The sequence below is a fragment of the Silanimonas sp. genome, from assembly GCF_027531545.1.
In the GTDB taxonomy this organism is placed as follows: Bacteria; Pseudomonadota; Gammaproteobacteria; order Xanthomonadales; family Xanthomonadaceae; genus Silanimonas.
This window is the reverse complement of record NZ_JAPZSC010000001.1, coordinates 341279-571006: the sequence shown is the minus strand read 5'-3', so window position 1 is coordinate 571006 and position 229728 is coordinate 341279. Positions and strand designations below refer to the sequence as shown.

The window sequence follows — 229728 nt, the reverse complement described above, 5'->3', positions numbered from 1 at the left end:
GTGGTCTGCGCTGGGAATTCGCTCGGCAGGTGCTTGAACAACGGGTCGTGCGCGGCCTCGGCATGCAGGCGCACCGGCACCGTGCCCATCTCGCGGCCCTCCGGGTTCCAGGCCACTTCGCCGCCGAAGGCCTGCGCGATCAGCTGGTGCCCGTAGCAGATGCCGAGCATGGGCAGGCCGTGCTCGGCCGCGCGCCGCAGCCAGTCGGCCGTGGCTTCCGACCAGGGCTCGCGGTCGGTGACCATCGCGCCCGAGCCGGTGACGATCACGCCCGCATACCCCGCGGGATCGGGCGGTGCGTGGCCGTCGAGCACCGGCACGACCTGCGCCGCGTGGCGCCCGAGGCCGGCCGCGGTGCGGATCAGGTGCGGAAACGGGCCACGGCGCCGCATGCTGGGCACGGGCCGGCCGGTTTCGAGGATCAGGAAGGAGGCGCGGTGGCTCAAGTGGCGATACGGCGGGAAATCAGGCGGGATGGGCCTCGCGGCTATACTGGCGCGTCAACTTTCCTGCGTCGAGACCGATGTCCGCCCCCACCTTCCAGGAACTCATCACGCGCCTGAACGCCTACTGGGCCGAGCAGGGCTGCGTGCTGATCCAGCCGCTCGACCTCGAGGTCGGCGCCGGCACCTTCCACCCCGCCACCTTCCTGCGCGCGCTCGGCCCCGAGGCCTGGAACGCCGCCTACGTGCAGCCCTCGCGCCGCCCGGGTGACGGCCGCTACGGCGAGAACCCGAACCGCTTGCAGCACTACTACCAGTACCAGGTGGTGATGAAGCCGAACCCGGACAACATCGCCGAGCTGTACTTCGGCTCGTTGAAGGCGCTCGGCATCGACCCGCAGGTGCACGACCTGCGCCTCGTCGAGGACAACTGGGAATCGCCGACGCTCGGCGCCTGGGGCCTCGGCTGGGAGGTGTGGTTGAACGGCATGGAGGTGACGCAGTTCACCTACTTCCAGCAGGCCGGCGGCCTCGAATGCCGCCCGGTGACCGGCGAGATCACCTACGGCCTCGAGCGCCTGTGCATGTACCTGCAGAGCTGCGACAACGTCTACGACCTCATCTGGACGCGCGGCCCGCAGGGCGACGTGACCTACGGCGACGTGTTCCTGCAGAACGAGCGCGAGCAGAGCGCCTACAACTTCGAGCACGCCGACGTGGCCGAGCTGTTCCACCGCTTCGACGCCTGCGAGAAGGAAGCGCTCAAGCTCGTTGAACTCGGCCTGCCGCTGCCGGCCTACGACCAGGTCTGCAAGGCCTCGCACAGCTTCAATCTGCTCGACGCGCGCCGCGCCATCTCGGTGACCGAGCGCCAGCGCTACATCCTGCGCGTGCGCACGCTGGCCCGCGCGGTGGCCGAGGCCTACCACGCGCAGCGCCAGAAGCTCGGCTTCCCCGGCGTGAAGGACGCGGGGGAACGCGCCCGACTCGGCCTCGACACGCAGGAGGCCGCGGCATGAGCGCCTCCCTGCTGATCGAACTCGGCGTCGAGGAGCTGCCGGTCAAGGCGCTGCCCGAACTGGCGCAGGCATTTGCGCTCGAGTTCTCTTCCGGTCTCCAGCGGCGTGGCGTCCTGCACGTGCTGGATCCGCATCCGCTTTACTCCCCGCGCCGACTGGCCGTCCTGCTGCGTGACGTTGCCGCCGAGCAACCCGAGCAGCGCTCGGAAGTGCTGGGCCCGTACCTCAACATCGGCCTCGACGCGAACGGCGCGCCGACCAAGGCGCTGGAAGGTTTCGCGGCCAAGGCCGGCGTGGCGTGGAGCGAGCTCGAGCGCACGACGGATGCGAAGGGCGAGCGCTTCGTGCATCGCGCGGTGAAGCCGGGCGCGCGCACCGTCGACCTGCTGCAGGCGGTGCTCGACGAGGCCCTGAAGGCCATGCCGATCCCGAAGCCGATGCGCTGGGGCGCGCACGAGCACGCCTTCGCGCGGCCGGCGCTGTGGCTGGTGGCGCTGTACGGCGCGGACGTCGTGCCGCTGGTGGCCTTCGGCAAGACCGCCGACCGCATGAGCCGCGGCCATCGCTTCATGCACGACAAGGCCGTGTGGGTTTCGGATGCCGACGCCTACGTCGAGGCGATGCGCGGCGCGAAGGTGCTGGTCGATGCCGATAAGCGTCGCGACGCGATCCGCGCCGAGGTCGAAGCTGCCGCCGCGCAGGCGGGCGGCGCCGCCCGCATCACCGAGGACAACCTCGAGCAGGTGAACGGCCTCGTCGAGTGGCCGAAGGCCGTGCTTTGCGGCTTCGAGAAGGCCTTCCTGCGCGTGCCGCAGGAAGCGCTGATCTCCACGATGGAGGCGAACCAGAAGTTCTTCCCGGTGCTCGACGCGCAGGGCCGCATCACCGAGGCCTTCATCGGCATCGCCAACATCGTTTCCACGAACGAAGTGGAAGTGCGCAAGGGCTACGAGCGCGTGATCCGCCCGCGCTTCGCCGACGCCGCCTTCTTCTTCGACGAGGACCTCAAGCAGGGCCTGTCGGCGATGAATGCCGGCCTCGCCACGGTCACCTACCAGCAGAAGCTCGGCAGCTACGCCGACAAGGTGGCGCGCATCGCGCAGCTGGCCCGCGCGATCGCCACGGCGCTCGACGACGACGCCGATCTCGCGCAGGTCGCCGCGCTGCTGTGCAAGGCCGACCTGCAGAGCCGCATGGTCAATGAGTTCCCCGAGCTGCAGGGCATCGCGGGCCGCTACTACGCCGCGCACGACGCCGGCCTCGCCGAGCTGCCGGCCGAGGCACGTGCTGCCGTCGCCGTGGCGCTGGACGAGGTCTATGCGCCGCGCTTCGCCGGCGACGCCATCGCGGCCTCGCGCCTGGGCCAGGTGCTGGCCCTCGCCGAGCGTCTCGACACGCTGGCCGGCGGCTTTGCCGCGGGCTTGAAGCCCTCGGGCAACAAGGACCCCTTCGCCCTGCGCCGCAACGCGCTCGGCCTCGCCCGCACGCTGATCGAGGGCGGGCTCGACCTCAACCTCGTCGGCATGCTCGAGGCCGCGAAGGCCGCGTTGCCCGCCGGGCTGGTGCTCGACACCGGCGAGCTCTACGACTTCATCCTCGACCGTCTGCGCAGCTACTTCGCCGACCGCGGCGTGGGTGCGGCGCTGTTCGACGCCGTCGCGGCGACGAAGCCGGTCTCGCTCGCCGATTTCGCCGAGCGGCTTTCGGCGCTGCAGCGTTTCGCCGAGCTTCCGGAAGCCGCCGCGCTGGCCGCGGCCAACAAGCGTGCGCGCAACATCCTGAAGAAGGTGGAGGGCGCGCTGCCGGAAACCATCGATGCCTCGAAGCTCCTCGAGCCCGCCGAACGCGAGCTGCATGCGGCACTCGTCGCCGCGCTGGCCGACACCGACGCCTCGCTGGCCGCGCGCGATTACGTCGCCGTGCTGAGCCGTCTTGCGCTGCTTCGCGCGCCGGTCGATGCGTTCTTCGACGGAGTGATGGTCATGGCCGAGGACACCGCGATCCGCGACAACCGCCTCGCCCTGCTGAAGGCCTTGGCCGACCGCTTCGCCGCAGTGGCCGCGATCGAGCAGCTCGCCACCTGAGCCCTGTGCCGCCAGCCCCACGCTGCCGGAGGCATCCCTTCGCGCGCCTAGGCTGGCTGCTCGCGGTCGGGATGGCGATGGCCTTCGGGGCGTCGGCGGTCCGTGCCGAGGCCGCCGAACCGGAACCGCCGCGCATCCGCGTCGTCGACATCACCTTGGCCGGCCTGCCGGACGAGGAGGCCGCCAACGCCCGCCTTGGCATGACCCTGGCGCGCTTGTCGGTGAAGCAGCGCAGCGATCTCAGCGAGGCGCGGCTGCAGTTCCTGCTGCGGCGCATCCCGGGCGAAGTAACGAAAGCGCTCGAACCCTTCGGTTGGTACTCGCCGGTGGTCGACGTGCGCCGCGAGCTGGCGCGTGACGGGGTGCGCATCCGGGTGAACGTCGATCCCGGCGAGCCGGTGCGGGTGAAGACGCTCGACGCCGACATTACCGGCGAAGCCCGGGACGATCGCTTCGTGATGCGCGAGTTGCCGAAGCTGGAGCCCGACGTCGGCGAACGCTTCGTCCACCTCGATTACGAGGCGTCGAAGTTCCGCGTCGAGCGCAAGCTGGCCGATCGCGGCTACTTCGAAGCCAAGCGCACCACCGCACGGGTGGCGGTGAGCCGCGCGGGGAAGACCGCGGACGTCCTGCTTCGCTGGGAGTCCGGGCCGCGCCACGCGATGGGCGAGGCGCGCTTCGCCGCGAACCAGTTCCGCCCCGGGCTCCTGCCGCCGCTGGTCGATTGGACCGAGGGCGAGCCCTACCACCGCAACAAGCTCGACCGTCTGCGCGCGCGGCTGGCGCAGCTCGACTACTTCGCCCTGGTGGAGGTGGTGCCCGCCGAAGACGGGAAGGGCGACGCCTTGCGCGTGCCGATCGACATCACCACCACCCCGGCGAAGCGCACGGCCTACACCGCGGCGCTGCGCTTCGGTAGCGACACGGGCGTGGGCGTGCGCGGCTCGATGAACCGCCGCTGGGTCAACGACCGCGGGCACAAGTGGCTGTCCGATTTCGAGTGGTCGCAACGCCGCAGCGGTTTCACGACGCAGTACCGCACCCCCTCGCTGCGGCGCTTGCCCGGATGGTGGGGCACGCGCATCGAATACCTCGCCGAGGACCCGGAGTCCGCGCTCGGCTACGAACGCCTCGGCCTCGGTGCGGGTTGGTTGGGGCGGCGTGATCCCTACACCCTCTCGGGCCGTGTCGTGTTCGCCGAAGAGCGCACCAAGCTGCTGCGACGCGACCGCTTCCCGGATGCGCGGCAGACGATGCTGTATCCGGAGCTCAGCGCCACGTACCGGCGCGTCGAGGACCCGCTCAATCCCGATGATTCGCTGCAGCTGACGGTAGCGCTGCGGGCGGGCGTGATCGAAGCGGCTTCGAACCGCCAGCGCTTCGCCCAGCTCGAGATCGGTGCGCAGTGGCTGCACAGCCTCGGTGATTCGCAGGCGGTGATCCTGCGCGGCGAGGCGGCCACGACTGCCTACGACGGTTCGCTGGAATCCTTGGCGTTCCCGACCTCGCTGCGCTACTTCGCCGGCGGCGATCGCAGCATCCGCGGCTACGGGTATCGCGAGATCGGGCCACGCTTCGAAGGCGAGACCCTCGGTGGCCTGCACCGGATCGTGGCCAGTGCGGAGTACCAGTACTTCTTCACAGAGGAATGGGGCGCGGCCGTGTTCGTCGATGCGGGCGACGTGTTCAACACGCGACGCGGGTTCGATCCGAAGATCGGCATGGGCGTCGGCGCGCGTTGGCGTTCGCCGGTCGGCCTGGTCGGCGTCGATGTCGCGCAGGGCCTCGACGAGGCCGCTGGTGGCGGCACGCGCCTGCACCTCAGTTTCGGGGTGGGTTTCTGATGGCGCCGCGGGCGCTCATCGCAGGCCTGTGGCGCTGGGCGCTGCTGGGCGGCGTCGCGCTGATCGTGTCCGCCGTTCTCGGCGGGTGGTGGCTGCTGGGCAGCGGGGGTGGGCGCGATGCCGCGCTCGAGCGCGTGATCGCCGCGCTGCCCGAGGGCGCGCTCCGCATCGGCGACCGCGAGGGCAGCCTCGCCGGCGGCCTGCGCCTGCGCGATGTCGTCTTCGAAGACGCGTCGATGCGCATCGAGATCGGCGTTCTGGAAGCCACGCCACGCCCTCCCGGGCTCGGTGGGCCGACGACGGTGAACCTCGCCGCGCTGCGGCTGCGCGGACTGCGCGTGTGGTCCAAGGACGCGCCCGACGAGCCGACGCCAGCGTGGCCGGATTTGCTGCCTCGGCTTGAGATGCCGATCGCGCTGCGCGTCGACACCGTCGAGGTCCGCGACATCGTCGTGCACCCGGCCGGCGAGGCGTCCCCGCCGATCGTGATCGACCGCGTGGCGGGCACGCTCGCGCTGCAGCCCGGCCGTCTTGCGCTGGAATCACTCGAGGTCGAAGCGCCGCAGGGCCGCGTGAGTGGCGCGGTGCAGTACCTCCCGTCGGAGGACTTCGCCACGCGACTCGCGCTCGACGGCGAACTTGCGGCGGGCGCGCGCATCGCGCTGCGGCTCGATGGCACGCTCGCGACGGGCCGAGCCACGCTCGAAGGCCGCACTGGCGGCCCGCTGGTGATGGCCTTCGACTGGCAGGACGCCGCGCGGCTCGACACGCTGTCCTGGACTTTCGCGCTCGATGCGACGCAGCTGGAGACCGCCTCGCTCGGCCTGCCCGAGCAGGCCCCGATCGACGCCACCCTGCGGGCCCACAGCCTCGTTGCCGCTGCGGTTGAGGCGCCGGTCGCGACGCCGGGCCTCCACGTGGGCCTCGCTGGGCGCGTCGCGCAGGACGGCGTGGACGTGGCGCTGCGTGATTCGCGCCTGCGTCTGCACGACGGCGTGCTGCATGCCGAGCCCCTCGCGCTGTCCCTGCTCGACGGCCACGTCGACCTGACCGGCACCTACGGGCTTGATGACGGCGCCGCCGACCTTGTGGTGCGCGCCGATGGCGTCTCGTGGGGCGAAGGCGAGGCGCGCGTGCAGGCGGAGGGCCAGGCCACGTTCGCCGGCCGCGTCGATGACTGGTCGGCCGAGCTCGATCTCGACCTCGCGCGCGGCGAGCAGCGGGCGACGCTCACCGGCCTGGCGCGCGGCGACGCCGAGGCCATCGTGCTCGCGCCGTTCACGCTGGCGACGCCCGGCGGTGCCTTCGAGGGCGAGGCGCGCTACGCGCGTGACGCCACGGCGGCCTTCGCGCTCGACGCCACGATGCGCGAACTGGACCCGGCGTGGCTGGCGCCGGAGTGGCCGGGACGGATCGAGGGGACGCTGCGCGTCGACGGTGCCGCGCCGGCCGACGGGCCGCTGCGCTACGTCGCGGAGCTCGCGTCGCTCACCGGCAATCTGCGCGGCCAGCGCATCGACGGCGACGCGCGGGTGGAAGCCCGGGGCGACGCGCTGCAGGTCCAGACCGAGTTCGCGCTGGGCGAAGGCCGCATCGCCGTCGACGGCGCCTTGGCCCCTGCGCTGGATCTGGACATCGCGCTCCGCACGTTGGAGGTGGCGCCTTGGCTCGATGGCGCCCGCGGCGTACTCGATGGTCGCCTGCAGGTGGCGGGCACCGCCGAACGGCCCGCGATCGAGGCGGATCTCGCCCTGCTCGACGGCGGCTGGCACGACTTCGCCTTGCAGCGCCTCACCGTGCGCGGAGCCCTGCCGGCGCGCGGTGATGGCCGCATCGCGCTGCGCGCCGATGCCCTGTCGCAGGCCAAGTCCCGCATCGCATCGATCGAACTCGCCCTCGAGGGGCGCGTCGACCGCGGGCGCTTCACCCTCGCCACCCGCGGCATCGACGCGCCCAACCTGCCGGCGCCGACGCCCGGCGCGCGCGGTCGCCTCGAGGCCCGCGGCGCCTGGCGCAGCAGCGACGGCTTCGAACGCGGCGAGCTCACGCTGGAAGCGCTCGACGGCGAATTGCCCGCGTTGCCAGCTCTCGCGCTCGCGGCCCCCGCCGCCGTGGTCTGGCGCGGTGCCGACTGGTCCTTGCCGTCGCCGGCCTGCCTGCGGCTTGCCGGGAGCGCTCGTCTCTGCGCGGAAGGCGATGCCGACGACGCGCGCCTTTCCGGGCAGGAACTCGACCTCGCGTGGCTCGCGCCCTTCCTGCCCGACGACCTCGATACCCCGCTGGAACCCCGTGGCCTCGTGACGCTGCAGGCCGCGCGTCGGCGCGTCGATGGCGATGTCGTCACCACCGCGCGCGTCGATGCCCCGCAGGGCCGTCTGCGCGTGGGCGGTGCCGCGCCGGAGACGGTGTTCGGGTGGAACGGCCTCGTGCTCGAAGCCACGCAGTCGGGCGGCTGGCGCGTCGATCTGCGCGTCGATCTGCGCGCCGACCTGCTGCCGGATGGCCGCCTCGAAGCGCGCGCTTCGGCCGACGCCGCGGGCGTTCTCAATGGCGAGATCGCCGTACGTGCCACTGACCTGAGCCTGCTCGAAGTCATCAGCGCCGATCTCGTCGCACCGCGCGGCACCATCGACGGGCGCCTCGTCCTCTCCGGCACGGTCGAGGCGCCGCGCTGGCAGGGCGCCCTCGCCGCGGCGCCGTTCGCCGTCGAGCTGCCGGCGCTCGGCATTGCGATCGTCGATGGCGAACTTCGCGTCGAAGGCGGCGAAGACGGCCAGCTTCGGCTGCGCGGCCGATTGCCGACCGGCGACGGCGCGCTGGAGATCGCCGGCCAATGGAGCGAGGACGATCGCCCGAACCGGGTGACGATTCGCGGCACCGACGTGCGCGTGCTCGATACGCCCGACGGTCGCGCGTGGATCAGCCCTGCACTCGATCTCGAGGTGGCCGACGGCGTGGCCACCTTGCGCGGCCGCGTCGACGTGCCGCGCGCCGAGCTCGCGCTCGATCGCTTCGAGCAAGGCGTGGCGGCCTCGTCCGATGTCGTGGTCATCGACGATCCGACCGCCGAGGCCTCCGCCGCGGGCCTGCAGCTCGATGCCGATTTCACCGTCGCGCTCGGCGACGACGTGCGTCTTCGCGGCTTTGGCTTCGATGGTCGCCTCTCCGGCGAGCTGAAGCTGCGCGATCGCATCGACCGCGAGCCCCGCGCCCGCGGCACGCTCGAGCTGGCCGGCGAGGTCCGCGCCTACGGGCAGCAGCTCGACCTCGAGCGCGGCACCCTGCGCTGGGGCAACGTCGCGATCGACGAGCCCACCATCGACGTGCGCGCCGTGCGTCCGGATTCCGAGCCGGAAGTCGGCGTGGCCGTATCCGGCACCGGCGTGTCGCCGATCGTCGATGTCTGGTCGCGCCCGCCACTCCCGCAGGCCGAGGCGCTGTCGTGGCTGATGTTCGGCCGTCCCTTGGCGTCCGCCGACGGCAACGACGCCGCCCAGCTGGAGCAGGCCGCCACCTCGCTGGGCGGCAGCGCCGTGGCCCAGGCGGTGGCCGGGAAGGTCGGGCTGGACACCGCCAGCGTCGGCGAGTCGCGCGCGCTGGGCGGCACCGCGCTCACCGTCGGCAAGCGCATCACGCCGAAGCTCTATGTGAGTTACGGCATGGCGCTTTCGGGCACCGGGCAGGTCGTCACCGTCACGTACGCGCTGCGGCGCTGGTTGGCCGCGCAGGTCGAAACCGGCATCGAGCAGCGCATCGAGCTCGAAGCGAAGTTCGAGCGCGACTGAGCCGCCCGCCGCGCGGCGGGCTCAGGCCGGCGCGATGAACCACACGCGGCCGATCAGGCCGTCCGTGCCCTGTTCGTAGACCGCGACGACCTCGCGCTCGCCGCCCGGCAGGCCGACGACGTGTTCGTGGTCGAGCACGCGTCGGCCCAGGTCGATCCGGTGCAGCAGCCGGGCGTGCAGGCCCGCATGGACGAAGCGCTCGCGCGCGTAGAAGGTTTGCAGCGCCTCGCGGCCCTGCAGGAAGGGTGCTTCGTCCGGATGGCGGTGGCAGCGCACGTCGGCGCTGAAGCAGGCGGCGAAGGCCACCGCGTCGCGGGTGTTGTAGGCGTCGAGCTGGCGCTGCACCAGCGCCGCGAAGTCAGGGTCCGGCATGGGGGCAGGATGCCAGAATGACGAAGGCCGCCCCGAGGGGCGGCCTTCGTTCACGCGTGTCGCTTCGGTGCTTCCGATCAGAAGCTCATCGTCAGGCCGAGGCTGAGCGAATCGCGGTCCACCACGTCGTCGCCGAAACGGCCGGTGTAGGTGACGTGGCCGCTGAAGTTCTCCGAGAAAGTGAAGCCGAGGCCGACGTCGGCGCTGGTCCAGTCTTTCGCCGGGGCGAAGCCGTCCAGAGCAAAGCGACCGCCCATGCTGTTCGAGCCAGCGTTGACGACCGTGCGGCCGTCCTCGTCTTCGCTGTTCCGGGCCACGCGGGCGTAGGGCTGGATGCTGCCGAGATCGGCCTTGGCCTGGTAACCGAAGCGCGTGACCATCGACTCGCGGGTGAACTCGCGGAAGTTCATCGCCGTCGAGGTGATGGCGTCCTCGGAGAACTGGCCGACCGTCACTTCCTGCCAGACGACGCCCGCGAACGGACCGTGCGTCAGGTTCTCGCCCTTGAAGACGTAGCCGATGCCGAGCTCGCCGGCGACATGGTCGGCGTCGGTCTCGCCCGTCTCCGAGCGCACCGTCGGGCCGAGCACGATGTTGCGCGCCAGGTCGAGGTTGGTGCTGCCGCCGCTGGCGATGGCGTTGAGGTAGAAGCCACCGAAGTTCAGGACGCCGTAGCCGGAGAACAGCACGGTGTTGCCGTCGATGGTGCCGCCCACCGGGTCGAGGTTCTGGTTGCCGATGCTGGCCGCGACGCCGAAGGTGAAGGTCTCGTTGACCTGGTAGTTGGCGCCGCCGGTCAGGCTGAAGCCCGTGCTGTCCGCGCCCGGCGAGAAGCTCGAGCCCGTGATCTCGCCGCTCGAACCGGTGGCGCGGAGGTAGCCGCGCACCGTGCCGTCCTCGCGGTCGAAGCGGTACTCGTCGAACAGGCCGTTGGCGATCGCCGAGCCGTGGTCGTCATAGGCGGCGATGGCGGTTTCCGGCGCAAGCGAGACGATTGCGGGCGCGTTGATGGTGGCCACGGTCACTTCGGCCAGCAGTCGGTGCGCCGCACCCGTCGGGTGCACGCCGTCGGCGAACAAGAACGTGTTGTTGGCGCCTGCGGCGACCTGCGCGTTCGGATTGCAGAACAGCGAGCTGCCGCCCGGCAGCACGGAGAGGTTGCAGGCCGTGCCGGTGACATTGGTGAAGCCGAACGCGCCCGGGTTGGCGCGCACTTCGTTCACGAGGCCGAAGACGTTGATCGGGATGATGCCGGTGCCGAGCTGCGACAGACCCTGCGACAGCGCGCCGTTGAAGCTGACCGTCGCCAGCGAGGCCAGCGGGCCGGCGGCGGCGAGCGGGCCCGCCGAGAACTGTGGCGTCACGCCGAGGTCGGGCAGGTTGAGCACGACGATGTTGCGGGCACCGGCGGCCTGCAGTCGGCCGACCTGCTGGACCACGGCAGTGGCGATCGGGACGCCGCCGACCGACGCGTTGGCCGAGGCGGTGGCCGGGTTCGAGGCCCACACCGGGATGTCGCCGAACAGGTCGTTGGCGCCCATCCACACGGTGAACAGGGCATTCGGGTTGGCGACGGTGGTGCTGCCGCGCAGGTACTGGTCGATCTGCTGGTTCAGGCGCGGCACGGCGAAGGAGCTGCACGGCGGCGAGGTGGCGCCGGTCGCCACGCGACCGCAGGCGCCGCCGAAGGCGAAGTTGGAGCCGCCGGCCAGCGAGGCCGTCTGGGTGAAGCCGAAGTAGCGGGCCAGCAGCTCGACCATCACCGGATCCGGATTGGTCGTGAAGCTCTGGCTGGCGCCACCGGCAGGGTTCTGCACGAGTCCGACGTTGCCGGCGTCCGACAAGCTGTCGCCGAAGGTGACGACACCACTGAAGCGCTGCGCATGGGCCGACGAGGCGGCGAGGGCCAGCGCGACGGCGCCGACGATGAGACGGGTGCGGGGCATCGGTAACTCCTGGACGGAACGGAACGAGGGGTGGCAGCAAGGCGCGGTCGCCGGGAGGGGCCGCGACGGGGGTCACATTAAAGCAAAGTTACGGGTGCCCGCCATACGCCGCCGTTCGTTGGGCCGAACGACGGAAAATCATGCTGCGGTGCCGCATCGATGCGGTCGACGGTCCGCGACCGGGCATCATTCACAGCGAACCAACGGAGCGGAAACGCATGCGTCGAACCTTCAACACGGTCCTGCTCGGCGCCCTCGTGCTGGCGCTGGCCCCGGCCCTTCCGGCCGCCGCGGCGACGGCCACGGGCGAACGCCCCTGCGTCGGCCTCGTGCTGGGCGGCGGTGGGGCGCGGGGGGCCGCACACGTCGGCGTGCTGAAGGTGCTGGAGCGCGAGCGCATCCCCGTTTGCGCCATCGCCGGCACCAGCATGGGCGCGGTGGTGGGTTCGCTGTATGCCAGTGGCATGCGCCCCGCCGAGATCGAGGCCGCGCTCGCCTCCGTCGATTGGCAGGACCTGTTCAAGGACGACCCGGTCCGCGCCGGCCTGCCGATGCGTCGCAAGGAGGCGCAGCTCAACTACCGCGCCGAACTGGAAGCCGGTTGGCGGGACGGGGCGCCGGTGCTGCCTTCCGGCGCCGTGCAGGGGCAAAAGCTGGGCCTGCTGCTTCGACGCCTGATGCTCGACGCGTCGCAGACCACGCACTTCGACGACCTGCCGATCCCGTTCCGCACCATTGCCACCGACATCGTCAGCGGCGAGCGCGTGGTGTTCGCGGAGGGCGACCTGGCGATGGCGGTGCGCGCCTCGATGGCGGTGCCCGCGGTGTTCGCGCCGGCCGAGATCGACGGCCGCATCCTCGTCGACGGCGGCATCGTCGACAACCTGCCGGTCGGCGTCGTGCGCGAGATGGGCGCCGACGTGGTGATTGCGGTGGACGTGGGCAGCCCGCTGCTGGCGCGCGAGGACATCCGCACGCCGCTCGATGTCGCCTACCAGATGGTCTCGGTGCTGATGCAGGAGCAGACCAACCGTTCCATCACCTCGCTCGAGGCAGGCGACGTCCTGATCGTGCCGCCGTTGGGCACCTTCTCCAGCGCGGCCTTCGACCAGGCGGTGTCGGTGATTGGCAAGGGCGTGGACGCCGCCGAGGCGGAGGCGCCGCGTTTCCGCCACCTCGCCTTGCCCGAGGCGGAGTACGCCGCGTGGCGGAGCGGCCGGCGCATCGCCCCGCTCGACCCGGCGCCGACCATCACCTTCATCGACGTGGCGCCGGGCCGCTCGCGCACGGAGCGCCTCGTGGCCTACCGCGCGCAAGGGCTGGTGGGCGGGCCGCTCGATCCCGAGGCGATCGACGCCGCCGTTGCCGGCACCTATGCGGAGGGCGCCTACCAGAGCCTCGGCTGGCGCCCGGTGCAGCGCGATGGCCAGACCGGCATCGAACTGCTGCCGGTCGACAAGGCTTGGGGCCCCGTGTTCTTCAACGTGGGGCTGCAGATCGCCGACGATTTCGCCGGCAACAGCGACTACCAGCTCACCGCCGAGCTGCTGAAGACCGGCGTGAGCGGCGATGGTGACGAGCTGCGCGCCCTGCTGCGCCTCGGCCAGGTGATGGAAGTCTCCGCCGACTGGTTCGCCCCCATCGACCTCGACCGCCGCTTCTACGCCAGCCTCGACACCGGCTACCGCGCCTTCGACGTGCCCTTCGTCATCGGCACCACGCGGGTGGCCGATTTCCGCGTCTCCCGCACCACCTTCGGCGCACGCGTGGGCTTGCAGACCGATCCGCGCTGGGCCCTGGAGGCCACGATGCGCCGCTCGCGCTTCCTCGGCCGCGAGGTGGTCGGCACCTTCGATGTCGAAGACCTCACCCAGCAGACCAGTTCGTTCGGCGTGCGCGCCGTCTGGGACACGCTCGACCGGCTGAGCTTCCCCAGCCGGGGCTCGCGCGCGGTGCTGTCGATCGACCGCTACGAGCCGGTGCTCGGCGCGGAAGGCGAGGGTTGGGTGGCGCGCTGGCGTTCCGATACGGTGCTCTCGCGCGGCAAACACCACCTGCTGCTCGGCACGCGCTGGGCCGACACGCGCGACGCGCCGCCGGAGCTCGCCGCGTTCTCCACGCTCGGCGGCTTCCTCAACCTCTCGGGCACGCTGGAGCGCAGCCTCACCGGGCAGGCGCTGGGTTACGGCCGCGCCGTCTACTACTACCGGCTTGGCGATGCCAACGCGCTGTTCGCCGTGCCCACCTACCTCGGCGCCAGCGCGGAGATCGGCCAGGTCGGCGACGACGCGCTCGACTTCAGCTGGGAGCGCTCGACGCGCGCCGGCGGCGTGTTCGTCGGCATGAGCAGCCCGTTCGGGCCGATCCTGTTCGGCTTCGGCCGCACCAATCGCGGCAACGACACGTGGACGCTCAACTTCGGCAACCTGATCCGTAATGAAGACTGATCTTTCCCCGGCGCCGCTGGCGGCGCACCTGCCGCCGGCATGGCGCGCCCGCTACGACGCCAGCTGGCGGCTGATGCGCGCCGACCGGCCGATCGGCTGGCTGCTGCTGCTGTGGCCGACGCTGGTGGCGCTGTGGTTGGCCTCGGACGGCCTGCCTTCCTTGCACCTGCTGCTCGTGTTCGCCGGCGGGGTCTGGCTGACGCGCGCGGCGGGCTGCGTCATCAACGACTATGCCGACCGCTGGCTCGATGGCCGGGTGAAGCGCACCAAGGCCCGGCCGCTGGTGGCCGGCGAACTGTCCGGCCGCTTCGCGCTGGGCCTGTTCGCGGGCCTGATGCTGGTGGCCTTCGCCCTCGTGCTGACGACGAACGCGAAGACGATCGCGCTGAGCGGCGTCGCCCTCGCGCTGGCCGCGGCCTACCCCTACATGAAGCGCCACACCTACCTGCCGCAGGTCTGGCTCGGGCTGGCCTTCAGTTGGGGCATCCCGATGGCCTACACCGCGGCGCGCGATGCGTGGCCGCCGCAGGAGGCCTGGCTGCTGCTGTGCGCGAACCTGCTGTGGACCACGGCCTACGACACCTGGTACGCGATGGTGGACCGCGAGGATGATCGTCGCGCCGGCGCCAAGAGCACGGCCCTGCTGTTCGGCGACCTCGACGTGCCGGTGATCGCCGTGCTGTTCGCGCTGGCGGGGCTGTCGATGGGCCTGCTCGGCCATCGGCTCGAACTCGGCCTCGTCTACTGGCTGGGCCTCGTGGCCGCCGCGGTGTTCGTGGCGCAGCAGTTCGCGCAAGGCCGCTCGCGGCACCCGGACGACTGCTTCGCGGCCTTCCTCGCCAACAACCGGGTCGGTGCCGCCGTGTTCGCCGGGGTGGCCCTGCATTTCTTCGTCGTTTCGACTTGATCCGGGAAAGCCTTTGGAGGAGGCTGCCCCGAGGCTGGATGCGCGGAGATAGGCGATGCCCCATCGGTGTGTCCGTCTGCTGCTGTGCCTCGGCGCCGTGCTCGCCGCGGCTGAGGCGCGGAGTGCCGTCGGTCCGTCGGCGGAAAGCGCGCTTCTCGACCTCAGCCTCGACGACCTGCTCGCCCTCGAGGTCAGCGGCGTCGGCTTGAGCACCGAGGGCGCTCGCGGCTCGGCGGCGATCGTCGATGTCGTGACGCGCAAGGAATGGGAGGCGATGGGCGCCCGGACGCTGGTGGACGTCGTCGCCCTGCTGCCCGGGACGCGCGTGCTGCAGCGGTCGACCTTCACCAATGCCTTCACGTCGTTGCATGGCACGGCGATCAACGACAACGACAACCACCTGCTGATCCTCGTCAATGGCCTGCCCTGGCGGACCTCCTCCGTTGGCGGCAGCAATCGCCTCCTCTACGACGCGTTTCCGCTGGCCGTCGTCGAGCGCGTGGAGCTGGTCCGCGGGCAGACCGTCACCTTGCACGGAAGCAACGCCGTGGCGGGCATCCTCAACATCGTGGTCCGCGGCGACGCGGCGTCCGAAGTGATGGGGCGCGTCTCGAGCAAGGGGGGCGTGGACGGCGCGCTCTCCATGCACTGGGGCGAGGGCGACAAGGGCCTCCGGCTGACGGCCGCGCAGCAACAGGGCCTCGATGCTTGGGCGATCCCTGAAGGAACGCGGATTGCGGCCAACACGCCGATCGCCGGCGATGTCGCCCAGCGAGGACGCAGCCTGTCGCTCTCCGCGCGGAGCGGTCGGACCGCCATCGATCTTCTCGGCATGGATAGCCTGGCATCGACGATCGGCACGTTCTCTTCGCCGACGAGGCCGCGTGCCCAGGACCGCTCGGCGCTGGCGCAGGTCCAGCACGCGATGCCTGTCGGAGCCTGGGTGCTGCATGCCTCGGGGCAGCATGGGTGGAGCCGGCTCGATTACGACACGTTCAAGGGCTGGTCCCGACGCAGTGCGGCGCGGGTGGCGCTCGAAGCGCCGGCCGACGGACGACTCCGCGGTTGGTTCGGCACCCAGTACGAATCGGCGACCGGGCAAGTCGACGGGCTCTTCCCGCGCTGGTCGGAGCAGACACGATCGGTCTTCGCGCAGGCGTACTTCGATGTCCGCGCGGACTGGACGCTGGGCGCCGGCCTGCAGTGGCAGCGGATCGGGAATGGATTCAGCGATGTGACGCCGCAGGCGAGCCTGGTCTGGGCGCCCGCGTCCTCGCCCTGGCACCTCAAGGCCGTCAGCGGACGGACGTTTCGCAACCCCGGGCCGGCCGAGCTGTTCAGCTCGGCCTCCTTCCAGCGGGGCAATCCCGCCCTCGTTCCGGAGCGCGGCCAGCTGGATGCGCTCGAGGTGGCCTACGCCTCCGGTGAATGGGCCTGGTCGGCGCGCCTTTTCCGCCAGCGGCTGGCGGATGTGATCGTCCTCGTCAGCCTCGGCGCGGGCCAGCGGGAGTTCCGCAACCTGGTGTCGGCGGACATCGCGGGCAGCGAGGTGCAGCTTCGATGGCGCCCGAAGGCGCGCTGGGACCTCGACGCGTCGTGGCAGCACATCGCCCGGGCGGACGACACCCTCGAACCGCGCGATATCGGCAAGATCCAGCTGGCCCATTTCGCCGAGGGCTGGTCGGCCGGCGTGGCCGTGGAATCCGCCGGCGCGGCGGCCACCCGCTCGACGATCACACCGGTGCGGCCGGCCTTGAACCTGCCGGCCTCCGGCTATGCCATCGCCCGCGCCCACGTCTCCGCCGACGTCGGCGCCTGGTTCGGGCGCGCACCGGACCGCGCCTCGCTCACGGTGAGCGTCGAGAACCTTACGGGCGAGGACGTCCGCCAGCCCTCGGCCGGCGCCCAGTTCAACACGCTGCCCCATCGTTCCGATCGACGCCTGTGGTTGGGCGTGGGCTTTCCGCTCTGAGGGCGCCGTTCCCCGGCGCGGGCGCCTGGGCCACGACCCACACGTCCACCCGGGCCACGCCCGCCGCCTTCAGGGTGCGCACCGCCGCCGCGGCCGTGCTGCCGGTGGTGAGCACGTCGTCGACGAGGGCCACGTGGGCCGGCAGCGGCGCCCGGACGCGGAAGGCGGCCTCGAGGTTGCGCTGTCGGTCGCGGGCGTCGAGCTCAGTCTGAGGCCGGGTGTCGCGCTCGCGGCGCAGGGCGTCGACGAGAACGGGCAAGCCCAGGGCGCGGCCCCAGTCGCGGGCCAAGCCGAGGGCCTGGTCGTGGCCGCGCTGGCGCAGGCGTCGGCGGTGCAGGGGCACCGGCACCAGCGCCTGCGGCCGGGGCGCCACGCGGAACGCGGGCAGCGACAGGGACGCGAGGCAGCGGCCGGCGGCGAGGTCCTCATGGAATTTGTAGCGCGTGAGCAGCGGTGCCGAGGCCGCGTCGTAGCGGAAGGCGGCATGCAGCGCCGTGCCGAGCGCCTGAAGGGCGGGGACCGGCGCCATGGGCGCGGGGCGGAGCAGGGCCCGGCAGGGGGCGCACAGCAGGGTGTCGGCCGGGGCCGGGGCATCGCAGCCGAGGCAGGCCGAGGGCAGGGCCCAGGCCTCGAACGTGCGCCAGACGGTGGCGAATGGTGCGGACATCGCGGTTGACAGGGCAGGGGGCGGTTTCCAGACTGCCCGGGCTCACGGCCTTCCGCCGTCGGAAATCTCCCATGCCTGCCGTCATCCGCCATGACTGGACGCGAGAGGAAACCCTCGCGCTCTTCGACCTGTCCTTCCCCGAATTGTTGCACCGCGCCAGCCTCGTGCACCGCGAGCGCTTCGATCCCACCGAAGTGCAGGTGAGCACCCTGCTGTCGATCAAGACCGGCGGCTGTCCCGAGGACTGCGCTTACTGCCCGCAGAGCGCGCGTTACAGCACCGGGCTGAAGGCCGAGAAGCTGATGGCGCTCGACGACGTCATCGCCAAGGCCGCGGCGGCCAAGGCCGCCGGCGCCACGCGCTTCTGCATGGGCGCGGCGTGGCGTTCGCCGAAGGACAAGGACGTGGCCGAAGTCGCGAAGATGGTCGGCGCCGTCAAGGCGATGGGCCTCGAGACCTGCGCGACGCTGGGCATGTTGAAGCCCGAGCAGGCCGCTTCGCTCAAGGTGGCTGGCCTCGACTACTACAACCACAACCTCGACACCGCGCCGGAGTTCTACGGCGACGTGATCAAGACCCGCGAGTACCAGGACCGCCTCGACACGCTGGAGGCGGTGCGCACCGCCGGCCTGAAGACCTGCTGCGGCGGCATCGTCGGCATGGGCGAGACGCGCGAGCAGCGCGCCGGCCTGCTGCAGACGCTGGCGAACCTGCCGGAGCACCCGGGCTCGGTGCCGATCAATCGCCTCGTGCAGGTGGAAGGCACGCCGCTGCATGGCACGGCCCTGCTCGATCCCTTCGAGTTCGTGCGCACGATCGCCGTGGCGCGCCTGATGATGCCGGCCTCGATGGTGCGGCTCTCGGCCGGCCGCAACGAGATGAACGAGGAGCTGCAGGCGCTGTGCTTCCTCGCCGGTGCCAACTCGATCTTCTACGGCGAGAAACTGCTCACGACCGGCAACCCGGACGTCGAGGCCGACCAGGCCCTGTTCGCCCGCCTTGGCCTGAAGCCGATGGCCGTCGTCGAGGAATCGAAGACGGTGCATGCCGACATCGTCTGCCCCGCGCCGCAGGCGGCCTGAGCCGCATGTCGCGACCCCGCTGGAGCGAACGCCTCGCCGTCGCGCAAGCCAGCCGCGCGCGCAGCGACGCGCTGCGTCGTCGCCGCGTGGTCGAGCGCGTCGAGGGGGTGCACGTGGTGGTCGACGGCCAGCCGCTGATCAACTTCTGCAGCAACGATTACCTCGGCCTCGCCGGTTCGCTCGACGCCGTCAGCGCGCTGCAGGAGGCGGCCGCGTGGCACGGCGTCGGCAGCGGCGCTTCGGCCCTCGTCAGCGGCCACCATGTGCTGCACGCGCGTTTCGAGCGCGAGGCCGCGGAGTGGATGGGCTACGAGCGCGCGCTCTACTTCCCCAGCGGCTACACGGCGAATCTCGCCGTGCTGCAGGCCCTGCTGGACGGCGGCGATCTCTGCGTGCAGGACAAGCTCAACCATGCCTGCCTGCTCGATGGCGCGCGCCTCGCCGGCGCGGAGCTGAAGCGCTATCCGCACCGTGATTTCGGCGGCGCATTGCGCCAGCTGCAGTCGATGCCCGAGGCGGCGGCGGTGCTCGCCACCGATTCGGTGTTCAGCATGGATGGCGATGTCGCGCCGCTGCGCGAACTCGCGCTGGCGGCCACCGGCGAGCACGCGCTGTTCGTCGTCGACGAGGCTCACGGCGTGGGCGTGATGGGGCCGGAGGGCCGCGGTGCCTGCGCGGCGGCGGGCCTCTCGGCGCGCGACGTGCCGGTGCTGGTCGCACCGCTCGGCAAGGCCTTTGGCGGGCAGGGTGCGCTGGTGTTCGGCGGCACGCCCCTCATCGAGCACCTGTTGCAGAGCGCGCGGCCCTACGTGTTCAGCACGGCCGGTGCACCGGCGCTGGCCGCGGCCATGTCGGCGAACCTCGAAGCGCTGCGTACCCAGGGCTGGCGGCGCGCCAAGCTGGCCTCGCTGGTGGCGCGTTTCCGGCGCGGTGCGTTGCGCCACGGCCTGCCGGTGCTGGAATCGAATACGCCGATCCAGCCGCTGGTGCTGGGCGGCAACTCCCGCGCGCTGGCCGTGGCCCGCGTGTTGGAGCAGCAGGGCTTCTGGGTGGCGCCGATCCGACCGCCGACCGTGCCCGATGGCAAGGCCCGCCTGCGCATCACGCTCACCGCCGCGCACACCGAGATCGAGGTCGACGCCCTCGTCGACGTGCTGGCCTCCTGCCTCGAAGACATCGACACCGGGGCATGAGCGCGCTGCATGTCGAAAGCACCGGGCAGGGCCCGGCGCTCCTGTTGGTGCATGGCTGGGCGATGCACGGCGGCGTGTTCGCGCCGCTCGTCCGCGCGCTCGAAGCGGCATTCAACGTCATCACCGTCGACCTGCCCGGCCACGGCGGCAGCCGTGACAGCGCCCTGCCTTTGGGGCTGGACCCGGTGGCCGATGCCTTGGCGGCGCTCATCGACGCCCAGTCGTCGAAGCACGCGTTGGTGGTCGGCTGGTCGCTCGGCGGGCTGGTCGCCACGGCCCTGGCGGCGCGGCATCCCGATCGCGTGCGTGGCTTGGCGATGCTCGCGGCGAGCCCACGCTTCGTGCAGGGCACTGATTGGCCGGCCGGCATGGACCCGCGCGTGTTCGAACTCTTCGGCGAAGAGCTCGGCCGCGATTACCGCGGCACGCTCGACCGTTTTCTGATGCTCGAGGTCCAAGGCTCGGCGCATCTGCGCGAGGAGCTGCGCTATCTGCGTGACGCCGTCTACGCCCGTGGCGAACCGGCACCGCGCGCCCTGCAGGAGGGCTTGGGCCTGCTGCACGACAGCGATCTTCGCGCCGCGCTTCCGGGCCTCGCCATGCCCAGCCTGTGGATCGCCGGCCGCCGCGATCGTCTCGTCAGCCCGCAGGCGATGCAGGCCGCCGCGGCACTCGCGCCGCGCTCGCGCTTCCAGCACTACGACCACGCCGGCCACGCGCCTTTCCTCACCGATCCGAAGGCCGTCGCCGAAGCGCTCACGGCCTTCGCGTCATCCTGCACGCCATGAGCGTCTTCGATCCCCGCGCCGTTCGCCGCGCCTTCGGGCGCGCGGCCACCACCTACACCCAAGCCGCCGCGCTGCAGCGGGAGGTGGAATCGCGCCTGCTCGAGCAGCTGGGTTACCTCGACGACCGCGTGCCGGCGCGCGTGCTCGATCTTGGCAGTGGCCCCGGCAGCGCCGCCGCGGCGTTGAAGGCGAAGTGGGGCCGCAAGAGCGACGTCGTCGCCATGGACCTCGCCCTGCCGATGCTGCGCGAGGCGCGGTCGAAGTCGCGCTTCTGGCGGCCGATCCATGCCGTGCAGGGCGATGCGCAGGCGCTGCCGTTCGCCGATGCGGCCTTCGATCTCGTCTTCTCCAGCCTCTGCCTGCAATGGGTGGCCGACCTTCCGAAGGCACTGGGTGAGCTTCGCCGCGTGATGCGCGAAGGCGGCCTGCTGGTGTTCAGCACCTTCGGCCCGGACACGCTGGTCGAACTGCGCGAGGCTTACGCGCAGGCCGGCATCGAGCCGCCGCTCTCGCCTTTCGCGGCGATCCAGCAGGTGGGCGATGCGCTGGTGGCGCAGGGCTTCAAGAACCCGGTGATCGAGCGTGACGCGTACACGCTCACCTATCCCGACACCACGGCGCTGATGCGCGAGCTCAAGGCGATCGGCGCCACCGACGCGCGCGGCGATCGTCCTCGTGGCTTGAGCGGTCGCGGGCGGCATCGCGCCGTCGCCGCTGCTTACGAGGCGTTGCGCCGCGACGGCGTGCTGCCGAGCACCTGGGAAGTCGTCACCGCCATGGCCTGGGCGCCGCCGCCGGGCGCCGCGCGCCGCGAGGGCGGCGCCGACATCGCCACCTTCCCGGTGGAGAAGCTGACGATCCGGAAGCGATGACGCTCAGGTGGCCGATTCGTCCGCGTAGGTCGCGAACCGCAGTCGATTTCCGTCCGGGTCCATCATCGCCATCTCGCGCGTGCCCCAGGGCATCTCGGCGGGTGGTGACACGTGCAGGGCCAGCCAGTCCGGCAGGGCGCGGTACACGGCATCGACGTCCGGGACGATGAAGAACACCGCGCCGCCGACGTTGCCATCGCCGGCGTGGCCGCTCAGGAAGATGGTCTGGCCGGCGCGAGTGAGCTGCACGAACAGCGGCAGGCCCGGTTCGAACTGGTGGCGCCAGTCCTCGGCAAAGCCGAGGCCTTCGATGTAGAAGCGCAGGCTGCGTTCCGCATCGGTCATGCGCAGCTGTGGGATGACCGTCTGCGTCCGCGTCATGCCTTGAGCTCGCCCTTGGACTTCGGGGACTCGCCGTCCTCGCGGCGCAACATGCGGCCATCCACTTCCATGGTCCATTCGCCGTCGGACTCGGTCGGCGGCTGGCCGACGTCGAAGCGGGTCACCAGCGGGCCGACGCCCACTTCGAAGTCGTCGCCATCGAAGGCCTTGAGCGGCGCGTCGATCGAAACCGTTGAGCCGCCGTCTTGGCGGTGGTAGACGACCTGCCCTTCCGGCGTGATGAGTAGCGACACTCCATTGCCGCGCCAGTCGCCGGCGTAGTCGGCGCGATCGGCGGGGAGTGGCTTCGCGCAGGCGCTGAGCATCGCCACCAGCAGTACGCTCACGATCGGAAGGAGAATGCGCATCAGAAGGCCCTCTTCAGTACGGCGGTCACCCGTGCTGCCAGCATACGGCGGTCGCGTCGTGGATCGTCGCGCGGGCCGCGGCCCGGCGCTCAGCCCGCCACCTGGCGGATCCAGTCCTCGAGGTTGTACGTGTTCGTGACGCGCGTGATGCGCCCATCGCGCACATCGAAGAATGCGCCGCCCGGCAGCACGTAGCGCTGGCCCTTCGCGGGCGGCAGGCCCTCGTCGTCGGCGAGGTACTCGCCGTGCACCTCGTACTCGGCGGCGGTGTGCGTGCCGTCCGGCGAGGCGAGGAAGCGGAGGCCTTCGAGGCGTTCGCGGTAGCAGCGGTCCATGCGCGCCATGAAGGTGCGGAACGCGGCTTTGCCGTGCTCGCGCGGGCCCTGGTTCAGGTCGTGGACCACGTCGTCGGCGAGGCAGGCGAGCATGGCCTCGCGATCGCCGGCGTTGAACGCGGCGTAGTAGCGGGTGACGAGGGCGAGGGTGGCGTCGTGGGCGTTCATGCGTTGGGCGGGGCGAGGGCGAGGAGGGCGGGCAGGGCGTCGAGATCGACGTTGCCACCGGAGAGGTTGATCCCGACGCGCAAGCCGGCGAAGCGTTCGCGGTACTTGAGCACCGCGGCGAGCGGCACGGCGCAACTGGGCTCGATGACGATCTTCAGGCGCTCCCACACGAGGCGCATGGCGGCGACGGTTTCGGCATCGTCGACCAGCAGCACGTCGTCGCAGTGCTCGCGCAGGATGTCGAAGGTCAGCGGCCCCAGTTCGGCGCGCAGGCCATCGCTGATGGTATTCGCCGTGCGGCCGGTGATCCGGGCGCCGGACTTCAGCGAGTCGTGGCCGTCGCGCGCGCCCTCGGGCTCGGCGGCGATGGCGAGGATGCGCGGGTCGATGCCCTTCGCAGCGATGGCCGTGCCGCTCATCAGGCCGCCACCGGACAGCGGCGCCATCACGACGTCGAGCGCCGGCGTGGCATCGCGCGACTTGCCGCGACGGCAGGCCTGGTGCAGCAGCTCCAGCGTGGCCGTGCCCTGCCCGGCGATGACCCGCGCGTCGTTGTAGGGATGCACGAGTTCGCCGCCGGTCTCGGCGAGCACGCGCGCCGTGGCCTCGTTGCGCGCGGACTGCGCGACCTCGCAATCGACGATGCGCGCGCCGTTGCGGGCGATGGCCTCGCGCTTGATTCGAGGCGCCGCGCCCGGCACGACGACGGTGCAGGCGATGCCGCGCAGCCGGCAGGCCAGGGCGACGGCGGCGCCGTGGTTGCCGGAGCTCTGCGTCACCACGCCGCGCGCGGCTTGTTCGGGTGTCAGCGAGAACACTGCATTGGCGGCACCGCGGAACTTGAAGGCCCCGGCGCGTTGCAGGTTCTCGGCCTTGAAGAACAGCTGGCAGCTGGCGAGTTCGTCGAGCGAGCGCGAGCGCAGTACCGGCGTGACGTGGGCGATGCCGGCGATGCGAGCCGCGGCGTCACGGACGTCGTCGAGAGTGGGCGTGTCGTCGCGCTGGAGACGGCGCGCAGCGACGGGAGGGGCGTCGGCGTTCATGGGGGAAGTATGCCCGGGTGTCCGATTGTCGCGGTCCGGTCCGCAAATCCAGTCGTGGATACGTCGCCCACCGGCGGCGAGGGCTATGCTGCGCGGCCCCGCTATCACCACGCCCTGATGTCCGACACCGCCTCGCCGCCGATCCGCCTCGCCGACTACTGCCCGCCGGCATGGACCATCACCGACGTCGCGCTGGTGTTCGATCTTGAACGCGAATCGAGCGCGGTCGAGGCGACGCTGGCGCTGCGTTGCGATGACCCCGGTGCGACCCTGCGGCTCGACGGCGAGGACCTCGAGCTGCTGGCCATCGAGCTCGACGGTCGCGCCTTGGCCGCGGAGGACTTCGCGCAGGACGGGTCGGGGCTGACCGTGCATGCGGCGCGCGGCCTCGCGGCCTGCACGCTGCGCACGCGCGTCCGCGTCCATCCGGCCGCCAACACCCGCCTCGAAGGGCTCTACACCAGCGGCAGCCTTCTGCTGACCCAATGCGAGGCCGAGGGCTTCCGGCGCATCACGTTCTTCGTCGATCGCCCGGACGTGCAGGCGCGCTGGCGCACCACGCTGCGGGCCGAGCGTGCGCAGTATCCGGTGCTGCTGGCCGGAGGCGATCGCATGGCCGAGTGCGATCTCGGCGACGGCCGCCACGAGGCCGAATGGCACAACCCGCACCCGACGCCCTGCTACCTGTTCGCGCTGGCGGCCGGGCCGATGGCCCGCGTGTCGAAGGCGATCACCGGCGCCGATGGTCGTGCGATCGAGCTGAACGTCTGGGTGGAGGGCGAGGACGCCGAACCCTGCCGCTACGCGCTCGGTGCGGTCGAGCGTGCGTTGCGCTGGGACGAATCGCGCTTCGGTCGCTGCTACGACCTCGGCGTGTTCAACGTCGTCGCCGCGCAGGACTTCACCATGGGGGCGATGGAGAACAAGGGCCTGAACATCTTCAACGCCCGCTACATCCTCGCCGACGAGCGCACCGCGACGGATGCCGATTTCATGGGCATCGAATCGGTGGTGGGCCACGAGTACTTCCACAACTGGTCGGGCAACCGCGTGACCCTGCGCGACTGGTTCCAGCTATCGTTGAAGGAAGGCCTGACGGTCTTCCGAGACCAGGAATTCACCGCCGACCTGCACTCGCGCGACTTGAAGCGCATCGACGACGTCCGCTTGCTGCGCGCCCGCCAGTTCGCCGAAGACGCCGGGGCCTTGGCCCATCTGGTGCGTCCGGCCGAGTACCGCGAGATCAACAACTTCTACACGCTGACGATCTACGAGAAGGGCGCCGAGATCGTCCGCATGCTGCATTCGCGCTTGGGCGAGGCGGCCTTCCGCGCCGGCATGGACCGCTACTTCGCCGACAACGACGGCCGGAGTGCCACGCTGGAAGACTTCTACGCCGCGCACAGCGCGGCCACCGGCATCGACTGCACCGACATGCTCGCCTGGTATGCGCAGGCCGGCACGCCCGTGCTGGACGTCGAGCGGTCCTTCGATCCTTCGACGGGCGGCTACACGCTGGTGCTGCGCCAGCGCCCGCCGGCGAACGTGCCCGATGCGGCGCCGCTGCCGATCCCGTTCCGCCTGGCGCTCTATGCCGCGGACGGCCGCGCCTTGCCGCCGCCCGACGCGCATGACGCCGATCCGATCCCTGGCGGTTTGCTGCTGCGCCACGCCACGCACACGCTGCGCTGGCAGGGTCTCGACGCCGAGCCCCTGCCGGTATTGAACCGCGGCTTCGCTGCGCCGATCCGCCTGCGGATGCCGATGCGGCCCGAGGAGCGGGCCCGCATCGTGCAGGTCGAGAGCGACGGCTTCGCACGATGGGATGCCCTGCAACACCTCGCGCTCGACGTGCTGCTCGCACGCGCGGGCGAATCCGTGGACGGCCTGGGTGATGTCGATGCCGCGGAGGCCGCGCTGTCGGCGGCGCTTGGCGCCCTGCTGGCGGACACGCAGGCGCACCCGGCCTTTGTTGCCGAGTGCCTGGCGCTGCCGGATTTCGACACCTTGGCCGACGCCGTTGCCGTGGTCGATCCGGGCGCGCTCGCCGCCGCCCGCGAACGACTGGGCCTCTCGCTTGCCACGGCCCATCGCGAGGCGCTGCAGCAGCGCGTCGATGCCCTCCGCGCCGCCGCGCGTGGCGGGCTCGACGATGCCGCGATGGCCGCGCGCAGCTTCCGTCATGCCGCGCTTGCGTGGCTTTCCCGGGTCGATGGCGGTGCAGCCGCGCGTCGCCTGTGGGCCGATGCTGGATCGATGACCGAGCGCATGGCCGCGCTGCGCGCCCTGCTGCATGCCAAGGCCGAAGGTGCGGCGCCGGCGCGCGAAGCCTTCGCCGCGGAATTCGCAGACCACGCGCTGGTCACCGACAAATGGTTGGCGGTCGTGGCGACGCGGCCCGCCGCCGATGCGCTGGACGATGTCGAGGCGCTGGTGGCCGGGCCCTATTGGCACCCGACGAATCCAAACCGCGTGCGCGCCATCGTCGGCAGTCTGGCGCGGCTGAACCCGGCGGCCTTCCATCGCGACGACGGCGCCGGCTATCGCTTCGTCGCGGCGCAGGTACAGGCCTTGGATGCGATCAATCCGCAGGTCGCTGCGCGCCTGCTCGGCGCGTTCGAGGGCTTGCCCCGGTGGACGGTGGCGGCCCGCGGAGCAGCCATCGCGGCCCTGGCGCCGATGCGCTCCGCGGCGCTCTCTCGCGACGTGGCGGAACTGCTCGGCCGCCTGCCCGCCTGAGGCCCCGGCTCAGTCCACGCCGTCGATCTCCAGCCGGTTCCGTCCGGCTTGCTTCGCCCGGTACAGGGCGTCGTCGGCGCGGGCGAACCAGGCTTCGCGCCTCTCACCCGTGCGCAGGATGGCGCCGCCGATCGAAACCGTCACTGCCTCGCCGCGCACCGTCAGGCCGTTGCGGATTTGCGAACGCAAGTGGCTCATCGCGAGCTGCAGGCTGAGCTCGTCGGTCGCCGGCATCAGCAGCACGAATTCCTCGCCGCCGTAGCGGTAGAGGCGATCGGTGCGGCGCACCGAGGCCTGCACGAGCTGCACGAAGCGCTGCAGGACGCGGTCGCCTTCGTCGTGGCCGAAGCGGTCGTTGATGGTCTTGAAATGGTCGAGGTCGAGCACGGCGAGCGCCACCGGGCGGGCGTCTCGGCGGAAGCCGGCGATGGCGATCTCCAGCTCCGTTTCCAGCGCGCGCCGGTTCTCGGCGCCGGTCAGGGCATCGAGCGTCGCCAGCTGTTCGAGCTGCACGCGGCGCTCGCCGGTGCGTTCCGCGAAGATCATCGCGAACACGCCGTTGACGATGATCGCGGCCAGGGCGGCGAGCGGCTGCCCGGTCTGCGCGAGCGCGTCACCTTCGATCACCAGCCACAGGACCACGCCGGCATAGAGCGGGATCGAGACGCGCGGCCGCACCATGAAAGCGATGGCCATCACGATGGGGTAGAGCCAGTACAAGCCCGCCGGGCTGATGGTGGCGACGATGCAGCCACCGGAGGCCACGGCGAACGCCACGAGCATGCCGAGGCGGTCGAGGTTGCCGCCGCGCCAGGCATGCACCGTGGCGCCCACGATGAAGGCCACCACGGCGAAATCCACGGCCGCGTGCAGCGTGGCCCCTTGGGCCAGCCGCACGAAGGCGATGGGCAGCAGGATCACCACGGCCAGCGCCCCGAAGACGACGTACACCCCCAGGCGGAAGTCCGACCGGGTGCGTTGCCGCAGCAGCGCGAGCACGGCGCGCGGGGTCATGGCGGCGCGTCGTCCAGCACGAGGCGGTCGCGACCGTTCTGCTTGGCCCGATAAAGCGCGGCGTCGGCCCGGGCGAACCAGGCATCGCGGCCCTCGCCGTGGCGCAGGACCGCGGCGCCCATGGAGGCGGTTACCGGCTCGTCGCCGGCGCGCAGCTCCTCGTGGATGCGGCGCTGCAGGTTGGCGAAGGCGCGCATCGCCCCGATCTCATCGGTGTGCTCCATCAGGAGGACGAACTCCTCGCCACCGAAACGGAACAGGCGGTCCGTTGCGCGCGTGGAGCGGCGCACGAGCTCGACGAAGGTGCAGAGCAGGCGATCGCCGGCCTCGTGGCCGTGGCGGTCGTTGACCCGCTTGAAGTGGTCGAGGTCGAGCAACGCCAAGGTCACTGGGCGGCCGGTGCGCTGGTGGGCGTTCAGCGCGATCGCGACCTCTTCCTCCATGGCGCGGCGGTTGCGCGCGCCGGTGAGGGGGTCGAGCGCGGCGATCTCCTCCAGCGTGCGGCGCTGCATCGCGGTGCGCTTGGCGAAGATGTAGGCGAACAGCGAGACCAGCAGCAGGGTGGTCGTCACCGTCAGCCGTTGGCCGGGCGATTCGAAGGCATCCGGCTGCAGCTGCGTGAGCGCGACCGCCCCCAACGCGAGGCTGCCGGCGATGCCGGGGCGGATCAGGAAGGAGTTCGCGAGCAGGGTGGGGAACAGCCAGTACACGCCCGTTTTTCCCAGCAGCGCGACGATCAGCAGGGCGCCCATCGTGTTGGTGACAGCGATGCACAGGCCGGCGCGATCGAGGTTGCCGCCCCGCCATGCGTAGATCGAGGGCCCGACGATGCCCAGCACGATCAGCGCGTCGACGACACCCGCCAGCCATTGCCCCTGCGCGAAGCGCAGGGCCGCGAACGGCGCGATCGCCACCACCGCGCACACCCCGAAGACGGTGATGATGCTGAGGCGGAAGTCCTTTCGCAGTCGGACCAGCAGGCGGGCGAGGAGGGTGGGCATGGGGTTCCGGGCGTCCAGTCGCCGAGCGTAGCGGTTCCGGGCGCGCATGCAATCCGACCGGGATCAAACGCCGGGGCCCGGCCGCTACACTTCGGGCCATGAAGATCGCCAGCTGGAACCTGAACTCCCGTCCCATTCGGTGCCAAGAGATTCCACATCGGCTGCGGGCTTTGGATTTTCCCTTGATTTCGGGCGTCTTGACGTCCCGGTAGGATTCAGGAAGTCCCACGAAATCCCGGAAAATTGGGGGTGTCGGTGGAGGTATTCTTCGGGCTCGAAACGGACTTCTTTTTGTGCTGACTGTCGCCAAGATCAACGCCGCGAAGCCTGCCGCCAAGGCCTACAAGCTGGCCGATGGAGGTGGTTTGTACCTTTTGGTGCAGCCCTCTGGTGCGAAGCTCTGGCGCTACAAGTTCCGCATCGGTGGGGTGGAGGGCCTGGACTCACTCGGACGCTTTCCCGAGGTCACGCTGGCTCAGGCTAGGCAAGCCCATGCGGAATCCCGTCGCTTGGTCCAGCAGGGCATCAATCCGGTCCTGGCTAGGCGAGAACGCAAGCAGGCCCTCATCCAATCGGCTCTGGCCCGTGAAATGGGGTCGTTTGCTGCAGTGGCAGCGGATTGGTCAGCGGCGACTGCTCACGGCCTGAGGCGGGCGACTCTGGCCCAGCGGGAGAGGGAGTTGCGCAACGACCTCCTGCCCGTCTTCAAGAGTCGTCAAGTCGACGAAATCAGCCGGGTCGAGGTGACTTCGCTGCTCAAAGCCGTTGAGAAGCGTGCCCCTGAAGTGGCTCGGAACCTACGGAACTACTTGTGGAGCATCTTCGAGCACGCGATCGATAGTGGGCTGATGACGGCCAATCCGGTCCCCTCTATCCGCGTTCTGAGAAAGCGAGATCAGAAGAATCATCCGGCACTCTCGGGCGACCAGATCGGGGACTTTCTGAGAAAGCTCGATAGTCGATCATCCCTGAATGAGCAAACTCGGATTGCGATGCTGCTCGTGATGCTCACAAGTTGCCGGAAGTCCGAGGTGATCGGGGGGCGATGGGAGGAGGTCGACCTCAACACAGGCGAGTGGGAAATCCCAGCCGAACGGATGAAGAGCGGCCGCGCCCATTGGGTACCTCTCTCTCGGCAGGCCATCGCATTGCTTCGAGAACTCAGGGCGCTCTCGCCCGCTGCGAGGGGCGTGATGTTTCCCAATCGACGGGACCCCAAGCGCCCCATGGCCAATCGCAGTTTGAATGCCGTTATGGATCGTCTTGGCTACAGCGGAGAGGGCACCCCCCACGGCATGCGGGCGGCCTTCAGCACCCACTTCAATTCGCGAGGCGAAAACGCTGATGTGGTCGAGATGTGCCTCGCTCATGCCTCGAAAGACAAGACGCGTGCCGCTTACAACCGACATGCATACCGTGAAGAGCGTCGCGTGATGCTGCAGCAATGGGCGGATCAGCTTGATGTGCTGCGCCGCGAGCATCGTGTGACGAGTTAGCGCCCGGGTCCACCTAGAGGCAGAACGACTGCGTTTCTTGATGCGACTTTTTTTGGGTCACCTAACCGATCACATCACGTAGCCACTGGATGGCGCGAGACTTCACCTGTGCGGTTGGCTTGATCAGACTGGCCGCATAATCTGAATGCCGCAGTTCTTCGGTGACGTTCATGTAGTGAACCTGTCGAACAAGGGCGAACCAACGAAGGCGGATGTCGGTCGCCTCGGCCTCAGTCTTTCGAATCAGGAGCTCTTCGGTGGGATGCACTCCCGAGGTCAATGCGGCGAGATCCGATTGGCAGCTCCATTGCCGAGCACACTCGCGAACGATCCGGCCTTTGCGAATCCCCGCAAAGCGCCAGTGCAAGTACAGATAGCCCCTGGCCTCATTGAGCTCAAGACAAAGTCGGGCCCGATAAGGGCGAAACGCTGGTTCAGACCCCTGGAGTTCCTTGGCAAGTGCCAGCCGATCGGCTTTCGATCTGGCCACCAGCCGAACTGCGCGCTGCGCATACTCCCGCGCCATGAGCCTGACTTCTCGGCGCGCCTGTGCGAATCCGGGGATTCCGCATTCGCGAAGAAGCCGTTCGTCGATGCCCGCTTCGAGAGGGATGGTCGCGGACGGCCCATGGCCTGACCTGGGAACCCAGCTCACATCTGGCGGGTGTCCCTTCTCTCCGATGCTGGATTCGCTAGTAGAGGCTTCCGGCACCTTCTACTCCATTCATCGCTGATCCATGCCGGTCGTTTCGCGGGAAGTAGCGAAATGGATAGCAGCTGAAGGAGTTGGCAGCAAATCGGAGAAGAATCGGGAACTGCTTCGATAAACCGAGAGCCTCAAGAAAGGCCCAAGGGAGCTCTGAGGTTTTCGGCCATGAGACAACGATTCGTGGTGACTGCGCGAAGAGCGCGCGTCACCTTGCACCTTGCGTGAAGCGTTACTTCGATCATCTAACTCGGGAAGTGGGGTGGCCCAAGCTCGGCTCTCCACTCGGCCCACTCCGGCTCTGGAAACACAGGGCTCCCGGGCGACCAAAGTTCCACGCTACCGGCGTGCTGCTCGAAGAACTCCGGATCGGCAGTGACACGGACCGGCTTCGTCATGCCTGGCAGGCGCAGACTCCAATCGACCTTCCCTAGCGGTGTGAGTTGAAGCTGGGTAGGCAGCAGGTCTGGTGCGCGCATCACCGCACCCAGCTGCGGCAGGGTCAATGGCGGCGTGAGCCGCGTCGGCATCACCAGATCGTCTTCAAGAATGGCATCGAGATCGAAGCTTTGCTCTTCGGCCGCATCAGCCTCCTGCGCTACCTCATCAGCCACCTGCTGGCGTCCAGATTCTCCGCGAGAGCCCCCCGTGAGAACGCGCGCCGTGATTAGGCTAGGCAGCTTGGACAGGATTGGCTGCAGCTTTCCGACTACGGCTTGGAACAAATCAATGCGCGAGCCGAGTGCGCGGTACACGTCGGCCTCGATGCTGTCCTCGTAGTGCAGGTTCAGGATGCGGATCTCGGGGAAGCGCTGGCCGAGTCGGTCAATACGGCCGATGCGCTGCTCGACACGCATCGGATTCCACGGCATGTCATAGTTGATTAGAGCGCCGCAGAACTGGAAGTTGAGGCCTTCTGCGGCCGCATCGGTGCAGAGCAAAACATGTGCCTCGCCCTGCCGAAAGCGGCGCTTGGTTTCGTCGCGCGAAATCGTGCGCCATGCGCCATCCTGTCCGCGGATCTCACCGCCGCGCCCAGAGAAGCACATTAGCTTCAGGTCGTCCTGGCCCGAGAGGTTCTCGCGTAGCAGGTCCATCGTGTCGGTGAACTGGGTGAAAACCATCACCTGCGTATACCCACCGGCGCGCAACTCGGCGATGGCCTCGCGAAGCGCGCCGAGCTTGGTGTCCTCGGGCAGGCTGCGTGCCAATCGCAGTAACGTCTCGATCTCGCCTGCCTCTTCGCGAGCTAGCGCCGCGCGCTCAGCGGCGTCGATGTCGGTCTCCTCCCCGGCGTCCACATCCGACTCCAGCGCCTCGCGATCATCGTCCGAGAGCAGGCTTGTTACGGAACTGCTCTGCCGCACCGCCTGCAGATGCTTGTCGAGGGTCAGGATAAGGGCGCGGATGCTGCTGGCCAGGCGTCGACGGTAGATCGTCAGCACGAAGCCGATGGCCGAGCGTTCCTCTTTTGAGGCCTTGTTGTAGGTCTGGGTAATGTAGTCCTCAAGCGCAGCGTAGAGCACGGATTCGCCCTCGCTCATGTCGAGGAAGCGGTCTTCGACCATGCGGGTAGCCACCCGCGTCGAGATCAGCCCGCGCTCGTGATACCGCCGCAGTAGGGTGCGGGTGTGGCGTGAGATCAGGCAGCTGACGGGCGAAGCCTGCCGCGCGATGCGTAGCGCAAGCTGCCGGTCTTCAGCGCCGAGCATGCGGCGGGGGGTGCTTGCTTCCGAGCGCAGGGCATCCAGCACCCGGCGCAAGCGCAGTGTTCCAACGCCTTCCAGCCGTCGCTGCAACTGCGCCGAATCGCGCAGGCCGAACCGTCGCTCGGCCGCGGTGAACAGCCGTGCGATGCGGTCTAACGCCTCACCTGAGGGATTCGGATGCGCCACCATTTCGAAGAAGTCGAGGAAGGCGCGGCCGTGCCAGCCCTCGGGAAGGCCGAGTAGTGCGAGAAGATCCCAAACCTCGATCGGATGCACCTGCATCGGCGTCGCCGTAAGCAGTACGAGGCCCGGTACGCGCGGCGCCAGCTCGCGCATCAGCCGCAGCAAAGCATTGGGGCGCGCATCGTCGAGATTGGCCAGGCTGCGCCGCCGGGCGTGGTGCGCCTCGTCGAGGACCACGAGATCCCAGGGCTCCGCCTGCTTGATGATTTCGTCGAAGCGGTCCTGCCGGCGCAGCAAGTGGCTGGAAACGATCACCGCCGGCTGTCGATGCCACTCGGATCTCAGCACGGCCAGTTCGCGCCCTTCAGGCTGTGCCGGCGTGGGCTGCCAGCGCAGCACGTGGCCGTCGTAGATCGGCCAGTTCAGGTTGAACTTCTCGCGCAGCTCGATCTGCCACTGCTTGCATACGCTGGCCGGTGCCATCACCAGAATGCGGCTGGCACGCCCGGCAAGCCATGCCTGGCGCAGCAGCAGGCCGGCCTGAATGGTTTTGCCGAGGCCCACCTCGTCGGCAATCAGAAGGCGCGGCGGCCACTGGTCGTAGAGGCGATGGAAGGCGCGCACTTGATGCGGCCAGGGCGTCACGGCGGCCGTGGCCTCGCCTACGAGAGTGCCGCCATCTGGCAGGCGCGGCGCCTCTCGGATGAATCCCCAGAGGGCGCGCCGGCGCTCGTCCAGATCGACGACTGGCGCAGGTGGGGCGGCATCAATCGCGTTGGGTTCGACACCATCGCCATCCTCCTCGGTCGGCTGCAGTCCCGGTGGCAACCGATCATCCGGCGGCAGGAAACGCAGCAGGTCCTGCCGCACCGCGGCCGGCACATCGAGGGTGATGGTCCGGTTGGCTCGGTCGGCCCACAGACGGGCGAAGCTCTCTTCTTCCGCGGCGACGCGCCCTGGCTCCACCCAAGAGCAGAACAGGTTCAGGCTCTCCCAGTTGAGCGTCCATCCTGCGGGGGTCTCATTGAGGCTGCCGTTGAAGGCGATCTTGTCGCCCGTTTTGTCTTCGAAGATGCCGGATTTCTCATGGAACAGCGGCCCGTCCGCGGCGAGCGGACGACGCTGGTTGTCGCAGGGAATCGCGACCTTGGTCTCCAGCACGCCACGCGCCACCATCCAGGCAAGCAACGCCAACGCATCGGACTCTTCGGGGCGCTGCGGCTGCAAGGGGCTCGCCAGCAGTTGCGCCTCCACCGTGTCGCGCAACGACTGCCCCTTCTCGATCGCTTGAACTTCGGGCTCCTTCAACGTGCAGCCGATGATCAACCGCATGCGGCCGCCGTTATGGATCAGGTGCTCGACGCCGCGTGCCGCCAGGGTCAGCGCCCGCGCGCTAAAGTAGCCGGTGGTGCGGTCGTAGGTTTGTGCGCAACGCAGGGCCGGCACGTACACGAGGTCGAGCAGGTTGCCCTGTTCAGGCGTGTAGCGCATGCGCCAGTCGTGGTCGCGGAGCAGGCTCACCCGGTCGTCTCCATGGCGAGCTGCTGCTCTTCGAACATGCGCAACTGTTCGGGCTGTCCGATCTGATCAGCGAAGGCCAGGCGCCGCAGCTTCTCCAGGGCATCAAAATCGCCGGCGTGGTCTTCGGCCTCTCCGGCTTCGCCACGCAGTCTCGGCGGCACCGGCAGCACTTCCAGGAGGGCTTCGAGCGCGAGGAGAAACTTCGGCTCGGTATCGAGGCCATTGTGCTGTACCAGCTCCAGTCCAGCGGCCGCACCGCGACTGCGGACGCGCTGCGCTACATGGTGCAAGGCATCAAGCATGCCGCTGGAGCCGTCGGCCGAACCGCTGCGTCCGTTGGCGACACGGGCTGCGGAGTCAAGGAGTTGAAGATTGTTCGCCTTCTTCTCAGCCAGTTTGCCGACGATGTCACGCTCCAAGTCCACGCCCACGGCGCGGGCTAGCATCAGGGCTTCATCGTAAGGAAATTCCGGTGCACCGAAACTGTCCCAAGCCAGCACGAACCAAGCGGTGGGCGGATCGAGCTCGGCGCGGGTGTTCTGCTGCACGAGCTGCTTGAGGCGCCAATCCTTCACCTCGCGCCGTGCGGATTCCAGCGCGTCCTCTGGCGTCGCCTCGTAGGGATCGGACTGCTCTTGGAAGAGTGCGGCTTGGCGATTGCGGCGGGTCTGCTCGGGCTGTGGCCGCGGGCGTCCGCGGCGCAGCGGCCAGTGCTTGGAAAACTCCTCCAGCGCCGGGCCAAAGCTGGCAAGGTAGAGATCAACACCTCGAATGCCAGCCTTCTGGAACTCGGCCACGCGCTTGCGAACCGCGGCGGCCAAGTTCGGCTCCACATCCTCCCAGTACAGGGTGTCGTCGGCCGGCTTGGGAGGGCGTGGCCGGCATACCAGGAAGATCGTGCTGTTGGCCGCTGCCTTGTCCTTGATGTGCAGTGAGCCCTCGGCCTCGGTGTTGATCGGCCACGAGGCCGTGATGGTAAATCCGGCCTCCATCAGGCCCTTGGTCAGCGCATCCCAGGCGCCGGTGGCCTTGTGGGTGAACATCAGGGTCATGATGCCGTCCGGCTTCAGGACGCGCCGGCACTCGGCGAAGATTGCCGCCATGCGGTGCTGGTAGTCGCGTCCAGCAAGCGCCTTGGCGCCCTTCTCGCCTCGGAAGCGCGCCGGGTTGGCTACCGCCTCGCTGTCCTTGTCGGTCAGTTGGCGGCGGAACAGCTCCGGATAAACGCGGCCCGCCGTGCGCTTGAGCCAGACGTAGAAGAAGTCTGAAAGCTCGGCGTACATCACGTTGTCATAGTACGGCGGGTCCATCACCACGCAGTCGATGCTTGTATCTACGATATGGTCCAGCGCGTCGCCAGATCTACAGCTCAGCTCGATGGTCTGAGTGCCGGAGACGGGTGCGCTTCCGGTCGCAAAAAGGCCACCACCCATGCGCTGGTCCAATTCGCTCACCTTGCGTCCTCGTTTCGCAGGGGAATCTGTGGGACAGACAAGTGCAACCAGCTCGCCGATGCACTTCTCCGTCTGACTCAGCACCCAATCCAACCCGCCGCCCGTGACTGCGGGCGCCATCTCTGCGTGCGACCACTTAAGCGAAAAGTCGTGCGTGGAGAATGTGTTCGTCATGACCCCGCGCGCGGAGTGCCAAACCGACATTCGTGAGTTGTAGTCGCGCAACTTGTCGATGGAGAGCGCCAGATAGCCGAAGGCTGCCTGCGTCAGCTCGTCCAATCGACCTGCCGCGCGCTCCTCTTCCAGCAACTCGCGGTAGATCTCCACAGCAGTGACATGGCCAAGAAGCTGGCGCGGCGAGAATAGGTCGCGCCATAGCGGCATGCCGTACTGGATAGGGCGGTCGTCGTTGATGGTGGGCGGTATACGTTCGCTGGGAATATCGTCGTTCGCTTCCCACAGCGGAAGCTTCTCGGCCAGCCGCTGCGCGATCATGGCGGACACTTCGTCTTCGGACGACGGTGCGCGATAACCTCGTTCCCAGCCCTCGCTCTTGCGCCCGGCCTTGTTGGTCTTCTGAACACGGCGCTTGTAGACGATCGCGTAAAGCTGCTCACCCATGCGCCCGGCCTGCGCCTCCGCCTTGATTTGTGCGCCGTCGATTGGACGGCCGCAATCAGGGAAAGGACAGAGCCCGTCGCCGCGAGCCACCGTGCCTTCGGACTGATCCTTGGCTTTGGCAACGATCTGAAAGCTGCAGCGGCGGGTCGCTGCGTCGGGGTTCACCCGCACTCCCTTTCCGTCATCCGCCAGCTTCCAGTTCGGCGATAAAGGCACCAGGCCATCGCAGTGCGGGCACGTGATGGTGCGTGCCCACAAGTAGCTCAGGACTTGCGTTCCCTCCGGTTCAGCGGGAAAGACACCGACAAGGTTCGGCTCTACCCGCTCCACGAAGCGCTTCGCGATTTCGGCGAAGCGTTTGCGCACCTTCTCGCCGAAGCGTACCGGCCAATCGTAGGTGCCACGCTGGATCAGCACTGCCACCGGGTTGAGATCGTTGCCGTAGGTCGGCAGGCCAAGGCGCACGGACTCAAAGGGAATCGATCCGCCGCCTGCAGTCGGGTCCAGCACGGATGGCGACGTGAGCCCCAGTCGCTTCGCCTCGGCCTTCACCCAAGCCTTCTCCGATTCGGTCGGCGCATATTTGAAGGCGCGCTCATAGCCGTAGGGGTCAAGCCCCAGGTCTTCGCCGGTTCGCTTTGCTGCATCAATGCGGGCCCGCGTCTTGACCGGATCACCATGGATGCCGAGCACGCGCTTGAACAGCTCCTGATCTGCGTCGGCTGGCAACAACGAGCCCAGTATCGCCGCCCGCGACGCCACCAGCGGCCGCCTCGCCCACCACACGTGCAGGTAGTAGGTTGGTGGCAGAGCTGTCATCGAACGCCGCTCGCGCACGCTCTCCTCGCCAAGTGCAGCGATGGGCAACCAATGTTCGATCAGGCGTGAAGTCGTCATTGCACGTACCCGTGGTCGTTCGCGTCGTCAAGAAAAGCGGCGCATGTCCGCCACGTAGTTGTCATAGGTTCGCCAGCCTAGGAGAGCGATGACCAGCATCGCCAGGTTGGACGTGTTGTAGTCGGCGAAGGGCGCGCCGCAATCTTGCGCGAGGCCTTCGAACACCTGCACGGTTGCCGGCCGACATTGCCCTTCCTCCCAGTGGAGCGTCTGGTTGCGGGCGCTGCGGATCACTGCCTTCAGTGTCTGGCTATGCACTTCCCTGCCATCGGGCCAGTTGGCCTCTTCACCGAAGGCCATTGAAAGCCCCTGCTTGGCTACTTGCAGCAGATTGCCTGCCAAGGCGCCCAGTGCCGATGCTCGCGCTTCCCGTGCCGCACGCAGCACTTCCAACTCCTGCCGCTGGCCATGCCATTCGCGGTCCGAGCCGAAGTAGTTCTCAAAATCCCGGCCCACGCCGAGCATCACATCGTCAGGCGTCTCGGCGCCGTCGATGATCGCTAGCGCCGTCGCGTATTCGGCTTGCACCCGCCGCTCCAGCGTCGCGACGCGAGCCGACAGCGTTTCGACCTCCGCCTGCTCGTGCCAGATGGCGTCCAGCAGGCTGCGGGCGGCGTATTCGGTCGCGTCCAGGTACTCGGCGAGGGTCATGGCGAGCATCTCCTCGCCCCATGACTTGCCGGGATCGGTTCGGCGGGATCGAAATGCGCCCGGAAATGCCCGGCGCGCATTTCTCGCTCATTTATCTGTCGGAAATGCGGCATCAATGCGCGCCGTCTCATTCCGGCGTCCCCGCGGGCACCCAGCAATGCTGGGCACCGCGACCGCGGCCCGGGTCGCGCAGTTCGGGGTGGGCGGTGCGCAGTTCCCGCATCAGGCGGACCACCTGCGAGCGGTCAAGGTGCGTGATCCGGCGAAGATCCTCGTTGGTCAGACCCGGTTCGCCGCGAGCGGCGCGCTCCTGCAGCAGCGAAAGGATGCGGGTCTTTGCCGCTTCTAGGCTGATCCGTCGCTGCCGATCCGGATCGCCGCTACCACCCAAGCGGCGATGCAGGTCGGCGCGTAGCGTCCAGTAGCTGCCTCGTCCGCCGGCACCGCCGCGTTCGAGATAGCCGCGCTCGGTCTCCATCGCGTTCAACGTTTCCCGTGCCAGCGCCTCGCCGCGTTGGCAGAGTCGGCTGGCAGTCGCGGTATCAATCTCGGGATGGCCGAGCAGGTGGTGGAGCACCAGAAGTTGATCCACATCCAGATCTCTGCCGGCCTCGGATTCTTCCTCGGCGAAGCGGCGGAAGGGCTCGGAGAACTCGTGTCGCTGGAACGCGACAGTGACCGATTCGCCGCGCTCCTCGATGATCGGCGGCGGTTTGCCCTCCAGCAGGAAGGCCTTGAACATGCGGCTGACGCCCAGGTTGCTGCGGTTGACCAAGCGCAGCCGCACCAGCGCGTTGACCAGCAGCGGATTCCGCGGCGCCGGCGGGTGGTGAAGGATGTTCTCGGGCGTAATGTCGCCCACCAGACCGCCGGGATTGCTGATCTCCAGCCGGCGCGCATACTGCTTGACGATGATCGGGGCGCCGCGCTGGTAGTCGGCGTGGCAGAGCGCGTTCAGCAGCGCCTCGCGCAGGGCCAACTCGGGATAGGCGCGGTACTCGAAGTGATACAGGCCCTGCTGGACGGTGGCGATAGGGTTATCGGCCATCACTCGGTCCAGCAGCCGCGCCAGCGCTACGGGCAAGGCCTCGCCTCCATCGGCCCGATCGGTGTAGTCGGCGGCGTTGCGCATGCGCAGATGGGTCCAGCCGTATCCGGAGACATTGCGCGCAATGGCCTCGGGCGTGCCGGCGAGCAGCAGGGCCGCGATGGTCAGCCTTCCATTCGGGGCAAGGCCCAGCGTTCCGATCAGGTCGCGATCGGCCAGCGTGAGCAGGTCTTCCGGGCTACGTTCGGCGCGGGCGGCGCGGCGCAAGGCCTCCAGCGCGGAGGGCGAGAGATCCGACCAGGTCGCCTCGGCAGGCTGGGCCGAGAAATCCGCCTGGCCTGAGGCCATCAGCAGATCTCGGCGGGCGCTGCCGGTGAGCGGCTCGCAGCTTTTGTCGATGCGGATCGTGCCGCGACCGGCGCTGTCGGTGTAGGGCCGCATCGGGCCGCGCACCTGCATCAGCAACAGGCGCCCGGTACCTTCTGGGACAGAAAGCTCCTCAAAGTCCGGGGTCAGGCGCGGGTCAGTCTGGGTGTAGATCTCGCGCACTAGGGTGTTGGTGTCGATCTCCAGCGGCACGCCTAGAATTGCGGCGGCGCGACCCACCACGCGATCAGCAACGCCCAGCACCACGGTGCCACCACCGCCGTTGGCCATGCAGACGGCCACCTCGATGAGCCGACGCTGCATGTCGGGCAGGCTCCGCCCGTCCCACCGCTTGAAGTCCAAATCCTGGGCTTCGAGCGCATCGGCCTCGGTCTCGTCCAAGCGATCAAGCAGCTCGCGTACGTCCTGAACGCTGCGCACGGTCTTGGTCAATCCTCGGACGCGTTGAGGACGATGCGCAGGGCCTGCAGAATGCGCCGGGGCTTGTGGCGGTGCATGACCATCCCAAGCCAGTAGGCGGCCTCCTCTCGTCCCATGCGCTCGATGCCGTCCACGCAAGCCTGCATGTTGTCGCGGTTGCGCATCGGCGCCAGTGTGCGGAAAAGCAGCCCAAGAACTAGGGCGGTCTCTTCATCGAGGCCCTGAACATTGCGCTGACCCGGTGCGCCAAGTCCGAGACGTACGCCATGGTGGCGCAGGATGCGCAGGATGCGGGGCTCGAAACGCTCCAACCCGGCGCCGCGCAGTCCGCCGACGAAAACGGGCTCGCCGTCCTCACTGGCGGCAACCGGCAGGCGGTAGACGCGCATCTCGCTGTCGCCAGGGCCGTGGCGGTAGAGCCGCAGCTCGTAACGGGGCGCCGCACTGCGGGCGGAGCGGATAGTTTTAACGTTGCGGCTGGCCATCAGGCGCGTTCCGCTTCAGCAGATACGAACGCAGCGCCATTGCCCACGCGGGTCAGCTGATCGCGCAGGCGCTCCGGTGCATCGCCTGACAGGTCCAGGCCATCATTGAAGCGAAGTTCCACCCCGAGCATCCGCGGATTCTTGTCTTTGGCCGCGGTGAGCTGGGGCTGCAAGAACTCGCGAACCAACTGGGCCTCGGTCAGTGGGCCCGTGAAATCGATCGTTAGCAGGCCACCCTCGGCCATTTCCAAGTCGACCTTCACGGTGACCTGCTTGCTGGCGCCGGAGACACCATTGGCCGCCGGAAGGAGGCGAAACAGGTCGCCAGCGTCGAAGCACTGCACCGTGAGTGCTGCCAGCTGCTTGCAGCCGCTGCCGCGTGCCCTGTCAAAAAGAATGCCCAAGGCTTCCTTGAGCGGCCCTTCGGCCTGCAGGCGCCGCGGCTCCGCTACAGCCGGAGGCTGACTGGTCGGCGTGTGCGATGAGTACGGCTGTTGCGCTGAGCCACCAGACGGCGATGCGCCCGCAGGCGTTGGCGCCGTTTGGCCTGGCGAAAGCTCGCTCCCGACCGGCTTGCGAGGCCAAAGCCCGTTCTGCTCGGCGAATGCGCGGGTGAGCACGAAGGACTGCTCGTCGATCATGATCTGCGCGGCGGGATCGCCTTGGCCGTAGACCAAGTCTCCTCGGCGATAGATGTAGTCGCCACGTTCGACGCCGGTGCGAACCAGCTTGATGAAGGCATCGTCGCCGAGCAGGATTGAGAGCGCTGGGTCCTTGCGGAACTCGTTGCGCAGGTCGACCGTGCTGATCTGGCCGCGCTTGAGCGGTGTACGATCTCGCACGTAGGCCGGCGACTCCGGCGCATCCTCAACGCCGCGCAGCTTGTTGAGGTCGCGCAGCGCCGTCAGTACCTGCTGCTGGCCCGCGCCGGGCCGATCAGACGCCGTGCCAAGGTCGATGACCGAGTGGGCCAGATCGACGTTCGCGCCCGCAGCGCGATTGCGGGCCGGGTAATAGAGATTCCGGTAGCACTGCGCCACGGCGACTGCTAGCTCGTGGCGGGACCGCTCCTGCCATTCGCGCAATTTGGCCTGGTGGTGCTCAGGGAGCTCGCGGATGCGCTCGTTGCGCGTCATCTGCTGCAGGGCAAGTCGCCGCATCATGCGCTCGACCATGAGCGGCACGCGACCCTCGTCCGCAACCAGAAATACGAGGTTGTTGCGCTGCATTCGCAAGCTGCCTGAGTTGCCCTTGCGCTCGAAGATTTCCTGAACACGATCGGGGAGGCCTTCCTGCCCGGGGACCACCGTGTCCGCCTCGTGGTTGATCAGCGCTAGGCGAGGCGCGCCTCCCCCGACCTCGTCCGGAACGTCCCAAGGTCCGGCCGGGAACGGCACCAAGTCTAGGGTTGTGCCGCCGAAGATCCGTCGGATCTCGTCCTGCAGCGCGGCGCGGATCTCTTCGCGATCGACGTTGCGCTCTTCGCGGCGTACGAGCTGGGTGAGATTCGGCTCGTAGAGGAAGCGAAGCGGTGCGTTGGGGCGATCATCGAGATAGGCGGATTGGTCACGGAAGCGGGTCCGTGCGTCGTCAATGAAGGCGCCATCCAACGTTGGACCTAACATCGCCAGCCGCAGTTCGTCGGCATTGACGCCACGCAGATCGGAGTTGAACGCTAGCGTGTGAACCAGAACCGTGCGTGCCGCATAGGCGGTATAGGGCGGCAAGCCGGCATACTGCGCCTTGTCGATCTGCTGGGCGAGCGCGAACTGGCCCTTTTCACCGGCGACATCGGAGCGGATGGCCGGGACCAACTCAGGCTGCTGAAGCCGGGTGACGATCTCTTGGTAGATCGCCGGATTGGCCGGATCGATATGGTGAAGATGGATCGCCGTGGCGTCGGCTGGCCGATCCTGCCAGAGTTGGGCGACGGTGCGGACCAGCAGACGAAGCATGCCGCGTACGCGGTGGAACGTGCCCAGCGTCGCAGTCTTGTGCGTCAGAGTGTCCAGCAGCGCGGGGTGGAGTGGGTAGCTGCGCTCGAACTGCTCGGCGATGTCGCCATCCGCTGCCGTCGGCGGCAGTGCAGAGGCGTGCTGCCTCCACAGGGCACGGTAAGCAGCGACGACCTCGGCAGCCTTATGCGGATCGACCTGGGCGAACAACCGGCGCCGGAGGACCAGCGCGGTCTCATCGTCTTCCGTCGGATTGAGCAGCGTTGCTTTTCGTGCGGCGACGCTCTCGATCTCGGCCATTCGGCTGGCCAAGAAATCGTTCTCCTCAGCGTAGGCGTCGGATGCCCGCCCGTCCTTGCCGACCGCCAGCGAGAAGACCAGCGAGACGTTGGGAGAGGACTCGACGGCCTTGATCAGCGAGGTAAGGAAAGCAGCAAGCTGGTCTCGCCCACCGTGGGGCAGTCCTCGCACCTTGCGCAGATAGATGGCCGGCTCGTCTAGCAGGATCAGGGTTGGCTGGTTGCCGAACAGCTCCTTCAGGGTATCGGCACCGGGTGCAACGGCCTGCTCGTCGCTCGCGCGTACGCGCTCGAAGCCGTCTTTGCCGGCCAGGGCGTAGGCGATCTCACCCCACGGCGTATGCGCACGGACGCCATCTCCCATGGATCGCCCGTTGGCCGGATCGGCGTTCTCGCCGTCGAACGCGGCGATCCGCACGGGCCCCGCCGGCAGAAGGGCGGGGTCGATGAACTCTTCCGGCCGGGCAACGCCCTTCATGCCTCCGGCCGCGTGGACCAGTGCAATGAGACCGTGAGTTTTGCCGCCGCCGAACGAAGTATCCAACCGAAGCACCGCCGCCGCTTCGCCGCCTGCGCCGCTGAGGCGCCTGCAGACAGCCTCCAGCAGGTTCTTGAGGCCGCGGGTTGGATAAGTGTTGGCGAAGAATCGGGCAGGGTCGGAGTAGTCCGGGACCGCTTTCCCGCGGATGACAGCGGCAAGATCAGCGGCAAGATCGGCATCGCTGACTCGACCCTCGCGCACGTCGTCGCGGGGCTGGCATGCGTCGAAAATCGTGGGAACTGTCATCCGTGATCGATGCTCTAGGTGTTCTGGGGTGAATGAATGCGATTACTGTCAAAGGTTAACCGGTTCAGGCGGTGCTCGCATTAGTGCCAAGCGGCCGGCACTGGGGCCTGTGTGCCTGGCAGGCGGGGGCGCACTGCGGCCCGGTGTGAGCGAGGCGTCTGTGCTTAGGACCTCTTGAGGTGACCTCGACGGCCCGGTGCTTTCGTCGGGCGCCTCGTTCCTCACAGGCTTATTGACCAACTTCCCTTCCTTAAGCGCCGTGAAACCCTGCGGCTTGTTGCGAACGATAGGGGGGCGGCATGGGCTACAAGCTAATTGGAACTCTAGATGCGGCCGTTCTCCGTCTCATTGGCCTTGTCGACCTCGTATCAGTGGTCTGGCTTTCGCACGAGAACGCCTGGGGGATACGCATCACCGGCCCCTGGTTCTCACGGCTGCTCCGTCGAGACGCCATTCAATCCAACCAGCTGATTCGAGGTTGCCACTTTGTTGCTCAGCGTCCAGCGACGTTTCGCTCGAGGCGGGCGGCGATTGGCTTCGCCCGGTACGTCCGCCTATGGCCTATGGGCTAATTACGCTCTTTTGGCGACGCCAAGCATCGGCAAGCTCTGCAGCCTCGTCTCGCCAAAAGCGTTGCGCAGTTCTGGTCAGGTCCGGCGACTTTTTTCATCCCATGAGCGTTCGCTTGATCCCAAATAGGTATCGATTTGCGAAGCTGCCGCTAGCGCCGATACCTTCCGATTCGTTGCAGGCGATCTTGGCGCCTAAGCCAAGAATTTCAGGCCCGCCATGTGGGTGGGTAGTTTCTTAGGCCGAATGCGCTCAATGGCGCGCCGGCCTGGTTCTCGCGGCGCTGGTGATTGATCAACAGCGACCATGTGTTTCTCGGCGGTATCGGTTTTCCCGAGCCCTCTGCCACAAGGGGACGGTTGGGCCCTCATGCCTAAGCCCCTGTTGCGCGCCTTTCCGCTCACTTTCTGCAGATGCGAATCGCGAGAGTGACGCAACTTCTACTCGATCTGAGGCGCCTACGGCTTCGCTGCTTCGCGTCCGTTCGAGCCAGTGACACACGGACCACTCCTTGGTCGGACCGCATTCATTGGACCGAAGCAAGGACCCCTTGAGCACATCACGCCCGCCCGAAAGGGTCGCCCCAACTGCCGCAAACGCGGCGCACCTTCATGGAGAAGTCCGTGTGGGCAGCGGGGCTCGTTACTCACCGGATCTTTTCCGCGCTGAGGGCTGATGTGCTGGCAGGCGTTTGCCTGCCGCCTCAGTCGTCAGCGCGGATGAGAACTGGAGAATGCTGTGAGCAGGAAGAGTGAGCTGAAATCCGCCCTAGTGGCGGCGATGAATCGTAAGGGCGGTGCGCACCTAACTCGCGAGGCCAGAGAACGCACCGCGTCGATGTTTGCGTCTTCGATGGTTGCTTCCGGGTACACCCATCTGTTCGGCGCGGAGGAAATCGCTGGCAAACACCTCAAGGCCTATGTCGCTTCGCGAACGGCCGATGGGGCGGGTCCTCGCACCCTCCAGAACGAACTGTCGCACCTGCGGTCCGCCCTTCGCGGTGTCGGACGGGCGGCCGTCGCGGATGCCCCGGAGCAATCCAATGAGGCGCTTGGGATCTCTGGAGGCGTCCGGATTGGACGGAAGACCGCCATGCCCGATGCGGACCGGCTGTCTGTCCTCCGCCGCGCTTCAGAGCTGAATCGATCGGGCTTGGGCTGCCTGATCGATCTCGAGCGCTACTTGGGGCTCCGGGGCAATGAGGCGATCCATGCCCGGCTCGACACACTCTGGCGGTGGCGTTCCGGACTGCTCCGGGACGGGCGGATCTTGGTGATTGAGGGCACCAAAGGCGGGCGGAGGCGTGATGTCAGGGTCTTCGGTGTCGACCTTGCGGTCTCCGCGATTGATCGTGCGATCGCCGCAGCCGAAAAGTCCGGCGGATTCCTCGTCCTTCGGGCTGACGGGGCGCCGGCCGGCGGACTGAAGCAGGCTCGGAGCATCTACCACTCCTGGGCCTTCCGATCGGGCATTCAGCCCCATGCGGCGCGGTACGCGTTTGCCCAAGATCAGATGGCGGGATACATCAACAGCGGCTACTCGGCGCGAGAGGCGCTGATCGCCGTGAGCCATGATCTTGGACACGGAGATGGGCGGGGGCGGTGGGTCAAGAGCGTTTACATGCGATAGGCGGCGCGTTGAGGCAGAAAAACTCAATAAAGCTCAAAAAGCCCACTTCGCTGGCCTTAACAGTTCTGTGCCCCGACGCTAAGGTGACGTGAATGAGGGTGCCACGTGCACTCTTTCGCCGCGCAAAAGGGAGGCGTCGGGACGGCGCCAACTTTGGGCCTTGGCATCCCCGGGTCATCATTGATCGCCCTCCGTTGCCGCTCTTGTCCGCTTCCTGCGGAACGCTGCTATGGAAACCCATACAAGGAGATCGAAGTGAGGATGATCGCAAAGCTGCTGGTGATGCCGTTTCTGAGTTTTCCCCTGATTCTGCAGGCGGCTGCGGGACCAGCTGAGGGATCATTCGAGAAGAATGGCCATGCATGCTTTGCAGATGTCTGCATCGGGGATCGCCTTGAAGACATCGCAGGGTTCTCATTTCTCCCGCTTGAAGAGCTCCCGCAGTACCGTTACGACGGCTGGGCTCGATTTCGTTCAGAACACCGGGAAGTCTTCGGATTCTGGGATGACAGCTTCCAGAAGGCTTTGGTTGTTCGTCAGCTCGATCCCAGAATCTTTGAGGTGGCAGATCGGTACGCCGACGTGTGCCCGGATGATTGGGCCGGTCATCCGCTGTTTGAGGGTGGACTGACGCTTACGGGCAGATACGAGACCGCCTCGGGCTTGTACACGCTATTTGAGGTCACGCTGCTTCCTGACCTAGCCGATCCCGCCATGCCCGCGCGTTTCTCTGTTACTCGCCTTTCGAGGGTCGTGTTGGCAGCTGACGAGGGCGAGGCGCAGAGAATCGCTGATGTCGCCAAAGCGCGATACGAGCCGTACTTCCACGGGACGTATCCCATCACGGAGGGCGATGGGCTAACGACGCTTGCCTCAGTGGAGGCCAAGAAGCACGGCGACCACAATGGCGTCTTGATCACCCTACGGATGCGAACGGTGTCTAGAGTCGGCGCTAGAAACTACTCTTGGAATCTGGCGCGTCAGGCGGATCGCTGCACCACAAGCGTTACGCCCGGAATCGACTAGAAGATCGGGCTCATTTAGTGCGCCGGGTCTCCGGGTGCGCATGTTCCGCGATCGAGGATGTCCCTTCTTCAGTGCTCATTGCTTCCGCGTAGCTGATTGCATCGGAGGCGGCCGCACCCATGCTCTTCGCCATGGCGGAAAGGTTCAGATCCTCGGGCGCGATCGCTCGCCGCATGCACCAAACCAATGGCGAGATGGATGTGTTGCGCGGCGCTCCGATATGGCTCAAGCGGGTAGGGTCGCCGGGATCCATTACTCAGCATCAGGGTTACGTTCGTTCCACGTGCGCGTGGCAAGAACTCGGAAGCGCTTCGCCAGATCGCTCGGCAGATCGGTGGGCCAGGAGTGCCAGCGCGTCACGAGACCGAAAACAACAGCGCAGGCGTTTGCGAGTTCGTCATCCAGGCCCCACACGTTCGTCAGATCGAAGCCGCCGAAACTTTCGGCGTTCCACCACGCGAGCAGGAAGGCGCGGCACCGCCGCGACTGGCCTGTATCACTCTCGGCGCAAGTCATCAGCAGGTCGATGGCCTCGAGCTCGGCCAGCGTGGGACCGGCAGGCATGGGATGCAGAGCACGAAGCTCTGCGCGGGTGATCGTGTGCATGAGAGCTCCTGATTAATGGACCCAGCCGAGCCGAGTGATTGGCGTTAGAGAGGTCCTTTCTAGCCGCACGTCACGAACGACGGCTCGTTGTAACGCAAAAACTATCGACGGATTGCAACCACGGATTGCGATACCCAGAAATGATGGTCTGGCTTCGCGCATGTCATTCAGCTGAGCCAAACAATGCGGATCGAGCTTTCTTGAGTGCTTGCAAGGCCTTCGCCCTGGACTCTGGGGTCTCCGATCGATTCCGGCGCTCCCTGTTCTCGGCCGCCTCTTCCGATTCGCGCCGGCGCCGCGAGCGCTCTGCTTGAATCTTGATGGCGTGGTTTGGGCTGAAGCTCGCATTTCGAGCGTTCTTGACGACGGCCCGGAACCAGGAAGGCCAAGGGCCCTTGAGAGCTCCGGATCGAATGGCCCCTGCAAGCTCGTCGACAAGCTGCTGTTGGACCGGCGTTTCAAGCCCGATCAATTGACTGACGACGACAACCTTCTCTGCGTCGGTCAGCTGCGGCATGAGCGATAGATCGAGATGCTGGTCCGAAGAAGCAATCTCCCGTGGTGGTTCCATCTGACGGATGCTCTTGGTTCGGGTGACGCCGGCGTCACCCCTTCTGGACGCATTTGTCGCCCCGGCGTGCGACCGAGGGGTCACGGGTGACAATTTGTCACCCCCCTCTTTCGGCGGCCCCGCAGCCAATGTGGCGACGTTGATCTGGTATCGGCGTGACCCGCCACCGCCGTTGTGGTTTCCGATCACGGAGACGAGCCCGCTCGCGATAAGCTTCGAAAGAATGCGCTGGCAATGACGATCTGTGATGCTCGTCTTCGTCGCGATCGTCTTCACCGCGGGGAAGCAGATTCCTTGGTCGTTTGACCAATCGCATAGTGCCAAGAGCACCAGCTTCGGCGTGGGTGGCAGCGATAGCTCCCACGCTTGGTTCATGAGCCGGATGCTCACGTCAGGCCGGCTTTCGAGCCGCGCTGATCCGGTTTTGCAGCCATGCTTCGATGTCGTTCGAGACCCAAGCAACGGCTCGCTTGCTCAGGCGAATCGGCTCCGGGAAGGTGAGGTCGTTCACCATCCGGTGAATCTGTGACTTGCTGAGTCCGGTTCGGCGGCACACTTCGGTGACCCGCAACATGCAGGTATAGGGTGAATCCATGTGGTTCTCCTTCGGCGACGTACGTCGCCTTCAATGACCCGGAAGCTTCTGGGTCTTCAGGGAGAACGCTATGGATTCACTCGCCACGAAGCACGGTCGAGAATTCCGATTCTTTCGACAAAAGCGACCTTGACATAGGTGCGGCGCTTTGACTAAGCGCGGCGGCTCATGACTCCCTTCACCATGTCGGGCGTGACCTCCTCATCGAGAAGCGCCGATGCGATCGTTGCAGCGGCCGCGTCGTTGCGTCCCTTCAGCAGGCGTTCGACGCCTTCGGCGAGAAACCAGATCTTTTCCGATCGGCCCCAAGTGGCTTCCTCCGCCCACCTTTGAACTCCGTCGGAGAGAGTCCGAAGCGCTGGTCGGGGGTCTGAGTAGAGCCTACGAACCCTCACTTCAAGCTCATTTCGAATGTACTCAATCTCTTCAATCAGCCGATTCCTGGCCGTATCCGATAGTTCCAGGTCCATCGATCCCGATTCGATTTCGTCGATCACCGCTTGGAACGCCGTTGTGACATGCGAGTCCGCGATCTTCGCGGCGGCGTGATCCATTGAAGCTGCAAGGAGAACTGGGTAAGTGTCGAATGGCGACGGGCTGCCGATTCGATCAATTTGCTTTATGAGCGCCTCGGCGTGCTTTTGAATGTCGCTGGCGATGGCGAGGCGGTCTGCCCGACTTCGGTTACTGCCAGGATCCACTCCGCTGCTGGCGATACGCATGAGGGAAAGCAGCGAGCCAAGTGGTCCCGTCCGAGAGGACGAATCCCTTTTCAAATCAAGCAGCTTCCAGACCGTCGCCATGCTCGCCGAATGGTCGACGAGTCGCTGCATCAATGGCCGATGGAAGGCATTGTCCAAGCGACCACGTTCCCACTCCTCTTTCACCCACTGCGGCAATGAGTTCCATTCCTTGGGTGTCGTCTGTTTCGTCGTCATCGCGCTTACGTTGGGCCCGCTGTTTTGGTTCTGCATGGTGCTGTCTGAACTACAATAGGACGACGAGTGCTGGGCGGAGCGAGCGTCGTGGGCCGTCTTCTCGCGACATTGGCTTCACCCAGCCAATCCGGGGGTGCGGATGGGGGTATCCAACAGGTCCGCTAAAGAGAAAGCCCTGATAAATCAATTTGATGGCGCACCCATGAAGATCGCCAGCTGGAACGTCAATTCCCTCAACGCCCGGCAGGAGCACCTGCTGGCCTGGCTCGGCTCCCGCCAGCCCGACGTGGTCGGCCTGCAGGAAACCAAGCTCGAGGACCACCGGTTCCCCGACAGCGAGATCGCCGCGCTGGGCTACCGCTCGGTGTTCGCCGGGCAGAAGACCTACAACGGCGTTGCCATCCTCGTGCGAAGCGCCAGCGGCCTCGCGCCGCGCGACGTGCAGGCCGGCATCCCCGGCTTCGCCGACGAGCAGAAGCGGGTGATCGCCGCCACGGTCGGTGACCTGCGCATCGTCAACCTGTACGTGGTCAACGGCCAGGCCGTCGGCAGCGAGAAATACGACTACAAGCTGCGCTGGCTCGAGGCCGTGCACGGTTGGTTGGCGGAGGAAATCGCCCGCTACCCGAACCTCGTGGTGCTGGGCGATTTCAACATCGCGCCCGACGACCGCGATGTGCACGATCCGAAGGCCTGGAACGACGACAGCATCCTGACCTCGACCGCCGAGCGCGCCGCCCTGCGCCGGCTGCTCGACCTCGGCCTCGTCGACAGCTACCGGCTGCAGCACGAGGACGGTGGCGTGTTCAGCTGGTGGGATTACCGGGCCGCGGGCTTCCGCCGCAACCTCGGCTTGCGCATCGACCTCGTGCTGCTCTCGACGGCGCTCGCCGGCCGCTGCACCGAGGCCTCGATCGACCGCGAGCCGCGCACCTGGGAGCGCCCCTCCGACCACGCGCCGGCGATGGTGACGCTCGGCTGAGTCGGCGTCGCGCCCTCAGCGCGACAGGATCGGGAAGTTGCCCGGCGGCTTCTCGACGAGGCTGAAGAAGCGGCCGAGGTCGAGGGTGCTGCCTTCGATCGTGACCTCGTCCGAAGTGAGCAGCGCGCCCGCGCCGGCTTGGCCCGTCATCATGTCGAGGAACACCGCGTGCGTGAGCCGCAGCGTGGCGTCGGCCGCCGGGTCCTCCGGTGCGGCGCGATGGCGCAGCACGCCGTTCCGCAGGTGCAGCACGTGGCTTTCTCCGCGATCGGTGAGCACGAGGTTGATCGTGAGGTCGAGGTCGCCGGCCGCGGGGCCGTCGATGGACGCGGCCATTCGCTCGAGGAAGCGCTCCACCGGCGTCCGGGCCAGCAGTTCGCGCATGCGCGTCGGCGAGAACCCCTTGGCCGGGGCGCCGTCGCGAGCCTCCTGCGCGCCCGCCAGATAGGCATTGCGCCAAGTGCTCGCTTCGGCGGCAAAGCCGAGCTGTTCGAAGCTCACGGCCAGCAGGCCGCGGGCTTCTTCGTTGCCGGGCTCGGCGTAGACGGCGTGCTTCAGCAGCTCCGCCGCCCAGCGGTGCTGCCCTTGGGCCTGCGCTGCACGCGCGGCGTCCAGCAGCGGCCCCATGCCGCCGGCGAGGGCGACGTAGCCTTCCGCGGCGGGGACCGGCGGCAGTGGATCGAGGTTGGCCGGGTGCGCGTCGTACCAGCCGAGGTAGAACTGGTAGATCGCCTTGATGTTGTGGCGCACCGTGCCGTAGTAGCCGCGCGTGGCGAGGTGGCGATCGAGCGCCTCGGGCAGTTCGAGCGTCTCGGCGATTTCGGGCGCGGTCAGCCCGGCGTTCATCAGCCGCACCGTCTGGTCGTGCAGGTAGCGGTACACATCGCCCTGCGAGCCAAGGAAGCCACGGATCTCGTCATTCCCCCACACCGGCCAGTGGTGCTGGTTGAACAGCACTTCGGCGTCGCCCAGCCGTTCGGCCGTGGCGTCGATGTCGTTGGCCCAGCGCAGCGCGTCGCGGACCTTCGCGCCGCGGATCGTGTAGAGGTTGTGCAGTGTCTGGCTGACCAGCTCCGCGCCGTTGAAGGCCTTCAGTTCGGGCAGCGCGAAGGTGAACTCGGAGGGCGCCTCGGTGCCCGGCACGTTGTGGAACACGAAGCGCACGCCGTCGATGACGTGTTCCTCGGTGGGCTGCGTGACGACGAGGGTCGGCGGGAGCAGTCCAATGCTGCCGTAGGCCACGGCCTTGCCGAGGCCGTTGTCGACGAGGCCGGTGGCATCGCGCGGCAGGTGTTTGCCGTACATGTACTCCGAGCGACGCACCATGGCCACGCCGAGCAGCACGTTCTCGCTGGTCGCTTCTTCCATGAAGCCGACGGGGGCCACCACCGGGATGGCGCGGGCGGCGGCCTCTTCGGCCGAAACCACGCCCAGCACGCCGCCGAAATGATCGACGTGGCTGTGCGTGTAGACGATCGCGCTCACCGGGCGGTCGCCGAGGTGCTGGCGGGCGAAAGCCATCGCGGTGGCGGCGGTTTCGCGCGAGGTCAGCGGATCGACGACGATCCAGCCGGTCTCGCCTTCGATCAGCGACAGGTTGGCGATGTCGAAGCCGCGCAGCTGCCAGATGCGGTCGGTCACCTTGAACAGTCCGGCGTGGTTGTTGAGCCGCGCCTGACGCCAGAGGCTGGGGTTCACCGTGGGTGGTGCTTCGCCGTCGACGAAACCGAAGGCGGCGAAATCCCAGATCACCTCGCCGGCTGCATCGCGCACCACGCCCGAGGGCGCGGCGACGAAACCGCGCATGGCGTCGTCGAAGGCCTGCCGGTCATCGAGATCGAGTCGCTCGCGTACGGCGGCGTGCTGCGCCGCCACGCTGGCGTCCGCGCCGCCCCGTCCCTCCGGCGCCGGCGCGCAGCCGGCGAGGCCGGCCAGCAGCAGCACGAGCGCCGCGGGCCGGGTGCTCATCGCCGTGCCTGGTAGTAGGCCTCTTCCGAGACCGAGTGCCAGGCCTGCGCCTGTGCGCGGAACGCGCGGATCGAGTTCCACGCCCGGCGTGCGAACGGGTCGCTGTTGGCGAGGTTGTCGAGCACATCGTCGGCGGCCCGCTTCAGCGCGCCGAGCACGTCGTCGGGAAGCCGGCGCAGCTGCGTGCCGTGCTCGCGCACCAGGCTGTCGAGCGCCTGCTGGTTGCGCGCGGTGTACTCGGCCAGCATCTCGTCGTTCACCGCGGCGCAGCAGGCATCGACGATGGCCTTCAGGTCGTCAGGAAGCGCGTCGAAGGCGGCCTTGTTGAAGATCGCCTCGAGCGTGGGGCCGGGCTCCTGCCAGCCGGGGTAGTAGGCGAACTTCGCCACGCGATGCAGGCCAAAGGCGAGGTCGTTGTAGGGGCCCACCCACTCGGCGGCGTCGATGGCGCCGCTCTGCAGGCTGCTGAAGATCTCGGCGCCGGGCAGGTTCACCGGCACGCCGCCGACGGCCTGCAGCACGTCGCCGCCGAGGCCGGGGATACGCATCTTCAGGCCCTGCAGGTCGCCGATGCCGTTGATGGGTTTGCGGAACCAGCCGGCGAGCTGCACGCCGGTGTTGCCGGCCGGGAAGGGCACGAGGTTGAACGGCGCGTACAGCTCGCGCCACAGCTCGAGGCCGCCGCCGACGCGCAGCCAACTCGTCATCTCCTGCGCGTTCAGGCCGAAGGGCACGGCGCAGAAGAACGGCGCCGCCGGGGCCTTGCCTTTCCAGTAGTAGGCGGCGCTGTGGCCGATCTCGGCGGTGCCGCGGCTGACGGCGTCGAACACTTCGAACGGTGGCACCAGCTCGCCCGAGCCGAAGACCTTCACCGTGATGCGCCCGCCCGTCGCCTGGGTGATGCGCTCGGCCAGCCGCGCCGCGCCGGTGCCCAGGCCCGGGAAATTGGTCGGCCAGCTCGTCACCATCTTCCACTGCCGCGGGCCCTCGTCCGCGACCGCCGCTCCGGTGTTTTGGCCGGACTGGCTGCAGGCTGCGAGCCCTGCCGCAGCCGCCGCAATGCCCACGCCCTTCAGGATGTCGCGACGCTTCATCGTTGCCCCTCCAGTTCGATCGCCCGAGTGTAGCAACGGCGCCCGTCGTGGCCGCGTTGCAGGCCCGCCCCGAGGGCGTAGGATTCGCCCATCCCCCTGACGCGTCGGACGCACCACCATGAAAGAAAGCCTTGGGCACTACGAAATCGTCGCCGAACTCGGCCGTGGCGGCATGGGCGTCGTCTACAAGGGCTACGAGCCGGCGCTGACGCGTTACGTCGCGATCAAGGAGCTCTCGCCCGCGCTCGCGCACGACCACAACCTCGTCGAGCGCTTCCTGCGCGAAGCCCGCTCGATGGCGGCACTCAACGATCCGCACATCATCCAGGTCTATTTCATCGGCCAGGAGAACAACCAGCCGTTCTTCGCGATGGAGTTCGTCGAGGGCGAGAGCCTCTCGCAGCTGATCAAGCGCGAAGGCCGGCTGCCCATTCCCGATGTTCTGAAGATCCTGCTGCAGACGGCGCGCGGCCTGCAGACCGCGCACGAGCGCGGCGTGGTGCACCGCGACATCAAACCGGCCAACCTGATGCTCGACCTGCGCGGGCGGGTGAAGATCGCCGACTTCGGCATCGCGCTCGCGCGCCAGGAATTCGACGCCAAGCTCACCGGCACCGGCGAGTTCGTCGGCACGCCCGGCTACCTGTCGCCGGAGATCTGCCTCGGCAAGTCCGTCGACGCGCGCTCCGATCTGTTCGCGCTGGGCATCGTGATGTTCGAGTCGCTCACCGGACGGCTGCCGTTCTCCGACGAGTCGCCGCTGAAGCTGATGCTCGATGTGGTGCAGGCCGAGATCCCGGACATCCGCGGGATCAACAAAGAAGTCGATGTCAGCACCGCGGCCATCCTCACCAAACTGGTGGCGAAGGACCCCGCCGACCGCTACCAGAGCGCCGCCGACCTGATCGACGACCTCGAGCTGCACCCGCTCGTCGCCGGCAAGGGAACGCAGCTCGGGCTGCAGGTCCGCAAGCCCAGCGGCGCGGCCTCGACGCTGTACTCGGCACCGCCGACCACGCCCACCGCGAAGCGCCGCCCGACGCCGCCGCCGGTCGTCGGCTCCAGCCCGTCCAACGCGGCGGGCCCGAGCGAGCCGCCGACGATCCCCGGGGGCTCGCCACCGCCCGCACCGGCGCCAGTGCGCGGCAGCGCGCCTTCGAAGGCACCCATGGTCGTGGCCGGCGTGCTGCTCTTCGGCGTGCTCGGCGCGGCGGCGTTCGGTGCCTACCGCTACTTCGGTGCGCCCGCGGACACCAGCGAGGGCGCCGTCGCCGCGATCGGCGAGGGCAACGCGCCGACGCCGGACGACTCGACGCCCACCGCCAACGGCGAGGCGGGCGCCGATACCGCGCTCGCCACCGGGGTCGCGGCAGGCGTCGCCGGAACGGCGGTCGCCACGGCCGATGACGCCGCGGCCACCACCACGCCGCCGCCCACCGACACCGTCGCACCTCCGGTCGATGCCGTGGCCGCCACGGCCAGTGCCGACCCGGCGCCCGTCGCCGAAGGTCGCGACGCCCGCCAGGAGGCTCGCGAAGAGCGCCGTGCCGCAGCGCGTGCGGCCACCGTCGTGGCGGTGGTCGGTAGCGGCGACCCGTCGATCATCATCCCCGTGGTGCAGGCCATCGAGGATCGCGCGAGCAACGCCGGCTGGCAGCTCACCGAGAACCCCGACGGCGCCGACCGCATCATCCGCGTCAGCTTCGACCAGACCGGCACGCAGCAGCTGCAGTTCTACGGCCGCAGCACCGAGATGATCATCGGCCAGCTCAGCGTGCGCGCCTTCGGCCCGGCCGGGCGCGCGCTGGGCCCGGGCTTCCGTTCGCGGGTCGAGTACACGGCGCTCAATGCCGATGCGAAGGCCGACGAGGCGATCCGTGGTCGACTGGACGGCGTGGTGGGAGCGCCCGACGGGCGCTGATCAGGCCGCCGAGAGCGGCGCCGCGGCAGCCGTCAGGCTGCCGACAGTGGCGCATACGCGAGCACCAGCCACTTCGCGCCGCCGTTCTCGAAATCGACCTGCACGCGCACGTGGTTGCCGCTGCCCTCGGCGCTCTTCAGCACGCCCACGCCGAAGTTCGGATGCTTGACGCGCTGGCCGAGCTTGAAGCCCTTCAATGGCGTGGTGTCGGCGTACTGCACGTCGCGCTCGCCGGCCCAGGCGTTCGTGCCGCCTGGACGTGACACCGCCACCTTCGGCCGCACCTCCCGCAGCAGGGCTTCGGGCACCTCGCGCAGGAAGCGCGAAGGCGCGCCGAGCAGCTCCTGCCCGTGCAGGCGGCGCGATTCGGCGTAAGTGATCAGCAGCTGTTCGCGGGCGCGGGTGATACCGACGTAGGCCAGGCGCCGCTCCTCGGCGAGGCGGTCGCCTTCGGTGGAGCGGATCGACGGGAACAGGCCCTCCTCGACACCGGCCAGCGTGACGAACGGGAATTCGAGGCCCTTCGCCGTGTGCAGGGTCATCAGCTGCACCGCATCGCTACCGACGTCGGCCTGTGATTCACCCGCTTCGAGGGCGGCATAGCCGAGGAAGGCGATCAGCTCGGGCATGTCGGCGTCGACGTCCTCGGTGCGCGCGAAGCGGCTGGCTACCGAAACGAGCTCGTCGAGGTTGTCGATGCGCGAATCGAGCTGGTTCTTGCCCTCTTTGTCGTAGTGCTCGCGCAGCTTCGTGTCGGTGATGGCCTTCTCGACCTGCGCCGGCAGGTCGAGGTCGCGGGCGTCGTCCGCCAAGCGATCGACGAGGTCGAGGAACGCGGCCAGTGCATTGCGCGCGCGGGCAGCCAGCGCGCCGGACTCGGCAAGGCGTCGTGCGGCGTTCCACAGCGGTTCGGCCCCTTCGCGGGCGGCGCGGCGGACTTCGTCCAGCGTTTTCTCGCCGATGCCGCGCGGCGGCGTGTTCACCGCGCGCTCGAAGGCCGCGTCGTCGCTGCGCGAGGCGAACAGGCGCAGGTAGGCGAGGGCGTCCTTCACTTCCATGCGTTCGAAGAAGCGCTGGCCGCCGTACACGCGATACGGCACCTGCGTCTTCAGCAGTTCTTCTTCGATGGCGCGCGACTGGGCGTTGCTGCGGTAGAGGATGGCGCAGTCGACGAGCCGCCCGCCGGCGGCCACGTGCTGGCGCACGCGCTCGACGATGTAGCGCGCTTCGTCCATCTCGTTGTACGCGGCGTAGACGTCGATGGCGTTGCCGTCGCCGGCCTCGGTCCACAGGTTCTTGCCGAGCCGGTCGGTGTTGTGGCCGATCACCGCGTTCGCGGCGGCGAGGATGGTGCCGGTGCTGCGGTAGTTCTGCTCCAGCTTCACCGTGCGGGCGCCGGGGTAGTCGGCCAGCACCTTCTGCACGTTCTCGACCTTGGCCCCGCGCCAGCCGTAGATGGCCTGGTCGTCGTCGCCGACGATGAAGACCTGGCCGCGCGCACCGGCCAACAGGCGCACGAAGGCGTACTGGATGGCGTTGGTGTCCTGGAACTCGTCGATCAGCAGGTGGGTGAAGCGGCGCTGGTAGTGCGCCAGCAGCGCCTCGTGGTCGCGCAGGGTCTCATGCGCGCGCAGCAGGATCTCGGCGAAGTCGACGAGCCCGGCGCGCCGGCAGCGCACCTCGTACTCGGCGTAGGCGCGCAGCATCTCCTTGCCCAGGTAGTCGCCGCCGGCGATCTGGATGTGCTCGGGCCGCTGGCCTTCGTCCTTGCGGGCGTTGATCCACCACACGACCTGCCGCGGCGGAAAGCGTGAGTCATCGAGGTCGAGGTCGGCGATGACGCGCTTCACCAACCGCAGCTGGTCGTCGGCGTCGAGGATCTGGAAGCCCTCGGGCAGCCCCGCTTCTTGCCAGTGCAGGCGCAGCAGGCGATGGGCGATGCCATGGAAGGTGCCGACCCACAGGCCGCGGGTCTCGACGCCCAGCGTGGCGGCGATGCGGTGGCGCATCTCGTGCGCCGCCTTGTTGGTGAAGGTGACGGCGAGGAGGCCGTACAGCGGCACGCCATCGACGGCATGCAGCCAGCCGATGCGGTGCGTGAGCACACGGGTCTTGCCGGAGCCGGCGCCGGCCAGCACGAGGTAGTGGCCCGGTGGCGCGGAAACGGCCTCGCGCTGGGCTTCGTTCAGCCCATCGAGGAGAAAGGAGACGTCCATGCCGCGGATTGTAGCGGGCGGCGTGCGCCCGCCACGTCACTTCAGGCAGCGCCCGAAGAAGGCCTCGGTCATCCGGTAGCGGTGCAGGGCATCGGCGCCGCGCAGGCCGTGCTTCGCGCCGGGGTAGGTCATCAGTTCGAAGGGCTGGGCGCGCTGCTGCAGGGCGCTCATCAGCACGGTCGCGTTCGAGAACAGCACGTTGTCGTCGGCCATGCCGTGGATCAGCAGCAGCGGTTCGGTGAGGCCCTCGATGTGCGCCAACACGCGTGCCTTGTCGTAGCCCTCCGGATTGGCCTGCGGCAGGTCCATGTAGCGCTCGGTGTAGTGCGTGTCGTACAGCGCCCAGTCGGTCACCGGCGCGCCGGAAACGCCGCAGGCATAGGCGCCGCGGCTACGCGCCAAGAGCATGAGGGTCATGTAGCCGCCGTTGCTCCAGCCGTGCACGCCGATGCGGCGCGCATCCACCCACGGTTGCGCGCGCAGCCAGGCAATGCCGTTGAGCTGGTCTTCCACCTCGACCGTGCCCTGCTGGCGGTACAGCGCCGAGAGGAAGGCCTGCCCGCGGCGCGGCGTGCCGCGGTTGTCGAGCGAGAACACCACGTAGCCCTGCTGCGCGAGGTAGCGGCTGAAGAAGTGGTCGCCACGGCCGGGCCAGCTGTTGGTGACGGTCTGTGCGGCCGGGCCGCCGTACACGTAGACCACGACCGGGTACTTCTTCCGCGCGTCGAAGCCCGGCGGCTTGATCAGGCTGTAGCTCAGGTCGGTGCGGCCGTCCGCGGCCTTCAGCGTGCCGAACTCCACCGGTGCGTGGATGCCCCGGTAGGCGAAGTAGGGGTGCCCTTCCGCGAGCGTGTTCTCGACGAGGGTGGCGAGCAGCGCACCGTCACGATCGAACAGCTGGGTCTGCGGCGGCGTGGTGGCGTTCGACCACAGCGAGACGAAACGCTCGGCCTTTGCATCGAAGCTCGCGGCATGCATGCCGGCGTCGCGGGTGAGCCGCTCCGGCTCGCCGCGGCCATCCAGGCGCACGCGGTAGACATGCCGCTCCAATGCACCGTCCTTGGTGCCGCTGAAGAAGACCACGCCGCGCGCCTCGTCCACCGCGAGCAGGTCTTCCACCATCCACTTGCCACGCGTCAGTGCGCGCGCATCGCGGCCATCGGCATCCATCCGGTAGAGGTGCTGGAAGCCGCTGCGCTCGCTGCCCCACAGCAGGCTGCCGTCGGCGAGGACGTGCAGCAGCTCGTGCAGGTTCACCCACGTGTCGCTGCGCTCGGTGACCAGGGTCTCCTGTTCGCCGCTGGCGAGCTCGACTGCCACCAGCGCGAGCAGGCGCTGGTTGCGGCTCTGGCGCTGGAACAGCAGGCGCTGCGGCGAGGCCCAATCCACGCGGGCGAGGTAGATGTCCTTCTCCTCGCCCAGGTCGATCCAGCGGACGTCGGCGCCGGCCTTCGGCGCGATCACGCCGAGCTGGATCAGCACGTTCGCCTCGCCGGCGGCCGGGTAGCGCTGCCGGACGACCTCGGTGCGGTCCGGGTAGATCTCGAAGCGCTCGCGGATCGGCACCGGCGTCTCGTCGATGCGCGCGAAGGCGATGGCGCTGTCGTCCGGCGCCCACCAGTAGCCGGTGTGGCGGTTCATCTCCTCGTCGGCGACGAACTCCGCGACGCCATTGCCGATCACGTCGCTGCCGTCGGCGGTGAGCTGCGCTTCAGCGCCCGACGCGACCTCGACCACCCACAGGTTGCGGCCGCGGATGAAGCTGACGAAGCCGCCCTTCGGCGAGACCTTTGGATCGGTGGCGAAGCCCTCGCCCGAGGTCAGCTTGCGCGCGCCGGCGTCCGGCGCGGCGAGGTCGAACAGGTAGAGCTCGCCGCCGAGCGGGAACAGCAGGCGGCGCGAATCGGGGAACCACGCGTACTCGACGATGCCCGAGAGCGACGCAGTGCGCTGGCGTTCGCGGCGCGCCTTCTCCTCGTCGCTGAGTTCGCCTTCGCCATCGGGAAGCAGTGCCTTCGAGTCGACCAGCAGCGCGGCCTGCTTCGTCGCCACGTCGAAGGCCCAGAGATCGAGCTGGTTGCGGTTCTCGGCCTTGCCCTTGAGGAAGGTGATGCGCGCGCCGTCCGGCGAGAACCTCGGCTGCACGAGCGTGGGGCCGGACAGCGGCGTGTCGCCAGTGATGGCTTCGAGCGTGAGTTGCTGCGGCGTGGCGGCAGGCGAGGCAGCGGTCGGGGCGGGCGTCGAGCTCATGGCGGGCGAGGCAAGGGCGCCGCAGGCGGCGAGGGTGAGGGTGGCAAGGAGGCGCATGCGCGGCGTTCCGTCGTGGTCGTGCGTGGCGGGAGGAATCAGGCTTTCGGCGTGATGCCGAACAGGATGCGCTTCTGCTCGTCGCTGAGCTCGGCGGGTCGTGCGAATCGAGGGTCCTTGGCGACGGCATAGGCGCGCGCCGTGGCCGGGCGCGCGGCGATGGCCTCTCGCCAGCGGCGCACGTTCGCATGCGGCTCGAGGTCGAGCGGCGCCTTCACGTAGGGCGAGATCCACGGGTAGCAGGCCATGTCGGCGATGGTGTAGCCGTCGCCGGCGAGGAAGGTGCGGCCCTCGAGGCGGCGGTCCAGCACCCCAAGCAGGCGCTGGGCCTCGCGGGCGTAGCGCTCCTGCGCGTAGGGGATCGTCTCCGGCGCGTAGACGTGGAAGTGCCCGTATTGGCCGGTCATCGGCCCCAGGCCCGCCATCTGCCAGAACAGCCATTCGAGCGTGGCCGTGCGGCCGCGCAGGTCGGCCGGCAGGAAGCGCCCGGTCTTCTCGGCGAGGTAGAGCAGGATGGCACCGGACTCGAACACGCTGATCGGTGCGCCGCCGTCGGCCGGCGCGTGGTCGACGATCGCCGGCATGCGGTTGTTCGGCGCGATGGCGAGGAACTCCGGCCGGAACTGCTCGCCGGCGCCGATGTTCACCGGGTGCAGGGTGTACGGCGCGCCGGTTTCCTCGAGGAACAGCGTGACCTTGTGGGCGTTCGGCGTGGGCCAGTAGTGCAGGTCGATCATGGGGCGGCATCGCGGGCGAGGGGTCGAGCTTAGCGTCTCGTCGACCTGCAGGACGTCAGGCCTGTGTCAGGCTCCGCCGGCACGCTGGCCGCAAGGAGGAACGACATGCGCCTGCTTCTGGTCGAAGACCATCCACCGCTTGCCGAGGCCATTGGCGACGCCCTGGCCCGGGCAGGTTTCACCGTCGATCACGCCGGCACCGCCCGCGAGGCACGCGCCATGGCGAGCACGGCCGACTACGGACTGGTGCTGTTGGACCTCGGGCTGCCGGACGGCGACGGCCTGCGTCTGTTGCCGGCTTTGCGCGACGGCGGTCGCGTCCCGGTGATCGTGCTGACCGCCCGCGACGCGCTCGAGGACCGCTTGGCCGGCCTCGATGGCGGTGCCGACGACTACATCCTCAAGCCGGTCGAGATGCGGGAGCTGGCAGCGCGCTGCCGCGCCGTCTTGCGACGCCCCGGCGAGCGAGCCGCGACCACGCTGCAGGTGGGCCCGATCGCGTTCGACACGGTGAATCGAAGCGTGGTGGCCGATGGCCGCCCCGTGATGCTCGGACGTCGCGAGACGGCCATCCTCGAGCAACTGATGCGAGCGGCGGGCCGGGTGGTGGCGCGCGGCGCCCTCGAGGAGGCGATCTACGGCTTCGACGATGAGGTGGGGCCGAACGCCCTCGAGGCTGGCATGTCGCGCTTGCGCCGTGCTTTGGCCGCCGTCGGCTGTCCGCTGCCGATCGTGACCGTCCGCGGTCTTGGTTGGATGCTGGTGAAGGAGGTCGCGCCATGAGCGCATCGCCGCGTTCGCTCGCCTCGCGCCTCACGACCCGCCTGTTCGCGATCTCCGGCGCGGCGCTGGTCGTCAACATGCTGGCCGTGGGTCTCTACTACGGATTTGACCGCCGAGCGATGGAGGGCGAAGTCGTCGAGCATCGACTGGGCCTCGTGTCCGAGGCTTTCGACCCCGCCGAGGGGCGCGTCGAGGCGTCGGCGCGGGCGCTGTACGAGGCGCATCCCGAGGCATACGCCTTCGTCGTGGCGGATGCGGAAGGGCGTGTGCTCGACGCGGCGAATCCCGGCCTCGTGCCGCGGCGCGCCTTCGAGGAAGCCGCTTTCGCCGACGACTGGCTCGCCCACCGGAAGTCGGGTTCGCGCTCGCTGCTGATCGCCTCGAAGAAGGCCACGTTGGGGGGGCGCGAGCTGCGCCTCGTCTTCGTGATGCACGAGGACCCCGCACACCTGCTGCCGCGCGCACTGCTCGCGGAGTTCGTCGACCACATCTGGCTGCCCATCGTGCCGGTGGTCGTGCTGCTCATCGCTGCGAATGCCGTGCTGATCCGCCGCGGCCTCTCGCCCGTCACGGCCGCGGCGCGCTGGGCGCGGAGTATTCGCCCTGGCCAGTTGCCCGCGCCCTTGCCGGCCGCCGACCTGCCCTCCGAGATCATCGACCTCGTCGACGCCACGCGTCTCTCGCTGGATCGCCTGAACGACGCGTTGTCCGCCGAAAAGCGCCGCGCCGCGGAGGCCGCCCACGCCTTGCGTACGCCGGTGGCGGTCCTCGCCGCGCGCCTGGATGCGCTTCCTCCCGGGCCCGCGACCGACCAACTGCGCGCCGACGTGGTCGCGCTCTCGCGCACGGTGCGCCAGGTGCTCGCCTCGGCGAATGCCGATGCATTGCAGGTCGACGAGTCCGTGCGCGCGGACCTGCGTGCGGGGGCTTCGCGCGTCGCCACCGCGCTGGCCGCGTTCGCCGCCTTGCGCGGGGTGGAACTCGCCCTCGAACTGCCGGCGGTGCCGATCATCGTCGCCGCCGACCCCGACGCCCTCGAGCTCGCGCTCTCCAACCTCGTGGAGAACGCGATCGTGCACGGCGGGGCGGGCGTGGTCGACGTCACGGTCGGGCCCGGCCCCGAGGTGCGCGTCCGCGATCGCGGCCCGGGCCTTCCACCCGGCGCGGGGCGCTCCCTGTTCCAGCCCTTCTGGCGGGGTGCCGATGCCGCGCCCGGTGGCGCGGGCCTCGGCCTTGCCATCGTGGAGCGCGTGCAGCGTGCGCAGGGCGGCGAGGTGCTCATCGATTCGCCGGCCGACGGCGGCGCGGCGTTCGTGCTCCGGTTCAGGGAGCGCTGAAGCCCGTCAGGTTCGCGTCAGGGGCGTGTTCCAGCATGGCTTCCGTGGATGGCGCCGGAGGTTCCGGCACCCCACCCCCCTCACTGCCGGAGTCCCGCTATGAAGTCCTTCGCCGCCGCTCTTCTCCTCGCCCTCGTGCCGGCCCTCGCCGTTGCCGCCGAGCGCATCACCCCGATCGCCGACGCGCAGCGCGGCAGCATGGTCACCGTCAAGGGCACCGTCGAGCGCATCACCGACGAGGACGAGTTCCGCCTCGCCGACGCCACCGGCAGCATCCGCGTGTACGTGGGCCCGAACTGGGTGCCGGCCGACGTCGGCGAGACCGTCACGGTGCACGGCTTCGTCGACGACGACCTCGGCCCGCGCGAGCTCTACGCCCGCACCCTGACCCGCGCCGACGGCAGCGTCGCCACGTTCGAGCGCCGCTACGACTGGTGAGTGCCGTGGCGCGTCGCGGCGACGCGACGCGCCTTCAGGCGAGGTAGCCGCCGTCCACGGTCAGCGTCGTGCCGGTCACGTAGCTCGCGGCGTCGCTGAGCAGGAACAGCACCGCCGGTGCGATCTCGTCGGGTTGCGCGGCGCGGCCCTGCGGGATCAGCTGGCTCATCATCCCCATCATCTTCGGGTTGCCGGTGATCGCGCTGGCGAACTTGGTGTCGGTGAGGCCGGGCAGCACCGCATTGACGCGCACCTTCTGCGCCGCGAGTTCCTTGGCGAAGCCTTCCGTCATGTTGACGATGCCGGCCTTGGTCATCGAATAGATGCCCTGGCCGGGGGCCGGGCGCTTCGCGTTCACCGAAGCGACGTTGACGACACTGCCGCCGCCGGCCTTCGCCATGCGCTTCGCCGCCTGCACCGTGGCCCAGAAGTAGCCGCGCAGGTTCACTTCCACGGTCTTCTCGTATGCCACGAGGTCCATGTCGAGCATCGGGCCGAAGTAGGGGTTGGCTGCGGCGTTGTTCACCAGCAGCGAGACGGTCTTGCCTTCGGCGTCTAGGGCGGCGAACAGCGCTTCGATCGCGGCCGGGTCGCCGATGTGCACGGCGCGTGCCTCGGCGCTGCCGCCCGCCGCGCGGATGGCTTCGGCCACCGCCTCGCAGGCTTCGACCTTGCGACTGGTGCAGATGACGTGCGCGCCCTGCGCGGCGAGCAGGTGGGCGATCGATTCGCCGATGCCCCGCGAGGCGCCGGTGACGAGGGCCGTGCGACCGGCCAACGAGAACAGGGCGGCGGCCGAAGCGGCGTTCGAGGCGGTGTCACTCATCATTCACTCCATCAGGCAAGGCGCAGTGCGTTACGCTCGTGAACCTACCACACCCCTGCGTACGGACTGCCGATGGCTGCTGGCTCGACGAACCCCGCCTCCACCACGCGCCCGCGCGTGCTCATCACCGGCGCTGGCAGCGGGCTTGGCCTCGCCCTTGCGCAGCGCTACGCCCGCGACGGGGCACGCGTGCTCTGCGTCGATCTCGACTCCGCGCGGGCGCAGGCGGCCGCGTCGGGCCTGCCCGGTGACGGCCACCTTGCCTTCCAGGCCGATGTCGGTGACGACGCCTCCATCGACGCGCTGAAGGCCGATGTCGACGCGGCCGTCGGCGGTGTCGACGTGCTCGTCAACAATGCCGGCATCGCCAGCGGCGGCGCGCTGCTCAGCACCGACATGGCCGAGTGGCGGCGGCTGATCGAGGTGGACCTGCTCAGCGTTGTCCGCGGCACGCTGGCCTTCCTGCCCGGCATGGTCGAGCGCGGCCGTGGCCACGTCGTCAGCACCGCCAGTTTCGCCGGCCTTGCCGGTGCGCCCGGCATCATGAGCTACGGCGTGGCCAAGGCCGGCGTGGTGGCCTTCTCGGAGCAGCTGCGCGCCGAGATGCACGGCACCGGCGTCGATGTCTCGGTGCTCTGCCCGGCGTTCTTCCGCACCAACCTGCTGGAGAACTTCCACGGCGACACCAAGGTGCGCGGCATGGCTTCGCGGATGATGGACAAGAGCCCGGACACCCTCGATTCCGTGGCCGACGCGACCTACGCCGCCCTGCAGGCCCGCACCTTCCTCGTGCTGCCCACGAAGCACGAGCCGATGCGCTGGCGCCTCAAGCGCTGGTTCCCGAACTGGTACTTCAAGAAGCTGATGGAAACCGCCGGCGCGATGCGCCGCGGCTGACGGAGACGATGCGATGACGTGGATGATCTACGGCGCGAACGGCTACACCGGCCGCCTGATGGCGAAGGCAGCGGTGGCGCGCGGGATGAAGCCCATCCTCGCCGGCCGCCGCCGCGAGGAGCTCGAGGCGATGGCGCGCGAGCTCGGCGGCCTCGAGGTGCGCGTGTTCGGCCTCGAGCCCGCTGCGCTCGACCTGGGCCTTCGCGGCGTCACGCTGGTGCTGCACTGCGCGGGGCCGTTCTCCGAAACCTGCGCCCCGATGCTCGAGGCCTGCCTGCGCGGGAAGGCGCACTACCTCGACATCACCGGTGAGATCGACGTCTTCGCGCACTGCCACCAGCAGGATGCGCGGGCGAAGGCGGCCGGCATCGTCGTGCTGCCGGGTTCCGGCTTCGACGTGGTGCCCACCGACTGCCTCGCGGCGCAGCTGAAGCGCGACCTGCCCGATGCCACCTCGCTCGTGCTCGCCTTCGAAGCCGGCGGCGGCCCCAGCCCGGGAACGGCCAAGACCAGTGTCGAGGGCCTCGGCAAGGGCGGCCGCGCCCGCATCCGCGGCCAGATGACCACGGTGCCGCTGGCGTGGAAGAGCCGCACCTTCGATCGCGACGGCGAGCCCCGCACGGCCATGACCATCCCGTGGGGCGATGTCTACACGGCCTACGTGAGCACCGGCATCCCGGACATCGAGGTCTACATGGCGGTGCCGCCGGCCGTCATCGGTCGCGTCCGGCGCCTGCGCCTTGTCCGGCCCCTGCTGGGCCTCGGCCCGGTGCAGCGCTTCATGAAGGCCCGCGTCGAGAAGAGCGTGCGTGGCCCTTCGGAGTCGAAGCGCGGCAAGACCGACACGCTGGTGTGGGGTGAAGCGCGCACCGCGGATGGCCGCGAACTGAAGCGCCAGCTGCGCACGCCGAACGGCTATGACCTGACGGTGACGGCCGCGCTGGGCATCACTCAGCGCCTGCTCGAGGGCGGCGCCGAGCCCGGCTTCAAGACCCCGTCGATGCTGATGGGCGCCGACTACGTGCTCGGCCTGCCGGGGGTGACGCTGGTAGGCTGACGGCGTCCCCTCGGAGCCGCCATGCCTGCAAGCGCTTCACCGTCCACCCTCGCCATCCTCGCGCTGCTCCTGGCGATGGGCGTGGCGTTGTTGGCGCTGTGGCGCGCCCGGCGGCGCGAGGCCCGCGAGCGCGAGCGCTTCGCACTCATTGCCCGCGCCACCAGCGACGGCATCTACGACGCCGATCTCGAGCGCAACACCTTGTGGCGCAGCGAGGCCTTCTGCCGCATGTTCGGCCTGCCTGCCGATGCGGCAGCGCACGAGATCGCCGACTGGCTCGCCAAGGTCCATCCGGAGGACCGCGAGCGCGTGCGCCAGGGCTATGCGCAGGCCCTGAACACCGGCATGGTCGAGTGGGAGATCGCCTACCGGTTCGACAAGCCGGACGGCAGCACGGGCCACGCCCGCGACCGCCTGATGATCCTGCGCGACGCGGCTGGCCATCCGGTGCGCGCCATCGGCGGCGTCACCGACATCAGCGAGGAACTCGGCGCCATCGATCGCCTCGCCTTGCTCAAGCGAGCGCTCGACGCCACGACCACCGGCGTGGCCATCGTCGATGTCCGGCAGGCCGGCTGGCCGACCGTGTACGTGAACGCCGCGCTGGAAGCCATGAGCGGCTACCGCGCCGCCGAGCTGCTGGGCCGCAACCTCAATTTCCTGCAGGGCGCCGAGCGCGAGCAGCCGGGTTTGGAGACCCTGCGTCATTCCTTGCGCGAAGGCCGCGATGGCCAGGTGCTGCTGCGCAATTTCCGCAAGGATGGCAGCGCCTACTGGATCGAATTGGTCGTCTCGCCGGTGCGCGACGCGAACGGCGTGCTCACCCACTACGTCGGTTCGCAGATCGACGTCAGCGAGCGCGTGGCCACCGAGCAGGCGCTCGCGCATCGCGCCACCCACGACGAACTCACGACGCTGCCGAACCGCCAGCTGTTCCGCGACCGCCTCGCGCAGGCGCTGCGCGAGAGCAAGCGTTTCGGCCTGAACCTGGTGGTGCTGTTCGTCGACCTCGACAACTTCAAGCTGGTGAACGACTCGCTGGGCCATGCCGCCGGCGACGAGCTGCTGCGTACCGTCGCGCGCCGCCTGCAGGGCTGCCTGCGGCAGACCGACACCGTCGCGCGCTTCGGTGGCGACGAGTTCGTGGTGCTGCTGCTCGGCGAAGTGGAGACCGACGTGCTGCGCGTCGTCGACCGCATCACCGAGGCGTTGCGCCGCCCGGTCGAGTTGGCCGGCTCGATGCACTACGTCACCGCCAGCATCGGCTATGCGCGCTGCCCGCAGCATGGCGACGAGGCCGGCATCCTGCTGCAGCGCGCCGACATCGCCATGTACCAGGCCAAGGCCCGCGGACGGAATTGCGCCGTTGGCTACGAGCCGGCCTTCGACCAGGGCGCCACCGAGCGCCTGTTCCTGATCTCGCAGCTGCGCGAGGCCGTTGAGCGGCAGGAGTTCGAGCTGCACTACCAGCCGCAGTTCCGCTGGGATGGCCGCGCGCAGGGCCTCGAAGCCTTGCTGCGCTGGCGCCATCCGCAGCGCGGCCTACTGGCGCCGGGGCACTTCATCGACGCGCTGGAGGAAAGCGGGCTGATGGTCGAGGTCGGGCGCTGGGTGCTTCGCGACGCCGCGCGTCGCCACGCCGAGCTGGTGTCGCAGGGCTTGGGCGACGTTCGTCTTTCGGTGAACGTGTCGGCCACGCAGCTGCACCACAACCTGCTCGATGACATCGAAGCCATCGTCGCCGAGTTCGCGCTTCCCCACGGCGCCTTCGAGCTCGAACTCACCGAAAGCGTGCTGATGGTGAATGCCGAAAGCACCATCGAGCAGATGCGTCGCGTCGCGAAGCTGGGCGTCGGCATCGCGGTCGATGATTTCGGCACCGGCTACTCCTCGCTGTCCTACCTCAAGCGCTTGCCGATCCAACGCCTGAAGATCGACCGCAGCTTCGTGCGCGGCCTCGGCGGCGACCCGGACGACGAGGCGATCTGCGCGTCGGTCATCCTGCTCGCCAGCAGCCTCGGCCTCGACACCGTGGCCGAAGGTGTCGAGACGGAGCCGCAGCGCGACTGGCTCGCCGAACACGGCTGCGGCGAGCTGCAGGGCTACCTGCTGGGCCGCCCGGCGCCCTTCGAAGACGTCGTTGCCAACATCAAGGCGCAGCGCGGCTGACGTAAGTGCCCGCGTGGGCGGGCCGGCCTGATCAGTCGTAGAGCACGCCGGGCAGCCAGGTCGCCAGCTCCGGCACGAACCACAGGATCAGCAGCATCGCGAGCTGCAGGCCGATGAAGGGCACCACGCCGCGATAGATGGCCATCGTCTCGATGCTTGGTGGCGCGACGCCGCGCAGGTAGAACAGCGCGAAGCCGAAGGGCGGCGTCAGGAAGCTCGTCTGCAGGTTGATGGCCATCATCACGCCCAGCCACACCGGATCGACGCCAAGGGCGAACAGCACCGGGGCGACGATCGGCACGACGATGAAGACGATCTCGATGAAGTCGAGCACGAAGCCCAGCAGGAACATCAGCAGCATCACCAGCAGCACCGCGCCGTTCGCGCCGCCCGGCAGGCCGGTCAGGAGTTCGTGCACCAGCTCGTCGCCGCCGTAGCCGCGGAAGACCAGCGAGAACAGCGCCGCGGCGAAGAGGATGGCGAACACCATCGCGCTGACCTTCACGGTCTCCCGCGCGACCTCGTGCAGGCGCGCGAACGACAGCCGCCCGCGCATCGCGGCGAACAAACTGGCACCGACTGCGCCGACCGCGGCGGCTTCGGTGGGTGTGGCAAAGCCCCCGAGGATCGAGCCCAGCACCAGCACGATCAGGCCAAGTGCCGGCAACACGTCGCGCGCGACCTCGAACAGCGAGGGACGCACGGCGTCGGGCAGGGCGGGGGCGCGTTCCGGATGGCGCCAGGCCACATAGAGCGCGTAGCCGAGGTAGAGCACCACGAGCCCCAGGCCGGGCAGCAGGGCCCCGGCGAAAAGATCGCCGACCGACACGGTCTCCGGTGCGAAGTTGCCGGCGGCGAGCTGGGCACGCTGGTAGGCGTTCCCGAGCTGGTCGCCGAGCAGCACCAGCACGATCGACGGCGGGATGATCTGGCCCAGCGTGCCGGAGGCGGCGATGGCGCCGGTGGCGAGTTTCGGGTCGTAGCCGGCGCGCAGCATCACCGGCAGCGAGATCAGGCCCATCGTCACCACCGTGGCACCGACGATGCCGGTGCTGGCCGCGAGGATCGCGCCCACGAGGATCACCGCGACGACGAGCCCACCGCGGCGCTGCCCGAACAGGGCCGCCACGCGGGTGAGCAGGGCTTCCGCGAGCTGGCTGCGTTCCAGCATCACGCCCATGTAGACGAACAGCGGCACGGCCAGCAGCGTCTGGCTGGTCATCGTGTCGAACAGGCGGTTCGGCAGCGCCTGCAGGAAGCTCGGATCGAAGTTGCCGAGCAGGGTGCCGAGGCCGGCGAGGAGCAGGGCCACGCCGCCGATCACGAACGCCACGGGGAAGCCGCTGGCGAGGCCCGCGCACAGGCCGAGCAGCAGCAGGACGAGCATCAGGATGTGTTGGTCGTGCAGGCTCATGCCGTCGGCTCCCCGGCGTTCGCCTGCGCTTCGCGGCCGAGGGCGACAGGCAGCGAACGCAGCGCTTCCGCGATCCCTTGCAGCGCCAGCAGGGCGGCGCCTGCCGGCAGCAGCGTCTTCGCGAGATACAGGCCGGCCAAGCCGCCCGTGCTGCCCGAGCGCTCGCCCATCCGCCAGCTCATCGCGACGTAGTCGAGGCTGAACCAGACGAGCGCCGCGCAGAACGGGAGCAGGAGCAGCGCGATGCCCAGCACCTCGACGCGCGCCACCGTGCGCGCCGACCAGCGCGAGGAGAACACGTCGATGCGCACGTGCGCGCGGTGCTTCAGTGCGTAGCCCAGCCCGAGCATCACCATGCCGGCGTTGAGCCATAGCACGAGGTCCTGCACCTTCACCGAGCCGACCCCGAGGCTGAACGCAAGGACGAGGCCGGCCGTGAGTGCCACCAGGATCGTCGCCGCCAGCGCGGCGACATGGCCGCAGGCCTCGCTGGTCCCGTCGATGATCTTCTGAATACCGCCCATGCGCCCTCCCGCGGTTCGCGACGCGCGAGGATCGCACCGTGGGCGAGGCCGATACAATCGCCGGCCATGCCGAACCGGAGCCGTCCATGCCTCGCCTCGTCCTGATCGACGGCTCGTCCTACCTCTACCGGGCCTTCCATGCCCTGCCGCCGCTGACCGGGCCGGACGGCACGCCCACGGGCGCCCTGTTCGGCGTGGTGAACATGCTGCGCGCCACGTTGAAGGAGGGGCCGGAGCACGCCGCCTTCGTGCTCGACGCCTCCGGCCCGACCTTCCGCGAGGAACTCGACCCGCAGTACAAGGTGCACCGCCCACCGATGCCCGATGACCTGCGCGCGCAGGTCGAGCCGATGATCGCCATCGTCGAGGCGCTGGGCTTCCCGATCCTGCGCGTGCCCGGCGTCGAGGCCGACGACGTGATCGGCACGCTGGCCGTGCAAGGTGCGGCCCAAGGTCTCGAAGTGACCGTCTCGACCTCGGACAAGGACTTCGCCCAGCTGGTGCGCCCCGGCATCACGCTCACCAACACCATGAGCGGCTCGAAGCTCGCGAGCGATGCCGACGTCGTCGAGAAGTTCGGCGTGCGCGCCGACCAGATCATCGATTACCTCTCGCTGATGGGCGACAGCGTCGACAACGTGCCCGGCGTCGACAAGTGCGGGCCGAAGACGGCGGCGAAGTGGCTGGCGGAGTACGGCACGCTCGATGCCGTCATCGCCAACGCGGAGAAGGTGACCGGCAAGATCGGCGAGAACCTGCGCGCCGCGCTGCATCGGCTTCCGCTGAACCGCCAGCTCGTGACCATCAAGACCGATGTCGCGCTCGACCGCGGTCCCGCCGAGCTGCACCTGCGCGAACGCCATGTCGATGCGCTGCGCACGCTCTACCTGCAGTACGGCTTCAACGCCGCCGCGCGCGAACTGGACGGCGGGGCGGGTGCGCCTCCATCGAGTGGTGGCGCCGCCCGCGGCGCCCCGCGCGGCTTCGGCGGCAGCGGCGACGCAGCGCCGGTTGCGCCGATCGATCCCGCATGGTCGGCGAAAGGGGAGGTGGAATGCGTGCTCGACGAAGCGCAGCTTGCGCGCTGGATCGATGCCCTTCGCGCCGCGCCGCTGGTCGCCTTCGACACCGAGACCGATGGGCTCGATCCGCAGCAGTGCCACCTCGTCGGCGTGAGCCTGTGCGTCGCGATTGGCAAAGCCTGCTACATCCCCATCGCGCACGCCTACGCCGGCGCGCCTCCGCAGCTGCCTTGGGCGATGGTTTGCGAGGCGCTCAAGCCGATCCTCGAGGATGCCGCCAGGCCTAAGCTCGGCCAGAACGGCAAGTTCGACATCGAAGTGCTCGCCCGCCACGGCATCGACGTTCAGGGCTACGCCGAGGACACGCTGCTGATGAGCTTCGTTCTCGACGCCGGCCTCAACCGCCATGACATGGACGCGCTGGCCGAGCGCCACCTCGGGTACACGACCATCAAGTACGAAGAGGTCTGCGGCAAAGGCGCCAAGCAGATCACCTTCGACCAGGTCGACCTCGAACGCGCCACGGCCTATGCCGCCGAGGACGCCGACGTCACCCTGCGCCTGCACGCGGCACTGTCGTCGCGCTTGGCCACCGAGCCCGCGCTGGCGTCGGTCTACCGCGACATCGAGATGCCTCTCGTGCCGGTGCTCGCGCGGATGGAGCGCACCGGCGTGCGCATCGATGTCGCCGAGCTGAAGCGCCAGAGCGCGGAGCACGCCAAGCGTCTGCACGCCATCGAGCAGGAAGCGCACGGCATCGCCGGCCGGCCGTTCAACCTCGATTCGCCGAAGCAGTTGCAGGCCCTGCTGTTCGACGAGCTGAAGTTGCCCGCACTGGTGAAGACGCCCACCGGCCAGCCGAGCACGAACGAGGAGGCGCTGGAGGCGATTGCCGATCAACACGCCCTTCCACGACTGATCCTCGAGCACCGCGGCCTGGCGAAGCTCAAGAGCACGTATACCGACAAGCTGCCGGAGTCGGTGAATCCGCTCACCGGTCGCGTGCACACGCGCTACAACCAGGCCGGCGCGGCGACGGGACGACTCTCGTCGAATGACCCGAACCTGCAGAACATCCCCATCCGCACGCCGGAAGGCCGGCAGATCCGCCGTGCGTTCGTGGCTCCCGAGGGCCGAGTGATCCTCGCTTGCGACTACTCGCAGATCGAGCTGCGCATCATGGCCCACCTCAGCGAGGACGCCGGCCTGCTGCGTGCCTTCGCCGAAGGCCTCGACGTGCACAAGGCCACCGCGGCGGAGGTGTTCGGCGTGCCGCTGGCCGAGGTCAGCGGCGACCAGCGTCGCGCGGCGAAAGCGATCAACTTCGGCCTGATCTACGGCATGAGCGCCTTCGGTCTCGCGCGCCAGCTCGGCATCGACCGCGGCCAGGCGCAGGACTACATCGGCCTGTACTTCAGTCGCTATCCCGGCGTGCGCGCCTACATGGACCGCACGCGCGAGCAGGCGAAGGAGAAGGGCTACGTCGAGACCGTGTTCGGCCGCCGCCTGCACCTCGCCGAGATCCGCTCGCGCAACCAGGCGCAGCGCGCCGGCGCGGAGCGCGCCGCCATCAATGCGCCGATGCAGGGCACGGCCGCCGACATCATCAAGCGCGCGATGGTGGCGGTGGATGCGTGGACGGTGCCACGCGCGGACCGCATCGCGATGCTGATGCAGGTGCACGACGAACTGGTGTTCGAAGTGGAGGCCGGCTTCGTCGACGAGGCGAAGGCCGAGGTCCTCCGGCGCATGGAGGCTGCCGCCGAGCTGCGCGTACCCCTGCTCGTCGAGGCGGGCGTCGGCCCCACGTGGGACGAGGCCCACTGACGTCGTAGGCCGCACATGCGTGCACTAACGCGGCTTTTCCTGCCCCGTCACGGCGGACTAGCGATTCCGTCACGCTTCGACGACGGGGCGGTGAATCCCTCCTGAATCCATGCGGAAAAGAGCGCGCGAGTTCACGAACTTGTCAGTGCCCCGGTGGTCAGATGTCACGCAACGGATGCAACGTCCGTTGCCGTGGACTCGATCCCTCCCCTGGTCGACCCACACCGAAGCGGCGGGCCTCCCCTCTCGTCGCTTCACCAGCCCCGCGAGTCTCCCCTGGCTCGCGGGGTTTTTATTTTCCGATCCCTGCGGCTTGTGGCATAAGGCCGCATGACCGCGATCGACGCTCCCTACGACCTCGCCGTGATCGGCGGTGGACCCGCCGGCGTCGCGACGGTGCTGGCTGCTCGCGCACTGCAGCCGCAATGGCGGTTGCTCTGGTGCCGGGGACCGGAGACGGTCGGACGAGCCTTCCTGCCGGCCTATGGCGGAAGCAGTCTCGTCCACCGCCTCAACGTGCCGGTCGAGCGCATGGGCCTCGACGCCGAGGCGCCGGTGGATTTCTTCGATTGGCTGCGCCGCGAGCACCCCGGGCGCGAGGTCGTGCCCGGCCAATTCGTGTCGCGACGCTGGTTCGGCGAGTACCTCGAGGCCCGTCTGGCGGGCGTCGACGCGTCGTCGCGCTTCGGCGCGGTCGACGCGCTTCGGAAAGACGGCGACCTCTGGCGGATCGATCTCGGCCAAGACGGATTCGACGGCCATGGCGCCTCTGCGCCGAGGGCCCGCCGCGTCGCGCTGTGCCTCGGCATGCCGGCCGGCTTGCCGATGCCGAACGCCCCCCGTCATTGGGTGTCCGATTCGTGGGCTTGGTGGCGCGCGCTGCCGGCGCAGGGCGTGCCGCTCCGCGATAACCACACGGTGCTCGTCGTTGGCAGCGGCCTCACCGCTGTGGACATGGTGCTCGGGCTGCGGGAGCGCGGCTTCCGCGGCCCGATCCGAGCCGTGTCACCGGGCGGCCGCTGGTCGCAGGCGCATGCGCCCGCCGCGCCGTTGACGCCCGACGTACGCGAAGCCCTCGACGAGGCGCTCGACGAAGCGAGCACCGCGCGCGACCTGCTGGGCGTACTCCGTCACTTCGCGAGCCGGCACCCGTGGCGCGCCGTGATCGACGCCCTGCGTGCCGACACCAATGCGCGCTGGGCGGCCCTTGCGCCGGACGAGCAGCGGCGCGTGCTGCGCCATGCGTTCGGTGCCTGGAACCGCCACCGCCACCGCATGGCGCCGGACGTGCGCGCGGCCCTCGAGGCCGATGCCGCGCTCTCGCTGGAGCCGGGCCGCATCCGTGTCGATGCTGACGGGCGAATCGTCAAGCGCGATCGCTTCGGCGAAACCGTCCTGGATGTCGCCCTCGCGTTGGACTGCCGCGGCCCCGGCTTCCGCGCCGCGCTGGCTGGTGATTCGCTGTTGGCCCGACTCGTGCGCGATGGCGTGCTCGAAGCGCATCCGCTCGGCACCGGCGTGCGCTCGCCCGCCGATCCAAGCCTCGCGGTGGTCGGTGCCGCGCGCTTCGGCGAGCGCTTCGAGACCAGCGCCGTGCCCGAATTGCGGCAGCAGGCGGTGGAGGCCTTGAGGTTTTTCGGGTCAGTGACGAGAGCGATATGCGGGGTGATTCCGGCCTAGCGGCAGCCGAAAGGCGCACCGAGACGATCAGTGGGGAGTGCCTGTCGCCAACCGCCGACGACGGGGCCGGTGAAGTCCACTGCCGCCCCGATGGTCGTCAGTCTCGGAGACCCGCCGACCGTGCTGAACTCACGCGAGAGCCAGCCGACCGCTCGACTGGTGGTTGGCGTCGCATCGCAACTGGGGCAGAAGCCGGCGACCTGCAAGGCAACGATGTTTCGCGCCACAGAGGTGAATCTGTCTTGCGCAGTAATCCAGCGAGGAAGGCCCTCCCCGTCGTAGAGGTAGGCCAAGTGGAATTCCTGATCCCTGATCATCTGGACGCTGTAGCCGAATCCCGAGCGAAGCGGTGAGTACCACTGGCCGTTCACATCCAACGCGATGCCATTCAAAGACTGAGCGCATCCCGTCGGGCCGAGTGGCACCATGGGTTCGGAGCCACCAATGCCATCCAGCGTCCAAGTCATTTCCAGCGTTTCACCGCCCGTGGACGAAAGCTGGACATGGCCCGCGTCGGCAAAGTGCGAGCGCTCGCCATTCCAGGCGACACGCCACAATGGCGCGCTCCAGAGCGTGTCCCGCGTTGATGCCAGCGGCTTCTTCGCCTGCGCGTAATACCAGGTGGGCAGTTCATCGTCATCGTACGCGTACCAGATCAGAACCCAGTCTCCACCGGCGGGAGACAGCGAGAACCCGTGCCCTGGGCGGTGGGGGTTGAAGTAATGGCCGAAGCGGGGCGTGTTGCCGCGCGCCGCGCTGCCAAAGGACACGTTCACGTCCAGGTGCATCGCTACCGCCGAAACAGGACGCACGTACCAGACGCCTGGCGCCAGTGTTCCGGCGGGAATCGTACGTCGTTCGCGGCTCCGTCCGCTGGTCGAGGCGGATTCGTCGTCGATCACCAAGTCAGGGCTCGCATCAGGGCGAAGTCCGTCGATGACGGCATCGGCGGGGTTGCGGCGCGCTCGGTAAAGCTCGACTCGCAAGTCTGCGGGAGGCCGCGGTGAGGCCGCGCTGAACAGCGTGCCCGCCACATCGATCGTGACCGCTGCGCCGTTGTCCGGAATGATGATCGGCACCCCGTTCAAGAACCGCCTGGCGCCGTACCTGCCGGCCAACGAGAACTGCGTGTCGGTTGCGGTCATCCTTGGCGAGAGCGGGGCAAAGGAACGGCCGGCGTGCCCGAATGTCTTGAGCATGAAGCTGCGTATGGGGCGGGTGCCGTCACGCACTTCGACGACGTGCGCTATCCGCGAATCCGGCCCCCACATCCGGTCATCCCATGCGAACCTCAACCGCGACGTCCCGGAGGGCGAGACCTTGGGCGTCACCTGAAGCGTCCGCGTGGTGATGTCGGTGATGCCGAGGACGGCATCGATGTAGACGCGGGTTCGCCTCCTGGTTGACGGCGCGACGATCAGGTCGATCGTGTCGCTTGAGGTGCTTTCACGGGTGGTCGAGCCAGTCAGTTCGCTGACTCGGAACGCGTGGTTGCATCCGCCTGTTGAGGTCGTCGTGCTCCAGTTCGTTGGGCATTCGATGCGCCCCGCCGCATTCCTCAAGTGGAGGGACAGCGGGAGACCGTCATCCGCCGTGGCGACAACCGACAGGCGCAGGATCTCTTCGGGCCTCATTCCCGAGGGCAGCCTCACGAGGCCCCACAGCGCCTCCGTGCTTCCGTCGGCGCGCAGTTCTGCCTCGCCCGCGTTTGCGGAAACATGCCCCGTTGCCACGACCTGGGCTCGCAGGTCATTCGTCGGTGGGAGGTCCCTGAGAACATAGTCCGCGTACCCTTGGTCATCACCGTCGTAGGTTCCAAGTGGGCCATCCAGGACAACAGGCGTTGCCGCCCAGGCCTTTGGCGAAGCGATATCGGCGGCGAGCATCAGGAACAGGGCCGCGCGGCAGGCGCGGCGAACGGGGGGGGCAAGCACGGGGGGGAGTTCCCTCTCTAGGGCTGCGCCATTTTACAGCCACGCCCTCGGTACCGGGTACGCCTCCCGGTCTTCAGGGCGCGCTTCGGAGAAACGCAGCATCAAGCGCTTTACTGGCAGGAAGCTCGTGCGCTCAGCAGCGAGACAGGCCTGCGCTCGCTCCACCCGCCGGGGATGCCCTGAGCCCACTGTGCTTCAAGGCCGATGAGGCCAAAGCCGGGACGTCCGTCGGGCGATGCCGCGTTGGAAATCGAGCGCTCCAAGCGCCCGATCACATCCCGGGTGATGGTGGTCGCGGTGCACGTGGGGCAGAACCCCTTGGCCTGGAGCAGTGGGGCCTCCACGGCGGCATTGAAGGCCTGCTGCGCCGTCGCCCACCGAGGACGCCCGAGCGCGTCGTAGGCGTAGGCCAGGAAGAACTCCGAGCCGCCGATCATTTCGGCACTGAACCCGTAGCCGGATTTGTCTGGCGCGTACCACAGCCCACCAACGTCAAGTGGCTGGTTCGACCATTGCTGGGTGCAGCCGGGGCCACCGAGACGCTGCATCGTCTCGATGCCCAGCGTGCCGTTCACAAGGTGGGCGAACGTCAGGCGGCCCTCGCCGGTCATGGCGAGCTGCACGAAGCCGACGAACTGGAAACGCGTTCGAGAACCGTTCCAGATGTTGCGATACAGCCCTGCATTCCACTGCGCCCCACCGCTGTTGACGCTCGGCCGTGGTCCTTGCGCGTAGTACCAGACGGGCGACCCGGTGCTGTCGTAGGTGTACCAGATGAGCACCCAGTCACCCCCTGCCTCGGCCAGATAGAAGCCGTGCCCGGGGCGGGACGGGTTGAAGTAGTGCCCATCCGCGGGTTCGAGCGCACGCCCCGTGGGGAACTGCAGGATGATGGCGACATTGAGCGGAATCCCGGTCTTGGAAACGGGAACCGCGAACCAGCGTCCCGGCCGGAGTTGTGCCCCGCGCAGGGTGAAGCGTTCACTGGCCGTGTCCGGGAAAGCGCGCGCGGCCTCGGCATCGATGACGATGTCCGGGGTCCGGCCCGGCGGGACGGCGTCCACCCTCGCCAGAGCGGGATCGCCATCGAGGAAGTGGAGCTCCAGCACCAGGTCGTTCGGCGTGCCGCGCGGATGCACCGCACCTTCAGGGGCTTCGTAGGAATAGACGGAAATGTCGACAGAATCGACATTCGCCGGGACCAAAAAGGGCAGCCGTCGGTGCGTTGAAATGCCTGCGTGCGCCGTGCCGGCTCTTGTTGGCGTGCCGTCGGAGAGCAAGGCGAGGCTCGCTGCAGGGGAGCTGCCGTCCCACTCGGTGCGGGCGACGAGGCGGCGCAACGGGACATTACGGTCTCGGAGCTCAATGAGTTGGGCGAGGACGTTGCCCGGCGCGTAGGTCCTAACGTTGATTGGCAAGGTCATCGAGGCGGTGCCGTCGCTCCGCACGATCGGATCTACCGTCAGTTCGAGGTCGCTCGTTTCCGGAAAGCCCGAGTGGAAGAAACCTTCGACCGTGACGGAAGTACTGCGCACGCCGCGCTGTTCGGCCTCCACGAGCAGTTCGAACTGAGCGCCCACGGTACGCCCGAAGAACTCCCGGTGCGCCACGCGCGCCGTGCAAGTCGCTCCCGCGCCTCCCGTCCCGTTGGCCAAGCAGTGCACCCGGCCGTCCCGATCGACGACCCGCAAGGCGACGGGGCTGGAATCGGCGGCGCGCGCACGGAAGTGTGCGATGACCTCGCGCGTATCGTTCGCGTACGCGAACCGCTCAACGTGGTAGGGCTGGGACTGGAATCCGCTCCCGACTACCGGGCCGATGATCCGTTCTGAACGCAGCCAAGTGCCGCGCGCAATGCTGATCGCTCGGAGGTCACCGGAAGGCGGTAGGTTTTCGAGCAGCACCTGGGCCGCGCCGCGGTCCGAGCTGGTTCGAATCTGGAACGCATCGTTGTCGGTCGTCAGCTGCGCGGCGACGTGACTCGGGTTGAGCAGTAGAACAAGCGCAATCAGGGCGCTGCGCGGAAGCATCCTTGCCGTCATTCGGGACTCCTTGGGGGGCTGGATAATCCTACACTGGCGGCGAATCCCACTCCCTCGGCACCAGGTACTCCGCCAGCCTTGCCTCGTCGCTGCCCGCTTCGGGCACGTACCCGTACTCGAAACGCACGCGCGGCGGAAGGCTCATCAGGATGCTCTCGGTGCGGCCGCCGCTCTGCAGGCCGAACAGCGTGCCGCGGTCCCACACGAGGTTGAACTCGACGTAGCGGCCGCGGCGGTAGAGCTGGAACTCGCGTTCGCGCTCGCCGTAGGGCGTGGCCTTGCGCTTCGCGACGATCGGCGCGTAGGCGGCAAGGAACGCATCGCCGACCGCGCGCTGGTAGGCGAAGCTGCGCTCGAAGCCATCGGCGTGCAGGTCGTCGAAGAACAGGCCGCCGACGCCGCGGCACTCGTTGCGGTGTTTGAGGAAGAAGTACTTGTCGCACCACGCCTTGTGCTCGGCGTAGCGCGTCGCGCCGAAGGGCGCGCACAGGTCGCGGGCCACGCCGTGCCAGTGCCGCACGTCCTCGTCGAAGGGATAGAAGGGCGTCAGGTCGAAGCCGCCGCCGAACCACCAGATCGGCTCACGGCCTTCGGGGCGTGCCTCGAAGAAACGCACGTTGGCGTGCGAGGTCGGCACGTAGGGGTTGCGCGGGTGGATCACCAGCGAGACGCCGACCGCTCGCCACGGTGCGCCGGCGAGTTCGGGGCGGTGCGCCGTGGCCGAGGCGGGCAGGGTGGTGCCGCTGACGTCGGAGAAACCGACGCCCGCCTGCTCGAACACCGCGCCCTCCTTCATCACCCGCGAGCGGCCACCGCCGCCTTCCGCGCGCATCCAAGTGTCCTCGGCGAAGCGGCCCTCGCCGTCTTCGGCCTCGAGCCCCGCGCAGATGCGGTCCTGCAGGCCCATCAGGTAGTCGCGGACGGCGGTGAAGTTCGGGCTGGGGGCGCTCATGCGGGTCCTCGGAGGCATCGATGGCGCGCAGTCTAGCGGCCCCTGCCGTCGAGCCCCCTTGCGCGGGGTCAAGGGGGGCGGCGCCGCTATACTTCGCGGCCTTCCGAACCGCCCCGATCCGCCTTGCGCGTTTCCGACCGCCCCGACGCCGCTCCCCTGCTCGACTTCGACTTCGTCGATGCCGCCCTGCCGTGGCGCAGCGGCTGCGCGTGGCTGGGTGGTGCGCGGCGCGAGGCCTGGATGTCGGACCGGCCGCTGGAGGCGGGTTCGATCGGTGCGGGCGTGCTGCGACGATCCGCCGGCGCGTGGGCGGTGCTGGGCCTTTACCGGCCAATGGCCGGCGGGGATGTCGCGGTCGAATCCGAAGCCGCCTACCGCGACCTGCTCGCCGCCGCGCGGCCCAGCGCGCATCCCTACCTGATCCGCATCTGGAACTACTTCGGCGCCATCAATGCCGGCGACGGCGACAGCGAGCGCTACCGGCGCTTCTGCGTCGGCCGCAACGCCGCCGTGGACGCGATGTTCCGCGATCCGCCCCCGGCCGCCACCGCCATCGGCGCGCCTGAACCCGGTGCACCGCTCAGCGTCGTCGCGCTGTGCAGCGCGCAGCCCGCCATCGCGCTGGAGAATCCGCGGCAGACGCCCGCCTGGCAGTACCCGCGCGAGTACGGCCCGGTGCCGCCGGGGTTCTCGCGTGGCGCCGTGCTGCGCGACGGCGACGGCGCCACGCTGCTGGCGTCCGGCACCGCCAGCATCGTTGGCCATGTGTCGCTGCATGCGGGGGATGTCGTGGCCCAGCTCGACGAGAGCCTCGCCAACCTGCACGTGCTGCTCGACGAGGGCTCGCAGCGCAGCGGCGAGCGCTTCCGCATGGAGGGCCTGCAGGCCTTGCGCGTCTACCTGCGCGACGCCGGTGCGATGCCGGCGGCACAGGCGCGTCTCGAGGCCGCGGGCGTGCCGCTGGCCTGCGTCGCCTTCCTGCAGGGGGATGTCTGCCGCCGCGAGCTCGATGTCGAACTCGAGGGCGTGTTCGCCGGGAGCTAGCGGGGAAGGCACCGCCGCTCGAGGCGCTGCTCGCCCCAGGCGGCAACGGGCACGAGAAGCGCGACCAGTGCCGCACCGTCGGTGGTGATCAGGTAGAGCGTTCCCGTGCCGCCGTCGTCGGGCGCAGCCGTGATGAGCCCATCGGACATCAGGGCGCGCAGTTGGGTGGACAACACCTCGCGGGAGACCCGACCCAGCGACGACTTCAGCCTGCTGAAGCTCGCGGGCCCCTGGCCCAACGCGTAGAGGATCCGCGCCTTCCACTTGCCCCCGACGAGGGAGAGCACTTCCTCCAGAGGACAGGGGTCCAGCGGCGGCCGCTTCTTCGTGTAGGGCTTTCGCATCGAGTCAGAACATTCTGTCGTCGCCCCGGGGGCATGCAATGCCTAGGATCGCCGCCTGCCCGCAGACCGGACAAGACGCTCGTGACCCCCATCGCCATCATCACCGGTTCGCCGCTGGTCGATACGCTGCTCGAACCGCACGCTGCCCTGATCGGCAGCGACCTGCCCGGGTACCGGAACCACATCCTTCGGGTGCTGACCTACACCAACCACTTCCTCGGTGGGGACGAGGCCCACCGCACCACCATCGAAGCCGCTTTGGCCTTCCATGACATCGGACTGTGGGTTGCCAAAGACCTCGCCTATCTGGCGCCCTCCGAGCATTTGGCGACGCAGACGGTCCGCCAGCGGCAGCTGGCGGTGGATGTGGATCTGATGGTCGCGTTGATCCACTGGCACCACAAGCTGACGCCCTACCGTGGGCCGAACGCGAGGGTGGTCAATGCCTTGCGCAAGGCGGACTGGGTGGATGCCACCCAAGGGCGACTGCGCAAGGGTCTGGGCGCGGAACAGGTCCGTGCGGTGGAGGCCGCATTGCCCGACCTTGGCTTCCACGATGCACTGATGCGACTGGCCGGCGACCTGAGCGGTGGCCGGCGATGGCTTGGCTTGTTGAGGGTCTTGCGGGGCGTCTACAGGCCGTAAAGCGCCCCGTTGTCTCAAGTCCCCTGGCGTGACCGGCGTGCCTTCAGCTCGCGGGCCAGCACCACGCCCAGCGTGATCACCGTCAGCGGCACCACGAACCACATCATCGCCTGGCTGAACACGGGCAGCGCATCGTGCTCGGTGGCGGCGAAGACGAGGTACACGGTGTAGGCGACGTAGTAGCCGAGGAACAGCGCGCCTTCCCAGCGCTGGATCGTGTAGCCGACGAAGAAGATCGGCAGGCAGGCCACCGCCACCGCCATCATCACGGGGAAGTCGAAGCGGATCGCGGCGTCGGACACCGGCAAGCCGGCCGGTGCGACCAGCGCGGTCAGGCCGAGCACGGCAAGGATGTTGAAGAGGTTGCTTCCGACCACGTTGCCCACCGCGATGTCGCGCTGGCCGCGGATGGCGGCGGTGACCGATGTGGCCACCTCCGGCATCGAGGTGCCGGCGGCCACGATGGTCAGGCCGATCACCAGCTCGCTGACGCCCATGGCCGTCGCGATGGTGACTGCCGCGCTCACCAGCCACTGCGAGCCCATCACCAGCAGCACCAGGCCGACGAGGATGAGGCCGATGTCCTTGGCCCAATGGCCGCCGCCCTCGATGTCTTCGCCGGTCTCGCCGGTCGCCTTGCCGAGGCGGACGGCGAAGATGCAGTAACCGATGACGCCGGCGAACAGCACGCCGCCTTCCCAGAAGGCGATGCGCCCATCCATCGCGAAGAGGAAGGCCAGCAGCGAGGCCGCGATCATCAATGGCACGTCCACCTTGACCAGCTGCTTGCTGACCAGCAGCGGCGTGATCAGCGCCGACAGGCCGAGGATGAACAGCACGTTGAAGATGTTGCTGCCGACCACGTTGCCGACGGCGATGTCGGCTTCGCCCTTCCAGGCGGACGAGACCGAGATCGCCATCTCCGGCGAACTGGTGCCGAAGGCAACGACGGTGAGGCCGATGACCAGCGGAGAGATGCCGAATCCGGCGGCCACGCGCGATGCGCCTTTGACCAGCATTTCGGCGCCGATGATCAGCAGGGCGAGGCCGGCGATGAGGGTGAGGGCGGTCAGCATGGACTCTGGAGGTCGGTAACGAAAAGGGCGCGAAGTGTACCCGCGCCCCCTTTCCCGTGCCGTGACGCCGGCATCACCGGGCGTTCGGCGCTTCCGGCTGGAGGGTGGCGTCCATCAGCTCGAGGATCCGCCGGTACTGGTCGTACCAGCTCTCGGGCTGCACGTAGCCATGGCGTTCGAGCGGGTACGACGCCAGCTCCCAGCCCGGCTTCTTCAATTCGATCAGGCGCTGCGCGAGGCGCACCGAATCCTGGAAGAACACGTTGTCGTCGATCATCCCGTGCGCGATCAGCAGGCGGCCCTGCAAATGCTCCGCGTGCTCGATCGGCGAGCTGTCGATGTAGACCTGCGGGCCCAGCTCGGGCGTGTCGAGGATGTTGCTGGTGTACTCGTGGTTGTAGTGGCGCCAGTCGGTGACCGGGCGCAGCGCAGCGCCGGCCTGGAACACGCCGGGCGCCTTGAACATCGCCATCAGGCTCATGAAGCCGCCGTAGCTGCCGCCGTAGATGCCGACGCGCGCGCGATCGGCCTGGTGGTTGGCGACGAGGTAGTCGATGCCGTCCTTGTAGTCCTGCAGCTCCGGCGTGCCCATGCGGCGGTAGATCGCCGTGCGCCAGTCGCGGCCGTAGCCTTCCGAGGCGCGGAAGTCGAGGTCGAGGACGATGTAGCCGCGGTCGGTGAGCAGCTGGTGGAACATCTGCTCGCGGAAGTACACGGGATAGCGCGCGAACACGTTCTGCAGGTAGCCGGCGCCGTGCACGAACATCACCACCGGATACTGCTTGCCGGGCTCCATCGTGGTGGGCGTGTAGAGCTTGCCCCAGATGGTGCCGGCGCCATCGCTGCTCGGCACCTGCACGAAGCGCGGCGCGCGCCAGGGCATGGCCTTGAAGGCCGCCGTGCGCGTGTCGGTCAGTTTCGTCACCGCGCCGCCCTCGATGCCGACGGTCGCGGCCTGCGGCGGCGTGAACGAGGCCGACCAGCGCAGCGCGATCTTCGAGCCGTCGGGCGACAGGGCGAAGTCCTCGACGCCGTCGAGCGCCGTCACCTCGCGCACGTCGCCGCCGGCCACCGGCACGCGGCACAGCTCGTAGTCACCCGGCCATTCGCGGTTGCAGACGAAGACGAAGCTCGCGGCGTCGGCCGTGAGGACGGGCGACGAGGCTTCCCAGCGGCCGTTCGTGAGGGCTTTGGCGCGGCGGCCGTCCTGCACGTAGAGGTGCGAGTAGCCGGATTCTTCCGACAACCACCACGCGCGGCCGTCGGGCAGCACGCCGAAGTCGTTGAAGTTCCAGTTGATCCACGCGGCGTCGGTGAGGCGATGCACGGTGGCGAGCGCCGCCGTGTCGCGATCGACGCGGACGATCCAGCGGTCCTTGTTGTCGACGCTGCGCAGCATGGCCAGCGGCGTGCCGTCCGGCGCGAAACGCACGTCCATCAGGCGAACGGCGCGCAGGCCATCGAGCGCGGGCTGTTCGTGTTCCTTCTTCAGCGCGGCGAGCGGATCGACGTCGATGCCGGGCAGGGCCTTGAGGTCGAGGTCGGTCACCGTGGCGTTGGCGAGATCGACGAGCTTGAAGGTCTGCGCGATCGGGGCGTTCCGGCCCACGCGCGTACGCACGTCCTCCGCGTCCTCGAAGCCATCCTCGTTCACGTAGCGCGGCATCTTGCCGCCGCGCCCAGCGTCGGCGCCCTTCGGTTCCAGCGCCACGAGCACGTGGCGGCCGTCGGTGGAGAGGCTGCTCGCAGCGATGGTCACGTCGTCGCCGAAAAAGATCGGCGCGGCCACGCGCGTGCGGTCGCCGTCGCGCTGCGCCTTCGCCTCGGCGGCGAGGGCGTCGCGGTCGGCGCGCTGGCGGGCCAGCGTGTCGATCAGTCGCAGTTCGGCATCGCGCAGCACGTCGGGCTTCGGCGCCGCCTGCGGGTCCTTCTCGGCCTTCAGCACGGCGACGGTGCGCTCGCGCTGCGCGGCGAAGTCGTAGGCGCGCCATTCGTCGCCGACGCGGTAGAACACCGCATTGCCGTCGGCGGCGAAACGGAGGTCGGCTTCGTCGGCGGCGCTCTGCGTGAGCTGCTGGCGCTGGCCGGTGGCGAGCGTCACCACGAAGACATCGCCATTGCGCAGCGTTGCCATGCGCGTGCGGCGGGCGTCGAACACCGGGTTCGCGGCGTCGGCTTCCGCGGCATCGGCCGGTGCCAGCTTCACCGCGTCGCCGCCGGCCGCAGGCTGGCGGAACACGTCGCGCACCGGCGAGCCCGCGCGCTTGAGCGAATAGGCCACGTGATGCGAATCGGCGCTCCACCACAGCTGCTCCACCGGCGGGCCGATCCAGTCCGGATGCGACATCGCCAGGTCCAGCGTGAGCGGCGGCGGCGTCTCGGCGAGGGCGGGCGCGGCGACGGCCAGCGTCGACGCAAGCAGGGCAAGGCCGCGCATCGGGCGGGACAGGGGCTTCGGCACGAGGCTCTCCAGCGGGAAACAGGGGCGCGAGCCTAGCAGGGCGGAGCGCGCAGGCCGCGCGACGGCGCGCTTCCCCCGGTGGGCTCCAGCGGCCACGTCGCGCTGGTCACTGTGGCCGCCAGCGGCCACAATCGCCGTATTCCCACGATTTGGCGCATTGCGCCGCCGCTCAATGCAGGCCTACGTCTACAAATCCCTCCGCAAGGCCGAGACCTTCGTCTACCTGCGCGAGCGCGACGCCTTCGGCCTGCTGCCCGAGGTGCTGCGCACCCAGCTCGGCGAACTGCGCTTCGTGCTCGACGTGGCGCTGACGCCGGAGCGCCAGCTGGCCCGCGAGGATGCCGCCGTGGTGCGCGCGAACCTCGCCGGGCAGGGCTTCCACATCCAATTCCCGCCGCCGCCCACCGACCGGAGCGCGGATGACTGATCCGCGGTCGACGCTGCAGCGCAGCCTCGCCCTTCCGCTGCTGCTCATCGGCTTGGGGCTGGCCGTGTTGCCGGCGCTCTGGCCGGTCGGTGCGATGGCCGTGCTGGGGCCGTGGCTGGCCCAGCCGGCATTGGCCCTCGGCATGGCCCTGCTGTCGCCCGCCCCGGAGGCGCCGGCACTGCGCGTGTGGTGGCGCGACGCGATCACCCTGGCCGTGCTCTGGGGCGCCACGCTCGCCCTGCTGGGCCTCGGCTTCGCTTGGCCCTGGAGCAGCCTGCTCGAAACCGGCAGCCTTGCCGCCGCGCTGGGGCTTGGCGCGGTGGTCGGCCTCGCCTGGACGGTGCTGTGGCGGCAATGGACCTTGTTCGCCATGGCCGCCCGCCAAGGTGGCGGCTTGGCTGCGCTCGCCGCCGCGGTGCCCGGGACCTGGTCGCTGCATCGGGGGCTGGCACTGGCCGTCGCGGTGCTCGCGGCCACGGTCGGGGCGTGGCTGCTGGTGTGGCCGCCGCCGCGCCTGCTGTCCATCTGGTGGCTGGCGGCGCCCTATGCGGCCGGCCTGCTGGCGGTGCACGCCGCCCTCCAGCGTTCCGGCCATGCGCCCGAAGCCCCGCCGCTGCCGCCGGAGCCTGTCGCGCCCCGGGTGCTCGAAGCCGAGGACGACGACGAACCCGCTTCGCCGGCCGTCGGCGACGTCTACGCCCATGCCCGCGCCGGCCGCATCGATGCCGTGATCGAGGCGCTCGATGCGGGCGCCGACCCGGACGCCCTGCCGGAGCCCGGTGCGCCCGACCAGCGCAGCCTGCCCATGCTGGCGGCCCTGCTGCCCGACCTGCGCCTGCTCCGCGAACTGATCATCCGCGGCGCCGACCTCAACCAGGAGCACGCTGGCCTCACGCCGTTGCTCGCGGCGACGCGCGATTCCTGGCATGGCCGCATCGACGCCGTGACCATGCTGCTGGCCAACGGCGCCGACCCGCGACGCGCCGACCGCGATGGCAATACGCCCCTGCACCACGCCGCACGCAGCACCGACCCGGCGATCGCGGCACAGCTGCTCGATGCCGCTGCCGACCTGCATGCCCTGAACGGCGAAGCGCAGCCGCCGCTGGCGCTCGCGCTGGCCTCGGGCAACTGGCGTGTCGCGCGCTTCCTGCTGGAGCGTGGTGCCAAGCCGGAATCGCCCGGTGCGCAGCCGAGCCTGCTCGCCGCCGCCGGTGGCGACGACGACGATCCCGCCGGCGTGCAACTGCTCCTCAAGCACAAGGCGAAGGTCGATTCGCGCGACGCCCGCGGCCGCACCGCGCTGCTCGAAGCGCTGGCTGCCGGCCATGCCGCGATCGCGCAGGTGCTGATCGACGCCGGCGCCTCGGTGGACGCCGCCGACGACGAGGGGCGCACGGCCCTGCTGGAAGCCGCGCGTTCGCCGAACCCGGCGCTGTTGCCGCTGGTACTCGCCCGCCATCCCGACCCGGCCGCTCGCGATGTCGGCGGGCGCAACGCGCTGGCCTTGGCCTGCGAGGCCGGTGTCGAGCCGGAGCGCCTGCGGGCGCTGCTGGCCCTCGGCATCGATCGCGAAGCGCGCGACGCGGCGGGGCGACGCCCGGTCGATCACGCGGTGGGCGGTGGGCGCTGGGCGCTGGTGGCCGTGCTCGATCCCGACTACCCGCTGCCGGGCGACCTCGACGAGGTGGCGCCGGGCGCTGCGCTGAAGCCGGCCCGCGAGCGCCTCCGCGACGCGCTGCGGGCCCGCGATTTCCGCGCCGCGCAGGACGTGCTCGGTGCCGAGGACGCGCCGGGCCGCGTGGCGATATCGATGCTGCTGCTGGAGTTCGCCGATGCCGCCGGCATCGATGTCTTCGAATGGCTGCTCGAGCACGGCGCGCATTCCGACGATCGGGTGTCCGGCATGGACAGCGTCGGCCTGCTGCTGCTCGATCGCGGCCTCGATGCCGAACTCGGTTTGCGCGCGCTGCTGGCACAGGGCCAGACCCCGCAGGGCGTGGGTGCGGTGGCGCGCTGGCTGGCCGCGAACCCGCGCGAACCGTCGCGCGCGGCCGCGATCGCGCTGCACTTGCTCGAGCGCGGCGCCGACCCGTTCGGTCCCGCACCGAACGGCGACAGCACCCTCGGCCTCGCCGCGCAGTTGCCCTGCCTGCCCGTGCTCGACGCACTGCTGCAGCGCGGCGTCGACCCGGCGCAGCGCGACGCACGCGGCCACACGCCGCTCCACCTGGCCGTCGCTCGTGGCCATGAGGCCGTGATCAAGCGCCTCGTCCGCCACGGCGCACCGGCGGATGCGCGTGCCGCCGACGGCCAGACGCCGCACGGCGCGGCCCTGGCCCGCGGCCGCCGCGACCTCGCCGAATGGCTGGACTGGGGCCCCTGGAAACTGCCGGGACGCGCGCTGCAGCCGGGGGATCTCCCGGCCGCGGCGATGGCTGGCGATCTTGGCGCTGTCGTGCGCCTCGTGGCGCTCGGCCTCGCGGTCGACGGTGTCGACGCGCAGGGCTGTACGGCCCTGCTGCGCGCCGCCGGTGGCGGGCACCTCGCCATCGTCGATCACCTGTTGGGCCTGCATGCCCACACCGCCGTCGCGGCGCGCACCGGCGCCACACCGCTGTCGGCGGCGATCAGCATGCGCCACGCCAACGTCGTCGATCGCCTGCTGGCGGCGGGCGCCGACCCCGAGCAGGCCATGCCCGGCGGCGTCACGCCGCTGATGCTGGCTTCCGCGCTGGGCCTTCCGGACCTCGTGTCGCGCCTGCTGCGCGCCGGTGCCGATGTCGCCGCGCGCGATGCGCAGGGGCTCACGCCGCTGCACTGCGCCGCGCTGTTCGCCTTCAATTCGCGCGAACGCGCCCGCGTGCTCGCGCTGTTCGATGCGCTGCTGCTCGCCGATGCCGACGCCGAAGCGACGAGTGCCTCCGAGCAGACACCGACCCTGCTGCTGCTCGGCGCGCGCGCGGAGGCGGGAGCCAGCGTCGACGAGGACGTGCTGCTGGCCGCGCTCGACCGCCTGCTCAGTGAAGGGGTGTCGCTGGGGCAGATCGAGCATCGCGGCCTCACCGTTCTGCACCTCGCCGCGCTGCACGGCCTCGGCCGCATCGTCGAACGGCTGCTGCGCGAGGGCGCCAATCCCGCCGCCCGCGACCGCCTCGGCCGCACCCCGCACGACCTCGCCCTGATCCGCGGCTTCGTCGACATCGCCGCGCTGTTCCAGTCGGTGCGCAACGCTGAAGCGAAACCCGCGGCGGACGCCGGCACCGGGGACGCTGCGGCCGCGTCGTCGTCGCCTTCCGCGCCGGCGTCCGCGCCCGCCTCGTCTGGCGTCCTGCCTTCGCTCGCGCGACTGCTGAAGCCGCGGGATCCCTGAAAACGACGAAGGCCCCGCATCGCGGGGCCTTCGTCGTTTCTGCTTCATCAGCGTCGCGGCTTTCGCCGCGGCACCTCAGCGCTTCATGAAGTTGAAGAACTCGTCGTTCGACTTGGTGTTCTTCATCTTGTCGAGCAGGAACTCCATCGCGGCGAGTTCGTCCATCGGATGCAGCAGCTTCCGGAGGATCCAGATCTTCTGCAGCATGTCCGGCTCGATCAGCAGCTCTTCGCGACGCGTGCCCGAGCGGTTGATGTTGATGGCCGGGTAGACGCGCTTCTCGGCGATGCGGCGGTCGAGGTGCACTTCGCAGTTGCCGGTGCCCTTGAACTCCTCGTAGATCACCTCGTCCATCTTCGAGCCCGTTTCAACGAGCGCGGTGGCGATGATCGTCAGCGAGCCGCCTTCCTCCACCTTGCGCGCCGCGCCGAAAAAACGCTTCGGGCGGTGCAGGGCGTTGGCGTCGACGCCGCCGGTGAGCACCTTGCCGGAGCTCGGCACCACGGTGTTGTAGGCGCGGGCGAGGCGGGTGATCGAGTCGAGCAGGATCACCACGTCCTTCTTGTGCTCGACCAGGCGCTTGGCGCGCTCGATCACCATCTCGGCGACCTGCACGTGGCGCGCGGCCGGTTCGTCGAAGGTCGAGGAGACGACTTCGCCGCGCACGGTGCGCTGCATTTCCGTCACTTCTTCCGGGCGCTCGTCGACGAGCAGCACGATCAGGTGGACGTCCGGGTGGTTGGTGGTGATGGCGGTGGCGACCTGCTGCATCAGCATGGTCTTGCCGGCCTTCGGCGGCGAGACGATCAGGGCGCGCTGGCCCTTGCCGATCGGCGCCATCAGGTCGAGCACGCGGCCGGTGATGTCCTCCGAGCTGCCGTTGCCGCGCTCGAGCTTGAAGCGCTCGCGCGGGAACAGCGGCGTCAGGTTCTCGAACAGCACCTTGCCCTTGCTGGCTTCAAGCGGCTCGCCGTTGATGGTGTCGAGCTGGTTGAGCGCGACGTAGCGCTCGCCGTCCTTGGGGTTGCGGATGCGGCCGGCGATGTAGTCGCCGGTGCGCAGGTTGAAGCGGCGGATCTGCGAGGGCGAGATGTACACATCGTCCGGGCCGGCGAGGTAGCTCGCCTCGGCGCCGCGGAGGAATCCGTAGCCGTCCGGCAGGATCTCGAGCACGCCGTCGGCGGCGACGCCGTTCGGGTGGCGCGAGAGCACCTTCAGCAGCTGGAAGATGACGTCCTGCTTGCGCATGCGGGCGACGCCCTCATGCTGGTTCAGGCGCTCGGCGAGGTCGAGAAGCTTGAACGCCGGCATCCGCTTCATTTCGGTCAGCGAGGGCACCACGAAGCCTTCCGGGAACTGGAAGGACGGGCGCGGCTGCCAGTCGTTGCCGCCCTGGCCCTGGCCCTGGCCGCCACCGGCCTGACCCTGGCCTTGGCTCTGGCCGCCCTGCGGCGGGCCGCCGGCCTCATCGCCTTCGGCATCGTTCTGGAAACCGCCGCCGCCGTTGCGACGCTGCTCCTTCTGCCGTTCGCGACGTTCCTTCATGCGCTGCTTGAAGCGCTCGCGGCGCGACATGCGCGGCTCGCCGTTGGGGCCGGTGGCGCCGCCGGCGTTCTGGCCGCCGGGGCCGCCGTCCTGGCCGTCGTCGCCGTCACCATCGCCGTCGGCATCATCGCCATCCGGGCCGTCGTCGTCCTCGTTCATCGCATCGGCGATGACGTCGCGAACGGCGGCGCTGGTGGCGGTGGTGACCGGGCTCGGCTCGGGCGCGGGCGGTGCGGCGACCGCTTCAGGCGCGGTGTCAGGGCTTTCGGCCGGGGTTTCGGCAGCGGCTTTGCTGCGGGTGCGGCGCGGCTTTTTTTCCGCGGCTTCGGCAGGCGCGTCGGCGCCTTCGATCTCGTTTTCGGACACGGGGAATTCTCGCGATGGCGAGTGGAGAAAGCTCAGGGGATGAGCTGGAAGGGGTGTGCGGGTGGCGTCGCGGAAAGGGCGTCGCGACCGCAGAAGTCGCCGGGACACTACACCCGGCAGAGGCCGCCCGGCAAGTCTCGGGCGGCCTCCGGTTCAGCAGGGGAGCCTCAGAGGCTCTTGTCGATGAAGGCGGTCAGCTGCGGCTTGCCGGCCAGGCCGACGTGGGTGCCGGCGACCTTGCCGCCCTTGAACATCATCAGGGTGGGGATGCCGCGCACCGCGTACTGGCGCGGGGTCTGCGGGTTGTCGTCGATGTTGATCTTCACCACCTTGACCTTGCCGTCGTAGGCCTTGGCCACGTCGTCCAGCAAAGGGGCGATGGCCTTGCACGGGCCGCACCACTCGGCCCAGAAATCGACCAGCACGGGGACGTCGCTGCCGAGCACCGCGGTGGAGAAATCGGCATCGCCGACGTGGGAGATCTTGTCGCTCATGGGAGGTCCTCGATGGGCTGCCGCGGGTGCCGCGGCCATGACTGGTACACTTGGGGGCCCTCGGAGCGGTTCGCAACCCCGAGGTGCCGGCCCCCGCGGCCGCAGTGTGCGACCGCGCGTGAAGCGGGCGCAAGACCGAACCGAACCGGTTCACCCGCAGGCGCGATGCGCCGCCGCTTCAAGCTGACGAGCACACCCAAGGATCCCATGAGCGACAAACCGCTGACCGACGTCACCCTGTCCAGTTTCGACCTTCACCCGGCCCTGATGGCCGGCCTCGAGGAAGCCGGGTTCTCCCGCTGCACCCCCATCCAGGCCATGACCTTCCCGGTCACGCTGCGCGGCGGCGACGTCGCCGGCCAGGCCCAGACCGGTACCGGCAAGACGCTCGCCTTCCTCGTGAGCATGGTGAACCGCCTGCTGACCCGCCCGGCGCTGGCCAACCGCAAGGACAGCGACCCGCGCGCCCTGATCCTCGCCCCGACCCGCGAGCTCGCGATCCAGATCCACAAGGACGCGCTGAAGTTCGGCAGCCAGCTCGGCCTGCGCTACACGCTGGTCTACGGCGGCGTCGACTACGACAAGCAGCGCGAGCTGCTGCAGGCCGGCACCGACGTGATCATCGCCACGCCCGGCCGCCTGATCGACTACGTGAAGCAGCATGTCGTCAGCCTGCACGCCTGCGAGGTCTGCATCCTCGACGAGGCCGACCGCATGTTCGACCTCGGCTTCATCAAGGACCTGCGCTTCCTGATGCGCCGCCTGCCGGCCCGCGAGGAGCGCCAGACCCTGCTGTTCTCGGCCACGCTCAGCCACCGCGTCCTCGAGCTCGCCTACGAGCACATGAACGAGCCGGAGAAGCTGGTCGTCGAGACCGAGACGATCACCGCCGCCCGCGTGCGACAGAAGATCTACTTCCCGGCCAACGACGAGAAGATCCCGCTGCTGCTCGGCCTGCTCTCGCGCAGCCCGGGCAACCGCACCATGGTGTTCGTGAACACCAAGGCGATGGTCGAGCGCGTCGGCCGTGCGCTGGAGCGCGGCGGCTACCTCGTCGGCGTGCTCAGCGGCGACGTGCCGCAGAAGAAGCGCCAGAGCCTGCTGGCGAAGTTCCAGCGCCGCGAACTCGAGATCCTCGTCGCCACCGACGTGGCCGCCCGAGGCCTGCACATTGACGGCGTCAGCCACGTCTACAACTTCGACCTGCCGTTCGAGGCCGAGGACTACGTGCACCGCATCGGCCGCACCGCGCGCCTTGGCGCCGAGGGCGATGCCATCACCTTCGCCTGCGAGCTGTACGCGCAGCACCTGCCGGCGGTCGAGACGTACATCGAGCAGAAGATCCCGGTCGAAGCCGTCACCACCGACCTGCTGACGGCCCTGCCGCGCCCGGAGCGCGAGGCCCTGCCGGAAGGCGCGGAGCCGGTTGAACGCGTCAGCGACATCTTCCGCGAAGCCCGCGCCGAGATGGCCGAGAAGGACGCCAAGCACGGCCGCGGTGGTCGTGGCAGCGCTGGCGGAGGCCGCAGCGGCGGTCCGCGTCGCGAAGGTCGCGATGACGGCCGTGGCGACCGTGGTCCGCGTCCGCCGCGTGCCGAGGGTGAGCGCGGTCCGCGCCCCCCGCGTCCGGAAGGCGAGCGTGGCCCGCGCCCCGAGCGCGCGCCGAAGCCCGAGGGCGAGGCGGTTCCGATGCAGGCGACGGACGTCCCGAACGCCGCCGAGAGCCCGGCCGACGCCGAGCGCCGCCGTCGTCGTCGCCGTCGCAAGCCGCGCGGCGAGCGCGGCGCCGAGGGCGCTTCGCCCGAAGCCGCTGCCGTGGGACCGGTGGGTGTGTCGAAAGACAGCTTCTTCGCCCGCATGGCCGCCCGCGTGAAGGGCTGGTTCGGCGGCTGACGATGCCCCTGCTGCGCTTCGACGCGGTCCACAAGCAGTACCCGGGCGGCCGTGCCGCCCTGCAGGACGTGAGCTTCGGCGTCGAGGCCGGCGAGGTGCTGTTCGTCACCGGCCACAGCGGGGCCGGCAAGAGCACCTTGCTGAAGCTGCTGCACCTCGCCGAGCGGCCCGACCGCGGCGCGGTGCTGCTGGAAGACCGCAACCTGGCCGCCGTGCGCGGCCGCGACATCGCCCGTTACCGGCGCCGCGTCGGCGTGGTGTTCCAGGACCACCGGCTGCTGCCGCATTGGACCGTCGCCGACAACGTGGCCCTGCCGCTGCGCATCGCCGGCGCACCGGAGGCCGAGGTGCTGCAGCGGGTGCGCGAGGTGCTGGGCCGGGTGGGCCTCGGCGATCGCCTTTCCGCCCTGCCGCCCCAGCTATCCACCGGTGAGCAGCAGCGCGTCGGCATCGCCCGCGCCATCGTCGGCTCGCCGGTGCTGCTGGTGGCCGATGAACCCACTGGCAACCTCGACCCGCAGCTGGCCGCCGAGATCATGGGTCTGTTCCTCGAACTCCCCGAGCGCGGCACCACCGTGCTGATCGCCAGCCACGACCTCGCGTTGATCAAGCGGACGCGCCAGCGCACCCTGGTGCTGCACGAGGGCCGGCTGGTGGACGACATCGCCGCGCAGGACCTCGCCGCATGAGCGCGAACCGCAGCGCGGCGCGCCGCGAGGTGTACGGCGGCCCCGGCGTGGGTGCGTGGGGCCGCAGCCATCGCCGTGCCTTCGCCGATGCCGTCGCGCGCCTTCGCGCAGCGAAGCTCGCCACCGCGGCGACACTTTCGGTGTTCGCGCTGGCCTTGTTGCTTCCCCTGCTGCTGGGCCTGTTCCTCGCCAACGCCCTGCGCTTCGCCGGCACGCTCGACGCCGCCCGCGAGATCAGCGTTTTCCTCGAGGCCGAAGCCAAGCCGGGCGACGCCCGCCGCCTCGCCGAGGCCTGGCGCGCCCGGCCCGATGTCGCCGCCGTGGTGCTGCGCACGCCGGACGAGGGGCTCGCCGAGTTCCGGCAGATGAGCGACCTCGCGGGCGCGCTCGATCTGCTCGACGGCAATCCGCTCCCCTGGGTGCTGGTGGTCTCGCCGCGGGAGGACGTGGCTGCCGACCCTTCGGCCTTGGCCGCGGCCCTGCAGGCCGAGCCCGGCGTGGACAGCGTGCAGTACGACGCCGCCTGGCGCGCGCGCCTCGACGCCTGGCTGGCGCTGGGCCGTCGTGCGGTGGGCCTGCTGGCCCTGCTGCTGGCCGCCGGCGCAGTGCTGGTGGTGGGCAATACCGTGCGCCTCGACCTCGCGACGCGCCGCGACGAGATCGCGCTCTTGCAGCAGCTCGGCGCCGACGATGCCGACATCCGCCGCCCGCTGCTGCATTTCGGCGTGTTGCTGGGCGCGCTGGCCGGCGCGCTGGCGCTGGCTGGCGTGTTCGCGATCGGGGCCCTGCTGCGCGCGCCGATGGCCGAGCTGGTGGCGACCTATGCCGGCGGATTCGCGCTGGCCGGCCCCGGCGTGGCCGAGGCGGCCGCCGTCCTGGCCAGCGCCGCGGTGCTGGGCTGGCTTGGCGCGCGGGTGGCGGCGGGCCATTATCTGCGGACTTCGCTCCCGGCCGGCTCATGAGCACACCCGCGTTCCGCACCTTCGACAACACCTCGCCACGCATCCTCGTGGTCGATGGCTCGAAGGTGGTGCGCAAGATGATCGAGGGCGTGCTGCGCCAGCAGTTGCCGCAGGCCGAGATCATCCTCTGCGAGAACGGCGACGAGGCGAAGGTGGCCCTGCAGCAGGGCGCCATCAACCTCGTCACCACCGCGCTGCGGCTGCCCGACATGGATGGCCTCGAGCTGGCGCGCTACCTGCGCGAGCACACGCCGCAGGCCTACATCCCGATCATCGTGGTCTCCGGCGACGTGCAGGACCGCCTCGAGACGCGCTCCATCACCGACGACGTCACCGACTACTTCGACAAGTCGCTGGGCTTCACCGCGCTGGCCGCATTCATCAAGGGCTACGTCGCGCCGGAAGGCGCGCCCGGCGGCGAAGTGCTGTACGTCGAGGACAGCAAGGTCGTCGCCGTCGCCACGCGGCGCATGCTCGAGAAGCACGGCCTCAAGGTGATGCATTGCAGCGGCGTCGAGGACGCCATCGCCTGGCTGGAATCGGCGCTGACGCAGGGCCGCGTGCCCGGCTGCGACGTGGTGCTGACCGACGTCTACCTGAAGGGCGAACTCACCGGCAAAGACCTGGTGAAGTCGATCCGCAACGACTTCGGCTATCCGAAGGGCCAGTTGCCGGTGCTGGTGATGACCGGCGATGCCAACCCGGCCAATCAGACCGAGCTGCTGCGCAGCGGCGCCAACGACCTCGTGCTCAAGCCGATCGAGGAGCGCCTGCTGATCACCAAGCTGCTGTTCCAGCTGCGCGTCGGCCGCCTGCTGCGCGAGCGCCACGGCCACTGAGTGCCGCAGGCGGCTGTCGTCCGGCTGCGCGTTTCATCCCCCTTTTCTTCCCACCAAGGCCCCCTGGCATGTCCCTCCGCGTTCTATCCCCCCTCGCGCTCGCCCTCGTTCTTGCCGCGTGCAGCGCACCCAATGCCGATGGCTCCGAGGAGGTCGGCGTGTTCGACCTCGCGGTCGGTGATTGCCTGATCGACGACACCTCGGGCGAAGTGTCGGAGACGGTGAAGATCGCCTGCGACAAACCGCATCTTTCCGAGGTCTACCATCTGTTCGACCTGCCGGGCGGTGCGTTCCCCGAGCGCGGCGCGATGGACAAGGCCGTCGAGACCGGCTGCCTCGGCGCCTTCGAGCCTTACGTCGGCCTCGACTACGACAGCTCCGAGTACGTGTTCACCACGCTCGAGCCCACGCCGGAAAGCTGGACCAATGGCGACCAGGAGGTGGTCTGCATGCTCGCCACGCAGGACGGCAGCAAGATCACCGGCAGCCTGCGCAACGCGAAGCGCTGATCCCGTCGCCATGGCCGTGGCCCTGCACCCGAGCTGGGTGGCGCGCGTCGGGGCCTACCTCGAGCGCGCCGACATGCAGGCCCTTGCCGCTTTCCTGCGTGCGGAGAAGGCCGCGGGCAAGCGCGTGCACCCGCCGGGCCGGTTGATGTTCGCCGCGCTCGACGCCGTGCCCTTTGACGCGGTACGCGTGGTCATCCTCGGCCAGGACCCTTACCACGGGCCGGGGCAGGCGCACGGGCTGAGCTTCTCGGTGCCACCGGGCATCGCCATCCCGCCCTCGCTGCTCAACATGTTCAAGGAGATCGAGCGCGACCTCGGGCTGCCGATGCCGCGCCACGGCTGCCTGGAGTCTTGGGCGGCGCAGGGCGTACTGCTGTTGAACGCGGTGCTCAGCGTCGAGGAAGGCCGCGCCGGCAGCCATGCGGGCAAAGGTTGGGAAGGCTTCACCGACGCGATCATCGGCGCGCTGTCCCGCGAGCGCGAAGGCCTCGTCTTCCTGCTCTGGGGCAGCTATGCGCAGAAGAAGGGCGAGCTGATCGACCGCCAGCGCCACTGCGTGCTGAAGGCGCCGCATCCGTCGCCCTTGTCCGCGCATCGCGGCTTCCTCGGCTGCGGGCATTTCGGCAAGGCCAATCGCTGGCTGCAGGGATTGGGCTCCACCCCGATCGACTGGTCGCTGCCGGCGGCTTGAACCGTACCCCCGGTGCTTCAGTCGCGTGAGTCCGCGGCATCGATGGGCTCCCGTCTCCTGTTCTATCGGGGCCTGCGCCGTTCTACGCCAATGTCGTCACGGCGGAGCTGTTCGGCTGTTGATGGCGCCGCTGTTGGTCGCTGCCGACGGGCCCGCGTGGGCGCTCGGGTTGCTGGTCTCCGACGCCAAGCCGCGCGCAGGCTGTGCGGCGTCGCTCAAGCCGACTCGCGGATGACCAGCGACGGGGCGATCGGCGCCGGGCGCGGGTCGCCGCCGTTGAGGCGTTCGATCAGCGAGAGCGTCAGCAGTTCGGCGCCGCGCTTCAGGTCCTGGCGTACGGTCGTCAGCGCCGGGTGCGTGTACTGCGCCAGCGGCACGTCGTCGTAGCCCACCACCGAGACGTCCTGGGGCACGCGGATGCCGCGGTCGTTGAGGGCGCGGATGGCGCTGATCGCGATCACATCCGAAGCCGCGACGACGCCGTCCAGCGGCACGTCCTGCGCGAGCAGGCCGCGGAAGGCGCGGTAGGCCTCGTCCGCGTCGAACGGCGCGCGCAGGTGCCGCCGCGGATCGTCGTCGACACCCGCCGTCGCCAGCGCTTCGACGTAGCCGGCGTAGCGGTGCGCCACTTCCGGCAGCCGCTCGTCGCCGAGGAAGGCGATGCGGCGGCGGCCCTGACGGATCAGGTGGCGGGTGGCGATGAGGCCCCCGGCGTGGTTGTCCGAGCCGACGCAGGGGTAGGCCTGGCCGGGCATCTGCGCGCCCCAGGCCACCAGCGGCGCACCGCGCTCGGCCGCGGCATTGATCGCCTCGTGCTCATGGCTCTGGCCGATGATCACCAGCCCCTCGGCGATCGACTGCGCCAGCGTGGCGTCGAGCCAGGTGCCCGATTCCTGCACCGCCTTCGACAGCAGCATGCTGTAGCCGCGGCTGGTCAGCTCGTCGGCGAGATAGGCCAGCATCGACATCATGAACGGGTCGGTGAGGTGCCCGCTGCGGTCGTGCTGCAGAGGCACCACGACGGCGATGACGCCGGAACGCCCCGCGCGCAGGCTGCGCGCGATGGGGTTGATGCGGTAGCCGAGCTCGCTGGCCAAGGCCTTGATGCGCACCCGCGTGGCCTGAGCCACCGTCGGGTGGTCAGCCAGCGCGCGGGAGACCGTGGACTCCGAGACCCCCGCGATCTTCGCGAGGTCGCTCATCTGCAAGGGCCCTTTGGCCTTCGTGGCGGCTTTCTTCGGCATGCGTCCTCGTCCGGATGGCCGCCTGCCCGGGCGGTCGCCCCAGTATGCGCGGACCCTGCGCTGGCGGGCGAGGACGGGTCGCAAAGCCGGATGAGACACGGGATTGCTGCCGCCGATGGAACGCTGTGGAACTTCCAGCACGCTTAGCACTCGTAGCAGGCGAGTGCTAAATTGATCCCCATGACCCCCCGAGGGACGCAGGAATGACCACGACCTTGATCACCGCCAACTACCCCATCCCCAGCGCGCTCGGCTCGCTGGAGGCCTATGTGGCGGCCGTCCACCAGATCCCCGTGCTGAGTGTCGAGGACGAGCAGGCGCTCGCCCGCCGCCTCCGCGACGACGGCGACCTCGAGGCCGCCAAGGCCCTGGTCGTCTCGCACCTGCGCTTCGTCGTCCACGTGGCCCGCGGCTACCAGGGCTACGGCCTCGGCGTCGGCGACCTCGTGCAGGAAGGCAACATCGGCCTGATGAAGGCGGTGAAGCGCTTCGACCCCGACCAGGGCGTGCGCCTCGTCAGCTTCGCCGTGCACTGGATCCGCGCCGAGATCCACGAGTTCATCCTGAAGAACTGGCGCATCGTGAAGGTCGCCACGACCAAGGCGCAGCGCAAGCTGTTCTTCAACCTGCGCAAGAGCAAGACCCGCTTGGGCTGGATGAATGATGCCGAGGTCACCGCCGTGGCCAAGGACCTCAACGTCTCCAAGCGCGAAGTGCTGGAAATGGAAGCGCGCCTGTCGGGGCGCGACATCGGCTTCGACGCGCCCGCCGGCGAGGACGACGACCAGGCGCCGCCGGCGCCGATCGCCTACCTCGAGCAGGCGGATGCCGATCCGGCCGCGCTGTTCGAGCGCGAGAACCACGAAGAGAAGCAGCTCGACGCGCTGGGCGAAGGCCTCGACAGCCTCGACGCCCGCTCGCGCGCCATCCTGCAGCGCCGCTTCCTCGCCGAGGAGAAAGCCACCCTGCAGGACCTCGCCGCCGAGTACGGCGTGTCGGCCGAGCGCGTGCGGCAGATCGAAGCCAACGCCCTGAAGAAGCTCCGCGGCCTGCTGCTGGCCTGAGCCCACGGCGTTGAGCCGGGTAATGCGACGACGGCGCCTTCGGGCGCCGTTTTCGTTTCGGGCTGCTAGCATCCAGCGGCCTTTCCCAACCCCCAAAGGAACGAACCGATGAGCACGCCCTTTCCGCCGCCGCCCGCCAACGACAAGCCGAAGCGCAAGCTTTGGCCGTGGTTCTTGGGCGGCTGCCTCGTCCTGATCCTGCTCGGCGTCGGCGCCGTCGTCGGCTTGGGCTACTTCGGCATGAAGGCGGTTTCCGCGGGCGGCAAGGAAATCGTCGCGCAGGTGCCCGCCGTGCAGGAGCATTTCGGTGCCGTGACCGATGCCGGCATGGACTTCGGCGCCATGATGGAAGCCGGCCAGACCGGCAAGAGCGTCGTGATTTTCAACATCACCGGCGAGAAGGGCGAAGGCCGCCTCGTCATCGAGACGGACCAGGCCACGCAGGCGTTCAAGTCGGCCACGCTGACCCTCCCGAGCGGCGAGACGGTCGAGGTGGACGCTGCCACGCTGAAGCAACTGCAGAGCCTGCAGCCCTGACGGCTGGCGTTACCCCGTCGTAAGCCCCGACGACCGGCCTCGCGCCGGTCGTCGCGTTTCGGGGCCTCGGGGTCGTTCGCGGACGTCAGTAGAGGTCGATCGGATCGACGTCGATCGACCAGCGCACGCGGCGCGCCTCCGGCAGCGCGTACCAACCGGAAGCCGCCGCGCCAAGCGCCGCCTGCAGCACGCGACGCTCGTCGGCACGCAGCAGCAGCTGGAAGCGGGCGCGCCCGGCACGTCGCGGCATCGGGGCCGGCACCGGCCCGGCCCAGTCCAGGCCCGGCACGCGTTGGCCATCGCCGGCCGCGCCGAGCAGATGCTGCCGAGCCGCGGTGAGGAAGGCCTCCGCGTCCGTGCCCTCGTTCGCCTCGGCGCGCAGCAGGGCCCAGTGCGCGAACGGCGGCAGCGCGGCGGCCTCGCGTTCGGCCAGCAGGGCGGCCGAGAGCGCCGCGTAGCCGCCGGAGAGCAGCAGGGCCAGCCACGGGTGCTCGGGGTGGTGGGTCTGCAGCATCACCTCGCCGGGTCGCTCACTGCGCCCGGCGCGTCCCGCCACCTGCACCAGCAGCTGGCCGAGCCGTTCGCCGGCGCGGAAGTCGGCGGAGAACAGGCCCTCGTCCATCGACACGACGGCGGACAGCGTGAGCAGGGGTAGGTCGTGGCCCTTCGCCAGCATCTGCGTGCCGACGAAGATGCCGGGGCCGTCGCCGAGCTCGGCCAGCCGCTTCGCGAGGCCGTCCTTCACCGCCGTGGTGTCGCGATCGACGCGGACGATGCGGGCGTCGGGGAAGCGTGCGGCCAGCGCCTCTTCCACGCGCTCGGTGCCTTGCCCCTGCGGCTGCAGGGCGAGGCTGCCGCAGTCGGGGCAGGCGTCGGGCTTCGGGGCGCGGAAACCGCAGTGGTGGCAGATGAGCCTTCGACCCACGCCGTGCACGGTGAGCGGCGCGTCGCAGCGCTTGCAGGGCGCGCTCCAGCCGCAGTCGTGGCACAGCAGCACCGGGGCATAGCCGCGGCGGTTGCGGAACACCAGCGCCTGCTCGCCGCGTTCCAACGTCTTCTCAATTGCGTCCAGAAGCTCCGGTGCGAGGCCCGCTTCGAGCTTGCGCTTGCGCACATCGAGCACGCGCACCGACGGCGCCCGCGCCCCGGCCCGCGCCCGCGCGGGAAGCACCAGCCGCGTGAGCCGTCGGGACAACGCTTGCCGCTGCGTCTCGAGGGCGGGCGTGGCGCTGCCCAGCACCACCGGCACGCCGCAGGCCTGGCCGCGCCAGAGCGCGAGGTCGCGGGCGTGGTAGCGGATGCCGTCCTGCTGCTTGTAGCTGGCGTCGTGCTCCTCGTCGACGAGGATCAGCCCGGCCTCCGGCAGCGGGCAGAACACCGCCGAGCGGGTGCCGACGAGCACGCGGCCTTCGCCGCTGCGCATCGCCGCCCAGGCCCGGGCGCGGGCGCCGTCCGCGAGGCCGGAGTGCATCGCATGCACCTCGACCGGCAGGCCGCGCTGCAGCCGCGCGATGGTCTGCGCCGTGAGGCCGATTTCCGGCACCAGCAGCAGCGCCTGCTTCCCTTGCGCCAGAGCGTGGCGGATGGCCTCGAGGTAGACCTCGGTCTTGCCGGAGCCGGTGACGCCGTCGAGCAGGAAGGGCGCGAAGCCTCGGGCGCCGGTGATCGCCGCCACGGCCCCGGCCTGCGCGTCGTTGAGCGAGACGCCGGCGCCGATGGCTCGCACCGCGGCCGGCATCGGCACGCGCTCTCCGACGCCGCGTTCGGCCAAGCGGCGGGCCGCATCGCGCCATCCCGGGTGTTCGAGGTCAAGCCGCGCTTCGGGCCACGGGGCGTCGCCGGTGGCCGCCCAGGCCTCGGCCAGCGCCCTGGGGCGGCCGGCGCGTAGGGTCTCGAGGCCGGCCCGGCCCGCAGGCGTCAGGCGCCAGCCGAAGGCGCGGTGGTCCACCACGGGCTCGCCATCGCGCAGGGGGCCGGGCAGGGCGGTGGCCCACACCTCGCCGAACGGTGCGTGGTAGTAGCGGCTGGCGAAACCCAGCGTGCCCCAGAGCTCGGCGTCGATAAGGGGATGGGCGTCGAGGCGCTCCAGGACCGGCTTCAGGACGGCGTCGGCCGCCCCGCTCGGACCCACGCCGACCACCACGCCCACGGCGCTGCCGCGGCCGAAGGGCACGCGCACGCGGCAGCCGATCCAGCCCGCGTCCGCCTCCCGGCCTTCGTCGGGGAGGTAGTCGAACGGGGCGGGCAGGGGCCGGGGCAGGGCCACCTGCAGGGTCGTGAGCGGCATGCTGCGAGTGTAGCGGCGGCGTCCGACGCCCCGCAGAGGCCCGCCGGACGTCCTCTCCTCACGCGCTGCGACCTGTAGGTCACTTGCCGCACAGTGCTGCCCATTCGATGAGGTGTGTACGACAAGCTGCTGATTTGAATGGGGTCGTGGCCTTATCCACATGCGCTGTGGATAAGTCTGTGGAATGGCATGGGGTGGGGGCTGCGCAGCCCCGCTGTTTCGCGGCTTCTTTGTGTCTTGATGATTTTTTAGTCAAACTGAAATATCCCTTTTTGATCAATCACTTGAGTTGTGAAAGGGCGCGCGATGCGGGGTGGCTGGCCGCCTGAACGGATCGGGAACCGGTCTCAGGCCGGGGTGTGCACAACTGCGCCCCGCGGAACCCCAACAAAATCGCGGCGGAGCCGCTGTTCGGCCCCCTGTCAACCGGTTGGCGAAAAAAAGTGCGGACTACGGCACAAGCCTGCAGGAGCAAGCGAAACGTGACCTTGTCGACGCCCCTGCCTAGACTCGCGGGGTGAGCTCGACCCCTTCTTCCGCCCTTCCGGCCTTCCTCCGCGGCATCGAGCCGCGCGCCCGCGTGCTCTCCCGCGCCCAGGCCGGTCCGGCCCTCGACGACGAGCGTCTGCTGTCAGAAGTGCGGGAGGAATTCAGCGCCCGCGCGGCGCGCCTCCCATTGGCCGAATGGCCGTTGCGCTACTGGGGCCTGCTGCTGGCTCGCGACGAGCTCGGCCGCCCTTCCGGCCAGACCCCGGCGCATCCGCTCTACAGCCTGACCCACACGCGTCGGCTCGCGCTGCTGCTGCGTCTGGTGGTCGGCCTGGAGCCGGCCGGTGCCGCTCGCGTCATGGGCTTGTCGGAAACCGCCTACCGCGCGCTCTGGGCCGATGCGGAAGACAAACTGGCCGAACAGGGCGTGGGGCCGGCCGTGTTGATGCGCTGGCACGAGGCCTTCCAGCGCGAGGCGCGGGGCGAAGCCGCGTCCGCCGATGCGCCGCCGCGAACGCCGGCGCGCCATTCTGCGCCGATGGGGCGGCCTCGCGGGCCGCGCTGGCGCCCGACGCCCCTGCAATGGGGGCTCGGGGCGGTGGCGCTGGTCCTGCTGGCCGTTTTGGCCGCGACCTTCATCTGGCCCCCGGCACCGATCGTGCCGGCCACGGCCGCCGGCTCGGCCGATGCCGCCCCGACGACCCTCGATGCTTCGCCCGGATCGTCGCCCCGCGACATGGCGGCGGAGCTGGTCGTGGATCCCGATTTCGCCCTGCTCGACGCGGACCCGGCTGCGCCCTGGCGCGAGGGCGTCGCTTTCCTGAGCTGGGCGACCGTGCAGCGTGGCGTGGCCCTGCCGACGCCGGCCGACCCCTCCCCGGCCGCGGCCCGGCCCTGGGGCAGCCTGCCGGCGGACCGACAGGCCCTGCTGGCTCCGGTCCAGGCGGCGTGGCCGGCGCTGGACGCGGCCGCGCAGGCGGACCTGCTGGCCAATGCCGAGGCGTGGGCCGGCTACGAGACCGCACGCCGCGAGGCCCTGCGCACGGCCTATGCCGCCTGGGTGCAGCGGCCGGCGCTGGAGCGCTCCGCATTGCGCGCCGCCCACGCCGAGTGGAAGGCGCTGGATGCCGGAGAGCGCGAAGCGCTGACGGCCACGGCCGCTGCGCTGGCGGCCCTGCCGGTCGAGGCGCAGCAAGCGCAGCAGGCGGCCTTCGCCGTCTTGGATGCGCAATCCCAACGCGATTGGGCCGTCGGCCCCCGGCTGGGCACCCAGTTGCCGGGACTGCGACCCCTGCTGGCCTTCGTGCCGGCCAGCGAGCAGGCGGCCCTGATCGCCGCGCTCGAGGCCCTGGGCGAGCCGACCCGCGCCGCGCTGGCGGCGCGCGTGGCCACGATGGGGACGGCGCAGCGAGCCGCGCTTCGCGGCAAGGTCCTGGCGGCTCCGGCGGACGCCCGCCCCGGCCTGCTGGCCGAGGCGGCGGGGCCCTGAGGTCCGCCGGCCGCGTCAGGCGCGGCGTCTGGGCGACGCTACAGCCAGACCAGTGCCGCCAGCAGCGCGAACACCGCCACCACCGAAAGCAGCAGGATTTCGGCGAAGCCGAGGATCGCGAAGTTCAGGCTGGTCGCGAACCAGCGCTGGCCGTGCACCCGCTTCAGGTGCAGCCACAGGTAGGCGGGGATCCACGCCAAGGCCAGCCACTCCAGCCAGCCCATCGGTGCCGCCAGCCACGCCGGCGACCCGAGCAGCGATTCGAACGACGTCATCGCCATCAGCACCAGCAGCATCGCGCAGACGAAGGCGTGGCCATGCAGCGCGCTGACGAGATGCTCCATGTACAGCCGGCGCTGGTAGACGTAGAGGACCTTCAGCAGCAGTGCGAACACCGGCACCAGCACGAAGAGCGCCGTCGGCAGCGCCGAATAGAACGCGTTGCGCAGCAGGTCGGGATCTTCGCGGACCCGCTTCCAGTTCTGCGGGATGTGCCCGATCTGCACGTTCAGCCAATCGTTGGCGCTCTCCGGCAACGAGTCCACCACCAGCGGGTTCGTTTCTGCGTGCCAAGGCTTGCCGTTGAAGTTGATGTTGGGCGTGTCGGAGTTCTCGTCGACCGAAAGCCCGGGCGAGGACGAATCAACGCCAGGATCGCCGGCCATTGCGGGCGTCGCGCGCAATTCCTCGATCCGCTGCCGGGCGTCGGCCTCGATTTGCTTCTCGGCGGACTCGAGGACCGCCACGACGCCGGGCACGTTCTTCGATTCCTCGCGGCGCGTCGCCATCTCGGTGCGCACTTCCTCCAGCCGGGCCTCCACGCCTTCGACCGTGTCGATCTCCTCGAAGCCCTCGTTGCCATCGGGGTTGATGACCACGGCATCGGTGCCGGCGACCCGCACCGCATCGTCGCGCCCGATCTCGAAGGACGGCGTGGCGAGCTTCGCCGCGAAGAAGGTGCCGATGCACAGGAACACGAACAGCCGCACCGGCGAGACGTAGCGCACGCGGTGCCCTTCGATGTACTCGCGGGTGAGGAAGCCCGGCTTCAGCAGTAGCGCCGGCAGCGTGCGCAGCAGGCGGCCGTCGATGTTGAAGATCGTGTCGGCGACATCGCCGAGGATGGAGCTGAAGTGCCGGACCAGGCCCTTCGTCGGCTGGCCGCAGGCGTAGCAGTGCTCGCCGTACAGGGGCGAACCGCAGTTGCGGCAATGGGCGTCGGTGGGCGTCGTCATCGCCGATATAGTAGGCCCCCGCAGTTCCGATGGTTCCCCTGCCATGCGTCATGACGACGCCCGCCGCGCGCGCCTGAAGCGCGAGCTGCGGGCCACCGCCCTGCTGTCCGCCCCTTTGGTGATCGGGCAGCTGTCCTCGATGGGCATGAACGTCATCGACACCGTGCTGGCCGGCCGCCATGGCACGCAGACCTTGGCGGCCATCGGCGTGGGCGCGCCGGCGTGGTCGGTAGTGATCCTGTTGTGCATCGGCGTGCTGATGGCCGTGCCGCCGTCGGTGGCGCAGCTCGACGGCGCCGGTCGCCGCGGTGAGATCGGCGCCCTGTTCCGGCAGGCGCTGTGGCTGGCGCTGGCCCTCGGCCTCGGCCTGTTCGCGCTGATCCGGCTCGCGCCGGTCGCGTTGTCGAACTTCATCGCGCCCGAGGTGATGCCCGGCGTCACCGGCTTCCTCCATGGCATCAGCTGGGGCGCGCCGGCGTTGGCCCTTTACTTCAGCCTGCGCTACCTCGCCGAAGGCGTGGCCTGGACGGTGCCGACCATGGTGATCGGCGCCGGTGGCCTCGTGCTGCTGTTGCCCCTCGGATGGGCCCTGATGGACGGCGTGGGTCCGCTGCCGGAGCTCGGCGCGGGCGGGCTCGGCCTCGCCACGGCGCTGGTGCTCTGGCTGCAGGTCGCAGTCATGACGGCCACGCTCGCACGCTCGCGGCGCTGTGCGGACCTCGGCCTCTTCGCCCGCTTCGACGCCCCCGATGCGGCGGCCATCGGCCAGTTGCTGAAACTCGGCCTGCCGATGGGGCTGGCGATCTTCATGGAGGGCAGCCTGTTCGTCGCCACGGCCCTTCTGATCGCCACCCTGGGCACCGTGCCGATCGCCGCCCACCAGGTCGCGATCCTCGCGGCCTCCGCGGCCTTCATGGTGCCGCTGGGCGTGGCCATGGGCACCACGGTGCGCGTGGGTCAGGCGGCCGGCGCGGGTGATGCCGAGGGCGTGCGCTGGGCGGCCAAGGCGGGCTGGATCATCGGCTTCGCCACCCAGACGGCCTCGGCGATCGTGTTGGCGCTGGGCGGGGCGTGGATCGCCTCGCTGATCACCGACGACCCGGCGGTCATCGCGATGGCTGCCACGCTGATGCTGTTCGCGGCGGTCTTCCAGTACACCGACGGCCTGCAGGCCATCTCGGCCGGCGCACTGCGCGGCCTGAAGGACACCCGCGTGCCGGCGTGGATCTGCGTGCTCAGCTACTGGGGCCTCGGCCTGCCGGTGGCGATTGGGCTCGGCGGCATCGGCGCCGATGGCGGCACCCGCATCGTCCTCGGCCTCGGCTGGGGCCCGCCGGGCTACTGGGCCGGCCTGATCGTGGGCCTGAGCGTGGCCGCGGTGCTGCTGACCTGGCGCTTCCTCGCGCATTCCTCACGTGACCTTCGGGGCGTGACCGGCGCCGATTGAGCGGCTAAGGTCGGGGCGTCGTTTACGGAGTCCCCCATGGCCACTGTCGATCGTCCCGGTCCCCTGCGTCGCCTGTTCGGCGGTCTGTGGGACGCGCTGAATTTCACCCGCCGCCTCGTTTTCAACCTGCTGTTCCTCACGGTGCTCCTGTTCCTGCTGGTCGCGATCCTTTCGGGCCCGTCGGTGAAGCCGATGCAGGACAAGAGCGCCCTCGTGCTCGAGCTCGGTGGCCGCCTCGTCGAAGAAGCGCGCTCGCCGGCGCAGAAGTTCGAGGAGCAGATCACCGGCGGCGAAGCCATCCCGGAGTTCCAGCTGCGCGACCTGCTGCGCGCCATCGACGGCGCCAAGGACGATCCGAAGATCGACCGCCTCGTGCTGAAGACCGACGGCTTCTCGGCCAGCGGCTTCGCGGCCCTGCGTGAGCTCGGTGACGCCATCGCCGACTTCAAGGCCAGCGGCAAGCAGGTCGTCGCCTGGGGCACCGGCTTCGACCAGGTCGGCTACTACCTCGCGGCGCAGGCCGACGAGATCTACATGGATTCGGAAGGCCTGATCCTCATCGAGGGCCTGGGCCGCTACCGCCCGTACTACCGCGAGCTGCTGGCCGACAAGCTGGGCGTCGACGTGCACCTGTTCCGTGTCGGCGAATACAAGAGCGCCGCCGAGCCCTACATCCTCGACGGCGGCTCGCCGGAAGCGAAGGAAGCCGACCTGTTCTGGATGGGCGACCTCTGGCAGCGCTACCTCGCCGACGTGTCGGCGGCGCGCAAGTTCGAAGGCGCCTCGTTCGAGGCGCTGGTGGCCGAGTTCCCCGCGCGCCTGAAGGCTGCCGGCGGTGACTTCGCCGCGCTCGCGGTCGAGACTAAGATGATCGACGGCACCAAGACCGCCGAAGAGCTCGAAACCCTGCTCGCCGAGCGCGGCGCGGAAGACGAGGAGACGGGCTACCGCCAGGTCGACCTCGACCGCTTCCTGTCACACCTCGGCGCGCCCACGCTGCCGACCGAGTCGGCGCCGGGCATTGGCGTGGTCGTCGCGCAGGGCGGCATCGTCGACGGCGAGCAGCCGGTCGGCGCCGTCGGCGGCGTCAGCACCTCGGCCCTGCTGCGGCAGGCGCGCGAGGACGACGCCATCAAGGCCGTCGTGCTGCGCGTCGATTCGCCCGGTGGTGGCGTCTATCCCTCCGAGCAGATCCGCCGCGAAGTGGAGCTGCTGAAGGGCGCGGGCAAGCCGGTCGTCGTCTCGATGGGCAACGTCGCGGCCTCGGGCGGCTACTGGATCTCGATGAACGCCGACACGATCTACGCCGATCCGTCGACCATCACCGGTTCGATCGGCATCTTCGGCCTGTTCATGAACGGCCCGCGCGCGCTGGAGAAGATCGGCGTGCGCACCGACGGCGTCGGCACCACGCCGTTGGCCGGCGCTTTCGATCCCACCCGCGCCCTCGTGCCGGAAGTGGGCGAGTTGATCCAGACCTTCATCGACCACGGCTACCAGCAGTTCATCGGCAAGGTCGCCACGGCGCGCGAGACCGACGTCGCGGCGATCGACGCCGTGGCCCGCGGCCGCGTGTGGAGCGGTGCGCAGGCGAAGGAGCGCGGCCTCGTCGACGAACTCGGCGGCTTGCGCGATGCGCTGGCGAAGGCGGCTGAGCTCGCGAAGCTCGAGGCCGATGCGCCGCACACCTACCTCACCGCGCCGATGACGCCGTTCGAGCAGTTCCTCGCCGACGTCAACCGCAGTGCCCAGGCCAATGCCTTGCTGGGCCGCGTCGCGCCGGCGCTGGCCTTCCTCGGCGACGAGCATGCCGGCCGCGTGGCCGACGACCTCGCCTTCGTGTTGGATTCGCAGGGCAAGCCCTTCCGGGCCGTCGCGCACTGCTTCTGCGATCTGTAACGCCAACACGGCCCCGGCAGCGGGGCTGGGTGGAACGAAAAACCCCGGCCTGAGGCCGGGGTTTTTCATTGCGCCGTCGCGAGCCGTATATGGTCGCGACGATCAACCGCCCTCGGGCGGCACGGCCTCGCCGCCTTCCGCGGCGTCGATAGCCTCGCGCTGCGCGTCGGCCGCCTGCATCAGCGTGTCCTCGACCGCACGCGCCTTGTCCTGCGGCGCCTGGATCGCATCACGCAGTTCGGTGGCGTCGCCGGCCACGACCTGCGGCGTGGGCTCCTCCTCCGGCACCGGCGTGGGTTCCGCGGGCGTGGGCTCGGGGCTGCAGGCGGCGAGCAACAGCCCCGCAAGCGTGATCATCGCGGCATGGCGGAGTGGCGTCGCGACGAGGCGATGGGCGCGGTCGCGGTTTGCATCGGCAGACGTCGTCGTGGTCATCGCGGATCTCCGTTGGGCCAGCCGCTATCCTAAGCCGACCTGTTCCTGATGGAGTCCGCGATGCCGAATGCCCTCCGCTGGCGCCTCGACGGCCAGGTCGCCCTCGTCACCGGCGCGAGTGCCGGCATCGGCCGCGCCACCGTCGCCGAACTGCTGGGCTTGGGCGCCACCGTGCTGGCCTGCGCGCGCGACATCGACACCCTCGAGGCCGCCGCCGCCGAGTGGCGCGAGGACCACCCCGAGGGCGAAGTGCACTTACTGGCCTGCGATGTCGCCGAGGCGGCGGGGCGCGAGCGCCTGTTCGACTGGATCGACGGCCTGGGCCTCGGGCTCTCGATCCTCGTCAACAACGTCGGCACCAACCAGCGCCGCGCGACGATGGACTACGACGAGGCCGAATGGCGCGCCATCTTCGAGACCAACCTGTTCGCCACATTCGAACTCTGCCGCAGTGCCTATCCGCTGCTGCGCGAACACGCGAACTCGGCCATCGTGAACGTCGGCTCGGTGTCCGGCGCCACGCACGTGCGCACCGGCTCGCCCTACGGCATGAGCAAGGCGGCGATGCACCAGCTCACCCGCAACCTCGCGGTGGAGTGGGCGCCCGAGGGCGTGCGCGTCAACGCGGTGCTGCCCTGGTACATCCGCACGCGGCGCACCTCCACGGTGCTGGCCGATGCCGACTACCTCGAGGAGGTGCTCGACCGCACGCCGATGTCGCGCATTGGCGAGCCGGAGGAAGTGGCCGCGGCCATCGCCTTCCTGTGCCTGCCGGCGTCGGGCTACATCACCGCGCAATGCCTCGCGGTGGATGGCGGGTTCCTCAACTACGGGTTCTGAAGCGCGCCGCTAGTCGCGGCAGTCGTTCTCGACGACGGCCTTGGCGCGATCGCGCTCGCGACGGCGTTGGTCCTGCGTGTCGCTGAAAGCGCGGCGCAGGGCTGACTCCGCGTCCGCCAGTCGCTCTTCCCACGCCGCGCAGGCGGCTTCGCCGCCCAGTTCCACGCAGGCATCCTCGACGGTCCGGCACATCGTCGCCGCCGAGGGTGGCGCGCGCGACAGGTCGACACCGAGCACGGAGAGCGGCACGCAGCGCGGCTGAGGGTCGTAGGTGTCAGAGAGGCGCGAGTGGCCGTTCAGGTCGGTGCAGCGCCAGAGCGGCGGTGGCAGCACGCTCCGCGGCGGCGGCGGGGCTTCGCCCGGTGTGATTCCCGGCTGGGGCACGTCCGTGTTCGCTGAGAGGTCGCCGGTTTCTGATGCACTCGGCACGGTCGCCACCGCGCTCGGTGGCGGCGCGAACGGTGCGATCTCGCGCAACTCCTGCGTCTGGCCGCGCGGGCAGGGTTCGTCCTGAAGCGCGACGGCACCGTCCGCGGCCGTGCAGCGGTAAATCACGCCGGCCGTCGATACGGAAGCCGTCGCCGGGGGCGTCGTCCCCGGCGAGGCGTTCAGGCCGAAGGCGGGCAGCGCCAGCGCGGCCGCCATGACGGCGCGGAGTTGCGCGCCGCCGCGATGCCCGCGCCGACGCGCCGGGCCCACGTCAGAGCTTCGACAGCGTCACCGTGCGGGTCACGGTGCCGTCGTTGAAGGTCAGGGTGGCGGAGGTCGCGGACGTGAAGGTGATCGTGCCGGAGCCCACCCGCGTGTAGGTCACGGAGTTCGGGTTGAACGTCGGCCCCCAATTGGGGCCCGTGGCCCGGTCGAGGTTCGCAAAGACGACGTCGGTGTCGGTCCACGGGGCCTGGAAGCGGTACCACGTCGGCCGGCCTTGGCTGTCGTAGATGAAGAACAGCGCGAACATCTGGCCGGTGAAGTTGAAGACCGTCAGGCCCCAACCGGACTCCGCCGGCACGAACCAGGCGCCGGTGTAGTCCCGACTTGGCCCGCTGTTCGTCGTTGCGCCCAGCCATCGCTGCAGCGACGGGTAGACCTGGTCGAAGCGTGAGTAGTAGTCGACGTTGCTCGCGGCTTCGGATTGCCCGGTGTTTGCGCAGGACGCGCCGCCGCCGGCGAGGCCGCCGCGCAGCTGGTAGTCCGAGCCGCTGAGCGTGAACAGGCCAGAGCCGGAGCTGCCGCCTTCCGTCGTGCCTTCAGCCCAGCTCGAACGGGCCGTGCTGGTGACGATCTGTCCCTCGATGTTGACGTTGGAGGTGAAGCCATTGTGCGTGCCGCGGCTGTACTTCTTGTTGTCACCGGCCGGATGGTGGATGGCGATGGTGGCGGTCGGCGCCGTCAGCGTCGCGGCGTTCCAGCCGGCGAAGAAGGCGCCCGCCGGCGGCGCAAGGCGCAGGCGCAGCAGCAGCGCATCCGTCGACAGCGTTGCGAACAGCAGGTCCGCGCCGCCCGTGAGCTGCGTGTTCGGGCCCGCGTTGGAAACGCCGCAGGTGGGTGTCTCGTAGTTCCAGAACGTGGTGAGTGTGCTGGCTACGGCTTGCGTCGATATGCAGTGAGCCGCGGAGTAGAAGTAGGGCACCTGCGTGGCGGGCACGCTGTCGTTGACCAAGGTGCCCGTGCAGGTGAACGTTCCGCCATCCTGGAACGCCATGCGAGCGACGGCGTTCTTCGCGTTGATGAACGGTTGGCCGAGGCTGCCGGTGCGACAGACGACGTCGATGTTGCAGGCGCCCGAACCACCCAGCGCCTTGGCGAGGTTGAGCGGTCGCAGTGGCGAGGTGACGAGGTGCGACACGCGGCGGGCCTCCGGCGCGAATGTCGTAGCGCCCGCTGGCACAAACAGCTCAAGTCGCTGGGTGTCGCCGTCGGTCACCGGCGACCAGTAAAGGCCCGCGCCGTCAACGCCCGCACGCAAGGCGGCGACGTCGACGAACTCGACGATCCCGCCCGACGCGCTGGCGACCCGCAGCTCGGCGCCGTCCGGCAGGCCGCGCAGATCGAGGCCGACGCGCAGCGCTGCGGCTTCCGGCGAAGTCACGTCGAAGCGCAGCACCCGGCCGCCGCTCACCGGCGTCCATTCCAGGGCTGTGGGCAGCAGGGTCGAGGCCTCGTCAGCGACGTCCCGCTCAATGCCGATCTGCAGGCGCTTGGCGCCGTTGGCGACGTTGTACCGCTGCATGGCGGCCACGCGCTCGGCGTCGAGCGACTGGAAGCGCAACGTGGCCTGAGGCGCCAGGGTGGCGGCCTTGAAGGTATGCGCGATGTCGCGCTTGGCGTTTTCCAGCTTCAGCGGCTCGCCGCGGACGCTCTGGGCGGAAGTGGCCGGCGCAGCCAGGACAGCGAGGCTGGCAAGGACGGCTGCGGCGAGGATCTGGGGACGAAGCGACATCGGAAAACTCCTGATGAACGGCCGTCCGGTGGCCGAGGGGGAGCCTGATGCTACCCCCGGGGCGGCGTGCGCTGCACGCCGCCGGTCGCCACGTTCAGCCGCCGTGGATCCGTCTGAACGGGCCCTTGGGCTCAGGCCTTCGCCGCCGCCTTCTTCGCGGCCGTCTTCTTTACGGGCGCCTTCTTGGCCGCCGCTTTGGTCGCCGCCTTCTTCGCCGGGGTCTTCTTCACGGCGGCTTTCTTCGCCGTCGCCTTCTTCGCCGCCGGAGCCACCTTCACGGCGTCCCCTTCGGGCGCGGCGGCTTTGGTGGCCTTCTTCGCGGGCGCTTTTTTCGCCGCGGCCTTCTTTGCCGCGGCCTTCTTCGCGGCCGCCTTCTTGGCGAAGCGACCCTTGGCCTCCGGCGCGGCCTCGATGATGGCCTTGCACTCCTCGAGCGTCAGCGACGCGGGCTCGCGATCCTTCGGGATCTTGCCGTTCTTGCTGCCGTCGGTGATGTACGGGCCGTAGCGGCCGTTGAGCACTTCGATGCCGGCGTCGTCCCACTTCTTGATGATGCGGTTGGCGACAGCCAGCTCCTTGGCGTCGATGAGTTCCACCGCGCGCTCGAAGCTGATCGTGTACGGGTCGTCTTCCTTGCCCAGCGAGGCGTAGGTGGCGCCGCGCTTGGCGAAGGGGCCGAAGCGGCCGACGGCCACCGTCACCGTCTCGCCGTTCGACACGCCCAGCGTGCGCGGCAGGTCGAAGAGCTTGATCGCCTCATCAAGCGTGATCGTGTGCATGCTCTGCCCGCCGCGCAGCGAGGCGAACTTCGGCTTGTCTTCGTCCTCGGCGCTGCCGATCTGCGCGAACGGCCCGTAGCGCCCGAGGCGCACCGAGACCGGCTTGCCGCTCGTGGGGTCGACGCCGAGCACGCGCGAACCCGAGGCTTCACTGCGCTCGACGCTCTCGCCCTTCTCTTCCACCGTCTTCGAGAATGGCTTCCAGAACTTCTCCAGCAACGGCACCCACTCGGCCTCACCGCGCGAGACCTCGTCGAGCTCGTCCTCGAGCTTGGCGGTGAAGTCGTAGTCGACGTACTGCGTGAAGTGCGCCGAGAGGAATTTGGCCACCGCGCGGCCCACGTCGGTCGGCCGGAAGCGGCGCGCGTCGAGGTAGACGTATTCGCGGTTCAGCAGGGTCTGGATGATGCTGGCGTAGGTCGAGGGGCGGCCGATGCCGTGCTCCTCGAGCGCCTTCACCAGCGAGGCTTCCGAGAAACGCGGCGGCGGCTCGGTGAAGTGCTGGGTGGTGGTGACGTCGGCCAGCGGGATGCGGTCGCCCGGCTTCATGTCGGGCAGCTTGCGACCCTCCTCGTCGTCCTCCTCGCCCTTGGCGTCCTTGCCCTCCTCGTAGACGGCGAGGAAGCCCGGGTCGACGACGGTCGTGCCGCTCACGCGGAAGCCGTGCTGGCTGCCGGCGGCGAGATCGACCGAGACGGTGTTCAGCGTGGCCGGCACCATCTGCGAGGCCAGCGTGCGCTTCCACACCAGCTCGTACAGGCGGCGCTCGTCGTCGGCGAGGAAGCGTGCCACCGAGGCCGGCGTGCGCAGCGCCGAGGTCGGGCGCACGGCCTCGTGGGCTTCCTGCGCGTTCTTCGACTTCGACTGGTAGAGCACCGGCTTGTCGGGCAGGGCCTGGGTGCCGAAGTCGCGGGCGATCACGTCGCGGATCTCGGCCACGGCGTCCACCGACAGGCTCACGCCGTCGGTACGCATGTAGGTGATCAGGCCGACCGTGCCCTCGTCGCCGAGGGCCACGCCCTCGTAGAGCTTCTGCGCCACGCGCATGGTGCGGCTGGTGGAGAAGCCGAGCTTGCGTGCGGCCTCCTGCTGCAGCGTCGAGGTGATGAAGGGCGGCGCCGGGCGGCGCTTGCGCTGCTTGCTCTCGACGTCGGTGACGACCAGCAGCCCTTGCGCGTCCTTGGCGATCCGCGCGCGTGCGGCTTCCGCTGTCTTGCCGTCGGTGATCGTGAACTGCTCGACCTTGCCGCCGTCGAGCTTGGTGAGCTTGGCGATGAAGGGCTGCTTGGGATGCGTGGCGTCGGCGGCGATCGACCAGTACTCGCGCGCCTTGAAGGCTTCGATCTCTTCCTCGCGCTCGACGATCATCCGCAGCGCGGGCGACTGCACCCGGCCGGCGGACAGGCCGCGCTGCACTTTGCGCCAGAGCAGGGGCGAGAGGTTGAAGCCGACGAGGTAGTCGAGGGCACGGCGCGCCTGCTGGGCGTTCACCAGCTCGTCGCTGACCTTGCGCGGGTGCTCCACCGCTTCCTTGATCGCTTTCGGCGTGATTTCGGTGAACACCACGCGGTGCAGGATCTTGTCCTTCAGCAGCTTGCGCTCCTTCAGGATCTCCGCGATGTGCCAGCTGATGGCCTCCCCTTCGCGGTCCGGGTCGGTCGCGAGGTAGATGGCCGTGGCGTCCTTGGCGGCCTTGGTGATCGCGTCGACGTGCTTCTCGTTCTTGTCGATCAGTTCGTAGCGCATGGCGAAGCCGCGCTCGGGATCGACCGCGCCCTCCTTGGGCACGAGGTCGCGGACGTGGCCGTAGCTGGCCAGCACCTGGAAGTCCTTGCCCAGGTACTTGTTGATGGTTTTCGCCTTGGCGGGCGATTCGACGATGAGGAGGTTCTTGGCCATGTCCGGTTTACCGTGAGGGCCGCGCGCGGAAGGCCGCGCGAAGGGGCGAAAGCCCGCCATGCGGCGGGCTTTCCTTTTTTCATTAGGGCCACCGTGGCGGCGGCGGTGTCAAGTTTCAGCCTCGGCAGCCGGCCGGCAGGAGCCGGTCCTCCATGCTGCCGCCGCAGTCCCAGCCGCCCTCGCCGTCGTGGGAGAACCACAGGTATTCGCCATCGAAAGGGCCCGCCTGGGCGCCGCCCAGGGTGAAGCGGACGCTGCATTGGCCCGCGTCGATCTCGCCGAGCTCGGTGGCCTGTACGAGAGGGCTGGAAGGCTCGACGAGCCCGGCTTCCTCGAGGGTGGCCGGGCAGCGGTCGGTCGCCAGCACGAACTCGTCGACGGCGAGCGTCATGTTGCGCCCCTCGGACACGACTTGGGCGATCTTCGCCCGCTGCGTGTAGTCCTGGTAGGCCGGCAGCGAGATCGCCGCGAGAATGCCCACGAAGACCACCAGGCCCAGCAACAGACCGCCGACCAGGATGGCGATTCCGCAGCCGCCAAGGCCGCGCTGCTGCCGCTCCGGGTTCGCCGTGTAGGCCCATTGGTCGACCACGCGGGTGCTGGCCACCATGTCATGCAGGGCGAGCTTGCGGTCGGTGAAGGCCGCCATCAGGAAGCCGATGTAGAACGTCAGGTAGGACAGTGCCGCGGCGAACCAGCGCCCGGTGGAGCGCGCCAGCGTGATGCGGTGGCCGTCCTGGTCGACCACCTTGATGCCCAGCACGCGCTTGCCCGGAGTGGCCTGCCAGGCCGAGCCCGTGAACACGATGTGGTACGCGCCCTGCATCAGGATCGGCAGCACGTAGAACCCGATTACGAAGACCCACAGCAGCGGGCCTTCGGGGAGGCCGCCGCTCGCGCTCGACTGGAACATCGTGGCGATGCCACCGATGCCGAAGCCCAGCACGATCAACATCAGGAAGATGATCGCGTACATCGCGATGCCGAGAACGAAGCTGTCGACGATGAACGCGGCGAATCGACGCAAGAACCCGGCGTCGACGATGTCCTCGTCATCGATGGTTCCGATGGCCGAGGCATCGCGCGAGCTGGCCGCGTAGGCCTGCGCCATGGCGGCATCGGCGGCCGGAGCGCGCGGCGTTTCGGCGGTGACCACGCTTGCAGCGGGCGCCGCCGGCGGTTCCGGCATCGCGGGCGTCGGCGTCGGGGTTTGCACCTCGGTGGCGAGCACGATGCCGAGTTCTCCAGCCACCGACTCGAGCGGCTGCCACTGCGGCATGCCGTTCTGCCAGACCAGGCTGCGGCGCTGCAGTTCTCCGGCCTCGAAGCGACGGCGGATCTCGTCGGCCGCCATCGGGCCCAGGCGCTCACGCGCTGCGTTGACGCAGTACCAGGTGGGCGAGGACATCAGTTCCATCCTCCCGAGCCGAGGGCGGCCAGGAAGAACAGCGTCGCACCGACGATGCCGAGGATCAGGAGACCCCAGAGCACCAGCACGACGATGGCGCAGCCGCCGAGTTCTTCGGTCTGGCGTTCGGGGGAATCGGTGAAGGCCCACCGATCAACCACCACCGTGTCGCAGATGAGGTCGTGCAGCGCCTGACGCTTCTCGGTGAACAGCGGCAACAGGTATGACAGGCCGAGGGTGAAGATGTTCAGCCAGTTGGCGAAATAGCGGCCGACGCTGCGGGCGAAGCTGATGCGCTCGCCATCCGGGCGCGCGATCTTGATCCCCACGAGCTGCTTGCCGGGCGAGGCCTGCTGGTCCGAGGTGTAGAAGTAGCCGAAGTAGGCGATGCCGATGGCGACGCCGATGAGTTGGCTCGCCAACTGCAGCAACGCGGACCCCGCGCCCGTGCTATCGCCGAGTGCGCCGAGGCTGATGCCGGCGACGAGCGCGATCGGCATCTGCACGACCACGGTGATGATGCCGACGATGAAGCTGTCGATGATGCTGGCCGCAACCCGCTTCAAGAAGCTGGCATAGAGCACGTGGCCGTCAGCGGCGAAGCCGGCCCGCGCCTGCGGATCCGCACCGACCTGCGCGGCGTAGGCGTGCTGCACGGCCGCATCGGGATAGGCGCTGGCGGGCGCGACTCGCTTCGGTTCCGACAGCGGCGAGGCGGCGCCGACATCGGCGAGGCGCGGTTCGGAGCGCAGCAGGCGGGTCGCCTCGGTGTCCGCGGTCGGTGCCGGGGCCGGGCTGTCCATGCGGGGCGCGGCGGGCGGCGCGGGCGGCGGGGAGGGCGTTGCCGGTGCTGGCGCAGCGGCGGGGAGCGTGATGCCGAGCTCCCCGGCCATTGCTTCGAGCGCCTGCCACTGCGGCATGCCCTGGCGCCAGACGAGGGTCCGCGCGTTCACCGCACCGGCGGCGGCCAGTTCGCGGATCGTCGCCGCGGGGACCGGCCCCTGGCGCTGCCGATCGGCGTTCACGTAGTACCACGGGGCCGTTTCCATGCCCGGACTCCAAGATTTGAGGGGGATGGCCGCACGCGGCGGCGTCCGGGGAAGGATGCCCGTGAACGGCAGGTCAATGGAAGCCGAGCCCGCACCGCCGGCGCGGGCAATGGCGCCGCCCGTCAGTGTGTCGGCGCGGGTTCGTCGCCGAACATCAGGTTCTCCATCCAGGCGTAGGCGGCCTCGGCGCCCGGCTGGTTGAAGAGCACCATCAGCACGACCCACTTCAGGTCGTCGAGGTCGATGTCGTCCTGGTCGAGCGCCATCGCGCGGTCCACCGCCAGCTCGCGCTGCTCGGCATTCAGCACGCCCGACTGCTCGAGGAACATCAGGAAACCGACGCCTTCGACATCGAGTTTTGCGTACTCGGGGGCGGTGTACAGGCGCACCGGCCCGTCGAAGCGGGCGCTGGCGACGGCGGGACGCTGTTCGGCCAGCGCATCCAGCCATTCGAAGGCCTTGTGGATCTCGGCCGGGCTGAACCCGGCTTCGAGCAGGCCGTTCTGGAGCGAGTCGCGGTCTCGGACGAGGTCGGCGTCGTCGCTGAAATAGTGTTCGAAGAGATAGAGCAGTACGTCGAGGATCGATTCTTTCATCACACCCTAGCGCCTGCGCTGCAAACCAGCGCGTGTGTGAGGGGCGGAGCCGCGGGGGATGTACACCCCGTGCTGCTGCGTGAGACGACCATCCAACTCCATGGCCAGCAGGATGGGGGCGAGGGTGGCCGTCGTCAATCCCGCGCGTTGGAGCAGTTCATCGAAGCCCGCGCCGTCCGGGCCGAGCGCCTGCCACACCCGTTCGTCGTCGACGCTGGCGAAGGGCAGGGACGCTGTTGTCGCCGATGGTGAAGGGCGTGGCCCGCGCAGTGCCGAGCGCAGGCGGCCGATGGCTGCCCCGGTGCCAGTGGCCAGCGCCTCGATCACCTGGGCCGGATCGTCGGCGAGGGTGGCACCGTCGCGGATCAGCCGGTGGCAACCACGCGCCTTGAGGTTTTCGGGCGCGCCGGGCAAGGCGAACACCTCGCGGCCGGTCTCCGCCGCGAGCCGGGCGGTGATCAGCGCCCCGGAGCGCTGCGCGGCTTCGACCACCACGGTGGCGAGCGACAGCCCGGCGATGATCCGGTTGCGGCTGGGGAAATGCTCGGGCCGCGCCTCGGCCCCCGGCGGGTGCTCGGTGACGACGGCGCCTTGCCGGGCCACGTCGGATTGCAACCGGCGGTGCGCGGCGGGGAAGCAGCGGTCCGGGCCGGTGGCGATGACGGCAATCGTTCCGGGTTCGTCCATCGTCGAGGCATGCGCCGCGGCATCCACGCCGGCGGCCAGCCCGCTGGTGACGACATAACCGGCGTCGGCGAAGGCGCGCGCCCAGCGGGCCGCGCGCTCCCGGCCAGCGGGTGTCGGCGCGCGGCTGCCCACCACGGCGACCTGCGGCCACCACAGGCGCTCGGCCGCACCGTGCACGAACAGCGCGGTCGGCGGGTTAGCCATCTCGCGCAACAGGCTCGGGTAGTCCGCGTCGAACCAGCCCAGCATCGTGTGCGCCGGGTCGGCCTCGAGCCAGGCCCGCACACCGAGCACGTAGGCATCGGCCTCCGGGCCGAAGGCGGCTTCGCGGGCCCCGATCGGCGCACCCGCCGCCAGCCAGTCGGCCACGGGGGCGGCCAGCAGGCGTCCCGGGGTCCGCCCGGCGTCGTCCGCCCCTTCGGGCGCGCGGGGTTCGCTGGGGCGCAGCGCCTCGCGCAGCCAACCGGCATTGCCGGCGGCGTAGTGGAGGCGAAGGAAGGCATCGACGGTGTCCATGCCCGGAACGATGAAGGCGCCCGGAGGCGCCTTCAGTCGGAAAACCCTGCGATGCCGGGTCTTACTGCGCCGCGTCGGGCGCCTTCAGCTTGTCGCCAACCTGGGTGTGACGAATTCCCTCCATCACCATGGCGTAGCTCACGCGGTCGAAGGTGCGGAACACCATCACGCGGCCGTTGAACTCGTCGGGCAGTTGCACCTTGTCCACCGAGGCGGAGATGCGGTTCGCGTTCATCACGTCGTCCGGCACGGCCTGTCCGGGGCGCCAGGTCGAGAACACGGTGCCGTTCTTGACGCCGTCGGCAATGCCGACGGAGAGCGCGATCACCGACTTCGGGCCGCCCGACAGGCCGGCGTCGGCGATGCCAATCACCGCGGCATGGTCCGGGATGGAGGTCGGCGCCTGCGGCAGGAAGCCGTCGTCGTAGGGCTGGGCTTCGGCCGGCACAGCGCGGTCGCCCGGGCGGACGTCACCGGTGCCGTCGACCAGCAGTGCCAGCGCCACCTCGCCCTGGACCTGGGTGATGCGCGCGAGGCTCTGGCGGGTCAGTTCGTAGCCGAGGCTCTCGCCGCGGGCCAGGTCGCGACCCCACGCGCTGCGCACGTCGCGATAGGTCTCGTCTCCGCGGAAATCCAGCTCGGTCGGGATCGTGTTGGTGATTCGACGCGAGGCCGGCAGGCGGAAGTGGTGCGTCGGGCGCACCAGCATGATCGTGTCGCCCACCGAGGCGCCCTCGAGGCCGCGCACGTAGGCGATCTGACCGTCCCCGCCGCGCAGGTGGCCCTCTTCGATGCTGACGACGTGCGGCAGGTCCTCGAACTCGGCCACGACCGATGCCTGGCGCAGGAAGGCCTCGATTTCGGTCAGCGGGACGGTGGTGATGGCCGGCTCCGAGCGCGGCCCGGCCTGCGTCGTCTGCACGACGGCACGGCCGTCGAGGTAGGCGAGGCTGATGACGTCGCCCGGGTAGATCCGGTGCGGGTTCTCGATCTGCGGATTCGCCTGCCAGATTTCCGGCCACAGCCAAGGCTTCGACAGGAAGCGGCCGGCGATGTCCCACAGCGTGTCGCCGCGTTGCACCGTATACGTGGTCGGATGCCCTTCGCGCATCTCGATGGCAGCGGCGTAGGACGCCACCGTCAGCAGCGCGGCTGCGGTGACTGCACAAAGCCGTTTAAACATGGCCGCTATCCCCCTGATTTTCCGCAAGGTTAACACTTGTCACTATAGACCAGATCATCCGCGGCATTGCAATCGGCCAGCGCCGGTTGGGGTGCGGCCGCTAAACTGTGCGGCCAGCGGGCCCGGCCCGCGCCCCTTGCCGAACCCCTCGCCATGGCCCTGCTGCCGATCCTCCGCTTCCCCGATCCCCGCCTCCGCACCGTCGCCAAGCCGGTCGAGCACGTCGACGACGCCCTGCGGGCGCTCATCGACGACATGTTCCAGACCATGTACGACGAGCCGGGCATCGGCCTCGCCGCCACCCAGATCGACCAGCACATCCGCCTGATCGTCATGGACGTCTCGGACGACAAGTCGAACAAGAAGGTGCTGATCAACCCGGAGATCGTCGCCTCCAGCGGCGTGCAGAACTGCAAGGAAGGCTGCCTGTCGGTGCCGACCGTGTTCGCCGAGGTGAAGCGCGCCGAGACGGTGACCGTGCGTGCGCTGGACCGCGATGGCCAGCCCTACGAGTTCACCTGCAGCGGCCTCGAGGCCGTCTGCGTGCAGCATGAGATGGACCACCTCGACGGCAAGGTGTTCGTCGACTACCTGACGCCGCTCAAGCGCGAGATGGCGATGAAGAAGCTCGCCAAGCTGGCCAAGGCCGAGGGCTGATGGCCCTGCGGATCGTGTTCGCGGGCACGCCGGAGTTCAGCGTGCCCTGCCTCGACGCCGCCGCCGCCCGCGGCGAAGTCGTCGCGGTGTACACCCAGCCTGATCGCCCCGCCGGCCGCGGCCGCGCGTTGGCCGAGTCGCCGGTGAAGCAGCGGGCGAAGCAGCTGGGCATCGACGTCTACCAGCCGGCCACGCTGCGTGATGCCGACGCCCAAGCGCAGTTGCGCGAATTGAAGCCCGATCTTTTGGTGGTGGTGGCCTACGGGCTGATCCTGCCGCAGGCGGTGCTCGACATCCCGACCCACGGCTGCTGGAACGTGCATGCCTCGTTGCTGCCGCGCTGGCGCGGCGCCGCGCCGATCCAGCGCGCGATCGAGGCGGGGGATGCCGAAACCGGCGTCGACTTGATGCGGATGGAAAAGGGCCTCGACACCGGGCCACTGATGCTCCGGCTCACCACGCCGATCACCGACACCGACACCGGCGGCACGCTGCATGACCGCCTTTCGGCGCTCGGTGCGGAAGTGCTCGGTGATGGCCTGAAGCTGCTGCGCGCCGGCATGGTGCCGGTGGCCACGCCGCAGCCTGCCGAGGGGGCCACCTACGCCCACAAGCTCGACAAGGCCGAGGCGAAGCTCGACTGGTCGCTGTCGGCCGATGCGCTGGCGCGCAAGGTCCGGGCCTTCCACCCGTGGCCGATCGCCGAATGCGAACTCGCCGGCGAGCGCCTGCGCGTGCATGGCGCGGTGCCGCTCTCCGACGCCGCCGCACGGGCGCTGGGCGCCGGGCGGCATGCGCCCGGCACGCTCATGGCGGGCACCCGCGAAGGCCTCACCGTCGCCTGCGGCGAAGGCGCGCTGCGCCTCACCCACGTGCAGCGCGAAGGCGGCAAGCCGCAGCCGGTGGCGGATTTCCTCAACGCGCGGCCGCAGTTGAAGACCGCATGAGCACCCTGGGCCCCGGCGCCGCGCTGCGCGCCGAGGCGGCGCGTGTGCTCGTCGCCGTGCTGGACGACGGCCGCTCGCTGAAGGCGGTGCTTTCGGCGGCCCTGCCGAAGATCGCCGACCCGCGCGACCGTGGACTGCTCGAGGCCATCGTCTTCGCGGCCCTTCGCCACGAGCGGCGCTACACCTTCGTGCTTTCGCGCTGGCTCACACGGCCGTTGCCGGTGGGCACGGCGAAGGATCGTGCCGTGGCGCGCCTGCTGCTGGTCGGGCTCGCGCAACTCGATGCGCTCGGCATGGCGCCCCATGCGGCCGTCGGCGCGACGGTCGACGCGGTCAAGCAGCTCGGCCGCGAAGGCCTGGCGGGCCTGTTCAACGCCGTGCTGCGCAAAGCCACGCGCGAGACGTGGTCGGTCCCGGATTCGCGCGCAGTTTGGATGAGTCACCCCGATTGGATGGTGCGGCGCTTCGAGGCCGATTGGCCGGAGCGCGTCGATGCTTTGCTGGAAGCGAACAACACCGAGGCCCCCCTGTGGTTGCGCGCTAATGCGCCAAACGTCGGCCGGGAGGCGCTGGCCGCACGTTGGTCCGAGGCCGGGATCGCCAGCGAGCCCGGCCCGGCCCGCGACAGCCTGCGTGTCTTCGAACGCGCGAACCCGACGCAACTGCCGGGATTCGATGACGGCGCCTTCCATGTGCAGGACCTTGCCGCGCAACTGGCCGTCGAGGCCCTTGGCCCGTTGCAGGGCCAACGCGTTCTGGATGCCTGCGCGGCGCCCGGTGGCAAGACGCTGGGGCTGCTATCGGCCGTCGGCGACGGGGGCGAGGTGCTGGCGCTCGACGTCGATGCGAAGCGTCTGGAGCGTGTGCGCTCGCTGGTGCAGGCCGTGGGCCCATCCAACGCGCGCTTCGAGGCCCGCGCCGCCGATGCGGCCAACGTCGAGTCGTGGCACGACGGCCGAATGTTCGATGCGATCCTGCTCGACGCGCCGTGCTCCGCGACCGGCATCCTGCGGCGGCAGCCCGACATCAAGGCGCATCGCCGCGAGGACGACGTCGCCGTGCTGGCCGCGACGCAGGCGCGCCTGCTCGATGCGCTTTGGCCGCTGCTGGCACCGGGCGGTCGACTGCTCTATGCCACCTGTTCGGTGCTGCGCGAAGAGAACGACCGGCAGGTCGAGGCTTTCCTCGCGCGGCATGCCGATGCGCAGCTTCTACCGCTCGATGCGCGCTTCGGCCACGACACCGGTCACGGCACGCAGCGCTTCCCGGGCGAGGACGGTGGCGATGGCTTCTTCTACGCCCTTCTCGGGCCGGCCAGCTGAGGCCTCAGCCACCACGCCACACCGGCAGCCGCAGGTTGGCCTGCAAACCACCGAGAGCACTGCGGTGGAAGTCCAGTTCGCCACCGTAGCTTTCTGCGATATCCCTGCTGATCGACACGCCCAGGCCGGTGCCGGGTGTGCTCTCGTCGAACCGCAGGCCCCGTTCGCCCAAGCGGGCGAGCGCGGCGTCGTCGAGGCCCGCACCATCGTCGTCGAGGATCAATCGCACCGCACCGGCCTCCATGCGCCGCGTGACGCGAACCTCGCGCCGCGCGGCGCGAAGCGCGTTGTCCAGCAGGTTGCCGAGCATCTCCTGCAGGTCGCTTGCCTCGCAGGCCACCTCGAAGACATCGGTCGCCGGCGGCGCGTGGATCGTTTTCGAGGGATGCAGGCGCTCGAGAAGTGCGACCAGCCGATCCAGCTCCGCACCCGCGTCGCAGTGCGCCTTGCGCCGCCGCGCGTCGGCCGAGGCGCGGGCGAGGTGGCGATCGACGATGCCGTCGATGCGCGCCAGTGCCTCGCTTTGGGCGGTGTCCCCCGCAGGGACAAGGGTGCGCAGTAGGGCCAGCGGCGTCTTGAGAGCGTGTGCGAGGTCGCCGGCGCGTTTGCGGCCGCTCTCGGCCAAGCGCCGGTTCTGTTCGATGACCGGGTTGAGTTCAGCCACCACCGCGTCGAGTTCGCTCACCGGCAAGCGATCCAGCGCTTCGCGTCGACCGGCGGCCAGTTCGGCGACCTGTTCGCTGAATCGGCGCAGGGGAGCGAGGCCCAGACGGAGCTGCAGGCCGATGGTGGCCAAGGCGAGCAGGGCGAGGCCGATGGCGGCAAGCCATGACAAACGCACGAAATCGCCCACTTCTGCGTCGATTTCGGCCCGCGGGCCTGTCAGCAGCACGGTGATCGGCGAGGATCGCCCGGGCAGTTCGATGCGACGAACCACGGCGCGCAGTGGCGCTTCGTCGCCGAGCATGAGGTCGACATGGCTTGTGCGCCCATCCGTCCGAGGCTGCGTCATCGGGAGTTCGCGATCCCACAGCGAGCGCGAGCGCAAGCGGACGCCGGCCTCGTCGACGACCTGCCAGTGCCAGCCCGAGCCGACGCTGTCGAAGGCCGCCTGGCCGGTGGGGCGGCGCACGACGACGCGGCCGTCGGGCATGGCTTCGAGGCCGCCGACCAGTGCGTCCAGCGTGCGGCCCAAGCGGGCGTCGAAGGCGCGCTCGACCGTGTCCCTGAAGGCCCATTGCAGCAGCAGCAGGCCGACCACCACGATGGCCAGCAGCGGCACCGCGGACGCCAGCCAAAGCCGACGCTGCAGGCTGGCGCTCATGCCTCGGCAAGCCGGAAGCCGAGCCCGCGCTCGGTGTGCAGCAGCTTGTGCGGTGCGATCTTCTTGCGGATCCGACCGATCTGCACGTCGATCACGTTCGAGTCGAGGTCGAAGTCGCGATCGTACAGGTGCTCGGCGAGTTCGTTGCGCGGCACGGTGCGGCCGGCATGGTGGGCGAGGAAGGCGAGCAGGCGGTACTCGCCGGCGGTGAGCACGAGGCCGCGCCCGTCCACGCGGAACCGGTTGGCCAGGGTGTCGAGTTCCAGTGGGCCGACCCTGATCACGGACGACGCGTGGCCGCTGGCGCGGCGGATCAGCGCCTTCAGGCGCAGCACCACCTCGTCGATCTCGAACGGCTTCGTCAGGTAGTCGTCGGCGCCGGCGCCGAAGCCGGCGAGTTTGTCGTTCCAGCGGTTGCGTGCAGTGAGCACGAGCACGGGGAAGTTGCGTCCAGCCTCTCGCCAAGCCTGCAGCACCGAGATGCCGTCGCGCCTTGGCAGGCCGAGGTCGAGGACGGCCGCGTCGAAGGGCTCCTCGGTGCCAAGCCACAGCGCCTCGTCGCCATCGGCGCAGGCATCCACCACCCAGCCCTCGGCGGCGAGGGCGTCGCGAACGGCCTCGCGCAGCGGCGCATCATCTTCGACAAGCAGCAGGCGCATCAGTCGTCCTCGAGGATCGCAGCGCTCAGCGCGTCGACCTCGAGCTCGCGCACGCGGCCGTCGGTGTCGATGAATTCCAGTTCATAGACCCAGCGGCCATCCTCGCGGTCGAACTCGACTTCGATCAGGCGCTCACCCTCGCGCAGCGGCAGGCGCGCGAGGAGCTCGTCGAGCGGCAGCGCTTCGCCGCGCAGCACGGCCGCGCGGGCACGTTCGTGGTCCGCATCGTCGTCGCCAAGGACGGGAGCGGGCAGCACGAGCAGCGCGATCAGCGCGAGGGCAGGAAGGAGAGGAGCGGCGCGAGGCATGGCGCCCATGGTGCCCGGTGCGATTAAACCGTTGGTGAAAAACCACATCAGAGGCGATTGCAGAGGCGGGCGTCAATCTGGCCCCGTTCCATCCCAACACCCCAACGGAGAACCCCCATGAAGACCCTCACCCTCGCTGCCACTCTCGCCCTGTCCCTCGCTGTCGCTGTTCCGGTCGTGCAGGCCCAGGCGGCCGCCGCGCCGATCGGCCTCGAGCAGGCGACCCGCATCGCCCAGCAGGCCGGCTACGGCGCCGTGCGTGGCGCTGAGCTCGACGAAGGCGTGTGGGAAGTGCTCGCGAGCGGCGCCGATGGCGCCCGCGTCACCGTCCATATCGACGCCGCGAGCGGCGAGATCCTGTCGCCGGCCCAGCCGGGCCAGCGCCAGCTCAGCATCGACGAGGTGATGAAGCGCCTCGCCGCGGCCGGCTACACCGAGGTCAAGGAACTGGAGCGCGACGACGGCTTCTGGGTCGCCGAGGTCCGCACGTCGATGGGGTTCGAGCGCGACGTGCGCGTGCACCCGATCACCGGGGCCGTCGACGCCGAGCGTTGGAACGACTGATCGTCCCGCACGGCGCCGTCTGGCTTGCCGGGCGGCCTCAGGCGGAAGGCTGTGGGCTCGAGAGGGCTCGCAGCCTTTCGTATTTCAGGGCCGCGTAGCGTGCGTGCAAGGCGTGGAAGCGCCACGCACCGGGGCCATCGAGCAGTCCGCCGCGCAGCAGCAGGTTCTTGAGCAGATACGCGGCCGCTGCGGCCATGCCCCGGCCTCGGCCAGCGCGCTTGCCGCGCGCGGCGCGTTCCTCGGCCCAGAGCCCTGCGTAGCGCTGCAGCTTCGCCCAATACTCGGCTTCCGAACGCGCGGTGTCGTGCTCCATGCGAACGTCCGACACCCGGAGGCGCAGGCCGTCGGTGATGAAACGTTCGTGGACCGGGCTTTCCTCGTGGCGGCAGTGCGCCCGGAACAACCGGTGCACCGGCTCGCGCGCGAAGCTGCCGAAGCGCATCACCGTCCCGAGGAAGTGCGTGCGCCTGGGCAGCGTGAACACATCGGCCGTGTCCGGCGCGCCCGATGCGAACAGCGCGCGCAGCGCCGCCTGCGCGTCGGGCTCCAGCCATTCGTCGGCGTCCAGCAGCAGCACCCAAGGCTGGGTGGCCTGCTCGATCGCGAGGTTCTTCTGGCGGCCGAAGCCGAGCCACGGCTGGTCGACCACTCGGGCCCCGAGGCGGCGGGCCAGCTCGGGCGTGCCGTCGGTGGACTGCGAATCCACCACCGTCACGTCACGGCAGACGGCCAGCATCGAGCGCAGGCAGCGCTCGATGCGGTCGGCCTCGTTGAAGGTAATGACGACGCCGGACAGGGGCAGGGGATCAGCCATGCCGGTATTGTAGGCGCCGATTCCGTTACCGCCGACGCGTGTCGCGCTCCCCGATGCCCTCTTCCGACGCGATCCCGAGCCCGGCAGCGCGCCCCTTGCGCGTCATGCACTTCGTCACCGGTGGGTTCTCCGGCGGCGCCACCCAGGTGGCGATCGCGCTGGTGAACGCGGCGCGCACCGAGCCCGGCTTCGAGCCCCTCCTGGTGCTGCGGAAGAAGCGCCGCACGCCGCCGGAGCGCCTTGCCGAACTGGACGCCGCGGGCACGCCGTTCCGCGTGGTGCCGGGTTGGTCGCACGCGGCCACGATCTGGGCGCTGGTGCGGCTGTGCCGCGAGTTCCAGCCCGACGTGCTGTTCTGCCACGGCTTCTCGGAACACCTTTGGGGGCGATACGCCGGCCTGCTCGCCAAGGTGCCGCACCTCGTGCACGTCGAGCACAACACGCGTGAGCGCTACACGCGTTGGCGGCTGGCGCAATCACGCTGGTTGGCGAAGCGCACGGCGCGCATCGTCGGCTGCTCGGAGGGTGTGCGGGACGTGCTGTTGGCGCAGGGCATGCCCGCCGAGCGCACCGTCGCGATCCCCAACGGCATCCGCCTCGAGCCCTTCGCTGCCGCCGATTCCGTGGACTTCGCCTCGCGCGTGCCCGGCATCGTCATGGTGGCGCGCTTTGCCAAGCAGAAGGACCACGCCACCCTGCTGCGCGCCGTGGCACTCCTTCGCGAACGCGGCCTGACGCCACCGGTGCAGTTCGCTGGCGGCGGCAAGTCCCTGCATCGCGCGCCGCTCGAGCGGCTGGCCAAGGACCTGGGCATCGCCTCGCAGGTGGCCTTCCTCGGCGTGGTGCGCGACGTGCCGGCGCGATTGATGGCGCATCGCATCGCTTGCCTGTCGACGCACTACGAGGGCATGCCGCTCGCCCTCATCGAAGGCATGGCCGCCGGTTGCGCCGCCGTGGCCAGCGCGGTGCCGGGTGTGCGGGAGGTGCTGCGCGACGGCAAGGACGGCCGGCTGGTGCCCGAGGGCGACGCCGTCGCCCTCGCCGATGCGCTGGAGGCGCTGTTGCGCGATCCGGGAGAGGCGGAGCGGCTGGCTGCGGCCGGCCGGGCCCGTGCCGTCGCCGAGTTCAGCCGGGAACGCATGAACCGCGATTACGCGGCGCTCTGTCGCGCTCTCGTCGGCGTATGATCCGCCCGCAACGACGAGGTGCGGGGAACGCGTGAACATCCTGATCCTGGGTGCGGGCCAAGTGGGCACCTCCGTGGCGGCCGCCTTGGCCTCCGAAAACAACGACATCACCGTCGTCGACACCGACCACCAGCGCCTGCGCGACCTCGCCGAGCGGCTCGACATCCGGACCGTCGTCGGCCACGGCTCGTTGCCCTCCGTGCTGTCGCATGCGGGCGCCGAGGAGGCCGAGCTGCTGGTCGCGGTGACATCCAGCGACGAGGTCAACCTGCTGGCCTGCCAGATCGCACAGTCGCGCTTCCGCACTCCCACCCGGGTGGCGCGGTTGCGTGAATCGGAGTACCTCGACCTCGGCATGCTGAAGGACCCGCGCACCTCGCCGGTGAGCGCGGCCATCAGCCCGGAGAACCTGGTCGTCCGCCACATCGAACGCCTGATCGGCTACCCCGGTGCGCTGCAGGTTCTGGACTTCGCCCAGGGCCGCGCCCAGCTCGTGGCGGTGCGGGCGGTGGAAGGCGGCGCGCTGGTGGGCCACCAGCTCCGGGAGTTGCGCAACCATTTGCCGGCCGGTGCCGACGCCCGCGTCGCGGCCATCTTCCGCCGCGGCAAGCCGGTGAAGCCGGAGGCCTCGACGGTCATCGAGATCGACGACGAGGTGTTCTTCCTCGCCGATCGCCGGCACATCCCGGCGGTGATGGCCGAACTGCGTCGCGTCGAGAAGAGGCCGACGCGCCGCGTGCTGATCGCTGGCGGCGGCAACATCGGTCGCAACCTCGCGCGGGCGCTGGAGAACCGCTACTCCGTGAAGGTGATGGAGCGCTCCCGCGACCGAGCCCGCTCGATCGCCGAGGACCTGCTGAACTCCATCGTGCTGGTCGGCGACTGCGCGGACGAAGAACTGCTGCGCGAAGAGAACATCGACCAGACCGACATCTATTGCGCGCTCACCAACGACGACGAAGCCAACATCCTCTCGGCGATGCTCGCCAAGCGACTCGGCTGCCCGCGCGTGCTCGCGCTGATCAACCGCCCGGCCTACGCCGAGCTGGTGGAGGGCGGCAGCATCGACATCGCGGTGAGCCCCCAGCAGGTGACGCTCGGCGCCTTGCTCGCGCACATCCGCGAGGGCGCGCCGGCACAGGTCTACTCGTTGCGCCGTGGCGTGGCCGAGGCTGTCGAGGTCATCGCTCGCGGCGATCGGCGCAGTTCCCAGGTCATCGGCCGCGGGCTGGAGGAGCTTGCGCTTCCGCCGTCCGCGACCATCGGCGGCATCGTCCGCGGCGACCAGCTGCTGATCGCCCACCATGACGTGGTGGTCGAGCCGGAAGACCACTTGATCGTCTTCGTGATGGACAAGCGCGAAATGCCGCAGGTGACGGCGCTGTTCCAGGCCGGCGCGACGTGGCTCTGAGTCCTTACTCGCTGTTGTCTGAGCGCTCGCGCACCCTGTTGCGCATCTTCGGCGCGATCATCGCCCTCTCGGCGACGATCTCGCTGCCGCCGCTTTTCCTCGCCTGGTGGTGGGACGAGCCCAGCGCCACGGCTTTCCTCGAGAGCTTCCTGGTCGCGGGCATCGCCGGTTTCATCCTGTGGTTCCCGGTGCGCAACGCCCACTACGAGATGCGGCTGCGCGACGGCTTCCTGATCGTCTCCGGGGTGTGGATCATCGCGATTCTCGTGACGGCCCTGCCGTTCATGCTCACGGAGCCGAACCTCAGCTACACCGACGCGGTGTTCGAGGCCGCGTCCGGCCTGACGACCACGGGCGCCACCGTCATCGTCGGCATCGAGAACCTGCCCAAGAGCGTGCTGTTCTACCGGGCGTCGCTCTGCTACTTCGGCGGCATGGGCATCGTGATCCTCGCGGTGGCGATCCTGCCGATGCTGCGCATCGGTGGCATGCAGCTGTTCCGGGCCGAGACCACCGGCCCGCAGAAGGACAGCAAGCTCACGCCGCGCATCGCCGACACCGCCAAGGCGCTGTGGTTGGTCTACACCGGCCTCGTGCTGCTGTGCACGCTGTCGTTCTGGGTCGGCGGCATGACCTTCTTCGATGCCATCTGCCACGGGATGAGCGCGGTGGCCACCGGCGGCTTCGGCAACTACGACGCCAGCTTCGGCTACTGGAACAGCCCCTTGCTGGACAGCATCGCCATCCTCTTCATGTTCCTCGGCGGCCTGAATTTCGGCCTGCACTGGTACGCGTGGCGGCGTGCCACGCTGGGCCACTACAAGGCCGACGCCGAGTTCGTCAGCTTCTTCTGGATCTGCGTCGCGGTGAGCGTCGTGGTTGCGCTGGCCATCTGGATCGGCGGCCGCTTCGAGAGCCCGATGGAAGCCCTGCGCCATGCCACCTTCCAAGTGGTGTCGAACATCACCACCACCGGATTCGTCACGACCGGCTTCGTCGATTGGCCGGGCCTCGCGCCGCTGGCCTTGATCATGGTCGGCTTCATCGGCGGCTGCGCCGGTTCCACCTCCGGCGGCATGAAGGTGGCGCGCGTGCAGATGGTGGTGCGCCAGGGCTACCGCGAGCTGAAACAGCTCGTGCACCCGAAAGGCCAGTTCCTGGTGAAGGTGGGCGGGAAGCGCGTCTCCGAGAGCGTGGTCATCTCGGTGGCGGGCTTCTGCACGCTCTACATCCTCAGCTTCCTGGTGATGACGCTGGCGCTGACGGCGGATGGCGTCGACATCGTCACCGCGTTCTCGGCGATCGCCGCCTGCATGAACAACATGGGTCCCGGGCTCGGTGCCGTGGCCTCCCACTTCCGCGACATGAGCGATTTCGCCGTGTGGGTGTGCAGCTTCGCGATGGTGCTCGGCCGGCTCGAGGTGTTCACGCTGCTGGTGCTGCTGACGCCCCAGTTCTGGCGGGATTGATTCCCGCGTCGCGCGGCATCAGTGCGCGCAGGCGGGCGGCCAGCGCCTCGGCCTCGGCGACGGCGAGGTAGGGGATGCGCAGCGCCGGTTCCATCGGCGAAGCGCCCGCCGTGTCGAGGTGCAGCGTGGCCATGCCGTGGCGGCGGTCGAAGGGCGACTGGGTGATCTGCAGCGCGTGCAGCTTGCGTGCTTCGGCGAAGCGCCAGTGGCGATCGAGCCAGCCCTGGCGGAACGCGACCACGCCGCCGGCGAGGGTCCATGCCGAATAGCGGGCCCAGACCCGCGCGCGCAGGTAGACGGGACCCAGCAGTGCCAAGGCCCACAGGCCCACCGGGCCCTCGAAGTAGACGAGCAGCGCGGTGCCGGCGAGCACGGCCATCGCGAGCGGAGCGAATACGCGCCACCAGGCGCGCGGATGCAGCCGTTGCCAGTCCTGCAGCGGCCAGCTGCCCTCGGGCAGCAGGGCGGCGAGCATGCCGTCCATGCCCGCGGGCGCGGCCAGCGGCACGAGGTCGCGCACCGACTGGCTCTCGTTCACGACCTCCACCGAGGCACGGTCGACGCGCAGGCTCTGCCGGCCGAACCAGCGATGCAGCAGCGTCTCGCGCAAGGAGTAGGCCTGGATGCGGCGTTTCGGCAGGTGGCTGCGCACGCGGCTGATGAGCCCGCGTTCGACGCGCAGTTCGCGCTCGCCCGCGTGCAGGCGGAAGTCATGGAACTGCAGGATGGCCAGCGCCACCGACAGCAGGCGCACGGCAACGACCATGGCCACCAGCAGGGCGAAGGCCAGTCCCGCGTAGGCCACGGGGCCGAGGTGCCAGGCTTCCGCCATGGCGATGCCCTCGCGGCCCATCGATTCGATGCCGTGGCTCAGCCGCTTGGTGAAGACGTCACCGGCCTGCGTCAGGTAGGCGAAGCCCGCGGCGACCACCAGCATGCCGCGGTTCGAGATCAGCCCGAGGCGCACCAGTTCGCGCGTCGGCAGGGCGAGCCACAGCACCGGGGCGTCATCGCGGGCCGCGTCGCCGCCGCCGTCCGTCGCCTGTGCCGCACGCGCCCGGTTCGCACCCTCCCGCACCAGGGCCTCGAGGGCGTTCGCCTGCTCGAGTTTCAGCACCTGCATCTGCGCCTCGGCGTTGCCCATGCCGCCCGCGGACTCCAGGCGCACTTCCGCCACACCCACGAGGCGATGCAGCAGGTTCTGGTGCAGGGTGACGTTCTGCACGCGGTCGAAGGGAATCAACCGGACATTGCGTTGCAGCAGCCCGCTGCGGATCACCAGGGCGCTCTCAAGGAAGCCGTAGCGGTAGGTGAAGTACCGCCACACCGCCACGACGGCCAGCATCGCGGCGCCGGCGAGGCCGATCAGGTCGCCGATGTCGTCGCCGTCCTCCCGGCTCCCGCCGAGCAGCAGCACGAGGATTGGCAGGGCGAACATGCGCAGTTGCGCGATCAAGGTGAACAGCCAGGACAGCGGATGCAGCCGCTGCGTGGCGGCGGCCTGCAGGGCCTCGCGGTCGTCGAGCTCCGGCGCGTCGGTGGCCTCAGCCATGCGCGGCGTCGTCGTGCTCGCGCTGGCGCGGCACCAGGGCATCGCGCAGCTGGTTGGCGCTGTCCTCGTCGAAGCCGGGCTGTCGAACCGCGCTCAAGCGCGTTCCGGCGGTGTGCACCACGAGCGTGGCGAGACCATAACGGCGTTCGATCGGCCCGCGCTCGATATCGAGGTGCTGAACGCGCGCGCGCGGCACCAGCACTTCCGAACGCCAGAAGCGGCCGCGGCGCACGCGCAGGCCGTCGCCATCGAGGCGCCAGCGGGTGTAGCGGAAGGCGAGGGTGGCGCGCCACTGCGCCAGCGCGAGGCAGAGCGCCAGCGCACCGAGCGCCATGCCGAGATGCCACCACGCCGGCCCGTCGGCGAAAGCGAGGACGACCGCCGGGATCGTGCCGAAGGCCAGGCCGAACACTGCGCCGGCGATCGCCGAGGACAGTCGGAAGCAGCGCCGGGCGGCGTCGGGCAGCGGCTGCCAGGGCGCGTCCCCCGGCCAGTCCATCAGCGAGTCGGTCATCAATAGCATTCCGGCCAATACGGGTTCACGGGGGCTTCGTTGGCACGCTGGCCCTTGAAGCGCTTGTAGGTCCACTGGTACTGCGCGAGATCGCGGCGGACGAACGCCTCCACCGCTGAGTTCAACGCGTCGAGCCCCACCTGCACAGGCCCGGAGGTCACGGTGGCCGGCAGCGGCTCGATCACGATGCGGAACCGCCCGCCGGGCAGCCGCTCCGCGGCCGCCAGCAGGAAGCGCGCCTCCGGGTGGCGTGTGCCCAGGCGGTGCAGGAGGGTCATGGTCAGCGCCGGTACGCCGAAGAACGGCGACCACTGGCCGCCGGTGGCGTCCGGCGTCTGGTCGGGCGTGATGCCGAGGGTCTCCCCCCGCTGCAAAGCCCGCAGCAGGGGTTTCATCCCATGCACATCGGCGGGCACGGCGCTGACGCCACCGCGTTCGCGCGCGAGCCGAAGGAAGGCGTCGACGGCGGCGAACTTGGCGCGCGTGTAGATCAGGGTGAGGGGCCGCCGCGCGGCGAGCCACTGCACCAGCAGCTCCCAGTTGCCGTAGTGCGGCGCGACGATCACCACGGGACCCGCCCGCTCGCCCGCCGCAAGGTGCTCAAGGCCCACCGCCTCGACGATCTCACGCAGGTTTTCGGCGCGCGGACGCGTCCAGAAACGCAGGCTCTCGAGCAGCGTCAGCTGCGTTTGCACCAGGGTCGGTAGCGCCATCGTCGCATCGAGACCGGTGAGGCGCAGGTTGCAGTCGACCACCCGCGCCATCTTGGCGCGCCGCCGGTATTCGCGCGCTGCGACCCGTTCGGTGATGGCCCGGCGCAGCCCCGGGCCGGGGAGTCCGGCCAGCCAGGCGAGGGCACGCAACGCATGGGCCGCCAAGGGAATTCGCATCGGCGGAGTCTAGCGGAGCCGGCTTGACGCCCTGCAGGGGGGGTCGCGAGCATTCACCGATGATCGCCCTCATCCAGCGCGTCCTCCACGCCAGCGTCGACGTCGACGGCGAGACCGTCGGCGCCATCGGCCCGGGCCTGCTCGCCCTGGCCTGCGTCCAGCCCGGTGACACGCCAGCGCGCATCGCGAAGATGGCGGACCGCCTCGCCGCCTATCGCGTGTTCGCCGATGCAGCGGGCCGCATGAACGTCGGGCTGAAAGACCACGGGGGCGGACTGCTGCTGGTCAGCCAGTTCACTTTGGGCGCCGACACCGCCTCCGGACTGCGGCCGAGCTTTTCCACCTCGGCGCCGCCGGACGAGGCGCGGGTGGGCTTCGAGGCCCTCGTCGCCGCCTGCCGCGAGCGCCTGCCGGTGGTCGAAACCGGCCGTTTCGGCGCCCACATGCAGGTGTCGCTGGTCAACGACGGGCCGGTCACCTTCTGGCTCGAGACCTGAGCCCTGGCGCCGCCCCTGAACGAAAACCCCTTTTCGATCAACGATTTGGCGTGAAGGCCGAGGGCGCCGGTATAATAGCCGGTTCCCGCTCTCTCCTCTCGGTACCCCCTCCATGGCAACTCCGCGTCCGGAGCAGCAGTCCGAAATCAAGCAGCTGATCAGCAAGGGTCTGGAACAGGGTTACCTGACCTACGCCGAAGTCAACGACCACCTCCCCGACGACGTCGTCGATCCGGAGCAGATCGAAGACATCATCGGCATGATCAACAGCATGGGCATCGAGGTGCATGAAGTCGCACCCGACGCCGAAACCCTGTTGCTCACCGACGCGACGAGCACCCGCGAGGCGGACGAAACCGCCGCCGAGGAAGCGGCCGCCGCGCTGAGCGCGATCGACGCCGAAGGCGGTCGCACGACCGATCCGGTGCGCATGTACATGCGCGAGATGGGCACGGTCGAGCTGCTGACCCGCGAAGGCGAGATCGCCATCGCCAAGCGCATCGAGGAAGGCCTGCACCAGGTGCAGAACTCGCTCGCGGCGTTCCCGTGGACGATCCAGATCATCCTCGACGATTACGCGCTGCACCAGGAAGGCAAGAAGCGCCTCTCCGAGATCGTCACCGGCTTCGCCGACCTCGAGACGCCCGAGCTGTTCGGCGGCGCGCCGATCGAAGCGGTGGCCGACGAGGAGGAAGAGGTCGAGGTCGAGGGCGGCGACGACGAGGAAGCCGAGACCCAGACCGGCCCGGACCCGGTCGAGGTCGCGCGCCGCATGGAGCTGCTGAAGTCGCACTTCGGCAAGTTCGAGAAGACGCACGCCAAGTACGGCTCGGCCGACAAGAAGACGGTCAAGGCCCGCGAAGAAATGGCGGGCGAGTTCATGAAACTCAAGCTGCCGCTGGCGCTGATCGACGCGTTGGTGCGCAAGGTCCGCGAGGTGGTGTCCGAGATCAAGGACCACGAGCGCAAGGTGCTCGACATCTCGACGCGCCTCGCCAAGATGCCGCGCAAGGACTTCATCAAGGCGTGGCCGACCAACGAGACCAACCTCGAGTGGGCCGACGAGATCATCCGTCGCAAGCAGAAGTGGTCGTCGGGCATGCGCGAGCATCGCGATGCCATCCTCGCCCAGCAGAACGCGCTGATCGCCCTCGAGGGCGCGCTGTGCCTCACGCTTGGCGAGATCAAGGACACCGCCCGCGCGATGGCCTACGGCGAGGCCAAGGCCCGCAAGGCGAAGAAGGAGATGGTCGAGGCCAACCTGCGTCTCGTGATCTCGATCGCCAAGAAGTACACCAACCGCGGCCTGCAGTTCCTCGACCTCATCCAGGAAGGCAACATCGGCCTGATGAAGGCGGTCGACAAGTTCGAATACCGCCGCGGCTACAAGTTCTCGACCTACGCCACGTGGTGGATCCGCCAGGCCATCACCCGCTCGATCGCCGACCAGGCGCGCACCATCCGCATCCCGGTGCACATGATCGAGACGATCAACAAGCTCAACCGCATCTCGCGGCAGATGCTCCAGCAGTTCGGCCGCGAGCCGACGCCGGAGGAGCTGGCGAAGGAAATGGACATGCCGGAGGACAAGATCCGGAAGGTCCTGAAGATCGCCAAGGAACCGATCTCGATGGAAACGCCGATCGGCGACGACGAGGACAGCCACCTCGGCGATTTCATCGAGGACACGAACGCCGAGTCGCCGCTGGAGAACGCGACGACCACCGGCCTGTCCGAGACGGTCCGCACCGTGCTCTCCGGCCTGACCCCGCGCGAGGCCAAGGTGCTGCGCATGCGCTTCGGCATCGACATGAACACCGACCACACCCTCGAGGAAGTCGGCAAGCAGTTCGACGTCACCCGCGAGCGCATCCGCCAGATCGAGGCCAAGGCGCTGCGCAAGCTGCGCCACCCGAGCCGCTCCGAGCAGCTGCGCAGCTTCCTCGACCTCGAGTAAGTCGCCCGCGCCCGCAAGGCCCCGACGCCCCGCCTCGTGCGGGGCGTCGTCGTTTCCGGGCTCATTGGGGGTGGCTGGCGCTGTGAATTGACGCGGCCTTCATGCATCCTCGCGGCTTCCCGCGTGGGGCCCACCCGCGCCTCGGCGCGCTCGAAGGACAAGGACCCGCACATGGCGATCGACACCACGAACAGCGGCTCGGCCGCGCCGGCAAGGAAAGGCAGCACGCTGACCTGGTGGATCCTCGGTGCCCTGGTGCTCGGGATCATTGTCGGCGCCATCTTCAACGCCACCGTCGCCGACACGACGGCGGTGGTCGACGGCCTCACCATCGTCACCACCGTCTTCCTCCGACTGATCAAGATGATCATCGGGCCGCTGGTGTTCGCCACGCTGGCCGTTGGCATCGCCAAGATGGGCGACCTCGGGACGGTGGGTCGCATCGGCCTGAAGGCGATGACGTGGTTCCTCGGCGCGTCGCTCGTGTCGCTCACCCTGGGCCTTGTGCTCGTGAACCTGTTCCAGCCGGGCGTCGACACCGGCCTGGTGCTCCCGGACGCCGGCGCGCAAAGCGGCATCGCCGTCAGCGGCCTCACCCTGAAGGACTTCGTCACCCACCTCGTGCCCACCAGCATCGCGGACGCGATGGCGCGCAACGAGATCCTGCAGATCGTCGTTTTCTCGGTCTTCTTCGGCGTGGCCTGCGCCGGCGTGGGTGACAAGGCCAAGGTGATGGTCGATGCGCTCGAAGGCCTGAGCTACGTGATGCTCAAGGTCACGATGCTGGTGATGTGGTTCGCCCCGTTCGCCGTTTTCGCCGCCGTGGCGGCGACGATCTCGAAGAGCGGACTCGACGTGCTGGCCGTCTACGGCAAGTTCATGGGGCAGTTCTACCTCGGCATCGTGCTGCTCTGGGGCCTGCTCTTCCTCGCGGCGTTCGCCATCCTGCGGCGGCGCGCGGTGGGGTTGTTCCGCGCCGTCCGCGAGCCGACGCTGCTCGCATTCGCCACGGCATCGAGCGAGGCCGCCTATCCGAAGACGCTGGCCCAGCTGGAGAAGTTCGGCTGCAGCAACCGCGTCGCGTCCTTCGTGCTGCCGCTCGGCTATTCGTTCAACCTCGACGGCTCGATGATGTACTGCACTTTCGCGGTGGTCTTCATCGCGCAGGTGTACGGCATCGACCTGACGCTGGGGCAGGAGATCACGATGCTGCTCGTGCTCATGGTCACCAGCAAAGGCATGGCCGGCGTGCCTCGCGCCTCGCTGGTGGTCATTGCGGCGACGCTGGCGCAGTTCGACATCCCGGAGGCCGGCCTGCTGCTGCTGCTCGGCGTCGACCACTTCCTCGACATGGCGCGTTCGGCGACGAACGTCATCGGCAATACCGTCGCGACGGCCGTGGTTTCGAAGTGGGAGGGTCAGCTGCGCGCGGAGGGCGAGGCGAATCCCGACCTCATCGAGGCCGTCGGACCTGCGGAGCCCGCGCCAGGCCCGCTGCGCTGAGGCGCCAAAAACGAAGCGCCCCACGTCATGGACGCGAGGCGGTGTGCGGCATCGCTACAATCGCGGCGAGCGGGCCCATAGCTCAATGGTTAGAGCACGGGACTCATAATCCCTTGGTTCCAGGTTCGAGTCCTGGTGGGCCCACCAGTCTCGTTCAATGCGTCCGGATCGCCGCGTCGCTGTGCGCCCATTGCGCCACCACGGCCACGCGCATCGCGCGGATCAGCTCGGCCGAGGTCGGGAAGCGCCGGAACGCGGTCGGGTTCGCCAGTGTCCAGGCCTCGCCGAGGGTGGTGCGACCGGCGATGGCGCGGGTTTTCAGGCGCTCCCAGGCCGCGGCATTCGGCTTGCCCAGGTAGGCGAGGATCGCGTCCTTGGTGGCCGCCGCGAGGGGGCCGTCGGCGTCCGTGCAGCCCTTGAAGATGCCGGGTTCGTTCATGCCTGCCGAGCGGGCGGCGTGGGCGGGGGCATCGGCGCTGGTGTCGAACATGGCGGACTCCGGGTCGGTTCCCCCGAACTGGAGCAAGTTCCGTGCCAGTCTTTTGGCGTGATGTGCGTCAAGTTTCGGGCGGCTTCAGTGCCGGAAATCCGTGCCTAGGGGTCAGGCCACCGGGTCGAGGAAGCCGTCCCGCCGCCAGGTGAGCACGAGCGTGTCGCGGTGGCCGGCCGCGCCGTCCGGCTGCAGGGGCGTGGTTTCGTGGATCATCCGGGCGTCGTCGAGCAGCAGGGCGGTGCCGGGTTCGACCATCGTGAACCGGAGGCCGGCCGGGCCCTCGGCGTCGAACACCCGGGTTTCCCCGCCGCGCACGGCCAACCGGTCGATGAGGACCACCGCCACGAAATCGACGCCGTCCCGATGCGCGCCTTCCGGCGTGGGGCGCCCGATGCCCTGCGCCGTATCGATCCGGAACTGGTGCACTTCGACGAAGGGCAGGGCATGGCCGGCGGCGGCGGCGCAGGCCGCCCCCAGCCCGGTGACCAGCCCGAGGAAGGCCGGATCGGCCAGCGTGGCGTCGAGCACCGGGGCGAACCAGCGCTCGTAGCCGCCGTGCAGGGCGTTGTAATCGGTCGGCTGCCAATGCGGCCGGGACACGCGCTGTTCGATGCGTCGCCCGTCCCCGCTCATCACTAGCGAGGCGTGGCGACGAAAGCGGTAGCGGCCGCCATCGCGCAGGTGCTCGTCCGGCGGCAGGTCGGCCCAGTGCATGGCGAGGCCGGCGAGGACCTCCGGGTCCACCCCCGCGGCGCGCGCGCTGGCGGCCGGCGAGAGTCGGGCGAAGCCCTGTGCGGCCAGCGTTTCGGAAGGGGTTTCGTCGTCGAGGCGCCAGGACGGCGTGGTGATCGCACTCATCCGCGCATTGTGCGGTGCCGGCGCGGCGGCGGGCAGGGGCCGCCGGCTCGGGCACAATGCCGCGCCTTCATCTGCTGATGCCGCCGCCGTGCCCAACGCGCTCCTCGACACGATCGAAACCACCACCGGCGCCAAGCCGGTCTTCTCGGTGATCTGGCTGCATGGCCTCGGCGCCGACGGCCACGACTTCGCGCCGATCGTGCCCGAGCTGGTGCGCAAGGAGTGGCCGGCCCTGCGTTTCGTGTTCCCGCACGCACCGGTGATGCCGATCACCATCAACAACGGCCACGCGATGCGTGCCTGGTACGACATCGTCAGCCTCGATTTCTCGAAGGTGCGCGAGGACGCCGCCGGCGTGCGGCGCTCGATCGCCGACGTGGATGCCTTGGTGGCGCGCGAGCGCGACCGCGGCGTTCCGGCGAACCGCATCATCCTCGCCGGCTTCTCGCAGGGTGGCGCGATCACGCTGGCCGCCGGTCTGCGCCGCGAGCAGCCCTTCCTCGGACTGGCGGCTCTCTCGACCTACCTGCCGCTGGCCGCGGACACGCCCGCGGAAGCCACGCCCAAAGGTCTCGCCACGCCGGTGTTCATGGCGCACGGCACGCAGGACCCGGTGGTGCCGCTTTCGGCGGGGCAGAAATCCGCCGAGGCGCTCAAGGCGCTGGGCATGGACGTCGCGCTGCGCCGCTACCCGATGCCGCATTCGGTGTGCGCGGAAGAGATCCGCGACCTCGGCGACTGGATGACGGCGCGTTTCGCCGGCTGATCCGGCCGTCGCTAGACCCGGGGCGCGTCAGCGCGCCTCGTGCTCGGCCAGCACGTGCGAGCCGACCATGATCATCTTCAGCATCTCGACCAGCTGCTCGACGACTTCGCCGCGGCGTTCGCGCGGCAGGTCGATGGCGGTGGCCCCCATGGCGAACACCAGCCGCGTCATCGCCGTCGCGACGAGGGCCGGCGCGTGGACAGGCCGGCCACCGGCTTCCGAGAGGCGCACCAGGTCGATGCAGAGCTCCTCCTCGAAGGTGCGCAGCTCGCGCTCGACGGCGGCCTTGTAGGCGTCGGAGCCGACCATGCCCTCGCGCAGCAGGATGTGCAGCAGGCGCTCGTCGGCGTCGAGCTGCTCCATGAAGGTCTCGATCGAGGTGCGGATGACGCTGCGCCCCGGCTTCAGGCGTGTGCGCGCCTCGCGGATGATCGTGCGCAGGCTGCGGCCGCCGAGTTCGATCAGCGCGATGGCCAGCGCGTCCATGTCGCGGAAGTGCCGATAGAAGCTGTTCGGGGCGATGTCCGCTTCGCGCGCCACCTCGCGCAGCGAAAGCGTGGACACGCTTCGGTGGGGCCCCAGCAGGCGCAGGGCGGCGGCAATGAGGTCGTCGCGGCTGATCTGCGGCTTGCGGCCGGGGCCCGAGGGCGTGGCCCGGGCCGGATGGAGGGGAATCGGATCGCTCATGGGGCGCAGTGTAGAGGGCGGGAGGGGGTGGCCCGGCCCGGGATGAACGCGGCCCGGCCCGGCGATTGAATTTCGGGATGGTTGTCTATACGTCTGTCTGCACGACTGTATAGTATTCCCCAGCGCCACCGCCCCAGCCGAGCCCCGCATGTCCTTCGCCCTTGCGCCGCCCCCGTTCCGCCCCGCCTGGCATTACTGGCGCGGCCTGCTGCAGCCCGGCTGGAGCCCGTATGGCAACACCGCGCGGCTGATCCGCCGCGAGGCGGCCTCGGCAGACAGCGAGACCCTGTGGCTGAAGCCTTTCGAGCGCCTGCAGGGTTGGCAGCCCGGCCAGCACCTGAGCTTCGGCTTCGAACTGGACGGCCGCCGTTTCCAGCGCAGCTTCACCCTGACCAGCCTGCCGGGGCAGCGCGAGATCGCCATCACCGTCCGCAAGGTGGCGGGCGGCCGTTTCGCCGACTGGTTGTCCGAGGCCCGCGAGGGCGCCCGACTGCAGATCAGCGAACCGTGGGGCGGCATGGCCTTCGAGATGCCGGATGCGCCGCAGCGGATGCTGATGGCGGCCGGCAGCGGCATCACCGCGGCGATCGCGCAAGTGCGCGCGGCCGCGGAGCGCGGCCAGCTGGCCGGGCTCTCCCTGGCGTACTGGGTGCGCGAGCGCGCCGAGGCCTGCTTCGTCGAGGAACTGCGCACGCTGCAGGCTCGCTTCCCCGATTTCCAATTCCGCCTGTTCCTCACCGGTGAAGCGCCGTCCGCGGCGCACGAAGCCGAAGGTCGCCTCGACGAAGCCACGCTGGCCGCACTCCCCGGCAGCCCACAGGGTGCCGAGGTGCTCGCCTGCGGCCCGACCGGCTTCGTCGCCCGCGTGGAGGCCTTGCTGCGCGAAGCGGCGGCACGCATCGCCACCGAGAGCTTCACGCCGCCGGTGCTGCGCGTGCCCGACGTGCCGGCCGCGGCGGTGCAGCTCACGCTCTTGAAAAGCGGTCGCACGCTCAGCATTCCCACCGACACGCCCCTGCTCGCCGCGCTCGAAGCGGCCGGGCTCAAGCCCGAGCACGGTTGCCGACAGGGCCTGTGCGGCCGCTGCACCTGCGCCAAAGCCAGCGGCGTGCATATCGACCTGCGCGACGACAGCGCCCATCCCGAAGCCAGCACCTCGCTGAAGCTCTGCGTCAGCGCGGCCCGCACCGACCTTGCGATCGACCTCTGACATGACCGCCCACGCCCCCCTGCTCACCGGCGAGCGCCTCGAAGCCTTCGGCGCCGAACTCGACACGCTTCGCGAGAAGCACGTCCGCGACCTCGGTGCCGCCGACGCCCGCTACATCCGCCGCGTGCGCCACGTCGTGCGCTGGACGGAAGTGCTCGGCCGCCTCGCGCTCTATGGCGCGGCGCCCGCGCCCTGGCTGCTCTGGCCGCTGTGGGCCTTCGGCGTGCTGATGCTCGGCATCTCGAAGATTGTCGACAACATGGAACTCGGCCACAACGTCATCCACGGCCAGTACGACTGGATGAACGACCCGAGCCTGCAGGGCGACCGCTTCCAGTGGGACCACCTCTGCCCCTCGGACTGGTGGCGGCAGACGCACAACCACAGCCACCACCAGTGGACCAACGTGCGCGGCAAGGACGACGACGTGGGCTATGGCCTGCTGCGCATCTTCCCGGAGCAGCGCTGGACGCCGTTCGCGCTGGGCCAGCCGATCTACGCGGCCCTGCTCGCGGTGTTCTACCAGACCGGCATCGCCATCCAGCACCTGAAACTCGGCCGCTACGTGAAGGGGCGCCGCTCGTGGCGCTACTTCCTCTCCGACGCGAAGCCGCTGCTGCGCAAGCTGCCCTGGCAGGGCGGCAAGGACTACGTGCTTTTCCCGTTGCTGGCCGGCCCCTTCTTCCTGCCGGTGCTGCTGGGGAACATGGCCGCGAACCTCGTGCGCAACCTGTGGACCTTCGTGGTGATCTTCTGCGGCCACTTCACCGCCGACGCGATCACGTTCACGCCGGCCCAGGTGAAGGACGAAACGCGCGCCGGCTGGTACCAGCGGCAGATCCGCGGCTCGTCGAACATCGGCGGCGGGTTCCTGATGAACTTCATGACCGGAAACCTGAGCCACCAGATCGAACACCACCTCTTCCCCGACCTGCCGGCCCGCCGCTACGCCGACATGGCCGTCGAGGTGAAGGCGCTCTGCGCGAAGTACGGCGTGCCCTACAACACGGGCTCGCTGCCGAAGCAGTTCGGGGAAGTGGTGTGGCGAATCTTCCGCCACGCCCTGCCGAGCCGTCCGCACTGGGTGCCGGCGGCGGCCTGAGACCGTTCCCGACGCGGCCGCGGGGCCGGCCGCGGCATTCGGCAATAATGCGGCGATGTCGCCCGTCGCCGACCGCCTGAGTCTTCCTGAGTTCTGTTCCCGCGGGCGCCTGTTGGCCGCGGTCGCGGCCGGGCAGGTGGTGATGCTCACCATCGCGCTGGCGCCCACCCGCGCACCGCGCTGGGATTTCACCGAATTCGCCTCCGCCAGCGCGCTGGCCACGTGGATCGCGATCGCCTCGGCGGTGGCGCTGTGCAAGTTGCGCCCCTGGCTCTCACGCTTGCCGACCCGCGTCGATTTCGCGGCGGCGACGGCCGTTCCCACCCTGGTGGCGCTGCTCGGCGCCGGGGCCCTGAACTACATCGCCGCGAGCCTCGGGCAGTTCGTCCTCGACGCCGAGATGAACCGGCACTTCGTGTTGACCACGGCGGGGCTCACCGGCCTGATCGCCGCCATCGCATTGCGCTACTTCGCCGCGCAGGATCGCTGGCGCGCCCAGGTGCAAGCGGTCTCGCAGGCACAGATGGAGGCGCTGCAGGCGCGTATCCGGCCGCACTTCCTGTTCAATTCGATGAACTCCATCGCCGCCCTGGTGCGTCGCGACCCGGCTGCCGCGGAGCGCGCGGTGGAAGACCTGTCCGAGCTGTTCCGCGCCGCGCTGGGGGCGCCGGGGCAACGCGGCACGCTGGCCGACGAGATCCATCTCGCGCAGCGCTTCCTCGGCATCGAGCAGCTGCGCCTCGGGTCGCGGCTCCAGGTGAACTGGAACGCGGCACCGGGTTTGCCGATGGATCTGCCGCTGCCACGCCTCGTGCTGCAACCCCTGCTGGAAAACGCGGTCGTGCATGGCATCGCGCGGCTCAAGGAGGGTGGCGAGATTCGCATCGACCTCTCGGTCGTGGAGGGCTTGTTGCGCATCGACGTGGGCAACCCGCGGCCGGTGGGGGTCGATCCGCGCCCCGGCAATGGCCATGCCCTCGAATCGATCCGCCAGCGACTGCGCCACCAGTTCGGCGACGGCGCGCGGATGTCGTCGGAGGCCGCCGAGGGCTACTATCGCGTTCGCTTGGAACTGCCGCTCGGCGCTGCCGCCTGATCCCATGGATGTCCTGATCGCCGACGACGAACCGCTGGCCCGCGAGCGCCTTGCCGCCCTGCTCGCCGAACTGGGCGGGCATCGCGTGGTGGCGATGGTCGGCGACGGCCGCAGCGCCCTCGACGCCTGCCTGACGCAGCCGCCGGATGTCGTGCTGATGGACATCGAGATGCCGGAGATGGACGGCCTCGAGGCCGCGCGCCATCTCGCCGGGATGGAATCGCCGCCCGCCGTGGTGTTCTGCACCGCCTACGACGAGCACGCGCTGGCGGCCTTCGAAGCCGCGGCGGTCGACTACCTGCTCAAGCCCGTGCGCGCGGAGCGCCTTGCCGCGGCCCTGCAGCGCGCTGCTGAACGACGCGCCGGGCGCAAGCAGGCGGCGGCTGCGCCGGCGCTGCCGGGCCGGGCGCGCACCCATCTCGCGGCACGGCTGCGCGGTTCGCTGCGCCTCATTCCCGTTGCGGACATCCGCTACCTGCAGGCGGAAGAGAAATACGTCGTCGTGCACCATGCCCGCGGCGAGGACCTCGTCGAGGATTCCCTCAAGGGCCTCGAAGCGGAATTCGCCGGCCGCTTCCTACGCATCCACCGCAACTGCCTCGTCGCACGCGAGCAGTTCAGCGAGTTGCGGCGCTCGCCGGAGGGCGTCGTGAACGCGGTGCTGCGCGACGGCGGTGCGGTGCTCGAAGTCAGTCGCCGCTGCCTGCCTGCGCTTCGCGACGAGCTGAAACACCTGTAGCGCCGACGACGGCGCCCCTCACGGAACCCGACATGCCCCTGATCCGACTGGCCACGCGCGAGAGCGCGCTCGCCCTCTGGCAAACCGAACACGTCGCCGCGCGCTTGCGCGCCCTGCACCCCGGGCTCGAGGTGCAACTGGTGCCGATGACCACGCGCGGCGACCAGATCCTCGACCGCGCGCTGGCGGCCGTCGGCGGCAAAGGGCTGTTCCTGAAGGAGCTCGAGGTCGCGATGCTGGAAGGCCGTGCCGACGCCGCCGTGCATTCGCTCAAGGACGTGCCGATGGAGCTCGACGGCCCCTTCGTGCTGGCCGCCATCCTCGAGCGTGCCGATCCCTTCGATGCCTTCGTCAGCAACGCCCACGCCACGCTCGATGCCCTGCCGCGCGGTGCGCGCGTCGGCACCAGTTCGTTGCGTCGGCAGGCGCAGCTCCGCGCGCTTCGACCCGACCTCGAACTGCTCGACCTGCGCGGCAACGTCAACACGCGGCTGGCGAAGCTCGATGTCGGGCAGTACGACGCCATCATCCTCGCCTGCGCCGGGCTGCAGCGCCTCGGCTTCGACGCCCGCATCCGCGAGCGGTTGACGCCGCCGCGCCTGCTGCCGGCCGTCGCGCAGGGGGCCATCGCCATCGAATGCCGCGAGGGTGACGCCGACATCGCGCGGCTGCTACGCGGGCTGGATGACGGCACCACGCGCGTCTGCGTCGAGGCCGAGCGGGCGATGAACCGCGCCCTGCACGGCAGCTGCCACGTGCCGGTGGCCGGCTTCGCCGAGCTGTTCAACGAGAAGCTGCTGCTGCGCGGCGCGGTGGGCGATGCCAACGACGGCCGCTTGGTGCGGGCGGAAGCGAAGGGCAGCGCCGCCGATCCGGAAGGCCTCGGCCAACGCGTCGCCGAGGCCTTGCTGGCGCAGGGCGCGGGCGAATTGCTGGGGCACTGAACGCCCCGCCGGATTGCGCCTTCAGGGAATGCGGATGTCCGCGCTGCCGATGTCGCGGTAGCGCACGCGCACGACTTTGCCGCGCCCGGCCGCGCCCTCGTCCACCTCCATCTGCAGCAGCGTGTCGCCGTCGCCGACCCAGGCCGTCGAGGTGACCGGCTTCGGGTGTTGCGTCGTGAAGCGGTAGACCTTCGCGGTCTGGCCGTCGAGCGTCGCGTCGGGCAGGGCTTCCACCACCATCGACTCGCGCTGCTTCCGCATCGCATCCTCGTTGCGGTAGGCGTTGACGATGGCATTGACCGGCACCGGCACGGTCAACAGCCGGCCGCCCACGTCCATCTGCGCCTGGCCACCGCTGACGATCATCGTCGGGCCACCCTGCGCATTGACTATGCGGTAGCGGTCCGGGGCCTGGAATTCCATGTCGACGTACTTCTCGCCGCTGCCGGCATCGCTCATCGAGGCGCGGAACGAGGGGGCGTCGAGCAACTTGTCGAAGGCGCGGGCGAGCTCGGCCTTGGCATCGGCCAGTGCCATGGTGGGCAGCGTGAAGGCGAGGAGGAACACAGCGGCGGACAGGCGCATGGGGGGATCTCCGGCGGGGTTGGGGGTGCCCCAGCGTAGCGCCGCCGCGTTTCCGCCGCGATGGCGGCGGGCCACTCGCCGTCAGAACGGGAAGTGGCTTGGGATCAACAGTACGGCTAGCACGAAGAAGATCAAGTTGAGCGGGAGGCCGATCTTCATGAAGTCCGAGAAGCGGTATCCGCCCGCGCCGTAGACCATGGTGTTGGTCTGGTAGCCCACCGGCGTGGCGAATGCCGTCGATGCTGCGAACATGACCGCGATCAGCATCGGCTTGGCATCCACGCCGAGGGTCTCCGCCGTGCCGAGCGCGATCGGTGTCAGCAGCACCGCCGCGGCGTTGTTGCTCATGATCTCGGTGAGTACGGCAGTCACCAAGTAGAGCGCCGCCAGTGCGGCGATCGGACCGAAACCGCCGAGCGGGGCCAGGGTGTACTCGACGATGATCCCGGCGAGGCCGCTGTCGCGCATCGCCACGCCCAGCGGGAACACACCGGCCAGCAACACGATCACGCGCCAGTCGATCGCGGCATAGGCTTCATCGGGTTCGAGGCAGCGCAGCAGCACGAGCGCGATGCAGCCGAGCAGGGCCGCCTCCACGATCGGCATGATCCCGGTGGCGGCGAGTGCGACTACGCTGGCCATCACTCCCACCGAAATGAGGGCGCGGGTCCACTCGATGCGCTGATCGTTTCGCTCCGAAACCACAACGAGAGCCGGGTCGCGGCGCAGGTCCGGCAACTCGCGATCCGGCACGCTCAGCAACACCAAATCGCCGGCGGTGAGCGGCAAGGAGCGCAGCTGCTCGGCCACGCGTTGGCCACGCCGGTAGATCGCGATCACTTGCGATTGGTGTTGCTCCGGCAGGGCGACTTCACCCAAGGTGCGTCCTTCCAGCCGGCTGTTCGGTGCCACCATCGCCTCGATAAGCACGCCACGCTCGCCCTGCGGCACGGCGTCCAGCCGCAGCCCGTGGGCTTGCGCGAAGGCGGTGAGCTTCGGCCACTCGCCTTGCACCATCAGGCGATCGTCGACGTCGATGGCGGTGCTTCGTGGCGCCCAGTGGTTTTCGTCGCCGCGGATCAATTCGAGGACATAGACGCGATGCGTCTCCATGGCGCGTATGTCGGCCACCATCCGCCCGATCAGCGACGAACCTGCCGGCACACGCAGCTCGGTGACGTACTTCCCGATCTCATCGCTCGCCGGCAGGGCCGGTGCTTCGCGCTCCGGCAGCAGGAAAGGGCCGGCGATCAGCAGGTAGGCGACGCCCACCCCCATGAAGATCAGGCCGAGCTCGCCGAACTCGAACAGCGTGAAACCCGGTTGGCCCGACGCCTTGGCAATGCCGTTGACCAGCAAGTTGGTCGAGGTGCCGATCAGCGTGCAAACCCCGCCCATCTGCGCGACGTAGCTGAGTGGGATCAGGAATTTCGAGGGCGCGCGGCGGCTGGCGACCGCGGCGGCCAGCAGCAGCGGCAGGAACACGGCGACCGCGGCCGTATTGTTGATGAAGGCCGAGACCGGCCCGACCACGGCGAGCACGATCGCCAGCATGAGCCAGGGGTTGCGGACGCGCGACAGCGCGCGGCCCAGCCCGAGCAAGGCACCGCTGCGGGAAAGCCCTGCACTGAGTACGAACATCGCTGCGACGGTGATCGTCGCCTCGCTGCTGAAGCCGGCCAACGCGTCGTCCGGGTTGACCAGGCCAAACACCAGAAGTGCCGACAACACCATCAGGGCGATCACGTCGACCCGCAGCCGTTCGCTGATGAACAGCGCAGCAGCAGCGATGAGGATGGCGAGGGTCAGCCACGCGTCCAGAAGGAAAATCCTGTTGGGAGGGTGGGCGCCAATCTACCCCAGCGATGGCGGTGGGGCGGCGGCTTTGCGATGCTATCCACCCCCGCGTCGAGTCCGAGCCGCCGATGGACCGTTACGAACGCATCCTCGCCCTGCACCGCAGCTTGAAGGGCGCGCGCCTGCCGGTGCCGCTGCAGCGCCTGATGGACGAACTCGGCTGCTCTCGCGCCACGCTTTACCGCGACATCGCCTTTCTGCGCGATGCGCTCGGCGCGCCGCTGGAGAGCACCGACGGCGAGGCCAGTTTCCGCTACCTCGAGAAGGAGGCCGAGCGCTTCGAACTGCCCGGCCTCTGGCTGAGCTCCGACGAGCTGCATGCGCTCACTGCCGCGCAGCAGCTGCTCGACCGCACGGGTCCCGGCATTCTCTCGGCGGCGATCGCGCCGCTGAAGGGCCGCATCGATTCCCTTCTCCAGCAGCACGCGGGCGGCAAGCGTTGGCCGATCGAGCGCGTTCGGGTAATCGGCAGCGGCACGCGGCGCGTCGATGAAGCGGCCTTCCGCATGGTCGCCGGGGCGGTGCTCGAGCGTCGACGTCTGCGCTTCGAATACCTCGCGCGCTCCACCAACACGCGCACGCAGCGAAATGTCTCGCCGCAGCGGCTCACCCACTATCGCGACAACTGGTACCTCGACGCCTACGACCACGAGCGCGAAGCGCTGCGCAGCTTTTCGGTCGATCGCATCGCCCATGCGCGCATCGACGAGGCCACCGCCATCGACCATCCCGACGCCGAGCTTGATGCCCACCTCGCGTCGAGCTACGGCATCTTCAGCGGCGCGCCCAAGGCCTGGGCGACGATCCGATTCAGCGCCAAAGCCGCGCGCTGGGTCGCCGACGAGCATTGGCATTCGAAGCAGGAAGGCCGGCTGCTGTCCGACGGCCGCTACGAACTGCGCGTGCCCTACAGCAATGCGCGCGAGCTGCTGATGGACGTGCTGCGCTACGGCCCGGATGCGGAAGTGATCGAGCCGACGCCGCTGCGCGAGCAGCTGCGCACCCTGCTGCAACTCACCGCGGCGGCCTATGACGGTTGAGGGGGCGATGCCCGCGACGCGCGGCAAACGCGTCGCCCTCGTGCTCGGCGCCGGCGGCGCCCGCGGCCTGGCCCACATCGGCGTCATCGAAGCCCTGGAGGCGAGGGGCTTCGAAATCGCGGCGATCGCCGGCTCGTCGATGGGGGCGCTGGTCGGCGGCATCCACGCCGCGGGCAAGCTCGACGCCTATCGCGACTGGGCGGACCGTCTCGAACGCAACGATGTGCTGCGCCTGCTCGACGTGACGTTCGGTGCCTCGGGGTTGATCCGCGGCGATCGTGTCATCGCGACGCTTCGCGACCTCGTCGGCGAGCACCGCATCGAAGGCCTGCCGATTCCCTACGTGGCCGTCGCCACCGACCTCGCAACGCAGCGCGAGGTGTGGTTCCAGCAGGGGCCATTGTTCGACGCCATCCGCGCATCGATCGCGATCCCGATGGTGTTCACGCCGCACGAGGTGAACGGGCGCGAGCTTGTCGACGGCGGCCTGCTGGCGCCGCTGCCGCTGGCCGCGACCCGCGGCTTCCATTGCGATTACGTGGTGGCCGTCGACCTCAACGCGCGATCCCCGCGGGCGCCGACCAGCGAGCCGGTGCCGCTGCGCGAAGCGGAGATGTTCAACGACGACGCGCCGGTGGCCCCCTCGGGCTGGAAGACGCGCGTGGCCTCGTGGTTCACCGCGCCGCCGCCGCCCGTGGGCGCCACGCCGGCGGCGCCGGCCGGTGGCATCGCCAGCCTGCTCGACCTGATGTCGCGCTCGATGGACACCATGCACTCGCAGATGACGCGTCTGCAGGTGGCGCAGGATCCGCCCGACCTCGTCATCCGCGTGCCGCGTGACGCCGCCAGCTTCTACGAGTTTTGGCGCGCGAAGGAGTTGCGGGAGCGCGGCCGCGAGTGGGCCGAGGACGCGCTCGACGCCTGGGTTCAGTAGCGCTGGATCGCGCAGCGCTTCGGCGACCGCGGTGCGGGGTCGCCGCCAAAGGCCTCGTTCGTGCAGGCCACGCCATCGCGGAATTCGCGCGTCACGCTCCGTCCGTTGTCGGCGCCGTACCAGACCGAGCGGCGGCCACGGAACTGGCAGAAGCCGCCTTCGGCCGCGCAATCGGTCCAGCCGTTGCCGGGGCCACTGCCGGGTCCGCCGCCCTGCCAGCCGCCGCCGCTGCGGAACGAGCAGTGCTTCGTTTCGCCGGGAGCCGGGTCGCCGAAGGTGCGGTTGTCGCAGCGCACGCTGCCGCCGCGGACCTCTTGGTCGGTGAAGCGCCGCTCGGAGCCATAGCGGACCGTCGCCGGGCCGGGCAGGCGACACACCTCGTTCTCGCGGGCGCAGGGCGTCCAGCCGCCGTTCCAGCCACCGCCCCATCCGCCACCACCGCCCGGGCGACCGCCGTCGTAACGCACGTCGCAGACCTTGCGTTCGCGCGGCGCGGGGTCGCCGAAGGTCTGGATGCTGCAGTACACGTCGCCGCCGCGGACGCGCCGCTCGTAGTAACGGCCGTCGATGCCGAAGCGCACGGTGGCGGGGCCATCGACGCGGCAGGTTTCGTTCTCGCGGGCACAGCGCGTCCAGCCGTAGCCGCCATCACCGCCGCCGTCCCAGCCGCCGTCGTCGTAAAGCCGCACCTCGCAGCGCTTCTGCCGGCCGAACGCCGGGTCGCCGAACATCGAGTTGTCGCACTGCAGGCTGGCGTTGCGCACTTCGCGGTATACGAAGCTGCCGCGCGCGCCGTAGCGAACCACGCCCCAGCCGCGCACCGTGCAGCGACGACCTTCCTCGGCGCAAACCTGCCAGTCGCCCGACCATCCGCCACCGCCGTAGCGGCCCGATTTCGCCCCGACCGCCGGCTGCGGCTCGCTCGAGGTTTCCGGGCCGATGTAGCCGTCGGCGGGCTGTGCCGACGCGCTGCTGGCGGAGAGTCCGGCCAGCGCGAACAGCGCCAAGGCAAGGACAGGGCGGGCGCGGGACACACTCGGCATGGCGGGCCTCATTCATTGGGGACGCGGCGCATGGAATAGCACGCGCGCCTGCGCCACGCCATGCGGTAGCCCGGCCCGTTCAGCGCCGGGCCGGCTCAGGGTGCGATCGGCGCCACGGCTTGGCCCTCGACCTGCGGCACCCGCCGCAAGGCAGTCCGATCCACGCCGTGCGCGGCGATCCGCGTCGCCAGCGCGGCCAGCCGGGCCTCGTCCATCACCGGTTCGCGCGAGAAGATCCACGCCAGCTTGCGGTCCGGCGTGGCGAGCAGTGCGGTCGAATAGTCGGGCGCCACGTCCAGCACCTGCATGCGTGTCGAGAACGGCCAGATGAACTGCACCTTCCATTCGCGGCCGCCGCTGCCTTCGACGATCGTCGAGACGCCGTTCCACGTGCGGTCGGGTTCGTCGAACGCCTTCTTGAAGACGAAGTCGTTGTCGATGCGTCCGTCGGGACGCAGGCGGTAGACGTCGCGCGTGGCGAGCTTCCCGTTCTCGAAGAAGTAGGGCACGTTCGCGACGACGTACCAGGTGCCCATGAAGCGCTCGAGGTCGACCGGAGCGGTCGCGGCGTCGGCGGGCCTGCGCGGTGTCTCCGGCGGGGTCTGGCAGGCGGCCAGCGTCAGCGCCAGGGCGGCGATCGAGGCGGCAAGCAGGGCGGGGCGGGCGGTCGCGCGCATGGGCGGCTCCGGTGGGGGATGGACGCAGCGTGGGCGCCACCGGGAGAACGCCCCGTCAAGGCCGTGAAGGTGGCGTCCGCCGTGACTTTGGTCATGCATGCCCGGGAGTGGGCGGGGGGTAAGCTCCGACGACTCCCTTCCGGCCCCCATGGAGGCCTCATGCGCCGCACGCGCCTCGCCCTTGTTCTCGCCTTGATGACCGCGCCTCTCGCCCACGCCGACACGCCCGCCCCGGCGGCCACTGCGCCGCAGCCTGCCGATGCCTGGCAGTGGCTGGAGGACGTGGAAGCGCCGCGTTCCCTCGATTGGGTGCGTGCCCAGAACGCCGATTCGCAGAGGGTCCTCGAGGGCCAGCCGGGGTTCGGCGCCCTCCGTGACGACCTGCTGGCCATCCTCGATTCGAACGCCCGCATCCCGTTCGTCGGCAAGCAGGGCGAGTACTTCTACAACTTCTGGCGCGACAAGCAGAACCCCGCGGGTCTGTGGCGCCGCACCACGCTCGAGGAATACCGCAAGGCCGAGCCCGAGTGGGAAGTGCTGATCGACCTCGACGCCATCAACAAGGCGGAGGACATGAACTGGGTGTGGCGCGGCGCCGACTGCCTGCGTCCGGCCTACGACCGCTGCCTCGTCTCGCTGTCGCGCGGTGGCGCGGATGCGGTCGAAGTGCGCGAGTGGGACAAGAGCGACCGCGCCTTCGTCGACGGTGGCTTCCGCCTGCCGGAAGCCAAGGGCGGACTGACCTGGCGCAACGCCGACAGCGTCTACGCCTACACCGATTTCGGCGATGGCTCGATGACGTCGTCGGGTTACCCGCGCATCGTCAAGGAGTGGACCCGCGGCACGCCGCTGGCCGAGGCCAAGGTGGTGTACGAGGGCACGGCGCAGGACATGTACATCGCCGGCTACCGCGACCTGACGCCGGGCTTCGAGCGTGATTTCGTCAGCCGCACCATCGCCTTCTACAACGACGAGCTCTACGTGCGCGGCGCCGATGGCGCGCTCACCAAGATCGATGCCCCCAACTCGGCGAACAAGACGCCGTACCGCGAGTGGCTGATCCTCGAACTGCGCGAGGACTACCGCGTCGGCGACCGCGTCTATCCGAAGGGCGCGGTGATCGCGGCCAAGTTCGACGCCTTCATGGCCGGCGGGCGCGACTTCGACGTGCTGTTCGAGCCCACCGACACCACGGCCTTCGTCGGCCTCACGCCGACCAAGGACCACCTGATCCTCAACGTGCTCGAGGACGTCAAGAACCGCCTGTCGGTGCTGACCTATGCGAACGGCGAATGGACGCGAGGTCCGCTGGAAGGCGCGCCGGCCTTCGGCACGGTCTCGGTCTCTGCCGTCGACGATGAGGCCAACAACGACTACTTCCTCACCGTCACCGATTACCTGACGCCGACCACGCTGATGCTCGGCACGGTGGGCGAGGCGCCGCAGGCCCTGAAGCAGCTGCCGGCCTTCTTCGACGCCTCGGGCTTCGAGATCACCCAGAACTTCGCCACCAGCAAGGACGGCACCCGCGTGCCCTACTTCATGGTCGCGAAGAAGGGCCTGGAAGCGAACGGCAAGAACCCGACCCTGCTCTACGGCTACGGGGGTTTCGAGGTCTCGCTGACGCCGGGCTACTCCGGTGGCGTCGGTCGTGCGTGGCTGTCGGAAGGCGGCGTGTACGTCGTCGCCAACATCCGCGGCGGCGGCGAGTACGGCCCGCGCTGGCACCAGGCCGGCTTGAAGGAAAACCGCCTGCGCATCTACGAGGATTTCGCCGCGGTGGCGGAAGACCTGATCAAGCGCGGCATCACCACGCCGCCGCACCTCGGCATCCAGGGCGGCAGCAACGGTGGCCTGCTGGTGGGCAACATGACCGTGCTCTACCCGCAGCTGTTCGGCGCCGTCGTCTGCCAGGTGCCGCTGCTCGACATGCGCCGCTACCACACGCTGCTCGCCGGCGCCTCGTGGATGGCCGAGTACGGCAATCCGGACGACCCGGCGCAGTGGGAGTTCATCCGCACCTTCTCGCCGTACCACAACGTCAAGCCTGACGTGGAATACCCGCCGGTGCTGTTCACCACCTCGACGCGCGATGACCGCGTGCATCCCGGCCACGCCCGCAAGATGTTCGCGCTGATGAAAGAGCAGGGCCACCCGGTCTACTACTACGAGAACATCGAAGGCGGCCACGGCGGCGCCGCCAACAACGCGCAGAGCGCCAAGATGAACGCGCTGGCGTACACCTTCCTGAAGATGAAGCTCTTCCCGGAGTCGAACTGATGAATCGCCCGACCCTGTCCCGCCGCCCGCTCGCAGCCATCGGCCTGCTGCTGGCCACCGGCTTCACCGCGCCGGCGAGCTTCGCCGCCGATGCGCCGACGCCTCCTGTCGCCGCGCAGCGCCCGCATGAAGTGAAGGCCCCGCACGGCGCCGTGCGCAACGACGAGTACTACTGGCTCCGCGACGACAAGCGCGAGAACCCGGAGATGCTCGCCTACCTCAACGCCGAGAACGCCTACGCCGACGCCATGCTGGCGCCGCTCGCGCCGCTGAAGCAGAAGCTCTACGACGAGATCGTCGGGCGCATCCAGCAGGACGATTCCAGCGTGCCGTACTTCGAGGACGGCTACTGGTACTACACCCGTTTCGAGACCGGGAAGGACTACGCGATCACGGCGCGCCGCAAGGGCACGATGGAGGCGCCGGAGGAGATCCTGCTCGACCAGAACGCCATGGCCGAGGGCAAGGACTACTTCCAGGTCGGCGGTTGGGAAGTGAGCCCGGACGGCAGCAAGCTGGCCTGGGCCGAAGACCTCAACGGCCGCCGGCAGTACACGATCAAGGTGAAGGACATCGCCACCGGTGAGCTGCTGGACTCCGCCATCACCGGCACCAGCGGCAACATCGTCTGGGGCGACGACAACAAGACGATCTGGTACGTCGAGAACGACCCGGAGACCCTGCTCAGCACCCACGTCAAGACGCATGTGATCGGTACGCCGGCGAGCGACGACAAGCTCGTCTATACCGAGACCGACAACAGCTTCTACATGGGCATCGGCCGCACGCGGTCGAAGCAGTACATCTGCATCGGCGTGGGCAGCACCGTCTCCTCGGAGCAGCGCTGCACCAAGGCGGCCAGCCCGGGCGAGTTCACGGTGGTCGCCCCGCGCGAGCGGGACGTCGAGTACAGCGCCGACCATTACGCCGGCCGTTGGGTGATCACCACCAACTGGAACGCTCCGAACTTCCGCATCATGACCGCCGCCGAGGACGCGCTCGGCAGCCGCGAAGGCTGGAAGGAGCTGGTGCCGCACGCCGGTGACGTGTTCATCGAGGGCGTGGAACTGTTCGATGGCTACATGGCCATCGGCGAGCGTTCGAACGCGCTGCGCCGCATCCGCATCCTGAAGGACGACGGCCGCAGCGACTTCGTGAAATCCGACGAGCCGGCCTACACGATGGGTCTCTCCGTCAACGCGATGCCGGACACGCCGTGGGTGCGCTACACCTACACCTCGCTCACCACGCCGGCGACGACCTACGAGATCAACGTCGAGACCGGTGAGCGCAAGCAGCTCAAGCAGGATCCGGTGCCGGGCTTCGATCCGACGCAGTACGTCACCGAGCGCGCGTGGGTGCCCTCGCGCGACGGCACGGTGCGCATCCCCGTCTCGATCGTCTACCGCAAGGGCTTCGAGAAGAACGGCGAGGCCGCCCTGCTGCAGTACGCCTACGGCAGCTATGGCAGCTCCTCCGACCCGGGCTTCAGCCGCCTGGTGCCCAGCCTGCTCGACCGCGGCATGGTCTACGCGATCGCGCACATCCGTGGCGGCCAGGAGATGGGCCGCGCGTGGTACGACGGCGGCAAGCTCTTCAACAAGATCAACACCTTCACCGACTTCATCGACGTGACCGACTGGCTGGTGGCCAACGGCTACGCCGCCGAGGACCGCGTGGCCGCGATGGGCGGCAGCGCCGGCGGCCTGCTGATGGGCGCGGTGGCCAACATGGCGCCGGAGAAGTACGACGCAATCATCTCGCAGGTGCCCTTCGTCGACGTGGTGACCACGATGCTCGACCCGAGCATCCCGCTCACCACCAACGAGTACGACGAGTGGGGCAACCCGGAGAAGAAGGAGTTCTACGACTACATGCTGTCGTACTCGCCGTATGACCAGCTGGCCGCCAAGGACTACCCGGCGATGTTCGTCGGTACCGGCCTGTGGGACTCGCAGGTGCAGTACTTCGAGCCAGCCAAGTACGTCGCCCGCCTGCGCGCGAAGAAGACCGACGACAACCTGCTGGTGTTCCGCACCAACATGGAGGCGGGCCACGGCGGCAAGTCGGGCCGCTTCCGCCGCTTCGCCGAAGCCGCCGAGCAGTACGCCTTCATGCTCGACCAGCTCGGCGTGGAGAAGCGCGCGGAGTGAGGCGACTAACGCTCATCCGATGAAAGAAGAACCCCGGCCAAGGCCGGGGTTTTTCTTTGCAGATACGGCGTTGCCTCGACCGTGTGAAACCGCCGCCAAGAGTGGGCATTCGCAATGCCATGCGATGTCGCGTTCTCTTCGGATGCCGAACGCTAATCAAGACCGAGGGTCGTCGCCCTCGCCAAAATCCCTCTGCGACGTATCCATGCGCCCAAGCACGAGTCGCGCCTGTTGGCGGCGAATCGTGCGGGCTGAGAGGTGAACTGCGCGGTGGGTGTCCCATAGGTCATCAGTTGGGTAGACGAAGTGTGGTGCATGCACTACATTGTGTTGCCATTGAACACCTTACTGCCGCCATAGGGCCACACAGCACAACGTGAGAAAACGTCAGGAAAAGACCCAAGTCCACAACCGCATCAGCGTCTTGCGCGTCGAGCGCGGCCTGAGCCGCCAAGCGCTGGCGGAAGAAGTGGGTGTGTCGTTCCAGACCATCGGTTACCTCGAGCGCGCCGAGTACAGCCCCAGCATCGAGTTGGCCCTGCGCTTGGCGGCCTTTTTTGATGTCCCCGTTGAACAGGTGTTTTCGCTTGCGCCGTTTCCGCCCTTGTCGGAAACGTTGCGTTCCGCTGATAGAGGAGCTTGAGAATGACGTCTTCGTTTGGCCGCACGCGAGCACAAGTCTGGCCGGGGTCGACCGCACGCATAGCCACCGTCGTCATCCTTGTGGGCTACCCGGTCGGCGCTCTTGTCAGGCTTCTCCACCCCGACACCGTCCTTGATGTCTTGGGACTGGCGATGATCGCGATCGCCGGCCTCGTTGCTGCCGCATTCACGGCAACGTATGCCTATCAGTTGGTCAACCGAAAGGAGGATCAGCTCGACGAACGGGAACGCTACGTTCGATACCGGGCCCATACGGTTGCCTACACCGGAATCGCTGCGATCCTCCTACTGGGGACCATCTATCTGCAGCTGGCATTTGATTTCGGTTGGTGGATGCCCGAAAACCGCGGGCACTGGGAGGCCATCTTCTGGGGAGTGCTGATCGCTGTCCTCACCCTTCCGGCAACCTGCCTCGTTTGGAGCGACAGGAGCTCGGAGAGCGAGATCGAGTGATTGATTCGCGTAGCGTCATCGTGCGACTGGATCGGAGCACCTTGGAGCGATAGGAGACCGTCCGACATTCCTCCGCCATTGGGGAACGACTTGGTCTACATGCGAACAAGTCCAACGACCGCTTGGGTCGGAAACGGCCCATCAATCCCTGCGTCGCCGACACCTCGGCCGTTAGGTGCTCGTGAGCATCGAGGCTGCATTCGAATGCATCGCCCCTGACCGCCGACGGCGACTCGACGTCCCGCCGATACACTCGGCGTAGTCCCTTAGGTCCGAATCCGATGCGCCCGCGCCACCTGCCCACCCTATTCGCCGGCCTGTTGGCCGCCTCATCTGCTGCAGCGCAGCAGCCCGTATCGGCATCAACGCCGCCGGGGTCGTTCGTCGGCACCACCGAGCCGATGGCGGCGCACGCGGTTTACTTCGTGATGACCGACCGCTTCGTCAACGGCGATCCATCGAACGACCATCGTGAGCAGGGCCTGCCCGACCACGGCACCTGGGGTGGGCCGGTGCCGGGCGCGCCGCCGGGCAAGGAAGATTTCGTCGGCTACCTCGGTGGCGATTTCCGCGGCCTGCTCGACAACGCCGGCTACATCCGTGACATGGGTTTTGGCGCGGTGTGGCTCACACCCATCGTCGAGCAGCCCGACGAAGCCTTCAGCGGCGGCACGCCAGCCGCGTGGGCGAAGATGTTCACCGACGGCGGCAAGTCCGGCTACCACGGCTATTGGTCCACCAACTTTTATGAAATCGACGAGCACCTGCCGTCGGACGGCCTCGATTTCCGCGCGCTGACGGCCGGCCTGCGCGCGCGCGGCCTGAAGACCGTTCTCGATGTGGTCGCGAACCACGGTTCGCCGTCGTTCTCCGCGCCGACCCAGCGCGATGCCTTCGGCAAGCTGTTCAACGAGGCTGGCGAGTTGGTCGCCGACCACCAGAACCTGCCGCCGCGGCGCCTGAAGCCGTCGACGAACCCGCTGCATGCGTTCTTCCGTACCGAGCCGGACATCGTCGAACTGTCGAACTTCGACGAAACGAATCCGGCGGTGATCGACTACCTCGTGGGCAGCAGCCTGAAGTGGCTGGGGCAGGGCGCCGATGCCTTGCGCCTCGACACCATCAAGCACATGCCGCTGCCGTTCTGGAAGACCTACGCGGATCGCCTGCGCGCCGAGCATCCCGGCCTCTTCATGTTCGGCGAGGCCTTCACCTACGAGCCCGACGTGCTTGGCGCATTCACGCAGCCGGAGAACGGCGAGATCAGCGTGCTCGACTTCCCGCTGCAGAAGGCGATGGGCGAGGTGTTCGGCAAACGTGATGCGGGTTACGAGGCGATCGTTCCGGCGCTGTTCCTCGACGGCGGCCCGTACGCGAACCCCTACGTGCTGATGACCTTCTACGACAACCACGACATGCCGCGGCTCGACGCCGACGATGCCGGGTTCATCAACGCGAACAACCTGCTGTTCACCGTGCGCGGCATCCCGGTGGTCTACCAGGGCTCGGAAGTGGGCTTCATGCGCGGCACCGCCGAACACGCCGGCAACCGCAACTACTTCGGGCAGGCGCGCGTCGATGCGGCGTCGTCGAACCCGATCCACGCGGCCCTGAAGCGCATCGCGACGCTGCGGGCGAACACGCCGGCGCTGCAGCGCGGCCTGCAGGTCAATGTCGAGTTCCAGGGCGATCGCGCGGCGTTCTACCGCGTGCTGGAGCAGGATGGCGTGGCGCAGACGGCGCTGGTGCTGCTGAACAAGGGCGACCGCGCGGCGCGCTTCCGCATCGATGAGCTCGCCCAGCCGGGACGCTGGCGCGAGGCGCTGGGCGGCGGCACGCGCGTGCTGGCGGCGGGGGAGGCCTTCGAGGCCGAGGTGCCCGCGAATGGCGTGCAGGTCCATCTGTTCGAGCAGCCGATCACCGCCCCGGCGCTGCGGGCCGCCGTGGAGGCCGCGGTCCGTCCCTGAGCTTCGCGGTTGAGGCGGTTGCACGGCTATCCTGCTAGTCATGCAAGACCTCCTCCTCCATCAGTGGAGTGTCACCGTCCAATTCACGGCCTCGGTGATGCTCGCGGTGTTCATGACATCGCTGGGGCGCACCCTGGCCGGGGACGACACGCGCTGGTGGGTGCGCGCCTTCCAGGCGAATGCCCTCGCCTTGGCGGTGGCGGCGGGTAATCTGCACGAACTGTTCGACCCTTCCCTCGACCCGTGGATGCGCGGCATCTACACGGGCAGCAAGACGGCCTTCATCGTTTGTCTCGCCTTGGGCGTCCTGGCCTTCCGCGACGGATCGGCGGGGCGTTTCTGGACCGGGCGGCGTGTCGTTGTCATCGCTCTTTTCGCGGCCGTGCTGGGCGGCGCCCTGTCCTCCGACAACGGGGACGTGCGGGGCTGGCATGGCTTGCTGCTGGTCCTCGTGACCGCGTGGGCCGCGTTCCACTGTTTCCGCTATCCAGGCGACGAGTTGCACTGGCTCGGATTCGGCCTCGTCGTCCGTTCGACGCTGGGCTTGATCCAGATGCTGATGCATTTCTCATCGAGCGTGTCGTTGGAACTCGGCCTTGAAGGTCTCGTGGGACGAACGCAGGCCGTGCGCTCGGCATTCGATTCCGGTGCGGAGTGGCTGGTCCTCCTCGGGGTCGTCGTCGCGGTCACGCGGCGCTCCGAAAAAGCACTGCGTCGAAGCCACGAAGAGCTGCAGCGCACCAATGCGGCCCTCGTGGACGCCGTCCAGCGCGATCCGCTCACCGGCTTGGGAAACCGTCGCGCCTTGGCGCCGCTGCTGGAAGTGGCGGGCCGCGACGGCGCCACGCTGCTGTTCTTCGACCTCGATGACTTCAAGGCCTTGAATGACCGTCATGGCCACGATGTCGGTGATGCCTGCCTCCGACGGTTCTCGGCCGCCCTGCGCGACCGGTTCGCCGACGCGGATGGCGTCATCCGCTATGCCGGGGACGAGTTCGTCCTCGTCGATGCCCGGAATGCGCCGGACATCCTGGCGATGCGGCTCGAAAGCCTCCGTGCCGAGTTGTCCCGGCCTTTCGCAGGAACGCCAGCCATCCCGTTCAGCGTGGGCATCCATCGCTTCCCCGCAGGGGTCACCGACGTCGCCCGCGCGCTACGCGAGGCCGACCAAGCGATGTATCGCGACAAGGCGGATCGGCGCGCGAACCCGCGCGCCTGACGCGGCCGATCAGCCGCGCGGCGTGTCCGCGTAGTCGAGGCGCAGCGGTTTGTCGAGCAGGCGTTCCATCGGCAGCGGCCACAGGCCGAGCGGGCCGACGCGGCGCATCGCGTCCTCCGGGCTCAGGCCCTGCTCACGCACCAGCCAGGCCGCGTAGAGGTGCGCGGCGCGCGTGCCGCTGGCGCAATGCAGCAGCACGTCGCCTTGCCCGTTCGCCATGGCGGCGCTGAACGCGTCGAGTGCCGCTGGGGTGAAACCGGCATTGCCGGCGATCGGCAGCAGCGTGTAGCTCATGCCCTTCGCCTCGGCCGCCGCGGCCTCGTCGAAACCGAGCGTCGCCATCTCCTCGGGCGTGCGCAGGTTGATCACGCGGCGGACGCCCTTCGCGCCCAAGGCTTCGAGGTCGGCGGCGAGCGGCTGCGGTGCGATCAGCACGCTCCCGTCGCGCACCACGCGGGTTTCGAACGGCGGGGGCGGTGGCGTCGCGGGGGCCGTCGCGGCCGGCGGCGCTGGAGCTTCGGCGCGCGGCGCGCCGTCGCTCATGCAAGCGGACAGCGTGGTCGCGCCCAGGGCGAGGACGAGGATCGGGAAACGGCGCATGCGCGAACTCCTCAGCGGGTCTTGCTGGATTTTCCGACGGGCTTGGCGGTGGTGAGGCCGACGCCGCTGGAGCGGCGGACCACCAGCGTGGGCGTGAGCACCTCGCTCACCGCCGACTCGCCGCGGATCTCGCGGATCAGGGTGTCGACGAGCTTTTCGCCCGCGAGCTTGGTGTCCTGCAGCACGCTGGTCAGCGGCGGGTTGGTGAAGGCGGCCACCGGCTGGTCGTCGAAGCCGACCACGGCCACGTCCTCGGGGACGCGCAGCCCGTGCTCCATCAGCGCGCGCATCGCACCGATCGCGATCAGGTCGCTGGCGCAGAACAGCGCGTCGAAGGCCACGCCGCGCGCGAACAGCGCCTGCGCCGCGGCGTAGCCGGCCAGCTCGGTCGAGTCGATGACGTCGATCTGCAGCGCCGCCTCGGTGCTCAGCTTCGCCGCCTGCAGGGCATCGCAGAGCCCGAGGTAGCGGTCGCGGAATTCCGGCGCGGTGGGTTGGTTGGCCCCGAGGTAGGCCACGCGCTGGCGGCCCAGCGAGGCGAGGTGCACGCCGACCTGGCGACCGCCGTCGCGGTTGTCGCTGCCGATCGACATGCCGGGCTGGCGTTCGAACACCGGCCCCCAGCGGACGAAGTGCGTGCCCTGCTGGACGAGGCGGTCGAGCTTGTCCCGGGTGAGGAACCAGTCGCCGTAGCCGAGCAGGATCAGGCCGTCGGCCTTGTGCGCGTCCTGGTAGTCGGCGTGCCAGTCCTCGCTGAACTGCTGGAAGCTCACCAGCAGGTCGTAGCCCTGCCGCGCGCAGGCGCGGGTGATCGAGCCCAGCATGGTGAGGAAGAACGGATTGATCAGCGTGTCGTTCGGGGTCGGGTCCTCGAACAGCAGCAGCGCCAGCGTGACCGAGCTCTGGCGGCGCAGGTTCGAGGCGTTCTTGTCGACCTTGTAGTTCAGCTCGCGGGCGATCTCGCGGATGCGCTTGCGCGTTTCCTCGCTGACCAGCGGGCTGTCACGCAGCGCGCGCGAGACCGTGGCCTGCGAGACGCCGGCACGGTAGGCGATGTCGAACGAGGTGGGGCGGGATTTCTGGTTCATGACGCCGGCAGGATACCGTTACCGGCGTTCCCCCCGACAGACGCTGCACACTCGATGATCACCTTGCTGAAACCTGCCCTCATCGCGCTGCTGCTCGCCGCGACCAGCGTGGTGGCGCACGCCGCCGAGCGGACGGTGTACCGCGGCATCCTGGAAGGCGCGGGCGAGATCGTCATGGAGCTGCAGGTCGCGAGCGACCCTCAGGCGGCTGCCGCGGGCGAGTGGGAGGGGCGTTACTTCTACCCGAAGCGCGGCGTGGACATCCCGCTGGCGGGCCCGCCGGGCGCGCTTGTCGAGCCGAGGCCGCTGAACGCGCTTTCCGATACCGAGCGCCAGGCCATCGGCGATTGGACCAAGGGTGCCTTCGAGCATCCGGCGGCGCGTTTCGAAGGCCATGTCGTCGACGGCGAGTACGCCGGCCGCTGGATGCCGACGGGTGGCGGCCGGGCGCGCGCGTTCCGGCTGCACGAGGTCGCCCGCTACGATCCCGAGGCAGCGTCACCCCGCGCCCACAGCGACGTCTCGATCAACAGCACGCCCTATCTGTTCCTGAAGCTGCACGGCCACGCACAGCCCGTCGGTGAAGCGATCGGGGACGCCACTGTGGCGTACCGGATGTGGGTCGATCCGCGCACGGTGGTGCCCTTTCCGCGGCTTGAGCGTCACCCGGATGCGCGTGCCTTGGCAGCGACCAATCGCCTGCTCGAACGGATGCACTGGCGCCTGAGCGACCAGGCGCTGGGCTGTGCCGGCACGGCCTACACGGAATCTCACCCGGCAGCGGGCAGTCTCGGCGCCATCGACGACGAGAGCGTGCAGGTCGAGTTCCTCAGCGCCGCGCTGATGTCGATCCGCGAATCAGGCAGTACTTACTGCGGTGGCGCCCATCCGAACAACCACAGCGATCCCTACGTGATCGACATCGCCCGTGGCGAGTTCCTCGACTGGAACCGCGCGTTCGACGCGTTCGTCGAGGGTGAGTACGGGATCGTTCAACCTTCTTCGATGCTGACTGACTTGGCGAGGCATGTCGCGGCGGATGATCGCTACGTTCATCCTGGCCTGAAGCCCTGGCTGCATGCGGAGGAAGCCGATGCCTTCGACACCCATGGCGATGACGCGATCGAGTACGCGGGCTGCGGCCTGTGGCCTGAGTACCTGGGCTTGTCGCTCGAAAGCCCGGACCGGCTGGTGTTCAACGTCACGGGTGTCGGCCACGCATTGGGCGTGTGCCTCGGACCGCACGCCAGTCTTCCCTTCACCGCACTCGAAGAGCTGGTGGAGCCACCGCATATCGGATCCGATGCGAAAGGGCTGCTCCTGCCTTCGGTGCTTCCCCACGCGTCGCTGGAACGAGCGGGCGCAAGGGGCCAGCGGTGGTAGCAGGTCGTAGCGCCCGCCCGCGCAGCCTCGCTGGCTCAGCGGCCCACGTGCAACCCCGCTGCCTCGCGGGCCAGGCGCTCGATGCGCGCCCAGTCGCCGCCGGCGATGGCGTCCTTGGGCAGCATCCACGAGCCGCCGACGGTGCCGACGTTGGGCAGGGCGAGGAAATCCGGCGCGCTCGCCGCGTCGATGCCGCCGGTGGGGCAGAAGCGCACCTGCGGGAAGGGCCCCGCGAAGCCCTTCAGCGCGGGGATGCCCCCCGAGCTGACCGCCGGGAAGAACTTGAAGCGCTGGTGCCCGTGGGCCAGGCCCTGCATCACTTCGCTGGCGGTGGCGACGGCCGGCAGCCACGCGATCGGGCTGGCGTCGGCGGCGTGGTAGAGCGCCGCGGTCGCACCGGGGCTGATGGCGAAGGTGCAGCCGGCGGCGGCCGAGGCCTCGAGGTCGGCCGGGGCGAGCACGGTGCCGGCGCCCAGCACGGCGCCCTCGACTTCCGCGGCGATGCGGCGCATGCCCTCCAGCGCCGCGGCGGTGCGCAGCGTCACTTCCAGCACCGGCAGGCCGCCGGCCACCAGCGCGCGCGCGAGGGGCACGGCGTCCTCGACCCGGTCGATGACGATCACGGGCAACACGGGGGCCTTGGCGAAGACGGCATCGACGGCGGCGTTGCGCGCTTCGGTGGTCCAACTCATGCGGGGTTCTCCGATTGGCGCAGGGCACAGGCGGCGCCGAGCAGTCCGGGTTGCGGGTGGGTGATGACGTGCAGGCTCACCTTCTCGAGATACGCGGCGAAGCGGCCCTTGGCAAGGAAGCGCTCGCGGAAGGCGCTGCTCTGCAGGAAAGGGATGAAGCGCGGCACGATGCCGCCGGCGATCATCACGCTCTTCGCGCCGTGGATCAGCGCGGTGTCGCCGACCACGCTGCCCAGCACGGCGCAGAAGCGGGCCAGCGTGCGGCGGGCGTTGAGGTCGTGGCCTTCCAGCGCGGCTTCCACGATGGCGGCGGGTTCGCGAAGCACGGTGGCGCTGTCCCCCAGTGGGCTCGGGCCGCTGCCCGGATCGCGCAGCGCGGCGTCGATGTGCGAGAGGCCGACGCCGCAGAGCAAGCGCTCGTTGCTGGTGCGGCCGAAGCGCTGGTTCATCCAGCGCTGGATCTTGTGTTCCTCCTCGCCGATCGGCGCGAAGCTCACGTGGCCGCCCTCGGTCTCGACGACCTGCCAGCCGCGCGTCGCCTCACCGACCAGCATCGCCACGCCCAACCCAGTGCCCGGCCCGAGCACGCTGATGGGGCCGCGCTGCGGAAGGGCGGCGTCGCCGTGCAGGCAGACGACATCACCGGGCGACAGGGCGGGCACCGACCAGGCCACCGCGCCGAAATCGTTGATCACGTCGAAGCGCTCGAAGCCGAGCACGCCCTGCAGCTCGCTCCGCGAGAAGGCCCACGCCCGATTGGTCAGGCGGATGGCGTCACCGTCCACCGGGCAGGCCACCGCGATGGCGGCCTGCGCCGGCTTCTGCCCGACCTCGGCGAGGTAGGCCTCCGCGGCGTGCTGGAGGCTGCCGTACTCGCAGCACGGCAGGGTGCGGACGTGATGCATGTCCGGACGCGCCGCGGCGAGGTCGGTCAGCGCGAAGCGCGCATTGGTGCCACCGATGTCGGCGATCAGGGCGGGGCGCTGCAGCGCCGGCGCAGCCGCCGATGCATTGGCGATCGCCGCGCTCACAGACCCGTGCTCCCGAACAGCGCGCAGGCGCCGTCTTCGGCCGAATCCACGCATTCGCGGAACACCGCGAACAGCTCGCGACCCACCCCGAACTGGTTGCCGGCGAGGTCCATGGGCGCGTGCGTGCGCGCGGCCCACTCGGCCTCGGGCACGTCGACCTCGACCGTCGAGGCTTCGGCGTCGATGGTGATGATGTCGCCGTCGCGGAGCTTGGCGATGGCGCCACCCGCGACGGCCTCGGGCACGAGGTGGATGGCGGCCAGCACCTTGCCCGAAGCGCCGCTCATGCGGCCGTCGGTGAGCAGGGCCACGCGTTGGCCGCGGTCCTGCAGCAGGCCGAGCGTCGGCGTGAGCTTGTGCAGTTCCGGCATGCCGTTGGCCTTCGGCCCCTGGCGACGGATCACCGCGACGAAATCGCCGTCGAGCTGGCCGGCCTTGAAGGCAGCGAGCAGGTCGTCCTGGTCGTCGAAGACCTTGGCCTGCGCGGTGATGCAGCGGTGCTCCGGCGCGACGGCCGAGATCTTCACCACGGCGCGGCCAAGGCGGCCGGTGACGAGGCGCAGGCCGCCTTCGGCGTCGAAGGGCTCGGCCACGGGGCGCAGCACGTTGAGGTCGCCGCTGGCGGGCGGCGGTTCGCGCCACGTGAGCCGCGTGACCTCGAGGTGCGGTTCGAGCGACTGTTGGCGCAGGTCACCGCCGTGCACGCACTTCAGGTCGCCATGCAGCAGGCCGGCGTCGATCAGTTCACGGATGACGAAGCCGAGGCCGCCGGCAGCGTGGAAGTGGTTCACGTCGGCCGAGCCGTTCGGGTACACGCGCGCCATCAGCGGCGTCGCGCGCGAGAGTTCGTCGAGGTCGTCCCAGGTGATGCGCAGGCCGGCGGCGCGCGCCATGGCCACGAGGTGGATCACGTGGTTGGTCGAACCGCCCGTCGCCGCGAGGCCGACCATCGCGTTGACGATGGCCCTTTCGTCCACCGTGTGCCCGATCGGCCGCCAGTCGTCGCCGAGCGCGGTGACGCGCAGCGCCTGTTCGGCCGCCGCGACGGTGAGCGCGTCGCGCAGCGTGGTGCCGGGGTTCACGAAGGCCGAGCCCGGCAGGTGCAGGCCCATCACTTCCATCAGCATCTGGTTGCTGTTGGCGGTGCCGTAGAAGGTGCAGGTGCCGGCCGAGTGGTAGCTCGCCGATTCCGCGGCCAGCAACTCGTCGCGCGTGGCCTTGCCCTCGGCGTAGCGCTGGCGGACCGCGGCCTTCTCCTTGTTCGGCAGGCCGGAGGGCATCGGGCCCGCGGGCACGAAGACCACCGGCAGGTGCCCGAAGGCCAGCGCGCCCATCAGCATGCCGGGCACGATCTTGTCGCAGACGCCGAGCATCACCGCGGCGTCGAACATGTCGTGCGAGAGCGCCACCGCGGTGGCCTGCGCGATGGTGTCGCGCGACCACAGCGAGAGTTCCATGCCGGTACGGCCTTGGGTGACGCCGTCGCACATCGCCGGCACGCCGCCGGCCACCTGCGCGGTGCCGCCGGCATTGCGCGCGGCCATCTTGATCAGCTCGGGGTAGGTCGCGAACGGCTGGTGCGCCGACAGCATGTCGTTGTAGGCGGTGACGATGCCGAGGTTCGGCTTGACCTGGAGCTTGAGCGCGTCCTTGTCGTCGCCCGAGGCGGCGAAGCCGTGCGCGAGGTTGCCGCAACTGAGGCGGGCGCGGGCCGTGCCCTTCGCGCGGGCGGCCTCGATGCGTGCGAGGTAGGCGGTGCGCGTCGGCGCGCTGCGCTCGCGGATCCGTTCGGTGACGCGTTCGACGACGGGATGCAGCGACATCAGGGGCTCCAGTGGATCGCGAGGTCCGGCGCGGCGGCCAGCAGGGCGTGGATGGGGGCGTCGGTGGCGGGGCGGGTGCGGGCCGATTCCAGCACGGCGCGCTTGGCCTCGCCGGTGATCATCAGCAGCAGCGAGCGCGTGGCCACGAGGCGCGACAGCGTGAGCGAGATGCGCGGAAACGCCGCTTCCGGCGGCAGCGGGTCGGGCGTGAGCGCGACGACGGGCGCGCGGTCGCCGGCGTCGAGGGCCGAGGGCGGCGTGACCTGCGGAAACAGCGAGGCGAAATGCGCGTCGGCACCCATGCCGAGCAGCACGGCGTCGAAGGCGCGGTGGGCGAGCGGCGAAAGACTGGCCTCGGCGGTGGCGCCAGCCTCGGCGGCAATGAAGGCGCGCTCGGCTTCCGGCACCAGCGGATGGATCGTCACGCCGTTCGCGGCGGCGAAGGCGTCCGCGAGCGCCCGCTCGTTGCGCTTCTCATGCATCGCCGGAACCCAGCGTTCGTCGCTGGCGACAAGGTGCACCTTCGACCACGGCAGGGCCATGGCCGCGAGCCGGCGGTAGGCGGCGAAGGGCGTGCTGCCGCCCGCCAGGGCCAGCCAGGCCTCGCCGCGGGTGGCGATGCCCTCGCGGATCGCGGCGGCGAGCGCCTCGGCGACGGTGGACGCCAGCGTTTCGGCGTTCGCGTGTTCGGTGATCGGCAGGGGACTCATGGGCGCGGCGGTGTTCATTCGCGCCAGCTGTGGCCGTGGCGCTCCGGCAGGGCGAGCGCGCTGGTCGGGCCCCAGGTGCCGGCCGGATAGGGCTTCGGTTCCTGCCCGCGCGCCGTCCAGCCGCCGAGGATCTGGTCCACCCAGCTCCACGCGGCCTCGATCTCGTCGCGGCGCACGAACAGCGTGCCCACGCCGGCCAGCGCGTCGCGGTAAAGGCGCTCGTAGGCGATGCGCTTGCGCTCGTGGGCGAAGGCGTCGTGCAGGTCGAGGTCGAGCGCCACCTGCGAGAGCTTGACGCCGCCGCGGTCGAGGCCCGGCGTCTTGCTCATCAGCATCATCGAGATGCGCTCTTCCGGCTGCAGGCGGATCAGCAGGGCATTCGGCTCCGGGGTGGCGCCTTCGCCATCGAAGATCGAATGCGGAACGGCGCGCATTTTCACGTAGATCTCGGTGGTGCGGCGCGGCAGGCGCTTGCCGGTGCGCAGGTAGAACGGCACGCCGCTCCAGCGCCAGTTGTCGATGTGGGCGCGGATGGCGACGAAGCTTTCGGTGCGGCTCCGGCGGCCGAGTTCGTCGGCATAGCCCGGCACCGCCTTGCCGTCGATCGCGCCGGCCGTGTACTGGCCCGCGACGGTGTGGGTGGCGACGTCGTCGCCCTCGATCGGGCGCAGCGAGCGCAGCACCTTCAGCTTCTCGTTGCGCACGGCGCCCGGGTCGAAGTGCGAGGGCGGCTCCATGGCGGTGAGCGTGAGCAGCTGCAGCAGGTGGTTCTGCACCATGTCGCGCATGGCGCCGGATTCGTCGTAGTAGCCGCCGCGGCCCTCGAGGCCCACGGTCTCGGCGACGGTGATCTGCACCTGTTCGACGAAGCGAGAGTTCCAGATCGGCTCGAACAGCGCGTTGCCGAAGCGCAGGGCCAGCAGGTTCTGCACGCCCTCCTTGCCGAGGTAGTGGTCGACGCGGAACACCTGCGCCTCGCGGAACACCTTCGCCACCGATTCGTTGATGGCGATCGAGCTGGCGAGGTCGTGGCCGATCGGCTTCTCGAGCATCACGCGCATGCGCGCATCGGCGACGCCGCCCGCAGCGAGGGCTTCGCAGATCGGCCCGTAGAACTTCGGCGCGGTGGACAGGTGCACGAGGGTGTCGCCGTCGCCCCGCAGGGCGGCGATGCGGGCCGCCAGGGCGGCGAGGGCGGCCGGGTCGTCCACCGAGGCGGCCTGGTAGTCGCAACGGCCGAGCAGGCGCTCGAGCGCGGCCTCGTTGCATTCGCCGGCGGCGATGGCCTTGCCGACCGACTCCGCCACGTTGGCGCGGAAGCCGGCGGCGTCCATCGCGCTGCGCGCGGTACCGAGGATGCGCAGGGCCTGCGGGAGCAGGCCGTCGCGCTCCAGCGCGTACAGCGAGGGCAGGAGCATGCGCTGGGCGAGGTCGCCGGTGGCGCCGAACAGCACGAAGAGCGAAGCGTCCTGGGTCATGGAGCACTCGATGGTGGCTTGACCTGCCAGCGTAATCCTTCGGCCCGAAACCCGCCCGCGAGGCCCCCGAGGCGCAAACGTATTCATCGGCGGCCGGGCGCCGTCGCTATACTCGCGGGCATGAAAACCATCCGCCGACTGCTGCCGATGCTTCTCGCCTGCGCCCTGCTCGCCGCCTGCGGCAACAAGGGTGATCTCGTGCGCCCCGAGCCTGCGGCGGCAACGCCCTCCAGCACCGGCGCTGCCGCGGGATGAGCATCCCGGCGCCGCCGCGCCGTCGCTTCAGCAAGATGCACGGCGCAGGCAACGATTTCGTCGTGTTCGACCTGCGCGACGGCGCACCGCCGCCGACGCCCGCCGAGGCCGCGCGGATGGCCGACCGCCATCGCGGCATCGGCTTCGACCAGTTGCTCACCATCGAACCGCCGGCGACGCCCGACGCGGTCGCCGACTACCGCATCTGGAATGCCGACGGCAGCGCCGCCGGGCAGTGCGGCAACGGTGCGCGCTGTGTCGCGGCCTGGCTGCGGCGCGACGGGACCGCCCGCGCAGCGCGCTTCGCCATGGGCAGCCCGGCCGGCCGCATCGAGGCCGAGGCGCTCGACGATGGCAGCTTCCGTCTGGCGATGTCGGTGCCGGTGTTCGCCCCGGCGCGCATCCCGCTGGTCGCGCCCACGGAAGCCGCGCGCTACGTCGCCGATGGCCCCTTCGGCGTGCTGGCCTTCGGCGCGGCCTCGATGGGCAATCCGCATGCCTTGATCGAGGTGGCTGCGAGTACCTCCGGCCCGGCGGGCAGCGCCCTGGCCGCCGTCGATGCCGCGGGCATCGGCGTCTGGTTGCAGCGCGGCGGCCGCTTCCCCGACAGCGTCAACGTCGGTTTCGCGGAAGTGCTCGCTCCCGGCCACATCGCGCTGCGCGTCTTCGAGCGCGGCGTGGGCGAGACCTTGGCCTGCGGCAGCGGCGCCTGCGCGGCGGTCGCCATCCTCGTTCGGCAGGGCCGCGTCGACCGCACGGTGCGCGTCGACCTGCCCGGCGGCACCTTGCACATCGACTGGCCGTCCGACGACGCGCCGGTTTCCATGCGCGGCCCGGCCGCGTTCGTCTTCGAAGGGGAGTGGTGGGATGAAGGAGCCGATGCCCATGGCTGAGGAACGCAACGCACGCAGCGAGGCCCATGAGGTGGCGCAGTGGCTGCGCCGGCACCCGCGCTTCCTCGAACAGTTCCCGGACCTTGCCGCCACGCTCGTGGTGCCCAAGGACGCCGGTGCGAGCGCGTCGCTGGCCGGGTACCAGCTCGAGGTGTTGCGCGAGAAGAACCGCGAGCTCACGCGGCGCTTGCACGAGCTCACCGGCAATGCCCAGGACAACGAGCGCCTCGCGGTGCGCACGCACCAGCTCACGCTGGCGCTGATGCGCGCCGGGAGCGCCGCCGACACGCTGCGGGCGATGGTGGCCGTTCTCGGCGAGGACTTCGCCGGGGATGCCGTGCGCATCACCGTGCTGGCGCCGGTGCCCGGCCTCGAGGAAGCGTCGTGGTGCCAGGCGGTGCTGGCTTCGGATCCCCGCATGGAGGCCTTCCGCGAAGCGATGGCCAGCGGCGAGCCGCTCTGCGGGCGCCTGCCGCCCGAACGCCACGCCCTGCTGTTCGGCGATGCCGCGGGCCGCGTGGCCTCCTGCGCCGTGCTGCCGGTGGCCGGCGTCGGCCTGGTGGCGGTGGGCAGCGTCGACCCGAACCGCTTCTTCCCCGGCATGGGCACCCTGTTCCTGCGGATGATGGCCGAGGCCCTGGCCACCGCGATGGGGCGTCCTTCGCCGCGATGAACCGGCCGGCGGACGACGGGCGCGAGGCCGGAGGGCAGGCCCTCGACGCCGCGCTCGCGCGTTTCCTCGACCACCTCGCCGTGGAGAAGCAAGCGTCGCCGCACACGCTCGACGCCTACCGTCGCGACCTCGCGGCGCTGCGAACATGGGCCGGCACGCAGGGCTTCGCCGAGTGGGGCGGGATCGACGGCCTCGCGCTGCGCGGATTCGTCGCCGACGAACACGCCCGCGGGCTGTCGCCGCCGAGCGTGCAGCGACGGCTTTCGGCCTGCCGCGCCCTGTTCCGCTGGCTGTTGAAGCACGGCGACATCGCCGCCGATCCGAGTGCCGGGCTGCGCGGGCCGAAGGCGCCCCGCAAGCTGCCGCAGGTGCTCGATGCCGACGAGATGGGCCAGCTCGTCGAAGTGCCGGACGACGCGCCGCTGGGCCTGCGCGACCGCGCGATGATGGAGTTGTTCTACTCGTCGGGTCTGCGCGTGTCGGAGCTCTGCAGCCTGCGCTGGGGTGATCTCGACCTCGCGGGCGGCGAAGTGCGCGTGCTCGGCAAGGGCCGCAAGACGCGCATCGTTCCAGTGGGCCGCCATGCGCGCGAGGCGCTGGCGGCCTGGGCGGCGAGCGAGGCCGCCTCCGCGTCGAACGCGTCGTCCGCCGTGGCCTCACCCGGCGCTCGGCCGGTTTTCCCCGGCCGCGACGGCGGGCCGATCACGCCACGCGCCGTGCAGAAGCGCGTGCGCGAGCTGGCCATGCGCCAAGGCGTGTGGAAGCGCGTGCACCCGCACCTGCTGCGGCACAGCTTCGCCAGCCACGTGCTGGAAAGCTCCGGCGACCTCCGCGGCGTGCAGGAGCTGCTGGGCCACGCCAACATCGCGACCACGCAGATCTACACCCACCTCGACTTCCAGCACCTCGCCAAGGTCTACGACGGCGCGCACCCGCGCGCGAAACGGAAACCCTGAAACGACGAAGGCCCGGATCGCTCCGGGCCTTCCTGTGCATCGTGGCGCGTCAGCGCGAGGCCGTTTCCGGCTGCGCCACCCACGACGGCAGCTGGCGCGACCATGCCGAGAACGCACGGTCGGCGTCCTGCCAGACGCCGATGCGCGGCGTGCCGTCGCTGAAGCTGCCGACGTAGCGGTCCTTGAGCACGGCGATGTCGCTGCCGTCGCGCGAGAGGCGCACATCGACGGCGGCGCCACCGGCGTACACCGACTCGAAGCCCAGGCCAGGCTCGCGATGGTAGTCGGCCATCGTCGGGCGGCTGGCTTCCAGGCGCGTCAGCGTGGCTTCGATGACGAGGACGCCCGGGCCAGGCGCATCCACCACGGTGAAGTCCTTGGCGAACGCACGGCGCAGCGCGGCGGTGAGGTCGGCCGCTTTCGTTTCCGCGTCGCGCGCGGTCACCGGGCGCGGCTCGTCGCCGCGGGTGCCAACGCGGCGCGTGGCGGCCGGCAGTTCGAGCGCCACCGGTGCGATGTGGACGCTCTGCACGTTCGACAGCGCGGCGGGCTGCATCACCTGGGCCTGGTCGAAGGCCAGGGCGGGCATCGCGATCAGCGCGAGGGCGAGGAGAAGGGGCTTGCGCATGGCGGGTCTCCAGCTGTGGATGCCCCGAGCATAGTCCTCCCGGGCCTTCACCGACCTGAGCGAGGGCCTAATGTTCAGCGGAGGCTGATGTGCCTGAACCCCGCCAACCCGCGACGGCGACCCGCTAGGTCTGTTGAAATCGCAGCATGACGCCCCGCCCCACCGCCATCACCCTGCACCGCGCCTCGCGCGCCCTCGAGGTCGCCTTCGACGACGGTGCCAACGTCCGCCTTCCGGCCGAGTACCTGCGGGTGGAATCGCCCAGCGCCGAGGTGCAGGGGCACGCGCCGGAACAGAAGATCCTCGTCGCCGGAAAGCGCGAGGTCGGCATCGAGGCGGTCGAGCCGGTGGGCCACTACGCGGTGGCGCTGCGCTTCAACGATGGCCACGGGACCGGTCTGTACACCTGGGCTTACCTCCACCAATTGGGCCGCGAGCACCCCACGCGTTGGGCGGCTTACGAGGCGGCGCTCGCGGCGGCCGGCCTGTCGCGCGACGCCGGTTGAGCGCCCGGCACGGCAGCACGCCAAGACGGGGTCGCGGAACGCGCCATCGCGACGGCACCGGTGGGATAATCCGCCGCATGAGCACTGAATCCCGCCCCGAGGGCACGACCCACTTCGGCTTCCGCGACGTGCCCACCGCCGAGAAGGCCGGCCTGGTGCGCGAGGTGTTTTCGTCGGTGGCCGGCAAGTACGACCTGATGAACGACCTGATGAGCCTCGGCGTGCATCGGGTGTGGAAGCGCTATTTCGTGGCCACCTCCGGCGTGGCGAAGGGCGACCGCGTGCTCGATCTCGCCGGCGGCACGGGCGACATCGCCGCCCTGCTGCACGAGCGCGTGGGTGAATCCGGCGAGGTCGTCGTTGGCGACATCAACGCCGCGATGCTCGGCGTCGGCCGCGACCGCCTCACCGACCGCGGCCTCGTTCGCGGCCTGCGCTGGGTGCAGCTGAACGCCGAAGCCCTGCCTTTCCCGGATGCGAGCTTCGACCTCGTCACCATCGCGTTTGGATTGCGCAATGTCACCGACAAGGCGAAGGCGCTGCGCGAGATGCACCGCGTGCTGAAGCTCGGCGGCCGCGCCCTGGTGCTGGAGTTCTCGGAAGTGAAGCCGGAGTGGTTCAAGCCGGTGTACGACTTCCACAGCTTCAAGGTGCTGCCGCGTCTGGGCCAGCTGTTCGCGAACGATTCGGCGAGCTACCAGTACCTCGCCGAGAGCATCCGCAAGCACCCGCCGCAGGACGAGCTCAAGGCGATGATGGCCGAGGCCGGTTTCGAGCGCTGCGACTACCGCAACCTCAGCGCCGGCATTTGCGCGATCCATTCCGGCTATCGGGTGTGACCCGCGCGGCGATGCGCCGCCTCCCGGTGGGTCTCGCCGCGCTGTTGGCCGCGGGCACCCCCGTGGCCACTGCCGTGGCCACCGAGGGCCTTCGCGACGACGAGCGCGTGCGGTTCCATGACGGCCTCGCCCATCCGACAGCGGACGGTCGTTGGCGGTTCTGCGTCGACGCCTGGGTGTTCGAGGTTGAGCGGCGCCCGGGCGCCGCCGCGTTGCTGGCCGCCGCGCTGGGGGTGGATCGCGATGCCCTGTCCAGCGACGACCGCGCCCGTTTCGACACTCGTTCGCGCCTGTTCCTCACCGATGACGAGCGCGGCAAGCGCCTGGTGGTGCGCGTGCAGGGCGTGTCGGACGCGTTGCCGTTGCCCGCCAGCGATGCGGAGGGCCGGATCCGTCACTGCGTCGACCTGGCCACGGCGCCGCCACCGGGGCGGTGGTGGCGCTTCGAGCGCATCGCCGACGACGCCATCCGCCGTGCGGCCCCTGAGGTACCGCCGCTCCGCGCGCTGGTGCTGCCCGCGGAGGGCCTCTCCGTCGTCTCGGATATCGACGACACGATCAAGGACACTCGCGTGCTCGATCGCCACGCGATGCTGATGAACACCTTTGTTCGCCCCTTCAAGCCAGTCGGGGGCATGGCGGCGGCCTACCGGGCCATCGACGCAAGGACGGATGCCTCCGGCGGTGAAAACGGCACGCGCTTCCACTACCTGTCTGGCAGCCCCCATCCGCTGTACCCGGTCCTGGCCGGCTTTCTTCGCGACGCGGCCTTTCCCGAGGGAAGCTTGCACCTGCGCGAGGTGGAGGTGCTGGAGGACCTGTTCGGTGAGACCGGCACGTTCTCGCACAAGCGCGCGGTCCTGGACGCGCTGCTGGCCGCCGCGCCGGCGCGTCGATTCGTGCTCGTCGGCGATTCCGGCGAGCGCGATCCCGAGATCTACGGCGCCACGGCGCGGGCGTGGCCAGGACGCGTGGCGGCGATCCGAATCCGCGACGTCACCGGCGAATCGCGCGATGCGGCGCGTTACGCCGAAGCGTTCCGCGATCTTCCCGCCGGGCTGTGGGGGGTGTTCCGCGACGCCGAGGCCTTGCAGGCCGACGCCGGCTGGCGCGTGGCGGTCGGCGCCCTCGACGCCCGGTAAGGGCCCTCGCTGCGCATTGAGTAAACTCCAGCCATTCCCCGGATGGCCCTGCCCGCATGCGCTTGATCCTCGCCTTCGCCCTCGCTCTCTTCGCGTCGGTCGCCCAGTCGGCCGACCGAGCCCGTGACGAGCACAGCGCCGCCGAGCCCACCGTCGTGCGCATCAGCGCCATGGCGCTCGATCTCCGCGTGGACTTCGCTCAGCGCACGCTGGCCGGCGACGTGACCCACACGCTGGCCTGGGCCGACGCCACGACGACCGGCCCCGCCAAGCTGGTGCTCGATACCCGCGATCTCGCCATCGAGCGCGTGCAGGCCCGCAAGGGCGACGGCCGCTGGCAGCGCGTCGAGTTCAGCCTCGCCGAGCGCGACGCGATCTTCGGCAGCACGCTCACCATCGCCCTGCCTTCGCGGATGGACGCGGTGCGCATCCGCTACCGCACGTCGCCCGAGGCTTCGGGCCTGCAGTGGATGACCCCGGCGATGACCGCGGGCGGCAAGCAGCCGCTGCTCTTCAGCCAGTCGCAGGCCATCCATGCGCGCAGCTGGGTGCCGCTGCAGGACACCCCGGGCGTGCGCTTCACCTACACCGCGCGCATCCGCACCGCGCCGGGCCTGATGGCGCTGATGAGCGCCGACAACGACCCTGCTGCGCGCGCCGACGGCGACTATCGCTTCACGATGGCGCAGCCGATCCCCAGCTACCTGCTGGCGATCGCGGTGGGCGATTTCCGCTTCAAGGCGATCTCGGAGCGTGCCGGCGTGTGGGCCGAGGCGCCGGTGCTCGAGCGCGCCGCCGCCGAGTTCAGCGACACGGAGAAGATGATCGCCGCCACCGAGACGCTGTACGGCCCCTACCGCTGGGAGCGCTACGACCTGCTGATCCTGCCGGCCAGCTTTCCGTTCGGTGGCATGGAGAACCCGCGCCTCTCCTTCATCACGCCGACGGTGATCACCGGCGACAAATCGCTGGTTTCGCTGATCGCGCACGAGCTGGCGCACTCGTGGTCGGGCAACCTCGTCACCAACGCCAGCTGGAAGGACATGTGGCTCAACGAGGGCTTCACCAGCTACGTCGAGAACCGCATCGTCGAAGCCGTCTACGGCCGAGAGCAGGCCGACATGGAGGACGTGGTGAGCCAGACCGGCCTGCGCGCGGAACTGGCCTCGCTGCCGCCAGCCCAGCAGGTGCTGGCGCTGCCGCCGTCGCCGGGCCGCGACCCGGATGAAGCACTGACGGATGTCGCCTACATCAAGGGCCAGTGGTTCCTGTCCTTCCTCGAACAGCGCTTCGGCCGCGAGGCCTTCGACCCCTTCCTGCGGACGTGGTTCGACGAACACGCGTTCAAGAGCGTGACCACCGATGACTTCCTCGCCTTCCTGCGTCGCGAGCTGATCGCGAAGAACCCGGGCAAGCTCACCGAGGCCGAGCTGGCCGCGTGGATCGCCGGTCCCGGCCTGCCGGAGACCGCCGTGGCGGCCACGTCGCCGCGCCTCGCTGCCGTCGACGTCGCGCGCGACGACTGGCTGAAGCGCCGCGTCGCGGTCGCCGAGCTCGACACCTCGAAGTGGATCACGCAGGAGTGGGTGCACTTCCTTGAGGGCCTGCCGGAGGACATCGCCGCCGAGCGCCTGCTGGAGCTGGACGGCGCCTTCCGCTTCACCGGCACCACCAACGGCGAGATCGCGCAGCGCTGGTACCCCATCACCGTGCGCGCCGGCTATTTCGAAGCGCGTCCGGCGCTGGCGCAGTTCCTGCGCAAGGTCGGCCGTCGCAAGCTGATCATGCCGAGCTACGTGGCCCTCGCCGAGACGCCGGATGGCCTCGCCTTCGCGAGCCAGGTGCTGCAGCAGGCCAGCGCGGGCTACCACCCGATCACCCGCGGCGCCGTGCAGGCCGTGCTCGACGCGGCGGCGAAGTAAGCCGCGATGCCCGCCGCGCGCGTGCCGACCGTGTCGTCCGGTGCGCCGCGTGGTCTGCGGCGCCGCACGATCCTCCTCGCGGCGCTGGCTTTCGACGTCCTGATCGTCATCGGCCTGCTCGCGTGGCGGCCGGAGTGGGCGCTGCAGGGCTGGTTCGCCGCGCAGCGCCTCCAGGCCGGTGCGGAGGTGCGCAGCGTCGAGGTCGACGGCCAGCGCATCGTGCAGCTCGAGGCTGGGCCGGCTGACGCGCCGCTGGTCGTGCTGCTGCACGGCTTCACCGGGGCGAAGGAGAACTGGCTGCCGCTGATGGCCGAGCTCTCGGCCACGCATCGCGTCATCGCACCGGACCTGCCGGGCTGGGGCGAGAGCCAGCGCGAGCCCGGCGCCGATTACGGCGTGGTGGCGCAATCCGAGCGCATCGCCGCGTGGCTCGGCACGCTGCCGCGCACGCCTGAGCTGCTGGCCGGGCATTCGATGGGCGGCCACATCACCGGCCTCGTCGCCGCCCGCCATCCCGAGCGCGTGCGGCGCATCGCCCTGCTGTCGGCGGCGGGCGTGCCCTTCGCGCCGAACGAGTTCGGCCGCGCCGTACTCGAGGGCGGACACCCCTTCGCCGTCGAGGACCGCGCATCGCTCGACCGCTACCTCGGCCTCGTGTTCACCGACCCGCCCTTCGTGCCGTGGCCGGCGGACCGCGCCCTCATCGCGCGGCGCATCGCCGACAACGCGTTCGAGCGGGACGTCCTCGCGCGCCTGCGCGGCGACGAAGCCTTCGCGGTGCAGCCGCTGCTGGGTGACATCCGTGCGCCCGCGCTCTTGCTGTGGTGCGACGACGACCGCGTGATCGACCCGAGCTCGGCGGCGCTCTATGCGGCGGGCCTGCGCGAGTCGCGCACGGTGATGCTGCCCGGCTGCGGCCACATGCCGATGATGGCCGCTGTGTCCGAGGTGGCCGATGCGCTGCGCTCGCAGGCCAAGGTGACGCTGCCCGCGCCGTCCGTGGAGTAGGCTCGGCAGGCGTTTCCAGCCTGGGAGTCCGCCGATGCGCGCCACAAGCCTGTTGTCCGCTGCACTGATGCTCGTCGGGGCGCTCGCGCCCGTCGGGTCCGCCGCTGCCGAAACCGTGCCCAAGTACACGGCCGCGCAGTTCTTCGACACCACCAGTTTCCGCGTGGCCGATGCAGGCGGGCTGGCGTTCTCGCCGGACGGCCGCTCGGTATTGATCAGTTCCGACGCCACGGGCGTCTTCAACGCCTACGCGCTGCCGGTGGCCGGGGGCGCTCCGGTACCGCTGACCACGTCGACCACCGATGCGGTGTTCGCCGCCAGCTACCTGCCGGACGGCCGCGTGCTGGTGCAGGGCGACAAGGGTGGTAACGAGCTCACGCACGTCTACCTGCGCGAGGCTGACGGCTCGCTCCGCGACCTCACGCCCGGCGACAAGCTCAAGGCCGGCTTTGCGGGCCTGAGCCCGGACGGCAAGACCCTGTGGGTCACCTCGAACGCCCGTGACCCGCAGGCCTTCGACGTGCTCGGCTACGACACCCGCACCTTCGAGAGCCGCATCCTGTTCCAGAATCCCGGCGGTTTCATGCCCGCCGGGGTCTCGACCGATGGCCGCTGGGTGGCGCTGGAGAAACCCAACACCTCGGCGGACTCCGACGTCTATCTCGTCGATCTGACAGGCGACGGTAAGCCCACGCTGATCACCCCGGGCGAGGGCGCGGTGTCGACCAGCGTCTATGGCTTCACGCCGGACGCGAAGACGCTGGTGTTCGCCACTAATGCGCACGGCGAGTTCAACCAGGCTTGGACGCATGACCTCGCTTCGGGCGAGCAGACGCCGCTGATCGAGGCGGATTGGGACGTGATGTTCGTTTCGTGGTCGCCCAGCGGCCGCTACCGGGTTTCGGCCGTCAATGCCGATGCCAGCACCGCGCTGACGATCCTCGACACCCGCGACGGCCAGCCGCTTCGCTTCGAGGGCCTTCCCGACGGCGACATCGGGGCGGTGCGCTTCTCGCCGGACGAGGCGCGCGTGGCGTTCACCGTGGCCTCCGACACGTCGCCGTCCGATGTCTTCGTTGCCGATCTGGCCGACCGCAAGGTGCGTCGTCTCACCACCGCGCTCAATCCGGCCATCGACGAATCGCACCTCGTCGAGGCGACGATCATTCGCTACAAGGCCGAAGGGGGCGTTGAGATTCCGTCGGTGCTTTACCGCCCGAAAGGCGCCTCGGCCGCGAACCCGGTGCCGGCGGTCGTGCTGGTGCACGGCGGTCCCGGCGGGCAGACGCGCCGCGGCTACAGCGCGATGGTCCAGCACCTCGTCAACCACGGTTATGCCGTGCTCGGCGCCAACAACCGCGGCTCCTCGGGCTACGGCAAGACCTTCTTCCACATGGACGACCGCAAGCACGGCGAAGCCGATCTGCGCGACATCGTGGCCGGCGGCGACTGGCTGCGTGCGCAGGACTGGGTGGCCGACGACGAAGTGGCGGTGATGGGCGGCTCCTACGGCGGCTACATCACGGCCGCGGCGCTCACCTTCCATCCGGAGGCCTTCGAGGCCGGCATCAACATCTTCGGCGTCACCAACTGGGTGCGCACGCTCGAATCCATCCCGGCGTGGTGGGGCGCGCAGCGGCAGGCGCTCTACGACGAGATGGGCGATCCGGCCACCGACGCCGAGCGCCACCGCCGCATCTCGCCGCTGTTCCATGCGAAGAACATCGTGCGGCCGATGCTGGTGGTGCAGGGTGCCAACGACCCGCGCGTGCTGCAGGTGGAATCGGACGAGCTGGTGGCCGCGGCGCGGGCCAACAACGTGCCCGTGGAGTACGTGCTGTTCCCCGACGAGGGCCATGGGTTCCTGCGCCGCGAAAACCGCATCACTGCGCAGGAGTCTTATCTGAAGTTCCTCGACACCCACGTGCGAAAGGCCGACTGAACCCGCGCCGGCGGCGTTCCCGCCGGTCATGGGCTGGAACGGAAACGGGCGCCTCGCGGCGCCCGTTTTTCATTCCGATGGCCCGAGGATCGGGACCGCCGAACGATTACTGCCCGCGTTGGTCGGTCTTGCGGAAGGCGTTGCCCTCCACGTAGTTCGGCCATTCGCGGTTGCCGCCCAAGGTGCGGCCCACGTCGTAAAGCAGCTTCAGGTCCTGCATGGTGCCGCGCAGGTCCCAGCTGGCATCGTAGTTGTCGCCGACCTTGTGGTAGCGCACCGCCGTGTAGTCCGTCATCCACGCGAGGCCGTACTCGCGGCCCTTCTCGCGGTGGTCGACGCCGCCCTTGGCGTACAGCGCCGGCACGCCGGCCTTGGCGAAGTTGAAGTGGTCGGAGCGGAAGAAGTAGCCGTTCTGCGGCTCGCTCTCCTCCATCAGCACTCGGTCCTGCGCTTCGGCGAAGGGGCGGGCGACGTCGTCGAGCGTCGAGTTGCCAAGACCGATCACCACCAGCTCCTTCGAGGGGCCGATGACGCTCATCGCGTCGAGGTTGATGACGGCGACGGTCTTCTCCAGCGGGATGGCCGGGTGCGCGGCGTAGTACTTCGAGCCGAGCAGGCCGGATTCCTCCAGCGTGACGAACAGGAAGACCATGCTGCGTTCCGGTGCCGGGCGCTGCACCGTGAAGGCCTCGGCGATCTCCAGCACGCCGGCCACGCCGGTGGCGTTGTCGATGGCGCCGTTGAAGATGCGATCACCCACGCCCGAGAAGTTGCGGCCGAGGTGGTCCCAGTGCGCGGTGTAGACGATGGCCTCGTCCGGATGCGTGGTGCCCGGCAGCATGGCGATCACGTTCTGCGAGGTCGCGCTGCGCGAGCTGCTCTTCAGCGACAGCGAGAACGTGGCCTTCAACGGCACGGCCTTGAAGCCGGGCTGGTTGGCGGCCGTGCGCATCGCCTCGAAGTCGAGGCCGGCGTCGGCGAACAGCGTGGTCGCGGTGGCGGCGTTGATCCAGCCCTGCGCGGGCAGGCGCGGTTCCGGGTCTTCGCTGGGCGGCAGGTCGAACTGCGGGCCGCCCCAGCTGTTCTGCACCACTTCCCACGGGTAGGCCGCGCCGGCGTCGTCATGGATGATCAGCGCCGCGGCGGCGCCCTGGCGGGCCGCTTCCTCGAACTTGTAGGTCCAGCGCCCGTAGTAGGTCATGCGCTTGCCGCCGAACAGCTCGGTGCTGCCGACGTGGAAGCCCGGGTCGTTGATCAGCATCACGACCGTCTTGCCCTTGACGTCGAGGCCGTCGTAGTCGTTCCAGCCGGCTTCCGGCGCGTTCACGCCGTAGCCGACGAACACGAGCTCGCTGCCGTCGATGCTCACTTCCGGCTGGCCGGTGCGCGTGCCGACCACCACTTCGGGCCCGATCGTCGGGGCCAGCGTCTGCTTCGCCGTGGTGAGCGTGAAGGTGCTGGTCTTGTCGTCGGCCTTGGTCTCGGTCATTGGGACGTCCTGCGTCCACGAACCGTTGTTGCCGGGCTGGAGGCCGAGGCGCTGCAGCTGGGCGATCAGGTACTCGACGGTCTTGGTCTCGCCGATGCCGCCGGGCGAGCGGCCGGCGAAGTCATCGCCGGAGAGGGTGCGCACGTGGGCGCTGAAATCCTCGGCCGAGATCTCGGGCCCGAAGCTGTGTTGGGCCGTCGCGGTGGCGGCAGCCGGCGGCACCGGCGTGGCGCAGGCGGCCGCGCTGGTGAGGAGGGCGACGCCCGCCATCAGGGTGGATCGCATCACGGGGACACTCCAACGTGGAAACGTCCCGTGATTCTATGCGGCCCGCCGCTAGGCCGCTTACTCCGGCGCGTCTTCGCCCTCGTAGCGCACGGCCGTGGCGCCGCGCACCTCGCCGATCGTGGCCGTGGCGTGCACGTAGAGCTTCACCTCGCGCTTGAACACCATCGGGCCGTTCACCTTGGCCTCTGGGCCGATGACGATGCGCGGCAGCTTCTCGCTGCCCCAGTTCCACCAGCCGCGGTTCGGCTCTTCGATCTCGATGCCGCCGGCCTGCGACCCGCGCCCGAGGGTGATGTCGCCGTTCACCGTTCGCAGCATGCCTTGGACCTTGCCGCCGTCGAGGCGGATGCCGCCATTCACGGTTTCCAGCTTCCCGGCGACCACGCCGCGCGCGCCGATGCGGATGGGGCCGTTGACGGTCTCGAGGTCGCCGGACACCTCGCTGTCGATGTCGAGGCTGATGCCGCCGTTGACGGTCTCGGCGCTGCCCAGCTTCACCTTGCCGGCGATGCTGATGCCGCCATTGACGGTTTCGGCGCTGCCGACGGTGGCGCCTTCGTCGATGCTGATGCCGCCGTTCACCGTCTCGGCGCTGCGCACGGTGGCGCCGCGCTGGATGCTGATGCCGCCGTTCACCGAATCGAGGCTGTCGTAGGCCTGGCCGGCCTGGGCGGTGATGCTGCCCAGCACCTTCGACTCGCTCGGCGGGGTGTCGGCCAGGGCGTGCCCGGCGCCGACGGCGAGGGCAAGGGCGAGGACGAGCGGGCTGAGGCGGACGGGATGGCGCATGGCGGGCTCCGGGTCGGATTGACGCGGCCATCCTGCCGCCCGCCGGCTAGACTTGTCGCCTCCCTTTCGTCACTGGTGCAAAGGTCATGGCGTCGCGTCCGAAACCCGTCCTGCTGCTGATCCTCGATGGCTGGGGCCATCGCGACGAGACGGCCGACAACGCCATCGCCCTGGCCCGGGTGCCGCACTGGCGCCGCCTGCTGGCCGAGTGCCCGCACACCCTCGTCCACACCGAGGGCCGCTTCGTCGGCCTGCCGGACGGCCAGATGGGCAATTCCGAAGTCGGCCACATGAACATCGGCGCCGGCCGCATCGTCTACCAGGACCTCACCCGGGTGGACGCCGAGATCGAGAGCGGCGACTTCTTCCGCAACCCCGAGCTGCTGGCCGCCTGCCACGCGGCCCGCGACGCCGGCGGCACCCTGCACCTGATGGGCCTGCTCTCGCCGGGCGGCGTGCACTCGCACGAAGCGCATCTGTTCGCGCTGATCGAGATGGCGAAGCGCGAAGGCGTGGCCCGGGTGGCCGTGCACGCGTTCCTCGATGGCCGCGACATGCCGCCGAAGTCCGCCGAGCCTTCGTTGCGCGCCCTGGCCGACGTGATGGCCAAGGCCGGCAATGCGCGCCTCGCCAGCGTGTCGGGCCGCTACTTCGCGATGGACCGCGACCAGCGCTGGGATCGCGTCGAGCTCGCGTTCCGCGCCATGACCGAAGGCGTCGCCGGGTTCCGCGCGGCCGACGGCCTGGCCGCGCTCGAGGCCGCCTACGCCCGTGGCGAGAACGACGAGTTCGTGAAGCCCACAGTGATCGAGGGCGCCGCCCCGATGCGCGACGGCGACGCCGTGGTCTTCTTCAATTTCCGCGCCGATCGCGCCCGCCAGATCACCGCGGCCTTCACCGTGCCGGGCTTCGACGGTTTCGTGAAGCCGCGCGCGATCGCGCTGTCGCGCTTCGTCGGCATGGCCGAGTACTCGTCGGAACTACCGGCGAAGGTGGCCTATGCGCCGGAAGACCTGCGCGACACGCTGGGCGAAGTGATCGCCGCCGCCGGCTTGAAGCAGCTGCGCATCGCCGAGACCGAGAAGTACGCGCACGTCACGTTCTTCTTCAGCGGCGGCCGCGAGGCGCTGTTGCCGGGCGAATCGCGCGAACTGGTGCCCTCGCCGAAGGTCGCCACCTACGACCTGCAGCCGGAGATGAGCTGCCCCGAGCTCACCGACAAGCTGGTCGCCGCCATCCGCGGCGGCGAGGTCGATTTCATCGCCTGCAACATCGCCAACCCCGACATGGTCGGCCACACCGGGGATTTGCAGGCGGCGATCAAGGCGGCGGAAGCCGTCGACATCGCGCTCGGCCGCTTGCGCGAAGCCATCGAGGCGGTCGGTGGCGAGATGCTCGTGACTGCCGACCACGGCAACCTCGAGATGATGCGCGACCCGGAGACGGGCCAGCCGCACACGGCGCACACCGTCGGCCCGGTGCCCTTCGTCTACGTCGGCCGCAAGGCCACGCTGCGATCGGGCGGCGCGCTTCGCGACATCGCCCCGACCGTGCTGCAGCTGATGGGCCTGCCGAAGCCGGCGGCGATGACCGGCGAATCGCTGGTGCAGCCCGCTTGAGGCCAGCCCGCGCGTTCGCGGCCGGATGGCTGGCGATGCTGTTGGCGTCGTCGGCCTTCGTCGCGGCGCCGTCCTTCGCCCAAGCCCCCGACCCGCAGCGCGCGGCGCGCGAGGCCGAAGCACAGGCCCAGCTCGACGCGTTGAAGCAGCGCGTCGCGGCGCTGGCAGCGGAGCAGAAACGCGCAGAAGCCGTGAAATCCGAGACGCTGACGGCGCTTCGCGAGGCCGATGCGCGCGTGGCCGAGGCGCAGCAGGCCGTCGACACCGCCGAGGCCGAGCAGGCCCGTCTCGCCGAGGCGCTTGCGGTGAAGGAGGCCGAGCGCGCTGCACTGGCCGAAGCCTTGAAGGCGCAGCGCGAGGTGCTGGCCCGGCTGGTGCGCGCCGCCTATGCCGCCGGTCGCCACGAGCAGCTGAAGCTGCTGTTGGCACAGGACCAAGTGGGCGCGATGGGCCGTGCGCTCGCTTACCACCGGCATGTTCAGGCCGATCGCGCGCGCCGCGTGCAGGGCGTGCTGGCCGAACTCGACGCGCTGGCCGCGCTCACCGCCGAGGTGCAGCGCCAGCAGACCGAGGTGGCGGCGGCTGCGACATCGGCGACGGCGGCGCTGGCGGCGCTCGAAACCGAGCGCGAGGCCCGTCGCCAGACCTTGGCGGGCCTCGAAGCCGCGTTCAAGGGCCGCGAAGCACGGATCGCCGCGCTCGGCCGCGACCAGCGCGCGGTCGAAGCGCTGCTGGCCGAATTGCGCGATGCCATCGCCGACATCCCGAAACGGCTCGACGACGATCGGCCCTTCCCCAGCCGTCGCGGCCAGCTGCCGCTGCCGGTGGACGGCGGGCGAGTGCTGGAGCGCTTCGGTGCCGCGCTGCCCGGCGGCCTGCAGAGCGATGGCGTGCGCTTCGCCGTGGCCCGCGGCACGCCGGTGCGCGCCGTCGCCCCGGGGCGCGTGGCCTATGCCGATTGGTTGAAGGGCTACGGCCTGCTGCTGATCCTCGACCACGGCGAAGGCTGGATGAGCCTGTACGCCCACAACGACACGCTGCGTCGCGGCGTGGGCGACTGGGTGGGGCAGGGCGAGACCCTCGCCCGCGCCGGCGACTCCGGCGGTGCGCCGCAGACCGCGCTGTATTTCGAACTGCGCCGCAACGGCCAACCCGTGGATCCGCGCGGCTGGTGGCGCTGAGCCGCATAATGGCGGCCTCTCCGGTGGACGCCATGCAACTCTCCCCCCTTCCGATCCTCCTTGCGCTCGCCGCCTCAACGCCCCTTCGGGCGCAGGTCGATGCGGCCGTCGATCCGCTGGCGCCCGCGCCGTCGTCGGCCGTGCCGCTCGAGGAGATCCGCCGCTTCGCCGAGGTCTTCCGCACCGTGCAGGAGGGCTACGTCGACCCGATCGACGACCGCACGCTGATGCAGGCCGCGGTGCGTGCCCTGCTCGCCGACCTCGACCCGCACAGCGCCTACCTGCCCGCCACCAGTGCCAGTGCCCTCGCCGAGGAAGTGCAGGGCATGTACGACGGCATCGGCGTGGAGGTCGAGGTCCGGCCCGATCGCAGCCTCAAGGTGATCGGCGCCATCGACGGCGGCCCGGCGCACAAGGCCGGGCTGCGCACCGGCGACGTCATCGTCGCCATCGACGGCCGCCCGGCCGGCAGCCTGCGCGATCCCGATCCGTCGCGCGCGTTGCGCGGCGTTGCCGGCACCAGCGTCCGCCTCTCGCTGCTGCGCCCTGGCGAAGCCCTGCCGCGCGACGTCGTGCTGGTGCGGCAGAGCATCGCGCTGTCGAGTGTCAGCGGGCGCCTGCTCGAACCCGGCTACGGCTACCTGCGCATCGGCTATTTCGAAGGCGACACCGCCGACGAACTGAAGCGCCAACTCGCCGCGCTGCAGGCGGCCTCCGGTGGCCCGCTCTCCGGCCTCGTGCTGGACCTGCGCAACAACCCCGGCGGCCTGCTCACCACCGCCATCGAAGTCGCCGACCTCTTCCTCGAGGGCGGCCCGATCGTCAGCACCCGCGGCCGCACCGCGACTTCGAACGTGCTGTACCGCGCCGCCGCCGGCGACGCGCTGCAGGGCGCGCCCATCGCCGTGCTGCTCGATGTCGGCACGGCCAGCTCGGCGGAAGTCGTCGCCGGCGCATTGCGCGACCAGCGCCGCGCCCTGCTGCTCGGCGCGCGCAGCTTCGGCAAGGGCTCGGTGCAGACGGTGGTCGATCTCGGCAACGGCGACGCGTTGAAGCTCACCACTGCGCGCTACTACACGCCGTCGGGGCGTTCGATCCAGGCTGCCGGCATCCTTCCGGATGTCACGCTGCCGGGCACCGCCATCCGCGGGCTGCGCGAGCAGGACCTGCCCACGCATCTCTCCGGCGACGCCGAGGTGCCCGACGGCTACGCCACCGGCGTGATCGTCGAAGGCGAGTCCGCGGTGGCCGAAGCGCTTCGGCGGGTGAAGCAGGCGGCCGCGGCGCGTCAGGCGACGGCCCGGCGCGCCACGAGCGCGGGCTAGCGCCGGCACTCAGGCACGCAGTCGCGACCGGCGCGCCAACGATTCCCGCACCGCCAGCGCGACGAGGAACCCGAAGGCGAAGCCGGCGAGATGCGCCCACCACGCCACGGCGCCGAAACTCGGGCCCGCCCAGGTGAACAGCAACTGCAGCACCACCCACAGGCTGATCAGCGCGACGGCCGGCATGCGCACGAATTCCAGCCAGAGGCCGAGTGGCAGCACCACGCCGAGGCGCGCGTTCGGGAACAGGGCGAGGTAGGCGCCGATCAGCGTCGACACCGCGCCCGACGCGCCGATGATCACGCGGTCGGGGCGGTCCATCGACAGCGCCGCCACGAAGTTCGACAGCGCGCCACCGGCCACGAACAGCGCGAGCAAGCGCCAGGAGCCGAGTGCCCTCTCGGCGGGCAGGCCGAACACCAGCAGGAACAGCATGTTGCCAAGCAGGTGGGTGCCGCTGCTGTGCAGGCCCAGCGTCGTCACGAGGGTGGCTGCGCGCTCCGGCTGCAGCAGGCTGCGCCAGTCCGCCGCCGCGGCCGAGAGCGCACCCCAGCGCAACAGCAGCGCGTCATGGGTGGCGCGGTCGACGAACGCCAGCAGCGCGAATGCGCCGACGCACAGCACGAGCACAAGCGGCGTGGCCCAGCGCCACGTGACGTGGCGGCGTCCCGGCGCATCGACGAACACCATCAGCGCGGAATCCAGAGCACGCGGCCCTGCCAGCCCAGGCGCAGGCCGTCGCGGCGGATCTCCAGCAGCATCAGCCCCGGCTGCAGGGTTTCGCCTTCGCGGCGGCGCTGCCCGTCGACGATGGCGAAGCGGCGCGCCGGATCGTCGGCATACACGTGCATGGACACGCGCAGCGGCGGCAACGCATCGCCGACGCCCTCCGACCAGCGCAGGTCGCCGTCGCGCGGGCCGAGGCCGGTGTCCGCCGTCGCCGACGTGACGGCCTCGGGCTCGATCGGCGCGGTGATCGTTGCCTCGGCGACCGGTGCGGCCTCCGGCGCCGGCCGCGGTGCCGGGGTGATCGATGCCTGTGCGGGCGGCGGCGCGTAGGCGGCCGCCGGCACGGGCTCGATGGGCTCCACGAGTGCCGCGGCCGCCGGGACCACCGCGGGAGGCGCATCGGCCACCGGCGCCCCGCGACCGATGCCCCACCACCACGCCGCGGCGGCGGCCAGCAGCCCGCCGAGCAGCAGGCCACCGATCGCCATCGGCCAGGCCGAGGTCCGGGCCGGGCGCGCGGGACCGACATCACCGAGCAGGCTGGGCGGCGCCGCACGGCGGCGCTCGGCTTCGGAGCGGCGCAGGGCTTCGAGGATCAGCGACACGGCCGGGCCCTCAATCCAAGGCCCGACGCAGCCGCGGGCCGTCGCTGCGTTCCGCGCCAAGCGAGCGCAAGGTGGCCGGGCCCGGCACGCCGTCGACGGCCAGCCCGTGCACCCGCTGCACGTCGCGCAGCGCGTCGGTGAGGGCGGCGTCGAACTCCGAGGGGCCCTGTGGCATCGCTGCTTGCCGCTGCGCCTCCAGTCGCGAGGCCAGCCAATCCACTTCCGGCCCCGTTTCGCCCGCGGTGGGAATGCGCGCCAAGGCCAAGGGGCCGCGCCAGATCGACAAGTGGCGGCCGCGGAAATGGCGGTTGAAGTCGACGCGCGGGATGTCGACGGCGATGTCGCCGAGCCACAGGCGCACGCGCAGCGCGTCCGCGCCGAGCAGCACCGCCCAGACGCGTTGACCGTCCTCGCCGTCGAGCTGGACCAGCGCGGGGCGCTGCAGCGCCACCAAGGCGTCGAGGCTGGTGGTGCCGGTCTGGCACAGCAGGCCGGGCGCGAGCACGGGCGGGCAGTCGGCGAGGCGTCGCGGCGTGGCCTCCTGCGCCCGCACCGCCCACATCCGCATCAGTTCCGCCGCGGCGGGCGCCGGCGAGTCGTCGAGCTGCCGAAGCCGGGCCGCGAGGGTCGCCCCATCGAGGCGCGGCGGCGGGATCGGTATGGACAGCCCTGCGGCGGGCTCGGGCGTCGGTGGCGCCGAGGAGCGTCGCGGCGCCAGCGCGAACAGCGCGATGCCGATCGCCAGGGCCGCGCCGACCACCACCGGCATCGAAGGTTTCGGCAGGCGCTTCAGCGGGCGCACCAGCACCTCGCGCGCCGCCAGATCGACGAGGCGTTCGCCGACCGGATGCTCGTCGCGCGCGTAGCCGGCGAGCAGGGCGCGCTCGGCGATCACGTTCACCAGCCGCGGCACGCCGCCGGCATGGTGGTGCAGCCGCTTCACCGCGAGACGGGTGAAAGGAAAGCGCGTGGCGCCGGCCACCGCGACGCGATGGCGGACGTAGGCCTCGATTTCGTCGGCGTCGAGCGGCGTCAGGTGGAAGCGCGCGGTGATGCGCTGCGCGAGTTGGCGCAGCTCGGGGCGGTCGAGCAGGTCGCGCAGCTCGGGCTGGCCGAGCAGCACCATCTGCAGCAGCTTCTGCGTGGGCGTTTCGAGGTTGGTGAGCAGGCGCACCTGCTCCAGCGCCTCCTTCGAGAGGTTCTGCGCTTCGTCGATGATCACCACCACGCGCAGGCCCTGCGCATAGGCGTCGATGAGGTAAGCGTTCAGCCGGTCGTAGAGGCCCTTCAGGCTGCCACGCACCGCGCTGATCTCGAGGCGCAGCTCCTCGGCGATGGCTTCCAGCAATTCCACGGGCGAAAGCAGCGGGTTCAGCACGAGGGCGACGCGCACGTTCTCGGGCAGCTGCTCCAGCAGCAGCCGGCACAGCGTGGTTTTTCCCGTACCGACTTCGCCCGTCAGCTGCACGAAGCCGCCGCCACCGCCCTGGGTGATGCCGTAGTGCAGGTGCGCGAGCGCGTCCCGGTGGCGCTCGCTCAGGTACACGAAGCGCGGGTCCGGTGTGATCGAGAACGGCGCTTCGGCGAAGCCGTAGTACTCGAGGAGCATTCGAGGGAATCACCGGGATGGGCGGTAAGCCTGCCACGGATGCCCGGCCATGCGCAGGGCGCTGGCGGGGGCGGGCGCCCTCTTGCACACTCGGCCGATGCGATGCGCGGCCCTCCTCCTGGTGTTGCTGGCGACCGGCGCGAACGCGGGCCCTCCCCCGCGCTTCGTCCTCGAGCCGGCCGAGCGCGTCTACCTCGACGCCAAGGGACCTTTGCGCCTGTGCGTCGATCCCGCCTGGGCGCCGCTCGAGAGCGTCGACGCCTCCGGGCGCCATGTCGGCATCGGCGCGGATGTCATGGCCTTGCTGTCGGCCCGCGCCGGCATCGAACTCCGCCTCGTGCCGACCGCGTCCTGGGCGGAGTCGATGGCCAAGGCCCAGGCCCGCGAGTGCGACCTGCTCTCCATGGTCACGCGCACGCGGGAGCGGGAGGCCTTGTTCGATTTCACCGACCCCTACATCGACATCCCCGGCGTCATCGTCACCCGCGGCGACGTGCACCACGTCACCGACCTCGTCCAGGTGCTCGACGAGCCGCTGGGGATCATGCGCGGCTTTTCCACGGTGAAAACGCTGCGCGATCAGTACCCGGGCATCCGCCTCGTCGAGGTCGACAGCTATCGCGAGGGCTTCGAAAAGGTGCAGGCCGGGGAACTGTTCGGGATGCTGGGCAACATGGCCAGCATCGGCCATACCTTGCAGGGCGACGGCATCGTCGACCTGAAGATCGCCGGCTGGGCCGGCGACTTCACGCGCCCGGCCATCGCCACCCGCAACGACGAACCGCAGCTCGGCCGCATCTTGCAACGCCTCGTCGCTTCGCTGAGCCCCGACGAGCGCCAGCCGATCCTCAACCGCTGGCTCGCCGTTCGCTTCGACACCGGCTTCGACCCGCGCTGGTTCTGGCGCACCACGGTGCCGATCCTCGTCGGCCTGTTGGCCTTGCTCGCCTGGTCGGTGTCCCTGCGGCGGCTCAATGCCAAGCTCCGCCTCGCGAACGCGAAGCTCGCCGAATCCAGCCGGCGCGACGCGCTGACCGGCCTCGGCAACCGCATGCACCTCGACGAGCAGCTGCCGGCGCGCCTGCACCTGTGCGCGCGCAACGGGCTGCCGCTGGTCGTCGCGATGGTCGACATCGACCACTTCAAGCACGTCAACGATCGCCACGGCCATCCGGTGGGCGACGGCGCGCTGCGCGCCATGGCCGCCGAGTTGCGCGCCGCGTTCCGCCGCGAGGACGATCTGCTGGTGCGCTACGGCGGCGAGGAATTCGTGGTGCTGCTCACCGGCGGCAGCATCGAGGAGGCCTTGGCCCAGCTGCAGGCGTTCCGCGAGCACATCGCCGGGGCGATGCTGGATGCCGCGGGCGTGCCGCTGCAGCTGACGGTGAGCATCGGCGTGCAGGCCGTCCGCCCCACCGCCGTCGATACACCGGAAAAGCTGCTGCAAGCCGCCGACGCGGCGCTCTACGTGGCCAAGGCTGAGGGCCGCAACCGCCTCGTGCGCGCCCCGCGCGGATGAGGCGGGCTCAGCGCCGCCGGCCGACGCCCCACAGCCCGAACACCGCGAACAACCCGCCGCCGATGCCCAGCATGATCGGCAGTCCCCACAGGCCCATGGTGCTGTCGGGCAGGGCTTCGCGCGTGGCCGGATGGACGCGCAGGGCGAACGCATCGCCGACGTCGTAGCTGGCCTCGCTTTCCGGCTCGTCGCGGCCGCGCGACTGGCCCGCACCGGTGCGCATCCGGCGGGTGTCATTCGCGACCGTGTACTCGACCACCGCGGTGAATTTCGTGCAGGCCCGGCGCGGCTTGCGCCCGCAGCGCGCGTTGCGCGATTCGATGTCGACGACGATGCCGCTGGTGGGTACGGCCTGGCGGACGAAGTTCGCCCGCTGCACGCCGATCACGCCGGCGAGCGCCAGCAGCACGAGGGCGAAGAGCATCAGCACGGCCTTCATGGCTTCGCTCCCGGGCCGAACAGGCCGCGCACGGTCAGCACCAGCCAGGCGAGGTGCGTCGCACCGAGGGCCACCAGCCATGCCGTGCCCGCCGCGCTTTCCGCAGGCAGGGCCGGTGCCGCGACGATGACGCTCCAGCCCAGCGTGCTGCTCAGGGCGCTCGGCAGGTCGGCCCAAGCGCCGGGTTCGGCGAGCACGCCGCCGGCCACATGGAAGCCGGCCAGCGCGAAGGCGTAGATCGACAGGACCAGCAGGAATGCCGCCGCCAGAAGGTGGAGCCCGGCCGGCAGTCGGCGTTCCACGAAGCTGCGCAGCAGGTCGTTGCCCGAGACGAGGCGCAGCAGCCGCAGCAGGCGGGCGAGGCGCGCCACGATGGCGACGCCACCGGCCAGCGGCAGCAGCGACAGCACGACGATGGCGGTATCGAAGGTGTTCCAGCCGTTGCGGAAGAACCCGCCCAGCGGCTTGCCGTGCGCGAGCATCCGCAGCGCGATCTCGATGACGAACCACGCCGTCGAGACCGCGAACAGGCCTTCCAGCAAGCCTTCGAAGGACTCGGCGACGCCGGGCAGGGCCTCGACCCCGAGCGCCACCGCGTTGATCGCGATCAGCGCGTGCGTGAACGCGATGAAGCCCGGGTTGGCGACGAAGCGTCGCAGGCGCAGCGGCCCCTGGCCCGCGACCGCCGGGATGGTGGGAGAGCTCGAGCCGGACGCCGGCCCTGTCGCGCCCCCGCGCCGTGTTCCACCGTGCTTTGCTCCGCCGCGCTTCGTCATCGCGCGCTTACTCGGCCAGCGTCAGCAGCGAGGCGTTGCCGCCGGCCGCCGTGGTGTTCACCGTGAGCGTGCGCTCGGTGGCGAACTTGGCGAGGTAGTGCGGGCCGCCAGCCTTCGGGCCGGTGCCCGAGAGGCCCTCGCCGCCGAAGGGCTGCACGCCGACCACCGCGCCGATCTGGTTGCGGTTGACGTAGCAGTTGCCCACGCGCACGTGCTTCGCGATGTGGTCGATCGTCGCGTCGATGCGCGAGTGGATGCCCAGCGTCAGGCCGAAGCCGGTGCCGTTGATGTCGTTGATGACGCCATCGAGGTTGTCGGCCTTCCAGCGCACCACGTGCAGGATCGGGCCGAACACCTCGCGGTCGAGTTGCGAGAGCGACTTCAGTTCGTAGGCGCGCGGGGCGACGAAGCAGCCGTGCGCGACAGCCTCGGGCAGCGGCGCCATCTTGATGAGGCGGGCTTCCTTGTCCATGCGCGCGGCATGCGTTTCGAGGCCGCGCTTGGCGTCCTCGTCGATCACCGGGCCGACGTCGGTGCTGAGCAGGCCCGGGTCGCCGATCACGAGTTCATCCATCGCGCCGGCGAGCATGTGCATCACCTTGTCCGCGATGTCGTCCTGCACGAACAGCACGCGCGCCGCCGAGCAGCGCTGGCCGGCGGAATCGAAGGCCGAGGCCACGGCGTCCTTCACCACCTGCTCGGGCAGCGAGGAGGAGTCGGCGATCAGCGCGTTCTGGCCGCCGGTCTCGGCGATCAGCGAAGCGATCGGGGCGTTGCGCGCGGCCAGCGTGCGGTTGATGGCCCAGGCCGTCTCGTTCGAGCCGGTGAAGGCCACGCCGGCCACGCGCGGGTCGCGGGTCAGGCCGGCGCCGACGGTGGCGCCGTCGCCCGGCAGGAACTGCAGCACGTCCTCGGGGATGCCGGCTTCGTGCAGCAGCTTGGTTGCGGCGAACGCGACGAGCGTCGTCTGCTCGGCGGGCTTGGCGATCACGCTGTTGCCCGCCGCGAGCGCGGCGGCCACCTGGCCGAGGTAGATGGCGAGCGGGAAGTTCCACGGGCTGATGCACACGAACACGCCGCGGCCGTGCAGGGTGAGCTGGTTCGACTCGCCGGTCGGGCCGGGCAGCTTCACCGGCGCGAAGAGTTCGCGCGCCTGCAGCGCGTAGTAGCGCAGGAAGTCGACGGCCTCGCGCACCTCGGCCACCGAGGCCGAGAGGCTCTTGCCGGCTTCCTTGACGCACATCGCCATGTACTCCGGCGTGCGCGCTTCCAGCAGGTCGGCGGCCTTCTCGAGGATCACCGCGCGGCTGGCGGCGGGCAGGGCGTCCCAGCCGGGCTGCGCCTTCACGCCGTTCGCCAACGCCTGCTGCACGTTGGCCTCCGAGGCGGCGAGGTACTCGCCCACGGCCTCGCGGCGGTCGGCGGGATTGGTCACCTTCACGGTCGCGCCGAAGGCCGATGCGCCCGCCACCAGCGGCTGGGCCGACCAGGGCTTCACGGCGGCGTTGATCTTGGCGGCGAGGTCGCGCAGCTGCGCGTCGTTGGCGAGGTTGATGCCCATCGAATTGGTCCGGGGTTCGTTCTGCGAGCGGAAGAGGTCGCGCGGCTGCGGGATGTGCGGGTGCGGCTTGATGGTGTTGCGCTCCACCGTCGCCACCGGGTCGGCGACGAGGTCGGCGGCGCGCACGCGGCTGTCGGTGATGCGGTTGACGAAGCTGGAGTTCGCGCCGTTCTCGAGCAGGCGGCGCACGAGGTAGGGCAGCAGGTCCTCGTGCGAGCCCACCGGGGCGTAGACGCGGCAGGGCACGCCGAGTTGGTCGGCGCCGATCACCTCGGCGTAGAGGTCTTCGCCCATGCCGTGCAGGCGCTGGTACTCGTAGTCACGGCGCGTGCCGCCCTCGTTCGCCATCGCGTGGATCGCGGCGATGGTCTGCGCGTTGTGCGTGGCGAACATCGGGTACAGCGCATCGGTGGCCGCGAACATGCGGCGCGCGCAGGCGAGGTAGCTGACATCCGTGTTCACCTTGCGGGTGAACACCGGGTAGCCGCCGAAGCCTTCCACCTGCGCCTTCTTGATCTCCGAATCCCAGTAGGCGCCCTTCACGAGGCGCATCGGCATCCGGCGACCGACCTGCCGCGCCAGCGTGGCCAGCTCGTCGATCACGAAGGGGGCGCGCTTCTGGTAGGCCTGCACGGCGAGGCCGTATCCCTCCCAGCCGTCGAGGCTCTTGTCCGCAAAGGCGGTACCGATCACGTCGAGCGAGAGTTCGAGGCGCTCGCTTTCCTCGGCATCGATGGTGAAGCCGATCGACTGCGCCTTCGCGTGCTGGGCCAGCTCCAGCACCATCGGCGTCAGCTCCGCCATCACGCGGGCGCGCTTGCCCACTTCATAGCGCGGATGCAGAGCCGAGAGCTTCACGGAAATCGAGGGCGCCGCGAAGACGCTTTCCGCGCCACCGACGGATTTCAGCGAGGCGCCGATGGCGCCAATGGCGTCCTTGTAGGCCTGGAAGTAGCGGGCGGCGTCCTTGGTGGTGAGGGCGCCTTCGCCCAGCATGTCGAAGCTGTAGCGGTAGCGGGCGTTCTCGCCCTTCAGGCTGCGCTCGAGGGCCTCGGTGATCGTGCGCCCCATCACGAATTGGTGGCCCATGATCTTCATGGCCTGGCGCACCGCGAGCCGGATCACCGGCTCGCCCGTCCGGGCGACCAGGCGGCGGAAGGCGCCGCCGAAGTCGCGGCGGGTGTCCTCGGCGAGGCTCACCACGCGGCCGGTCAGCATCAGGCCCCAGGTGGAGGCGTTGACCAGGACGGACGAGGAGCCACCCAGGTGCTTCTCCCATGCGGCGTCGCCCAGCTTGTCGCGGATGAGCTTGTCGGCGGTCAGCTGGTCGGGGATGCGCAGCAGGGCCTCGGCCACGCACATCAGCAGCACGCCCTCCTCGGAGCTGAGGTCGTACTGGCGCATGAAGGCCTGCACCAGCTCCGGATCGGCGGCGCGGACCCGGGTGCGCTCCACCAGCGCCTCGGCCGTGGCCTGCACCCGGGCCTGGACGTCGGTCGGAAGGCGGGCGGCGGCCAGCAGCTCGGCCAGGTGGTCCGACTCGTCGCGGGCATAGGCCGCGGTGGTGCGTTCACGCGCCGGACCGGGCGCGGCGGGCAGTTCTGGGCTGAGGATGGGCTTCACGCGGTGACCGGCAGCGGCGAGGAAAGGCGGAAGTGTGCCCGCGGCCCCGAACCCCCGTAACCCCCTGCTGTTTGACTCGGGAAATTCCCGCGGTAGCGCCTCCCGGGGCCTTCACTCACAGGGCTTTGCTTGCCCCCCCCGACGGCCGGGCCGTAAACTGCGTCACCTTGTCGCAGGTCCGGTTCGCGTCCCACGTGATCGATGAACTGCCGCCGTCGGTTCCCGGCTCCGAGGCGCAGCTGCTGCTGCGCCCTCGCCGCATCCTGACGTCGCGGCAGTTTTTCGTTCTCTTCGGACTCATTTCGGTGCCGGTCGCGGCGGTGTCGGGCTACGGGTTCGCTCTGGGCAACGCCTACGCACCGTGGTTCGCGCTGCTCGATCTGGTGATCGTGGCCGTGGCGCTGCGCGGGGTGTGGCAATCGGGCGACCGCTACGAGCGGATCGTCGTGGGCGAACAGCGGCTGGAAGTGCGCCGTTCGCCCGATGACGCCGCCGTGTTCCAGGCGCATCCCTACTGGGTGCGACTGCGCACGGAGGGTGTGCGTGACGCGCCGGACCACCTGCGGCTGGGTTCGCAGGGGCGCGAGGTGGAGATCGGCAGTTTCCTGCCGCCCGGCGAGCGCAGCGAGCTCGCAGAGCGGCTGCGGTGGATGTTGGCGGCGGCCTCGGGCCGTGCGCCGGCCAACGAACATTGAGGTGAGGTCATCGGCATGAAGAAGTTCCGACCCCAGCACGCGATCGCCGGCCTCCTGGCCAGCCTTAGCGCCACGTTCGCCTGTGCCGCCGAGAAGGCGGAACCGTGGCAACTGAACATGACGCCGGGCGTCACGGCCACCGCCGAGCGCGCCTACGACATGCACATGATCATGCTGTGGATCTGCGTGGTCATCGGCATCGTCGTGTTCGGCGCGATGGCCTACTCGATCGTCAAGTTCCGCAAGTCGAAGGGGGCGGTGCCGGACAAGACCTTCGTGCACAGCACGAAGCTCGAGATCGTCTGGACGGCCATCCCGACCCTGATCCTCGTCGTCATGGCCTACCCGGCGACCATCAAGGTCATCGAGGCCTACGACACGAAGGACCACGAGATGACGGTGAAGATCGTCGGCCAGCAGTGGCTCTGGACCTACGAGTACGTGGGCGAGGGCGTGACCTTCACCAGCCGCCTCGACCGTGAGTCGGACCGCCTCCGCCAGAGCGGCGTGGTGGTGGATGCGAACAACCCGAACTACCTGCTCGACGTCGACAACCGCCTCGTGCTGCCGACCGATACCAAGATCCGCTTCATCCTGACGGCTGACGACGTCATCCATGCTTGGTGGGTCCCGGCCCTCGGCTGGAAGAGCGATGCCATCCCCGGCATCGTCAATGAGCAGTGGACCGAGATTCGCGAGCCGGGCATCTACCGCGGCCAGTGCGCCGAGCTGTGCGGCAAGGACCACGGCTTCATGCCGATCGTGGTCGAAGCCGTGCCGAAGGCCGAGTTCCAGGCCCGTCTCGCCGCGATGAAGTCGGCGAACGACGAGACCGCCCGCACCGCTTCCGCCGTTCCGGCTGCCGCCGGCCCGCAGGGTTGAGCCAGAGAGATTCCGCCATGGCAAATACGCACGCTGATACGCACCACGACGACCACGGCCACCAGCAGAGCTTCTTCCAGCGCTGGTTCATGTCCACGAACCACAAGGACATCGGCACGCTGTACCTGGTCTTCTCGCTGGTCATGTTCCTGGTCGGCGGCTCGATGGCGCTCGTCATCCGCGCCGAGCTGTTCCAGCCGGGCCTCCAGCTGGTCGACCCGTCGTTCTTCAACCAGATGACCACGATGCACGCGCTGGTCATGATCTTCGGCGCGGTGATGCCGGCCTTCGTCGGCCTCGCCAACTGGATGATCCCGCTCATGGTCGGCGCGCCCGACATGGCGCTGCCGCGCATGAACAACTGGTCCTTCTGGATCATGCCCTTCGCCTTCGCGCTGCTGCTGATGCCGCTCGCGCTGCAGGCCTTCGGCATCGGTTCGGGCAGCCCGGCCGGTGGTTGGACGCTGTATCCGCCGCTGTCGCTGCAGGGCGGTTCGAACGTGGCGTTCACGATCTTCGCGATCCACCTGATGGGCATCAGCTCGATCATGGGCGCGATCAACATCATCGCCACGATCCTCAACATGCGCGCCCCGGGCATGGACCTGCTGAAGATGCCGATCTTCGTCTGGACCTGGCTGATCACGGCGTTCCTGCTGATCGCGGTGATGCCGGTGCTGGCCGGTGCGGTGACGATGCTGCTCACCGACAAGTTCTTCGGCACCTCGTTCTTCAATGCCGCCGGCGGCGGTGACCCGGTCCTGTACCAGCACGTGTTCTGGTTCTTCGGGCACCCCGAGGTCTACATCATGATCCTGCCGGCCTTCGGCATCGTGTCGGAGATCATTCCGACCTTCGCCCGCAAGCCGCTGTTCGGCTACCAGGCGATGGTGTACGCCACGGCCTCGATCGCCTTCCTGTCGTTCATCGTCTGGGCGCACCACATGTTCACGGTCGGCATGCCGCTCGGCGCCGAGCTGTACTTCATGTACGCCACGATGCTGATCGCCATCCCGACGGGCGTGAAGGTGTTCAACTGGGTCACCACCATGTGGCGCGGCTCGATGACCTTCGAAACCCCGATGCTGTTCGCGCTGGGTTTCGTCGTGATGTTCACGATCGGCGGCTTCTCGGGCCTGATGCTCGCGATGGTGCCGGCCGACTACCAGTACCACGACACCTACTTCGTGGTGGCCCACTTCCACTACGTGCTGGTGACCGGCGCCGTGTTCGGCATCATGGCCGGCGTGTACTACTGGCTGCCGAAGTGGACCGGCTACATGTACAACGAGACGCTCGGCAAGGTGCACTTCTGGGGCAGCACGATCTTCGTGAACCTGCTGTTCTTCCCGCAGCACTTCCTGGGCCTGGCCGGCATGCCGCGCCGCATCCCGGACTACAACGTGGCCTTCGCCGACTTCAACATGTGGTCGTCGGTCGGCGGCTTCGGCTTCGGCTTCATGCAGCTGCTGTTCGTCTACATCGTCTGGAAGTGCGCGCGTGGTGGCGTCAAGGCCGAGGCGCGCTCGTGGGAAGGCGCCCGTGGCCTGGAGTGGACGGTGCCGTCGCCGGCCCCGCACCACACCTTCACCAAGCCGCCGGTCATCCGCGACGAAGACCTGTCGCACGGCGACGTCGCGCACTGAGCCTGACGAGCGACTGACGTGGACGCCCCTCGCGACCCCAACGACACCCCGGCCCGCCGAACCTCGGTGCGGCGGACGGCATGGCTGCTCGGCGGGGTTGCGGCGGCGCTCTACGTCTACGCGATGTTCATGGTCGTGGCCGAGGCCAACGCATGAGTTCGAACGCCGCCACCGCCCGCACCATCGCCCTCGTCTCCGCGGGCTGCTTCGTCGCCGCGTTCGCGCTGGTGCCGCTGTACGAGATCGCCTGCGAGAAGGTCTTCGGCATCAAGCTCGAGGACACCCCGGCCGGCGAACACCGCGTCGTCGGCATGCAGGTCGATCCGAACCGCACCGTGCGCATCGAGTTCGACGGCACCGTGAACTCCAAGCTGCCGTGGACCTTCCAGCCGGAAGTGCTGACGATGGACGTCGTCCCCGGCCAGGCCTACGAGATGAACTACGTCGCGGGCAACCGCGACGCGATGCCGGTGGTCGGCAATGCGGCCCCGTCCGTGGCGCCGGTCGTCGCGGCGGGCTACTTCGTCAAGACCGAGTGCTTCTGCTTCACCGAGCAGCTTCTGTATGCCGGCGAGAGCAAGACCATGCCGGTCCGCTTCATCGTCGACCCGGCGCTGCCGCCCGAGGTCAAGACGATCACCCTGTCCTACACCTTCTTCAAGAACGACGCGGCCACCGCCCGCGCCGCCGCCGGCCCGGTGCCCGCGGTTGCATCGGCCCCGGTCTTCGCGCCACGCTGACACCATTCCACCGCTGCATCGCTAGGGGTTTCCATGGCCACCGCCCACCACGACGCCGACGTCTATTTCGTCCCGCACCACAGCAAGTGGCCGTTCGTCGGCTCGATCTCGCTGTTCGTGCTGATGATCGGCCTGATCAACTGGTTCAACGGCAGCGACACGTCGTTCTGGATCTTCATGGCCGGCATCGCGATGATGATCTACACGCTGTTCGGCTGGTTCGGCGACGTGATCCGCGAGTCGGAGGGTGGCAACTACAACGGCCAGGTCGACATTTCGTTCCGGCAGGGGATGATCTGGTTCATCTTCTCCGAGGTGATGTTCTTCGCGGCGTTCTTCGGCGCGTTGTTCTATGTCCGGACCTTCGCGTTGCCGTGGATCTCCGGTGATGGCCACGGCAGCCTCGCCAACGAATTCCTCTGGAACGGCTACGTGGCCGGGTGGCCGGCCAACGGCCCGGAGGCCATCGGTGGCGCCTTCGAGACGCTGCCGGCCTTCGGCCTGCCGCTGATCAACACCGTCATCCTGCTCACCTCGGGCCTGACGCTGACCATCGCCCACCACGCCATGGTGGTCGGTCAGCGCAGCAAGGTCCTCACCTGGCTCGGTGCGACCATCCTCCTCGGCTTCTGCTTCTTCGGCGTGCAGGCCTACGAGTACATCCACGCTTGGGGCGACCTGAACCTTCGCATCAGCTCGGGCATCTACGGGGCCACGTTCTACATGCTGACGGGCTTCCACGGCCTGCATGTGTTCCTCGGTACGGTGATGCTGCTGGTGGTGTGGTTCCGCGTGCTGAAGGGCCACTTCACGCCGGAGAAGCACTTCGGCTTCGAAGCGGTGGCCTGGTACTGGCACTTCGTCGACGTGGTCTGGCTCGGCCTGTTCCTGTTCGTCTACGTGCTCTGATCCCGCCCTCCGGCGGAAATGCACAAGGCCGGCTCGCGCCGGCCTTGTCGCATTCAGGGGACTTGATGGCGCTTACTGGCCGATGCCGTGGAAACGCCAGAACCCCAAGAAGTGCCCCGCAGTCATGATGGCCAGAAGCGCGATCGACAGGCCGATGCGCCAGCTCAGCGAGCGCACCATGCGGCCGTCGGCCTGCGGCTTCGACACCATGTGGAACAGCGCGGCGAAGAGGTTCCAGACGATGACGGCGAGAAACGCGATGACCAGAAGCTTTTCCACGGGCGGACCTGAAAGACGGGACGTGCGCGGATTATCCGCGGCCGATGGGAGTGTCGGGTGAAACCCGCGCTGCGCCGCGCGTTGCTGTGGGTCGTCGCGCTGGGGCTTTGCCTCGCGTTCGTGCGCGCCGGGCTCTGGCAGTCCGGCCGCGCGATCGAGAAGGAAACCCTGCTGGCCGACAGCGCGCGCGTGCTCGCCGAGCGCCGGCCCGCGCCGCTGGCCGAGGCCTTGGACGCCATGCCCGCGTGGGTGGCGGTCGAGGGGGCCTTCGAGGCGATCCCCGCGCTTCGGCTCGACAACCAGCGCCGCGGCCCGCACGTGGGCGTGCAGGTGTATCGCGCGTTCCGGCTCGACGATGGCCGCCGCCTCTGGGTGGACCTCGGTTGGCGCCCGCTGCCGGCCGACCGCCGGGTGCCGGACGAGGCGCCGATGCCGCCCAACCCGATGCGCCTCGAGGGCCTGCTGGTGCCGCCGCCCTCGGCGGGCCTGGCCCTCGGTCCCGCGGCCTCGGCGCTCCCGGACGGTGGCCGGCTGGCGCTCCGCCTTGAACCCGAGGTGCTGCGCGAGGCCGGCGAGGCGCTCGATGGCGCCGTGCTGCGTCTGGATCCCGCCACCCCGCTCGGCCACGAACGCGACCTCGACCTGCTGGCGAATACCCTGTCGCCTGACAAGCACCGTGGCTACGCGCTGCAGTGGTTCGGTTTCGCCGCCGGCCTGTTGCTGCTTTCCCTCTTTCTCCAGTTCCGACGCCGTCCATGACCACTCTCCTGCGTTCCCGCACGACCCTGCTGCTGGTCGTCGCGCTGTTCTTCACCTCGTTCGGCATCGCGCTGTACCTGATCTATTCGGGCTGGCGCCCGACCGCGACGCGCAACGCCGGCGAGCTGCTGGCCACGCCCATCGAGCTCGGAACACTGGGCCTGACCCGCGCGGATGGCAGCACGTATCCGGAGTGGGAGGGCGACAAGCGCCTGTGGCGCGTCGTGGTGCTGCCCGCCGCGGACTGCGGTGAGCCCTGCCTGCGCCTTAGTGATTCGCTGTATCGCGTGTGGATCTCGGAAGGCCGCCACGCCGACCGTGTGCAGGTTCTCTGGTTCGGCGACGTGCCGGCACAGGCGCCGGAATATCGGGCCTTCCTGCCGATGGCGGCCTCGCCGACGCTCCGTGCCAAACTGCCCGCCTCGCATGTGGACGGCAGCCTCGCGGTGTACCTGATCGACCCCAACGGCTTCCTCGTGATGCGGTATGCGCCCGGCTTCGACCCGACCGGCCTGCGCAAGGACCTCGCGCGCCTGCTGAAGGTGACGGAATGATCCCCGTGCGTCACTTCCACCGCATCGCCTGGGTGGCGGTGATCCTCGCCTTCGGCGTGATCTTCCTCGGCGGCTTCACGCGCCTGAATAACGCGGGCTTGAGCTGCCCCGACTGGCCGACCTGCTACGGCAAGGCGACCTGGCCCACGACCGAGGCCGACATCGCGCACGCCAACGCCAACTTCGAGCGCGCGGTCGAAGTCAGCAAGGCGGTCTGGGAACAGGTGCATCGCCACATGGCGGCGACGCTGGGCACGCTCGTGCTGGTGCTCGCGCTGCTGGCCGTGCGCCGCAAGCCGCAGGGCGTCGCCACTGTCGCGATCGGCGCGGCGTTGGTGGTCGCGGCCATCTTCGCCTACATGAAAGTCGACCACGTCCTCGCCCTAGGCCTCGCCGCGGCGGGCCAGGTGGTGTGGCTCTCCGGCATCGTGCGCTGGGCCGATGGCGTCGCCCGCCTGTCGGTGGGCCTGCTGATGCTCGTCACCTTCCAGGCCCTGCTCGGCATGTGGACGGTGGTGTGGCTGGTGAAGCCGGTCATCGTGATGAGCCACCTGATGGGCGGCCTCGCCACGTTCTCCTTGCTGACCGTGTTGGCGTGGTGGACAACGCCGAATGCGATGCGCGTGCACGTCGACGCGCCGCGCCTTCGCGGTCTGATGTGGATCGGCCTCGCGCTGTTGGCCGTGCAGATCGCCCTGGGTGGCTGGGTGGCGTCGAATTACGCGGCGCTTGCTTGCGGCCTGGATTTCCCGAAGTGCAAGGGCGCGTGGTGGCCCTCGACCGACTTTGCCGAGGGCTTCGTGCTCTGGCGCGGCATCGGCGTGGATTACGAAGGCGGCGTGCTCGACGCCTCGGCGCGTGCGGCCATCCAGATCGCGCACCGCATCGGGGCCGCGGTGGTGACGGCGTACTTCCTGTTCCTCGGCTTCCGCCTGGCGTTCGCGCCCGGCTTCCGCACCTCGGGCATCAGCTTGCTGGTGCTGCTGTGCGCGCAGGTCGCGCTGGGCATCGCCAACGTGGTGATGGGCCTGCCGCTGTACGTCGCCACCGCGCACCTGCTGGTGGCCGTGCTGATGCTGTTCACCGTGGTTACCTTGCTGGCGCGCCTGCGCTCGCCCGAGGCCTGAGCCGATGGCCAACCTCGCCAGCCAGTACTGGGAGCTAACCAAGCCGCGCGTCGTCGCGCTGATTGTCTTCACCGCGGTGATCGGCATGTTCCTCGCCACGCCGGAGTTCCCCGGCTGGCGCGCGCTGGTGCTCGGCAGCCTCGGCATCTGGCTCGCCGCGGCTTCGGCCGCAGCGATCAACCACCTGCTCGACCAGCGCATCGACGCGGTGATGGCGCGCACCCAGCATCGTCCGCTGCCGACCGGCTCGCTGACGGCCGCGCAGGTGCTGGGCTTCGCCATCGCGCTGGGCGCGTTGTCGATGCTGATCCTCGCGCTGTGGGTGAACCCGCTCACCGCGGCACTGACCTTCGCCTCGCTGATCGGCTACGCGATCATCTACACCGGCTACCTCAAGCGCGCGACGCCGCAGAACATCGTCATCGGCGGGCTCGCCGGCGCCGCACCGCCGCTGCTCGGCTGGGCCGCGGTGAAGGGCTGGCCGGAAGGCGCGGGCTTCGCGGCACTGTTCGACGCCCCGAACGACTACCACCACGCCCTTCTGCTGGTGCTGATCATCTTCGTGTGGACGCCGCCGCATTTCTGGGCGCTGGCGATCTTCCGCAAGGACGACTACGCGAAGGCGATGATCCCGATGCTGCCGGTGACGCACGGCGTGGTGTACACGCGCTGGCAGATCCTGTTCTACACGCTGCTGCTGATCGCGGTGACGGTGCTGCCTTTCGCCAGCGGTATGAGCGGGCTGTTCTACCTCGGCGGTGCACTGGTGCTCGGCGGCGTGTTCCTTTACTACGCCGTGCGTCTGTTCAACCCGCCCGACCCGATGTACCCGATGCGGGTGTTCAACTACTCGATCATCTACCTGATGGTCCTGTTCGCCTTCCTGCTGGTCGACCATTACCTCGTCGACGAGGCGCCTGCCGTCGACGCGACGCCGGGCCTGAGCTTCGAGCGGGTGGGTTGAAGCGGCGGCGGCTGAGCCCCAGTTCCGGGTGACGCCCCCGATGGATCGTCGCCATGCGCAGCACGCGCTTCCACCTCTGGATTGCCGGCCTGCTGGTGTTCGCCGCACTCGCCGCCGCGGCGCGTGCGACAGCGCCCCCGGCCAACGCCGCGGACCTGCTTCCCGACGCGCACGAGGCCCGCGTGCTGGTTCTGGGCGAACTGCACGGAACGAATGAAGCCCCGGCGCTGGCCGCCGCGGTGGTGCGGCAGCGGCTGGATGCCGGCCTGCCGGTGACGCTGGCGCTGGAAGTGCACGCCGCGGAGCAGCCGCGGCTCGACGCGTTCCTGGCTTCGAATGGCGATGACGCCGCGCGCACAGCGCTGCTGCGCGGTGATTTCTGGCAGGTGCCCGCCGAGCGCAGCGACGGTCGACGCAGCGTGGCGATGCTGGCGCTGCTCGAGTCGATGCAGCGGTTTCGCGCTGCTGGGCACGACGTGCGCGTGCTGGCCTTCGACGCCGGCAACGCGGCCGGCGGGGCGCCGCGGCGCAACCAGCGCATGGCGGCGGTGCTTCGCGAGGCGATCGCGCGCGATCCGCAGCGCGCGTTCGTCGTGCTTGCAGGCAACTATCACCTGCGGCGTGTCACGCCCGATCGTATGGGCGGCCTGTTGTCTGGCGAGTCTCCGCCGGTGCCGACGATGGCGCACTTGGCCGACTTGACCGTGTTCCGCGTCAATGTCACGGCCCGGGACGGCGACTTCTGGGCCTGCATGGGCGGCGCGTGTGGGCCGCAGCCGGTGGGTGCGCGCGGCATGTGGGGCGGCGACGAGGCACGCGCGCCGAGCTACCGACAAACGCCCGAGGACGCCGGCCGTCACGATGCGCAGCTGATGCTGCCGCGCTTCAGCGTCGCGGCCCCCGTGGCGGTCGAGCCTTGACGAACGGCGGGCCCGTCGGCGCCTTCGGCCTCCGGCGCTAGACTGGCAGCGGGCCGGCCCGGTCCGTCGATCCGCCGGAGCGCGCATGCAGCTGCGTCGCAGCAATCTCGGAAAGCTCGCCGCGCGGCGCTTCGACGTGCTGGTGATCGGCGGCGGCATCAACGGTGCCGTCGCCGCCGCGGCGCTCTCGGGCAAGGGCGCCTCGGTGGCGCTGATTGACCAGCGCGACTTCGCCGGCTTCACCAGCCAGCATTCGAGCAACCTCGCCTGGGGTGGCATCAAGTACCTCGAGAGCCGCGAATTCGGCCTGGTGCGCGACCTCTGTCGGAGCCGCAACCGGCTGCTGGACGCCTACCCCTCGCGGGTGCTCCCTATCCGCTTCTTCTCGACGCTGGATCGCGGCTTCCGCTTCCCGCCGCGCCTCGTCTGGGCTGGCGCGTGGCTCTACTGGCTCTTCGGCGATGCCCGCACCGCGCCGCCGCGATGGCTGTCGAAAGCCACGATCGAGCGCGAGGAGCCGGTGGTGGGCACGGCGCGCTACGCCGGCGGGCTCGAGTATTCCGACGCCTACCTGCACGACAACGACGCCCGCTTCGTCTTCCAGTTCGTGCGCTCGGCGATGGACCGCGGCTGCATCGCGGCGAACTACGTCGAATCGCTGGGCGCGAGCCGGGTCGACGGCGAATGGGTGACGCGGGCGCGCGACGGGATGTCCGGCGCGGCGTTCGAGATCCGCTCGACGGTACTGGTCAACGCCGCCGGGCCCTTCGTCGACGCCCACAACGGGCTGACCGGAGAACGCACGGCGCATCGCCATGTCTTCTCCAAGGGCATCCACCTCGTCGTGCCGCGCATCACCTCCAGCCGGCGCATCCTGACCTTCTTCGCCGACGACGGCCGCTTGTTCTTCGCCATCCCGATGGGCCTGCGCACCTGCGTCGGCACCACCGACACGCGGGTGGCATCACCGCACACCGGCGTGACCGACGAGGATCGGCAGTTCGTCCTCGACAACATCAACAAGCGGCTGAACCTCGCGAAGCCCTTGACCCGCGCCGACATCATCGCCGAACGCTGCGGCGTGCGGCCGCTGGTGGTGAAGACGGACGGCACGGCCGCCGATGGCGACGACTGGCTGCAGATGTCGCGCCGGCACCAGATCGACGTGAACCCGGCCAACGCACACCTCAGCGTGTTCGGCGGAAAGCTCACCGATTGCATCAACGTCGGTGATGAAATCGCGGAACACGTCGCGGCGATGGGGATCGCGCTGCCGCATGCCGATTACCGCTGGTACGGCGAACCGCACCCGAGCGTGCGCGAGGAATACCTTCACCAGGCCCGGCTGATGGACCTCGACAGCTACACCTCGCCGCAGTCGATCGAGCGCCTGAGCAGCCGCCTGTGGCGTCGCTACGACCAGCAGGCCTTCGAGCTGCTGGCGGAGATCCGCGAGGACCCGCGGCAGGCCGAGGTGCTGATCGAAGGCACCGACTACCTGCGCTGCGAGATCCGGCTCGCCAAGCAGCAGGAGATGATCACCAAGCTCGAGGATTTCTTGCGCCGGCGCTCGAAGATCGCCCTCGTCGTGCGCCGCGAGGACATCCGCGCCGCGAAAGGCCTGATGGAGGCCTGCGAGATCCTGTTCGGGCCGGACGCGCAGGCCAAGTTCGACGAGTACTTCGAGGAGCATCCGTGATGGACAAACGCTATGTGCTGGCCCTCGACCAGGGCACCACCAGCTCGCGCGCGATCCTGTTCGACCGCGCGGCGAAGGTCGTCGCCGTGGCGCAGCAGGCGTTCGACCAGATCTACCCGCAGCCGGGCTGGGTCGAGCACAACCCGATGGCGCTCTGGGAGACGCAGATCGGCGTGGCCCGCGCCCTGCTGGACAAGGCCGGTGTTCGCGCCGACGAGGTGGCCGCCATCGGCCTCACCAACCAGCGCGAGACCACGCTGGTGTGGGAGCGCGACACCGGCAAGCCCCTGGGCAACGCCATCGTCTGGCAATGCCGGCGCACGGCCGGCCTCTGCGATGCGCTCAAGGCCCGCGGCTTCGAGGCGCACGTGCGCGAACGCACCGGCCTCGTCATCGACGCCTATTTCTCGGCGACGAAGCTGCAGTGGATCCTCGACCAGCACCCCGGCGCACGGGAGCGCGCGCGCCGCGGCGAACTGCTGTTCGGCACCGTCGACACCTGGCTGCTGTGGAAGCTCACCGGCGGGCGGGTGCACGCCACGGATGTCTCGAACGCCTCGCGAACGATGCTGTTCGACATCGACGCACTGCGATGGGATGAGGCCCTGCTCGACGCGCTCGACATCCCCTCGGCGATGCTGCCCGAGGTGCGCCCGTCGAGCGGCGTGTTCGGCCACATCGCCCCCGGCCTATTCGACGGTGTGGCCATCCCGATCGCCGGTTGCGCGGGCGACCAGCAGGCCGCGCTGTTCGGGCAATCGTGCTTCGAACCCGGCATGGTGAAGAGCACCTATGGCACCGGCTGCTTCATGCTGATGAACACCGGCGCGAAGCGCGTGCCTTCGAAGCACGGCCTGCTCACCACCATCGCTTGGGGGCTGGACGGCCGCGTCGACTACGCGCTGGAAGGCAGCATCTTCGTCGCCGGTGCCGCGATGCAGTGGCTGCGCGACGAAATGCGCGTGCTGGATCGCGTCGAGGACTCGGAAGCGCTGGCGCAGTCCGTACCCGACAGCGGCGGAGTGGTCGTGGTGCCGGCCTTCGTCGGCCTCGGGGCACCGCACTGGGACATGTACGCGCGCGGCACGGTGCTGGGGCTCACGCGCGGCAGCGGTCGTGCCCATCTGGTCCGAGCGACGCTGGAATCGATCGGCCTGCAGGCGCACGACGTGCTCGTCGCGATGCAGGAGGACGCCGGCTTGGCGCTCGCGATGCTGAAGGTCGACGGCGGTGCCGCGGCCAACGGCTTCCTGATGCAGTTCCAGGCCGACGTGCTCGGCGTTCCTGTCGAGCGCCCGATGGTCAACGAGACCACGGCGATGGGCGCGGCCTTCCTTGCCGGGCTGGCGGTGGGCGTGTGGCGCGACACCGCGGAGATCGCCGCGCTGTGGCAGCGCGACCGGCGCTTCGACCCGACGATTGAGCCGGCGCAGCGGGAGCGTGTTGTTCGGGAGTGGCGCCGGGCCGTCCAGCGCGCGCGCGCGTGGATCGAGCCCGGCGACTGAAGCGGCTTACTCGGCCAGCAGGTGGCGTTGCCAGAAAATCACGGTGGCAGCGTTGAACCAGTCGGCGTTGCTCTTCTTCGCGAAGCCGTGGCCCTCGTCCTTGAACACGAGGTACCAGACGTCGCGGCCGTTGCCGCGCACCGCCTCGACGATCTGGTCGGCCTCGGAGAGCGGCACGCGCGGATCGTTGGCGCCCTGGGCGACGAACAGCGGCGAGGTGATTTTCGCGGCGTTGTTGAGCGGGGCGATCTGGTCCATGAAGGCGCGCATGGCCGGGTCGCGCTCATCGCCGTACTCCACGCGGCGCAGGTCGCGGCGGTAGCTCTCGGTGGCTTCGAGGAAGGTGGCGAAGTGGCTGATGCCCACCACGTCGACGCCGGCGGCGATGCGGTCGGCGTAATCGACCATCGAAGCCAGCACCATGTAGCCGCCATAGCTGCCGCCGAAGACGCCGACGCGCTCGGCGTCGAGCTCGGGCTGGTTTGCGACCCAATCAAGAAGCGCGCCGATGTCCTTCACCGAGTCCTTGCGCTTGAAGCCGTTGTCGAGCTGCAGGTAGCTCTTGCCGTAGCCGGCCGAGCCACGCACGTTCGGCACCAGCACGGCGATGCCGAGCTCATTGACGAGGTACTGGATGCTCGGGCTGAAGGTCGGGAAGGCCTGCGCCTCGGGGCCGCCGTGGATCTGGATGACCACCGGCAGCTTGCGCCCGGCCGGCACGTTCGCGGGGCGGTAGTAGAAGGCGGGCACCGAGAGGCCGTCGAAGCTTTCGTAGCGGATCAGGCTTGGCGCGACGAAGCGCGAGGTGTCGAGGCCACCCACTTCGCTTTGCGTCCAGCGCGTGAGGGACTTCGCGGCGATGTCGATCACGTGCACGTCGCTGGGCGATGTCGCCGTATTCAGCGTCAGCGCGACGCGGGTGCCGTCCGGCGAGAACGCGATGCCGCCGATCACGCCGACCGGCAGCTCGGGCAGCGCGATTTCGCGATGGTCGGGCAGGGTGCGCAGGTGCAGCTTGCCAATGCCGTCCTCGTTGGTGGCGAACACGAGGTGCTTGCCGTCGTCGGCGATGTCGAAGCCGGTGACGTCCCACGGGATGTTTTCGCTCAGCATCAAGGGCTTCGCCATGCCCGGCGCGTGGTAGCGCAGCGTGCGGAACTCGGTGCCTTCGTCGCTGGTGTAGTAGGCGCCCTTGCCGTCCGGGGCGTATCGGAACGGGCCGAAGGCGGCCTTGCCGCCATCGACGGGGAACATTTCGAGTTTGCCGGTGGCGAGGTCGAGCTCGCCGGGGTAGCTCTCGTTGATCGACACGGTTTTGGTGACGAGGAGCTTCTTGCCGTCGCGCGAGAAATCGGTGGCGAACCACGTGCCGCCTTCCTGCAGCACCACGCGCGCCGGGGCATCGCCGGTCTTCACCCAGATGTCGCTGTCGCGGCCGTTGCGCATGGTGCTGGTGAAGGCCACCTGCGTGCCGTCGTGCGACCACAGCGGCGACTCGTTGCGCGAACGCTGGCCGTCGGTGATGCGCGTGGCCTCGCGCGTGGCGAGGTCGTAGCGGTAGAGCTGCCAGAATTCGGAGCCGCCCTCGTCCTTGCCGAACACGAAGCCGCCGCGGCCCGGCTGCGCCTGCACGGCGACGGTGGGTTCGCGATAGAACGTGAGCTGCTCGCGCATGCCGAGCGGCTGGCGCACCACGTGCACCTGGTTGGTCTCGCCGAAGCGCGTGGTGACGAGGATCGCGTCATTGCCCGACCAGCCGGCGAAGTTGGCGCCGCGCGTGTTCTGGTAGCGGTTGAGCTGCTCGAGCAGTTCGGCCGACGGCGCGGGGATGTTCTCGCTGATGCGGTTGCCCACTTCCTCGCGCTGCACCGCCGGCGTGGCCGGAGGGGTGAGGGCGAAGGCGGGGAGAGCGGTGACGAACGCGAGGCCGAGGGCCAGCGGGACGGCGCGAAGACGCATGGGCGACTCCAGTGCGATGACGGGCCCCGGAGACTAGCAGGGGCGGGGCGAGTCGGCCGCGACGGTGGCGTCGGCTCGGAACAGCGCGTCCTGCGGCGAGTGGACGGGGTCGTCGAAATGCGCGAGGCCCACGCCCACGAGGCGAAATCGCGTGCGCGGCGGCAGGTCGACGCGATCGCGCAGCGCCAGCGCCACTTCGGCCAGCGACTGCGCGCTGGTGGGCATGGCTTCGGGGCTCAGGCTGCGGGTGAGGGTCTGGAAGTCCGAGGTCTTCAGCTTGAGCTGCACGGTGCGGGCGCGCCGCGGTTCCCGCTGGGCGAGCGCCCAGACGCGCTCTGCCAGTCGCGTGATCGTGGGCCCGAGCTCATCGAGGAAGTGGTCCTCGCTGAAGGTGTCCTCGGACGAGATGGACTGGCGCACGCGCGAAGGCACCACCGGTTCGTCGTCGATGCCGCGGGCGAGTTCGGCGAGCTTCAGGCCCCAGCGTCCGAACTTGTGCACCAGCAGCGGCGTTGGCACGGCCCGCAGTTCGCCGACGGTATGGATGGCAAGCGCCGCGAGTTTCTCGGCCATCACCTGGCCGACGCCGGGCAGCCTTGCGGCGGGCAGCGGCGTGAGGAAGGACAGCACGCGCTCGGGGCGCACGACGAACAGGCCGTCGGGCTTGCGATGGTCGGAGGCGATCTTGGCGACGAACTTGTTCGGGGCGATGCCGGCCGACGCGGTGAGCGACAGCTCCTCGCGGATGCTGGCGCGGATCGCCTGCGCCACTTCGGTGGCGGTCGCGAGGCCCTGCTTGTTGCTGCTGACGTCGAGGTAGGCCTCGTCGAGCGACAGGGGTTCGATCAGGTCCGTGTGGCGTTCGAGGATCTCGCGCACGTGCTTTGACACGGCCTTGTATCGCCCGAAGTCCGGCGGTACGAAGATGGCCTGCGGGCAGAGGCGCTCGGCGCGGATGGCGGGCATCGCCGAGCGCACGCCGAACTTGCGGGCCTCGTAGCTGGCGGCGCAGACCACCGAGCGTGCGCCCTTCCAGGCCACGACCACCGGCTTGCCGCGCAGTGCGGGGTCGTCGCGCTGCTCCACCGAGGCATAGAACGCGTCCATGTCGATGTGAACGATCTTCCGCATCGGCTCAGGCGGCGCCGCGGCTCCAGTGTGCGGGCGGCTGGGGCTTCGAGAACAGCCAGCCTTGACCGATGCCGCAACCGAGCTTAAGCAAGGCGGCGCGCTGGCGTTCGTCCTCGATGCCTTCTGCCACCACTTCGAGGTTCAGTGCCTTCGCGAGGCCGATGATGGCGGATACGATGGCGGCGCTGCCCGGGCTCATCGCCGCGATGAAGCTGCGGTCGATTTTGACCGTGTGGAGCCGGAACCGGTGCAGATAGCCGAGCGACGAATAGCCGGTGCCGAAGTCGTCCAGCGCGACCTTGATGCCGTGCCGCGCCAGCGCGTCGATGGTGTCGCCGGCACGGTCCTGGTGGCCGATGAAGGCACCTTCAGTGACCTCGATGCGGATCTGCGACGGCGCGACGCGGTGCGCTTCCAGCCGCTTGATGAAGCGTGCGGCGAAGTCGCCCATGCGGAAATGCCGGGGCGACACGTTGATGTTGATGTACTGTCCGTCGTCGAGGAGCCCCGGGGCCAAGGCGAAGACCTGTTCGAAGATGAGCCAGTCGATCGCCTCGAGGCTGCCGTTGGCTTCGGCCACGTCGAGGAAGGCCCCCGGCGCGAGGACGCCGCGTGCCGGATGACGCCAGCGCATCAAGGCCTCCCAGCCGAGGATGCGGCCGTCGTCGAGCGCGACGATGGGCTGCAGCCAGGGCTCGAACTCGCGCCGCAGGATGGCGAAGCGCAGGTCGCTTTCCAGCTCGAGGAGCGCGAGCGCCTTGTCATGCAGGGCTTCGTCGAAGACCTCGAACCGGCGGTCGCTGCTCTTCTTCGCGCGATACATCGCGATATCCGCGTCGCGCAGCATGTCCTCCGGCGAGTTGTAGCGTTCGTGGCCGATCGCGATGCCGATGCTGACGCCCGTGAAAACCGTGCGTCCGAGGATTTCCATCGGCCCGGAGAGCGCAGCGATGACCCGTTGTGCGAGGCGCACTGCGTCGTCCGCACCGTCGACGTGGTCCATCAGGATGGCGAACTCGTCGCCGCCGAGGCGCGCCACCATGTCCGGCCCGCGAACGCTGCGCGAGAAGCGATGCGCCACTTCGACCAGCAGCGCATCGCCGACGGCGTGGCCGGCGCTGTCGTTGATGATCTTGAAGCGGTCGAGGTCCATGAACAGCAGGGCGAAGCGGGCCTCGGGATCGCGCTGCAGGCGCTTGATCGCGCGCGCCAGGTGCTCGCGCAGGTAGGCGCGGTTCGGCAGGCCCGTCAACCCGTCGTGCAGCACCTGGTGCTTGAGCTGCTCCTCCATCCGCTCGCGCACGGCGATCTGCTCGAGGAGCGCCTGGGTGCGCTCACCGACGCGATGTTCCAGCTCGGCGTTGGCGCGCCGCAATGCTTCGGCGGACTGGTGGCGCTCCAACGTGCTTGCCACCTGGTGGGCGATGAAGGTCAGCAGCTCCTCGTCGGCGGCGGAGTAGACCAGGCCGGCGGTGTAGCTCTGCACCACCAGCACGCCGAAGGCGCGGCCTTCGCGGAGCAGGGGAACGCCGAGCCAGCTCTTAGTCGGGCCCGGCGTGGTGCCCGCGAAGGCCCCGGTTGCGGCGACGACCTCGAAGGCTGCGCGCCCGCCCGCCGTGTCCAGGTCCACCAGGAAGGGCCGGGCGCGGTGGTAGACGTAGGCGGTCACGCCGGTCTTGGCCTGCGTCCGCCCCGGGTTCGTCTCGAATTCGTCGGCGAAGTACGGGAAATCGAAATGCTGCCCCGTCTCGTCGATCAGCGCGACGTAGAAATTGCGACTGGGCATGAAGCCGCCAACGATCTCCTGGAGCGTCCGGAAGAATGCGTGCGTATCGAGATCCGAGTTCGCCAGTTCGGCGATCCGGTACAGCGCACGCTGCAGGCGCTCGCCCCGTTCGCGCGCCTGCACCTCGGCCGTGAGTTCGCGGGTGCGGAGCTCCACGCGACGCTCCAGTTCTTCCTGGGCGCGCTTGTGCTCGAGCGCCGTGAGGATGTGGCTGCCGACGAAGCCGAGAAGGGCCTGGTCGGCCTCGGTGTAGCGCGGGCGCTGGACGTAGGCCTGCACGACGAGCACGCCGCGCACCTGACCGTCGGCAAGCATCGGGACCCCCAGCCAGTCGGCGCTGCGGGGGCCGACCCGGCGCATCGGGAGGCCGACCTGTTCGTCGATCTCGTCCGGTGCGCCGCGCAGTGCCCGTCCGGTCTCGAAGACCCGGTAGGTGTAGGTGCCTTCGAGGTCGGACAGGCGACGGAAAGGCATGTCCGCCGCACGCACGTCCGGCTCCTCGGTGTCCGCGTAGTAGAGGAACTCCACCTCGTCCGTCTCCGGCCGATGCAGCGCGATGAAGAGGTTCTCGCCATACATCAGCCCGCCGATCACCCGATGCAGCGCGAGCAGCATCGCGTCCATGTCGAGGTCGGACGCGGCGAGGTCGCTGATGGCGTAAAGCGCCTTCTGCACCTGCGCCGTCCGCTCGGCGTCGGCCAGCGCCGCGCCCAGCTGTAGCAGCCGGGCGTGCTGGTCGAGCAGTGCGTCGAGCAGCGCGGATTCGGCGTCCGGAAGTGTTCCGCCCTGCATCACCAGCCGGTCGCCATCGACCACCAATCGGCAGCGGCCCTCGCGCAGCGCCGGCAGGGCCGCTCGCGCCCGCTCGGCAAGCGCCTCGACCGGTAGAGGGGTCGGCACCAGGGCGGCGGGCGAAAGGGGCGCGGGCATGCCGCGTTCTAGCACGTGGACCGTCACCCTGCCGAAACCCGGTGGCGCGACACTGCGACGATGTTCGCGTTTCCCGCCACCTGGCGCTTGGCCGCCCCCGTCGCCCTGCTCGCGCTTATGCTCGCGGGCATGCCCCTCGCCCTTGCATCGCCCCTGCTCGTGATCGCCCATCGTGGCGCTTCGGGCGAGCGCCCCGAACACACGCTCGAGGCCTACCGGCTCGCGATCGCGCAGGGCGCCGATTTCATCGAGCCCGACCTCGTGCCAACCCGCGATGGCGTGCTGGTGGCCCGCCACGAGAACGCGCTCTCCGGCAGCACCGATGTCGCCGCACGCCCGGAGTTTACCGACCGGAAGGCGCGCAAGAAGATCGACGGCGTGTGGATCGAGGACTGGTTCGCCGAGGATTTCACGCTCGACGAGATCCGCCAGCTGCGTGCGCGCGAGACGCGCCCGGACGTGCGCGTGGCGAACACCGCCTACGACGGACGCTTCGGCATCGCGACCCTCGACGAGGTGGTCGCGCTGGCGAAGGCGGAGGGCGAACGCCTCGGTCGGCCGATCGGCATCTACCCCGAGACCAAGCACCCCACCTTCTTCCTGCATGAGGGCCGTCACCTCGACGGCACGCCCATCGCGATGGACACCAGCGCGATGCTGGTCCAGGCCTTGGTGCGTCTCGACTTCACCGATCCGGCGCGGGTGTTCATCCAGAGCTTCGAGATCGACAACCTCCGCCGCCTCCGGCACACGCTGATGCCGAAGGCGGGCGTCTCGCTGCCTCTGGTGCTGCTGGTGGGCGATACCTCGGGCAGCAGCGATCCGGCGACGACCAACTTCGGCCAGCCCTACGACCTCGTGTGGTTCGCCGCGCAGGGCGACGACCTCGCGGCGCGTTATGGCGCGCTGGCGGCGACGGTGCCGGGCTTCGGTGCCGCCACGCATTACGGCAAGCTCGTGACCCCGGCCGCGCTGTCTGCCCTGCGCCGCGACGTCGATGGCCTTGGGCCGTGGATCGCCAGCCTCGTGCAGGCCACGCCCGCGCCGGCCGGTGCGGCCGACCCGAGGCCGCGGCTCGGTGCGTCGATGGCGCCCTGGCTGGCCGAGGCGCGACGGTTGGGCTTCGCGGTGCATGCCTACACGGTGCGGGCCGAGCCGCCCTACCGCTTCGTCGACGCCGAAGGCCGTGAGCAGCCGCCGGAGGCGCTGGTCCGCCAGCTGGCCGAAGCCGGCGTCACCGGGGTGTTCGCCGACCAGCCGGGCCTCGCCGCCGGCGTTCGCGAGGCGCTCCGGCACGAGGCCGCTTCGCGGACGTCGCGCTGACGCCTGTCGCGGCCCACCTCGCTAGGCTCGCGGCATGTCACGCATCGCGTCTTTCGCTCCCGCGATTCCCGCCGTCCCGCGCGCCCTCGTCCTCGGGTCGATGCCGGGGGTGGCCTCGCTGCGCGCCGGTCAGTACTACGCGCATCCGCGCAATGCCTTCTGGCCGCTGATGCAGGCGCTGTTCGCGGTGCCGTCTCGTGCCCCGTATGCGGAGCGCCTCGCGGCGCTCGGCGAGGCCGGCGTCGCCCTCTGGGACGTCCTCGCCGAATGTGAGCGCGAGGGCAGCCTCGACAGCGCCATCGCGCCGGCCAGCGTCGCGGTGAACGACATCACCGGCCTGCTGGCGAGTCACGTCGGCCTTCGTGTCATCGCCTTGAACGGCGGCACCGCAGCGCGGCTGTTCGATCGCCACGTGGCCCCGGCATTGGCGGCGCGCCTTGCCGCGATGCGCGTGCTGCGCCTGCCCTCCACGAGCCCGGCGCACGCCGCCCGTTCGTTCGTGGAGAAAGCCGATGCGTGGGCGGCGCTGTCCGCGGCCTTGCGCGCACCGGAGAGCGAACGCGCATGTGCCTGATCGCTGTCGCCGTCGACGCGCACCCGCGTTGGCGCTTCGTGCTCGCCGGCAATCGCGACGAGTTCCACGCGCGCCCGACCGCGGCGGCCGGCTTCCTCGATGGGGATGAAGCCACCTATGGCGGCCGCGATCTGCAGGCCGGCGGCGGCTGGCTGCAGGTGGCGCGCGATGGGCGCGTCGCCGCGGTCACCAACGTTCGCCTCGGCCGCGCGGAAACATTCGCACGATCGCGGGGCGCGCTCGTGGCCGACTTCGTCCTCGGCACGGCGACGGCGAGCCCCTACCTCGACGCCTTGCAGCCGATCGCGTCGGAGTACGGCCGCTTCAACCTGCTGCTGTGGGATGGCGCCGCCCACTACGCGTCCAACCATCCCGCGCACGGTGCGCGGACCCTGGCGCCCGGGGTGCATGCGCTGTCGAACGCCGACATCGACACGCCGTGGCCAAAGACCGAGGCCCTGCGTGCGGCGATGACGCGATGGCTGACCGGTGCCGATCGACGCACGCCGCGCGAAGGCGGCGACCTGCTCGAACCCCTCTTCGAGGCGCTTGCCGATCCACACGAAGCGCCGGATGCCCTGCTGCCGGACACCGGCTTGGGGCTCGAATGGGAGCGCCGGCTCTCGGCCGCCTTCATCCGCGGCGAGGCCTATGGCACGCGGGCCAGCACCGTGGTGCTGGTGGGCGACGACGGGCTGTGGTTCGAAGAGCGGACCTTCGGGCCGGGCGCGACGCCCATGGGTCGCCGCGGGCGTTGGCTGGCCCGGCGCTGATCCAAGGCGCCCGGTCGGCCGGTCAACCGATGCGCGCGTGGCGCGTTGAGGGACTCACCACCCGAAGGAGTCCCGCCATGTCCCGTCCTCTCCTGCTTGCCCTCGCGATCACCCTGCTGGCGGCGTCCATCGCCAGCGCTGGCCCCGCCCGCCCAGGGCCTGGCGCGACGCCGGGTGGCCGCTTCGCCGAGCTCGACCGCAACCGCGACGGCGTGATCGATCGTGCCGAAGCCGCTACGGCCCCCCGTTTGGCCGAGCGCTTCGAGCGCATTGATCGCAATGGCGACCAGCGCCTTGCCCCGGAGGAACTTCGCAAGGCCGCCCGGCTCGCGGCCACGCGTCGCGACCTGGCCAAGGCCCAGCGCGAGGCGATGCGCGCGCGCTTCGCCTTCCTCGACGTGGACGGTGACCGCAGCCTGACCATGGCCGAGATCGGCACCGAGGCGCCGCAGCTCGCCGGCCGCTTCGCCATCATCGACCGCGACCGCGACGGCCGCATCGTCCCGGACGAACTGCGCGACCACCTGAAGGCGCAACGCGAGGCGCGCCGCGCGTCGCGCGCCGGCTGAGCCCCACCGACCGCGCTGTAACCTTCGCGCGCCGACGGCCTGCTAGCCTGCAGCGCGTCGAAGTCGTGGTGGGGCGATCGTGGGTCTGGGGGCGTTGCTTCAGGCGGAAGCCGAGCAGGAGTTGGAGCGGGCGGCGCGCCAGTTGGCGCGCCCCGGCGAAGAGCGCCATCAAGGCATCCATCAGGCGCGGAAATCCATCCGCCGCGTGCGCGCCCTGCTGGCGCTCGCGGGGGCCTCGTTCTCCGCCACGCCGTCGGTGAGACGCCTCGACGCCTCGTTGCGCAGCCTGTGCCGCGGGCTCTCCGCCCTTCGCGATGCCGACGCCCTGCGCGATGGGCTGCTGCACCTCTCACGGGATGCGGTGATCGGCCCGATCGAATGCGAGCGCCTCTGCGCTTTCGTCGCCGTGCTGCGGGCCCGTCGACTCACCACGGCCCTGGCGCGTGATCCGGATTTCGCGCGCCGTCGGTCGCGGCTGCAGCAGGCGCAGGCCCGGATTGGCCTGCTCCCGTGGGCTTCGGTGCGCGACGCCGACATCGAGGCCGCGCAAGCCCACTCGCGCAAGCGCCTGCGAAAGGCGCTCAAGGAGGCCCGGGGAAGCGCGGATGCCGAAGCCTGGCACACCCTGCGCCGCCGCCTGCGTCGGCTTCGCCAGCAGGAGAGCACGCTGGCGCGCGTGGCGCCAGATCGCGACCACGGCACGCCGGGCATCGCCGACCTGGCGGATCGGATGGGCCGGGCCCAGGACCACGCGCTGCTGCTCGCCCGCTGCCGCCGCAGCGGCGTGTTCCCGGCGCGCGACCGGGCGATGCTCCGCCGCCTCGTCGAACCCCTGTACCAGTCGGCCAAGGGCGACGCCGTCGATGCCTTGTCCCGCCCGATCTAGGGGGTGCCCTGGGGGGCGAGGGTGTAGACCACGCGATCGCGCACCGCGCCCAAACGTGTCGGCATCACTCCGGCGTCGCGTGCCTCGGCTTCGAAGCGAGCCGCCATCGCGGGGCGCATCACGAACACCCTGCCGGGCGGCTGCTTCTCGCGGAGTTCGTGTCCGAGCACATCGTCGAACGGCGCGTCCGAGATCGGTTTGCTGGCGAGATCGCCGTCGACGTCGGTCTTCTCGATCTCGGCATGGAGGTAGAGGTTCAATCCGTAGCGGGCCATGTCGTTGACGAAGACCACTTCCTCGATGCGATAAGGCACGACGGCATCGAGCCGTTCGGCCCATTCCCGCGCGTTCTTGTGCAGCGGCAGGCGTTCCGCCGTGCGCGCCGGCAAGGCTTCCGCCACCTGCGGCAGGTAGGCCAGCAGCACCTTCACGCCGATGACCAGAGCCAACACCGCGGCCACCGCCGCCCAGCGGGCGCGTCCCAGCGGCGCAGCCTCGAGGGCGCGGCCGATCAGCAGGGCCAGCGGTGCGAACAGCGGGAGCACGTAGAGCGGAAGGCGCGAGCGGGCGAGCATGAAGACCAGCAGGCCGACTCCGAGCCAAGCGAGCAGCAGGCGCGTCGTCGGTGCGGCGTCCCGGAAGGTGCCCCCACCGCGCCGCCAGGCGGCCAAGGCCCAGGGCCACCACGGCAAGGCGCCGAGACCCAAGGTCAACCCGTAAACGTAGAGCCCGCCCCACCATTCCGGATAGCGGCCGTGGACGTCGGAAGCCACGCGGGCCACCACCTCGTGATGGACGAAGTACTCGAGCAGGCCGGGGTGCTTCACCACGACCACCAGGTACCAGCTGAAGCCCAGCACCACGAACAGGGGCAGCCCCCACCCGAGGCGCAGCGAGGGCAGCCCCGCGTCGCGTCGGCCGAAGGCATGCAGCACCAACACGGCGGCCAAGCCGATCAGGCCCGGCGGCCCCTTGGTCATGAAGGCGAGTGCGAAGCCCGCCCACATGCCGAGCATCCATGCCGGCCGCGACTCGAAACGCGCGATCACGTAGCAGGCGAACGCGAGCGTGGTTGCGAAGGCCAGGGGTGTGTCGGTGGTGGCGATGCCGCTCGCCAGCATCGTCAGCGGGAACGTCGCATACACCAGTGCCGGCAGCCACGGCCGCCGCGGCGCGAAATGCCGGCCGATGCGCAACAGCAGCGCCACGATGCCGAGATGGGCCAATGCGCCGGGCAGCCGCACCGCCCATTCGTTCCAACCCAGTGCCGAGACACTGGCCGCGATCGCCCAATAGGTGACTGGCGGCTTGGTGAAATGCAGGGTCTCGTGATGCCGGTAGAGGCTGATCCAATCGCCGCTCCGCAGGATCTGCAGTGCCACGTTCGAGAAGCGGCCCTCGTCCGGATCCCATAGACCTCTGGTTCCGAGGAAGAGCAAGGTGGTGGCGACCGCGAGTGCGAAGACCGCGAGCGCCCGGTGGGGCGGCTGGAGGAGGAACCGGACGTTCATTGGCTCGGCGCAAGAAGGCTGCCGGCATCCTGCCAGAGCGTCGCGGGCCTTGCATGACAGGCGGCGGTTGCCGCCCTCGGGGCCGGGCCGGCGCCTGCGGCCCGGCCCGTGCCGCGACCTTAGAAGCGCAGGCCGGCCTGCAGCGAGTACACCCACGGATCGACGTTCGCGGTGCCGATCCCGGCGCCGGCCAGGGTTGCTTCGGAGTCGAAGTCGATCCAGCGCGCTTCGCCGCGGATGAACCAGCGGTCGCTGGCGAGGAAGTCGGCGCCGAACGCCGCGGTCAGGCCGTTCGAATCATCGACATCGACCGGCGCGCCGGCCAAGGCGTTGATGCCGCGGACGTCGGACAGCGAGGTCCAGTTGTAGCCCAGGCCCGCGTAGGGGCTGAATCCGCCCTCGTCACCACCGAGGAAATGCCAGTTGGCGCCGAGGCTGATGGGCTGGTGCTTCAGCGTGACGACCTGGCCGAGGCCGGCCAGCGTGACCGTGTGCTCGAACTTGCTCACCGGCATGTCGAACGTCAGCTCGACGCCGTTATCGAAGAAATAGGAGGCGCCCAGAATGGCCTGCGAGTCGCTGTCGATGGAGGCCGCGGCGCCGGCAAGCGTGCCGTTGTCCGACTTCGGGTTGACGTTGGCGAAGCCGGCGCGGACGGCGAAGTCCTGCGCGGAGACAGTGGTGGACGCCAGCGCGGTGGCGAGGGCGATCGAGGAGAGGGCGAGAGGGGTACGCATCGGGGAGATCCTTGGTAAGGCGAGGGGGCAGCGCGGCGGGGTCACCGGCCGCAGCGTAAGACGGCGCATGTCGCAGTGCAGCGAACGCCAAGGATTTGTCCTCGGGATGGCAAGGGCGCGTCCCCAGGGCGTGAATCGGCCCCGCTGTAAACGTATGCGGGCCCCTTGGAGCCGACCCGGGGCCGGCAGGGATGGCGCCCCATCGGCGCGGAGGCCAGAATGCGGGCCTTGTTTGCGTCCCTCGGAGGGGACATGGCCGATATCCGCGACGCCAAGGTGCCCGACCTCGGCAACAGCAGCGACGTTCCCGTCATCGAATTGCTCGTCGCCGTGGGCGACCGGGTGAAGAAGGACCAGGGCCTCGTCACGCTGGAATCCGACAAGGCCACGATGGAAGTGCCGTCGCCGTTCGCCGGCATCGTCCGCGAGATCACGGTGAAGCTCGGCGATGCGCTGAGCGAAGGCCACGTCGTCGCGCGCATCGAGGTCGAGGAGGGCGCTGCAGCACCGGCCCCGGTGGCCGCGCCCGCCCCCGCGTCGAAGCCCACGCCGGCGCCCGTACCTGCCCCGGCCGCGGTTGCGGAGCGCGCACCCGCAGCGGCCGTCGCCGCTGCACCCGTCGCCATCGGTCCCGCTCCGGCCCTCGCCAACACGCCGGGCGTCGATCCGGAGGCACTGCCGCCGAGCACGCCGCCAATCGCCTTCACCGCCGAATCGCTGATGCCCGACAAGGTGCCGCACGCCTCGCCGGCCGTGCGCGTGTTCGCCCGCGAGCTGGGCGTCGACCTCGCGAAAGTGGCCGGCAGCGGTCGCGGTGGCCGCATTGCCAAGGAAGACGTGCAGGCCTTCGTCAAGAAGGTGATGGCGGAGGGCGTGCCGATGGCCGCGCCCAGTGCCGGCGCTGGTGGCGGTGGCTTGAACCTCATCCCGTGGCCGAAGGTCGACTTCGCCAAGTTCGGCCCGGTCGAGACCCAGCCGCTCTCGCGCATCCAGAAGCTGTCCGGCCAGAACCTCGCCCGCAACTGGGCGATGATCCCGCACGTCACCCAGTTCGACGATGCCGACATCACCGAGATGGAGGCCTTCCGCAGGCAGCTCGGCGAAGAGAGCAAGGACACGAAGCTCACGCCGCTGGTGTTCCTGATCAAGGCCGCGGTCGCCGCGCTGAAGGCCTTCCCGAAGTTCAACGCCTCGCTCGACGGCGACACGCTCGTGCTGAAGCGCTACTTCCACATCGGCATCGCGGTCGACACGCCGGACGGCCTCGTGGTGCCGGTGATCCGCGACTGCGACCAGAAGGGGCTTCTTGATCTCGCCCGTGAGTTGGGGGAGATCAGCAAGAAGGCGCGTGACAAGAAGCTGGGCCCGGCGGACATGCAGGGCGGCTGCTTCTCCATCAGCTCGTTGGGCGGCATCGGCGGCACCGCGTTCACGCCGATCATCAACGCACCGGAAGTCGCGATCCTCGGCGTCTCGCGCAGCAGCATCAAGCCCGTGTGGAACGGCAAGGACTTCGCGCCGCGCCTGATGCTCCCGCTGTCCTTGAGCTACGACCACCGCGTGATCGACGGCGCCGACGCCGCGCGATTCACCAGCTTCCTCGCGAAGTCGCTGGGCGACCTGCGCCGCCTGCTGCTCTGATGATCCCGCTGTCGTCCGGGTCCGACGCCATCCCGGCGCGCGCCACGGTCGGCGCGCTGCAGTGGGCGCAGCGCCGCGTGTCTGGCTTCGACGAATTCGCCGGCGAGTTCAGTGAGTGGGTGCGCGTCGCCGGCGATTACGGCGTCGAGCTGCTCGTGGTGCCTGAGCTGATCACCTGCCAGCTGCTCAGCGCCGAGCCGACGCGGCTCGGGCCCGCCGAAGCGCTGGATCGGCTCTCCGCGCACACGCCGGCGTGGACGGCGCTGCTGTCGGATCTCGCGAAGCGGCATCGGCTCACGCTCGTCGGCGGCACGCACCTGACGTGGATCGACGGCCGCCCGCGCAACGTCTGCTGGGTCGCCACGCCCGACGGCGCGCTGCAGCGCCGCGACAAACTGCACATCACCCCGAGCGAGGCCGGCAGCTGGGCGGTCGAGGGTGGCGAGGCCCGCGACGTCGCGCCGGTCGACACGCCGGTCGGCAAGGTCGGCGTGCAGATCTGCTACGACAGCGAATTCCCCGAGCTGGGCCGCGCACAAGTCGACGCGGGCGCGTGGCTGTTCGCGATTCCCTATTGCACCGATCTGCGCGGCGGCCACCTTCGCGTTCGCCACAGTGCGCAGGCGCGCACCGTCGAGAACCAGGTCTATGTCGTCACCGCCGGCAACACGGGCTTCTGCCCCGGCGTCGCGAGTTTCGACCAGCAATACGCCGAGTCGGCCGTGCTCACGCCCTGCGATGACGCCATCAGCGCCTTTGCCGCCGACGGTGTCGCGAAGGCCGCGACGCCGAACGTCGCGCAACTCCTTGTCGCCGAACTCGACGGCGCCGCGCTCAAGCGCGCCCGCGAGCACGGCAGCGTCCGCAACCTCATCGACCGCCGTCCCGATCTTTATGCCGCCCTGCGCGGCGCCTGATTCAAGAGAGAACACGCATGGCCAGCATTGACGTCAAGGTTCCCGACATCGGCGGCAGCGCCGGCATCCCCGTCATCGAACTGCTGGTGAAGCCCGGCGACACGGTGAAGAAGGACCAGGGCCTCGTCACCCTCGAAAGCGACAAGGCGACGATGGAGGTGCCGTCGCCGGCCGCCGGCGTGATCACCGCGCTGAAGGTGAAGCTCGGCGACGAAGTCTCGGAAGGCCACGTGATCGCCACGCTTGAGGTCGCCGAAGCCGGTGCCGCCGCCACGCCCGCCGCGGCGCCGAAGCCGGCCGCGCCAGCGCCCGCTACGCCGGCCGGATCGGTTGTTGCACCGCCGTCTGCGGCCGCCGCCGCGCCTGCTCCGAAAGCCGCGTCCAGCGACGGCAAGGCCGCCGACCACCGCTGCCAGCTGGTGGTGATCGGCGCCGGCCCCGGCGGCTACACCGCCGCGTTCCGCGCCGCCGACCTCGGTCTCGACGTGGTGCTCATCGAGCGCTATCCGACGCTCGGTGGCGTCTGCCTCAACGTCGGCTGCATTCCCTCGAAGGCGCTGCTGCACACCGCCGCCGTCATCCAGGAAGCGAAGCACATGGATGCCGTGGGCGTGAGCTTTGGCGCCCCCAAAATCGATGTCGACAAGCTGCGCGGCTACAAGGAAAAGGTGATCGGAACGCTCACCAAGGGCCTCGCCGGCATGGCCAAGCAGCGCAAGGTGCGCGTTCTGCAGGGAACGGCCACCTTCGCCTCGCCGAACGAGCTCGATATCGCCACGGCGGATGGCCCCCAGCGCCTCGCCTTCGAGAAGGCGATCATCGCGGCCGGTTCGCAGCCGGTGAAGCTGCCGGGCTTCCCATGGGGCGACGCGCGCGTGATGGACTCCACCGACGCGCTGCAGCTCGCCGACATTCCCAAGAATCTGCTGGTCGTCGGCGGCGGCATCATCGGCCTCGAGATGGCCTGCGTGTACGCCGGCCTCGGCAGCGCGGTCACGGTCGTCGAGCTCGGCCCCCAGCTGATGCCGGGCGCCGACCTCGACCTCGTCAAGCCGCTGGCCGACCTGCTCAAGAGTCGCGGCGTCGTCGTGCACCTCAACACCAAGGTGCCGGAGGTCGTCGCCAAGCCCGACGGCTTGCATGCGCGTCTCGAAGGCGAGCGCGCGCCGAGCAGCGCGGCGTTCGACCGCGTGCTGGTCTCGGTGGGCCGCAGCCCGAACGGCGGCAAGCTCGCCGCGGAGAAGGCCGGCGTGCAGGTGACCGAGCGCGGCTTCATCCCGGTCGACCGCCAGATGCGCACCAACGTGCCGCATATCTTCGCCATCGGTGATCTCGTCGGTCAGCCGATGCTCGCCCACAAGGCCACGCACGAGGGCAAGCTCGCGGCCGAAGTCGCGGCGGGCGAGAAGCGCGAGTGGGTCGCGCGCGTGATTCCGTCGGTGGCCTACACCGACCCGGAAGTGGCGTGGGTCGGCGTCACGGAAACCGAAGCCAAGGCCAAGGGCCTCGCCATCGAGGTCGGCAAGTTTCCGTGGGCGGCCTCGGGCCGCGCGATCGGCAACGGCCGCACCGAAGGCTCGACGAAGCTCATCCTCGATGCCGAGACGCACCGCGTGATCGGCGGCGGCGTGGTCGGCACGAATGCGGGTGATCTCATCGGCGAGATCGCCCTCGCGATCGAGATGGGCGCGGAGGTCGGCGACATCGGCCACACCATCCATCCGCACCCCACGCTGATCGAGACGGTCGCGATGGCGGCGGAAGTGGCCGAAGGCACGATCACCGACCTCTACATCCCGAAAAAGAAGTAAGCGGCGCGCGGCCTCGTCGCCGCGCCCGCCGAGGTGACGCCCATGGAATTCCTCTACTTCATCGGCGGCCTGATCGCCCTGCTGCTCGGCACCGATACCGCCACGAAAGGCCTATCCGGGCTCGTGCAGCAGGCCGGGGCCTCGGCGCTCACCGCCGGGCTGGTGCTGGTCGGCGTCGGTTATGCGTTGCCGGGCTTGGCGCTCATCGCGGGTGCTGCCGCGTGGCAGGGCCTGCCGGTGGCCGCGACGGCCGCGCACGGTGCCATGCTCGGCACCTTGGGCGTCGGTGCCGCCGGCCTGCTGATCAGCACCGGTCTCGTGCTGCGCATTCGACCGTGGCGGATGCTCGACGGCGACAAGGCGCAGGCCGAACTCGCCGAGTTCGCGGTCAGCCGCGAGGGCTGGGGCCGCAACGGCATCCGCCTCCTGCTGGGTGCGGCCCTGCTGGCCCTCGGCGCACGCGGCGTGCTGGCCGGGGCGCCCTTCTTCGCGGGCCTGCCTGGCCTCGATGGGGGTGCTGCGCTCGTTGTCTCAGCCCTGGTCGGCATCGGCGCGGCGGTCGCGATCGTCGCGACCTTCAATGCCCGCTTTGGCGATGCCGCAGCGGCCTATGCGGCGATCCTCGGTGGCGGCGCGCTGCTCGTCGTCGCTGCCTCGCTGGCCGCGTTCCTCGTCGCGATGCCCGGGTTCGACCTGGGCCTGCTCGCGCACCCGCTGCCGCAGGGCCTCGCGCTGCTGGGCTTGCTCGCCGTTGTGGCTGTGCCTTCCAAGCCGCTGGGTCGCGGCCTGGGCCTGGCCGTCCTCGCGGCGACGGTCGCCCTGCTCGCCGCGGCGCTCTTCCTCGCCGGCTGATCGAGCGCGGCGCTCAGCGGAACATCGCGTAGCAGACCGCGCACACCACGACGACGCCCAGCAGGTCCATCACCGCGCCCTCGCGCAGCATGCGCTGCGCCGGCACTTGGCCCGAGCCGTAGGCGATCGCGTTCGGTGCCGTCGCCACCGGCAGCATGAAGCCGATGCTGGCGGCCATGACCGCCGGGAACATCAGCAGGGCCGGTTCAACGTCGATGGCGACCGCCACGCTGGCCATGATCGGCATCAGCAGCACCGCGGTCGCGGTGTTGCTGACGATCTCGGAAAGCAGCACCACGGTGCCGACCAGCAGCACGAGCATCAGCAGAAGGGGCAGGGCAGCCAGCCCCCCCATCCGGGAGGCGATCACGTCGCTCAGGCCCGAGGATTGGAAGGCCATCGACAGCGCGATGCCGCCACCGAACAGCACGAGCACGCCCCATGGGAGGCGCTCGGCGTCGCGCCATTCGAGCACCCGACCGCCGCGGCCGTCGCCGACCAGCAGCATCGCCAGCGCGCCCAGCAGGGCCACGCCGGCATCGGTGGCGCCAGGCACACCGAGCCACGCGCTCCAACCCCCGTGCGGCAATTCGCGGAACACCCACGCCGCGGCCGTCAGGGCGAACACCGCCAGCACGCGGCGCTCGCCCGCCGACCACGCCGGCAATTCGGGAAGCGACGCGCGCGGCGTTCCCGCGAGGCTCCGCCCGAGCCACAGCGCCATCAGCGGCACCAGCAGCACGACGATCGGCACGCCGATGGCCATCCAGCGCAGGAAGCCGAAGGCCTCGCCCGTGGTCTGTTCGTACACGCTCATGAACACGAGGTTGGGCGGCGTGCCGATCGGCGTGCCGAGGCCGCCGATGCTGGCCGCATAGGCAATGCCGAGGACCAGTGGCGCGGCCAGGCGCTGGTCGCGGTAGTCGGCCAGCACCGCCAGTGCCACGGGCAGCAGAAGCAGCGTGGTCGCGGCGTTCGAGATCCACATGCTCAGGGCCGAGGCAGCGATCATGAAGCCCCACAGCACCGCCCTGCCGGAGCCGCCGCCCACCGCGCGCACCATGCCGAGCGCCAGCCGCCGATGCGCGCCGCTCTTCTCCACCGCCATCGACAGCACGAAGCCGCCGAGCAGCAGCAGGATCAGCTCGTTGCCGTAGCTCTGCGACACCTGTTGTGGCGTCAGCACGCCGGCCATCGGCAGCAGCGCCAGCGGCAGCAGGGCGGTCACGGTGGGCGACACCGGCTCGCGCACCCACCAGCCCGCGCACCACAGGGTGAGGGCGGCGGTGAAGGCGAGCGCGTGCTCCGAACCGGTCGCGCGCAACGCCAGGTAGGCCGCGATCGAGAGCGCCGGCACCAGCACCAGGGACCACGGTCGGGAAGGCGGCGAGGCGTTGGGGGCGTCGGTCATCGTCAGTCGGGTGGTCGCGGTCGGCGCGGAGCATCGCACGAGCCCGGCACGGTCGCGGGCCCGCATGGCATCCTCGCCGTCGTTCTCCGAGGCCCCGCCGTGCGTCGTCCGCCGCTTCTCGTCTTCGGCCTCAGTGGCCAAATCGGTGATGCCCTATGCCGCCGCGGCCTGCCGTTGCCGGTGCTCGCGGTCTCGCGGCAGGCGCGCGAGCCGGGGGCAGGCGAGGGGCCTGTCGAATGGCGGGCCAGTGGCCTCGACAGCTTCGACGAGCCGCACAGCTTCGAGGCGGCCCTCAGCCTCGGGCCGCTGGACGCGTTCGCCCGCGCCGTGGCCTCGGGGCGCGTGCGTGCCGGCCGCATCGTCGCCTTCGGTTCGACCAGCCTGCACGTCAAGGGGCGATCGCCCGATGCCGCCGAGCGCGACGTCGCCGCCCGCCTCGTCGAGGCCGAAGCCGCGCTGTTCGCGGCTTGCCGGCAGAGCGGGACCCCCTGCACCGTGCTGCGACCCACCCTGGTCTGGGGCATGGGCCGGGACGCCACCGTGAGCCGCGTCGTCCGTTTGGCCCGGCGTTGGCCTTTGCTGCCCCTGCCGATGGGAGCGCCCGGGCTGCGCCAGCCTGTGCATGCGCTCGATCTCGCCGACGCCGCGCTGGCCGCGCTGGCGGTCGATCGCCATGCCTCTGGCGCCTTCGACCTGCCGGGCGGGGAGCGTGTGGCCTTCGGCGAGATGCTGCGTCGCAGCGTGGCCGCGGGCGCCCCGGGCTGCCGGCCGTGGCCTGTGCCATGGCCGATGCTGGCGTGGGCCGGCCGGGTCGATGCGAGGCTGGGGGGCTGGGCCTCGCGCCTCGCGGACGACCTGGTGTTCGAAGACCGCCCGGCCCGGGAGGCCTTGGGCTGGGCGCCGCGCGGCTTCGCGCCCTCGGCGGCCGACTTTCCCCTGTGAACGGCGGGGGTGCCGGCATGTTGCGACGCAGCGCGTCCGCCATACGCCGGAGCATTGCCTTTTCCTAACGGACTCTTAATATGGGCTCGTCGTCACTTTCGAGCTTTTGATCTAGGGCGCCGCGAGCCTATCGCGCGCCCCGGTTCGAGGGATCGAGCCCTCTCCCCGGAGGCCCCGGGGGTTGTCCTGTCGTTGATCCTGTCCCGAGGAAGTCCTGATGAAGTCCAAAACCCACCTGCGCGGCGGCATCGCGCTCGCCCCGCTGGCCGCCGCCGTCGGCCTGGCGCTGATGGCCCCGACGGCCCAGGCCTTCGAATTCGGCAGCGGTGAATTCACCGGCACCGTCGACACCACCATCTCCTATGGTTACTCGTGGCGCACGGAGGACCAGGACCCGAACCTGATCGGCAAGGGCCAGTTCAACCCGCTGATCTGCGCCCAGAACCAAGCCATCATTCCGCTGCCGGCCCCGTCGCCGACCAATCCGTTCCCGGCCTGCGCCTCGGGCTTCCCGGGTTCGGCCGCGCAGATCGCCGCGCGGGGTCGCTTCTCGGTCAACCGTGACGACGGCAACCTGAAGTACGACAAGGGCGACGCGATCGCCAACACCTTCAAGATCACGTCCGAGATGAAGCTCGGCTGGCGCAACTGGGGTGCCTTCACCCGCGCCACGTACTTCTACGACTTCGAAAACGCCGACCGCGCCGACCTCACGTCCGAGGCCAAGGACCGCATCGGCGAGCGCTTCCGCCTGCTGGACGCCTTCATCTACCGCGACTTCAGCATCGGCGAGCAGAGCGGCACGTGGCGCCTCGGCCGCCAGGTGATCAGCTGGGGTGAGAGCACCTTCATCCAGAACGGCATCAACTCCGTCAACCCGGTCGACCTCTCGGCGCTCCGCGTCGCCGGCGCCGAGCTGAAGGAAGCCTTCCTGCCGGTCGATGCGATCTACGGCTCGTTCAACCTGACACAGAACGTCGCGATTGAAGGCTTCTACCTCTTCGAGTTCGAAGAGATCGAAGTCGACGCGGCCGGCACCTACTTCAGCGCGAACGACTTCGCGACCCCGGGTGGCACCTACGTGATGCTCGGCTTCGGCACCGTGCCGCAGCCGGTCAACAACCCGGAGCGCTTCTTCGCGACCTGCTTCGGTGGTCCGACCGGCCCGCTCAACACCGATCTCAACTTCACCGGCCTGCCGCCGGGCGTGTCCAACGCCACCATCGCCGGCATCGGCTGCGGTGGCGCCGTGGCCCGCCTGCCGAACCGCAACGCGCGCGACGACGGCCAGTACGGCGGCGCGGTCCGTTGGTACGCCGAGAACTTCAACGAAACCGAATTCGGTTTCTACTTCATGAACTACCACAGCCGCCTGCCGCTGCTCTCGGGCCGCGCGGTCACTGGCACGTCGGCCAACACCGGCCGCTTCTTCGTGGAGTACCCGGAAGACATCCAGCTGTACGGCATGAGCTGGAACACCAACCTCCCGGCCGGCATCGCCTTCCAGGGTGAAGTGAGCTACCGCCCGAACGCGCCGATCCAGATGGACGACGTCGAGCTGCTGTTCGCCGCGCTCACGCCGCTCAACACCTTCATCCGCGCGCAGGGCGCCCCGCCGGCCTATGAGTTCCGCAGCCAGCTCGGCACGGCAGCGCTCGGCCAGGAAATCCGCGGCTGGCGCGAGCACGCGCAGACCCAGGTGCAGATGACCTTCACCAAGGTCTTCGGCCAGGTGCTGGGCGCCGACCAGATCTCGACGGTGGCCGAAGTGGGCTGGACCGACGTCGACCTCGACGGCA

At 69.7% G+C, this 229728-nt stretch carries 189 protein-coding genes, 1 tRNA gene and 2 pseudogenes (2 of these 192 only partly in view); 105 read left to right on the top strand and 87 right to left on the bottom strand.

Features of this window, described 5'->3' with window-relative positions:
* On the bottom strand, positions 1-392 hold the 5' portion of the coding sequence (locus O9280_RS02480; protein ID WP_298338377.1) for a glutamine amidotransferase. It extends 286 nt beyond the left edge of the window; 392 of the gene's 678 nt are visible here — the first part of the coding sequence; it begins with the start codon at positions 390-392; its stop codon lies beyond the left edge, outside the window.
* A 131-nt stretch (positions 393-523) separates the two neighbouring features.
* Here O9280_RS02480 and glyQ point away from each other — a divergent pair, with 131 nt between their 5' ends.
* The 4 genes from glyQ (at position 524) to O9280_RS02460 (ending at position 9175) form a co-directional block, all read left to right on the top strand.
* On the top strand, positions 524-1462 hold the full coding sequence (glyQ, locus tag O9280_RS02475; RefSeq protein ID WP_298338296.1) for a glycine--tRNA ligase subunit alpha: 939 nt from the start codon (positions 524-526) through the stop codon (positions 1460-1462).
* Positions 1459-3546, top strand: a complete 2088-nt coding sequence (gene glyS / locus O9280_RS02470) for a glycine--tRNA ligase subunit beta (RefSeq protein ID WP_298338294.1) — start codon at positions 1459-1461, stop codon at positions 3544-3546. The genes glyQ and glyS overlap by 4 nt, the downstream gene beginning before the upstream one ends.
* Positions 3547-3617: 71 nt before the next feature.
* A complete protein-coding gene (locus O9280_RS02465; protein WP_298338292.1) occupies positions 3618-5390 on the top strand; it encodes an autotransporter assembly complex family protein in 1773 nt (590 codons plus the stop codon).
* The gene (locus O9280_RS02460; RefSeq protein ID WP_298338290.1) at positions 5390-9175 is read left to right on the top strand and encodes a translocation/assembly module TamB domain-containing protein; all 3786 of its coding nucleotides are present in this window, start codon (positions 5390-5392) and stop codon (positions 9173-9175) included. The genes O9280_RS02465 and O9280_RS02460 overlap by 1 nt, the downstream gene beginning before the upstream one ends.
* A gap of 21 nt (positions 9176-9196) precedes the next feature.
* On the opposite strand, the gene O9280_RS02455 is transcribed toward O9280_RS02460, so the two are convergent.
* Both O9280_RS02455 and O9280_RS02450 read right to left on the bottom strand, forming a co-directional pair.
* Positions 9197-9547, bottom strand: a complete 351-nt coding sequence (locus O9280_RS02455) for a nuclear transport factor 2 family protein (RefSeq protein ID WP_298338288.1) — start codon at positions 9545-9547, stop codon at positions 9197-9199.
* Positions 9548-9624: 77 nt separating this feature from the next.
* Positions 9625-11493, bottom strand: a complete 1869-nt coding sequence (locus tag O9280_RS02450) for an autotransporter domain-containing protein (protein WP_298338286.1) — start codon at positions 11491-11493, stop codon at positions 9625-9627.
* A 218-nt stretch (positions 11494-11711) separates the two neighbouring features.
* Between O9280_RS02450 and O9280_RS02445 the strand changes: the two genes are divergently transcribed.
* Genes O9280_RS02445 through O9280_RS02435 form a run of 3 tightly spaced genes read left to right on the top strand, consistent with a single transcriptional unit; the run spans position 11712 to position 16819 of the window.
* Complete coding sequence (locus O9280_RS02445) at positions 11712-13940, top strand: patatin-like phospholipase family protein (RefSeq protein ID WP_298338284.1); 2229 nt, start codon at positions 11712-11714, stop codon at positions 13938-13940.
* Positions 13930-14847 (top strand): 4-hydroxybenzoate octaprenyltransferase, encoded by a 918-nt coding sequence (gene ubiA / locus O9280_RS02440; RefSeq protein ID WP_298338282.1) that lies wholly within the window; start codon positions 13930-13932, stop codon positions 14845-14847. Before O9280_RS02445 ends, ubiA begins: the two co-directional genes overlap by 11 nt.
* 55 nt (positions 14848-14902) lie before the next feature.
* On the top strand, positions 14903-16819 hold the full coding sequence (locus O9280_RS02435; protein WP_298338280.1) for a TonB-dependent receptor: 1917 nt from the start codon (positions 14903-14905) through the stop codon (positions 16817-16819).
* Positions 16820-16838: 19 nt separating this feature from the next.
* Here O9280_RS02435 and O9280_RS02430 read toward each other — a convergent pair.
* A pseudogene (locus O9280_RS02430) lies at positions 16839-17486 on the bottom strand (ComF family protein); the annotation flags it as partial.
* Positions 17487-17557: 71 nt separating this feature from the next.
* On the opposite strand from O9280_RS02430, the gene bioB reads away from it, so the two are divergent.
* From bioB to bioC, 4 genes are read left to right on the top strand one after another with little or no spacing between them, the layout of a single operon-like run.
* Entirely contained in the window at positions 17558-18568 is a 1011-nt protein-coding gene (gene bioB, locus O9280_RS02425) for a biotin synthase BioB (RefSeq protein WP_298338276.1), read from the top strand.
* A 5-nt stretch (positions 18569-18573) separates the two neighbouring features.
* Positions 18574-19761 (top strand): 8-amino-7-oxononanoate synthase, encoded by a 1188-nt coding sequence (gene bioF, locus O9280_RS02420; RefSeq protein ID WP_298338274.1) that lies wholly within the window; start codon positions 18574-18576, stop codon positions 19759-19761.
* Positions 19762-19766: 5 nt separating this feature from the next.
* Complete coding sequence (gene bioH / locus O9280_RS02415; RefSeq protein ID WP_298338375.1) at positions 19767-20549, top strand: pimeloyl-ACP methyl ester esterase BioH; 783 nt, start codon at positions 19767-19769, stop codon at positions 20547-20549.
* Positions 20546-21421, top strand: coding sequence for a malonyl-ACP O-methyltransferase BioC (gene bioC, locus O9280_RS02410; RefSeq protein WP_298338272.1), 876 nt, complete (start codon positions 20546-20548; stop codon positions 21419-21421). The genes bioH and bioC overlap by 4 nt, the downstream gene beginning before the upstream one ends.
* Before the next feature lie 3 nt (positions 21422-21424).
* Here the strand turns inward: bioC and O9280_RS02405 are convergent, their stop codons facing one another.
* From O9280_RS02405 to O9280_RS02390, 4 genes are all read right to left on the bottom strand, one after another.
* Positions 21425-21802 (bottom strand): VOC family protein, encoded by a 378-nt coding sequence (locus tag O9280_RS02405; protein WP_298338270.1) that lies wholly within the window; start codon positions 21800-21802, stop codon positions 21425-21427.
* Positions 21799-22170: a hypothetical protein gene (locus O9280_RS02400; RefSeq protein ID WP_298338268.1), complete on the bottom strand. Its 372-nt coding sequence runs from the start codon at positions 22168-22170 to the stop codon at positions 21799-21801. The genes O9280_RS02405 and O9280_RS02400 overlap by 4 nt, the downstream gene beginning before the upstream one ends.
* An 89-nt stretch (positions 22171-22259) precedes the next feature.
* Entirely contained in the window at positions 22260-22673 is a 414-nt protein-coding gene (locus O9280_RS02395; RefSeq protein WP_298338266.1) for a ketosteroid isomerase-related protein, read from the bottom strand.
* A complete protein-coding gene (locus O9280_RS02390; RefSeq protein ID WP_298338264.1) occupies positions 22670-23716 on the bottom strand; it encodes a pyridoxal-phosphate dependent enzyme in 1047 nt (348 codons plus the stop codon). Before O9280_RS02390 ends, O9280_RS02395 begins: the two co-directional genes overlap by 4 nt.
* Positions 23717-23833: 117 nt before the next feature.
* On the opposite strand from O9280_RS02390, the gene pepN reads away from it, so the two are divergent.
* Entirely contained in the window at positions 23834-26455 is a 2622-nt protein-coding gene (gene pepN, locus O9280_RS02385; protein ID WP_298338262.1) for an aminopeptidase N, read from the top strand.
* 9 nt (positions 26456-26464) lie between these two features.
* On the opposite strand, the gene O9280_RS02380 is transcribed toward pepN, so the two are convergent.
* Both O9280_RS02380 and O9280_RS02375 read right to left on the bottom strand, forming a co-directional pair.
* On the bottom strand, positions 26465-27469 hold the full coding sequence (locus O9280_RS02380) for a GGDEF domain-containing protein (protein WP_298338260.1): 1005 nt from the start codon (positions 27467-27469) through the stop codon (positions 26465-26467).
* Positions 27466-28470: a GGDEF domain-containing protein gene (locus O9280_RS02375; protein WP_298338258.1), complete on the bottom strand. Its 1005-nt coding sequence runs from the start codon at positions 28468-28470 to the stop codon at positions 27466-27468. The genes O9280_RS02380 and O9280_RS02375 overlap by 4 nt, the downstream gene beginning before the upstream one ends.
* 293 nt (positions 28471-28763) lie before the next feature.
* On the opposite strand from O9280_RS02375, the gene O9280_RS02370 reads away from it, so the two are divergent.
* Complete coding sequence (locus O9280_RS02370; RefSeq protein WP_298338256.1) at positions 28764-29966, top strand: tyrosine-type recombinase/integrase; 1203 nt, start codon at positions 28764-28766, stop codon at positions 29964-29966.
* Positions 29967-30027: 61 nt separating this feature from the next.
* Here O9280_RS02370 and O9280_RS02365 read toward each other — a convergent pair whose 3' ends face one another.
* From O9280_RS02365 to O9280_RS02335, 7 genes are all read right to left on the bottom strand, one after another.
* Positions 30028-30492, bottom strand: a complete 465-nt coding sequence (locus O9280_RS02365) for a hypothetical protein (protein ID WP_298338254.1) — start codon at positions 30490-30492, stop codon at positions 30028-30030.
* A gap of 425 nt (positions 30493-30917) precedes the next feature.
* Positions 30918-34085 (bottom strand): helicase-related protein, encoded by a 3168-nt coding sequence (locus O9280_RS02360; protein WP_298338251.1) that lies wholly within the window; start codon positions 34083-34085, stop codon positions 30918-30920.
* Positions 34082-37057 (bottom strand): DUF1156 domain-containing protein, encoded by a 2976-nt coding sequence (locus tag O9280_RS02355; protein ID WP_298338249.1) that lies wholly within the window; start codon positions 37055-37057, stop codon positions 34082-34084. The genes O9280_RS02360 and O9280_RS02355 overlap by 4 nt, the downstream gene beginning before the upstream one ends.
* A gap of 27 nt (positions 37058-37084) precedes the next feature.
* A complete protein-coding gene (locus tag O9280_RS02350) occupies positions 37085-37708 on the bottom strand; it encodes a hypothetical protein (protein WP_298338247.1) in 624 nt (207 codons plus the stop codon).
* Between the two features lie 127 nt (positions 37709-37835).
* A complete protein-coding gene (locus O9280_RS02345; protein WP_298338245.1) occupies positions 37836-39575 on the bottom strand; it encodes an ATP-binding protein in 1740 nt (579 codons plus the stop codon).
* Positions 39572-40048 carry a hypothetical protein gene (locus O9280_RS02340; protein WP_298338243.1) on the bottom strand — a complete coding sequence of 159 codons (477 nt, stop codon included), beginning with the start codon at positions 40046-40048 and terminating at the stop codon, positions 39572-39574. The genes O9280_RS02345 and O9280_RS02340 overlap by 4 nt, the downstream gene beginning before the upstream one ends.
* On the bottom strand, positions 40048-43089 hold the full coding sequence (locus O9280_RS02335) for a DUF499 domain-containing protein (protein WP_298338241.1): 3042 nt from the start codon (positions 43087-43089) through the stop codon (positions 40048-40050). The genes O9280_RS02340 and O9280_RS02335 overlap by 1 nt, the downstream gene beginning before the upstream one ends.
* Positions 43090-44397: 1308 nt before the next feature.
* Between O9280_RS02335 and O9280_RS02330 the strand changes: the two genes are divergently transcribed.
* On the top strand, positions 44398-45288 hold the full coding sequence (locus tag O9280_RS02330; RefSeq protein ID WP_298338239.1) for an integrase domain-containing protein: 891 nt from the start codon (positions 44398-44400) through the stop codon (positions 45286-45288).
* Between the two features lie 255 nt (positions 45289-45543).
* Positions 45544-46314 (top strand): hypothetical protein, encoded by a 771-nt coding sequence (locus O9280_RS02325; protein ID WP_298338237.1) that lies wholly within the window; start codon positions 45544-45546, stop codon positions 46312-46314.
* 10 nt (positions 46315-46324) lie between these two features.
* Here O9280_RS02325 and O9280_RS02320 read toward each other — a convergent pair whose 3' ends face one another.
* From O9280_RS02320 to O9280_RS02300, 5 genes are all read right to left on the bottom strand, one after another.
* The gene (locus O9280_RS02320) at positions 46325-46567 is read right to left on the bottom strand and encodes a hypothetical protein (protein WP_298338235.1); all 243 of its coding nucleotides are present in this window, start codon (positions 46565-46567) and stop codon (positions 46325-46327) included.
* Complete coding sequence (locus O9280_RS02315; RefSeq protein ID WP_298338233.1) at positions 46567-46920, bottom strand: hypothetical protein; 354 nt, start codon at positions 46918-46920, stop codon at positions 46567-46569. The genes O9280_RS02320 and O9280_RS02315 overlap by 1 nt, the downstream gene beginning before the upstream one ends.
* A 163-nt stretch (positions 46921-47083) precedes the next feature.
* Entirely contained in the window at positions 47084-47881 is a 798-nt protein-coding gene (locus O9280_RS02310) for a helix-turn-helix domain-containing protein (protein WP_298338231.1), read from the bottom strand.
* 1 nt (position 47882) lies between these two features.
* Positions 47883-48086 carry an AlpA family phage regulatory protein gene (locus tag O9280_RS02305; RefSeq protein ID WP_298338229.1) on the bottom strand — a complete coding sequence of 68 codons (204 nt, stop codon included), beginning with the start codon at positions 48084-48086 and terminating at the stop codon, positions 47883-47885.
* 152 nt (positions 48087-48238) lie between these two features.
* The gene (locus tag O9280_RS02300; protein ID WP_298338227.1) at positions 48239-49060 is read right to left on the bottom strand and encodes a hypothetical protein; all 822 of its coding nucleotides are present in this window, start codon (positions 49058-49060) and stop codon (positions 48239-48241) included.
* 166 nt (positions 49061-49226) lie between these two features.
* Here O9280_RS02300 and xth point away from each other — a divergent pair, with 166 nt between their 5' ends.
* A complete protein-coding gene (gene xth, locus O9280_RS02295) occupies positions 49227-50006 on the top strand; it encodes an exodeoxyribonuclease III (protein ID WP_298338225.1) in 780 nt (259 codons plus the stop codon).
* A gap of 15 nt (positions 50007-50021) precedes the next feature.
* On the opposite strand, the gene O9280_RS02290 is transcribed toward xth, so the two are convergent.
* Together O9280_RS02290 and O9280_RS02285 are read right to left on the bottom strand one after the other, a co-directional pair.
* Positions 50022-51974, bottom strand: a complete 1953-nt coding sequence (locus O9280_RS02290) for an alkyl sulfatase dimerization domain-containing protein (RefSeq protein ID WP_298338223.1) — start codon at positions 51972-51974, stop codon at positions 50022-50024.
* A complete protein-coding gene (locus O9280_RS02285) occupies positions 51971-53068 on the bottom strand; it encodes a TRAP transporter substrate-binding protein (protein WP_298338221.1) in 1098 nt (365 codons plus the stop codon). Before O9280_RS02285 ends, O9280_RS02290 begins: the two co-directional genes overlap by 4 nt.
* A 118-nt stretch (positions 53069-53186) precedes the next feature.
* Between O9280_RS02285 and O9280_RS02280 the strand changes: the two genes are divergently transcribed.
* Positions 53187-54989 carry a serine/threonine-protein kinase gene (locus tag O9280_RS02280; RefSeq protein WP_298338219.1) on the top strand — a complete coding sequence of 601 codons (1803 nt, stop codon included), beginning with the start codon at positions 53187-53189 and terminating at the stop codon, positions 54987-54989.
* Positions 54990-55021: 32 nt separating this feature from the next.
* Here O9280_RS02280 and uvrD read toward each other — a convergent pair whose 3' ends face one another.
* From uvrD to O9280_RS02265, 3 genes are all read right to left on the bottom strand, one after another.
* Positions 55022-57205, bottom strand: coding sequence for a DNA helicase II (gene uvrD / locus O9280_RS02275; RefSeq protein ID WP_298338217.1), 2184 nt, complete (start codon positions 57203-57205; stop codon positions 55022-55024).
* 36 nt (positions 57206-57241) lie between these two features.
* Positions 57242-59455 (bottom strand): S9 family peptidase, encoded by a 2214-nt coding sequence (locus tag O9280_RS02270; protein ID WP_298338373.1) that lies wholly within the window; start codon positions 59453-59455, stop codon positions 57242-57244.
* 95 nt (positions 59456-59550) lie between these two features.
* Positions 59551-60249 (bottom strand): glutathione binding-like protein, encoded by a 699-nt coding sequence (locus O9280_RS02265; RefSeq protein WP_298338215.1) that lies wholly within the window; start codon positions 60247-60249, stop codon positions 59551-59553.
* A gap of 105 nt (positions 60250-60354) precedes the next feature.
* On the opposite strand from O9280_RS02265, the gene O9280_RS02260 reads away from it, so the two are divergent.
* The 3 genes from O9280_RS02260 (at position 60355) to O9280_RS02250 (ending at position 62807) form a co-directional block, all read left to right on the top strand.
* Positions 60355-61032 (top strand): response regulator transcription factor, encoded by a 678-nt coding sequence (locus O9280_RS02260; protein ID WP_298338212.1) that lies wholly within the window; start codon positions 60355-60357, stop codon positions 61030-61032.
* Positions 61029-62369, top strand: coding sequence for a HAMP domain-containing sensor histidine kinase (locus O9280_RS02255; protein ID WP_298338209.1), 1341 nt, complete (start codon positions 61029-61031; stop codon positions 62367-62369). Before O9280_RS02260 ends, O9280_RS02255 begins: the two co-directional genes overlap by 4 nt.
* 99 nt (positions 62370-62468) lie before the next feature.
* On the top strand, positions 62469-62807 hold the full coding sequence (locus O9280_RS02250) for a hypothetical protein (protein WP_298338207.1): 339 nt from the start codon (positions 62469-62471) through the stop codon (positions 62805-62807).
* Positions 62808-62841: 34 nt separating this feature from the next.
* Here the strand turns inward: O9280_RS02250 and O9280_RS02245 are convergent, their stop codons facing one another.
* Positions 62842-63633, bottom strand: coding sequence for a glucose 1-dehydrogenase (locus O9280_RS02245; RefSeq protein WP_298338205.1), 792 nt, complete (start codon positions 63631-63633; stop codon positions 62842-62844).
* A gap of 72 nt (positions 63634-63705) precedes the next feature.
* Between O9280_RS02245 and O9280_RS02240 the strand changes: the two genes are divergently transcribed.
* The 3 genes from O9280_RS02240 to O9280_RS02230 are packed head-to-tail and all read left to right on the top strand — an operon-like array spanning position 63706 to position 67756.
* Complete coding sequence (locus O9280_RS02240) at positions 63706-64530, top strand: SDR family NAD(P)-dependent oxidoreductase (protein ID WP_298338203.1); 825 nt, start codon at positions 63706-63708, stop codon at positions 64528-64530.
* A 13-nt stretch (positions 64531-64543) separates the two neighbouring features.
* Positions 64544-65587: a saccharopine dehydrogenase NADP-binding domain-containing protein gene (locus O9280_RS02235; protein ID WP_298338201.1), complete on the top strand. Its 1044-nt coding sequence runs from the start codon at positions 64544-64546 to the stop codon at positions 65585-65587.
* 21 nt (positions 65588-65608) lie between these two features.
* Complete coding sequence (locus O9280_RS02230; protein ID WP_298338199.1) at positions 65609-67756, top strand: EAL domain-containing protein; 2148 nt, start codon at positions 65609-65611, stop codon at positions 67754-67756.
* Between the two features lie 31 nt (positions 67757-67787).
* Here the strand turns inward: O9280_RS02230 and O9280_RS02225 are convergent, their stop codons facing one another.
* The gene (locus tag O9280_RS02225; protein ID WP_298338197.1) at positions 67788-69170 is read right to left on the bottom strand and encodes a TRAP transporter large permease subunit; all 1383 of its coding nucleotides are present in this window, start codon (positions 69168-69170) and stop codon (positions 67788-67790) included.
* The gene (locus tag O9280_RS02220) at positions 69167-69694 is read right to left on the bottom strand and encodes a TRAP transporter small permease subunit (protein ID WP_298338195.1); all 528 of its coding nucleotides are present in this window, start codon (positions 69692-69694) and stop codon (positions 69167-69169) included. The genes O9280_RS02225 and O9280_RS02220 overlap by 4 nt, the downstream gene beginning before the upstream one ends.
* 86 nt (positions 69695-69780) lie before the next feature.
* Between O9280_RS02220 and polA the strand changes: the two genes are divergently transcribed.
* Together polA and O9280_RS02210 are read left to right on the top strand one after the other, a co-directional pair.
* The gene (gene polA / locus O9280_RS02215) at positions 69781-72543 is read left to right on the top strand and encodes a DNA polymerase I (RefSeq protein WP_298338192.1); all 2763 of its coding nucleotides are present in this window, start codon (positions 69781-69783) and stop codon (positions 72541-72543) included.
* Between the two features lie 330 nt (positions 72544-72873).
* A complete protein-coding gene (locus tag O9280_RS02210) occupies positions 72874-74223 on the top strand; it encodes an FAD/NAD(P)-binding protein (protein WP_298338190.1) in 1350 nt (449 codons plus the stop codon).
* Here the strand turns inward: O9280_RS02210 and O9280_RS02205 are convergent.
* The 3 genes from O9280_RS02205 to hemF form a co-directional block, all read right to left on the bottom strand.
* Positions 74220-76157 carry a hypothetical protein gene (locus O9280_RS02205; RefSeq protein ID WP_298338188.1) on the bottom strand — a complete coding sequence of 646 codons (1938 nt, stop codon included), beginning with the start codon at positions 76155-76157 and terminating at the stop codon, positions 74220-74222. The two genes, O9280_RS02210 and O9280_RS02205, sit on opposite strands and share 4 nt — an antisense overlap.
* 110 nt (positions 76158-76267) lie before the next feature.
* Positions 76268-78187 (bottom strand): hypothetical protein, encoded by a 1920-nt coding sequence (locus O9280_RS02200; protein WP_298338186.1) that lies wholly within the window; start codon positions 78185-78187, stop codon positions 76268-76270.
* 40 nt (positions 78188-78227) lie between these two features.
* Complete coding sequence (gene hemF / locus O9280_RS02195) at positions 78228-79151, bottom strand: oxygen-dependent coproporphyrinogen oxidase (protein ID WP_298338184.1); 924 nt, start codon at positions 79149-79151, stop codon at positions 78228-78230.
* Positions 79152-79274: 123 nt separating this feature from the next.
* On the opposite strand from hemF, the gene O9280_RS02190 reads away from it, so the two are divergent.
* Positions 79275-80195 carry a pteridine-dependent deoxygenase gene (locus O9280_RS02190; RefSeq protein WP_298338183.1) on the top strand — a complete coding sequence of 307 codons (921 nt, stop codon included), beginning with the start codon at positions 79275-79277 and terminating at the stop codon, positions 80193-80195.
* On the opposite strand, the gene O9280_RS02185 is transcribed toward O9280_RS02190, so the two are convergent.
* Complete coding sequence (locus O9280_RS02185; RefSeq protein WP_298338181.1) at positions 80192-80539, bottom strand: helix-turn-helix domain-containing protein; 348 nt, start codon at positions 80537-80539, stop codon at positions 80192-80194. The genes O9280_RS02190 and O9280_RS02185 overlap by 4 nt on opposite strands.
* Before the next feature lie 81 nt (positions 80540-80620).
* Between O9280_RS02185 and O9280_RS02180 the strand changes: the two genes are divergently transcribed.
* On the top strand, positions 80621-81184 hold the full coding sequence (locus tag O9280_RS02180; RefSeq protein WP_298338179.1) for a hypothetical protein: 564 nt from the start codon (positions 80621-80623) through the stop codon (positions 81182-81184).
* 14 nt (positions 81185-81198) lie between these two features.
* Here O9280_RS02180 and O9280_RS02175 read toward each other — a convergent pair whose 3' ends face one another.
* Positions 81199-82260, bottom strand: a complete 1062-nt coding sequence (locus O9280_RS02175) for a calcium/sodium antiporter (protein ID WP_298338177.1) — start codon at positions 82258-82260, stop codon at positions 81199-81201.
* Between the two features lie 73 nt (positions 82261-82333).
* Complete coding sequence (locus O9280_RS02170) at positions 82334-84697, bottom strand: S9 family peptidase (RefSeq protein WP_298338371.1); 2364 nt, start codon at positions 84695-84697, stop codon at positions 82334-82336.
* Positions 84698-84893: 196 nt separating this feature from the next.
* On the opposite strand from O9280_RS02170, the gene O9280_RS02165 reads away from it, so the two are divergent.
* Both O9280_RS02165 and O9280_RS02160 read left to right on the top strand, forming a co-directional pair.
* On the top strand, positions 84894-85148 hold the full coding sequence (locus O9280_RS02165; RefSeq protein ID WP_298338369.1) for a YcgL domain-containing protein: 255 nt from the start codon (positions 84894-84896) through the stop codon (positions 85146-85148).
* The gene (locus O9280_RS02160; protein ID WP_298338175.1) at positions 85141-88521 is read left to right on the top strand and encodes an ankyrin repeat domain-containing protein; all 3381 of its coding nucleotides are present in this window, start codon (positions 85141-85143) and stop codon (positions 88519-88521) included. The genes O9280_RS02165 and O9280_RS02160 overlap by 8 nt, the downstream gene beginning before the upstream one ends.
* 75 nt (positions 88522-88596) lie before the next feature.
* Here the strand turns inward: O9280_RS02160 and rho are convergent, their stop codons facing one another.
* Both rho and trxA read right to left on the bottom strand, forming a co-directional pair.
* Entirely contained in the window at positions 88597-90432 is a 1836-nt protein-coding gene (gene rho / locus O9280_RS02155; protein WP_298338173.1) for a transcription termination factor Rho, read from the bottom strand.
* A 167-nt stretch (positions 90433-90599) separates the two neighbouring features.
* On the bottom strand, positions 90600-90926 hold the full coding sequence (trxA, locus tag O9280_RS02150; protein ID WP_297865013.1) for a thioredoxin TrxA: 327 nt from the start codon (positions 90924-90926) through the stop codon (positions 90600-90602).
* A 207-nt stretch (positions 90927-91133) separates the two neighbouring features.
* On the opposite strand from trxA, the gene rhlB reads away from it, so the two are divergent.
* From rhlB to ung, 6 genes are all read left to right on the top strand, one after another.
* On the top strand, positions 91134-92819 hold the full coding sequence (rhlB, locus tag O9280_RS02145) for an ATP-dependent RNA helicase RhlB (protein ID WP_298338171.1): 1686 nt from the start codon (positions 91134-91136) through the stop codon (positions 92817-92819).
* 2 nt (positions 92820-92821) lie between these two features.
* Complete coding sequence (gene ftsE, locus O9280_RS02140) at positions 92822-93508, top strand: cell division ATP-binding protein FtsE (RefSeq protein WP_298338169.1); 687 nt, start codon at positions 92822-92824, stop codon at positions 93506-93508.
* Positions 93505-94470, top strand: coding sequence for a permease-like cell division protein FtsX (locus O9280_RS02135; RefSeq protein ID WP_298338167.1), 966 nt, complete (start codon positions 93505-93507; stop codon positions 94468-94470). The genes ftsE and O9280_RS02135 overlap by 4 nt, the downstream gene beginning before the upstream one ends.
* Positions 94467-95309, top strand: coding sequence for a response regulator (locus tag O9280_RS02130; protein ID WP_298338165.1), 843 nt, complete (start codon positions 94467-94469; stop codon positions 95307-95309). The genes O9280_RS02135 and O9280_RS02130 overlap by 4 nt, the downstream gene beginning before the upstream one ends.
* Positions 95310-95377: 68 nt before the next feature.
* Entirely contained in the window at positions 95378-95818 is a 441-nt protein-coding gene (locus tag O9280_RS02125) for a septum formation family protein (RefSeq protein WP_298338162.1), read from the top strand.
* Positions 95819-95828: 10 nt separating this feature from the next.
* Positions 95829-96509: a uracil-DNA glycosylase gene (ung, locus tag O9280_RS02120; protein WP_298338160.1), complete on the top strand. Its 681-nt coding sequence runs from the start codon at positions 95829-95831 to the stop codon at positions 96507-96509.
* A gap of 215 nt (positions 96510-96724) precedes the next feature.
* Here ung and O9280_RS02115 read toward each other — a convergent pair whose 3' ends face one another.
* The gene (locus O9280_RS02115; RefSeq protein WP_298338158.1) at positions 96725-97753 is read right to left on the bottom strand and encodes a LacI family DNA-binding transcriptional regulator; all 1029 of its coding nucleotides are present in this window, start codon (positions 97751-97753) and stop codon (positions 96725-96727) included.
* A gap of 203 nt (positions 97754-97956) precedes the next feature.
* On the opposite strand from O9280_RS02115, the gene rpoH reads away from it, so the two are divergent.
* Together rpoH and O9280_RS02105 are read left to right on the top strand one after the other, a co-directional pair.
* Positions 97957-98817 carry an RNA polymerase sigma factor RpoH gene (rpoH, locus tag O9280_RS02110; protein WP_298338157.1) on the top strand — a complete coding sequence of 287 codons (861 nt, stop codon included), beginning with the start codon at positions 97957-97959 and terminating at the stop codon, positions 98815-98817.
* Between the two features lie 108 nt (positions 98818-98925).
* Positions 98926-99354, top strand: a complete 429-nt coding sequence (locus O9280_RS02105) for a hypothetical protein (protein ID WP_298338154.1) — start codon at positions 98926-98928, stop codon at positions 99352-99354.
* An 85-nt stretch (positions 99355-99439) separates the two neighbouring features.
* On the opposite strand, the gene O9280_RS02100 is transcribed toward O9280_RS02105, so the two are convergent.
* Positions 99440-101641, bottom strand: a complete 2202-nt coding sequence (locus tag O9280_RS02100) for a primosomal protein N' (protein ID WP_298338152.1) — start codon at positions 101639-101641, stop codon at positions 99440-99442.
* A gap of 517 nt (positions 101642-102158) precedes the next feature.
* Here O9280_RS02100 and O9280_RS02095 point away from each other — a divergent pair.
* Positions 102159-103619 carry a DUF3106 domain-containing protein gene (locus O9280_RS02095; protein ID WP_298338150.1) on the top strand — a complete coding sequence of 487 codons (1461 nt, stop codon included), beginning with the start codon at positions 102159-102161 and terminating at the stop codon, positions 103617-103619.
* 38 nt (positions 103620-103657) lie between these two features.
* Here the strand turns inward: O9280_RS02095 and O9280_RS02090 are convergent, their stop codons facing one another.
* Positions 103658-104854, bottom strand: coding sequence for a DUF3667 domain-containing protein (locus O9280_RS02090; RefSeq protein WP_298338148.1), 1197 nt, complete (start codon positions 104852-104854; stop codon positions 103658-103660).
* Between the two features lie 43 nt (positions 104855-104897).
* On the opposite strand from O9280_RS02090, the gene O9280_RS02085 reads away from it, so the two are divergent.
* Together O9280_RS02085 and sppA are read left to right on the top strand one after the other, a co-directional pair.
* The gene (locus O9280_RS02085) at positions 104898-106301 is read left to right on the top strand and encodes an MATE family efflux transporter (protein ID WP_298338146.1); all 1404 of its coding nucleotides are present in this window, start codon (positions 104898-104900) and stop codon (positions 106299-106301) included.
* 36 nt (positions 106302-106337) lie between these two features.
* Entirely contained in the window at positions 106338-108200 is a 1863-nt protein-coding gene (gene sppA / locus O9280_RS02080) for a signal peptide peptidase SppA (protein WP_298338143.1), read from the top strand.
* Positions 108201-108302: 102 nt separating this feature from the next.
* Here the strand turns inward: sppA and O9280_RS02075 are convergent, their stop codons facing one another.
* Positions 108303-108557 carry a hypothetical protein gene (locus tag O9280_RS02075; RefSeq protein WP_298338367.1) on the bottom strand — a complete coding sequence of 85 codons (255 nt, stop codon included), beginning with the start codon at positions 108555-108557 and terminating at the stop codon, positions 108303-108305.
* A gap of 138 nt (positions 108558-108695) precedes the next feature.
* Here O9280_RS02075 and O9280_RS02070 point away from each other — a divergent pair, with 138 nt between their 5' ends.
* Positions 108696-109475: an SDR family oxidoreductase gene (locus O9280_RS02070; protein WP_298338141.1), complete on the top strand. Its 780-nt coding sequence runs from the start codon at positions 108696-108698 to the stop codon at positions 109473-109475.
* Positions 109476-109484: 9 nt separating this feature from the next.
* Here the strand turns inward: O9280_RS02070 and O9280_RS02065 are convergent, their stop codons facing one another.
* From O9280_RS02065 to O9280_RS02030, 8 genes are all read right to left on the bottom strand, one after another.
* Positions 109485-110174 carry a DUF4124 domain-containing protein gene (locus O9280_RS02065; protein WP_298338139.1) on the bottom strand — a complete coding sequence of 230 codons (690 nt, stop codon included), beginning with the start codon at positions 110172-110174 and terminating at the stop codon, positions 109485-109487.
* A 1-nt stretch (position 110175) separates the two neighbouring features.
* Positions 110176-111918, bottom strand: a complete 1743-nt coding sequence (locus O9280_RS02060; RefSeq protein WP_298338137.1) for a hypothetical protein — start codon at positions 111916-111918, stop codon at positions 110176-110178.
* 131 nt (positions 111919-112049) lie between these two features.
* Positions 112050-114596, bottom strand: coding sequence for a DNA topoisomerase I (locus tag O9280_RS02055; RefSeq protein ID WP_298338135.1), 2547 nt, complete (start codon positions 114594-114596; stop codon positions 112050-112052).
* A gap of 115 nt (positions 114597-114711) precedes the next feature.
* Positions 114712-116004, bottom strand: a complete 1293-nt coding sequence (locus tag O9280_RS02050) for an RDD family protein (protein ID WP_298338133.1) — start codon at positions 116002-116004, stop codon at positions 114712-114714.
* Entirely contained in the window at positions 116004-117053 is a 1050-nt protein-coding gene (locus O9280_RS02045; protein WP_298338131.1) for an RDD family protein, read from the bottom strand. Before O9280_RS02045 ends, O9280_RS02050 begins: the two co-directional genes overlap by 1 nt.
* Before the next feature lie 122 nt (positions 117054-117175).
* Complete coding sequence (locus tag O9280_RS02040) at positions 117176-117649, bottom strand: DUF494 family protein (RefSeq protein ID WP_298338128.1); 474 nt, start codon at positions 117647-117649, stop codon at positions 117176-117178.
* A gap of 6 nt (positions 117650-117655) precedes the next feature.
* Positions 117656-118852, bottom strand: coding sequence for a DNA-processing protein DprA (gene dprA / locus O9280_RS02035; protein WP_298338127.1), 1197 nt, complete (start codon positions 118850-118852; stop codon positions 117656-117658).
* A 61-nt stretch (positions 118853-118913) separates the two neighbouring features.
* A complete protein-coding gene (locus O9280_RS02030; RefSeq protein WP_298338124.1) occupies positions 118914-120035 on the bottom strand; it encodes a LysM peptidoglycan-binding domain-containing protein in 1122 nt (373 codons plus the stop codon).
* Positions 120036-120188: 153 nt separating this feature from the next.
* Between O9280_RS02030 and def the strand changes: the two genes are divergently transcribed.
* The 3 genes from def to rsmB are packed head-to-tail and all read left to right on the top strand — an operon-like array spanning position 120189 to position 122961.
* The gene (gene def, locus O9280_RS02025; RefSeq protein ID WP_298338122.1) at positions 120189-120692 is read left to right on the top strand and encodes a peptide deformylase; all 504 of its coding nucleotides are present in this window, start codon (positions 120189-120191) and stop codon (positions 120690-120692) included.
* A gap of 5 nt (positions 120693-120697) precedes the next feature.
* Positions 120698-121639 (top strand): methionyl-tRNA formyltransferase, encoded by a 942-nt coding sequence (fmt, locus tag O9280_RS02020; RefSeq protein WP_298338365.1) that lies wholly within the window; start codon positions 120698-120700, stop codon positions 121637-121639.
* Entirely contained in the window at positions 121636-122961 is a 1326-nt protein-coding gene (gene rsmB / locus O9280_RS02015; protein WP_298338120.1) for a 16S rRNA (cytosine(967)-C(5))-methyltransferase RsmB, read from the top strand. Before fmt ends, rsmB begins: the two co-directional genes overlap by 4 nt.
* A gap of 4 nt (positions 122962-122965) precedes the next feature.
* Here the strand turns inward: rsmB and O9280_RS02010 are convergent, their stop codons facing one another.
* Genes O9280_RS02010 through O9280_RS02000 form a run of 3 tightly spaced genes read right to left on the bottom strand, consistent with a single transcriptional unit; the run spans position 122966 to position 125252 of the window.
* On the bottom strand, positions 122966-124285 hold the full coding sequence (locus O9280_RS02010; protein ID WP_298338119.1) for a sensor histidine kinase: 1320 nt from the start codon (positions 124283-124285) through the stop codon (positions 122966-122968).
* Complete coding sequence (locus O9280_RS02005; RefSeq protein WP_298338117.1) at positions 124282-124944, bottom strand: response regulator transcription factor; 663 nt, start codon at positions 124942-124944, stop codon at positions 124282-124284. Before O9280_RS02005 ends, O9280_RS02010 begins: the two co-directional genes overlap by 4 nt.
* A complete protein-coding gene (locus tag O9280_RS02000; protein WP_298338116.1) occupies positions 124944-125252 on the bottom strand; it encodes a PepSY domain-containing protein in 309 nt (102 codons plus the stop codon). Before O9280_RS02000 ends, O9280_RS02005 begins: the two co-directional genes overlap by 1 nt.
* A gap of 117 nt (positions 125253-125369) precedes the next feature.
* On the opposite strand from O9280_RS02000, the gene O9280_RS01995 reads away from it, so the two are divergent.
* Complete coding sequence (locus O9280_RS01995; protein ID WP_298338114.1) at positions 125370-125816, top strand: PepSY domain-containing protein; 447 nt, start codon at positions 125370-125372, stop codon at positions 125814-125816.
* A gap of 37 nt (positions 125817-125853) precedes the next feature.
* Here O9280_RS01995 and O9280_RS01990 read toward each other — a convergent pair whose 3' ends face one another.
* Positions 125854-126630, bottom strand: coding sequence for a glycosyltransferase family 2 protein (locus O9280_RS01990; protein WP_298338112.1), 777 nt, complete (start codon positions 126628-126630; stop codon positions 125854-125856).
* Between the two features lie 53 nt (positions 126631-126683).
* Here O9280_RS01990 and O9280_RS01985 point away from each other — a divergent pair, with 53 nt between their 5' ends.
* The 3 genes from O9280_RS01985 to O9280_RS01975 are packed head-to-tail and all read left to right on the top strand — an operon-like array spanning position 126684 to position 130697.
* Positions 126684-127817 carry a glycosyltransferase gene (locus O9280_RS01985; RefSeq protein ID WP_298338110.1) on the top strand — a complete coding sequence of 378 codons (1134 nt, stop codon included), beginning with the start codon at positions 126684-126686 and terminating at the stop codon, positions 127815-127817.
* 31 nt (positions 127818-127848) lie between these two features.
* Positions 127849-129228, top strand: a complete 1380-nt coding sequence (gene trkA, locus O9280_RS01980; RefSeq protein ID WP_298338108.1) for a Trk system potassium transporter TrkA — start codon at positions 127849-127851, stop codon at positions 129226-129228.
* On the top strand, positions 129219-130697 hold the full coding sequence (locus O9280_RS01975; protein WP_298338106.1) for a potassium transporter TrkG: 1479 nt from the start codon (positions 129219-129221) through the stop codon (positions 130695-130697). The genes trkA and O9280_RS01975 overlap by 10 nt, the downstream gene beginning before the upstream one ends.
* Here the strand turns inward: O9280_RS01975 and O9280_RS01970 are convergent.
* From O9280_RS01970 to O9280_RS01960, 3 genes are read right to left on the bottom strand one after another with little or no spacing between them, the layout of a single operon-like run.
* Positions 130654-132249, bottom strand: coding sequence for a PH domain-containing protein (locus O9280_RS01970; RefSeq protein WP_298338104.1), 1596 nt, complete (start codon positions 132247-132249; stop codon positions 130654-130656). The two genes, O9280_RS01975 and O9280_RS01970, sit on opposite strands and share 44 nt — an antisense overlap.
* Positions 132242-132763: a PH domain-containing protein gene (locus tag O9280_RS01965; RefSeq protein ID WP_298338102.1), complete on the bottom strand. Its 522-nt coding sequence runs from the start codon at positions 132761-132763 to the stop codon at positions 132242-132244. The genes O9280_RS01970 and O9280_RS01965 overlap by 8 nt, the downstream gene beginning before the upstream one ends.
* Complete coding sequence (locus O9280_RS01960; RefSeq protein ID WP_298338101.1) at positions 132763-133641, bottom strand: lipid A biosynthesis lauroyl acyltransferase; 879 nt, start codon at positions 133639-133641, stop codon at positions 132763-132765. Before O9280_RS01960 ends, O9280_RS01965 begins: the two co-directional genes overlap by 1 nt.
* Positions 133642-133712: 71 nt before the next feature.
* On the opposite strand from O9280_RS01960, the gene dtd reads away from it, so the two are divergent.
* The 4 genes from dtd to O9280_RS01940 all read left to right on the top strand — a co-directional run bounded on the left by dtd (position 133713) and on the right by O9280_RS01940 (position 137757).
* Positions 133713-134150, top strand: a complete 438-nt coding sequence (dtd, locus tag O9280_RS01955) for a D-aminoacyl-tRNA deacylase (protein WP_298338099.1) — start codon at positions 133713-133715, stop codon at positions 134148-134150.
* 112 nt (positions 134151-134262) lie between these two features.
* Positions 134263-136107, top strand: coding sequence for an RNA polymerase sigma factor RpoD (rpoD, locus tag O9280_RS01950; protein ID WP_298338097.1), 1845 nt, complete (start codon positions 134263-134265; stop codon positions 136105-136107).
* 171 nt (positions 136108-136278) lie between these two features.
* A complete protein-coding gene (locus O9280_RS01945; RefSeq protein ID WP_298338095.1) occupies positions 136279-137610 on the top strand; it encodes a dicarboxylate/amino acid:cation symporter in 1332 nt (443 codons plus the stop codon).
* Positions 137611-137681: 71 nt separating this feature from the next.
* Positions 137682-137757 (top strand) — tRNA-Ile (locus O9280_RS01940).
* A 7-nt stretch (positions 137758-137764) separates the two neighbouring features.
* Here O9280_RS01940 and O9280_RS01935 read toward each other — a convergent pair.
* Entirely contained in the window at positions 137765-138100 is a 336-nt protein-coding gene (locus O9280_RS01935) for a hypothetical protein (RefSeq protein ID WP_298338093.1), read from the bottom strand.
* A 111-nt stretch (positions 138101-138211) separates the two neighbouring features.
* Positions 138212-138961: a 2OG-Fe dioxygenase family protein gene (locus O9280_RS01930; protein WP_298338091.1), complete on the bottom strand. Its 750-nt coding sequence runs from the start codon at positions 138959-138961 to the stop codon at positions 138212-138214.
* 88 nt (positions 138962-139049) lie between these two features.
* On the opposite strand from O9280_RS01930, the gene O9280_RS01925 reads away from it, so the two are divergent.
* Entirely contained in the window at positions 139050-139727 is a 678-nt protein-coding gene (locus O9280_RS01925) for a dienelactone hydrolase family protein (RefSeq protein ID WP_298338089.1), read from the top strand.
* A gap of 27 nt (positions 139728-139754) precedes the next feature.
* Here the strand turns inward: O9280_RS01925 and fabR are convergent, their stop codons facing one another.
* Positions 139755-140414 (bottom strand): HTH-type transcriptional repressor FabR, encoded by a 660-nt coding sequence (gene fabR, locus O9280_RS01920; RefSeq protein WP_298338087.1) that lies wholly within the window; start codon positions 140412-140414, stop codon positions 139755-139757.
* Positions 140415-140562: 148 nt separating this feature from the next.
* Here fabR and O9280_RS01915 point away from each other — a divergent pair, with 148 nt between their 5' ends.
* The 5 genes from O9280_RS01915 to hemC are packed head-to-tail and all read left to right on the top strand — an operon-like array spanning position 140563 to position 145505.
* Positions 140563-141624 (top strand): FAD-binding oxidoreductase, encoded by a 1062-nt coding sequence (locus O9280_RS01915; RefSeq protein ID WP_298338085.1) that lies wholly within the window; start codon positions 140563-140565, stop codon positions 141622-141624.
* A gap of 1 nt (position 141625) precedes the next feature.
* Positions 141626-142726 carry an acyl-CoA desaturase gene (locus O9280_RS01910; protein ID WP_298338083.1) on the top strand — a complete coding sequence of 367 codons (1101 nt, stop codon included), beginning with the start codon at positions 141626-141628 and terminating at the stop codon, positions 142724-142726.
* A 55-nt stretch (positions 142727-142781) separates the two neighbouring features.
* Positions 142782-143822, top strand: a complete 1041-nt coding sequence (locus O9280_RS01905; RefSeq protein WP_298338081.1) for a histidine kinase — start codon at positions 142782-142784, stop codon at positions 143820-143822.
* Positions 143823-143826: 4 nt separating this feature from the next.
* Entirely contained in the window at positions 143827-144561 is a 735-nt protein-coding gene (locus O9280_RS01900; protein WP_298338079.1) for a LytTR family DNA-binding domain-containing protein, read from the top strand.
* A 32-nt stretch (positions 144562-144593) separates the two neighbouring features.
* Positions 144594-145505 carry a hydroxymethylbilane synthase gene (gene hemC / locus O9280_RS01895; RefSeq protein ID WP_298338077.1) on the top strand — a complete coding sequence of 304 codons (912 nt, stop codon included), beginning with the start codon at positions 144594-144596 and terminating at the stop codon, positions 145503-145505.
* A 21-nt stretch (positions 145506-145526) separates the two neighbouring features.
* Here the strand turns inward: hemC and O9280_RS01890 are convergent, their stop codons facing one another.
* Together O9280_RS01890 and O9280_RS01885 are read right to left on the bottom strand one after the other, a co-directional pair.
* A complete protein-coding gene (locus O9280_RS01890; protein WP_298338075.1) occupies positions 145527-146090 on the bottom strand; it encodes a hypothetical protein in 564 nt (187 codons plus the stop codon).
* Between the two features lie 81 nt (positions 146091-146171).
* Complete coding sequence (locus O9280_RS01885; RefSeq protein WP_343228720.1) at positions 146172-147860, bottom strand: SLC13 family permease; 1689 nt, start codon at positions 147858-147860, stop codon at positions 146172-146174.
* A gap of 155 nt (positions 147861-148015) precedes the next feature.
* Between O9280_RS01885 and O9280_RS01880 the strand changes: the two genes are divergently transcribed.
* Both O9280_RS01880 and O9280_RS01875 read left to right on the top strand, forming a co-directional pair.
* Positions 148016-148987: a YafY family protein gene (locus tag O9280_RS01880; RefSeq protein ID WP_298338072.1), complete on the top strand. Its 972-nt coding sequence runs from the start codon at positions 148016-148018 to the stop codon at positions 148985-148987.
* A gap of 7 nt (positions 148988-148994) precedes the next feature.
* A complete protein-coding gene (locus O9280_RS01875; RefSeq protein ID WP_298338070.1) occupies positions 148995-149921 on the top strand; it encodes a patatin-like phospholipase family protein in 927 nt (308 codons plus the stop codon).
* Here O9280_RS01875 and O9280_RS01870 read toward each other — a convergent pair.
* Together O9280_RS01870 and O9280_RS01865 are read right to left on the bottom strand one after the other, a co-directional pair.
* The gene (locus O9280_RS01870) at positions 149915-150964 is read right to left on the bottom strand and encodes a hypothetical protein (RefSeq protein WP_298338068.1); all 1050 of its coding nucleotides are present in this window, start codon (positions 150962-150964) and stop codon (positions 149915-149917) included. The two genes, O9280_RS01875 and O9280_RS01870, sit on opposite strands and share 7 nt — an antisense overlap.
* Positions 150965-151059: 95 nt before the next feature.
* The gene (locus tag O9280_RS01865) at positions 151060-151641 is read right to left on the bottom strand and encodes a lipocalin family protein (RefSeq protein WP_298338066.1); all 582 of its coding nucleotides are present in this window, start codon (positions 151639-151641) and stop codon (positions 151060-151062) included.
* Positions 151642-151899: 258 nt separating this feature from the next.
* On the opposite strand from O9280_RS01865, the pseudogene O9280_RS01860 reads away from it, so the two are divergent.
* From O9280_RS01860 to O9280_RS01835, 6 genes and pseudogenes are all read left to right on the top strand, one after another.
* Positions 151900-153921, top strand: a pseudogene (locus tag O9280_RS01860) (prolyl oligopeptidase family serine peptidase); the annotation flags it as partial.
* The gene (locus O9280_RS01855; RefSeq protein ID WP_298338064.1) at positions 153921-156074 is read left to right on the top strand and encodes a S9 family peptidase; all 2154 of its coding nucleotides are present in this window, start codon (positions 153921-153923) and stop codon (positions 156072-156074) included. The pseudogene O9280_RS01860 and the gene O9280_RS01855, both read left to right, overlap by 1 nt.
* 376 nt (positions 156075-156450) lie before the next feature.
* Positions 156451-156717 carry a helix-turn-helix transcriptional regulator gene (locus tag O9280_RS01850; RefSeq protein ID WP_298338062.1) on the top strand — a complete coding sequence of 89 codons (267 nt, stop codon included), beginning with the start codon at positions 156451-156453 and terminating at the stop codon, positions 156715-156717.
* 2 nt (positions 156718-156719) lie between these two features.
* Positions 156720-157190, top strand: coding sequence for a hypothetical protein (locus O9280_RS01845; RefSeq protein ID WP_298338060.1), 471 nt, complete (start codon positions 156720-156722; stop codon positions 157188-157190).
* Positions 157191-157471: 281 nt separating this feature from the next.
* A complete protein-coding gene (locus O9280_RS01840; protein WP_298338058.1) occupies positions 157472-159157 on the top strand; it encodes an alpha-amylase family glycosyl hydrolase in 1686 nt (561 codons plus the stop codon).
* A 40-nt stretch (positions 159158-159197) separates the two neighbouring features.
* On the top strand, positions 159198-160376 hold the full coding sequence (locus O9280_RS01835; protein WP_298338057.1) for a GGDEF domain-containing protein: 1179 nt from the start codon (positions 159198-159200) through the stop codon (positions 160374-160376).
* Between the two features lie 9 nt (positions 160377-160385).
* On the opposite strand, the gene O9280_RS01830 is transcribed toward O9280_RS01835, so the two are convergent.
* Together O9280_RS01830 and O9280_RS01825 are read right to left on the bottom strand one after the other, a co-directional pair.
* Positions 160386-160976 carry a sulfur transferase domain-containing protein gene (locus O9280_RS01830; protein ID WP_298338055.1) on the bottom strand — a complete coding sequence of 197 codons (591 nt, stop codon included), beginning with the start codon at positions 160974-160976 and terminating at the stop codon, positions 160386-160388.
* 11 nt (positions 160977-160987) lie between these two features.
* Positions 160988-162064: a LacI family DNA-binding transcriptional regulator gene (locus O9280_RS01825; RefSeq protein WP_298338053.1), complete on the bottom strand. Its 1077-nt coding sequence runs from the start codon at positions 162062-162064 to the stop codon at positions 160988-160990.
* Between the two features lie 63 nt (positions 162065-162127).
* On the opposite strand from O9280_RS01825, the gene O9280_RS01820 reads away from it, so the two are divergent.
* Positions 162128-163447: a hypothetical protein gene (locus O9280_RS01820; protein WP_298338051.1), complete on the top strand. Its 1320-nt coding sequence runs from the start codon at positions 162128-162130 to the stop codon at positions 163445-163447.
* 35 nt (positions 163448-163482) lie between these two features.
* On the opposite strand, the gene O9280_RS01815 is transcribed toward O9280_RS01820, so the two are convergent.
* From O9280_RS01815 to zwf, 5 genes are read right to left on the bottom strand one after another with little or no spacing between them, the layout of a single operon-like run.
* Positions 163483-164139, bottom strand: a complete 657-nt coding sequence (locus O9280_RS01815; protein ID WP_298338049.1) for a bifunctional 4-hydroxy-2-oxoglutarate aldolase/2-dehydro-3-deoxy-phosphogluconate aldolase — start codon at positions 164137-164139, stop codon at positions 163483-163485.
* Entirely contained in the window at positions 164136-165170 is a 1035-nt protein-coding gene (gene glk / locus O9280_RS01810) for a glucokinase (protein WP_298338047.1), read from the bottom strand. Before glk ends, O9280_RS01815 begins: the two co-directional genes overlap by 4 nt.
* A complete protein-coding gene (gene edd, locus O9280_RS01805; RefSeq protein ID WP_298338046.1) occupies positions 165167-166993 on the bottom strand; it encodes a phosphogluconate dehydratase in 1827 nt (608 codons plus the stop codon). Before edd ends, glk begins: the two co-directional genes overlap by 4 nt.
* Entirely contained in the window at positions 166993-167703 is a 711-nt protein-coding gene (pgl, locus tag O9280_RS01800) for a 6-phosphogluconolactonase (protein WP_298338044.1), read from the bottom strand. Before pgl ends, edd begins: the two co-directional genes overlap by 1 nt.
* 14 nt (positions 167704-167717) lie before the next feature.
* A complete protein-coding gene (gene zwf / locus O9280_RS01795) occupies positions 167718-169181 on the bottom strand; it encodes a glucose-6-phosphate dehydrogenase (RefSeq protein WP_298338042.1) in 1464 nt (487 codons plus the stop codon).
* 120 nt (positions 169182-169301) lie between these two features.
* Here zwf and O9280_RS01790 point away from each other — a divergent pair, with 120 nt between their 5' ends.
* From O9280_RS01790 to xerC, 4 genes are read left to right on the top strand one after another with little or no spacing between them, the layout of a single operon-like run.
* A complete protein-coding gene (locus O9280_RS01790) occupies positions 169302-169436 on the top strand; it encodes a lipoprotein (protein WP_297876444.1) in 135 nt (44 codons plus the stop codon).
* A complete protein-coding gene (dapF, locus tag O9280_RS01785; RefSeq protein WP_298338040.1) occupies positions 169433-170329 on the top strand; it encodes a diaminopimelate epimerase in 897 nt (298 codons plus the stop codon). Before O9280_RS01790 ends, dapF begins: the two co-directional genes overlap by 4 nt.
* Positions 170322-171002, top strand: coding sequence for a DUF484 family protein (locus tag O9280_RS01780; RefSeq protein WP_298338038.1), 681 nt, complete (start codon positions 170322-170324; stop codon positions 171000-171002). The genes dapF and O9280_RS01780 overlap by 8 nt, the downstream gene beginning before the upstream one ends.
* A complete protein-coding gene (gene xerC, locus O9280_RS01775) occupies positions 170999-171958 on the top strand; it encodes a tyrosine recombinase XerC (protein WP_298338036.1) in 960 nt (319 codons plus the stop codon). Before O9280_RS01780 ends, xerC begins: the two co-directional genes overlap by 4 nt.
* Before the next feature lie 49 nt (positions 171959-172007).
* Here the strand turns inward: xerC and O9280_RS01770 are convergent, their stop codons facing one another.
* Positions 172008-172586 carry a DUF3313 family protein gene (locus tag O9280_RS01770; RefSeq protein WP_298338033.1) on the bottom strand — a complete coding sequence of 193 codons (579 nt, stop codon included), beginning with the start codon at positions 172584-172586 and terminating at the stop codon, positions 172008-172010.
* A 146-nt stretch (positions 172587-172732) separates the two neighbouring features.
* Between O9280_RS01770 and O9280_RS01765 the strand changes: the two genes are divergently transcribed.
* The 6 genes from O9280_RS01765 to O9280_RS01740 all read left to right on the top strand — a co-directional run bounded on the left by O9280_RS01765 (position 172733) and on the right by O9280_RS01740 (position 179945).
* Complete coding sequence (locus O9280_RS01765) at positions 172733-173092, top strand: DUF971 domain-containing protein (protein WP_298338031.1); 360 nt, start codon at positions 172733-172735, stop codon at positions 173090-173092.
* 77 nt (positions 173093-173169) lie between these two features.
* Positions 173170-173931 (top strand): bifunctional demethylmenaquinone methyltransferase/2-methoxy-6-polyprenyl-1,4-benzoquinol methylase UbiE, encoded by a 762-nt coding sequence (ubiE, locus tag O9280_RS01760; protein WP_298338029.1) that lies wholly within the window; start codon positions 173170-173172, stop codon positions 173929-173931.
* An 11-nt stretch (positions 173932-173942) separates the two neighbouring features.
* Entirely contained in the window at positions 173943-175073 is a 1131-nt protein-coding gene (locus O9280_RS01755) for a phosphatase domain-containing protein (RefSeq protein WP_298338026.1), read from the top strand.
* Between the two features lie 56 nt (positions 175074-175129).
* Entirely contained in the window at positions 175130-176995 is a 1866-nt protein-coding gene (locus O9280_RS01750; protein WP_298338024.1) for a M1 family metallopeptidase, read from the top strand.
* A gap of 6 nt (positions 176996-177001) precedes the next feature.
* A complete protein-coding gene (locus O9280_RS01745) occupies positions 177002-178003 on the top strand; it encodes an alpha/beta fold hydrolase (RefSeq protein WP_298338022.1) in 1002 nt (333 codons plus the stop codon).
* A gap of 34 nt (positions 178004-178037) precedes the next feature.
* Positions 178038-179945 (top strand): S9 family peptidase, encoded by a 1908-nt coding sequence (locus O9280_RS01740; RefSeq protein WP_298338020.1) that lies wholly within the window; start codon positions 178038-178040, stop codon positions 179943-179945.
* Between the two features lie 106 nt (positions 179946-180051).
* Here the strand turns inward: O9280_RS01740 and O9280_RS01735 are convergent, their stop codons facing one another.
* Together O9280_RS01735 and O9280_RS01730 are read right to left on the bottom strand one after the other, a co-directional pair.
* Complete coding sequence (locus O9280_RS01735) at positions 180052-181719, bottom strand: M28 family metallopeptidase (RefSeq protein WP_298338362.1); 1668 nt, start codon at positions 181717-181719, stop codon at positions 180052-180054.
* Positions 181720-181779: 60 nt separating this feature from the next.
* Positions 181780-182511, bottom strand: coding sequence for a hypothetical protein (locus tag O9280_RS01730; protein ID WP_298338018.1), 732 nt, complete (start codon positions 182509-182511; stop codon positions 181780-181782).
* Between the two features lie 86 nt (positions 182512-182597).
* On the opposite strand from O9280_RS01730, the gene gpmI reads away from it, so the two are divergent.
* Genes gpmI through O9280_RS01715 form a run of 3 tightly spaced genes read left to right on the top strand, consistent with a single transcriptional unit; the run spans position 182598 to position 186636 of the window.
* Entirely contained in the window at positions 182598-184130 is a 1533-nt protein-coding gene (gene gpmI / locus O9280_RS01725) for a 2,3-bisphosphoglycerate-independent phosphoglycerate mutase (protein WP_298338016.1), read from the top strand.
* The gene (locus O9280_RS01720) at positions 184127-185311 is read left to right on the top strand and encodes a peptidoglycan DD-metalloendopeptidase family protein (RefSeq protein ID WP_298338015.1); all 1185 of its coding nucleotides are present in this window, start codon (positions 184127-184129) and stop codon (positions 185309-185311) included. Before gpmI ends, O9280_RS01720 begins: the two co-directional genes overlap by 4 nt.
* A gap of 32 nt (positions 185312-185343) precedes the next feature.
* Positions 185344-186636, top strand: a complete 1293-nt coding sequence (locus tag O9280_RS01715) for a S41 family peptidase (RefSeq protein ID WP_298338013.1) — start codon at positions 185344-185346, stop codon at positions 186634-186636.
* A 9-nt stretch (positions 186637-186645) separates the two neighbouring features.
* Here the strand turns inward: O9280_RS01715 and O9280_RS01710 are convergent, their stop codons facing one another.
* Genes O9280_RS01710 through O9280_RS01700 form a run of 3 tightly spaced genes read right to left on the bottom strand, consistent with a single transcriptional unit; the run spans position 186646 to position 189579 of the window.
* Positions 186646-187323: a rhomboid family intramembrane serine protease gene (locus tag O9280_RS01710; protein WP_297876696.1), complete on the bottom strand. Its 678-nt coding sequence runs from the start codon at positions 187321-187323 to the stop codon at positions 186646-186648.
* Between the two features lie 2 nt (positions 187324-187325).
* Positions 187326-187970: a general secretion pathway protein GspB gene (locus O9280_RS01705; protein ID WP_298338011.1), complete on the bottom strand. Its 645-nt coding sequence runs from the start codon at positions 187968-187970 to the stop codon at positions 187326-187328.
* Positions 187971-187980: 10 nt separating this feature from the next.
* Positions 187981-189579 carry an AAA family ATPase gene (locus tag O9280_RS01700; protein WP_298338009.1) on the bottom strand — a complete coding sequence of 533 codons (1599 nt, stop codon included), beginning with the start codon at positions 189577-189579 and terminating at the stop codon, positions 187981-187983.
* A gap of 97 nt (positions 189580-189676) precedes the next feature.
* Here O9280_RS01700 and O9280_RS01695 point away from each other — a divergent pair, with 97 nt between their 5' ends.
* Positions 189677-191098: a diguanylate cyclase gene (locus tag O9280_RS01695; RefSeq protein WP_298338007.1), complete on the top strand. Its 1422-nt coding sequence runs from the start codon at positions 189677-189679 to the stop codon at positions 191096-191098.
* Between the two features lie 7 nt (positions 191099-191105).
* On the opposite strand, the gene O9280_RS01690 is transcribed toward O9280_RS01695, so the two are convergent.
* From O9280_RS01690 to putA, 3 genes are read right to left on the bottom strand one after another with little or no spacing between them, the layout of a single operon-like run.
* Positions 191106-191537 carry a DUF3592 domain-containing protein gene (locus tag O9280_RS01690; protein ID WP_298338005.1) on the bottom strand — a complete coding sequence of 144 codons (432 nt, stop codon included), beginning with the start codon at positions 191535-191537 and terminating at the stop codon, positions 191106-191108.
* Entirely contained in the window at positions 191534-192313 is a 780-nt protein-coding gene (locus O9280_RS01685) for an ion transporter (protein ID WP_298338003.1), read from the bottom strand. Before O9280_RS01685 ends, O9280_RS01690 begins: the two co-directional genes overlap by 4 nt.
* Positions 192314-192320: 7 nt before the next feature.
* Entirely contained in the window at positions 192321-195497 is a 3177-nt protein-coding gene (gene putA, locus O9280_RS01680) for a bifunctional proline dehydrogenase/L-glutamate gamma-semialdehyde dehydrogenase PutA (protein ID WP_298338001.1), read from the bottom strand.
* Between the two features lie 197 nt (positions 195498-195694).
* Between putA and O9280_RS01675 the strand changes: the two genes are divergently transcribed.
* From O9280_RS01675 to O9280_RS01650, 6 genes are read left to right on the top strand one after another with little or no spacing between them, the layout of a single operon-like run.
* Complete coding sequence (locus O9280_RS01675; protein WP_343228719.1) at positions 195695-196192, top strand: DUF2244 domain-containing protein; 498 nt, start codon at positions 195695-195697, stop codon at positions 196190-196192.
* 15 nt (positions 196193-196207) lie between these two features.
* Positions 196208-197074, top strand: coding sequence for a cytochrome c oxidase subunit II (coxB, locus tag O9280_RS01670; protein ID WP_298337997.1), 867 nt, complete (start codon positions 196208-196210; stop codon positions 197072-197074).
* 17 nt (positions 197075-197091) lie between these two features.
* Complete coding sequence (gene ctaD / locus O9280_RS01665) at positions 197092-198720, top strand: cytochrome c oxidase subunit I (protein WP_298337995.1); 1629 nt, start codon at positions 197092-197094, stop codon at positions 198718-198720.
* Between the two features lie 18 nt (positions 198721-198738).
* Complete coding sequence (locus O9280_RS01660) at positions 198739-198876, top strand: hypothetical protein (protein WP_297876471.1); 138 nt, start codon at positions 198739-198741, stop codon at positions 198874-198876.
* Positions 198873-199460, top strand: coding sequence for a cytochrome c oxidase assembly protein (locus tag O9280_RS01655; protein WP_297865109.1), 588 nt, complete (start codon positions 198873-198875; stop codon positions 199458-199460). The genes O9280_RS01660 and O9280_RS01655 overlap by 4 nt, the downstream gene beginning before the upstream one ends.
* A 33-nt stretch (positions 199461-199493) precedes the next feature.
* A complete protein-coding gene (locus O9280_RS01650) occupies positions 199494-200369 on the top strand; it encodes a cytochrome c oxidase subunit 3 (protein ID WP_298337992.1) in 876 nt (291 codons plus the stop codon).
* 72 nt (positions 200370-200441) lie between these two features.
* Here the strand turns inward: O9280_RS01650 and O9280_RS01645 are convergent, their stop codons facing one another.
* The gene (locus O9280_RS01645; RefSeq protein WP_297865111.1) at positions 200442-200648 is read right to left on the bottom strand and encodes a DUF2909 domain-containing protein; all 207 of its coding nucleotides are present in this window, start codon (positions 200646-200648) and stop codon (positions 200442-200444) included.
* Between the two features lie 57 nt (positions 200649-200705).
* Between O9280_RS01645 and O9280_RS01640 the strand changes: the two genes are divergently transcribed.
* From O9280_RS01640 to glpK, 7 genes are all read left to right on the top strand, one after another.
* Complete coding sequence (locus O9280_RS01640) at positions 200706-201407, top strand: SURF1 family protein (protein ID WP_298337990.1); 702 nt, start codon at positions 200706-200708, stop codon at positions 201405-201407.
* The gene (locus O9280_RS01635) at positions 201404-201961 is read left to right on the top strand and encodes a hypothetical protein (protein ID WP_298337988.1); all 558 of its coding nucleotides are present in this window, start codon (positions 201404-201406) and stop codon (positions 201959-201961) included. The genes O9280_RS01640 and O9280_RS01635 overlap by 4 nt, the downstream gene beginning before the upstream one ends.
* Complete coding sequence (locus O9280_RS01630; RefSeq protein WP_298337986.1) at positions 201958-203088, top strand: COX15/CtaA family protein; 1131 nt, start codon at positions 201958-201960, stop codon at positions 203086-203088. The genes O9280_RS01635 and O9280_RS01630 overlap by 4 nt, the downstream gene beginning before the upstream one ends.
* Positions 203089-203092: 4 nt before the next feature.
* Complete coding sequence (gene cyoE / locus O9280_RS01625) at positions 203093-204052, top strand: heme o synthase (RefSeq protein ID WP_298337985.1); 960 nt, start codon at positions 203093-203095, stop codon at positions 204050-204052.
* A gap of 53 nt (positions 204053-204105) precedes the next feature.
* The gene (locus O9280_RS01620; protein ID WP_298337983.1) at positions 204106-204972 is read left to right on the top strand and encodes a hypothetical protein; all 867 of its coding nucleotides are present in this window, start codon (positions 204106-204108) and stop codon (positions 204970-204972) included.
* A gap of 85 nt (positions 204973-205057) precedes the next feature.
* Positions 205058-206671 (top strand): FAD-dependent oxidoreductase, encoded by a 1614-nt coding sequence (locus O9280_RS01615; RefSeq protein WP_298337981.1) that lies wholly within the window; start codon positions 205058-205060, stop codon positions 206669-206671.
* A complete protein-coding gene (glpK, locus tag O9280_RS01610; protein ID WP_298337979.1) occupies positions 206671-208176 on the top strand; it encodes a glycerol kinase GlpK in 1506 nt (501 codons plus the stop codon). The genes O9280_RS01615 and glpK overlap by 1 nt, the downstream gene beginning before the upstream one ends.
* Before the next feature lie 6 nt (positions 208177-208182).
* Here glpK and O9280_RS01605 read toward each other — a convergent pair whose 3' ends face one another.
* Genes O9280_RS01605 through O9280_RS01595 form a run of 3 tightly spaced genes read right to left on the bottom strand, consistent with a single transcriptional unit; the run spans position 208183 to position 213982 of the window.
* Positions 208183-210135 (bottom strand): S9 family peptidase, encoded by a 1953-nt coding sequence (locus O9280_RS01605; protein ID WP_298337977.1) that lies wholly within the window; start codon positions 210133-210135, stop codon positions 208183-208185.
* Between the two features lie 33 nt (positions 210136-210168).
* Entirely contained in the window at positions 210169-211266 is a 1098-nt protein-coding gene (dinB, locus tag O9280_RS01600) for a DNA polymerase IV (RefSeq protein ID WP_298337975.1), read from the bottom strand.
* A gap of 4 nt (positions 211267-211270) precedes the next feature.
* Positions 211271-213982, bottom strand: a complete 2712-nt coding sequence (locus O9280_RS01595) for a GGDEF domain-containing protein (protein WP_298337972.1) — start codon at positions 213980-213982, stop codon at positions 211271-211273.
* A gap of 60 nt (positions 213983-214042) precedes the next feature.
* Between O9280_RS01595 and O9280_RS01590 the strand changes: the two genes are divergently transcribed.
* The 5 genes from O9280_RS01590 to O9280_RS01570 all read left to right on the top strand — a co-directional run bounded on the left by O9280_RS01590 (position 214043) and on the right by O9280_RS01570 (position 218107).
* Complete coding sequence (locus tag O9280_RS01590; protein ID WP_298337970.1) at positions 214043-215305, top strand: glycerophosphodiester phosphodiesterase family protein; 1263 nt, start codon at positions 214043-214045, stop codon at positions 215303-215305.
* A gap of 34 nt (positions 215306-215339) precedes the next feature.
* Positions 215340-215879, top strand: coding sequence for a DNA-deoxyinosine glycosylase (locus O9280_RS01585; RefSeq protein ID WP_298337968.1), 540 nt, complete (start codon positions 215340-215342; stop codon positions 215877-215879).
* Positions 215870-216652 (top strand): NRDE family protein, encoded by a 783-nt coding sequence (locus tag O9280_RS01580; RefSeq protein ID WP_298337967.1) that lies wholly within the window; start codon positions 215870-215872, stop codon positions 216650-216652. The genes O9280_RS01585 and O9280_RS01580 overlap by 10 nt, the downstream gene beginning before the upstream one ends.
* A gap of 77 nt (positions 216653-216729) precedes the next feature.
* Positions 216730-217221, top strand: a complete 492-nt coding sequence (locus O9280_RS01575; RefSeq protein WP_298337965.1) for an EF-hand domain-containing protein — start codon at positions 216730-216732, stop codon at positions 217219-217221.
* Between the two features lie 79 nt (positions 217222-217300).
* Positions 217301-218107 (top strand): CHAD domain-containing protein, encoded by an 807-nt coding sequence (locus tag O9280_RS01570; RefSeq protein WP_298337963.1) that lies wholly within the window; start codon positions 217301-217303, stop codon positions 218105-218107.
* On the opposite strand, the gene O9280_RS01565 is transcribed toward O9280_RS01570, so the two are convergent.
* The gene (locus O9280_RS01565; RefSeq protein ID WP_298337961.1) at positions 218104-219489 is read right to left on the bottom strand and encodes a glycosyltransferase family 39 protein; all 1386 of its coding nucleotides are present in this window, start codon (positions 219487-219489) and stop codon (positions 218104-218106) included. The two genes, O9280_RS01570 and O9280_RS01565, sit on opposite strands and share 4 nt — an antisense overlap.
* 248 nt (positions 219490-219737) lie before the next feature.
* Complete coding sequence (locus tag O9280_RS01560) at positions 219738-220355, bottom strand: OmpW family outer membrane protein (protein WP_298337959.1); 618 nt, start codon at positions 220353-220355, stop codon at positions 219738-219740.
* Positions 220356-220607: 252 nt separating this feature from the next.
* Here O9280_RS01560 and aceF point away from each other — a divergent pair, with 252 nt between their 5' ends.
* The 4 genes from aceF to O9280_RS01540 are packed head-to-tail and all read left to right on the top strand — an operon-like array spanning position 220608 to position 225576.
* On the top strand, positions 220608-221996 hold the full coding sequence (gene aceF, locus O9280_RS01555) for a dihydrolipoyllysine-residue acetyltransferase (protein WP_298337957.1): 1389 nt from the start codon (positions 220608-220610) through the stop codon (positions 221994-221996).
* Entirely contained in the window at positions 221996-222913 is a 918-nt protein-coding gene (locus O9280_RS01550) for a carbon-nitrogen hydrolase family protein (RefSeq protein WP_298337955.1), read from the top strand. Before aceF ends, O9280_RS01550 begins: the two co-directional genes overlap by 1 nt.
* A gap of 17 nt (positions 222914-222930) precedes the next feature.
* The gene (lpdA, locus tag O9280_RS01545) at positions 222931-224724 is read left to right on the top strand and encodes a dihydrolipoyl dehydrogenase (RefSeq protein ID WP_298337953.1); all 1794 of its coding nucleotides are present in this window, start codon (positions 222931-222933) and stop codon (positions 224722-224724) included.
* 42 nt (positions 224725-224766) lie between these two features.
* The gene (locus tag O9280_RS01540; RefSeq protein WP_298337951.1) at positions 224767-225576 is read left to right on the top strand and encodes a hypothetical protein; all 810 of its coding nucleotides are present in this window, start codon (positions 224767-224769) and stop codon (positions 225574-225576) included.
* A 13-nt stretch (positions 225577-225589) separates the two neighbouring features.
* On the opposite strand, the gene O9280_RS01535 is transcribed toward O9280_RS01540, so the two are convergent.
* Positions 225590-226987 carry a DASS family sodium-coupled anion symporter gene (locus O9280_RS01535; RefSeq protein WP_298337949.1) on the bottom strand — a complete coding sequence of 466 codons (1398 nt, stop codon included), beginning with the start codon at positions 226985-226987 and terminating at the stop codon, positions 225590-225592.
* A gap of 99 nt (positions 226988-227086) precedes the next feature.
* On the opposite strand from O9280_RS01535, the gene O9280_RS01530 reads away from it, so the two are divergent.
* The gene (locus O9280_RS01530; protein ID WP_298337947.1) at positions 227087-227929 is read left to right on the top strand and encodes a nucleoside-diphosphate sugar epimerase; all 843 of its coding nucleotides are present in this window, start codon (positions 227087-227089) and stop codon (positions 227927-227929) included.
* Between the two features lie 217 nt (positions 227930-228146).
* On the top strand, positions 228147-229728 hold the 5' portion of the coding sequence (locus O9280_RS01525; protein WP_298337945.1) for a DUF1302 domain-containing protein. Its footprint extends 446 nt past the window's final position; 1582 of the gene's 2028 nt are visible here — the first part of the coding sequence; it begins with the start codon at positions 228147-228149; its stop codon lies off the right edge, out of view.

What these genes read in the sequence shown, in the direction of transcription:
- glyQ (WP_298338296.1), top strand. Translation starts at nt 524, where the DNA reads ATGTCCGCCCCCACCTTCCAGGAACTCATCACGCGCCTGAACGCCTAC.
- glyS (WP_298338294.1), top strand. Translation starts at nt 1,459, where the DNA reads ATGAGCGCCTCCCTGCTGATCGAACTCGGCGTCGAGGAGCTGCCGGTC.
- O9280_RS02465 (WP_298338292.1), top strand. Translation starts at nt 3,618, where the DNA reads ATGGCGATGGCCTTCGGGGCGTCGGCGGTCCGTGCCGAGGCCGCCGAA.
- O9280_RS02460 (WP_298338290.1), top strand. Translation starts at nt 5,390, where the DNA reads ATGGCGCCGCGGGCGCTCATCGCAGGCCTGTGGCGCTGGGCGCTGCTG.
- O9280_RS02455 (WP_298338288.1), bottom strand. Translation starts at nt 9,547, where the DNA reads ATGCCGGACCCTGACTTCGCGGCGCTGGTGCAGCGCCAGCTCGACGCC.
- O9280_RS02450 (WP_298338286.1), bottom strand. Translation starts at nt 11,493, where the DNA reads ATGCCCCGCACCCGTCTCATCGTCGGCGCCGTCGCGCTGGCCCTCGCC.
- O9280_RS02445 (WP_298338284.1), top strand. Translation starts at nt 11,712, where the DNA reads ATGCGTCGAACCTTCAACACGGTCCTGCTCGGCGCCCTCGTGCTGGCG.
- ubiA (WP_298338282.1), top strand. Translation starts at nt 13,930, where the DNA reads ATGAAGACTGATCTTTCCCCGGCGCCGCTGGCGGCGCACCTGCCGCCG.
- O9280_RS02435 (WP_298338280.1), top strand. Translation starts at nt 14,903, where the DNA reads ATGCCCCATCGGTGTGTCCGTCTGCTGCTGTGCCTCGGCGCCGTGCTC.
- bioB (WP_298338276.1), top strand. Translation starts at nt 17,558, where the DNA reads ATGCCTGCCGTCATCCGCCATGACTGGACGCGAGAGGAAACCCTCGCG.
- bioF (WP_298338274.1), top strand. Translation starts at nt 18,574, where the DNA reads ATGTCGCGACCCCGCTGGAGCGAACGCCTCGCCGTCGCGCAAGCCAGC.
- bioC (WP_298338272.1), top strand. Translation starts at nt 20,546, where the DNA reads ATGAGCGTCTTCGATCCCCGCGCCGTTCGCCGCGCCTTCGGGCGCGCG.
- O9280_RS02405 (WP_298338270.1), bottom strand. Translation starts at nt 21,802, where the DNA reads ATGACGCGGACGCAGACGGTCATCCCACAGCTGCGCATGACCGATGCG.
- O9280_RS02400 (WP_298338268.1), bottom strand. Translation starts at nt 22,170, where the DNA reads ATGCGCATTCTCCTTCCGATCGTGAGCGTACTGCTGGTGGCGATGCTC.
- O9280_RS02395 (WP_298338266.1), bottom strand. Translation starts at nt 22,673, where the DNA reads ATGAACGCCCACGACGCCACCCTCGCCCTCGTCACCCGCTACTACGCC.
- O9280_RS02390 (WP_298338264.1), bottom strand. Translation starts at nt 23,716, where the DNA reads ATGAACGCCGACGCCCCTCCCGTCGCTGCGCGCCGTCTCCAGCGCGAC.
- pepN (WP_298338262.1), top strand. Translation starts at nt 23,834, where the DNA reads ATGTCCGACACCGCCTCGCCGCCGATCCGCCTCGCCGACTACTGCCCG.
- O9280_RS02380 (WP_298338260.1), bottom strand. Translation starts at nt 27,469, where the DNA reads ATGACCCCGCGCGCCGTGCTCGCGCTGCTGCGGCAACGCACCCGGTCG.
- O9280_RS02375 (WP_298338258.1), bottom strand. Translation starts at nt 28,470, where the DNA reads ATGCCCACCCTCCTCGCCCGCCTGCTGGTCCGACTGCGAAAGGACTTC.
- O9280_RS02365 (WP_298338254.1), bottom strand. Translation starts at nt 30,492, where the DNA reads ATGGCGCGGGAGTATGCGCAGCGCGCAGTTCGGCTGGTGGCCAGATCG.
- O9280_RS02355 (WP_298338249.1), bottom strand. Translation starts at nt 37,057, where the DNA reads ATGACGACTTCACGCCTGATCGAACATTGGTTGCCCATCGCTGCACTT.
- O9280_RS02350 (WP_298338247.1), bottom strand. Translation starts at nt 37,708, where the DNA reads ATGACCCTCGCCGAGTACCTGGACGCGACCGAATACGCCGCCCGCAGC.
- O9280_RS02340 (WP_298338243.1), bottom strand. Translation starts at nt 40,048, where the DNA reads ATGGCCAGCCGCAACGTTAAAACTATCCGCTCCGCCCGCAGTGCGGCG.
- O9280_RS02335 (WP_298338241.1), bottom strand. Translation starts at nt 43,089, where the DNA reads ATGACAGTTCCCACGATTTTCGACGCATGCCAGCCCCGCGACGACGTG.
- O9280_RS02320 (WP_298338235.1), bottom strand. Translation starts at nt 46,567, where the DNA reads ATGGATCCCGGCGACCCTACCCGCTTGAGCCATATCGGAGCGCCGCGC.
- O9280_RS02315 (WP_298338233.1), bottom strand. Translation starts at nt 46,920, where the DNA reads ATGCACACGATCACCCGCGCAGAGCTTCGTGCTCTGCATCCCATGCCT.
- O9280_RS02305 (WP_298338229.1), bottom strand. Translation starts at nt 48,086, where the DNA reads ATGGATTCACCCTATACCTGCATGTTGCGGGTCACCGAAGTGTGCCGC.
- O9280_RS02300 (WP_298338227.1), bottom strand. Translation starts at nt 49,060, where the DNA reads ATGCAGAACCAAAACAGCGGGCCCAACGTAAGCGCGATGACGACGAAA.
- xth (WP_298338225.1), top strand. Translation starts at nt 49,227, where the DNA reads ATGAAGATCGCCAGCTGGAACGTCAATTCCCTCAACGCCCGGCAGGAG.
- O9280_RS02290 (WP_298338223.1), bottom strand. Translation starts at nt 51,974, where the DNA reads ATGAGCACCCGGCCCGCGGCGCTCGTGCTGCTGCTGGCCGGCCTCGCC.
- O9280_RS02285 (WP_298338221.1), bottom strand. Translation starts at nt 53,068, where the DNA reads ATGAAGCGTCGCGACATCCTGAAGGGCGTGGGCATTGCGGCGGCTGCG.
- O9280_RS02280 (WP_298338219.1), top strand. Translation starts at nt 53,187, where the DNA reads ATGAAAGAAAGCCTTGGGCACTACGAAATCGTCGCCGAACTCGGCCGT.
- uvrD (WP_298338217.1), bottom strand. Translation starts at nt 57,205, where the DNA reads ATGGACGTCTCCTTTCTCCTCGATGGGCTGAACGAAGCCCAGCGCGAG.
- O9280_RS02270 (WP_298338373.1), bottom strand. Translation starts at nt 59,455, where the DNA reads ATGAGCTCGACGCCCGCCCCGACCGCTGCCTCGCCTGCCGCCACGCCG.
- O9280_RS02265 (WP_298338215.1), bottom strand. Translation starts at nt 60,249, where the DNA reads ATGATCGACCTGCACTACTGGCCCACGCCGAACGCCCACAAGGTCACG.
- O9280_RS02260 (WP_298338212.1), top strand. Translation starts at nt 60,355, where the DNA reads ATGCGCCTGCTTCTGGTCGAAGACCATCCACCGCTTGCCGAGGCCATT.
- O9280_RS02255 (WP_298338209.1), top strand. Translation starts at nt 61,029, where the DNA reads ATGAGCGCATCGCCGCGTTCGCTCGCCTCGCGCCTCACGACCCGCCTG.
- O9280_RS02250 (WP_298338207.1), top strand. Translation starts at nt 62,469, where the DNA reads ATGAAGTCCTTCGCCGCCGCTCTTCTCCTCGCCCTCGTGCCGGCCCTC.
- O9280_RS02245 (WP_298338205.1), bottom strand. Translation starts at nt 63,633, where the DNA reads ATGAGTGACACCGCCTCGAACGCCGCTTCGGCCGCCGCCCTGTTCTCG.
- O9280_RS02240 (WP_298338203.1), top strand. Translation starts at nt 63,706, where the DNA reads ATGGCTGCTGGCTCGACGAACCCCGCCTCCACCACGCGCCCGCGCGTG.
- O9280_RS02235 (WP_298338201.1), top strand. Translation starts at nt 64,544, where the DNA reads ATGACGTGGATGATCTACGGCGCGAACGGCTACACCGGCCGCCTGATG.
- O9280_RS02230 (WP_298338199.1), top strand. Translation starts at nt 65,609, where the DNA reads ATGCCTGCAAGCGCTTCACCGTCCACCCTCGCCATCCTCGCGCTGCTC.
- O9280_RS02225 (WP_298338197.1), bottom strand. Translation starts at nt 69,170, where the DNA reads ATGAGCCTGCACGACCAACACATCCTGATGCTCGTCCTGCTGCTGCTC.
- O9280_RS02220 (WP_298338195.1), bottom strand. Translation starts at nt 69,694, where the DNA reads ATGGGCGGTATTCAGAAGATCATCGACGGGACCAGCGAGGCCTGCGGC.
- polA (WP_298338192.1), top strand. Translation starts at nt 69,781, where the DNA reads ATGCCTCGCCTCGTCCTGATCGACGGCTCGTCCTACCTCTACCGGGCC.
- O9280_RS02210 (WP_298338190.1), top strand. Translation starts at nt 72,874, where the DNA reads ATGACCGCGATCGACGCTCCCTACGACCTCGCCGTGATCGGCGGTGGA.
- O9280_RS02200 (WP_298338186.1), bottom strand. Translation starts at nt 78,187, where the DNA reads ATGCTTCCGCGCAGCGCCCTGATTGCGCTTGTTCTACTGCTCAACCCG.
- hemF (WP_298338184.1), bottom strand. Translation starts at nt 79,151, where the DNA reads ATGAGCGCCCCCAGCCCGAACTTCACCGCCGTCCGCGACTACCTGATG.
- O9280_RS02185 (WP_298338181.1), bottom strand. Translation starts at nt 80,539, where the DNA reads ATGCGAAAGCCCTACACGAAGAAGCGGCCGCCGCTGGACCCCTGTCCT.
- O9280_RS02175 (WP_298338177.1), bottom strand. Translation starts at nt 82,260, where the DNA reads ATGCTGACCGCCCTCACCCTCATCGCCGGCCTCGCCCTGCTGATCATC.
- O9280_RS02170 (WP_298338371.1), bottom strand. Translation starts at nt 84,697, where the DNA reads ATGCGCGGCCTTGCCCTGCTTGCGTCGACGCTGGCCGTCGCCGCGCCC.
- O9280_RS02165 (WP_298338369.1), top strand. Translation starts at nt 84,894, where the DNA reads ATGCAGGCCTACGTCTACAAATCCCTCCGCAAGGCCGAGACCTTCGTC.
- O9280_RS02160 (WP_298338175.1), top strand. Translation starts at nt 85,141, where the DNA reads ATGACTGATCCGCGGTCGACGCTGCAGCGCAGCCTCGCCCTTCCGCTG.
- trxA (WP_297865013.1), bottom strand. Translation starts at nt 90,926, where the DNA reads ATGAGCGACAAGATCTCCCACGTCGGCGATGCCGATTTCTCCACCGCG.
- rhlB (WP_298338171.1), top strand. Translation starts at nt 91,134, where the DNA reads ATGAGCGACAAACCGCTGACCGACGTCACCCTGTCCAGTTTCGACCTT.
- ftsE (WP_298338169.1), top strand. Translation starts at nt 92,822, where the DNA reads ATGCCCCTGCTGCGCTTCGACGCGGTCCACAAGCAGTACCCGGGCGGC.
- O9280_RS02135 (WP_298338167.1), top strand. Translation starts at nt 93,505, where the DNA reads ATGAGCGCGAACCGCAGCGCGGCGCGCCGCGAGGTGTACGGCGGCCCC.
- O9280_RS02130 (WP_298338165.1), top strand. Translation starts at nt 94,467, where the DNA reads ATGAGCACACCCGCGTTCCGCACCTTCGACAACACCTCGCCACGCATC.
- O9280_RS02125 (WP_298338162.1), top strand. Translation starts at nt 95,378, where the DNA reads ATGTCCCTCCGCGTTCTATCCCCCCTCGCGCTCGCCCTCGTTCTTGCC.
- ung (WP_298338160.1), top strand. Translation starts at nt 95,829, where the DNA reads ATGGCCGTGGCCCTGCACCCGAGCTGGGTGGCGCGCGTCGGGGCCTAC.
- O9280_RS02115 (WP_298338158.1), bottom strand. Translation starts at nt 97,753, where the DNA reads ATGCCGAAGAAAGCCGCCACGAAGGCCAAAGGGCCCTTGCAGATGAGC.
- rpoH (WP_298338157.1), top strand. Translation starts at nt 97,957, where the DNA reads ATGACCACGACCTTGATCACCGCCAACTACCCCATCCCCAGCGCGCTC.
- O9280_RS02105 (WP_298338154.1), top strand. Translation starts at nt 98,926, where the DNA reads ATGAGCACGCCCTTTCCGCCGCCGCCCGCCAACGACAAGCCGAAGCGC.
- O9280_RS02100 (WP_298338152.1), bottom strand. Translation starts at nt 101,641, where the DNA reads ATGCCGCTCACGACCCTGCAGGTGGCCCTGCCCCGGCCCCTGCCCGCC.
- O9280_RS02090 (WP_298338148.1), bottom strand. Translation starts at nt 104,854, where the DNA reads ATGACGACGCCCACCGACGCCCATTGCCGCAACTGCGGTTCGCCCCTG.
- O9280_RS02085 (WP_298338146.1), top strand. Translation starts at nt 104,898, where the DNA reads ATGCGTCATGACGACGCCCGCCGCGCGCGCCTGAAGCGCGAGCTGCGG.
- sppA (WP_298338143.1), top strand. Translation starts at nt 106,338, where the DNA reads ATGGCCACTGTCGATCGTCCCGGTCCCCTGCGTCGCCTGTTCGGCGGT.
- O9280_RS02075 (WP_298338367.1), bottom strand. Translation starts at nt 108,557, where the DNA reads ATGATCACGCTTGCGGGGCTGTTGCTCGCCGCCTGCAGCCCCGAGCCC.
- O9280_RS02070 (WP_298338141.1), top strand. Translation starts at nt 108,696, where the DNA reads ATGCCGAATGCCCTCCGCTGGCGCCTCGACGGCCAGGTCGCCCTCGTC.
- O9280_RS02060 (WP_298338137.1), bottom strand. Translation starts at nt 111,918, where the DNA reads ATGTCGCTTCGTCCCCAGATCCTCGCCGCAGCCGTCCTTGCCAGCCTC.
- O9280_RS02055 (WP_298338135.1), bottom strand. Translation starts at nt 114,596, where the DNA reads ATGGCCAAGAACCTCCTCATCGTCGAATCGCCCGCCAAGGCGAAAACC.
- O9280_RS02050 (WP_298338133.1), bottom strand. Translation starts at nt 116,004, where the DNA reads ATGTCCTCGCCCACCTGGTACTGCGTCAACGCAGCGCGTGAGCGCCTG.
- O9280_RS02045 (WP_298338131.1), bottom strand. Translation starts at nt 117,053, where the DNA reads ATGGAAACGGCCCCGTGGTACTACGTGAACGCCGATCGGCAGCGCCAG.
- O9280_RS02040 (WP_298338128.1), bottom strand. Translation starts at nt 117,649, where the DNA reads ATGAAAGAATCGATCCTCGACGTACTGCTCTATCTCTTCGAACACTAT.
- dprA (WP_298338127.1), bottom strand. Translation starts at nt 118,852, where the DNA reads ATGGACACCGTCGATGCCTTCCTTCGCCTCCACTACGCCGCCGGCAAT.
- O9280_RS02030 (WP_298338124.1), bottom strand. Translation starts at nt 120,035, where the DNA reads ATGTTTAAACGGCTTTGTGCAGTCACCGCAGCCGCGCTGCTGACGGTG.
- def (WP_298338122.1), top strand. Translation starts at nt 120,189, where the DNA reads ATGGCCCTGCTGCCGATCCTCCGCTTCCCCGATCCCCGCCTCCGCACC.
- rsmB (WP_298338120.1), top strand. Translation starts at nt 121,636, where the DNA reads ATGAGCACCCTGGGCCCCGGCGCCGCGCTGCGCGCCGAGGCGGCGCGT.
- O9280_RS02010 (WP_298338119.1), bottom strand. Translation starts at nt 124,285, where the DNA reads ATGAGCGCCAGCCTGCAGCGTCGGCTTTGGCTGGCGTCCGCGGTGCCG.
- O9280_RS02005 (WP_298338117.1), bottom strand. Translation starts at nt 124,944, where the DNA reads ATGCGCCTGCTGCTTGTCGAAGATGATGCGCCGCTGCGCGAGGCCGTT.
- O9280_RS02000 (WP_298338116.1), bottom strand. Translation starts at nt 125,252, where the DNA reads ATGCCTCGCGCCGCTCCTCTCCTTCCTGCCCTCGCGCTGATCGCGCTG.
- O9280_RS01995 (WP_298338114.1), top strand. Translation starts at nt 125,370, where the DNA reads ATGAAGACCCTCACCCTCGCTGCCACTCTCGCCCTGTCCCTCGCTGTC.
- O9280_RS01990 (WP_298338112.1), bottom strand. Translation starts at nt 126,630, where the DNA reads ATGGCTGATCCCCTGCCCCTGTCCGGCGTCGTCATTACCTTCAACGAG.
- O9280_RS01985 (WP_298338110.1), top strand. Translation starts at nt 126,684, where the DNA reads ATGCCCTCTTCCGACGCGATCCCGAGCCCGGCAGCGCGCCCCTTGCGC.
- O9280_RS01970 (WP_298338104.1), bottom strand. Translation starts at nt 132,249, where the DNA reads ATGGCTGAGGCCACCGACGCGCCGGAGCTCGACGACCGCGAGGCCCTG.
- O9280_RS01965 (WP_298338102.1), bottom strand. Translation starts at nt 132,763, where the DNA reads ATGACCGACTCGCTGATGGACTGGCCGGGGGACGCGCCCTGGCAGCCG.
- dtd (WP_298338099.1), top strand. Translation starts at nt 133,713, where the DNA reads ATGATCGCCCTCATCCAGCGCGTCCTCCACGCCAGCGTCGACGTCGAC.
- rpoD (WP_298338097.1), top strand. Translation starts at nt 134,263, where the DNA reads ATGGCAACTCCGCGTCCGGAGCAGCAGTCCGAAATCAAGCAGCTGATC.
- O9280_RS01945 (WP_298338095.1), top strand. Translation starts at nt 136,279, where the DNA reads ATGGCGATCGACACCACGAACAGCGGCTCGGCCGCGCCGGCAAGGAAA.
- O9280_RS01935 (WP_298338093.1), bottom strand. Translation starts at nt 138,100, where the DNA reads ATGTTCGACACCAGCGCCGATGCCCCCGCCCACGCCGCCCGCTCGGCA.
- O9280_RS01930 (WP_298338091.1), bottom strand. Translation starts at nt 138,961, where the DNA reads ATGAGTGCGATCACCACGCCGTCCTGGCGCCTCGACGACGAAACCCCT.
- fabR (WP_298338087.1), bottom strand. Translation starts at nt 140,414, where the DNA reads ATGAGCGATCCGATTCCCCTCCATCCGGCCCGGGCCACGCCCTCGGGC.
- O9280_RS01915 (WP_298338085.1), top strand. Translation starts at nt 140,563, where the DNA reads ATGTCCTTCGCCCTTGCGCCGCCCCCGTTCCGCCCCGCCTGGCATTAC.
- O9280_RS01910 (WP_298338083.1), top strand. Translation starts at nt 141,626, where the DNA reads ATGACCGCCCACGCCCCCCTGCTCACCGGCGAGCGCCTCGAAGCCTTC.
- O9280_RS01905 (WP_298338081.1), top strand. Translation starts at nt 142,782, where the DNA reads ATGTCGCCCGTCGCCGACCGCCTGAGTCTTCCTGAGTTCTGTTCCCGC.
- O9280_RS01900 (WP_298338079.1), top strand. Translation starts at nt 143,827, where the DNA reads ATGGATGTCCTGATCGCCGACGACGAACCGCTGGCCCGCGAGCGCCTT.
- hemC (WP_298338077.1), top strand. Translation starts at nt 144,594, where the DNA reads ATGCCCCTGATCCGACTGGCCACGCGCGAGAGCGCGCTCGCCCTCTGG.
- O9280_RS01890 (WP_298338075.1), bottom strand. Translation starts at nt 146,090, where the DNA reads ATGCGCCTGTCCGCCGCTGTGTTCCTCCTCGCCTTCACGCTGCCCACC.
- O9280_RS01880 (WP_298338072.1), top strand. Translation starts at nt 148,016, where the DNA reads ATGGACCGTTACGAACGCATCCTCGCCCTGCACCGCAGCTTGAAGGGC.
- O9280_RS01875 (WP_298338070.1), top strand. Translation starts at nt 148,995, where the DNA reads ATGCCCGCGACGCGCGGCAAACGCGTCGCCCTCGTGCTCGGCGCCGGC.
- O9280_RS01870 (WP_298338068.1), bottom strand. Translation starts at nt 150,964, where the DNA reads ATGCCGAGTGTGTCCCGCGCCCGCCCTGTCCTTGCCTTGGCGCTGTTC.
- O9280_RS01865 (WP_298338066.1), bottom strand. Translation starts at nt 151,641, where the DNA reads ATGCGCGCGACCGCCCGCCCCGCCCTGCTTGCCGCCTCGATCGCCGCC.
- O9280_RS01855 (WP_298338064.1), top strand. Translation starts at nt 153,921, where the DNA reads ATGAATCGCCCGACCCTGTCCCGCCGCCCGCTCGCAGCCATCGGCCTG.
- O9280_RS01845 (WP_298338060.1), top strand. Translation starts at nt 156,720, where the DNA reads ATGACGTCTTCGTTTGGCCGCACGCGAGCACAAGTCTGGCCGGGGTCG.
- O9280_RS01840 (WP_298338058.1), top strand. Translation starts at nt 157,472, where the DNA reads ATGCGCCCGCGCCACCTGCCCACCCTATTCGCCGGCCTGTTGGCCGCC.
- O9280_RS01835 (WP_298338057.1), top strand. Translation starts at nt 159,198, where the DNA reads ATGCAAGACCTCCTCCTCCATCAGTGGAGTGTCACCGTCCAATTCACG.
- O9280_RS01830 (WP_298338055.1), bottom strand. Translation starts at nt 160,976, where the DNA reads ATGCGCCGTTTCCCGATCCTCGTCCTCGCCCTGGGCGCGACCACGCTG.
- O9280_RS01825 (WP_298338053.1), bottom strand. Translation starts at nt 162,064, where the DNA reads ATGAACCAGAAATCCCGCCCCACCTCGTTCGACATCGCCTACCGTGCC.
- O9280_RS01815 (WP_298338049.1), bottom strand. Translation starts at nt 164,139, where the DNA reads ATGAGTTGGACCACCGAAGCGCGCAACGCCGCCGTCGATGCCGTCTTC.
- edd (WP_298338046.1), bottom strand. Translation starts at nt 166,993, where the DNA reads ATGTCGCTGCATCCCGTCGTCGAACGCGTCACCGAACGGATCCGCGAG.
- pgl (WP_298338044.1), bottom strand. Translation starts at nt 167,703, where the DNA reads ATGAGTCCCCTGCCGATCACCGAACACGCGAACGCCGAAACGCTGGCG.
- zwf (WP_298338042.1), bottom strand. Translation starts at nt 169,181, where the DNA reads ATGACCCAGGACGCTTCGCTCTTCGTGCTGTTCGGCGCCACCGGCGAC.
- O9280_RS01790 (WP_297876444.1), top strand. Translation starts at nt 169,302, where the DNA reads ATGAAAACCATCCGCCGACTGCTGCCGATGCTTCTCGCCTGCGCCCTG.
- dapF (WP_298338040.1), top strand. Translation starts at nt 169,433, where the DNA reads ATGAGCATCCCGGCGCCGCCGCGCCGTCGCTTCAGCAAGATGCACGGC.
- O9280_RS01780 (WP_298338038.1), top strand. Translation starts at nt 170,322, where the DNA reads ATGGCTGAGGAACGCAACGCACGCAGCGAGGCCCATGAGGTGGCGCAG.
- xerC (WP_298338036.1), top strand. Translation starts at nt 170,999, where the DNA reads ATGAACCGGCCGGCGGACGACGGGCGCGAGGCCGGAGGGCAGGCCCTC.
- O9280_RS01770 (WP_298338033.1), bottom strand. Translation starts at nt 172,586, where the DNA reads ATGCGCAAGCCCCTTCTCCTCGCCCTCGCGCTGATCGCGATGCCCGCC.
- O9280_RS01765 (WP_298338031.1), top strand. Translation starts at nt 172,733, where the DNA reads ATGACGCCCCGCCCCACCGCCATCACCCTGCACCGCGCCTCGCGCGCC.
- ubiE (WP_298338029.1), top strand. Translation starts at nt 173,170, where the DNA reads ATGAGCACTGAATCCCGCCCCGAGGGCACGACCCACTTCGGCTTCCGC.
- O9280_RS01755 (WP_298338026.1), top strand. Translation starts at nt 173,943, where the DNA reads ATGCGCCGCCTCCCGGTGGGTCTCGCCGCGCTGTTGGCCGCGGGCACC.
- O9280_RS01750 (WP_298338024.1), top strand. Translation starts at nt 175,130, where the DNA reads ATGCGCTTGATCCTCGCCTTCGCCCTCGCTCTCTTCGCGTCGGTCGCC.
- O9280_RS01745 (WP_298338022.1), top strand. Translation starts at nt 177,002, where the DNA reads ATGCCCGCCGCGCGCGTGCCGACCGTGTCGTCCGGTGCGCCGCGTGGT.
- O9280_RS01740 (WP_298338020.1), top strand. Translation starts at nt 178,038, where the DNA reads ATGCGCGCCACAAGCCTGTTGTCCGCTGCACTGATGCTCGTCGGGGCG.
- O9280_RS01735 (WP_298338362.1), bottom strand. Translation starts at nt 181,719, where the DNA reads ATGCGATCCACCCTGATGGCGGGCGTCGCCCTCCTCACCAGCGCGGCC.
- O9280_RS01730 (WP_298338018.1), bottom strand. Translation starts at nt 182,511, where the DNA reads ATGCGCCATCCCGTCCGCCTCAGCCCGCTCGTCCTCGCCCTTGCCCTC.
- gpmI (WP_298338016.1), top strand. Translation starts at nt 182,598, where the DNA reads ATGGCGTCGCGTCCGAAACCCGTCCTGCTGCTGATCCTCGATGGCTGG.
- O9280_RS01715 (WP_298338013.1), top strand. Translation starts at nt 185,344, where the DNA reads ATGCAACTCTCCCCCCTTCCGATCCTCCTTGCGCTCGCCGCCTCAACG.
- O9280_RS01700 (WP_298338009.1), bottom strand. Translation starts at nt 189,579, where the DNA reads ATGCTCCTCGAGTACTACGGCTTCGCCGAAGCGCCGTTCTCGATCACA.
- O9280_RS01695 (WP_298338007.1), top strand. Translation starts at nt 189,677, where the DNA reads ATGCGATGCGCGGCCCTCCTCCTGGTGTTGCTGGCGACCGGCGCGAAC.
- O9280_RS01690 (WP_298338005.1), bottom strand. Translation starts at nt 191,537, where the DNA reads ATGAAGGCCGTGCTGATGCTCTTCGCCCTCGTGCTGCTGGCGCTCGCC.
- O9280_RS01685 (WP_298338003.1), bottom strand. Translation starts at nt 192,313, where the DNA reads ATGACGAAGCGCGGCGGAGCAAAGCACGGTGGAACACGGCGCGGGGGC.
- coxB (WP_298337997.1), top strand. Translation starts at nt 196,208, where the DNA reads ATGAAGAAGTTCCGACCCCAGCACGCGATCGCCGGCCTCCTGGCCAGC.
- ctaD (WP_298337995.1), top strand. Translation starts at nt 197,092, where the DNA reads ATGGCAAATACGCACGCTGATACGCACCACGACGACCACGGCCACCAG.
- O9280_RS01655 (WP_297865109.1), top strand. Translation starts at nt 198,873, where the DNA reads ATGAGTTCGAACGCCGCCACCGCCCGCACCATCGCCCTCGTCTCCGCG.
- O9280_RS01650 (WP_298337992.1), top strand. Translation starts at nt 199,494, where the DNA reads ATGGCCACCGCCCACCACGACGCCGACGTCTATTTCGTCCCGCACCAC.
- O9280_RS01635 (WP_298337988.1), top strand. Translation starts at nt 201,404, where the DNA reads ATGACCACTCTCCTGCGTTCCCGCACGACCCTGCTGCTGGTCGTCGCG.
- O9280_RS01630 (WP_298337986.1), top strand. Translation starts at nt 201,958, where the DNA reads ATGATCCCCGTGCGTCACTTCCACCGCATCGCCTGGGTGGCGGTGATC.
- cyoE (WP_298337985.1), top strand. Translation starts at nt 203,093, where the DNA reads ATGGCCAACCTCGCCAGCCAGTACTGGGAGCTAACCAAGCCGCGCGTC.
- O9280_RS01620 (WP_298337983.1), top strand. Translation starts at nt 204,106, where the DNA reads ATGCGCAGCACGCGCTTCCACCTCTGGATTGCCGGCCTGCTGGTGTTC.
- O9280_RS01615 (WP_298337981.1), top strand. Translation starts at nt 205,058, where the DNA reads ATGCAGCTGCGTCGCAGCAATCTCGGAAAGCTCGCCGCGCGGCGCTTC.
- glpK (WP_298337979.1), top strand. Translation starts at nt 206,671, where the DNA reads ATGGACAAACGCTATGTGCTGGCCCTCGACCAGGGCACCACCAGCTCG.
- O9280_RS01605 (WP_298337977.1), bottom strand. Translation starts at nt 210,135, where the DNA reads ATGCGTCTTCGCGCCGTCCCGCTGGCCCTCGGCCTCGCGTTCGTCACC.
- dinB (WP_298337975.1), bottom strand. Translation starts at nt 211,266, where the DNA reads ATGCGGAAGATCGTTCACATCGACATGGACGCGTTCTATGCCTCGGTG.
- O9280_RS01595 (WP_298337972.1), bottom strand. Translation starts at nt 213,982, where the DNA reads ATGCCCGCGCCCCTTTCGCCCGCCGCCCTGGTGCCGACCCCTCTACCG.
- O9280_RS01590 (WP_298337970.1), top strand. Translation starts at nt 214,043, where the DNA reads ATGTTCGCGTTTCCCGCCACCTGGCGCTTGGCCGCCCCCGTCGCCCTG.
- O9280_RS01585 (WP_298337968.1), top strand. Translation starts at nt 215,340, where the DNA reads ATGTCACGCATCGCGTCTTTCGCTCCCGCGATTCCCGCCGTCCCGCGC.
- O9280_RS01580 (WP_298337967.1), top strand. Translation starts at nt 215,870, where the DNA reads ATGTGCCTGATCGCTGTCGCCGTCGACGCGCACCCGCGTTGGCGCTTC.
- O9280_RS01575 (WP_298337965.1), top strand. Translation starts at nt 216,730, where the DNA reads ATGTCCCGTCCTCTCCTGCTTGCCCTCGCGATCACCCTGCTGGCGGCG.
- O9280_RS01560 (WP_298337959.1), bottom strand. Translation starts at nt 220,355, where the DNA reads ATGCGTACCCCTCTCGCCCTCTCCTCGATCGCCCTCGCCACCGCGCTG.
- aceF (WP_298337957.1), top strand. Translation starts at nt 220,608, where the DNA reads ATGGCCGATATCCGCGACGCCAAGGTGCCCGACCTCGGCAACAGCAGC.
- O9280_RS01550 (WP_298337955.1), top strand. Translation starts at nt 221,996, where the DNA reads ATGATCCCGCTGTCGTCCGGGTCCGACGCCATCCCGGCGCGCGCCACG.
- lpdA (WP_298337953.1), top strand. Translation starts at nt 222,931, where the DNA reads ATGGCCAGCATTGACGTCAAGGTTCCCGACATCGGCGGCAGCGCCGGC.
- O9280_RS01540 (WP_298337951.1), top strand. Translation starts at nt 224,767, where the DNA reads ATGGAATTCCTCTACTTCATCGGCGGCCTGATCGCCCTGCTGCTCGGC.
- O9280_RS01535 (WP_298337949.1), bottom strand. Translation starts at nt 226,987, where the DNA reads ATGACCGACGCCCCCAACGCCTCGCCGCCTTCCCGACCGTGGTCCCTG.